Genomic DNA, 230,686 nt, shown 5'->3' on the forward strand with positions numbered 1-230,686 from the left:
ACCACGCGCAGGTTATCCTCGGCCTTACCGGTCATGCGGAACGGATGCAGAATATCCCCGCAGCTGCCGCTGGCGTTACGCGCTTCGCGGCGCTTCACAAAGCCGAGCGGTTTGCCGTGCTCATCAACCACGGTAATGGCGCGAATATCGTTGTCATCCATGGTGGCGAAGGCCTCCGGCAGCGGCGTCGATTCGCGTACCGTAATGGTAGGCTGCTGGTCGGTGACGTCGCCCGCCGATACCAGCAGCAGGCGTTTCAACGTCCGGTCCTGACCAACAAACGAGCCAACAAACTCATTCGCGGGTTTCGCCAGCAGCTCGTCCGGGCTGGCGCACTGCACGATACGTCCCTGACGGAAGACGGCAATACGGTCGCCCAGCTTCAGCGCTTCGTCAATATCGTGGCTCACCAGCATCACGGTCTTTTTCAGCTTGCGCTGCATCTCCAGGAACTGGTTCTGGATCACCTCACGGTTAATCGGGTCGACCGCGCCGAACGGTTCATCCATCAGCAGGACCGGAGGATCCGCTGCCAGCGCGCGGATGACGCCGATACGCTGCTGCTGACCGCCGGACATTTCGCGCGGATAGCGGTGAAGGAATTTATGCGGATCCATTGCCACCATATCCATCAGCTCTTCGGCACGGGATTTACAGCGCGCTTTATCCCAGCCCAGCATGCGCGGCACGACGGTAATGTTCTCTTCGATGGTCATGTTGGGGAACAGGCCAATTTGCTGGATCACGTAGCCAATGTTGCGACGCAGGGTCACGGTGTCCATTCCGCTGGTGTCTTCGCCGTTAATCAGGATCGTCCCGCTGCTTGGCGTAATGAGACGGTTGATCATCTTCAGGGTAGTGGTTTTCCCGCAGCCGGACGGGCCGAGCAGCACGCACATTTCCCCTTCAGGCACGTTCAGGTTGACGTTGTCGACGGCCTTAAACGTCTGGCCGTGTTTCTGTGAAAATTGTTTGGTGAGGTTTTCCAGTTTTATCATTATCGAATCCCCTTCGGAGTCAGTACCACCTGCAAACGGTGCAGCAACCAGTCGAGCACAATCGCTAAAAGACAAATCATCAGCGCGCCCGCAATCAACATACGAATATCACTCCCGCCAATACCGTTAAGCAGCAGCAGGCCCAGCCCGCCCGCGCCGATCACGGCGGCAATCGCCATGACGCCGATGTTCATCACCACGGCGGTGCGGATGCCGCCAAAAATCACCGGCAACGCCATCGGGATTTCCACCCAGCGCAGACGCTGCCAGAAGGTCATGCCGATGCCGCGTCCCGCTTCACGCAGGCCCGGCGGCAGGCTGTCGAGCGCCGTGTGGGTGTTACGCACAATCGGCAGCAGCGAATAGAGGAACACTGCCGTAATCGCGGGCAGGGCGCCAATGCCCTGACCGATCAGCGAAAAGAGCGGGATCATCAGGCCGAAAAGCGCAATTGACGGGATGGTGAGCACAATGGTGGCAATCCCCAGCACCGGCGTTGCCAGCCATTTATGGCGGACAATTAAAATGCCCAGCGGCACGCCAATAATAATCGCCAGGCCCACGGCGAGCGCCACCAGCCACAGGTGTTGCAGCGTCAGGGTTAAGAGATAGTCCCAGTTGTCGAGAATATAGTGAATCGTCTCCATAGCGCCTCCTACAGCAACTGTTTGCTACGCAGGAAATCACGGGCGACCTGCTGCGGTGACTGATGATCGATATCCACCTTCTTATTCAGTTCGGTGATAACGTCGTTATTGAGCTGGGCTGATAGGGTGTTCAGCGCCTCCTCCAGCCCCGGATTAGCCTCCAGCGTGTCTTTTCGAACAACTGGCGTCACGGCGTAACTCGGGAAGAAGCCTTTATCATCTTCCAGCACTTTAAGATCGAAGCCCTTTACGCGCCCGTCGGTGGTGTAGATCAACCCCGCATCGACAAACCCGTCGCGCACCGCGTTATAGACCAGACCCGGATCCATCTGGCGGATCTGCGGGCGGTCCAGCTCCATGTTGTAGGCCGCCTGCAACGGTTTCATCCCGTCGCTGCGCCCGGCAAATTCCAGGTCAAGGCCCAGCAGCCAGTTGTTATCCGGATCGGTTTTACGGATCTGCTCAATCTTTGCCACCATCTCAGACATGGTATTGATATGTTCAGCCTCGGCGCGCTTGCGCTGCATGGCAAAGGCATAGGTATTGTTCATATCGGCAGGTTTAAGCCACACCAGACCGTGCTTCGCATCGAGGCGTTTCACCGTCTCGTACGATTCCTGCGGCAACATGCGTTTGTTGATGTGGTTGAAGATGATCAGCGAGGTGCCGGTATACTCCCAGGTCATATCAATCTGCTTGTTGATCATCGCGTTACGGGAAATCACCGTTGCAATATTGGTCTGAGGCTGTACCTGAAACCCTTTCTTTTGCAGATACTGCACGGTCATGGCCGAGAGAATGTGCTGCTCGGTAAAGCTCTTGGTGGCCAGGATCAGCGGCGCGGCGAGCGCCTGGCTGGTGAAGAGCGCGGCGGCGCATAGCGCCGTCAGCCCGGAAAACAGTCTCATAGATGCTCCTTGTTATAATTATCGCGCGAGATGCGGGCTCAGTAATCGACCCAGTGCCGCCAGCAGCGTATCCAGAATCAGGGCGAACAGAGCGGTGGCCGCCGCGCCCAGGATCAGCGTCGGGAAATCATTCAGATAGATCCCCGGGAAAATCAGCTCGCCGTAGCTGCTGGCGCCAATCAGGAATGCCAGCGGTGCGGTACCGACGTTAATCGCAGTGGCAATGCGAATACCGGAAAGCATCACCGGCCACGCGTTAGGGATCTCAACCTGACGCAGGCGCTGCCATTTGGTCATGCCGATACCGTTTGCCGCTTCCAGCAACGACGCGGGAACAGAGCACAGCCCGGCATAGGTGTTACGCACAATCGGCAGCAGAGAGGCCAGAAAGAGGGCGATAATGGCCGGTTTATCACCGATGCCAATCACCACCATCGCCAGTGCCAGAACGGCCAGCGGCGGCAGGGTGTTGCCCACGTTAAAGATTTGCATCACATATTCGGCGATACCACGCGCGGCCGGACGGCTCAGCAGAATACCGCTTGGAATGCCCACCAGCAGGGCAAAGAACATGGATGAAAAGACCAGAATCAGGTGCTGTTGCCCGAGGTAAATCAGGTCAACCTGGCGCGCCTTAATCGTTTCCAGTCCTATTCCCCAGGTGAGGAGAGCGAGAACCACGATAATCGCGCCGACAAAAAGCAGCGAACGTTTAAGTAATGGGTGCATTGCGGTGTGTCTCCCTGTGCGCATGCGTTATAGCAACCACCGGTTGCCTGTTGTTATGCCATGTTTCGGCAGGGGTACTTCACCTATAGCAAGCGAAACGGAAGGGTTCCAGCGAAGGGGGTAAATCAGTAACCCTATGAAATTAGTGACAACCTGAGTGAAGCCTTATGGCATAAGGGCTGTCAGTGGGCAGGCAGAATAGTCTTAAAGAAGTACGCCTTACGTGACAACGTCACATAAAGCGTGCTGATTATACTTGTCGACTGAGCGCGGCGCGCACCTTGCGTACGCGCCACGAGATGCGGACGATAGAGAAGGCGGCGACGATTACCAGCAACAGGCCCAGCGCCAGCATCGCGTGGAATCCAAACTCTCTGAACAGGATCAGCCCCGCGATCCCGCCGCTGATAAAGGAGAAAAGGGTAGTTAAATGGGTTTTGAGCTGACTCTTTTGCGCGGCCGTATCTTTGGAGTAATCCCGGCGCAGCATGGCGACCATAACGGAGGCCAGCGAAATGCCCGCATCGGTCAGCGTGCCGGTGATGTGCGTGGATCTCACCCGACCGCCGGATAGTTGAGTGGAGGTGGAATTATGAATTCCCATCAACCCGCACAGGAAAATAATAATCTCCTGATTCGTGGCGAAGGAGTGAAAATACATTTCGTACAGGGATACCCCGGCCAGTAATAACCCTTCAACAAACAGAACCTGGCTGAATACCAGCCTGACGTTATGGATAATCCCCCAGATAACAATAATCCGCGCAGCGATGGCGCCTGAGACAAACGAAAGAATAATGGCACCAAAGAAAAGAATATCGCTGAGATCGGTGGAGGAAACTTCGCTGGATAGCTGCGAGGTATTGCCCGTCATATGCGAGGGAAAAAAACCGAACGCGCCCAGCGCAATGGCATTCAGCAGTCCCGCGGAGGTCGCCAGCCAGAGGGCAAGACGACGATCCTCCTGATGCGTTCGTTCTTTCTTTAATTTAATCAGCAAAGAATACCTCCGGTTTGAGCTTTGCCTGAACGCTCAAGCTAACAAAGCGATGTCGCTGGCTGACCAGGATATTGCTTAATTATTATTTCAACGGGAGGTGAGCGAGGTTTTGTAATTAAATAAAACAACCCTGTTAATATAATGCCTTATTTCCGATGGCGCGACGTCGTAAAAGTCAGCACCCCTGCACTCAGGAGTAATATGCTGCTTAAAGCGAAGGTGCTCTGCCAGCCAAAGGTATCAAACACCACGCCACCCGCCGTTGAGCCAAGCGCAATAGAGAGTTGGATCACCGCGACCATTAGCCCGCCGCCAGCCTCGGCATCTTCCGGTAACGTACGGGCTATCCACGTCCACCAGCCCGTGGGGGCCGCAGTTGCCAGCATTCCCCAGAAACCTAACAGCAGGGCCACGATCCACAGGCTGTCCCCGGTGAGCATTAATACCCCTGCAATCAGCGCCATAAGCAGCGGTATGGCCATTAAGGTGAGGTAAAACGCGGCATTCAGGACCAGCGCGACGATCAGCGTGCCGATGAAACCTGCGATACCGATAGTGAGCAGGATCAGCGATAAGCCGGAAGGACTGACGTGGGTGACGGTTTCGAGGAAGGGGCGCACATAGGTAAATAACGCAAACTGTCCCATGAAGAACAGGCCGCACGCCATCAGACCCACCGAAACCGCAGGCTGGTGGAGCAGGCGAAATACGCTTTTATGTGGCGACGGCCGCTGGTTCCCGCCCATGTTGGGCAGGCTAAAATATTGCCAGATGAACGCCACAATCGCCACGGGAACCAGGCAAAGAAACGCGCCGCGCCAGCCAATGGTCGAGCCGAGATAACTGCCCAGCGGGGCGGCGACCACCGTCGCCAGCGCGTTGCCGCCGTTAAAAATCGCCAGCGCACGAGAGACCTGATGCTGAGGCACCAGCCGAATGGCGGTGGCAGCAGACATCGACCAGAAACCGCCGATGGCGATGCCGATCAGCGCCCGGCCTGCCATATACATCAAAGCGTTTGGGGCGAAGGTGATAATGATCCCTGACAGCGCCATCAGGACGGTCATGCCTGAAAGAAGATGTTTGCGATTCATATTCCCGGCAAGCCGGGAAAGAAAAAGGCTGGTCAGGACAGCCAGCGCACCAGAGAGGGCGATCCCCTGGCCAGCCGTCCCCTCTGTCACCCCTAAATCTCTGGCGAGGGGCGTGAGCAGACTGACGGGCATAAATTCCGAGGCAATGAGGACAAAAACGCACAGGGTCATGGCAAAAATACCGCCCCAGTGTGCACGCTCAGCATCACGGGATGAGGTTTGATTCAGTGTGGACATAGGTGTAATTCACGGCGAAGAGAAGATAAGCCCCCTGATTGCCGGGGGCTAAGAGAATTAATCCAGACTGGTTTTGAAAAACTGCCCGAACTGCGCGAACGGGATTTTCCCTGCGACGTTATCGTAGAGATCAACGTGATTCGCACCGGGAACAATCACCAGTTCTTTCTGTTTGCTGCCGACAGCTTTAAACGCATCTTCCGCAAAATAACGTGAGTGCGCGTTTTCACCGGTCACAATCAGCGTTGGGATGGTGATCTCCCCGGCATAGCTCAGCAGCGGCATATTCATAAAGGACAACGGCATGGTCGCGGTCCATGCGCCGGTGGAGTTTACGGAACGGGCATGGAAGCCGCGCGGCATACGGTAGTAATCATAGAACTCTTTCAGTACCGGATGCGGATCGGCGGGCAATGCTTCCGGCAGAATACGCCCGGCCGCCGTTACCTTACCGTTTTCATCGACATAAATATCGTGGCCGCCATGGGCGAAGGTGCCGCTTTCAGCATCTTTCCAGCGTTGCGCGTTCAGATACTGCAACACGGCCCGGCGATCGGCCGCTGAATAACGATCTTTCCCGTCGCCCACGCCGTGACCCATCGCGCGGCTCATATCGTACATTACGCTGGTGGCGACCGCCTTCACGCGGGTATCCATGGATGCCGCGTTCAGCGCCATACCACCCCAGCCGCAGATCCCGAGAATGCCGATACGGTTACGGTCGACTTCTTTCTGTAATCCGAGGAAATCCACTGCGGCGCTAAAGTCTTCGGTGTTGATGTCAGGGGAGGCAACGTTACGCGGCTGGCCGCCGCTTTCACCCGTGTAGGATGGGTCGAAGGCCAGGGTCACGAACCCCTGTTCAGCCAGAGTCTGGGCGTAAAGACCACTGGATTGTTCTTTTACCGCACCGAACGGTCCACTGACGGCAATCGCCGCCAGCTTCTGGTCGCCGCTGTTCCTGGGAATGTACAGATCGCCGACCAGGGTGATCCCGTATCGGTTCTCGAACGTCACCTTGCGGTGGTCGACTTTATTGCTCTCGGCGAAGGTCTTATCCCAGGTTGTCACCATCGAAACGGGGGCGGCAGGATTTCGTGTTTCTGCATAACTCATTGTTGTCACTCCACTTAATGATGCGCATAGCAGCAGCGCAACGGACAGTTTTTGGGTGAATGTTTGCATAAGAGGTACCGTGTGTTGTTGTAATGCGGTCATTATAGTTAGCAGAAATAGTGCTGATTAGAGGCCAAAGGCTGCTAGGATTAATATCATATTGTTATGAATTGATGAGGCATGATGGCGAAGCGGGAAAACTACAATGAGCTGTATCTGTTTATCCAGGTGGTGCGGGAGGGAAGCTTCACGGCAGCCGCGCAACGGCTCGGGCTGGCACAATCCGGGATCAGTCGATCGGTTCGCGAGCTGGAAGAGCGGCTGGGCGTTCGGCTTCTGGTGCGTACAACGCGCAAACTGTCGCTGACCCACGCCGGGGAGCAACTTTACCAGACCGCTGGTTCAGCCTTTGATGCGCTCGATACCGGGCTGACCAGACTGGCGCATTACCGCCAGACGCCATCCGGCACGGTGCGTATTAATGCCAGCCAGCACGCCATCGAAAAATGCCTGCTGCCAAAGCTCGCTATCTTCAAACAGCGTTACCCGGATATCCGTCTGGAATTGATGAATGAGAGCCGGTTCGTGGATATCATTGCCGAGCGATTCGACGCGGGCGTCCGGCTTGGGCCGGAGGTGGGACAAGGAATGATTGCCGTGCGCATCACGCCCGATATGGAGATGGCTGTGGTTGCCGCTCCGGCGCATTTTCGGCGCTATGGTTTCCCGCAGACGCCCGCCGATCTGGATGCTCATCCCTGCATTGCCTACCAGTTTGCCGACGGTAACCACTATCAATGGGAGCTTGTTCAGGACGGGAAGCATGTTACTCACCGCCCGGAGGGGCAATGGGCCTTTTCCGACAGCTACATGGAGGCCGAAGCGGCCCGGCTGGGACTCGGGCTGGCCTATGTCCCGGTTGAGCTGGTGGCTGACGATCTGGAGCGTGGCACGCTTATACGCGTCTTACAGCGCTACAGCCTGCGGATGGACGGACTGTACCTCTATTATCCACACCGCAACGTATCCCCGGCGCTGAGAGCGGTGATTGATACGCTGAAAATTTAGGGTGCCTCTTCGCTACGGTCTATACAGCCCCTACGTTTGTGATACGCTACTATTTTATATAGCGCAGCTCAACTAAGGCTCTGAAATGACAAAAATAATGCCAGAATATACGGTAGTTGACTTATCACGTTGGGCAAGAAAGGAACACTTTGAAGTATTTCAGGGCTTTGCTCAATCTACATTTAACCAAACGGTTCAGCTGGACATTACCGTGCTGCTAAAGCATATCAAAGAGGTTGGCTGGAAATTTTATCCTGCGATTATTTCCCTTATTTCTGACGTCGTAAACCGGCATCCGGAATTCCGTATGGCCATGAAGGATGATGAGCTTGTAATATGGAATGAGGTTCATCCAAGCTATACCCTTTTCCATAAAGAAACGGAGACATTTTCATCGTTATGGAGTCATTACGATGGAAATATTCACCATTTTCAGCGCGTTTATGCAGAAGATGTTGCCCGCTATGGCAATATCCTTGCTTACTGGCCTAAAGAAGAGTCCCGGGAGAATATATTCTTCATATCGGATATTCCGTGGGTCAGCTTTAGCAGTTTCAACGTCAACGTCGCTAACATGCGGAATTTTTTTGCGCCCATGTTCACGTTTGGAAAATACTATAACCAGGATGGAAAGGTCTTGTTGCCTTTCGCCGTTCAGGTCCATCATTCTGTCTGTGACGGTTTCCATGTGGCCAGGCTGATCAACGAGTTACAAGAGTTGTGTGATAATTTACCGCACCATTCAGAGGCGCTCAACGTGTGATTCACGTGTTTTTAACATACGCCTGACGAGGGGAAATAATGGAACCGAATTTTACGCCAGAACAGATTGAAATGATTAACCGCATTGTTTTCGAGCAGATCGAGATCATGCATGAGAAAGTAGCTGAAATAATCGCAGATACAGAGACGGTGGCGCATCAGCGCCTGAAGGATAACGGGATCACTACGACAGATTTCTATCCTGCAAATAAAAACTTCCTGATGATGACCCTTGTACAGGATCTGATAGATAAAGTGCACGGGGGCGATAAGGACCTGGCCAAAACAATGATAACCATGGAAGCAAAAAGGCTGAATATCAGCGTAAACGTTGAGGCGGACAAATCAAGATAACAGGACGTATTTTCAGGGTTACGGTTGATGAATATAAGGTTCAGCCGACCTTAATAAAGCCGCGAGCCGTTTCCGGCCCGCGGCGGCAGGACAGGTGATGAGACGCTCTGACGATCAGGCGGCTTTGACGGCCCGGATTTTTTTGCTGCTGTCCGCATCTGATGCTGTTTTATCCGTTTCAGCATTGAGCTCGGGAAGCTTGCTGGTACGCAGGATATGCTGCACGGACTCTTTCTGCTCGGCGAGATAAAGACCAAGGTTCTCCGCCTGCGTTTCATCCATCTGCATTCCGCTTTGCAACAGCCAGTCGGTAAACGCTTCTGCCATATCGAGCAGCTTGTCGTGAGCGTCAGCCTCTTTCTTACTGGCAAATGTCATTTTTTCTTCACCTTTTCTTACGACAACAAATTTTGTTTCAACAGCCATTGTGCACCCCCGTATACTGTAATTATATACAGTATAGCAGTTGTGACGTTGTGTTGCAGCAAAAATGTGCGAGCCTGGCCTGCACAACGGGTGGACAAGCCAGGTGCTGTTATCGGTACAGCGTTTTTTCGACAATCGGGATCAGCAAAGTGGACTGCCATTCCGCCAGCGTCAGCTGGGCAAGTTTACCCAGCGCGGTGTAGAACGGATGGGCCGCGTTTTCAACGAATACGCTAAGGAAACGCGTGCTCCATGGCAGCAGATGCCAGGCAAGAAGCTGGTCGCGTTCTGTTTCGCGACCGTTCTCGGCAAGCCATGCCGCCAGCATCAGCAACGTTCCGAAATGATCTTCGGGCTCATTCTGCTGCATCTCAAAGGCGATATGGTTTTCACGCATCCACTGACGCAACGCGAGGGTCGAATCGCCAAACAGCACGGACTCGCGATCAAGCCAGACCGAGCCCCACGGGGGGGCGGGCAGGGCATACGGGCCAATAAACAGACGCTGCCAGGCGTCTTTCAACGCTTCATCCGATGGGGTCTTAAACATACTGGCGACAGGCAGCAGATTTCCCTCCGCCAGCGGCCAGTCCTGAACCCAGTCACCTGCGGTCAGGGCACTCACCAGCGGCGCGGTCTGCTCGCTGTCTGGAGCGAAATAAAACAGCGCGCCCAGTACCCGGGCGCTGAACGCGAACGATTCGCGGTGTGAGACGTCATTCATTACAACTTTCCTTACTTGCGCGCGGGTAGCCCCGCGCACCTGTGTTAACCTGCAATTGCTAACCCTGCGGTCATATGCAGACCATAAAATAGCCCACGGCCAATCAGTTCACCCAGCGCCACCAGCACGACACCTGCAAACAGGCCGAGCGTTTTTGGCTCCTGACGACGAATCAGCGGGCAGATCCAGCAGCCTAAACCCGCCGCCAGCAACGCGATGCGCCATACCTGAAGCGAACCATAATCCGGAAGCAGGGCGTTAGCCTGCTGGATGGAACTCTGTATTGTCCCCAGCGTATTGCTTTGCAACACGACGACCGCCACGCAGACGATAAGTGCCAGTACGCTGACTGACGCAGCAAGAGTACCTTTGAATGTCACGTTTGCGACGCGCAGCAGCAGCGCGGCCAGCAGAGGACCAGCCAGAACCATCGTCAGGAAGAAGCTCAGCGTGGTGTAACCCGTATACCAGGTCGGGACAGTCTCAATCTGATAGACCCGGGTCATCGCCCAGACAAAAACGATGCCCAGGATCTGGCTGACAACCAGCCAGATTTTGCCCAAAGCTGGGGGCATTTTACCGATAACCGACACCAGCCACCAGAAACCGCCCACGGCAAAGAAGATCGAACCCGCCGCGATCTCATTACTCAGCGCTGACGCGCCCACGCGGTTAAGCGAGTTGAAGGCACGCAGCGGGGAGCCAAGATGCAGTACCGAGGCCATAAACCCAATACCCATTACCAGCCAGAGAAAAAACAGGCTGCGCACGATGCGCATGCTGGCCTTGTCATCATTTTCCTTAAGCCAGACGAAGCCCATCACGATTAACGCGCCGGCCACGCACTGCCCGAAAACGGTGAAGATCACCAGCGGCCATTCATGCCATCCACTTCCCATCTCACACCTCCTTCGGGTTTGCCAGGTAGCCGGTGGTGTCACCCGTCGGACGGCTGTTGGCGTTAGGTTTAATCACAATACTCGGCTTCGTGAAGTGCGCAGACGGCAGCGGCGCGACGGCAGCAAGCTGACCGTGTTTTTTGCGCAGCTCTTCAATCGGGCCAAAGTCCAGCGCGCGCAGCGGGCAGGATTCGACGCAGATGGGCTTTTTGCCGTCCGCCACGCGGCTGTGGCAGCCGTCGCACTTGGTCATGTGGCCTTTGGCGGCATTGTACTGCGGCGCGCCGTACGGGCAGGCCATGTGGCAGTAGCGACAGCCGATGCAGACATCCTCGTCCACCACCACAAAACCGTCGTCGCGCTTGTGCATTGCCCCGCTCGGGCAGACCTTGGTGCAGGCCGGATCTTCGCAGTGGTTGCAGGCAATCGACAGGTAATAGGCGAAGACATTCTGATGCCAGACGCCGTTGTCCTCCTGCCAGTCGCCGCCCGCATATTCATAAATACGCCGGAAGCTGACGTCCGGGGTCAGGTCTTTGTAATCCTTGCAGGCCAGCTCGCAGGTTTTACACCCGGTGCAGCGGCTGGAATCAATAAAAAATCCATACTGGGTAGTCATCGGTTAATCCTTATGCCTTCTCGATCTGCACCAGGTTCGTGTGCTGCGGGTTGCCTTTCGCCAGCGGTGACGGGCGGTGTGTGGTCAGGGTATTGATGCAGGAGCCGTGATCGACACGATCGCCGTTCATGTTGGCGTCATGCCAGGCGCCCTGGCCCATCGCGCTTACGCCGGGCATGATGCGCGGGGTGACTTTCGCGGCAATACGCACTTCGCCGCGGTCGTTGAAGACGCGCACCATATCCCCGTTTTTGATTCCACGTTGCTCCGCATCCACAGGGTTAAGCCACACCTCCTGGCGACAGGCGGCCTGGAGCACATCCACGTTGCCGTAGCTGGAGTGGGTACGGGCTTTAAAGTGGAAACCGAACAGTTGCAGCGGGAATTTGCTGCGCTCGGGCGCGTCCCAGCCTTCAAAGGTTGAGGTATAGACCGGCAGCGGGGTGATGGTTTCGTCTTTTTGCAGTTCCCAGGTTGCCGCAATATCCGCCAGCTTGCTGGAGTAGATCTCGATTTTGCCCGACGGGGTTTTCAGCGGATTGGCATCCGGATCGTCACGGAATTTTTTATAGGCCACAAAATGTCCGTTAGGATCTTTGCGCTTATAAATACCCATTTTTTTCAGCGCATCGTAGGATGGCAGCAGCGGATCTTTGGCGACCATTTTGGCGTACAGGTAGCGCAGCCACTGCTCCTGCGTACGGCCTTCGGTGAATTTCTGATGGATATCCGGTCCGAGGCGTTTCGCCACTTCACTCATGATCCAGTAGATGGGCTTGCGCTCGAACTTCGGGGCGGTAACCGGCTGGAGAAAAATCAGGTATCCCATGTTGCCGGCGTAATCGTTGGGGATGATATCTTCCTGCTCGACGGTCATCAGGTCCGGCAGAACAATATCGGCATACTTCGCGGACGAGGTCATAAAGTTGTCGATGACGACGATCGTTTCGCACTTGTTCTCATCCTGCAAAATGTCGTGAGTTTTGTTGATATCGGAATGCTGGTTGATGATGGTATTACCCGCGTAGTTCCAGATGAACTTGATCGGCACATCGAGCTTATCTTTGCCGCGTACGCCGTCGCGCAGGGCGGTCATCTCCGGTCCACGGGCAATGGCATCCGTCCAGCTGAAGCAGGAAATTTGCGTTTTCACCGGATTTTCCGGCAGCGGCATGCGTTCGATGGTGATGGTGTAGGTCGATTCGCGCGCGCCGCTGTTGCCGCCGTTAATGCCGACGTTGCCGGTCAGGATCGGCAGCATGGCGATGGCGCGGGACGTTTGCTCCCCGTTAGCCTGACGCTGCGGGCCCCAGCCTTGGCAAATGTAGGCCGGTTTCGCCGAACCGATTTCACGGGCCAGCTTAATGATGCGATCGGCAGGGATGCCCGTTATTCGAGACGCCCACTCAGGGGTTTTCGCGGTTTTGTCATCACCATGGCCGAGAATATAGGCTTTGTAATGACCATTAGCCGGTGCGCCTTCCGGCAGGGTTTTTTCGTCATAACCCACGCAGTATTTATCGAGGAAAGGTTGATCGACCAGATTTTCATTAATCAGCACCCACGCAATACCAGCCACCAGCGCGGCATCGGTGCCAGGACGAATTGGGATCCACTCGTCTTCACGCCCTGCGGCAGTGTCGGTATAGCGTGGATCGATAACGATCATCCGCGCGTTTGACCGTTCGCGCGCCTGCTCGAGGTAGTAAGTGATCCCGCCGCCGCTCATGCGCGTTTCCGCCGGATTATTGCCGAACATCACGACCAGTTTGGTGTTTTCGATATCCGATGTGCTGTTGCCGTCGTTGCTGCCGTAGGTGTAGGGCATTGCGCAGGCGATCTGCGCGGTGCTGTAGGTGCCGTAGTGGCTGAGGAAGCCGCCGTAGCAGTTCATCAGGCGCGCGACCAGCGAGGCATAAGGGGAGGAGCGGGTGATGTTGCCGCCTACAATTCCGGAGGAGTAGTTAATGTAGACCGCTTCGTTGCCGTATTTTTCGACCACGCTTTTCAGGCTCGCGGCGATGGTGTCCAGCGCTTCTTCCCAGGTGATACGCTCAAACTTGCCTTCTCCGCGTTTGCCCACGCGTTTCATCGGATAATTCAGACGGTCTGGGTGATTAATGCGACGGCGAATTGAACGGCCTCGCAGGCAGGCGCGAACCTGATGGTTGCCGTAGATATCCTCGCCGGTATTATCCGTTTCAACCCAGTAGACTTCGTCATCGCGAACGTGCAGACGCAGCGCGCAGCGGCTACCGCAGTTTACCGAGCAGGCGCCCCAGACGACTTTATCTTCTGCGGGCTGAATAGCGGACTGCACAGCGGCGGCGGCGCTTTTCAGACCAAAAGGTAATGCGATCCCACCGGCGGCAAGCGCCAGGGATCCTATGGCAGTAGATTTAACCAGAGTTCGACGGCTTAAACCGCCGTGATGTTCAACTTCGGACATAACTCACCCCATCATTGTTAATAATTATTTTCACCCGTGACTACAACCGGGCTAATGATGGGGGGAGTGTTACTTATTTAGAGGTATTAAATATTAATCCTCGTCAAATCAGGGGAATTGAGTGGGAAAATCATTGCGGCTCAGCGGGCGCATTCTCTTGCGTACCTGCGCCGCTCACCGGGTAGTTGCCGCTACTGGTGCGGGTGTACAAAATTTTGAAAGTATCGTTGGCACAATGCCCAACGACCTGCGCATCCGGCTGATCGGCCTGATCGTTCGGGACGATGTTCAGGGTAAAGCCAGACTCCGGTACGCCGTTGTTGATAATCTTCTGCTGAATGTCGCTTTTCACGCGCTCGCAGGAGTCCGGGGCCGCAAGAAGAGCGGGTGAAGCACTCATTAACAGCAGGGCGGTAATCCAGGGTAACCGTTTCATCTGTAGCTCCTTTTCACTGTGTAGACTGTAAGCATAGCAGGGTTAGGGTAAGCTTTTGTTTTTGGACCTGTCTTTCTGAATTGTCCTGGAGCCCTGCCTGCGTCATAAAATAAATTGCGAGTAATGGTGCTGATTGTCTACCAGATAAGAAGGCAGGGTGCGTTTTGATACCTCTTGCCTGACCAGTTTTCGGTCTCGTCCCCAGATATCTTCGGCGTTGGTAATAACCTTCATAATATGTTCCGGGTTATTAAATTCCGGCAGATCGTATTCGGTATGAGAAATGGTAGACATTTTTTCGGAAATTCTTTCTGGAGTCATTACCCATGAGAAATGCCAGCCGCCATCTTTCACAATTTTATTATTGATTTTTAGCCAGTTCCATTTAAACCATGACCAGTTTTTATCTTTGCGCGCACGCTTCCAGTTTCTGAAAGATTCAGGCTCACCGTGGAAGAAATGCTTAAGGTTGTAATAGGACGTCGCGCGGGGCAAGGTACATTTTCTCGGCGTACCATCCGTGTTGTGAACCTGAAGATTAAACTGATAGTTGAACACGTTTTGATGAATAGTCGTGCAGAGCGCGCGCGGATTAATGGCCCTGACCGTGTCGGGAGAGAAGATTTCGTCAACGTCTGACACCAGAATCAGATCGTCGTCAGCCGCGTCTTTTAACCCGTTCATAATGGAGTTGCGAAGCGCTGCTTCATTTGCCCAGGCATCAACCTGGTTATTATCCGCACGGTTTAAAATAGGCTGCGCGTCAAAAGGCACGTAAATGATTTTGTCTTTGAATTTGGCAAACTTTGTAATATCGAAATGCAATTCTCTCGGTATGCCCGTAAAAGAGTGTGTTGCTTCTACAATGACAAAACGGTCAACGACATCAGCGAGAGTATGTAATCTGATGTCGAGCAACATATCTTCGTCATAGTATAAAAAACAGTCGTAAATCATGATGTTAACCCGAAAATTTAAGAATCTAATTTTATAATAGTGTGGAATCTTCCGCGCCCAAAGTAGCCACTTTGGCAGGTCTCGTCAATGCAAACGACGGATTTATACAGCGCAAAGAGTCAAATGAAGTGCTGTTATGTAAGTTGCTGTATTTGCTAATATGATTGTATCTCTCTTTGAACGGTAAATGATGTGAACAAATACGCAGCGATAACGCTACTGGCAACGGTACTGGTGGGATGCGACAACAACACCGCGCCGCTGTCATTTACGCCGGAGATGGCGAGTTTTTCGAACGAGTTTGACTTTGATCCTCTGCGCGGGCCGGTGAAGGATTTTACCCAGACGCTGTTCAACGATAAGGGTGAAGTCTCTAAACGTGTGACCGGCACGATGTCAACGGAAGGGTGTTTCGATACGCTTGAACTGCACGATCTCGACGCTAATACGGGCGTTGCGCTGGTGCTGGATGCTAACTACTACGTCGATGCGGAAACCCAGCAGCAGAAGGTAAAGTTGCAGGGAAAATGTCAGCTGGCGGAACTGCCGTCTGCCGGCCTGACGTGGGACACGGACGATAACGGGTTTGTGGTTGCCGCGCACAGCAAAGAGATGGAAGTGAAGTACCAGTATGACGCCGACGGCTACCCGCTGGGTAAAACTACGGTTTCCGGCGACAAGCGTTTATCGGTCAAGTCGGTGCCGTCGAAAGATCTGCGCAAGCGCATGGATTATACGGCGGTAAGCCTGTTGAACGATAAACCGATGGGCAATGTAAAGCAGAGCTGTGATTACGATCGCCACAATAACCCGGTGAGCTGTGAGCTGGTGATCACCGATGACAGCGTCAAACCTGCCGTTGAGCACAAGTACACCATCAAAAACAGCATTGAATATTATTGAGAATAAAACCGCGCAGGTTACTGCGCGGTGGGTTTAAGCAGGCTGGCGGAGGAGGACTTATGCCCGGCCAGATGCTGATGCTGGAAAATGCACATGCGGATGGTGTTACGGTATTCGCCGTTAATAAAGAACTCATGGATCAGTTCACCTTCCACCATAAAGCCCAGCTTACGGTAGATATGAATCGCTTTTTCGTTCTCTTTGTCGACGATAAGGTAAAGCTTGTAGAGATTCAGGACGTTAAACCCGTAATCCATCGCCAGCTTTGCCGCCCGCGACGCAAGACCTTTCCCCTGGTGCTCCGGTGAAATAATGATCTGAAATTCCGCTCGACGGTGAACGTGGTTGATCTCAACCAGTTCAACCAGCCCGGCTTTCTCACCTTCGCACTCCACCACAAACCGGCGTTCACTCTGATCGTGGATATGCTTGTCGTAGAGATCGGACAGCTCGACAAACGCCTCATAAGGCTCTTCAAACCAGTAGCGCATCACGCTGGCATTGTTGTCGAGCTGGTGAACAAAGCGTAAATCTTCGCGCTCCAGCGGACGGAGCTTAACGTCACACGGCGTCGACATTACGGTGCTACCGTGCGGCCAGTGCGACGATCCAGACAGCGCAGGGTGTTAGGCTCCCAATAGGCGTTGACGTTGGCACTTTGCTGGCATTTGTCGCGGGCATCAAACGCGACGTCTTCTTTATCCCACTCTTTTTCCACGCGCTTATTCACTTTCTGACGCAGGCTGCGGGTGTCATTCCATTGTTCTTTGTCCATGGCGGCGTTCTGACGGCTTTGCGCGCTGTCACCAGACTCAATGATGAGTTTGCTGGTTTCGGCTGATGCCGTTGCGGCGAAGGCGAACGATGACAGCGCCAGTACGGCTGTCAGACAAAGGCGTTTGCTTAATGTAGTCATAGCGTTTCCTTTAAACGGGTGCAGACAATCGGATTACCCCGTTGGATTCTACACCAATCCGAAAGGGTGTCATACCCGCGCGGCAGGTATGGGAACGATGTGAACATTATCGCGTATGATGTCTAAATCAATCCTCACGAAACGAGAAAAATGTTCAAAACGACGCTGCTTTTTTTCGCGACCGCGCTGTGCGAAATCATCGGATGCTTTTTGCCGTGGCTCTGGCTAAAGCGGGGCGCTTCCGCGCTGCTGCTGATCCCGGCGGGTGTGTCCCTGGCCCTTTTTGTCTGGCTGCTCACCCTGCATCCGGCCGCCAGCGGGAGGGTATATGCGGCCTACGGCGGAGTGTACGTCTGTACCGCGCTGCTGTGGCTGCGCGTTGTCGATGGCGTCAGGCTAAGCCTGTATGACTGGGCAGGCGCGCTGATTGCCCTGTGCGGCATGTTGATCATCGTGGCCGGTTGGGGACGCGCATAAGCGTCCTTATAGTGTGATCGCCCGCTGATTTTACGATCATTATACTTGTATGGTAGTAGTGTAGTTGCGTAAATTTCCTGCATCACAACGAGCGATGTAAGGAAATGGATTATGAAGATTGTCGGGGCTGAAGTATTTGTCACCTGCCCGGGGCGTAACTTTGTCACCCTTAAAATCACCACCGATGAGGGCATTGTCGGCCTGGGTGATGCCACGCTGAACGGACGTGAACTTTCCGTTGCCTCCTACCTGAAAGATCACCTGTGCCCTCAGTTGATTGGCCGCGATGCGCACCGCATCGAAGATATCTGGCAGTTCTTCTATAAAGGCGCTTACTGGCGTCGTGGTCCGGTCACCATGTCAGCGATTTCTGCCGTGGATATGGCGCTGTGGGACATTAAGGCGAAAGCCGCGAACATGCCGCTCTATCAGCTTCTGGGCGGAGCCTCCCGGGAAGGGGTGATGGTTTATTGTCACACCACCGGGCACACCATTGACGACGTGCTGGAAGATTATGCCCGTCATAAAGAGATGGGCTTCAAGGCAATTCGCGTGCAGTGCGGCGTGCCGGGAATGAAAACCACCTACGGCATGGCAAAAGGAAAAGGGCTGGCGTATGAGCCAGCGACCAAGGGCGCCTGGCCGGAAGAGCAGCTATGGTCCACTGAAAAATACCTCGACTTCACGCCGAAACTGTTCGACGCAGTGCGCAGTCAGTTCGGCTTCAATGAACATCTCCTTCACGACATGCACCACCGTCTGACGCCCATCGAAGCGGCGCGATTCGGCAAAAGCATTGAAGAGTACCGTCTGTTCTGGATGGAAGATCCGACTCCCGCTGAAAACCAGGAGTGTTTCCGCCTGATCCGCCAGCACACCGTCACGCCAATTGCGGTGGGGGAAGTGTTCAACAGCATCTGGGACTGCAAGCAGCTGATTGAAGAGCAGCTCATTGACTATATCCGCGCCACCATAACCCATGCGGGCGGCATCACCGGGATGCGTCGCATTGCGGACTTTGCCTCACTTTATCAGGTGCGTACCGGCTCACACGGCCCGTCGGATCTGTCGCCGATTTGCCACGCCGCGGCGCTGCATTTTGACCTGTGGGTACCGAACTTTGGCGTGCAAGAGTATATGGGGTATTCGGAGCAGATGCTGGAAGTGTTCCCGCACAGCTGGCGCTTCGATAACGGCTATATGCACCCGGGCGACAAGCCAGGGCTGGGCATTGAGTTTGATGAGAAGCTGGCGGCGAAATACCCGTACGATCCGGCTTATCTGCCGGTGGCTCGTCTGGAAGACGGCACCCTCTGGAACTGGTAAACGAGGAGCGAATGATGAAAAGCGTAGTGATCCAACAGCCGGATGTGCTGGTGATTGAAGAGCGTCCTCTCCCGTTGCCGGGCGCAGGCGACGTCCGCGTCAAAATTAAGCTCGCCGGTATTTGCGGTTCAGACAGCCATATCTATCGCGGGCATAACCCGTTTGCGAAATACCCGCGGGTAATCGGTCACGAGTTCTTTGGCGAAATAGACGCGGTTGGCGAAGGCGTGGAGGGCACCCGACTGGGCCAGCGCGTTTCGGTTGATCCGGTGATCAGCTGCGGGCACTGCTACCCGTGTTCCGTTGGAAAACCGAACGTTTGTACTTCGCTGGTGGTGCTGGGCGTCCACCGTGACGGCGGCTTCAGCGAATACGCCGTGGTGCCGGCGAAAAATGCCTGGCGCATTCCGGATGCGATCCCTGACCACCACGCGGTGATGGTTGAGCCATTCACCATTGCCGCCAACGTGACGGGGCAGGCGAAACCCACCGAACAGGATGTGGCGCTGATTTACGGCGCAGGCCCGATGGGGCTGGTCACCGTGCAGGCGCTGAAGGGCGTTTACAAGGTGAAGCAGGTCATCGTGGTGGATCGCATTGATGAGCGGCTGGAGATGGCGCAACGCAGCGGCGCAGACTGGGTCTTCAACAACGGCGAGCATTCTTTACAGGCCGCGCTGGATGAAAAAGGCATCAAGCCGACGTTAATCATCGATGCTGCCTGTCATCCGTCCATTTTACAGGAAGCGATTACGCTGGCGTCTCCGGCGGCGCGCATCGTGCTGATGGGCTTCTCCAGCGACCCGAGCCAGATTGTGCAGCAGGGGATCACCGGCAAAGAGCTGTCGATCTTCTCTTCGCGCCTGAATGCCAACAAATTCCCGGTGGTCATTGACTGGCTGGAAAAAGGGCTGATCGACCCTGAAAAACTGGTCACCCATACATTTGACTATCACCACGTTACAGACGCCATCGAACTGTTTGAAAAAGACCAGCGGCAGTGCTGCAAAGTCTTGCTCACGTTCGACCAATAATAATTCACGCGGTTAAGAGCCTGCGAAGACAGGCTCTCAGTGGTACGCATCTTACCTTGCAGAGATAGCCATTATGACTCAAGCACAACCTCAAAGAAGTACGTCAGATCTGGTGAAAGCCGCCGTATCTGGCTGGCTGGGCACCGCCCTGGAGTTTATGGATTTCCAGCTCTACTCCCTTGGCGCCGCGCTGGTGTTTCATGAAATTTTCTTCCCTGAGCAGTCCGCGGCCATGGCGCTGATCCTGGCGATGGGCACCTACGGCGCAGGCTACATCGCGCGTATTGTCGGGGCATTTATCTTCGGCAGAATGGGCGACAGAATTGGCCGTAAAAAAGTGCTGTTTATCACCATCACCATGATGGGGATCTGCACCACCTTAATCGGCGTCCTGCCAACCTACGCGCAGATCGGGATTTTCGCACCGGTGCTGCTGGTGACGCTGCGTATTATTCAGGGGCTGGGCGCGGGGGCTGAAATCTCCGGCGCAGGCACCATGCTGGCCGAATACGCCCCGAAGGGTAAACGCGGCATCATCTCCTCGCTGGTGGCCATGGGCACCAACTGCGGGACGCTGAGCGCCACGGCGATCTGGGCCGTGATGTTCTTTGCCCTCGATCGTGAAGAACTTATTGCCTGGGGCTGGCGCGTGCCGTTCCTCGCCAGCGTGGTGGTGATGATCTTCGCCATCTGGCTGCGTATGAACCTTAAAGAGAGCCCGGTGTTTGAGAAGGTAAACGATGCCGAAGCCGTTGCGCCGGTTGCTGCGCAGGATACCTCGGTCGGCGCGATGTTTAAGAGCAAATCGTTCTGGCTGGCGACGGGGCTGCGCTTTGGTCAGGCCGGTAACTCTGGGCTTATCCAGACCTTCCTTGCCGGGTACTTGGTACAGACGCTGTTATTTGATAAGGCGATCCCAACCGATGCGCTGATGATCAGCTCGATTCTTGGCTTCGTCTCCATCCCGCTGCTGGGCTGGCTGTCCGATAAAGTGGGGCGCCGTCTGCCATATATCATCCTTAACATTTCAGCCATTATTCTGGCTTACCCGATGCTGTCGATTATCGTCGATAAGAGTTACGCGCCGGGCGTGATTATGCTCTCTATCATCGTTATTCATAACTTTGCGGTGCTCGGGCTGTTTGCGCTGGAAAACATCACCATGGCGGAGATGTTTGGTTCGCGAAACCGCTTTACCCGCATGGCGATCTCCAAAGAGGCGGGCGGTCTGGTGGCGGTAGGCTTTGGTCCGGTGCTGGCGGGGATCTTCTGCAATATGACCGGGTCCTGGTGGCCGATTGTGGCGATGCTGGTGGCGTACTCGCTGATTGGGCTGGTCTCCGCTTTGCTGATGCCAGAAGTGCGCGACCGCGATTTGAGCCTGGTGGAAGATGCAGCTGAACCCCTGCGCCAGAGCGATACCGCAGCGAAGCAGCGGAAATATGGAGCCCTGTCATGAGTTTTATTAACGATAACTTTATGATTGGCAATGCGAGAGGTGTTGAACTTTATCGTAACGTCGCGAAAGCGCTGCCAATTATTGATTATCACTGTCACCTGGACGCGAAAGATATCTTCAAGAATAAAAATCTCGATAATATTACCGAACTCTGGCTGGCTGGCGATCATTATAAATGGCGCGCCATGCGCGCCAACGGTATTGACGAAAAATACATTACGGGCGATGCCCCGGCGGAGGATAAATTTGCGGCATGGGCTGAAACGGTCGAAGCGAGCTATGGAAATCCGCTCTATCACTGGACTCATTTAGAACTTCACCACTATTTTAACTGTGACGAACCGCTGGGCAGGCATAACTGGCGTGAAATAATGGAGCACTGTAATCTGCTATTGCATCAGCCTGATTTTACGCCGAGGGAACTCATTAAACGCTCCAGGGTAGAAGTTATTTGCACGACAGATGCTCCGCTTGATGATTTACGCTACCATCAATTATTGCGTGATGACGCGACGTTCAACGTTAAGGTATTACCGACCTTTCGTCCGGACGATGTTTTTGCGCAAAACGCGGAACAGTTTGCCGACTTTATCGATCGATTAGGTGAGACGACAGGATCTAAAATCCAGACATTCAGCGATTTTGTTAAGGGAATGAGCCAGCGTATTGCCTGGTTCCACGAAATGGGGTGCCGAATTTCCGATCACGGACCCGTGGAGATCCATTTTCAGTCAGCAGATGAAAGTCAGGTTGAATCCGTGTTTGCCCGAAAGCGCCGGGGTGAAAATCTGGACGCCCGTAATAATGCGATTCTTGACAGTGCCATTTTTATTATGCTGGCGCATAATTACAGGCAGCATAACTGGGCAATGCAGATACACTTCGGTGCGATTCGCAATAATAATTCCCGCATGTACCGTTCTTTGGGTAGTAATACTGGTTTTGACTCGCTGACCGATCAGTCGAATCTTGCGGCCAATCTCAACCAACTCCTGGATGCAATGGCGCAGGCTGAAGCTTTGCCCAAAACCATTCTATATAACCTCAACGCCAGCTATAACGATATTGTCGCGACGACTATCGCTAATTTTCAGACTGCGGAATTGGGCGTTAAATCGCCGATACAGTTTGGCTCCGGATGGTGGTTTAACGACACTCAACGCGGAATGGAAAACCAGCTACATAGCCTTGCGGATCAGGGGCTATTAATGAATTTTGTCGGTATGTTAACCGATTCCCGTAGTCTGGTTTCGTATACTCGCCACGATTATTTCCGTCGTATTTTGTGCAATATCATTGGTGGCTGGGTGGAGCGTGGTGAAGTTCCGGATAATAACACCATCCTAACGAAGATGGTTAAAAATATTTGCCATGATAATGCTGAAAACTATTTCAGATTCTAAATTCTACTCACTGAGTGGGGATGGAACATGTCTCGTACTGCAAAAAAAATTACTATTCCGGTTAGTATCGGCTACGGACTAACGGATATTATGGGCGGCGGTGCCTTTACCGTTATCGGCGCCTGGTTATTATTCTTCTATACGACATTTGTTGGGTTGTCACCGGTTGAAGCGGCGTCTATTGTTGCTATAGCGCGCATTGTCGATGCTATCGTTAGTTTGTTTATGGGAAGTTTCACTGACCATTTTTACAAAAACTATTTTGGTAAAAAATTTGGTCGCCGACGTTTCTTTTTGCTGATCGGTGCACCGTTGATGCTGGTCTATGCATTGCTGTGGCTTGATGGCATGACATACGGTTTTTATCTCGCCGTCTATCTAGCATTTGAAATTATTGCTGCAATGGTACTGATCCCGTGGGAAACGTTACCGTCAGAAATGACAAAAGACTTTAACCAGCGGACCAAACTCTCTACCTGTCGCATGTTTCTTTCAGCGTCCGGGACGTTTCTGGCGACATTTATTCCCGGATTACTGATCGGCTATTTCGGGGAAAACAGCGCCCATGCCTACCTCATAAACGGCGTTATTTTTGCTGTACTGTTTATGGTATGTGTATTCATCTCGTGGAAAGTGACCTGGGAACGCGAGTTGACGCCGGAAATGCTCTCCGGGCTGGAAAAAAACACACGCCCACAAACAGCAGGGGAGAAGCTGGCTGCCTTTGGACGACTTTTTAAGGAGTATGGTTCCACCCTGAAAATCCGGGCCTTCAGGAAACATCTCGCCATCTATCTGCTGTCGTTTACCGGCAAAGATGTCTACAACACGGTATTTGTATTTTTCTGCGTCTACTGTCTGAATGTCTCTTCCTCACTGGCAGGCACGCTGCTGTCGATGAGTATTGTGGGGCTGCCCGTCACGTTAATTGCGGGTATAGGGATCATCAGATATGGGCCATCAAAGCTATATGTATTTGCCTATTCACTGATGTTGCTCTGTTTGGGGGGCTTCTTTGCCGTGTACCAGATCCCTGCGCTGAATACCGTCGCGACGCTGGTCATTCTGGCCGGGGTGTATCAGGTGGGGCGCTGCGTCCTTGAGTTTACACCGTGGAACGTGTTCCCGTTCATTCCAGATATCGATGAAATGGTCAGCCGTCAGCGTCGTGAGGGACTGTTTGCCGCGGTAATGACATTTTCCCGAAAAACCACGGTCGCTATTGCCACCTTTATTGTGGGTCTCCTGTTACAAAGCGGCGGATTTGTAAAAGGGAGCCAGACACAGCCAACCGAAGCCATCCACACCATCGCAATGCTGATGTTCATCGGCACTGCTGCCTTGCTTATCCTGGCCCTGTGGCAGGCTCTGACATTCAACCTGAACAAGCGTACGCACAAAATCTTTGTGGATGAGCTGGATCGCCTGAAAGCCAACGGCTCTCCCCAACGCGTATCCGCCGAAGCTCGCCGGGTCGTGGAAGATTTAACAGGCTATTCCTACGACAGGTTGTGGCGTGAGCCGACGGTCCGGTCCGGCGAGCAGACGGTGCGCACCCCTGTATGATCTGGTTTATATCTTTTGCCAGATGTCACACAACTTGATTTTTATATCACACCACTTGGCCGAAAGTTAATGTAAATCAATGTTCATGGCAGCATAACCAGTATTGTGATCGGCAGGATAAAGTAATGACACTGCCATTCTAGTTGGTTTAGTCAACCGGCGCAGCCGCACTGTCACCAGAGCGGCTGCGGATCTCAGCGTTCATAATTAACGAGTCTCAATCATGGAAAACCGTTTATTACAGGCGAAGGCAACGCGTCCTCAGTACGATCGCGACAGCCTCAAGGCACGCATTGTTCATTTAGGGTTTGGCGCGTTTCACCGTGCGCACCAGGCGGTGTACACCGATATACTCGCCGCAGAACAGGGCAGCGACTGGGGTTACTGCGAAGTTAACCTGATTGGCGGCGAACAGCAGATCGCCGATCTGAAGGCACAGGATAATCTTTATACCGTAGCAGAGATGTCTGCCGATGCGTGGACGGCGCGCGTGGTCGGCGTCGTCAAAAATGCGCTGCATGCGCAGGTCGACGGCCTTGAAACCGTGCTGGCGGCGCTGTGCGATCCGCAGGTCGCCATTGTTTCCCTGACCATCACCGAGAAAGGGTATTGCCACTCCCCGGCAACCGGACAACTGATGTTCGATCATCCGTTAATCGTTGCCGACCTGCAAAACCCCCATCAGCCGAAATCTGCGCCAGGCGTAGTGGTTGAAGCGCTGGCGCGGCGTAAGGCGGCGGGGCTGCCAGCATTCAGCGTGATGTCATGCGATAACATGCCGGAAAACGGCCATGTGATGCGCAATGTCACCTGCGCCTACGCGCGCGCTGTTGACGGCGAACTGGCCGACTGGATTGAAGCGAACGTCACCTTCCCGTCAACCATGGTGGACCGTATTGTGCCCGCCGTCACGGCTGAAACGCTGGATAAAATTGAACAGCTGACCGGCGTACGCGATCCGGCAGGTGTCGCCTGCGAGCCGTTCCGCCAGTGGGTGGTAGAAGATAATTTCGTCGCCGGACGTCCACAGTGGGAAAAGGCCGGTGCGGAACTGGTTTCTGATGTCATTCCGTTTGAAGAGATGAAGCTGCGTATGCTTAACGGCAGCCACTCGTTCCTGGCCTATCTCGGCTACCTGGCCGGTTATCAGCACATTAACGACTGCATGGAAGATGAACATTATCGCGCAGCCGCGCATGCGCTGATGCTGAAAGAGCAGGCGCCGACGCTGAAAGTGAAGGGGGTGGATTTAGCTCACTATGCCGACCTGCTGATCGCACGTTACAGCAATCCGGCCCTGCGCCACCGCACCTGGCAAATCGCCATGGACGGTAGCCAGAAATTGCCGCAGCGGATGCTCGATTCCGTGCGCTGGCACCTTGTCCACCAGAAACCCTTCCCGCTGCTGGCCCTCGGTGTTGCGGGCTGGATGCGTTATGTCGGCGGTGTGGATGAGCAGGGTAACGCGATTGAGGTGAGCGATCCGCAGCTGGCGGTGATTCAGGCGGCGGTAAACGGTAGCGCTGAAGGCGAAAGCCGCGTTAGCGCGCTGTTGGGCATTGAGGCTATTTTCGGTAACGAGCTGCCGAAGGACGCGGTGTTTGTGGCTGCGGTCATGCAGGCCTATCAAACGTTGCTGCAAAAAGGCGCGAAGGCCACGGTTGCTGAGTACGCCTCCCGGCTTTAACGCGATGACATGCCGCCGTCCGCGGCGGCATGTCGGGGCGCAGCTTAGTGCATCCCCAGGCGAATCAGCTCAATCGGTTCGAACTTACCTTCGCATCCTTCGACTTCAACCGTTTTACCACGACGCACCTGCTCGGCATTAAGGCCGTCGCTGTGGATCGCTTTAATCACGCCGAACTGGCCTGTGCCGCTAATCATGACGCGGCTGCCAGTGGTGATTGCATTTCGGTTACGGTCGTATGTCATCATGGTATTTTCTCCTCTCGTACTTATCCGTTACGGCGCTAATTCAACGGCTGCCGTTCACGGGGCACTATTAATACGCCTCTCTTTAACGAAATTATTTGCTTTTGATCAAGCTCACACTTTTTTCTTATTTCATGCAGGCGTTGACGGTTCAGGACACCACTTTACAAAGCGGACAGTTATTTTCCTTAATTGATAGTTTCCGGGTGCAAGTGTTTAGGCTTTGTTTATATCCACAATGTCATTCTGGAGGCAGAAAATAACCCTTCATCGGAAAAGGAGTCAGGCTTATGTATAAGAAAATTTTGATGCCTGTTGACGTGTTTGAAATGGATTTGAGCGATAAAGCGGTACGCCACGCGGTCAACCTCGCGAAGGCGGAAGGCGCGACGATCACCCTGGTCAACATTCTCCCTAACAGCAGCCGTTCGTTACTGCGGGGGTTCAATGCCGATATTAAGAAGTTCGAAGAGTATATGACCGCCGAGTCTGATAAGAAGATGAAGGCGCTGAAACGGCTCTTTGATATGTCCCCGGACAATATTGACTGTGAAGTTCGCTTCGGCAACGTACGCGATGAAATCATCAAGCTCAGCAAAGAGGGGAAATATGATGTCATTGTTATCGGATCAAAAAATCCGAGCATTACAACCCATCTGCTGGGTTCGAATGCTGAAACTATCCTGCGCTACGCCACTATTCCGGTATTAGTGGTCCGCTAATTACTTCGCCGCAACCGAAAGGGGGCGGCGAAGTTTTATTCTTCGCTGAACCACTCGCGGTTTTCCTGGCGAATTAACTGAACTGACTCACTAATTTCCTGAAGGTGAAGCGTCATCGCTTTATCTACGGCTTCCACGTCGCGTTTTTCCAGCGCGCTGAAAATATCATGATGCTGGCGCAGCAACATCTCTGGCGGAGAAACATGGTCGAGGCTCATGTAGCGCACGCGGTCGATGGTAGCTTTGATGTTTTCGACGGTATCCCACGCGAGCTGGCACTCGGCGATCTGCGCCAGTTTCTGGTGGAACTCGTCGTCCAGCTGGAAAAAGTCGTTTAACTGTTTGCGGTCGATGGCGATTCGTTGCTGATGCAGGTTTTGCTCCAGCAGGTAGCACTGGTTATCGTTGATGAGCGACGCGGCGCGACGCACCACGGCGCACTCGATGGCCTGGCGAACAAAACAGCCATTCCGTACCTGCGAAAGCGAAATTTTATTTACATAGCTGCCGCGCTGAGGGCGGATCTGAATAAGGCCGTTTTCTGCGAGCTTAATAAACGCCTCACGTACGGGCTGACGGGAAACGTCAAAACGTACCGAAACCTCTTTTTCTGAGAGTGGCGTTCCCGGTGGGATCAGGCAGCGAACAATATCACGGCGTAAGATGCGATATATTTGCTGATTAACGGGCTGGGTAGGATTAAGTTGCGATTCAGCGGCCATGGGTTGTGATTTCTCAGAGAGTTAACCTGAACATACTACCATTCTTTTCCCTGCCATCACATACCCGGCCCGCAGGCCGGGTGGGGTAAATTAACCGCGATGCACGCTGAGTCCGGCATAGGTCTGGCTGACGGGCATCATCTCAACCGTATTGATGTTGACATGCTTCGGCAGATTCGCGACCCACCAGACGGTTTCGGTGATATCTTCCGGCGTCAGCGCATTCGCGTTTTCATAGGTTTTATCCGCTTTCGCGTCGTCGCCTTTGAAACGCACGTTGGAGAATTCAGTTCCGCCTACCAGACCCGGTTCAACATCGGTCACGCGGATCGCGGTTCCGTGCAGGTCGGTGCGCAGGTTCAGGCTGAACTGGCGGACAAAGGCTTTGGTCGCGCCATAGACGTTGCCGCCCGCGTAAGGCCAGCTTCCGGCGGTGGAACCGATGTTAATGATATGGCCACGGTTACGTTCAACCATGCCCGGCAGCACGGCGCGGGTCATGTACACCAGCCCTTTGTTGTTGGTGTCGATCATGTTTTCCCAGTCTTCCACGCTGGCTTTGTGGGCAGGCTCCATGCCCAGTGCCAGGCCAGCGTTATTGACCAGCACGTCAATTTCACGCCATTCGGCAGGCAGGTTGGCAATCATCTCTTCGATGGCGGCGCGGTTGCGGACGTCCAGCTGCGCGGTCAGAATGCTGTCACCCAGCTCGTCTTTTAGCTCCTGCAAACGCTCCTGACGACGCCCTGTTGCAATCACTTTGTGTCCGTTGGCGACGAAGCGACGCGTGATGCTTTCACCAAAACCCGCTGTCGCCCCGGTAACTAAAATAATCATCTCACTGTTCCTCAACGCTTTTTGTGTTGTACTAACATAGCACGCTCTCCGGCACGTCGTTAAGGCAACATTTGTATGACGCCATTGCAGGCCGGCGCAGGCTGGCCTACTCTGGGGAGAAATACCGTGCTCAGGAGTAAACGATGTCGGTCAACAATCCTTTTTTTGAAATTAGCCTGTTGCCTTATCAGGCGCCACGTTTTGATGCGATTAACGACAGCCATTATCGTCCGGCATTTGATGAAGCAATGCGCCTGAAGCGTGCAGACATTGACGCGATTATCGCGCAGCGCGCCGCGCCGGACTTTGACAATACCGTGCTGGCGCTGGAAAAGAGCGGGGCCATGCTGTCGCGCGTGAGCAGCGTGTTCTTCGCCATGACGTCCGCACACACCAACGATGATCTTCAGGCACTGGACGAGCAGTTCTCCACCGAACTGGCCGGGCTGGCGAACGATATCTGGCTAAACGATACGCTTTTCGCCCGCGTGGAAGCCGTCTGGCAGGATCGCGAGGCGCTGGATGCCGAATCCCGACGACTGACGGAGGAGATGTATCAGCACTTTGTTCTTGCTGGCGCGCGTCTGAATGCCGATGAAAAAGCCGAGCTGAAAGCCCTGAATACCGAAGCCGCCACCCTGACCAGCCAGTTCAACCAGCGCCTGCTGGCGGCGAACAAGGCGGGAGGGCTGGTGGTGGACGATGTTCACCAGCTTGACGGGCTCAGTGCGGAGGAGGTGGCTGCCGCGGCTCACGCTGCCGCAGAAAAAGGGCTGACGGATCGCTGGCTGATCCCGCTTTTGAATACCACGCAACAGCCCGCGCTGGCGGCGCTGTCGTTGCGCGAGACCCGTAAAAAGTTGTTCAGCGCGGGCTGGGAACGCACTCAGAAAGGCGACGAAAACGATACGCGCGAGCTGATCCGTCGGCTTACCGCGTTACGGGCAAGACAGGCGCAGCTGCTCGGCTTTGACAACTATGCGAGCTGGAGCATTGCCGATCAGATGGCGAAAACGCCGGAAGCCGCGCTCGAATTCATGCGCGGGATAGTTCCTGCGGCACGCGGCAGGGCCGCGCTGGAGCAGGCGGATATTCAGAAGGTCATCGACGACGAGCAGGGTGGTTTTACGGTACAGGCCTGGGACTGGGCGTTTTATGCCGAACGCGTGCGCTCAGCGAAATACGCGCTGGATGAGTCGCAGATCAAACCCTATTTCGCGCTCAATACCGTGCTGGAAGATGGCGTATTCTGGACCGCCACGCAGCTGTTCGGTATCCGCTTTGTCGAGCGTTTCGATATTCCGGTTTACCACCCGGATGTTCGCGTGTGGGAGATTTTCGACCACACGGGTGAAGGCATGGCGCTGTTCTACGGCGACTTTTTCGCGCGTGATTCCAAAGCGGGCGGCGCGTGGATGGGGAATTTTATTGAGCAGTCTTATGAGTTTGCCGCGCGTCCGGTGATTTATAACGTCTGCAACTATCAAAAACCGGCGAACGGGCAGACCGCGCTAATCTCCTGGGATGATGTGATTACCCTGTTCCACGAGTTTGGCCATACCCTGCATGGCCTGTTTGCCAGCCAGCGCTATGCCACGCTTTCAGGCACCAACACGCCACGTGATTTCGTTGAATTTCCTTCGCAAATCAATGAACACTGGGCCAGCCATCCCCAGGTGTTTGCGCACTTTGCTCGTCATTATCAAACCGGCGAACCGATGCCGGATGCGCTGCGGGAAAAAATGCTCAATGCGACCCAGTTTAATAAGGGTTATGACATGACGGAGCTATTGAGCGCCGCGCTGCTGGATATGAACTGGCACGGCATTCAGGAGCCCGTTGAAGACGTGGAAGCCTTTGAAGCCGCCGCGTTGAAAAAAGAGGGGTTGGATCTTCCAGCCGTACCGCCGCGCTATCGCAGCAGCTATTTCGCCCACATCTTCGGCGGCGGCTACGCGGCAGGGTATTACGCCTATCTCTGGACGCAGATGCTGGCGGACGATGGATATCAGTGGTTTGTCGAGCAGGGCGGTTTGACGCGCGTGAACGGACAGAAATTCCGCGAGGCGATTTTGTCCCGCGGCAACAGCACTGATTTAGCTGAACTTTACCGGAACTGGCGCGGGCACGATCCGAAGATCGAACCGATGCTGGAGAATCGCGGATTGAGTGCGTAAGGCTTTTTAGTGTGGGAACAGAACCGGGCGCGAGGCCCGGTTTTTTCTTTCCCAAAATGAATCCTTAATTCTGCGAAATTTGCAGGAGAATAGGGGTCAGCTTCACGTACCTACACCTTTACTTTTACCCAGTAAGGATCCCCGCGACTTTAGAACATCTGGCGCTTTAACCCGGCTTTATCCGTTGGCCGGACTAAATATACTGCTTCAGCGTCCACGTTTATAAGTCAGCCATCCCTCACAGGATGGCTGTATATTGTTTAATTTAATGAAATACGAACCACACTATCCGGGCCTTTCGTCGTGTTGTCGTCATTGAAGTCCTGCTTCACGGTTACGTATAACGTTTTACCGTCCGGTGTTACCAGAAGACTGTTGGGATGGCTGGTGAACGTCCAGCTGTTTTTCACAGCATAGCTCCCGGCGTCAAGCTGCAACACCTTCCTGGATTCGCGCTGAGTGATGAAAATTTCGTTGCGCTCAGCGTTAAACTTAATTCCCAGCGCATCGCCTTTAAGACGCTTGATAACTTTCCCGCTGCGCTCATCAAATACCAGTGTGGTTTTGGCTTTTGAATCATCAGTCACGAACAGGCGCCCGGTGGCCGGATCTTCTGCCATATTCAGGAACAAATACGCTTTTTTATCTCCCGGCGTCCAGCGCTGTTCGATTTTATACGTCTCCGGGTTAATCACCAGAATTTCACCGCCGCCATTGGCGGCATAAAGGCGGTCTGTCAGCGGCGAATAAATAATCCCCGTCACCCATTTCCCGGCATTTTCGATTCGGGCTTTTAGCGTCATGGTGTTGGCATCAACCACGGAGATAAACCCAGGGTCGGCAACGCCGCCGATAAACAGTTGTCCCTTGTGGAAGAGGATTTCACGCGCACCAACCGGGTCGCCATCCTTGTCTTTGCCTTCAAACATCAGGCGCTGTAGCACCTTGCCGCTTTGCACGTCCACTTTCGATACCCCGCCATCAAGGGTGTTGGTGGTGTAGTAGACCTTGCCATTATCGTCCGCTGCCATGCCGAAGTTTTTCAGGTCGGTGTGGGTTTCACCTTGCGTGGCAAGCGTTGTGGGATCCAGTTTATAGAGCACCCCGCCGTTGACGTTTTTGAAACTCTGTGCGCTCGCAACGTACAACGCGTTTGCCGTTGGGGAGTAAACCATCTCATACAGACCGTCAGCGAGTTCGCGCTGCTTGAGCTCAGCCGAATCCGGGAGGGCTGCTGACGCCGTTGCGCTCAGGGTTAACGCCGCGGTAAGAATGCTTAAGCCCCATGTCTTTCCTTTTAGCCAATGGAATGTGTTCATTTTTTGTTCCTGTCATGCGCGAGCCGCGCTGATTTTGATAAATATACATTTATTTACATTTAACTTACAAAATTACCTGTGCATAATAAAGCAAATAATTATCATTTCCATTCTTATTTGGATGAATGATTTGCACATAACGACAACAACAGACAGGTAACATGATGATTTTTAAAGGCAGGGCTAATCGCGCGAAAGCGCCCGCAGGATTAATTCCTGCTTCCTTCTCACTTTCACTGCTTGCGCTGGCAATGTCCGCCGTCATGCACCCGGCACAGGCGGATGAAAATACGCAAGAACAAGAGATGGTTGTCTACGGTGACGGGAACGGGAGCGCCGACTCGCAGCAGGATTATGCGGTAAAAACCACGCGTTCAGGCACCAAAATGCTGCTGACCCCGCGCGATATCCCCCAGTCAGTCAGCGTCGTGACGCGCCAGCGTATGCAGGATCAAGACCTGCAAACCATTGACCAGGTACTTACCAATGCCACCGGCGTTTCGTCGCAGCAGGTTGATAGCGAGCGTTCCAGCTACTTTTCCCGCGGCTTTGAAATCACCAATTTCGCCTACGATGAGATCCCCACATCAATGGGCGACGCGTGGAATTTTGGCGATGCGCAGGAAGATACTGCCATTTATGATCGTATAGAGATTGTGCGTGGCGCAAACGGCCTGATGACCGGCGCTGGCGATCCGGGAGCAACGGTGAACATGGTGCGTAAACGTGCCGACAGTAAAACCTTCAGGGGCAACGTCAGCGCAAGTTACGGAAGCTGGAACAAACAGCGTTATGTGGGCGACATCTCCGCGCCCCTCAATTCCGACGGCAGCCTGCGTGGGCGCGTCGTGGCAGGTTATCAGGATCAGGACAGCTGGCTCGACAGATATGGCAAGCGCAAGAAATTTCTCTATGGCGTCATTGCAGGCGATGTAACGGAACACACGACGGCCTCGCTGGGCTGGGACTATCAGCAAACAAACACAGCCAACCCGACCTGGGGCGGATTACCCAGCCTGTACAGTAACGGCAGCCGTACCCATTACGATCGCAACGTCAATACCTCGGCAGACTGGACGGGATACTCCGTTGAGTCGCGTAAAGTTTTTGCTAACCTCACCCACAACTGGGATAACGGCTGGTCGGTGCGTTTCAATGGAACCCACGGCGAGCAAACGTTCAATGATACCCTGCTTTATGTGATGGGCAATCCGGACGCCACCACCGGAGAAGGCGCATCAGGCTGGGGTAGTAAGGATCGCGGCAAGCGCACTCTGGACGCCTTTGATGCCTACGCCAGCGGGCCTTTTGAACTTCTCGGGCGTCAACATCAGCTGATGGCCGGAGCCAACTATAGCCGACAGCACAATGCTACCTTCAGCAAAGACGGGCCAATGGACAGTGCTCAGATTGGCATCTTCAACAACAGCTGGGACGGCAGCGTGGCCGAGCCGGAGTGGGGCGACTGGTATCAAAATGCGGATGATATCGTGCGGCAAAAATCGGCGTATACGGCGGCACGCCTGTCGCTGGCGGATCCGTTGTCGCTAATCGTTGGCGCACGTTATACCCAGTACAGCTCAGATGGCAGCAGCGGCGATATGCGTAAATACAACACCACCCCTTACGGCGGGCTGGTGTATGACATCAACGACAGCCTTTCCGCTTACGCCAGCTATACCTCAATTTTTGCCCCGCAAACCAAACGCACGAAAGAGGGGGCATGGCTCTCTCCCGTCACCGGTAAAAATTATGAAACCGGCCTGAAGGCAGACTGGATGGACGGTCGACTGACCACCAACGTTGCCGTATTCCGCATAGAACAGGAGAACGCGGGGGAGGAAATCAGCGGGGTATTCGTTAATGGATCCAGCGAACAAGCTTATCGCGCAACCAAAGGCGCAGTGAGCAAAGGGGCGGAATTTGAGGTGAACGGTGCCGTTACCGACAATCTACAGCTTACCTTCAGCGCGACCCGCTATGTTGCCCGTGATTCAGATGGCCGCTTCAACAGCTTTGCGCCGCAGACGCAGCTTAAGGTGTTCAGCCGTTACCGCGTCCCGGCGCTTCCGGATCTGACCGTAGGCGGCGGCGTGAACTGGCAGAATCAGGTGTACAAAGATGTCACCGGTCCGGACGGCGAGACGCAGCGCCTCTATCAGGGCAGCTATCCGCTCGTCGACTTGTTCGCGCAGTATCAGCTGACGAAACAGCTGGCGGTGCAGGCAAACGTTCGTAACCTGTTCGACCGCGAATACTACTCATACCTTGATGACTCTGCCGTCTATGGCGAACCGCGTAGCGTCTCGGTAAGCATGAGTTACACATTCTGATCTAATCAGCTTATCGCTATCCTGGCCATCACCTGTTCCGAAATGCGCTTCGGCCCCACCAGCGGCAACGACACGGCGATGGCCGCCATGCCATTGCCATCCTGGTAACGAATAAAGTGCCGGTTTGAACGGGTGACGAGCCTGGTGCCGGAAACATTGGATCAGTTAAAGAAGTCGTATGTTGGATATGCAATAAAACAGCCAGACGCAAAAGCGTAAATATTCAATGAACAGGACGCCCTCAGACTCGAGGGGCATCCTGAGCAATACTAAAAGGGGACCTGTTTCATCCTGAAGCGATGCGTCTCTTTATGCAGTTTCATGCGCCTATCGGTAAATATCCCTGCCACTCTGGAAGATCGCGGTGCCCTGTATCGCAGGGTGTCAGATGAATAAACAACCCTCCAACCTTTTCAAGCAACAGGCAATCATCAACCTCTTTTAAATTATCCTTATGTTGTTGATCGACACCGCAAAGTAGCGTTAGTAATGCTTTCTCCTTAGCCTGCCGGGCATTTTCGGCGACGAACAGATCATATTCGTGCAGTTCTGCAAGCGTATCCGGCCTGTAACCACCCGCATTGACGAAAAATAATCTCTTCGTAGACTGGGGCGGCTCCGGGGAAAGCGTGACAGAGTATCCGTCGGCCCACGTGATACGGCTATAGCCGTCTATATGAATTTTATCACTATCACCAAACCATGCTTCACGCAGTGCAGGCCAGGCATCATTGGGCTTACGTGCCGCCACAAACTGGATGTCGTGGACTTCAATATTGGATTTACCGGCATTTCCGCCGACATAAAACATATACAAATTCATACAACCCTCAGAAGTTATTTAATCGCTATATATTTAACTATATAGCGAGTTGGGCTACAACTGTGCAAAAGACATTGATGACAATGAGTTCAAGATTCTTCTACGCAAAGCCACGAGGAGTTTACGCAGCATGTTTCATGAACTATTGCCCACAATTGGATGACAACATCTGACTAAGTCGACCATGCACCACCCAGACCGATTTCCTTTAATTCAACCTTGCATCAACGGCGCGCTTGAGGAGGTTGTCATTGCGGTGATTTTTCTGGAAAATTCGATATATAAAAGAATATATAACGAGAGGGTGTTTATGGCCAGGAAACGAATGCAGGTTGCGCTGGTGGCGGTTGCGCTGCTGCAAATGCCATCCATGGCGCTGGCAAAGGATATCAGGGTGACTTATGCCGGTTCCATGGGCAAAGTAATGGACCAGGGGTTAGGTCCGGCTTTTTCCAGAGCAAATAACGACGGCTATCAGGGGCAGGGTCAGGGTGCATACGGGATGGCACGCCTGCTGGCAAGCCACAAAATTGAGGCCGATGTGTTTGTCTCCATCACCCCGGGGCCGATGCAAATTCTCAAAGACGCCGGGCTGATAGATGAGGCGGTCCCTGTCGCCAGTACCAGCATGGTGGTCGCTTACAGCCCTGAGGGTAAACATGCAGCGCAGTTTGAACAGGCCAGCAGAAAGAAAGACGGCTCGTGGCTGACTCTGCTGACGCAGAAAGATGTCTTATTTGGCCGCACCGATCCTTATGTCGACCCAAAAGGCCAGAATATTGTGTTTAGACTGATGCTGGCGGAAAAGTATTACAACATGCCGGGCATCACCGATAAAATTTTAGGCTCGCTGCAAAACCCACAGCAGACTCATCAGGAAGGAGGGCTGCTGGCGCGTCTGGAAAGCGGTCAGGTGGATGCAGCAGCGGGATACGAGAGTGAAGTTCGCTCAGCGCATTTGCCGTATGTCGCGCTGCCGGATGAAATAAACCTCAGCAACCCGGCGATGACGAAACAGTGGTATGACACCGTCAGTTTTACCATTAAAGACAGTAAAGGCCAGGATCAAATCCTGCACACTCAACCAATGGTGTTCTATGCGGCGGTGCTGAAAAACGCGCCGAATGGTGTAGAACAGGGACAAAAGTTCGTATCGTTCATGCAAAGCGCCGAGGGGCAGAAATTGTTCAAAGCGTTTGGCTACGCCGAACCTAAAGGAGACGGCTTATACGTCCGCTAAGAAAACCGGGCTGGGTGGCGGGGTGGTTATCTCTGCCCGCTATCCTGCTGTTAAGTATCCCCTTTATCACGCTGATTAGCGTCACGCCCTGGCATCATCTGAAGCTGGCCTGGCGCGACGACAGCGCCATTGCCGTCTCAATGGGACTGGGTGTGCTGGCGCTCGGAATTATCATTCTTATCGGCATGCCGGTGGCATGGTGGCTGTCACAAGCCACGGGTCGAAAACGATTGATCGGTGAACTGCTGGTGATGATCCCACTGCTGACGCCACCGCTGGCAATGGGGATTTTGCTGGTTTCGGCTTTCGGGCCTTATGGCGTGATTGGCCGCTGGCTTTCACTGTTGGGAGCTACGCTGGTAAATAATCCGGCGGCGTTTGTGCTGGCTCAGGTTTACGGCGCTTTGCCTTATTTTATCGTGGTGTCGCGTTCGGCGTTTGCCACTGTTCCCAAAAATATTCTTGAAGCGGGACAAACGTTGGGAGCTTCTCCCTGGAACCGCTTTCGTTTTCTTACATTACCCCTGGCATTGCCTGGGCTGGCTTCTGCCGTAACACTCGCCTGGGTTCGCGCGGTAGGCGAGTTCGGGATCGTGATGATCTTTGCTTATTTCCCGCAGGGTATACCGGTAAAGCTGTATACCAATCTGCAAAATGACGGGGTGGACACAGTATATACTTTGCTATGGATGCTGCTGGTAGTGACGCTTCCCCTGCCAATGGTCTGCTTTGCTCTTGGCAAACGAATGGCCAGGAAATGAACACCCCTTAGATCGTCCGTTCCTCGTTCATAGCGGATGAGCTTGCTCACGTTTCCTTTTCAGCGGGCTACCTCGAATAACCCCAAACCGGATTCTTCATAAAAGGCCACACACAGAAACCTCCAGTCAGTCAGACTGAAAGTACAGGGCAGGAAGAAAATGTGGCGCGCGCTGGATATGTCTTACAATCGGATCGGTGGGATTATGCTGTGGGAACCATGGAGGCGTAAATCGGTACGTCGCGATAGCGGAAGAAATTACGTAAAGTTAACGTTGTATGCTCTTTGTCTCCCGAAGCCAGAACCGGGCTTTGCGCCCGGTTACTCTTGTATTAACCACATGTCCGACTCTTCGAACATCTCCTCAAGCATGCGGTTGAGCTTTTCACGGTCGCTTTTGCTGGCGTCGCTGTTCAGGCCGTTCGCTTGCATTGGCTTAACCGTCACGCTGGCATCAGGAAAAATCCGGTGCACGCGTTTTGTCAGTTCGGCCAGAATGATTTCCCTGGCTCCCTCCAGCCCCTGTACGTTTCGCTTGTCATAAACCAGTTCCACAAACATGATTGTTTACCTTATGGATATTACGCATGTGATTCAGCCTGAACGTAAAATACTACTGTATATGGGTACAGTCAAACGACGTTCAGCCTAAAGCATTGTCCAGAGCAATGCAGACAGCGTTGCCAGCCCCCCCAATACGACCAAAAACACCGTCACGCCGCGAAGCTCTGCCAGCGAGGGGCGGGTGTATATGAGGTACGCCGGGATAAGGAACAGGATCACCGCGATCAGTGGTCCGCAGAACATTTCAATCAGGCTGAGCACATCCGGATTGGCATAAACAATGCCATAGGTCAGCAGGAACAGCGCCAGAGAGGCCAGCCGCTTGCTGGCGTTGGCCTTTTTGCCGGATACGCTGGCAGCCAGCTGACCAAACGTTTGTGCGACCGACAGACCTACGCCGAGGAAGGATTTCGTCATACCGATGATAGCGATGAGCGGGGCAATGTGGTAAATCAGGCTGAAATCACCGTTTCCCTTCATCACCGACAGCACATTCAGGTTTTCCGCCTTCGCTCGCACAAAGTTGTCATGGGGGATCCCCAGCACGCAGCTCAGCACGAAAAAGAGGATACTGGCGAAGATAGCTAAGTAGGCGATACGGATCACGAACAGTGCCTTTTTCTCACCCTCCGCTTTCCTCTCCCGGTAGTAAGAGCTCAGCGGGGAGACCATAGGCGCACAGCAAAACGAGAAGGTAATAAGCGGCAGCGTCAGCCAGATATTTTTCAGCGTTACCGGCAGCGGCGTGGCGTTCATTTCAGCGGCCGTATCGGTCAGGTTAGACAGATGCCATCCCGGGATAAGTGATACGGCGATCAGCAGTACAGATGCCGCGAACGGCAGCGCCAGTGCGCTCATAATGGCCACGACTCTGTCCCGGCCCTTGCTAAGCACCACATACAGCGCAGCAACCACGATAAACGACAATGGCCCACGGCTGAGGGCGGTAATATGCAGATGCTCCACCAGTAAATTACTCAGCGCATTAATCAGCGCCACCCCGTATACCAGGGTTACCGGGAAGAAGGTCACACAATAGAACAGGGTGATCAGCTTTTCACCCCTTCCGCTGAAGAAGGAGCCGAAGATCGGCAACGTGCCGTTTTCAGTCTTCTCTTCACGCATATACACACGACAAAGGAGTAAATGGGGGATCAGGGATAACGGCAGCCCCAGCAGGAGCATAACCAGAAAAATAACCGGACCACGGGTGCCGATTTCCACGGGAAGGAACAGTGTTCCCGCTCCGACGGCTGTACCATAAAGGCCCAGCGTCCAGATATTATCCTGCCAGTGCCAGTTAGAGCGTGTTGTAATATTAGCTGAGAGAGTTGTGGCTTTATTCATCATATTTTACCGCGTTGTTAGAGGGACGACGACTTATTTAGTTTTTATCTGTCTGTAGTCGTCGCTGCGCCATTACGTCACGGGTGGGAGGGGTTTGATGTTGCATACCGAAAACCTTATGTGTATGCCTGCAATAACTATCGTTATTCTTTGACGATGTTTTAACAGGCGGTTAATTAAGAAAGGGATTTGTTAAATTAACGAACAAATAACGACTGACTTTCCCTGCCTGCACGTCTGTTAATTAAAGAATAAACACCCTGTTTTATTAAGTACCATAAGGCGCCATCATATTGAAGGGGGGCTTATTTAATTATTTTATTGGGCGTGAAATAATCCCGTTATGCCTGAAATTAAAAAACAGAATGTAGACAATCGTGTAACCCGCTCGTAGCTTTCGAACCGTCTTGTAACATAACGCTCTCTTTATGGTGGCGAAGGGGTTAAGGACGTCGTATGCCTGCTATTAAACGCCCCATAAGAAAATCCTCTTCTATACTCAGTTACGTTTAGTGAAATATGCCGCCGCTCCACACGTCGCGTTCCCTTAATAGTGGCGGGCAGCAGGGGTATATATTCACGAAAACGCCTTAATAATGGTCAATTTTGCATTTTAGAGGGGGTTTCCTGGTATGTTGCATTCTCAATCCTCGCGGGTCGGTAGCATTTTGCTGCTGCTGACCGCGATAATAGCCTTCGCGGTGGCGCTATACGCCTGGTGGACGCCGCTTACCGGCGTCACTGGCACCATTGGCGCACTGGGCGTGGTCATTGCCAGCGTAGTGCTGGCGATCCTGACCTTTATGTTACGTGCGGCATCGCGTCGCGGGGCGCGCGTTTTTCTGATTATTGTCACCCTGGTGGTGTTGGCGGGTATTGCTTTCGCCGCCGCGCTGCTGCACCAGTTCATCATAACGGCAGCCATGGTGGTCGGCCTGATTGGTCTGATTATGCTGAGCAGCCATTCCGCTCGTTACAACCATCCCGTCAGAAGCTGAGGAGCCGCCCGTGCACAACGATAAGCATTATCCCTTCATAAAAGTCAGCATGACGGCGCTGGCGCTGCTGGTCGCTCCGCTCGCGCTACAGGCGCAGGATAAGGCCGCTGAAGCCTCGCAGGGGACACAGGAATCACTGAACATTGATGCGGCCGATCAGCAGGCGCCCGGAACCACAAAAACCACCGACGATGCCTCAACCGGCAGCGGTGATGGAAAGAGAGTCGCCTCGGCCAGCCAGCCAGCGACGCCGCTGGTGCCCGGCACCGCCACCTGGGACAGCTTCCACGGCCAGCTTAACGCGCAGAAATACAGTCCCCTGACCCAAATTACGGCGGATAACGTCGGGAAATTAACGAAAGTCTGGGAGTTCCATACCGGCGACGTCTCGGATGGTAAAGGCGATACGCCAGCTACCGTCTGGTCCGCAACGCCCATTTTCGCCAACGATACGCTCTACATTGGCACGCCATTCGATCGCCTGATTGCGCTGGATCCGGGGACGGGTAAAGAGAAGTGGCACTATGACACCAAATCGTCGCGCAAGGCGCTGACCCAGCCGGTGCTGAAAAATCGCGGCGTTTCCTACTGGCAGGCTAAAAATCCGGTGACAGGTGAGGCATGCCAGAAGATGGTCTATATGGGCACCGTTGATGGCAAGCTCTTTGCGCTGGACGCCGATTCAGGCAAACCGTGCAGCGGCTTTGCGAACAACGGCGTGCTGGATTTGAACCAGTGGAATACCGTTAACGCGAAGTATCCGCTCTCTGTCCTGCAACCGCCAACCGTTGTCGGCAACCATCTGCTGGTGGGCTGGGCCGGGAAGGACTGGGCCTATGCCGAAGCCCCTCCGGGCACCGTATTTTCAGTCAACGCCCAGACCGGTAAGCTTGAGTGGACCTTTGAGGCGATCCCGGCAGAGATCCGCAAGCGTACCGGTACCGCCAACGTCTGGACGCACATGTCCGCCGACGAGGCTAACGGGCTGGTCTATCTCCCGGTCTCATCGCCGTCTCCCAACTATTGGGGCGGCAACCGCGTAGACGCTATTCCGCTTGGCACCTCGACCACCGCCCTGGACATCAACACCGGTAAAGTGGTCTGGTCACGTCAGTGGGTACACCACGACGTCTGGGATTACGATATCAACTCCGCCCCGACGCTGATGGACATCACCGTAGACGGCAAGCAGATCCCGGCGCTGGTGCAGGCCACCAAGCAGGGTTTCCTGTTTGTGGTTAACCGCCTGACGGGGGAGGACGTATGGCCAATCGAAGAACGTCCGGTTCCGCAGGGTGATGGTTCGGTCCAGGGCGAAGTTCTCTCGCCCACGCAGCCATTCCCGACCAAACCCGCGCCGCTGCTCGACCAGTCGAAAAAACCGGAAATCTGGAAGCTGGCGGATATCGTCGGTGGCGGCCAGTGCTCCCGTCTGTGGGATAACCTGACCTATGAAGGAATGTATACCCCGCCAACCACCAAAGGCGAAGGCACGCTCACCTATCCCGATAGCGCCGGCGGCGTCCAGTGGGGTGGGGTGGCGTTCGATCCGCAAAAACAGATCGCCATCGTCAACACCTCGCATATCGTCCAGTACGTGAAGCTGTACAGCCGTGAGGATTACGATAACGCAGACAAAGACTCCGGCAACGAAAGCGGCTTTGCCCCACAGGAAGGCGCCCCGTACGGTATGCGTCTGCTGGTGGCGAGCAACTGGCTTGGCATGCCGTGCTGGCAACCGCCGTTTGGTGAAATCGTGGCGCTGGACATGCACACGGGCGATGTGAAATGGCGTCGTCCGGTTGGCGCCTCCCAGCAGTATGGCTTCTTCATGCCGGAAAGCTGGGGTTCGCCTACCATTGGTGGTCCGGCAGTGACGGCGGGCGGCGTGATCTTCATCGGTGCCTCAATGGATGCCAAAGTGCGTGCCTACTCGGTAGAGAGCGGTGAAGAGCTGTGGTCCGATCAGGCCGAAGCTCCGGCGGTAGCGAACCCGTCCGTCTATGAATATAAAGGTCGCCAGTATGTGGCCTTCGTGGCTGGCGGGAATACGATCCTGAAGGATCAGGTGGGCGATCAGGTGGTGGTCTACGCCTTGCCGGAATAATTCAGCAGGAAGGGGAAATAAGCGTGGGGCCTGCGGGCCCCACTTTATTTTGCAGTAGTTGTTTTACCGACGCGTTATTTATCGGCTGATGCGCCAGCACGCGCTGACATCTGCTCGGCGGACTTCAGATGCTGCTCAACGACCGGAGTGTGCTCGTTGGCCAGAGCCTTCACATCTGGATCGTCGATTTTACTGGCGTCGCTTTTAAGCTTCGACAGCACCTTCTCGTGGTCCTTCACGCCAGCATATTCCATATACATTTTGTCAAAAGCGTCACCGCGCTGGTTTTCCAGCCTTGAGTTCAGGGCTTTATGCGCGGCGTCTGGTTCGGTCGGCAGCTCCACGCCCTTTTTCTGGGCAACGGTCTTGACTTTGGTCAGCGCGGCGCCGTGATCGTCGACCATTTTCTGGGCGAATGTTTTCACTTCACTGGTTTGGGCCTTGTCGAGGGCGAGCCTGGCGGCGGCAACTTCGTTGATATTGGCCTGCGCCATGTCCTTCAATGCTTTCTCGTCGCCGGAGCTGAGTCTGGCGTCCGGTTGAGCCTGGCCCGCAGTTTGAGTTTGCGCGGCGCTGGTTGTCTGGGCTTGTACGCCAACGGTGCTGAACATTGCTGCAACTGCTGATACGGCTAGCAGCCTTTTCAGGGTTTTACTCGTGTGCATATTGTTCTCCTGATGGTCATGGTACAGGTAAGTTTCAATTGCTTCAGGCGCAACCGGCAGATAAATGGCGACTGCACAGGTCAGTATAGTAGATGAACCTGCTGTACCCGCTGTTCAGGTCAGTAATGGCTGGTCGTGATGCTCAATCCTTCTACAATATTGATACGGATCATTTACATATTTGCTGCTAATGTTAAATATATAGATTCATCAACAGGAGGAATGATATGAAAAAAGCACTATTAGGGAGTGTATTGGCTTTAACAGTAGCAAGCTTCGGCGCGTCTGCGGCAGATATGATTTCCAAGGATGAAGCGCACCACTTCAAGCTTGAATACCTTGGTAATGTATCTGTAGGGGCTTCAGGTGGACAAATTTCTTCACCTTCAGATCTTCATCAAAAACTCTCAAAACTGGCAGACGAGAAGGGCGGGAAATACTACGTCATCATTGCTGCCCGCGAGCATGGCCCTAACTTCCAGGCCGTTGCAGAAGTCTTTAAATAATTTTCTCGAATAACACAAAAACCCGCTAATGGCGGGTTTTTGCCTACAAACAGCCAAAAAAATGCCCCTGATGCGGGGCGAGTGTGAGTCAAAGCTTTTCTTATATTTATCTTTTTTGTGCTCTAAGGCTTTGGGACAATAACACCTTGTTTAAATAATGCAATCTAAATGCATATTTAAATGCGACAGCAGCATACGTTACACAGATAGTCTACTCTTTACATACAGTTATGGTTAAAGGCAGTTAATCGTTAGCTGTCGCCTGCTGGAGAATGGAAACAGTAAACGGTTGCAAGAGGTAAACATGAACGTTGACGCACTGACGCAAAAGGCAGAAGAAGAAATTTCAGCGCTTATAACCAAAAAAATTTCAGAGTTACGTAAAAAAACAGGGCAGGAAGTGTCTGAAATTGAGTTTATCGCTCGTGAAGCCATGACAGGCCTCGAGGGGTATGAGGTAAAAATCAAACTTATTTAATCAAAATTATTACCTGTTTTCGGGTCACTGGATAAAGCAGAACGGCAAACGTCAGCTAAGACTTTCCTGCGCGTGGCAGGATTGAAGCCAAAAAGCCCGGTGACGCTGCGCTTACCGGGCCTACAATTAACGCAATCCACAGGCCGGGCAGGGCGTAGCCGCCACCCGGCTTACCAGGCTTACACTATCGCGTTCGGGCACGCTTCGCCCTTTTCGAGTTGACGCAAATTCCCCAGCGTGGTTTCCGAAATGCTGATCAGCGCTTCGGCGGTCAGGAACGCCTGGTGTCCGGTGAACAACACGTTGTGACAGGCAGACAGGCGACGGAACACGTCGTCCTGGATCACGTCATTAGATTTATCCTCAAAGAACAGATCGCGTTCGTTCTCATACACATCCATACCCAACGCGCCGATTTTTTGCGTTTTCAACGCTTCGATAGCCGCCTGAGAGTCGATCAGCCCGCCGCGGCTGGTATTGATGATCATCACGCCGTCTTTCATCTGGTCGAACGCCGACTGGTTAAGCAGATGATAGTTCTCCGGGGTCAGCGGACAGTGCAGGGAGATAACGTCAGACTGCGAGAAGAGCGTTTTCAAATCGACATACTCCACGCCCAGCTCCAGCGCAGCGGCGCTTGGGTACGGATCAAACGCCAGCAGGCGCATGCCAAATCCTTTCAGGATGCGAAGGGCGGCCACGCCAATTTTGCCGGTACCGATGACGCCTGCGGTTTTACCGTACATGGTAAAGCCGGTCAGCCCTTCCAGAGAGAAGTTAGCATCACGGGTTCGCTGATAGGCACGGTGAATACGACGGTTGAGCGACATCATCATCCCGACCGCATGTTCTGCCACGGCTTCCGGAGAATAGGCCGGGACGCGAACGACCTTCAGACCCAGCTCTTTGGCGGCATCGAGATCGACGTTGTTAAAGCCCGCGCAGCGCAGGGCAATGTATTTCACGCCCTGTTTTTTCAACTCTTCCAGCACCGGTCGGCTACCGTCGTCGTTAACGAAGATACACACGCCTTCGCAGCCGTGGGCGGTTTTAGCCGTCTTTTCAGTTAGCAGAAAGTCGAAAAATTCAAGATCGAAACCGTACGTCTCGTTAACATGTTGCAGATACTTTTTGTCGTACTGCTTTGTGCTATATACCGCGAGTTTCATAAGACTTTCTCCAGTGATTTTGGAACCACGTTAGCATGTTTAAAATTATCTTACAATTTTTCAAAATTCATTGAAATCAATAAGTTCTATGAATTATTGTAGAGCATCTACTCTTAAAAATGGCATTACCTTCAACTGACTGGCTAAACATGCGACAATGAGCGGCAAGAACGGCTTATTTTTTTCGCAAAATCAGGATATTAACTGCCCATGAAGGGTAAATACAAAGCCGCAATCGCGCTATTACTGCTGCTATTTCTTGTGCCGCTGACGCTGCTGATGACGCTCGCCCAGTGGGTACCCACGCTCGCCGGGATCTGGCTCCCCGTTGGAACGCGCATCGCGTTTGAAAAAAGCCCACGGCTCACGCGTCACGCCCTGATCATCCCCGATCTCCGCTATCTGGTAGAAGAGTGTGAAATTGCCCGCGTGGAAAACGTGACCCTGTCACATCCCAGCCGCTGGGATCTGGATATTGGCGCACTTACACTTAACTCTGTCTGCCTGAGCAAATTACCGCAATCGGCGCCCTCAACGGTGGCGCCGAAAACGCTGGCGCAGTGGCAGGCCATCCTGCCCAACACCTGGCTGACCATCCACCGCTTTACCCTTTCTCCCTGGCAGCAGTGGGAGGGTGAGCTGCAAGCCTCACTCACGCCAGCCCGCCAGGACATCACCTATAACGGCGAGCAGGTGAGCATTAAGGGGCAGTTGCGCGGCCAGACCCTCTCCATCAGCCAGTTCGATGTGCAACTGCCGGATCAGCCGCAGCCCGTGAAGCTGGTTGGTGAATTTACCCTGCCGCTGGTGCCGGACGGCGTGCCGGTGAAAGGGCATACGGTCGCGACCTTTAACGTGCCACAGTTATCCTCGCTGGTCGATGCCGATCTGGACTGGGAGGACAATCAGGGCCAGCTGGTGGTCATGGCGCGGGACAACCCCGAGCCGCTGCTCGATTTACCGTGGCAGATCACCGCTCAGCAGCTGACCATCAGCGACGGACGCTGGAACTGGTTAGCCTCCGGCGTGCCAATGAGCGGACGCGTCGGGCTGAAAGTGGATAACTGGCAGCAGGGGCTGGAGAAAGCCACCTTCACGGGGCGGCTCAACGTGCTGACCCAGGGGGATGCGGGTAAGGGCAACGCGGTGCTGAATATCGGTCCCGGCTCGCTCAGTATGGATAACAGCGCTATGCCGCTGCACCTGAGCGGGGAAGCCAAGCAAAACGATCTGATCCTGTATGCCAGGCTCCCGGCGATGCTGACCGGCAGCCTTTACGATCCGCAGCTTACGTTTGAACCCGGCGCTTTATTGCGCTCGCGCGGGCGCATCATCGACTCGCTGGATATCGATGAGATCCGCTGGCCGCTGGCGGGCGTGAAGCTCACGCAGAAGGGCGTGGACGGCCGCCTGCAAGCCATTCTGCGGGCGCATGAAAACGAGATGGGCGATTTTGAGCTGCATCTGGACGGCCAGGCTAACGACTTTTTACCGGACAACGGTTTGTGGCAGTGGCGCTACTGGGGTAAAGGGAATTTCACGCCAATGAACGCGCGCTGGGATGTCCGGGGAACCGGGGAGTGGCGCGACAACGTTATCGAACTGACCGATCTTTCCACGGGGTTCGACAAATTGCAGTACGGTACGATGCTGGTCAGCAAGCCGCGCCTGGTGTTGGATCACCCGGTGCGCTGGTCGCGGGACCCGGATAACCCCACCTTTAGCGGCGCGCTCGCGCTTAACGCCGGGCAAACAAGCTTTTCAGGCGGAAGCGTGCTGCCGCCGTCCGTTTTGACCTTCAGCGTTGACGGGACAGACCCGACGGTGTTCCAGTTTAAAGGGAACCTGCATGCGGACGACATCGGCCCGGTCCAGGTGAATGGACGCTGGGACGGCGAACGCCTTCGCGGTCAGGCCTGGTGGCCAAAACAGTCTCTTACGGTGTTTCAGCCGCTGATCCCGCCAGACTGGAAAATGACCCTGCGCGGCGGCGAAATGTACGCGCAGGTGGCTTTCTCCGCGGCCCCCGATCAGGGGTTTGAGGCCGGGGGGCACGGGGTGCTGAAAGCGGGCAGCGCGTGGATGCCGGATAACGAGATCAACGGCGTGGATTTTGTTCTTCCGTTCCGCTTAAGCCAGGGTACCTGGTCGCTGGGCACGCGCGGGCCGGTAACGTTACGAATCGACGAGGTGAAAAACCTGGTCACAGCCCGAAATATCACCGCGGATCTCCAGGGCGATTATCCCTGGACCGAAGCGAACCCGCTCCTGCTCACCAACGTGAAGGTGGAAGCGCTCGGCGGGAAAATCACCATGCAGCAGTTGAGAATGCCGCAGCACGATCCGGCTTTACTGCGCGTGGATAATATTTCCTCCAGCGAACTGATAAGCGCGGTGAATCCGAAGCAGTTTGCCATGTCCGGCCCGGTGAGCGGCGCGCTGCCGTTCTGGCTGGACAATGAAAAATGGATCATTAAAGATGGCTGGCTGACCAACCCGGGGCCGATGACGCTGCGCATCGACCAGGACACGGCGGATGCCATTGTGAAAGACAACATGGTTGCCGGGGCGGCGATCAACTGGCTCCGCTATATGGAAATTTCGCAGTCGTGGACAAAACTCAATGTGGATAATCTGGGTGTGTTAACCATGCAGGCGGCCATTAAAGGCACCAGCCGCGTCGAAGGCAAAAGCAGTTTCGTAAACCTGAATTACACCCATGAAGAGAACATTTTTACCCTCTGGCGCAGCCTGCGCTTTGGGGACAATCTGCAAACATGGTTTGAGCAACATGCGGCGATACCCCTTCTCCGCGGTTCGACAGGCAAGGAAAGTGAGGAACAACAATGAAAAAGAGGGCTGGTGTACTCACCGTGGCCGTCGTCGCGCTGCTGTCAGGCTGCACGCCGCGCATTGAAGTGGCGGCGCCCAAAGAGCCGATCACCATCAACATGAACGTGAAAATCGAGCATGAAATCCATATCAAGGTGGATAAAGACGTTGAAGCCCTGCTGAAATCCCGCAGCGATCTGTTCTGAGGATGTCATGAAACGATTAGCTCTGATGTTACTGGCGCTGGGGATGAACGTTCACGCCGCCACGCTTACGCTCAACGATGCGCGTGCCCAGGGGCGCGTAGGGGAAACCCTGAGCGGCTATCTTGCGCCCGTTCAGCACGACGCTGAAACCCTGGCGCTGGTGAACCGTATCAACGCCGCACGCACGGAAAGTTACCAGCAGCTGGCTGACAGTAATAATTTGCCCGTCGACGAGGTGGCGAAAATGGCGGGGCAAAAGCTGGTGGCCCGCGCGCAGCCGGGTGAGTACGTGAAGGGAATTAACGGCAAGTGGCTGAAAAAATAGCTAGCGGTAACGCTTACGGTATTCGCCCGGCGAAACCCCGAAACGCTGCTTAAAGGCGGTGGAAAAATGGCTATGGTCGGTAAAGCCCCAGCTGTAGCCAATCCCCGCCAGCTTTTCGTCATCGCTGATGGAACGCAGCGCCTGAGCGCATAAATCGAGGCGACGGTTCTTAATATACTGCGCCACCACCAGCCCTTTCCCGGCAAACATGCGGTACAAGCTACGCACGGACATGCCACTCTCTGAGGCTATCCACTCCGGTCTTAACGCCTCCGACTGAATATGATCATCAATCAGGGACAAAACGTGGCGGAACTGACGCTCCTTGCGCGGCAGCACCTCGTCACGCTGCTGGAAGGCCGGACGCAGCAGACACACCATCGCCTCCAGCGCCGCTTCGCTTTCACTGGCGCTGAGATCGGCATTGCCCATGCTCTCCTGCAACAGACGGTAGCTCAGCTGTACGGTAGGCAGACTGCGGGAGAGGGGCAGCGCGCACCTCACTTCCTGAAAACGCGCGTGTTGCTCAATGATTTGCCGCGGGAGCAGGAGCGAAATCTGGCGGGAACGCTCCTGCCAGTAAATGGAGCACGGGCGGGAGGCGTCAATCAGCGTGATATCCCCGGCTTTCAGCATCGCGCGCTGGTCGTCCTGTTCGATTCCGGCGCTGCCTTCCAGCTGAAACACGGTGTAGAACCAGGCATCGTTGCCGTTTTTGATCTCCTGACGGGTGCGAAACAGGTTAACGCCTGCGGCGGTCACCGTGCTCAGTTTCAGACTTTGGGTATAGCTGGTTTCCAGCTCGCCGAGAAACGCCCCCTCTAACGGACGTGCCGCAAAGCGCCCACAAACCTGGTTAATTTGCGCCAGCCACTGCTGAAAATTGTCCTGTTCGCTTGCACACGCCATTGATGTTCTCGCTGCACCGTCACTGTTTTCGCATTGTTGCATTTATGTTGCATTTTGTCAGGGCTACGAGGCTGACTATAGGAAAGAACACTCAACGGTTACAGCGATATAAGCGGGAATTATCACGATTTGCGGAGCCTGTCACAGCTGGCAAAGCGAATGTCACACAGACAAAAGCAGGAATGCGAATCCCCTCTTAGACTGCATACACACCCTGCGAAGCATAACGAAGGAGTATCCTATGTCCGAATCACACGTCGCCATCCTGCCGGGCGTGCAGCAGTTTTTAGATCGCCAGCACGGCCTGTGGATCGAAGGGCGTCAGGCGGCATCCGATAGCGAAAAGCGTCTGAACGTCTACAACCCGGCGACCGGAGAGGTTATTGCCACCACCGCCGATGCCAGCGTCGATGATGTCGATCGTGCGGTGATGTCTGGCTGGCGCGCCTTTGTCGCCCGAAGCTGGGCCGGACGGCTGCCGGCAGAGCGTGAACGTATCCTGCTGCGGTTTGCGGATCTGGTGGAACAGCATGGCGAAGAGCTGGCACAGCTCGAAACCCTGGAGCAGGGGAAATCGATTAACATTTCCCGCGCCTTCGAGGTGGGCTGCACCCTGAACTGGATGCGCTACACGGCAGGGCTGTCCACCAAAATTGCCGGTAAAACCCTCGATCTCTCGATTCCACTGCCGCAGGGCGCGCGTTATCAGGCGTGGACGCGTAAAGAGCCGGTGGGAGTCGTGGCGGGGATTGTGCCGTGGAACTTCCCGCTGATGATTGGCATGTGGAAAGTGATGCCCGCGCTGGCGGCAGGTTGCTCCATCGTGATCAAACCGTCGGAAACCACGCCGCTCACCCTGTTACGGGTGGCGGAACTGGCGAGCGAGGCGGGGATCCCGGAGGGTGTTTTCAACGTGGTGACCGGCAGCGGCGCCGTCTGTGGCGCGGCGCTGACCTCGCACCCGCGCATTGCCAAAGTGAGCTTTACCGGTTCGACGGCGACGGGCAAGCAGATTGCCCGCGCGGCGGCGGACACGCTAACGGGCGTGACGCTGGAGCTGGGCGGCAAAAACCCGGCCATCGTGCTGAAAGATGCCGATCCGGCGTGGGTGATTGAAGGGCTGATGACCGGCAGCTTCCTGAACCAGGGGCAGGTCTGCGCGGCCAGCTCGCGCATTTATATTGAGGCTCCGCTGTTCGATACGCTGGTCAGCGGGTTTGAACAGGCCGTGAAATCCCTCAGCGTCGGGCCGGGCATGTCGCCGGAGGCGTTTATCAACCCGCTGGTGTCGCGCGCCCACTGCGATAAGGTTCAGGCGTTCCTGGATGAGGCGAAGGCGCACAATGCGGAGCTGATCGCCGGGAACCGGGGGCCAGACGGCAAAGGCTATTACGTTTCGCCAACGCTGGTGGTCAACCCGGATAATCATCTGCGACTGACGCGTGAAGAGGTCTTCGGGCCGGTGGTGAACCTGGTTCGTGTGGCCGATGGGAAAGAGGCGCTTCAGCTGGCGAATGACACTGAATATGGCTTAACGGCCAGCGTCTGGACGCAGAACATCAGTAAAGCGCTGGCGTATACCGACAGGTTACAGGCCGGAACCGTGTGGGTGAACAGCCACACGCTGATAGACGCCAACCTGCCGTTCGGCGGCATGAAGCAGTCCGGCACCGGGCGCGATTTCGGCCCCGACTGGCTGGACGGCTGGTGTGAAACCAAGTCGGTGTGTGTGCGGTATTAAAAAAACGCCGGGTGGCGCTGCGCTTACCCGGCCTACGAAACCGATCCCGTAGGCCGGGTAAGGCGTAGCCGCCACCCGGCATTATTTAACGCGACCACCGATCCCGCCCGGCCTCCTTCGCCCTGTACAGCGCCGCATCGGCGCGGGCAATGATTTCCGGGCCGGCCAGCCCTGCGGTATAGCCTGCAATGCCCATACTCGCCGTCACACATTCACTCACCTTCGACGCGCTGTGCGGAATGGCTGCGTTGCGCAGGCCAGCCTGGATCCGCGCGGCGACTTTCTCAGCAATGCTTTCTTCGCAGTCAAAGAGGATCACCACAAACTCCTCGCCACCGTAGCGCGAAACCACATCCTCTGGCGTGCGCACCGAGGTGTTCAGCACCTCTGCCACCCGCGCGAGACACGCATCTCCGGCCTGGTGACCGTAGGTGTCGTTATACAATTTGAAGTAATCGACATCCAGCATCAGCACCGCGAAGCGTTTGCCTTGCTCTACGGCATTTTCCAGCACCAGCTCCATCGCCCGGCGGTTGGCCGTTTTCGTCAGCGGATCCTGATGGGCCAGCGCATCCAGCCGCGAAATTAAACGCTGATTCTGCTGGTTGCGACGCCACGCCTCTTCAAACCAGCTCAACAGGATATAGCGCCCGCACACGAGAATGAACGTGAACACCACCCACAGCCCGGCAAAGCGATAATTAATTTCCTGATTCAGCAGCATGCTGGCAACGGGCAGGCTTACCCATAGCGGCACGGTGAAGCAGAGCAGTGCCACCGGGTGAAAATAGAGCGCGGTCATACCGGCCATCAGCAGGGTAACGAATATAGGCCAGGGATGAGGAAGCTGTAACACGTTGATAAACCAGTAACAACTTATCGACCACAGCAGGCTGCACATAAACAAAACGGCGCTGACGCCGCGGATGTGGCGCCAGGCCATGATCACCAGCGCCACGGAAAGGATCACCACGCCCAGCATGGAGGCGTCAATCATCTGCCGCAGAGGGGGGCTGATGTGCAGGAGGGCATCGATATGGCCGAACAGCGAATTGCGCAGCAGGACCATAAGGGCAAAGCTGGCATTCACAAAGGCGAGCCACGGCAGGTTCACGGCCAGCCCGTGAACAACCATTGATTTACGGGTAGGCCATATCGCGGGTTCGGGTGTGGCTGGATGTCTTTTTTCCATTGAAGAGAATTTTCCTTGAGCGGGCGGAACGTCCGCCCGCGAGTGCTGCCTTTACGGGGTCACAATGTTAAACCAGAATTCAAATTTATCCATGTAACCGAGCATGGCATCAAGTTTTGCGGCATCGCCGGTCACTTTGATATCGCCGTTATCCTGCGCCTGTTTAAGCGTCACTTCTTTCAGGATGATTTTATTCAGCGTATCGCGGTTGAGGGTCACGGTCGCGTCAGCGTCTTTCGCTTCGGCGTTCGCCGTGTGGTTCAGCACGCCATTTTCCAGCTCCAGCTTGTATTTACCGCCGTCGCTGCCGAGGTCGATGTTAAACACCGATTTTGCATCCGCCGCTTTTTCACCGTTAATGTGCACCGCCAGATAGTCAAAGAACATTTCTGGCGTCATCGCGCGCACGGTATCCGGGCTGGCGGTGTTCGGGGTCGGTCCTTTCACCACGCCGTTACGCAGCTCCTGGGCGCCGGTCAGGTAGAAGTTACGCCACGGGCCTGATTCAGCCTGATAACCCAGCTGCTCCAGCGCATCCGCCTCCAGGTTTCGCGCGGCCTGATTATTTGGATCGGCAAAGACCACTTTGCTGACCACCTGGGCCACCCAGCGGTAGTTCCCCTGGTCAAAGTCGGTTTTCGCTTTGCTCAGGATGGCATCCGCACCGCCCATATAGTCCACAAATTTCTTCGCGGCTTCTTCAGGCGGCAGTTCGTCCAGGGTCGCCGGGTTGCCGTCAAACCAGCCTAAATAGAGCACGTAGGTCGCTTTAACGTCATGGCTGACAGAACCGTAATAGCCACGGTTTGCCCAGGTATTGGCCAGGGAGTTTGGCAGTTTGAAGTTGGCGGCAATCTCGTCACGGGTCAGCCCTTCGTTCGCCATGCGCAGGGTCTGGTCGTTGATGTAGCGATACAGGTCGCGCTGGCTTTTCAGCAGGTTAACCACGTTGTCGTTGCCCCATGTCGGCCAGTGGTGCTGCGCCATAATGATTTCGGCTTTATCACCCCAGCGTACAATCGCCTGGTTGATGTATTTCGACCATGGCAATGGTTCACGAATTTTCGCCCCGCGCAGGGAGTAGGTGTTGTGCAGGGTATGGGTGACATCTTCCGCAGACTCGATCAGCTTTTTCTCTTCGATATACCAGAGCATCTCAGAAGGCGCTTCCGATCCCGGCGCGAGCATAAAATCATAGGTCAGGCCGTCGATCACCTCTTTCTGACCATCTTTCTCGATGATATTGGTCGGGGCGATCAGGGTCACCGTCCCGGCGGAGGTGGTGGTGCCGAGACCCGCGCCGACCTGGCCCTTCGCATCCGGCTTCAGCAGGTTGCCGTACATATAGCTGGCGCGGCGGCTCATGACGTTACCCGCCATGATATTCTCCGCGACGGCGGCCTCCATAAATCCGGCGGGCGCGTAGACTTTCACCTTGCCGGACTTCACATCTGCTTCGTCCACCACGCCGCGCACGCCGCCATAGTGGTCAACGTGGCTGTGGGTGTAAATAACGGCGACCACAGGCTTATTACCGCGATTTTTATAGTAAAGATCCATCCCGACTTTGGCCGTTTCCGCCGACACCAGCGGGTCGACCACGGTAATGCCTTCTTTACCTTCAATAATGGTCATGTTTGACAGGTCGAGGTTACGGATCTGGTAAACGCCTTCGGTCACTTCAAACAGACCGCTGATGTTAATCAGCTGGGACTGACGCCATAAGCTCGGGTTAACCGAGTCGGGCGCCTTATCGCCTTCTTTGATAAAAGCGTACTGCTGCGGATCCCAGACGGTGTTGCCTTGCTCACCTTTGATAATGTCCTGAGGCAGCGGGGCAATAAACCCTTTGTGGGCGTTGGTAAAATCGGTGTTATCGGAGAAAGGAAGCTGGTTGAAGAGTGCGTTGTTGGCCTGTTGCGTTGCTGCGGTGGCATCCTTAGGTGCTTCTGCGGCCCAGGCGGAACTGGCAGAAATAAAACATCCCGCCAGCGCGAGACTCCTGACGATCTCATTGATTCTCATCCTAAAACCTCTCAGTAAACTGTGACGTTGTTTGTGGAGACTCCGAATCCTGGTGAAAGTGTGTCAAGAAATGCAAAAGGATTAAGCGAGGTAACAATAACTATAATCGGGGAGAGTAATTCAGCAAGTAAGCGGATGAAAAACCGGGCATTACGCCCGGTCGGTGGGTTATTTCTGCTCTTTTTTCTTGCCGAGCGTTGGCGTCTCGTCAAAGAAATTCCACGGCTTGAGTAACGTGTGCACCCATTCCGTCGGCATTATCGGCCACTCCTCGGCACGGGCGACATGGGTGGTGCCGGTGGTCATCCAGATGACGTTATCCTGGTCGTTCAGCGATTCGTTATCTTTGCTGTACTGGCCGAGGCCGGTATCGTGCGTGGAACGGTTCGGGTATTTTCCCTCCGGGTACATCTCGTCGGGATGGTAACGCGTCACCCACAGCTGTTTATCCATAAAGCTCAGGCGGTGATAAATCCACTCGTCCGGGGCAAACTTCGCGCCGGACGCTACCGGGTGTGTGCCGCCCGCGTAAGGGATGATCTGATACGAGACCGGGTTGCCCATGCGGTTCTCTTTGCTGGTATTGCTCAGCAGGCGGATGGTGCCCGGGTCAAACTTCTGCGCCGCCTGCTGTTCGGTATCAATATCATACTGATTAACCTGCATGGTGCTGGTGCGCGGTCCGCCAGCGGTGTTCGGTTTGACGTCCGGATCCATGGCCACCAGCTTATTGTTGATGCCGTCCACGTCCATATCCAGACGGAAGTTGTAGATGTGCTGGTGGGTGGTACCGACAATATTATGGTCGATCAGCGTTCCGTATCGGGTGTCATCCTTCGCGGTGGCATCATGCATGGTTTTCGTCTGCACGCCTTTCACCGCTTCAATGCCCGTAGCCCCTGCATCAATGCCGATAGTGCCGTTTTCGTGGAATACCCAGTCGAAGATGTAATCGTAGTTACCCACGGTGCTGACCCAGCGCACCACCAGCTCGCGGCGTTCGGTGCTGACGTTGGGTTTACCTAATTCCTGATGCTTATATTCCGGCCCGGCGTAACGCTCGAAAATGGCGATCGCCCGGGGGATCTCCATTGGCGCGCCGGTGTAATCCGGGATGGTTTCGTTGAGCATCACGGCGTTAGACGGAACATCCTTGCCGCGCACCAGCGGGGAGGTCAGGGTACCCATGCCGTAATCGCCGGAGTCCAGGTAGGCTTTAAAGTACCAGCCGATATCCGGGTCGCCGTACGGCACAATCATGCCGCCGAGCGATCCCTGATACATCACCTGTCGCTTTTTGCCGTTGTCGTTATAGGTCACGGTGGAGATTATCGGGCCGACGCGTGAGTCCAGGCTCAGATGAAAATCCCAGTTCTGCCAGTGCACCCTGTCCCCGGTGATGGTGTAGTTCTTGCCTTCCGGCTCGATAATTTCCAGCGGTTTTTTCACCGTTTCAACGCGGTCGCGGCCATCATAAGGGCGCGGCGTGAGCGGAACCGGCACGACCGGGCCTTCCTCAATCTTCTGGATTTTCTTCTGCTCGAGATCCACCACCGCAACCAGGTTTTCGATCGGGTGCGCCCAGTAGTTACCGTCGCCCACGTCGAGATAGCTGATCACTTTCAGCAGGCGGTCTTCCTGTTTCAGCCCATCCTTGCCGTCAAAAAAGCCGACGGTAAGCGGAGTGGTGATCACTTTCTTCGGGTCGGTAATGCCGCGCTTTTTCAGCACGGCGGCAAACTCCGGGCTTTCATTGATGATCTGCTGCACGGTATTGAAGTCATCCAGCAGCACCATGCCGTGCGCGTCTTTGATCGGCTCCCAGCGGAGGATCTTTTTGTCCTTCAGATCCACCCGGCTTTCGATGATGTGTTTACCATCAAGCATGATGATATTGGCCTGGCGGGGCGCATCCACCGCCGTGCCGTTAAGCACAAAGTCCCAGACTTTGGCCTTTTCTGGCTCCGCCAGCGCAATCTGGGTAAAGCGGGTATTGGGTTTAAAATCCGCAGAGGCTTTCACAATGGCTACGGCCTGGTTGATTTCATCAGCCGTCAGCGCGTTTAACGGGTGGGGGCTTTTTTCAACCTGGAATGTCTGATCAAGACCGGACTGAAAAACATCGTTGATAAAGGTCTCCGGGATAAACGCCTTATTGTTCTTCATCACCACGGGCACCTGGAGCGTCAGCGGTTTGCCGTTAACGATGGCGGTATTTGCGCCGGGTTTGACCTTCACAAAGGCACCGTCTTTGACGATGGTGAACATCTGGGCGTAATCATCCCACTGCACGTCCGCGCCAAACGCCTGAAGCGTTTTGTCCATCGGGACCATATGCGCCTCGCTGCCGTGAGCGTAAACAGGGGATTGCCAGGCGCAACAGAGCGCAACGGCCATGGCCAGTGCCGTTCTACGGGCAGAAAAAGAAGAATTGCTTCCCATCGCAGACCTCATCTTGTTGTGTTTATTGTGTTGTGTCAGCCTTATCCTGACAGGCGCGCACGAAAAGCGTTTGCCTGCATCTGCCAGGTTGTTTGTCAGTCTTGCCAGGTTAAAAAAAGAGCGGGGGTGCATCACACCCCGGTCAGGTAGTTGTAGGCCGGGTAAGCGGAGCGACACCCGGCAAGAAAGAGGTGCGTCAGAAGTCACCCTGCTGGCGCGCCACCAGCGTCAGGATGGAGTAGAGCGCCACGGCCTGCTGGTGCTGGTTGAAGATCTCCACCGCCCATTCCACCACGCCGGTGGGTTTTTCCTCGGCAGTGCGCTGTTTCTTCAGCGTTTTACGTTTACAGGTCAGGCGCACCTGAATGGTATCACCCGGCTTGACCGGCTCGATAAAGCGCAGGTTTTCCATGCCGTAGTTGGCAATAACCGGCCCAACCCCGGCATCGACAAACAGCCCCGCCGCGGCGGAAATCAGGAAATAACCGTGTACCACGCGCTCACCAAAAATCGACTCCGCCGCGCCAATTTTGTCCATATGGGCGTAGAAATGATCCCCGCTCAGGCAGGCAAAATTCACGATATCCGCTTCCGTCAGGGTACGACGCGGGGTCAGCAGGCTGTCGCCCGGCTGTAACTCCTCGAAGTATTTACGGAAGGGATGAACGCGATCTTCCTGCACCTCCGCGCCACGGACCCACTGTTTACCGATCGCGGCGAGCATGGACGGGCTGCCCTGAATGGCCGTGCGCTGAAGATAGTGCTTCACCGCGCGCAGGCCGCCCAGCTCTTCGCCGCCGCCCGCACGTCCCGGACCACCGTGCACCAGCTGCGGCAGCGGTGAACCGTGGCCGGTGGATTCTTTCGAGGATTCCTGGTTGAGGATCTGAATGCGTCCGTGGGCGCGCGCTGCCCCGGCAATAAACTGCCGCGCCATGCGGGTATCTGCCGTAACCAGCGTTCCCACCAGGCTGCCGCCACCCGCCCGCGCCAGCTGCATGGCGTGTTCGGTGTTACGGCAGGGCATCAGGGTTGCGACGGGGCCAAAGGCTTCGGTGGCGTGGACGGCCGGGGTTTCGTCCGGCTGCGGGCAGAACAGCAGGGTGGGCGGGAAGAATGCGCCAGCCGCCTGCAAATCGGCTTTACCACCCAGACGGATCTGGCAGCCCGCGGCAAGCAGATGATCGACTTTTTCCTGCACGTCAGCACGTTGCTCACCGTTGACGAGGGCCCCCATCTTCACCCCTTCCTGGGCCGGATCGCCGACGACCACTTTCTCCAGCCGCGCAATCAGCGCCTGGCTGACGGCGTCAATCTGCGCTTCCGGCACGATGATGCGGCGGATGGCGGTACATTTTTGCCCGGCTTTGGCAGTCATCTCGCGCACCACTTCTCGGATAAACAGCGCAAACTCCGGGTGTTCCGGCGTCACGTCCTCACCCAGCACGCAGCAGTTGAGAGAATCTGCTTCCATGGTAAACGGAATGGAATGCGCGACGATATTCGGGTGGACGCGCAGACTCTGCCCGGTGCTGGCCGATCCGGTAAACGTCACCACGTCCTGGCTGTCGAGCTGGTTAAGCAGATCGCCCGCGCCACCGCAGATCAGGCTGATGGCGCCGTCCGGCACCAGCCCGCTCTCGACGATCGCTTTCACCATCGCCTGAGTCACTTGCGCGGTGGCGGTGGCGGGCTTGATGATGGCGGGCATCCCGGCAAGCCAGGTGGGCGCGAGCTTTTCCAGCATCCCCCAGCACGGGAAGTTGAACGCGTTGATATGCACCGCCACGCCGAATTTCGACGTTAACACGTGACGTGCCGCAAAGCCGCCTTCCTTCGACAGCGGGATCAGTTCATCCTCCGGCCACAGGGTATCGTCCGGCAGCTCACGGCTGCCGAGGCTTGCGTAGGTGAAAAGGGTGCCGATACCGCCTTCAATATCCACCCAGCTGTCGGCCTTCGTCGCGCCGGTCTGAGCTGACAGGGCATAAAACCGATCCTTCTGGCTCAGCAGATGTTTGGCCACCGCCTTCAGCATGGCGGCGCGCTCGATAAAGCTCATTGCACGGAGCGCTTCTCCGCCGTGTTCAATGGCGTAACGGCGCGCGGCCGCCATATCCAGCCCTTCGCTGGTCACTTCATATAGCGTTTCCCCGCTGATGGCGTGGGTGATGGTGCGCTCGCGGCCCCGGCCTGATTGCCAGGTGCCGGACAAGAAGCTGGCTAACTGCTGCATTTCTTCTCTCCAGATGTTTCGTAATTTCACTATAAATAGTTTGATCTCGAATCATAAAAATCAAGCTGAGTTTTAATGAATTGTTAACGCTGTGATCTGTATTGCTTAACCTGACCACCCAGAAGCCTTGCGTCATCGGCCTTTCATGAAAAGGCTTGCGAGCGTCGTCACAAAATAAACAAACGCTTCTTGGGGTTATATTTAACCTTTGTGTAACTTTTAAGAAAACAAATGATTCACCATTTTGCTATTTGTGGTGATTTAACGAATCACAAAGGTGGTTATGTGACGCAAGAACAACGCTTTGAGCAACGCATCGCACAGGAGACGGCCATCGAGCCGCAGGACTGGATGCCAGATGCCTACCGCAAGACGCTGATCCGCCAGATTGGACAGCACGCCCACTCTGAGATTGTCGGCATGCTGCCGGAAGGTAACTGGATCACCCGCGCGCCGACCCTGCGCCGGAAAGCCATTCTGCTGGCGAAGGTGCAGGATGAAGCCGGACACGGCCTGTACCTCTACAGCGCGGCGGAAACGCTGGGCTGCGCCCGGGAGGACATCTATCAAAAGATGCTCGACGGCAAGATGAAATACTCCTCCATCTTCAATTATCCGACCCTGAGCTGGGCCGATATCGGGGTCATTGGCTGGCTGGTGGACGGGGCGGCCATTGTGAACCAGGTGGCGCTGTGCCGTACCTCTTACGGCCCGTATGCCCGGGCGATGGTGAAAATCTGTAAAGAAGAGAGCTTCCACCAGCGTCAGGGTTTTGAGGCCTGCATGGCGCTGGCGCAGGGCAGCGAAGCCCAGCGGCAGATGTTGCAGGACGCCATCAACCGTTTCTGGTGGCCCGCGCTGATGATGTTTGGACCCAACGACGACAACTCCCCAAACAGCGCCCGCAGTCTGGCCTGGAAGATCAAACGCTTTGGCAACGATGAGCTTCGCCAGCGCTTCGTGGACAACACGGTGCCTCAGGTGGAGATGCTCGGTATGACCGTGCCGGACCCCGACCTGCGTTTCGATGAAGCGAGCGGCCACTACCGCTTCGGCGAAATCGACTGGCAGGAATTTGACGAGGTGATCACCGGGCGTGGGATCTGCAACCACGAACGTCTGGCCGCAAAACGTAAAGCCTGGGACGACGGCGCATGGGTGCGTGAAGCCGCTCTGGCCCACGCGGCAAAACAACGCGCCCGCCAGGCCGCATAAGAGGAATCAACCATGAGCAATGTTTACTGGCCGTTATACGAAGTTTTTGTCCGTTCGAAGCAGGGGCTGTCGCACCGGCATGTGGGCAGCCTTCACGCTGCCGACGACCGCATGGCGCTGGAAAACGCGCGCGATGCCTATACCCGCCGCAGCGAAGGCTGTTCCATCTGGGTGGTGAAGGCGAGTGAAATCGTCGCTTCCCAGCCGGAAGAGAGCGGGGAGTTTTTCGATCCGGCGGAAAGTAAGGTCTACCGTCATCCGACGTTTTACACCATCCCTGATGGCATCGAGCATATGTGAGGTTGGGGATGAACAACGTATCTGCTTATGCCCTGCGTCTGGGCGACAACGGTCTGGTGCTCTCACAGCGTCTGGGCGCCTGGTGCGGCCACGCGCCGGAGCTGGAAATTGACCTGGCGCTCGCCAATATCGGCCTTGATCTGCTCGGGCAGGCGCGCAATTTCCTGACCTACGCCGCTGAACGGGAGGGTAAGGGCGATGAAGACATCCTGGCCTATGGCCGCGATGAGCGTCAGTTCCGCAATCTGCTGCTGGTGGAACAACCAAACGGCAGCTTCGCTGACACCATTGCCCGTCAGTATCTGATGGATGCGTGGAACGTGGCGCTCTACGAGCGGCTGATCCATAGCAGCGACAGTCAGCTTGCCGCCATCGCGGCAAAAGCCATTAAGGAGGCACGCTATCACCTGCGCTTTAGCCGCGGCTGGCTGGTGCGGCTGGGGGACGGAACAGAAACCTCCGCACAAAAAATGCAGCAGGCGGTGGATAGCCTGTGGCGCTTTACGGCTGAACTGTTCGACGCCGACGACGTCGAGCTGGCGCTGATTGATGACGGCGTGGCGGTTGATCCGCGCGACCTGCGGGACCCGTGGGAGCGCGAAGTGTTTGCTGGCCTGGCGGAAGCCACCCTCCGCGTGCCCGAAGAGGTGGCGTATCGCACGGGCGGCAAGAAGGGGCTACATACCGAACACCTCGGGCCGATGCTGGCAGAGATGCAGTATCTCCAGCGCGTTTACCCCGGCCAGCAGTGGTAAAGGAGGACGCCATGCAACGCCTCGTCGACATCGCGCCTGCACAAATCCCGCAGATTTGGGCGCTGTTAAGCCAGATCCCCGACCCGGAAGTGCCGGTGCTGACCATTACCGACTTAGGCATGGTGCGCAGCGTGAAGGCGCAGGGGGAAGGCTGGGTCATCGGCTTCACGCCAACCTATTCGGGCTGTCCGGCAACGGAGCATCTGCTGGGGGCGATCCGCGAAACTCTGACCGGGAACGGCTTTAGCCCGGTACATATTGTGCTGCAACTGGAGCCCGCGTGGACCACCGACTGGATGACCGACGATGCCCGCAGGCGCTTGCGTGAATATGGCATCAGCCCACCTGTCGGCCATAGCTGCCATGCCCACGTTCCCGCGGAGGTGAGCTGCCCGCGCTGTGCGAGCACCGATACCTCGCTTATCAGTGAATTTGGTTCCACGGCCTGCAAAGCGCTCTACCGCTGCAATACCTGCCGTGAGCCCTTCGACTATTTCAAATGTATTTGAGGCTGCCATGACAACGTTTCATTCATTAACAGTGGCAAAAGTAGAATCCGAAACCCGCGACGCGGTGACCATTACCTTCGCGGTGCCGCAGGCGTTACAGGAGGCGTACCGCTTCCGTCCCGGTCAGCATCTGACCCTGAAAGCCAGTCCTGGCGGGGATGAACTGCGCCGCTGCTACTCCATCTGCCGGAGCACCGCGTGCGGTGAGATCAGCGTGGCGGTCAAAGCCATCGAGGGCGGACGTTTTTCCCGCTATGCCCGGGACGAGATCAAACCGGGCATGGCGCTGGAGGTGATGGTGCCCCAGGGGCAGTTTGGCTATCAGCCGCAGGCCGAACGCGAAGGCCACTATCTGGCGATTGCCGCCGGGTCCGGGATCACCCCGATGCTGGCGATTCTGTCCGCTACGCTGGCCACTGAAGCCCACAGCCACTTCACCCTGATTTACGGCAACCGCAGCAGCCAGAGCATGATGTTCCGCCGGGCGCTGGCGGACCTGAAAGATAAATACCCGCAGCGTTTGCAGCTGATCGCCATCTTCAGCCAGGAGACGCTCGACAGCGATCTGCTCCATGGCCGCATTGACGGGGAAAAGCTCCAGGCGCTGGCAAAAACGCTGGTGAATTTCCGTCAGTACGATGAAGCCTTCATCTGCGGCCCGTCGGCGATGATGGATGAGGCCGAAGCGGCGCTGCAAGCGCTGGGTATGCCGGAAAAAGCGATCCATCTTGAGCGCTTTAACACGCCGGGTACCGCCGTTAAACGGACAGCCAGCGTGCAGGCCGACGGGCAGAAGGTCACCGTCCGTCAGGACGGGCGCGACAGGGAGATCACCCTGACGGCGGACGACGAGAGCATTCTTGACGCGGCCCTGCGTCAGGGGGCGGATCTGCCTTACGCCTGCAAGGGCGGCGTATGCGCCACCTGCAAATGCAAAGTGCTGCGCGGAAAAGTCGATATGGCGACCAACTACAGCCTGGAGCCGGACGAGCTGGCCGCAGGCTATGTGCTGAGCTGTCAGGCGCTGCCGTTAACCGCCGATGTTATCGTCGATTTTGATGCGAAGGGGATGGCATGAGTGAACTGATTGTCACCCGTCACGGTCGCGTGTTGCAGCTGACGCTTAACCGTCCGGCGGCGCGCAACGCGCTCAACAATGCGCTGCTCCTGCAAATCGCGGAGCAGCTTGAGACCGCCGCCGCGGATGCTGAGATCGCCGTCTGCGTGGTGTACGGCAACGAACGCTGCTTTGCCGCCGGGGCCGATCTCAACGAAATGGCGGAGAAAGACCTGCCCGCCACCCTGAACGATATCCGTCCGCAGCTGTGGGCGCGGATCAACGCCTTCACCAAACCGCTGATTGCCGCCGTGAACGGCTTCGCGCTGGGGGCAGGCTGTGAGCTGGCGCTGCTCTGCGATGTCGTGATTGCCGGCGATAACGCCCGTTTTGGCCTGCCGGAAATCACCCTCGGGATCATGCCGGGCGCAGGGGGCACCCAGCGGCTGATCCGCAGCGTGGGCAAATCGCTGGCCAGCAAAATGGTGCTGACGGGCGAAAGCATCACGGCGGTTCAGGCGCACAGCGCCGGGCTGGCCAGCGACGTCTACCCGGCCTCGCTGACGCTGGAGTACGCCCTGAAGCAGGCGGCGCTGATGGCGCGCCACTCGCCGCTGGCGCTACAGGCGGCGAAGCAGGCGCTTCGCCAGTCGCAGGAAGTCCCGCTTCAGGCCGGGCTGGCGCAGGAGCGTCAGCTGTTTGCGTTGCTCGCGGCCACCGACGATCGCCGGGAAGGTATCAACGCCTTTTTACAAAAACGCACCCCAGACTTTAAAGGACGCTAATTGTGGAATCTATTCTGAGCCATGTTGAGCAGGGCGTAATGACCATTACGCTGAACCGCCCGGAGCGCCTGAACAGCTTTAACGACGTCATGCACCAGCAGCTTTCCGAATGCCTGAAGCAGGCCGAGCGTGATGACGCCATCCGCTGCCTGCTGATCACCGGGGCAGGACGCGGTTTCTGCGCCGGGCAGGATCTTAACGACCGTAACGTGGACCCGAACGGCCCCGCGCCCGATCTGGGCATGTCCGTTGAGACTTTTTACAACCCGCTGGTGCGCCGCCTGGCAAAACTGCCGAAGCCGGTGATTTGCGCGGTTAACGGCGTGGCGGCGGGGGCGGGTGCCACGCTGGCCCTCGGCTGCGACATGGTGATTGCGGCGCGCTCCGCCAGTTTTGTGATGGCCTTCAGCAAGCTCGGGCTGGTACCGGACTGCGGCGGCACCTGGCTGCTGCCGCGCGTGGCCGGACGCGCCCGCGCCATGGGGCTGGCATTGCTGGGTGATAAGCTCAGCGCCGAGCAGGCACAGGCCTGGGGAATGATCTGGCAGGTGGTGGACGACGAGCAGCTCTCCGCCACCGCACAGCAGATGGCGCTGCATTTTGCCTCGCAGCCGACCTTTGGCCTGGGCTTGATCAAGCAGGCGATTAACGCCGCCGAAACCAATACCCTCGACGCCCAGCTTGATCTGGAGCGCGACTATCAACGTCTGGCCGGACGCAGCGACGACTACCGGGAAGGCGTCAGCGCGTTCCTGGCAAAACGCGCGCCGAACTTTACGGGGAAATAAGATGGTGAATATCCATACGGTCGCCGTCATTGGCAGCGGCACCATGGGCGCCGGGATTGCCGAAGTGGCAGCCAGCCACGGTCATCCGGTTCTGGTGTACGACATTGATGCAGCGGCGATTTCCCGCGCCATCGACGGCATTCATCAGCGGCTCTCCTCTCGCGTTGCGCGCGGAAAACTCTCTGCCGACGCCGGGGAACAGATCCTCGCCCGCCTGACGCCGGTGACGACTATCAGTGCTCTGGCGAAAGCCGATCTGGTGATCGAGGCGGCCTCCGAGCGGCTTGAGGTAAAAAAAGCGCTGTTTACCCAGCTGGCAGAGATCTGCCCGCCGCAGACGCTGCTTGCCAGCAATACCTCGTCCATTTCCGTTACCGCGATTGCAGCGGAGATAAACCACCCTGAACGCGTCGCCGGGCTGCACTTCTTCAATCCTGCCCCGGTGATGAAGCTGGTGGAAGTGGTCAGCGGGCTGGCGACCTCTCCCGAAGTGGCCGATGCACTGTGCGAGCTGGCGCTGAGCTGGGGAAAGCAGCCGGTACGCTGCCAGTCCACGCCGGGGTTTATCGTCAACCGCGTGGCGCGCCCGTTCTACTCGGAAGCCTGGCGCGCGCTGGAAGAGCAGGTGGCAACGCCCGAGGTGATCGACGCCGCCCTGCGAGACGGCGGAGGCTTCCCGATGGGGCCGCTTGAGCTGACGGACATGATAGGTCAGGACGTCAACTTTGCCGTGACCTGCTCCGTGTTTAACGCCTTCTGGCAGGAGCGTCGTTTTCTGCCGTCGCTGGTGCAGCAGGAGCTGGTGCTGGCGGGGCGTCTGGGTAAGAAAAGCGGGCAGGGCGTTTACCGCTGGCTGGAGGAGAAACCCGCCGTCAGCTGGCTCGCCCCGGTCAGCGACAGCTTCAGCCCGATGCGCGCACAGCGAAGAAGTGACGGTGTCACGGAAATTGACGATCTGTTGCTGATCGAAACGCAGGGTGAAACCGCGCAATCGCTGGCGCTGCGCCACGGCTGCCCGGTGGTGGTGGTCGACCGCATCGAGCGGGATGTGGCCGTGATAGCCACCGCACCGGGCAACCCGCACGCCGCCACGCAGAAAGCCATTTACTGGTTGCAGCACCAGGAGAAACGGGTGGTACAGATTGCCGATTACCCCGGCCTGCTGGTCTGGCGCACGGTAGCGATGATTGCCAACGAAGCGCTGGACGCCCTGCAAAAAGGGGTCGCCAGCGAGCAAGACATCGATACCGCCATGCGCTTAGGGGTCAACTATCCCTGCGGGCCCATCGCCTGGGGCGAACGCCTTGGCTGGCAGCGTCTGTTAACGCTGCTGGAAAACCTGCAACGTCACTACGGCGAGGAACGCTATCGCCCCTGTTCACTGCTGCGCCAGCGTGCGCTTCTGGAGAGTAGCTATGAGTCATAACGCCTGGCATAACGCCCGCGCGATGTACGAACGGGACGCCTGCGCGCAGGCGATGGGGATGGACATTATCGACATGGGCGAGGGCTACGCGGTGGTGACCATGACCATCACCCCGCAGATGCTCAACGGGCATAAAACCTGCCACGGCGGACAGCTGTTCTCGCTGGCCGATACCGCCTTTGCCTACGCCTGCAACAGTCAGGGGCTGGCGGCGGTGGCCTCAGGCTGCGCCATCGATTTTCTGCGTCCGGGCTTTGCCGGAGATAAGCTCACCGCCACCGCGCGGGTGAAGCATCAGGGCAAACTGACCGGCGTCTACGACATTGAAATTCAGAACCAACACCAGAAAACCGTCGCTCTTTTTCGCGGGAAATCGCACCGCACCGGCGGCAGTGTGACAGGAGAAGCCTGATGCGTGACGCATTTATTTGTGAGGGGGTGCGTACCCCGGTCGGTCGCTACGGCGGAGGATTATCCAGCGTGCGCGCCGATGACTTAGGTGCCGTGCCGCTGCGTGCGCTGCTGGCGCGTTACCCGCAGCTCGATCTGGAGCGCATAGATGACGTGATCTTCGGCTGCGCGAACCAGGCCGGGGAGGATAACCGCAACGTGGCGCGCATGTCGGCGCTGCTGGCCGGGCTGCCGCAGACGGTATCCGGCACCACCATTAACCGCCTGTGCGGCTCCGGTCTGGATGCCCTTGGCTTTGCGGCGCGCGCCATCAGGGCCGGGGATGGCGATCTGCTGATCGCAGGTGGCGTCGAATCCATGTCCCGTGCGCCGTTCGTGATGGGCAAAGCCACGGCGGCGTTTCAGCGTCAGGCGGAGATCTTCGACACCACCATCGGCTGGCGATTTGTGAATCCGCTCATGCATCAGCAATACGGAACTGACAGCATGCCGGAAACGGCAGAGAATGTAGCGGAATTGTTAAATATAAGCCGTGCCGATCAGGACGCATTTGCCCTGCGCAGCCAGCAGCGCACCGCGCGGGCGCAGCAGAATGGCGTTCTGGCGCAGGAGATTATCCCGGTACAGGTGGCGGGCAAAAAAGGTGCGGTAACGGAAGTGAGCGTGGACGAGCATCCGCGCGCCGAAACCACCCTGGAACAGCTTGCCGCGCTGAAAGCCCCGTTCCGTAAGAACGGTGTGGTGACGGCGGGGAACGCCTCTGGCGTCAACGACGGGGCGGCGGCGCTGATTATCGCCAGCGAGCCGATGGCGCTTGCCCAGGGGTTAACCCCGCGCACCCGCATTGTGGCCATGGCGACAGCGGGCGTCGAGCCGCGCCTGATGGGATTAGGCCCGGTGCCCGCCACCCGCAAGGTGCTGGAGCGTGCCGGACTCAGTATCACCGATATGGACGTCATTGAGCTTAATGAAGCCTTCGCCGCACAGGCGCTGGGTGTGCTGCGTCAGCTGGGCTTGCCGGATGACGCGGAGCATGTCAACCCGAACGGCGGGGCGATCGCGCTAGGTCATCCGCTGGGAATGAGCGGTGCCAGACTGGCGCTGGCCGCAAGCAATGAATTGCACCGACGCGGCGGTCGCTACGCGCTGTGTACGATGTGCATCGGTGTGGGTCAGGGCATTGCCATGATCCTTGAGCGTGTTTGAGCGAACAATAATGTGAGTACCCTGCGATGATAAATACAACAAAGCTTGATCCGATCGAAACCGCGTCCATTGATGAATTGCAGGCGTTGCAGACCGCGCGCCTGAAGTGGACGCTGCACCACGCCTACAACAACGTTCCGATGTACAAACGCAAGTTTGATGCCGCGGGCGTTCACCCTGACGATTTCACCGAGCTGGCGGACCTGCAAAAATTCCCGTGCACCACCAAGCAGGATCTGCGCGACAACTACCCGTTTGATACCTTTGCGGTGCCGATGGAGCAAGTTGTGCGCATCCACGCTTCGTCGGGCACCACCGGAAAGCCGACCGTGGTGGGGTATACCCAGAATGATATCGACAACTGGGCCAATATCGTCGCCCGTTCCCTGCGCGCCGCCGGGGGCAGCGCGAAGGATAAAATTCACGTCGCTTACGGTTACGGGCTCTTCACCGGCGGGCTGGGGGCGCACTACGGTGCCGAGCGTCTGGGAGCGACGGTGATCCCGATGTCCGGCGGCCAGACGGAGAAGCAGGCGCAGCTGATCCGCGATTTCCAGCCGGATATGATCATGGTGACGCCGTCGTACTGCCTGAACCTGATTGAAGAGCTGGAGCGTCAGATGGGCGGCGATGCCAGCGCCTGTTCCCTGCGCGTCGGCGTGTTTGGCGCCGAGCCGTGGACGCAGGCGATGCGCCGCGAAATTGAAAAACGGCTGGGCATTACCGCGCTGGATATCTATGGTCTCTCCGAGGTGATGGGGCCGGGCGTGGCGATGGAGTGTCTTGAAACCGCCGACGGCCCGACCATCTGGGAAGATCACTTCTACCCGGAGATCGTCAACCCGAATGACGGCACGCCGCTGGCCGACGGCGAGCAGGGTGAGCTGCTGTTCACCACGCTGACCAAAGAGGCGCTGCCGGTGATCCGCTACCGCACCCGCGATCTGACGCGCCTGCTGCCGGGCACCGCACGCACCATGCGCCGGATGGATCGCATCAGCGGGCGCAGCGACGACATGCTCATCATTCGCGGGGTTAACGTCTTCCCGTCACAGCTGGAAGAGGAGATCGTTAAGTTCGAACACCTTTCGCCGCACTATCAGCTGGAGGTGAACCGCCGCGGGCATCTTGATTCACTTTCGGTGAAGGTCGAGCTGAAACAGAGCAGCTTAACGCTGACCCATGAACAGCGCTGTCAGGTGTGCCATCAGCTGCGTCATCGGATTAAATCGATGGTGGGGATCTCAACCGACGTGATGATCGTTAACTGCGGCAGCATTCCGCGCTCCGAGGGTAAAGCCTGCCGGGTGTTTGATTTGCGTAAAGTGGCAGCCAACGGTTGAATTTCCCTCACCCCAGCCCTCTCCCAAAGGGAGAGGGTGTATTAAGTTCCCTCTCCCTTTGGGGGAGGGTTAGGGTGAGGGTACACCCCAGATTCGTATGCTATGATTCATCCACGAAAAAAATAACAACAGAATGAATCACATGAATAAACTTGATGCCTTTATCCAGCACGCAGTCAGCTCTGTTCCCGTCAGCGGAACGTCGCTTATCTCCTCGCTGTATGGCGACGCGCTTTCCCATCGCGGCGGAGAGATCTGGCTCGGCAGCCTGGCGGCCCTGCTGGAAGGGATGGGTTTCGGGGAGCGCTTTGTGCGCACCGCGCTGTTTCGCCTCAACAAAGAGGGCTGGCTGGACGTGTCCCGCATTGGCCGCCGCAGCTTTTACCGTCTCAGCGACAAAGGGCTGCGCCTGACCCGCCGTGCGGAAAGCAAAATCTACCGCGCGGAGCTGCCCGCCTGGGACGGCAAGTGGCTGCTTCTGCTGTCAGAAGGGCTGGATAAAACCACGCTGGCCGATGTGAAAAAACAGCTGATATGGCAAGGGTTTGGCACATTGGCACCGAGCCTGATGGCCTCGCCGTCGCAGCATCTGGCGGACGTACAGTCGCTGCTCCACGACGCGGGCGTGGCGGAAAACGTCATCTTCTTTGAGGCCCATTCGCCGCTGGCGCTGTCCCGCGCGGCGCTGCGTTCGCGGGTGGAAGAGTGCTGGCAGCTGACCGAACAAAACGCGATGTACGAAACGTTTATCAACTCGTTCCGTCCGCTGCTGCCGCTGCTGAAAGAAGCACCGCCTGAGGATTTGACCCCGGAACGCTGCTTCCAGATCCAGCTGTTACTCATTCATTTTTATCGTCGCGTGGTGCTGAAAGATCCGCTGTTGCCGGAGGAGTTACTTCCTGCGCACTGGGCGGGACAGAGCGCGCGACAGCTGTGTATTAACATCTATCAGCGCGTGGCGGCGGGAGCCCTGGCGTTTGTCAGTGAGAAGGGGGAAACCTCCGTGGGCGAGCTGCCCGCTCCCGGCACGCTTTATCACCAGCGTTTTGGTGGTCTGAATATCACATAAGGAGAGGGTATGCCTGTTTATCAAATTGATGGTCTGACGCCGGTCGTGCCTGACGAGAGCTATGTACACCCGACCGCGGTGCTGATTGGCGACGTGATTCTGGGCAAGGGCGTTTACGTTGGCCCTAACGCCAGCCTGCGCGGTGATTTTGGCCGGATCGTGGTTAAAGACGGCGCGAACATCCAGGATAACTGCGTGATGCACGGTTTTCCGGAGCAGGACACGGTGGTGGAAGAGGACGGGCATATCGGCCACAGCGCGATCCTGCACGGCTGCATTATCCGCCGTAATGCGCTGGTGGGGATGAATGCGGTCGTGATGGACGGGGCGACGATCGGCGAAAACAGCATCGTCGGGGCGGCGGCGTTTGTGAAGGCCAAAGCGGAGATGCCTGCGAATCACTTGATTCTTGGCAGTCCGGCGAAAGCGATTCGTGAGTTAAGCGCGCAGGAGATAGCGTGGAAGAAGCAGGGCACAAAAGAGTATCAGGTGCTGGTGGAACGCTGTAAGCTCACGATGCATCAGGTTGAGCCGCTGCGGGAAGAAGAGCCCGGCCGCAAACGGCTGGTCTTCGATGAGAATTTACGGCCCAAGTCGGCTGGCCGGGATAAATAAGGCCGTTCGTTCCCGCGTGTTGCTCAAGGCGTGAAGATGAGCTTAATACGCTTCCGGCAGGGGCCGGTCAATCGACACCAGCTTCCCGCGCTTCATGGTGATATAGCCCCCGGCTTTGAGATCTGCCAGCACGCGAAAGACATGCGTGCGTGACAGGTTAGTGCGCTTAATGATAAACAGCGCCAGGCCCTCATTCTCTCCCGTGTGGGTCTCCTGCCGATAGAGATAGCGGTACAGCATCGGTTTGATGGTCTGGTAGCTGGTGACCTGCCTGCGTTCATTGTGCAGGTCGATGGTGAAAATGGACATGTAGGTCAGTATGGTGGCCAGCGCCTGCATGCGCTCACACCCGCCCCCGAAAAATAGCTGGTCGAAGTCGGCCCAGGCTATTCTCACCAGCTTCACCTTTGCACTGCTGCGATATTCATACTTCGCCAGTGGACAATACCTTTCCATTAACCCTATCGGCATATACTCGATAGTATTGCCAATATTTAGGCCATCATCAGGCATTAATATTGTCAGCGATCCTTCAGTGCAAAAATAGATATAGCCAGGCTCGACGGTGAATTTTTTATTTGCGGCAACGGATAAGGCCTCGCCTTTACAAAGCATGTGCGGAAAGAATTGCCCAATATTGAGTTGCTGATAATAGGTATGGATATCCTGAAAATTCACGCTAAGCCTCTCCCCGCAACGTCTGCCGTGGTAACGAGTATAGCAGCAATAGCCCCCGGATTACGAACCGATAAATAACCAGTCCCATATGGGACTATGATGAGAAAGTATTCTGATTAGAATGGTCGTCAATGAGTTCGCATTAAAATTATCCGCCAACAGTAAATATCCAGGCGGCGCAATTAATCTATGAGGCCATTCAATGAAATTAACCCTAATTGCTAAACATCTGGCGCTTGCCGGTGTGTTAACGTCGCTGTCGCTTTCCGCGTTTGCGGAAGTGCAGCCGCAGGATGCCACTGCCACAACCCGGCAGGCAAATAACGCCCTGTATAACAAATTACCGTTTGCCGATAAAACCGACTTTGAGAACGCCCATAAAGGTTTTATCGCCCCGCTGCCACAAAACATGATTAAAGGCGAGCAGGGGAACGTTATCTGGAACCCGGCGAAATATGATTTCGTGAAAGAGGGTGAAAAAGCCCCGGATACGGTAAACCCGAGCCTGTGGCGTCAGTCACAGCTGATCAACATTGGCGGGCTGTTTAAGGTCACCGACGGCGTGTATCAGATCCGCAATCTCGATCTCTCCAACATGACCATCATTGAAGGCGAGAAGGGCATCACCGTTATCGACCCGCTGTTAAGCGCTGAACCGGCGAAAGAAGCGCTGGATCTCTACTATGCAAACCGCGGCAAGAAACCGGTCGTCGCTGTGGTGATCACCCACAGTCACGTCGACCACTACGGCGGCCTGCGCGGTGTGGTTGACGAAGCCGACGTGAAGTCCGGCAAAGTGAAGATCTACGCCCCGGAAGGCTTTATGAAAGAAGCGGTTTCCGAAAACATTATGGCCGGGAATGCGATGAGCCGCCGTGCGAGCTATATGTACGGCAACCTGCTGAAGCCGGATGCAAAAGGCCAGGTGGGGGCGGGTCTTGGCACCACCACCTCTGCGGGTACGGTGACCCTGATCCCGCCGACCAACTACATTACCCATACCGGTCAGCAAGAGGTGATTGACGGGCTGACCTACGACTTTATGATGGCGCCGGGCTCAGAAGCCCCGTCTGAAATGCTGTGGTATGTCAAAGAGAAGAAAATGATCGAAGCCGCAGAGGACGTGACCCATACCCTGCACAACACCTACTCCCTGCGCGGCGCGAAAATCCGCGATCCGCTGGCCTGGTCTAAGTACATCAACGCCGCCATTGAGCGCTGGGGCGCGGACGCGGAAGTGATTATTGCGCAGCACCACTGGCCGACCTGGGGCAACGAGAATATCGTCAAGCTAATGAAAGGCCAGCGCGATATGTACCGCTACATCAACGACCAGACCCTGCGTATGGCAAACAAGGGGCTGACCCGCGACGAGATCGCCGCTGAATTTACACTGCCGGAATCGCTGGAAAAACAGTGGGCGAGCCGCGGCTATTACGGTTCCGTCAGCCACGACGTCAAAGCCACCTACGTGTTTTATCTCGGCTGGTTCGACGGCAACCCGGCTACCCTCGACGAACTGCCGCCTGAACAGGCTGCGAAGAAGTTTGTGGAATACATGGGAGGGGCCGATGCCATCATGCAGAAAGCCAAAGCTGACTATCAGCAGGGCAACTACCGCTGGGTGGCGCAGGTGACCAGCAAAATCGTCTTCGCCGATCCGCAGAACGCTGCGGCACGTAATCTGGAAGCCGACGCGCTGGAGCAGTTAGGTTACCAGGCGGAAGCGGGCACCTGGCGTAACTTCTATCTGACCGGCGCGCAGGAACTGCGTAATGGCGTGAAGAAGCTGCCGACGCCGAACACCGCCAGCCCGGATACCGTGCGGGCGATGACCCCGGAAATGTTCTTCGACTACCTGGGCGTGCACATCAACGGGGTGCGGGCCGGTAATGCGAAAGCGGTCTTTAACATCGATCTCGGTAAGGATGGCGGCAAATACAAGCTGGAGCTGGAAAACGGCGTGCTGAACCATACCGCCAACGCGCAGGCGAAGGATGCCGACGCAACCATCACCCTGGACCGCACCACGCTGAACGACATCATCCTTAAGAAAGAGACGCTGAAGCAGGCGATGGATAAGGGTGACGTGAAGGTGAGCGGAGACGGAGCGAAGCTGGAAGAGATGCTGAGCTACATGGACACATTTGACTTCTGGTTCAATATTGTCACGCCATAAGTTTAGCGTTCATCCTGGTTAATCCTGGCGCCTTATTACGATAAGGCGCCATTTTTTTCATTCACGCATCGCCAGCGCGCTGGCGCTTGCCGGATCGAACAGCGAAATACTCTCGATCTGATCCAGCATGATCACTTTGCGAAAATCCATGGCGCTTTTGGGCTCCGAATCGAGCGTAATGTCATGCTCGGCATACCATTTGCTGTAGTTATGTTCGATACAGAGCTGCATGTTCTTCCCGTCACGGTAGCCGCTCAGCATCGGAATAAGCACGATATTGGCCGTTTTTTCATACTCCAGCGTGGCGGTATGGATCATGCCAATATAGATCCGCCGCGATTTCAGCGTGACGTGCGCCAGTTCACCTTCCTCCATGCACTGATAGAGCAGTTGTTCAATCCCGCTCGACTGCGCCAGCCGCTTGTACAATTTTTTCCGGCCATCGCCGTCCAGCCGCGCGCTTCCGGCCCAGTTCGATCGGTAAAGACAAAACAGGATCGCGAAGGTCAGCATCACCACCACCGGGGCCTGAATCCCCAGGAAGCTCCAGTTCATAAAATCAATTTGCCAGTCGGCATATTTTGCTGACGTGAAATGGAACGTGTTATCGGCGGCGGAGAGGGCGAACAACAGCAGCCACAGCAGGCCGGTGGCGATCACCCCCTGAAGAACAAAAATACAGCCATACAGTGCAACAAGAAAATAGACGTCCCAGCCAAAGGATCGCTTGATTTTAAACCGTGTTGAGAGGTCGCGGCTGGTGTACCAGTACCCGCATACCATTAATACCATGAATATTGCCGTTCCCATTTCAGGCCCTCTTCAGCGCGTTGACATGGCGCAGAAAGTCCTGCCGCACCTCGTGGCTTTTGTAGTTAACCGAGGCGTTTCCATCCTGATCGATGATGATGCGGTCGCCATCCTCTACGGCTTCGATAATTTCCTGGTGACTCATGACCTGCAACAAGGATTCCGGGCTGGAAAAGAGCGTCATCAGTAAATGTTTCATCGCGTGACATCCTTATGAATTAAAAGGATAAGTTTGGAAGATAAATGGCACCTTTGCCTTAAGGTTATCCCTAAAAAATCGGCAGCCTGGCGGCGAAATTCATATTTTTCACAAAATGGTTGTGCGTGGTGATATTCCATGTAACTGAAAAATAATAAGAATAAAAAATATATCTGCGCAAACTTGGACAAATAAAGTTAATTGTGTAAGTTTAAATTATGCGATTCCGCTACGTTGTTTACACCCAGGATGTGACCCATGAGCACGTTGCCGTCCGTCATCAGTCGGTTCGTTGATTACTACGCCACGCTGGATACCCAGCCACCTTCGGCGCTGGCGGGGATTTATCGCGCCGATGCCACGCTTATCGATCCCTTTGGCGAACACAGCGGGGTGTTCGCGATTCAGCGCTATTTCACCCATCTGCTGGCTAACGTCCAGCACTGTCGCTTTACCGTCGATGCACCGTTGCAGCAGGGTGATCGCTTTGTTGTCACTTGGATGATGCACTGGTCGCACCCACGTATCGCCGGGGGGGCAATGCGCCAGCTGCCGGGCTGCTCCGTGGTAGACATGCGCGACGATCGCATTGTTCGCCAGCGGGATTACTACGATGCCGGAGAGATGATTTACGAACATCTCCCGATACTCGGCTGGGCCGTGCGCGGCGTGAAGCGAAGAGTGAAATCATGAAAACGGTTCTGATCACCGGCGCAAGCTCGGGCATCGGGGCGGGGCTGGCGAAATCTTTTGCCGACGATGGTTACCGGGTGATTGCCTGCGGGCGCGATGCGCAACGTCTGGCAGCCGTCCATCAGTACAGCCCCAACATTACGGTGCGCCTGTTCGATATGACAGACAGGGACGCCTGTCGCCAGGCGCTGGCGGACTGTACTGCCGACACGGTGATTCTCTGCGCCGGAACCTGCGAGTATCTCGACCGCGGCGAGGTGGATGCCGAGCTGGTGGCGCGGGTCATGACCACCAATTTCATCGGGCCGGTAAACTGCCTTGCGGCGTTGCAGCCGCAGCTGGTATCCGGCAACCGCGTGGTGCTGGTCAGTTCGATGGCGCACTGGCTTCACTTCCCGCGAGCCGAAGCGTATGGCGCCTCCAAGGCGGCGTTAACCTGGTTCGCCGATACGCTGCGCCTCGACTGGGAACCGAAAGGGATTGCCGTCACGGTCGTTTCACCCGGTTTTGTCGACACGCCGCTGACCCGCAAAAACGATTTCCCGATGCCGGGCCGGGTCAGCGTGGGGGACGCCGTCCACGCCATTCGTCGCGGTCTGGCAAAAGGGAAGGATCACATCGCGTTTCCCGCCGGGTTCAGCCTGGCGCTGCGCCTGCTTTCCGGCCTGCCCGATGTACTTCAGCGCGCACTGCTGCGCAGGATGGTGCGACCATGAAAATCGCGATTATCGGCAGCGGCATCGCCGGGTTAACCTGTGCCTGGCGGCTCGCCGGACATCATCAGGTCACGCTGTTTGAGGCGCAGGCCACGCCGGGCGGCCATACCGCAACGGTGGATGTCGACACGTCGCAGGGCAGCTTTGCCATCGATACCGGTTTTATCGTCTACAACGATCGCACCTATCCGCGCTTCATGGGGCTGCTCAGCGAACTGGGCATCTGCGGGCAAAAAACGCAGATGAGCTTTTCGGTGCACAACCCGCAGAGCGGGCTGGAGTACAACGGGCACACGCTGACGTCGCTGTTCGCCCAGCGACGTAATCTGCTCAACCCGGCTTTCTGGACGCTGCTGAAGGAGATCGTGCGCTTTAACCGGCTGGCGAAACAGACGCTCCGGGGCGAAGTCGATGGTTCCGCCACGCTGGAAACGTTCCTGCGCCAGCACCGTTTTACGCCCTTTTTTGCGCGCCACTACATCCTGCCCATGGGGGCGGCTATCTGGTCGTCGTCGCTACAGGAGATGAAACGCTTTCCGCTGCCGCTCTTTTTACGCTTTTTTGAAAACCACGGTCTGCTGGACATTACCCATCGTCCGCAGTGGTACGTGGTGCCAGGCGGCTCCAGAGAGTATATCCGCGCGATGCTGGATACGCTCGGCGATCGCCTGACGCTGCACCTTAACGCGCCGGTGCAGCAGGTTATTCGCCACGATCGTGGGGTTGATATTGCGCGTGAGGGCGTAACAGACACTTTTGATCAGGTGATCTTCGCCTGCCACTCCGTTCAGGCGCTGGCGATGCTCGCCAGCCCAACGCAGGCTGAACGCGAGGTGCTGGGGGATATCGGCTGGCAGCGTAACGAGGTGGTGCTTCACCGCGATCCGCGCTGGCTGCCGGTGCGCGAACGCGCGTGGGCGAGCTGGAACTACCGCCTCAGCGAGCAGGATCAGGCCAGCGCCTGCGTCACCTACAACATGAATATCTTGCAGGGACTGCCGCCGGGTTGCCCGCTGTTTTGCGTCACCCTCAACCCGGAAACGCCGGTGGAGGAACGGTTTGTGCTGCGCCGCTTTGTCTATGAGCATCCGCTTTTTAACCCGCAAAGCTGGCAAGCTCAGGCCCGGCGCGGCGAAATAAACGGTCGCCAGCGGAGCTGGTTCTGCGGCGCGTACTGGTACAACGGCTTCCACGAAGATGGCGTGCGCAGTGCGCTGGACGTGGTCAACGCTATCGCGACCGGGGAGGGCAACTGAGATGAACAGCTGCCTTTACCACGGTACATTGCGCCATCGTCGGCTTGCGCCGAAAGCGCACCACTTTACCTACAGCGTGTTTATGGCCTGGCTCGATCTGGATGAGCTGGACGCGCTGCCCTCTGTCGGCGTGCGTCGTAACCGCGTTGCGCCCGCGGCATTTTATGATGCGGATTACCCGCTGGGCACGCCGCTCAAAGCGCGTGTCCTTGAGCGTCTGGAAAATCTGACCGGCGAACGTCCGGCGGGGCGGGTCATGCTTCTGACTCAGCTGCGCTATTTCGGTTTTCATTTCAACCCGGTCAATTTCTACTACTGCTATGACGGGGAAGACACCCTGCGCTGGGTTCTCGCCGAAGTCCGTAACACGCCGTGGAATGAACGACATTACTACGCGGTAGCGGGGCGGGACGCCCCGCCGACGGAGAAAGCGTTTCACGTCTCGCCCTTTAATCCGATGGACATGATCTACCACTGGCGCTTCAACAGCCCGGACAGCACGCTGCGCATGCATATCGAAAACCATCAGGAGACGAAGGTGTTTGATGCCACCCTGACGCTGCGCCGGGTCCCGCTGACGCGCACGGCGCTGCGTTCGCTGCTGGCGCGGATCCCGTTGATGACCCTCAAAACCGTTTTCGCCATTTACTGGCAGGCGCTCAGGCTGTGGCTGAAGCGCGTACCGCTGCATAACCATCCCCTCAGCAGGAGTGAACGCTCATGACCAATCCCGTCTTTGCGCTTGAACCCGATATCCCGCGCAACGTCCGCGTCGCGCGATGGTTGCTCTTCCGCCTGCTGAATGGCCTGCACGGTGGCTCGCTGACGCTGCGTGAAGGCGCGCAGACGTTCCAGTTCGGCGACGCTTCCGCCGCGCTTCACGCTGAGGTGCAGGTACTTGCTCCGGGCGTCTACTGGCGCATTTTAACCGGGGGCAGCCTCGCCGCGGCACAAGCGTGGATGGATGGCGACTGGGAGACGCCCCACCTGACGCCGCTGCTGGAGCTGATTGCGCGCAATAGCCAAATCCTCGGAAAGCTGGAAAAAGGGTTTCGCCTGCTCGGGAAACCGGTGGAGCGGCTGCGGCACTGGATGCGGCGCAACTCCCGCGCGCAGGCGCGGGAAAATATTGCCGCCCATTACGATCTGGGCAACGCCTTTTACGCCCATTTCCTTGATGAACATCTCCTGTACTCCAGCGCGCTGTTTAGCGGGGACGAGCAGGATCTGACCGCGGCTCAGCAGGCGAAAATGGCGAGGCTGTGTGACCAGCTGGCGCTCACGGCAAACGATCATCTGCTGGAGATTGGCACCGGCTGGGGGGCGATGGCGGAATATGCCGCCCGTCATTACGGCTGCCGGGTGACCACCACCACGCTGTCGCAGGAGCAGTACCACTGGGCCACCGCGCGCATCGCCCGGGCAGGGTTGCAGGATCGTGTTGAGGTGCAGCTCTGCGACTACCGCGATCTGACCGGGGTCTACGACAAGCTGGTGTCGGTTGAGATGATTGAGGCCGTCGGTCAACGCTACCTGCCAACATTTTTCCGCACCTGCCAGGCGCGTCTGCGTCCAGGCGGGCGGATGGCGATTCAGGCCATCACCATTCAGGATCAACGCTATCGCGACTACAGCAAAAGCGTCGATTTTATTCAGCGCTACATCTTCCCCGGCGGCTTTTTGCCCAGCATCACCGCCATGAATGAACTCATGACCCGCCATACCGATTTTGTGGTGCGTAACCTCTTCGATATGGGACCGGACTACGCCCGCACGCTGGCGCACTGGCGTCAGCGGTTCGTTCACGCCTGGCAGGAGATTGAAAAGCTCGGGTTTGATGACCGTTTCCGCCGGATGTGGCTGTACTACCTCGGCTACTGTGAAGCCGGGTTTAATGCCCGCACCATCAGCGTGGTGCAGCTGACTGCGGAACGCGTGTGAAGCGCTACGGGCAGGTATTTCTGCTGGCCATCGGGTTTGATCTCTACTGGACGCTGACGGGGCTGATTGCGTTCACGGGCGCGTCCCTGATGCCGCTATGGATGGTGGCGCTGTGGCTAATGTTTGCCACCGTCTGGACGCAACTGACCCGCACGACCACCTTGCCGGGCTGGTTGCTGACGGTGCTGGCGACCCTGGGCGGGCCGGTGGCCTACCTGATCGGCGAGCGTCTGGGGGCCATTTACCGTTTATACCTCTCAGCTTCTGACGCCCGACGGCAGCTATACAGGGTTAGACGGCGATAATGCGCTGATTATCACCTATGCCCGGGACATCGATGGTGACGACCTGGTTGAGGCGACCCGCGACCAGTGGCAGGCGCAGGGCATTTTGCAGCAGGAGCCGCAGAGTGAAGCATGGCTGAGCGAGTATCCTGAACTGCGTCAGCAGTTAATCGGAGGACCACAATGAAACGTTTCCTGTTAATGGCGCTTGCCCTGACGATGCTGGTGGCCGGATGTAGCACCGAGGTGACAGAGTATCGTCAGCAGCAGCCACGGCTTGATATTTTTACTTACTTCCAGGGGAAAACCGAGGCGTGGGGGATGGTGCAGGATCGCAGCGGTAAGCAGATCCGTCGTTTTCACGTCGAGATCGCCGGGGATGTTATCGGCGATACGCTGACCCTGAATGAACATTTTGTCTACGATGACGGCGAGAAGCAGCAGCGCGTCTGGCATATCCGCCGCGTAGGGCAGAATCGCTATGAAGGCACGGCGGGTGACATAGAAGGTGTCGCGACAGGCCAGGCGGCGGGCAATGCCCTTAACTGGCGCTACAGCATGAACGTGAAGGCGGACGGTAAAACCTGGCTGCTGCACTTTGATGACTGGATGTATTTGCAGGACAGCACCCGTCTGTTTAATAAAACCGAGATGAAGAAATTTGGCGTCACCGTCGCCACGGTGACGCTGTTCTTTACCCGCAAAGAGGGCGGTTAATCCTCTTCGGGCTGAGGTTTACTGCTTGAGTAGATGAAGAAGAGCGCAATACTCAGGCAGACGACGGCCCCGAAACGGCTCACTGAAAACGGAATGGCTTCATTGTTCAGCCAGCCAAAGTTATCAATCAGCATGCTCATGGCCAGCTGGCCCAGGATAACCGCTACCGTGGCAACGGCGGTCCCGATGCGCTGCACTGCGAGCACCATAATCACGATATAGGGCACGCCGCACAGGGCCCCCAGAAGCTGCCATTTGGGCACATCCATCAGGCTGACCGCCTGTTTCGGCTCAAAAAAGAAGATCAGCATGGCGGTCACCAGCGCGCCGACGGAAAACGTCAGAAACGCGCTTTTAAATACCCCCACGCTGCTGCCTAATTGCCCGTTAATGGCAGCCTGAATGCTCAGCGTAGCGCCGCCAATCACCGCCAGAATAATCATAATTACTGTCATAACGTTACCCCTGCGCCACGAGAATGAGCGCGGCGATGATAAATCCCAGCGCAATAATGCGTTTTGTATCGATCCTGCGGTGCGGCGTACCCAGCAGGCCATAGTGGTCAATAATCAGGCTTTTAAAAACCTGGCCTGCCAGAATGCCGATCATCGTCATGGCAATGCCGATCGCAGGCGTGGCAATGGTGAGAATGATGACGTAAACCGGGCCGAGCACGCCGCCCAACAGGTGCCATGAAGGCTGCGCAAAAAATGAGGGACTGTTGCGCGGGCTGAAAAACAGCATCAGCAGAAACGTCAGCCCCGTTCCCACGCTGAATATGCTGAACGCCGCCCACAGGTCGCCCACCTCTGCGCCCAGCGGCCCCAGCAGCCCGGCTTCCACGGACAGCCCCATGCCGCCGGCAATCACCAGTAAAATTAAAATAATGTGCATAACGCTTTTTCTCCTTTTTCCAGGCGGAGAAGATTACGTCTGAACATCATTGAGAAAAATGCCATAATGCAGGAAACACCTTTGCAGGAAATGCATTAATGATGGATGCCGGACATATCAGCATTCGCGCGCTGCTGATCTTCATCGACGTTTATGAAACGCAGAATTTTTCCGTGGTGGCGAGGCGGGAAGGGATTTCTGCGTCGCAGGTCTCACGCGTGATCCACCAGCTTGAGGACGCCCTCGGGCAACAGCTTTTCTACCGCAACACGCGGGCGATTATGCCCACAGAGAGCGGGCATCTTTTTGTGCGCTATGCCCGGGCGATGGCCGGGAATATGGAGGACGCGCGACGCGAGCTGGATGAACGCGCCCGCGAGCCGTCGGGCACGCTGCGTATCAATGGCCCGGTCTTTTTCGGACAGAGGCACATCGCGCCGGGCCTGCCGGGGCTTCTGGCGCGTTACCCTCGTCTCTCCATTGAACTGACCCTCACCGACGATTTTATCGATCCGCACCGTGACGCCGCGGACGTTATCTTCCGCATCGGCGCGCTGACGGACTCCTCGTTTCACGCCCGGGTGTTCGGGCAGCAGTTCTACCATCTGGCGGCCTCGCCGGACTATCTGCAAAAACATGGCGCGCCCGAGGGGCCGGACGATCTCAGCCGTCACCACTGTCTGGTTTACCGCGGCTCGTCCGGGCCTAACCGCTGGCTGATCCGGCAGCCGGGCGAGGCGTGGGTTCACTATCCCATTGTACCGCTGATGACTTCCAATAACGCGGAAACGCTCCTGATCGCGGCGCTGGGCGGCATGGGCGTTGTGCTTTTCCCGGACTGGATGGTGAGCGAACGGCTCAAAAGCGGTGAGCTGGTGGCACTGCTGCCGGAAATGGAGTGTTCAATTAATACGGAGCCACTGACAATTGCGGCGATTTACCCGAACGCGCGTCATCCGCCCCTGAACGTCAGGGCGGTGATTGATTACTATATTGAGCGATTCGGTACGCCACTGTACTGGCAAACCTGAAGGTTAGCGGGCAAGCTCGCGACGGATAATGTCAGCCCCGGCGCTTAACGCCTTCAGCTTACCGTTGGCGACCTGGCGGGAAAGGGGGGCCATACCGCAGTTGGTGGACGGATAGAGCTTGTCTGCATCAACAAACTGCAACGCCTTGCGCAGCGTATCGGCCACCTCTTCCGGCGTTTCGATGGTCTGGGTGGCGACGTCAATTGCCCCGACCATCACTTTTTTACCGCGGATAAGCTCCAGCAGATCCATCGGCACGCGCGAGTTGTGGCACTCCAGCGAGATGATATCGATCTTCGAGGTCTGTAACTTTGGAAATGCCTCTTCATACTGGCGCCACTCGGAGCCGAGCGTCTTTTTCCAGTCCGTATTGGCTTTGATGCCGTACCCGTAACAGATATGTACCGCGGTTTCGCATTTCAGCCCTTCAATGGCGCGCTCCAGTGCGGCGATACCCCAGTCATTCACCTCGTCGAAAAAGACGTTAAAGGCAGGTTCGTCGAACTGAATAATGTCGACGCCGGCCGCTTCCAGCTCGCGGGCCTCCTGATTGAGAATTTTAGCGAACTCCCAGGCCAGCTTTTCGCGGCTTTTATAGTGGGCATCGTATAGCGTGTCGATCATGGTCATCGGGCCGGGCAGCGCCCACTTGATCGGCTTGTCAGTCAGCTGGCGCAGGTATTTAGCGTCGTCAACAAACACCGGCTTCTGGCGCGCCACCGCGTCTACCACGGTCGGTACGCTCGCATCGTAACGGTTACGGATGCGTACCGTCTGACGGTTCTCAAAATCCACGCCGCTGAGATGTTCAATAAAGGTGGTGACAAAATGCTGGCGGGTTTGTTCCCCGTCGCTGACGATATCAATCCCGGCGCGAATCTGTTCATCCAGAGACAAACGCAGCGCATCCTGTTTCCCTGCCAGTAATTCCTCGTCCTGGAGTTTCCACGGCGACCAGAGCGTTTCCGGCTGTGCAAGCCAGGTGGGTTTCGGCAGGCTGCCAGCCGTTGATGTCGGGAGCAATGTTTTCATAAAAGAACCTTTTATCCGTATTAAATTAAAGCGTGAAGTGTTGAGACCACTGCTCAAGAAGGGTTTTATAGGGTTTGATAAACCGCTCTTCGGTATATTTACCCTGTTCAATGGCCAGCCGGCTGCGCTCTTCACGGTCATAGACGATTTTGGTTAATGAGTGATCCTGCTGATTCAGGTCGGGCTGATAGCACTGTCCCGCAGCGGAATTGGCATTGTAAATTTCTGGTCGATAGATCTTCTGGAACGTCTCCATGGTGCTGATGGTGCCGATCAGTTCCAGATTGGTGTAATCACGCAGTAAATCGCCGGTGAAGAAGAAGGCGAATGGCGCGACGCTGTTTTCCGGCATGAAATAGCGAACCTTCAGGCCCATCTTCGCGAAGTACTGTTCCGTTAGCGACTCGCCGTCCGGCTGGTACTCATAGCCCAGCACCGGGTGGTGGTTACCGGTACGACGATAGGTGTCTTTGCTGGAGACGCTCAGGCAGATCACCGGCGCTTTTTTGAAGTTCGCCTGATATTCCGCAGAATGAACGAAGCTTTTAAAGATATTGCCGTGCAGCTCGCCAAAATTCTCGGGGAGAGAGAAACGGGCCCGGTCTTTATTATGCTCCAGCAGCAGGACGCTGAAATCATAGTCACGAACATACGATGAGAAGTTATTTCCGACGATGCCTTCGATGCGCTCGTGGGTTTTTTTATCCACGATCGTCGTTTGCAGAATTTCGATGGCCGGGAAAGTAAAATCGCCGCCGATATTCATATCGACTGAAATAATCTCCAGCTCGACGGCATAGCGGTCAGCTTTCGGGTTATCCCAGCTCGCCAGCGCGTTAAAGCGGTTGTTGATCATCACCAGCGTATTGCGCAGGTTCTCCTGACGCTTCTCGCCACGCGCCAGGTTGGCGAAGTTGGTGGTGGTACGCGTGTTTTCTGACGGGTTATAATTTTCATCAAAGCAACTGCGCTTAAGGGTAAATGTGAAAGCCTGACTCATTTGGTTATGCATCCTAAGTTCATGTTGCCGGAACGTTATCAATGCATAATTTATGCCTGAGCCACTGGCGCAGGGGAAGTGACTTAATTTCACTGCAACATGAGGGTTCTTCATGAACTGCGCGATTCAGGTATAATCCCCCGACATTTCCAACCGGTTTAAACGAACATGACAAAACTCACCCTACAAGAGCAGATGCTGAAAGCGGGCTTAGTCAGCAGTAAAAAGATGGCGAAGGTCCAGCGCACGGCGAAAAAATCCCGCGTCCAGGCTCGCGAGGCGAGAGAGGCTGTTGAAGAGAACAAGAAAGCCCAGCTGGAGCGTGATAAGCAGCTGAGCGAACAGCAAAAACAGGCGGTGCTGGCAAAAGAGTTCAGGGCGCAGGTGAAGCAGCTGATTGAGATGAACCGCATCACCGTGGCGAAGGGCAACATTACCTTTAACTTTACCGACGGCAACCTTATCAAAAAAATCGAGGTCGATAAGCAGACGCAAACCCAGCTGATCAACGGCCGTCTGGCGATTGCCCGACTGGTGATTAACGCGAATGGCGACTGTGATTACGCGATTATCCCGGCGGTAGTGGCGGATAAAATTGCCCAGCGCGATGCGGACAGCATTGTGCTAAACAGCGCCCTGAGTCAGGAAGAGCAGGACGAAGACGATCCGTACGCAGACTTCAAAATCCCTGACGATTTAATGTGGTAATCCCCGCTCAGAACGGCGCGGCGTGACGGGCGTTTATCGTTTCGCCGCTCAGCGGATGAATAAAATTCAGAGCGCTTGCATGCAGCATCAGCCGGGGCGTTTCTTCCGCCCCCGGCCATTCCAGACCACCATACAGATCGCACCCAAGAATAGGGTGGCCTAACTGCTGGCAGTGAATGCGCAGCTGGTGGGTGCGCCCGGTCTCCGGGGTAAGCTCAACCCGCGTCAGCGGCATTATCGTATCCTGGTAAATACGTTCCACCACCCGATAGCGCGAGCGAGCGGGCTTACCGGTGCGGGCACAGATCGTCATCAGCGGAAACAGCGCCGGATCTTTGGCAATCGGCGCATCCACGGTCCCTTCGTCCTGTTCCACATGTCCGCACAACAGGGCGGTGTAAACCTTGTTCACGGCGCGCTGACTGAACTGGTGGCAAAGCGCGGCGTTGATCGCTTTGTTACGCGCAATGACCATCAGACCCGAAGTGCCAAAATCAAGACGATGCACCAGCGTGCAGCCGGGAAAGGTTTGAACAAGACGGTGGTGGACGGAATCGAGGTTTTGCGGATTTTTCCCCGACAGGCTGAGCAGACCGGAAGGTTTATTGATCAGCAGCAGATGCTCGTCCTGCCAGAGGATCTCAATGTCGTCGTGACAGGGTGGTGCAATAAACGTATCGATAATGACAGACATCAGGCCGCCGGGCTGGAGAGTGGGTGCGGATGATAACGAAATACGGGGGAAAAGAAAAACCCTCCCACCGGGCGGTGAGAGGGGGAAAACTTAGGCAGCGACCAGGCTGTCGATAGCGGCTTTCGCGTCGGTCTGCGCTTTGGTGGCCACTTCCGGGCCGTAAGCGATACCTTCAGCGAACACGAAGTTCACGTCGGTAATGCCGATGAAGCCCAGGAACAGCGTCAGGTACGGTGCGACCAGGTCGGTAGGGGTATCTTTGTGAATACCGCCGCGGCTGGTCAGTACAACCGCACGCTTGCCTTTCACCAGACCTTCCGGGCCGTTCTCGGTGTAACGGAAGGTTACGCCAGCGCGCGCCACCAGGTCGAAGTAGTTCTTCAGCTGGGTAGGAATGTTGAAGTTGTACATTGGGGCGTTGATCACGATAACGTCGTGCGCCTGCAACTCAGCAATCAGCTCGTCGGAGAGCGCCAGGGCTTCCTGCTGACGCGGGGTAAGAGGCGCATCGCTCGGACGCAGCGCGCCAACCAGCTCGCCGTCCAGCACAGGAATTGGGTTTGCCGCCAGGTCACGCACGGTGATTTCATCCGCGCTGTGCTGCTCACGCCACTGTTCAACGAAATAGTCAGACAGCTGACCAGACTGTGAATACCCTGCCAGAATACTGGATTTCAACACTAATACTTTGCTCATGGGAAATTCCTGTTTTGTATTTGATTGAGGGGGTTGCCCCGTTGCTTGTTGACACTTTATTCACAATCCTGCCACAGGGATAGCGCAATATATCGAAGCCTATGTTCGAATTTTTTGAATAAGGCGCCAAAAGCCCTGATGTGGTACTCTATACCAATCATTAAAAAGAGATTTTATCCGGCAGTGCACTGCCCGTTAACGCTATGACAGAACACCAAAAATTGACCTTCCCGATGCTGATGCAAAAGCTTGATTCGCTGATGCTGCGCGATAAACAGCGGTTTGCGCGCCGTCTGCACGGCGTTAAGAAGGTTAAAAATCCTGATGCACAACAGGCCATTTACCAGGAGATGGCCAACGAGATTGAACAGGCGGCAGGGAAAGTTGTGCTGCGTGAAGCCGCACGTCCGGAGATTACCTATCCGGAAAATCTGCCCGTCAGCCAGAAGAAACAGGACATTCTTGAGGCCGTACGCGACCACCAGGTGGTGATCGTCGCGGGGGAAACCGGTTCAGGTAAAACCACTCAGCTGCCGAAAATCTGCATGGAACTGGGCCGCGGGGTGAAAGGGTTGATCGGTCACACCCAGCCGCGTCGTCTGGCGGCGCGCACCGTGGCGAACCGTATTGCGGAAGAGCTGCAAACGGAGCCGGGTGGCTGCATCGGCTACAAGGTGCGATTCAGCGACCACGTCAGCGATAACACCATGGTTAAGCTGATGACCGACGGTATCCTGCTGGCGGAAATCCAGCAGGATCGTCTGCTGATGCAGTACGACACCATCATCATCGATGAAGCGCACGAGCGCAGCCTGAACATCGACTTCCTGCTCGGCTACCTGAAAGAGCTGCTGCCCCGGCGTCCGGATCTGAAAATCATCATCACCTCCGCGACCATCGACCCGGAGCGCTTCTCAAAACATTTCAACAATGCGCCGATTATCGAGGTGTCAGGACGCACGTATCCGGTGGAAGTGCGCTATCGCCCGATTGTGGAAGAGGCGGACGATACCGAGCGCGACCAGCTTCAGGCCATCTTTGATGCCGTCGACGAGCTGGGCAACGAGAGTTCTGGCGACATTCTGATCTTCATGAGCGGCGAGCGCGAGATCCGCGATACCGCCGATGCGCTCAGCAAGCGCGATCTGCGCCATACTGAGATCCTGCCGCTGTACGCGCGCCTGTCGAACAGCGAGCAGAACCGCGTGTTCCAGCCGCACAGCGGGCGCCGCATCGTGCTGGCGACCAACGTGGCCGAAACTTCGCTGACCGTACCGGGCATTAAATACGTGATCGACCCGGGTACGGCGCGCATCAGTCGCTACAGCTACCGCACCAAAGTTCAGCGCCTGCCGATTGAGCCGGTTTCGCAGGCGTCGGCTAATCAGCGTAAGGGCCGCTGCGGCCGCGTGTCGGAAGGGATCTGTATTCGTCTCTATTCGGAAGACGATTTCCTGTCGCGCCCGGAGTTTACCGATCCGGAGATCCTGCGGACCAACCTGGCATCCGTTATCCTGCAAATGACCGCGCTGGGGCTGGGCGATATCGCCGCCTTCCCGTTTGTGGAAGCGCCGGATAAGCGCAATATTCAGGACGGGGTGCGGTTGCTGGAAGAGCTGGGGGCCATCACCACCGACGAACAGGCGACGGCCTACAAGCTAACGCCATTGGGCCGCCAGCTTAGCCAGTTGCCGGTCGACCCGCGTCTGGCGCGCATGGTGCTGGAGGCGCAAAAACACGGCTGCGTGCGCGAGGCGATGATCATCACCTCGGCGCTCTCCATTCAGGATCCGCGCGAGCGTCCGATGGATAAGCAGCAGGCGTCGGATGAAAAACACCGTCGCTTCCACGATAAAGAGTCCGATTTCCTCGCCTTTGTGAACCTGTGGAACTACCTTGGCGAGCAGCAAAAAGCGCTCTCCTCGAACCAGTTCCGCCGTCAGTGCCGGGTGGATTTCCTCAATTATCTGCGCGTACGCGAGTGGCAGGATATCTACACCCAGCTGCGCCAGGTGGTGAAAGAGCTGGGTATACCGGTGAACAGTGAACCGGCGGAGTACCGCGAAATTCATATCGCCCTGTTGACTGGCCTGCTGTCTCATATCGGGATGAAGGATGCGGATAAGCAGGAATATACCGGCGCACGCAACGCGCGTTTCTCCATCTTCCCGGGCTCCGGTTTGTTTAAGAAGCCGCCGAAGTGGACCATGGTCGCCGAGCTGGTGGAAACCAGCCGTCTGTGGGGGCGTATCGCCGCGCGTATCGATCCGGAGTGGGTTGAACCAGTGGCGCAGCACCTGCTGAAACGCTCATACAGCGAGCCGCACTGGGAGCGCGGGCAGGGCGCGGTGATGGCGACGGAAAAAGTCACCGTCTACGGCCTGCCGGTGGTGGCCGCGCGTAAGGTTAACTACAGCCAGATCGATCCGGCGTTGAGTCGCGAGCTGTTTATCCGCCACGCGCTGGTGGAAGGCGACTGGCAGACGCGTCATGCCTTCTTCCGCGAAAACCTGAAGCTGCGCGCCGAGGTGGAAGAGCTTGAGCACAAGTCCCGCCGTCGCGACATTCTGGTGGACGACGAGACGCTGTTTGAGTTTTACGATCAGCGCATCAGTCACGATGTGATCTCGGCGCGCCATTTCGACAGCTGGTGGAAGAAAGCCAGCAAAGAGGCCCCGAACCTGCTCAACTTCGAAAAGAGCATGCTGATCAAAGAGGGCGCGGAGTCGGTCAGCAAGCTCGATTACCCGAACTTCTGGCATCAGGGCAACCTCAAGCTGCGTCTGACCTATCAGTTTGAGCCGGGCGCGGATGCCGATGGTGTGACGGTGCACATTCCGCTGCCGCTGTTAAACCAGGTGGAAGAGAGCGGGTTTGAGTGGCAAATCCCCGGCCTGCGCCGCGAGCTGGTCATTGCATTAATCAAATCCCTGCCTAAACCGGTGCGGCGTAATTTTGTGCCAGCGCCGAACTACGCCGAAGCGTTTTTAGGCCGCGTCACGCCGCTCGAGCTGCCGCTGCTGGACGCGCTGGAGCGTGAGTTCCGCCGTATGACCGGGACCACCATCGACCGCGACGACTGGAACTGGGATCAGGTGCCCGATCACCTGAAAATCACATTCCGCGTGGTGGACGATAAAAACAAAAAGCTGCTCGAAGGCCGTTCTCTGACGGAGCTGAAAGAGGCGCTGAAAGGTAAAGTCCAGGAGACGCTCTCTGCGGTGGCCGATGACGGCATTGAGCAGAGCGGGCTGCACATCTGGAGCTTTGGTCAGCTTCCGGAAAGCTACGAGCAGAAGCGCGGGAACTATAAGGTCAAAGCCTGGCCCGCGCTGGTGGATGAGCGCGACAGCGTGGCGATTAAGCTCTTTGACAATCCGCAGGAGCAACAGCAGATGATGTGGCGCGGGCTGCGTCGACTGCTTCTGCTTAACATCCCGTCGCCGATTAAGTATCTGCACGAGAAGCTGCCGAACAAAGCCAAGCTGGGGCTCTACTTTAACCCGTACGGTAAGGTGCTGGACCTGATCGACGACTGCATCTCCTGCGGTGTGGATAAGCTGATCCACGAGGCCGGCGGTCCGGTCTGGACGGAAGAGGGCTTTGCTCAGCTTCATGAAAAGGTGCGCGCGGAGCTGAACGACACCGTGGTCGAGATTGCCAAACAGGTCGAGCAGATCCTTACCGCCGTGTTCAATATCAACAAGCGCCTGAAGGGGCGGGTGGATATGACCATGGCCCTGGGGCTGTCGGACGTCAAGGCGCAGATGGCGGGGCTGGTGTATCGCGGCTTTGTCACCGGCAATGGCTTTAAGCGTCTGGGCGATACGCTGCGTTATTTGCAGGCGATAGAGAAGCGTCTGGAGAAAATGGCGGTCGATCCGCATCGCGATCGTGCGCAGATGCTGAAAGTCGAAAACGTGCAGCAGGCCTGGCAGCAGTGGCTCAATAAACTGCCGCCGGCGCGTCGCGATGACGACGACGTGCGGGAGATCCGCTGGATGATCGAGGAGCTGCGCGTCAGCTTCTTCGCTCAGCAGCTGGGAACGCCGTATCCCATTTCGGATAAGCGTATCTTGCAGGCGATGGAGCAGATTTCCGGCTAAAACCGTTGCCCGGTGGCGCTGCGCTTACCGGGCCTACGGTAAAACATGTAGGCCGGGTAAGGCGTAGCCGCCACCCGGCTTTTGTTCACCCGTTCACCATCGCCAGCGTAAACCCATCCCATCCCTTAATGCCCACCGTTTGCAGCGCAGTGGCGGTTAAGCGCGGGTTATCTCCAGTCATCTCGATAAACTTCCGTACTCCCTGCACGCGTGCATCGTCGCTTTGCCCGTTAATCACCTCGCCGTCACGTACCACGTTGTCACCGATAATGACCGTGCCGGGGCGGGAGTAGTGCAGCGACCACTCCAGGTAACCGGGGTTGTTAGGCTTATCGGCATCAATAAAGATCAGGTCGAAGGGAGGGACGTCACCGAAATTCTCGAGCGACTTTAGCGCCGGGCCTTCAATCAATTCGATACGATCGCTGAGTCCCGCAAGGTGAATGTTCTGGCGTGCAACAGCGGCATGTTTCGGGTCCGCTTCAAGCGTAATCAGCTTTCCATCCGGCGGCAGGGCGCGCGCCATCCAGATTGAGCTATACGCACCCAGCGTACCGATTTCCAGTATTCGACGCGCCTGTGTCATGCGGACAAACAGCGCCAGCAGTTGCCCCTGATTAGCGGCAACATCGTGCTCGGGCAAACCGGCGCGTTTGTTGTTTTCAAGCACGCTCTGGAGAACCTCATCCTCAGGAATAAGCGAAGAAATCATGTAAGTATCTACTGAACACCACTGTTGTTGCATAGATTGACTCCCTGGAGGGTATCGTCGGGTGCGAAATGTAGGCCCGGTAAGCGCAGCGCCTCCGGGCATGTCTTCAGGCACTGCTCCAGCCGCCGCCCAGCGCTTTATACAAATCAATTTGCGCCAGCAGCAGGTTGTTTTTCACCTGTACCACGCTGGTCTGCACCGAGAACAGCGTGCGCTGCGCATCGAGCTCATCCAGATAAGAAGAGTATCCGTTGCGGTAGCGGTTTTGCGCAATCCGCAGCGTCTCCTGCGCGACCGTCTGCTGTGCCAGCAGCTCGGTAAGCTGTTCCTGATAGCGGGTGATGGCATCAAGGCTGTCATTCACCTCAGCAAACGCGTTACGCACGGTTTTTTCGTAGCTATACAGCGCCTGATTCCGCTGGGACTGAGAGATATCTACCTGCGCATTCAGCGCCTGACGGTTCAGCAGCGGCGCAAGAATACTGCCGCCCACGCTCCAGAGCTGTAGCGGGTTATCCAGCAATCCCGACAGCGTGCGATCCTGCACCGATCCCGTGGCCGTGAGGTTGATCGACGGCAGCAGGCTGGCGCGCGATGCCGCCAGCGTCGCGTCCGCCGCAATCAGCTGACGTTCAGCCTGGACGATATCCGGGCGTCGGTTCAGTAGCGTCGACGGCAGCTGGGAGGGCAGTTTCAGCGGCGTCAGGGCATCAAAGCTTTCACCGCGCGCAACGTCACCCGGGTTGCTGCCCAGCAGCAGGCTAAGCGCATTTTCCTGCTGCGCAATCTGGTGCTGAAGCAGTGGAACCTGGGCGCGGGTGGCGCGCAGCTCAGAATCCGATTGCATCAGCTCAAGGCGAGAGCTGTATCCCGTCTCAAACTGTCGTTTGGCGAGGTTGAACGCCTCTTCACGCGACTTCAGCGTGGACCGGGTAACGCGCAGCTGTTCGTCCAGCGACAGCAGGGTGACGTACCCGGAGGCCACCGAGGATGCGACGGTAAGATCAGCCGCCGCAGCCGCCGCCTTTTGTGCCTCCAGCGACGCTTCAGCGGCACGGGAGGTGCTGCGGTTTACGCCCCAGATATCCACGTCGTAGCTGGCGGTCAGGCTGCCTTTGTACAACGTACCGTATACCGGAAGCCCCGTGGCGGCGGACTGCGAGCGCGCGCGCGTCCCGGTCACGCCCGCGTCAAGCGACGGGAACAGGCTGCCGTCAGCGGCGTACACCCGGGCCTGGTACTCGTTAATCCGCTCGCGGGCAATCAGCACGTCGCTGTTATTCTTCAGCGCCTGATCCACATAGCGATTCAGATTGCTGTCGTGAAAATTTCGCCACCAGAGCTGCTCTGTCGGGCTGGCTGGCCCCGACGTCGCGCGCCACTGGGCCGGTATGTGCAGGGACGATTTGGCGGGCTCAACGTCTACCGACTGGCATCCCGCCAGGATAGTCATTATCAGCAGGCCGGCTATCGGGCGAAGCGTCATTGTTTCGCCTCCCGCGTGTCGATGGTCACCTGCACCGACATGCCAGGACGCAGCAACCGGTACGCCTCCGGCTCACCGAGTACCTCAATGCGTACCGGGATGCGCTGGGCGATTTTAACAAAGTTGCCCGTGGCGTTGTCCGGGGTGATAGCGCTGAACTCGACCCCTGTGGCCGGGGATATGCTCTCTACGCGGCCCTGATAGGCTTTATCGTTTAAGGCATCGACGGTAAATTTCACCGGCTGTCCGACGCGTAAATTCGCCAGCTGCGTCTCTTTGATATTGGCGATCACCCAGTGCTGCGGCGGGACCAGCGTGGTAAGGTGCGTCCCGGCGGTGACGTACGCCCCCAGACGCACTGCAATCTGCCCAAGCTGACCGTCACGCGGCGCGACAATGCGGGTGTTTTGCAGATCGATCTGCGCCAGCTCCAGCGCGGCTTTCGCATTCTCAACGTCCGCTTCCAGCGAACCGCGATTGACGATGACCGTTTGTAGATCCTGACGCGACATCTCAAGCGTTGCTTTCGCCTGGTCGATATCGGCGCTCCCCTGGGCGGCACTGGCCAGTGCCGAATCGCGCTCGCGAATGGAGAGGGAGCCGTCCGCGGTCAGCTCTTTCACGCGTTTCAAATCCGCCTGGGTTTTCAGACTTTGGGCACGGGCGTTTTTCAGCGCCGCCTCGTTTTTGGCAATCACCGCTTCCGCGCTTTTGCGCTGTTGCAGGTTGTTATTCAGGGCTGCAATTTTCATTGCCAGCTGCGCTTCGGCCTGATGGACGCGCTGGCGATAGATGCGGTCATCTATCTGCAACAGCAGCTCGCCTTTTTTAACCTGCGCGAAATCCTGAACATGGACCTCGGTAATGTAGCCGTTTACCTGCGGACTGATGAACGTGGTCTGGCCGCGCACGTAGGCGTTATCGGTAAACTGGGCATGACGCGTAAACGGGGGCAGCTGCCAGGCATAAAGGATCACCAGTACCCCGACAATGCCGATGGCCGCGGCGGTGAAGATGGAAACGACGCGCACATTTTTGCGGGTGTTGGCCTGATCTTTGGCGGCATCCTGCTGACTCATAACTTCTCCTGATAAATAGTCATTACTTGTTGCCAGTGGCGTTCTTAAGGGCCATACGGGCGGTGATGCGCAGGCGTAGCAAGCGCCATAAAATCCAGACCAGCGTGGCAGTGGCAATGCTCGCCGTCAGGAGATAAGTATCGTTGTAAGCCAGAATGTTTGCCTCAAGCGCCGTCACCGTCTGGAGCTGGGTTATGGCCTGAGTTCCCAGCAGGGAACTGTCGCCAATCAGGCTTTTGTACATCTGGGTGTAAAGCTGAATCCGTTCGTTCACCAGCGGGTTAAGGGTGGTGAGCTGGTCAGCCAGCAGGCTGGAATGGTACTTCTCGCGCCAGGTCTGGAAGGTGCCGAGGATCGCGGACCCCAGCAGCCCCCCAAGGTTCTGACTCATACCAAACATCACGGAAAAGCTGACCAGATTGCGCGGATCGGCGATCACCCCGCCAATGGCGGCCAGCATCGCAGGCGCGAGGAAGAACGCGCTGCCGAAGCCCAGCAGGAACTGGCTGAAAATAAGCTGATCCGGCCGGGTCAGGTTGTTGGACTGGCTGTCCAGCAGCGAGGCAACGATCATCAGCGCCAGCGAGGTGATAATCGGCCAGGCCAGTTTAGTGGGCTTGATCGTCAGACAGCTGGTGACGATACCGCAGACGATCCCGGCAAAAATTGCCCACGCCAGATGGGTCATCTGTTCATTCTGTAAGCCTACATATTGCAGCCAGCCGATGACGCCCGTGTTCTGCTCCGCCAGTACGATGCGGATCAGCAGCATAATCAGCCCCAGGCGTACGATGCTGCCGCTGGAGAGCCAACGGGTATTAAGCAGCGGGTTGTTGCGGTTATGTTCAAACACGATCGCGGAGACAATCAGCACCAGCGAGAGAGCCAGCGCCCAGCCGATCCACGGCGCTTCAAACCACCAGTCCAGACGCCCTAACGACAGAACCGCGCACAGCAGCGCCATGCCGGGCGCAAGCAAAAAGAAGGTGATGAAATCTTTCTTCTCGAAGACCTTGCGTCGATCGCCCGGCGGCAGCTTGAGCGCCATCACGCAGGCCAGGGAGATCAGGGCCAGACCCAGCTCGAAGAAGTACAGCCCGCGCCACTCATCAAGCTGTAACAGCTCGGTGGAGAACAGCCGCGCCAGCGGGATCGCCAGCGACGACCCGGTTATGCCGATGGTCAGCGCCTTCAGTCGGTGCTTCGCGGGCCAGGCCTGTATCTGGTAATAAATGCCGAGCGAGCTGAGCGCGGCGGCGACCATCCCGTGAGCCGCCCGTACCATCAGCGCCGAGCTGAGATCGTTCACAAACAGGTGGAAAAAGGTGACCAGCACATACAGCACCAGGAAGCCTTCCGTAAAGGCGCGCAAACCGTACTGCTGGCGAAACTTTACCAGCAGCAGGTTGATGGAGACGTTGGTCATGACATAGACGGCAGGCAACCAGGCGATTTCAGTCGACCAGGCGCCAAAGGTGCCTTGCAGATTTTGCAGATTGGCGGTGACGACCGCGTTACCCAGTGCCCCGGTCAGACACACCAGCAGGCCGACCACGCCATAGGCGATCCGTTTCGACGTCGGATGTTCCGGGGTGGAAGGGGAACCCAGCAGGGCGGGTTTCTCGTGTGGCTGCCACTCGCGAGGAGCATAAGGGTCGCGTTGGGGCAGGCGCATAACGGGGTTTACCTTTCAAAAAGTTGAATTGTGAGCGGGCTAATGATTCTAAGGCTGACGCAAATCATAATTCAAGTGAATACGATTTTCTCATGTTAATCAAATGTGAGTGCTTTTTGAGCACATCCCGGCCCGTTTTTTCAGCATTCATGCCATAGCATGACGCGAGGAAAGGGGGATAATCGAAGGCTCTGTATGCTGTAAGGAGGTAACGATGACAATGGCACTTTTCCCCTGTCTGCCTGGCACAACCCTCGACGCCGTGAATACCGTTGGGGCGTGGCTTGCTCAGGACGACTATCAGGACAACCAGCCCGTTGATCTGGTGATTCTGGCGGGTAATGCGGTGATCCCCGCGATTGATGCTGCCTGTAAAATCGCGGCTGAACAGGGTGTTCCTCTGATCATCAGCGGCGGGATCGGTCACTCGACGACCTTCCTCTACGCCGCGATTGCGAAACACCCCCGCTATAACAGGATACCCACCACCGGACGTGCTGAGGCGGCTATTCTGGCCGACATCGCCCGTGAATTCTGGAACATTCCGGCCGAGCATCTTCACGTTGAGGATCAGTCGACCAACTGTGGCGAAAACGCCCGCTTCAGCCGGGCGTTGATGAAACAATCCGGACTGAACGCCGCCCGGGTGCTGGTGGTGCAGGACCCGACAATGCAGCGTCGCACAATGGCTACGTTCGCCCGCGTATGCCGCGACGAGGCCGCATCGCCCGCATGGGTGAGTCATCCCGGCCTGACGCCCGTGCTGCAAAACAGCGACGACGGTCTGGTGTTTAGCGGCCCGGTCGAGGGGTTATGGCCGGTAGAGCGCTACTTGTCGCTGGTGCTGGGTGAATTTCCGCGACTCAGGGACGACATCAACGGCTACGGTCCGGCGGGACGTGATTTCATTGCCCATGTCGATATCCCTGCCGACGTGGACGCCGCGTGGCAGATCTTGCGAAACGACGTCATTCTCACCGACGCGCTGGTGAGCCGTTCCCTGCTGTGATGCTCTGCCCGTTTGCGCCATCTTTTACGCAAACGGGCATCCTGTGTTGCCGATTTGTGATTTTGGAAACGGGCTGACCCGTTTCTTTTATGAGATATCTCACAAAAACAGACTCATAGAGTAGGCAATTGCCCCGGTAATTATAGTTTTTAACATTAAGTTTACTTGTTAAAAACAGTGTGATTACAGGAGCAGGTTATGACAGTACCCGTACAACATCCTATGTATATTGATGGACAGTTTGTTGCCTGGCAGGGTGATGCATGGATTGACGTGATCAATCCGGCCACGGAAGAGGTCATTTCCCGTATTCCCGATGGCAGCGCCGAGGACGCCCGCAAGGCCATTGACGCGGCAGATCGCGCGCAGGCTGGCTGGGAGGCGCTGCCTGCTATTGAACGCGCCAGCTGGCTACGCAAAATTTCCGCCGGGATCCGCGAGCGCGTCAGTGAAATCAGCGCGCTGATTGTGGCCGAAGGCGGCAAGATCCAGCAGCTGGCGGAAGTGGAAGTGAACTTTACCGCTGACTATATCGACTATATGGCCGAGTGGGCGCGCCGTTATGAAGGGGAAATCATTCAGAGCGACCGTCCGGGCGAAAATATTCTGGTGTTTAAGCGTGCCCTGGGCGTCACCACCGGCATTCTGCCGTGGAACTTCCCCTTCTTCCTGATTGCCCGTAAGCTCGCTCCCGCGCTGCTCACCGGTAACACCATCGTTATCAAGCCGAGCGAATTTACCCCAAACAACGCCATTGCGTTTGCCAAAATCGTCGATGAGATTGGCCTGCCGAAAGGCGTCTTTAACCTTGTGCTGGGCCGGGGTGAAACCGTCGGACAGGAGCTGGCCGGGAACCCGAAAGTGGCGATGGTCAGCATGACCGGCAGCGTCGGGGCAGGTGAAAAGATCATGGCTGCGGCGGCGAAAAACATCACCAAAGTGGGGCTGGAGCTGGGCGGTAAAGCCCCGGCGATCGTGATGGACGATGCTGACCTCGAGCTGGCCGTGAAGGCCATTGTGGATTCACGCGTCATCAATACCGGGCAGGTGTGTAACTGCGCGGAACGTGTCTATGTCCAGAAGGGGATCTACGACCGCTTTGTTAATCGTCTGGGCGAGGCAATGAAAGCCGTCCAGTTTGGCAATCCGGCTGAGCGAACGGATATTGCCATGGGGCCGCTGATCAACGCCGCCGCGCTGGAGCGCGTGGAGCAGAAGGTGGCGCGCGCGGTGCAGGAGGGGGCTAAAGTGGTCCTTGGCGGTAAAGCGGCAGAAGGCAAAGGGTATTTTTATCCCCCAACGCTGCTGCTGGACGTACGTCAGGATATGGCCATCATGCACGAAGAGACCTTTGGCCCGGTGCTGCCAGTGGTGGCATTCGACACCCTGGAAGAGGCGCTGAACATGGCCAACGACAGCGACTACGGTTTAACCTCGTCTGTTTATACGCAGGACCTGAACGTCGCCATGAAAGCCATTAAGGGTCTGAAGTTCGGCGAGACCTACATTAACCGTGAAAACTTTGAAGCGATGCAGGGCTTCCATGCAGGCTGGCGTAAATCCGGTATCGGCGGGGCGGATGGCAAACACGGTCTGAATGAGTATTTGCAGACGCAGGTGGTCTATTTGCAGTCGTAATCAGGAGCCCCCTCCATGCGAGGGGGTTCACATTTTCAGGAAAGGTGGTTATGTTGGCGCGATAATGATTCTTTATCGGGAAACAACATGCGCACAAAATATACGGGTCTGCAAATCAGCATTCACTGGCTGGTTTTTCTGTTAGTCATTATGGCCTATTGCGCCATGGAGTTCAGAGGGTGGTTCCCAAGAACCGATCGTCCGCTTATTAATATGATCCACGTTTCCTGCGGGATCAGCATCCTGGTGCTGATGGTGGCGCGCCTGCTTATCCGCCTCAAATTCCCGGCTCCGCCTATTCAACCGAAACCAAAAGCGATGATCACCGGGCTGTCCCATCTCGGGCATCTGGTAATCTACCTGCTGTTCATTGCGCTGCCGCTGATCGGTATGGTGATGATGTATAACCGGGGAAATGACTGGTTTGCGTTTGGCCTGACGATGCCGCATGCGGCGGAGGGGAATTTTGACCTGGTGGATACCCTAAAGGAGTGGCACGTAACGCTGGCGAATCTGGGGTACTTCGTGATTGGTTTGCACGCCTTTGCCGCGCTGATGCATCACTACTTCTGGAAGGACAACACGCTGCTGCGCATGATGCCGAAAAAGCGTCAGTAACCGATAATGCCCTGCGAACCCGCAGGGCATTTTTTTGCGGCTTATTGCAGTTGCGCGCGCTCCTGCGCCGTTAAGTCCAGTTCCTGAGTTGAACCCGTTTCCGAAGATTTTACCGCCGCTTCCAGCACCGCCATCACCGCCAGGGCTTCCACCGGATGGACCGGGTTGTCAATCTTGCCGTTCAGGGCATCGCGCACGTTTATATAGTACTGCCGCTGGTCGCCTTTTGGCGCAGGGATAGCGCTGGCTTCACCCTGGGCATTAAACAGCACCATAGCGTCGCTGTCTTCACCCCAGCTTTCGCTACCCGGAACGACGCCTGCCAGCAGCTGGGCTTCCTGCTGATCGATGTGCGCTTTCACCACGCTGGCCTTATCGCCGTGGACGGTAAAGCGGGCAACGCCACCCGCCACCAGCATGCTGCAATGGAGGACCACTTTGTGTTCCGGATAATTCAGCACCACGTGCGCCCAGTCGTTAATCTCCGCGCCGTCACGCAGGGTGGCGATGTTGCCCTGTACCGACTGCGGCAGACCAAAAAGCTGTAGCGTCTGGTCAATCATATGCGGGCCTAAGTCGAACCACAGGCCGCTGCCGGGCACGTTTTGCTCTCTCCAGCGCACGCGAACCTCCGGACGGAAACGATCGATATGCGACTCAAAATGTTTCACCTTACCGATACGGCCTTGCTCAATCACCTGCTTAATGCCGAGAAAATCGCTATCCCAGCGGCGGTTATGGAAGACCGAGAGCAGGCGCTGTTTTTCTTGCGCAAGCGCAATCAGATCTCGCGCTTCCTGCATATCCAGCGTAAACGGCTTATCCACTACCACATGCTTGCCGGCATTGAGCGCCAGGGTGGCCAGCGGCGCATGGGTCGCGTTAGGGGAGGCGATAACCACCAGGTCGATATCCGGATGCTGAATGGCCTCTTCCGGCGTGGCGACAACGAGGACGTCCGGCAGGTCGCGTTTCACTTTCTCTTCATCCCGGGATGAGACCACCGCCAGCTTCAGGCCTTCGACGGACTGGATCAGCGGGGCATGGAACGTCTTACCTACAAAACCATACCCGATCAGCGCAATATTCATTGTCTTCACTTTATTCATGACCTTCTCCACGTTAATGCGCGCCAACGGTAACCTGCAAGGCGCTATGGTCCCCGAGCTCTGCCCAGGGACGATCTAAAAACAGTTGATGAATCTCGGATAACCCTGACACCAGATACGGTTCGCACTGGTTGAGTTTTAGATGGTCGGCGACTACCCAGTGCGCCTGGCTTGCGGCCAGCATGGCACGCTTCACTTCGGCATCCGCCTCCTGACTGGCGCTCAATCCGAGTTCGGCATGGATGGCGCATGCGCCAAGGATGGCAATATCCGCCCGGTAGCGAGAGAGCAGGGAAAGGGTGGCGCTTCCGGCAAACAGGCGTTGTTTCTGATCCCACTTTCCACCGAGCAGGATCAGGTCAATATCTTCCCGATCGCTAACCTGCTGGGCGATATCAAGAGAAGGGGTGATGATGGTCAGCGGCCCCTGAAGGAAAGAGGCAACGGCCAGCAGTGTGCTTCCGGCGTCCAGAAAAAGCGTCGAGCCCGCAGGCACGCATTGCGCAACCTGTTTACCCAGCCGCTGCTTAATTTCAGGGAGCAAGCTATTCCTGCTTACTCGGGTCATCGTCGAGAGATTCAGCGCGATGGCGCCGCCATGGTTTTTTTGTGCCAGTCCCTGTTTTTCCAGGTCGGTCAGATCGCGACGGATGGTGTCCGCCGAAACCTGCAATCGCTCTGCCAGCTCGGTAATGCTGGCCTGGCCTTGCTCAGTAATGATATCAAGCACATATTTCTGTCTGGCGGTTTTATGCATGGGGCAGTATCCTGCAAAATGTCGCAATAAATCGCAGTTTACAGCATTTTGCAGGAAAGGGAATCGCGACAGGTGCGGGATGTTATCCAAAAACAGTTTAATGATGTGATTATTGATATCGCATTAATCAGTCATCAAAAACATGTATGTATCTTTTAGGTATGTTGTTATCGCTATGTTTTACTTGAAAATTTGGCTTAAGCTGCCGGATTATTGGCTCTAACCAGAATGTTTAACTAATTTGTAATTATAAATTAGTGCATATATCTATGAGTTTTTATTTTTAAAGTAAAATAATTCAATTTTATTCGGTGTATTACTTAAGTTGACATTTCTTTGAAAATCTTTGTGTCTGATTCGGGGTGAAATTAACGCAAAAATGTACACCGGGGCATTTTAGAATTTTCTTTATATTACAGGGGGTTTATTTGTTTCATCTGAAAGGCCTTTTATAACGTTTTGTCCAAAAACCCCATCTTTTTTCTTATTTGTAACACCGCATTAACATTGCGGGTGTGGTTGCTCATATCACATTTTGTTATGCTGCGAATCAATAAATATTTAAGTAAATTCTTAAAAGAAAAAAAGAGATTGAACGGCTCTCATCTCAATTGAAATGGGCTTGGGGAACTATTACCCAAATTAATCGAGAAGAGGTGAGGGATTTCTGAAGAATTATTTGTACCTCTTCCTGGGTATTTATTTGGCTATCACCTGGAGTCGGGGGATATTATGAAGATGAAATGCAATAACAGGTTGCTCAGATTATCTGTCTCCCTGACCTTAATTTCGCTGGTGGTGACTGCGGCTAATGCAAATAACGGCCAGGCGGGGATATCTCCCGTTGCGGCAATGACGATGAAAGAAAGTATTCTTTTCGCTCTCGATCGCGACCCCTCGGTGAGCCAGCAGGCAGCGCAACTGGGGATCGGCCAGGCACAAATAGACGAAGCGCGCAGTGGCTGGATGCCACAAATAGCCCTGAACGGGAGTACGGGTCACAGCCAGACCACCGATTCAAGCGGCTCGTTGCGAAATTCCGCAGCCTGGGGCCTGAGCCTGACGCAGCTGGTGTACGATTTTGGCAAGACCAATAACAGCATCAGCCAGTCTTCAGCTCAGCGTGACAGCTATCGCTACCAGCTGATGAGCACGATGTCTGCCGTCGCGGAAAAAACGGCCCTCAGCTATGTGGAAGTAAAACGCTACAGCGATCTGTTGCAGGCGGCAAAAGAGAACGTGCAGGCGCTTAAAAACGTTGAGCAGCTGGCAAAACTCCGCGCCGATGCTGGCGTAAGCTCCACCTCTGATGAGCTTCAGACCCGCACCCGTATCGCCGGGATGCAGGCGACGGTAGAGCAGTATAATGCGTCTCTGAACAGCGCCCGCGCGCGGCTGGCGGTATTAACTGGCATACAGGCTGAACGCTATTCACCGGTTCCGGGAGGTCTGGCCGTGGAGCCGGATTCTCTCAATCGGATTGATTATTCACTGATCCCAACGGTGATGGCCGCGCAGAACATGGAGCGTTCAGCCCAGTACGGCGTAGAAACCGCCAGGTCTCAGCACTGGCCGACCTTAAGCCTGAAAGGGGGCCGCACCCGCTATGAGTCTGATAATCGCGCGTACTGGGATGATCAGATCCAGCTCAATATTGACGCACCGCTTTATCAGGGCGGCGCGGTCTCGGCGCGCGTCCGTCAGGCCGAGGGCGCAAGGGCAATGGCATCGTCCCAGGTTGATCAGGCCCGTTTTGATGTCCTGCAAAAAGCCTCCGTCGCACAGGCCGACTGGACCGGGGCGCGTGGACGAATGGAAGCCGGGAAGCGTCAGCTGGAAAATGCGTTGCGCGCCCGCGATGTCTACAAAAATGAATATACCCTGAGCAAGCGCAGCATTAACGATCTGCTCAGCGTGGAGCAGGATGTCTGGTCTGCCACCTCAGCGAAAATAATGGCTGAATACGATGGCTGGAGTGCGGCGATTAATTACGCCTCTGCGGTGGATAATCTCTTGCCGCTTATCGGAATAGAGAAAAACGCTGCCGCGAAATTACCTGATTTAAGTTAAAAAAAGGCGCGCCTTTCTGCGCGAAATAAGTCAGACAATAATGGGTGATTTTTCCCAAGGATAGCTACATCCCTCTGGTGGACATATCCACAGGAATACGCGCACCTGCAAGGAGAAGAATATGAGTACCGCAAAAGTTGTTGATGTCATCATTCGCAAAACGGCAGAGAAGACGAAATTAACCGGAGAGGGGAATCTCTCGGTCTCTATTTCCTCACCGAGCGTGATTGAAATTCAGGGTTCTGCTCAGGACGTGGTGCGTTATGTCCGCCAGGGGAATGACCTCCTCATTTATATGAAAGATGGCAGCGTGATCCGCTGCAATAATTATTTTGTCGAAGACACGGAAACCCATAATCATTCCGAGCTGGTATTTAACGATAATCAGGCGTTGACGCATATTTCATTTGCCGATGCCGGGGAAGCATCAGGCGTTGCCGCCACCGAATTAACCGCCCAGGCTGCACCCATTAGCAGCATTGAACCTTTCCTGGAGCAGGGAAGCGTCTTAAGCGATGCGCCGTGGGGCTGGATTGCCGGTGCGGCGTTAGGGGGCGGTGCGATCGGCGCACTGCTGGCTCACGGCGGCGATGGCGAAACCAAAACCAGGGTTATTGATAATACAAAAGAAGTCGAAAGTGCCACGCCGACATTTTTGCTGACGGACAACGCGGGTGACAAGCAGGGCGTGCTGAGTGCAAAAGCGGTCACGGATGACAACACCCCCACCTTCAGCGGTACCGGGCAGCCGGGCGCGACCATTCAGGTTAAAGACGGCAACGGCAGCACCATCGCCAGCACCATGGTTGCGAAGGACGGCACCTGGACGGTAACACTCCCGACCCAGGCGGACGGGGAACATACCTGGTCCGTCGTACAGATCGACGGCAGTAAAACGACCTCTGCGGGCAGTATTACCGTAACCGTTTCTACAGCGGATACCAGCGTGACGCTCGCCACCACGGCGGGCGATAACGTGATCAACGCCAGCGAGCAGGCCGCTGGCTTTACGCTGTCCGGCACCAGCAAAAACCTGGCGCAGGGAACGGCGCTTACCGTCACGCTCAACGGTAAAACCTATACCGCAGAAGTGGGGGCAAACGGCGCATGGAGCGTGAAGGTCCCTGCTGCCGACGCACAGGCGCTGGGCGATGGTACCTGGACGGTCAACGTCAGCGGAAAAGACGCGGCGGGCAACACCGTGTCCGGCAGCCAGACGATTGGCGTGGATACCGCCTCGCCAGTGATCTCTGTCGACACGATCGCCCAGGACAACATCATCAACGCGGCTGAACATAATCAGCCGCTGACGCTGACCGGGAAAACCGATGCGGAAGCGGGCCAGATTGTGACGGTCACGCTGAACGGCAAAAATCACACGGCGACCGTGGGCAGCGACGGCAGCTGGTCCGTTACGCTTCCGGCCAGTGAAGTACAGGCGCTGGCTAACGGCGAGCACACCCTGACGGTAAACGTCAGCGACAAAGCGGGTAACGGGTCATCCACCACCGCCGATTTCACGGTCGATACCGCAGCGCCAGTGGTCACTATCAACACCGTCGCGGGCGACGACATTCTGAACACCAGCGAGCAGGGGCAGGCGCAGATTATTTCCGGTCAGGCGAACGGCGCGGCGGAGGGCGACGTTGTCACCGTGACCGTTGGCGGCAAGACCTTTACCGGTGCCGTCCAGGCGGACGGCAGCTGGAGCGTCGGCGTGCCTGCCTCCGTCATTGGCGCGCTGGGGGAAGGTAGCCACAGCATTTCGGTCTCCGTGACCGATGCGGCAGGCAACACCGGCAGCGCGGCGCACGGCATTACGCTGAGCGGCAACCCGCCGGAATTTACCCTTGACCCCATCAGCCAGGATAACGTCCTGAATGCGCAGGAGGCCATGCAGCCCCTGAGCCTGAGCGGGACCAGTAATCTGCCGAACGGCAGCGCTGTCACCGTGACGCTGAACAACGTTAACTATCAGGCCACCGTTGAGAACGGTCGCTGGTCCGTTCAGGTGCCGGTTTCCGACGTGCTGGATCTGGCGAATACCCTTTACACCGTCAGCGTCAGCGGCACCGACAGCGTAGGTAACAGCGGCTCCGCCGAGGCGAATCTGCTGGTAGACACCGTGCTGCCGCAGGTGATCGTCAACACCTTTGCCGGGGATAACCTGGTCAATAACGCCGAAGCGGCGGTTGACCAAACCCTCAGTGGACGCGTCACCGGCGCGGCGGCGGGCGATACCGTCTCTGTCACCGTGGGCGGCAAGAGCTACACCGCAACGGTTGGCAGCGACCTCAAATGGAGCGTGACGATCCCATCGGCCGACCTCCAGGCGTTTGGCGACGGCGATTTAACCTTCAGCGCCTCTGTCACCAATGCGCACGGCAATACCGGCACCGGCGAACGTGATATCAACATCAACGCCGAACTGCCGGGCCTGCGCGTGAACACGATCTCTGGCGATGACGTGATTAACGCCATCGAGCAGCAGCAGGATCTGGCCGTAACCGGCTCCAGCACTCATCTGGCCGAAGGCACACAGATCACCGTTACCATCAATAATGTCGAATACGTCACCACGGTTAACGCCAGCGGCAACTGGCAGATTGGCGTGCCGGCGGCGGACCTTCAGGCATGGACGGCGGGAGGCATGACCGTCAGCGTCAGCGCGGAAGATGCCTGGGGCAACACTGTGGCGGCTGAACACCCGATCGAGCTTGACCTGAATGCGGTGGCCGTCACCATCGATACCGTAACCACTGACGATATGCTCAACGCGGCGGAAAAAGGCGCGGATGTCACGCTTTCTGGTCAGACGCAGGGCGTGGAGGCCGGGCAGACCGTGGTGGTGAAATTCGCGGATCAAACCTTTACTGCACAGGTGCAGCAGGACGGCTCCTGGCACCTGACCGTTCCGGCGAGCGCGATGGAAACGCTGATCGACGGGCGTGCGCAGGTGAGCGTCAGCGTGACTAACGTCAACGGCAACAGCGCGGACGCCTCACGCGTGGTGATCGTCGATACGCAGCCGCCAGCCATTACGCTTGATAACCTGACCGACGACAACATCATTAATGCGGCAGAAGCGCAGCAGGATCTGGTGCTCAGCGGCAGCACAACCGCTGAAGCGGGCCAGACGGTCACCGTGACGCTGAACGGTAAATCTTACCAGACCACGGTACAGGCGGACGGTCGCTGGCAGCTGAACGTGCCTGCCGCCGACGTAGGCGCGCTGACCGATGGCAATGTCACCGTGACGGCCACCGTCAGTGACGTGGCGGGCAACAGCAGCAGCGCGGACCGCGTTGGGCTGGTGGATGCCACCGTGCCGCAGGTGACCATCAACGATTTCGTCACCGACACCAACACCGTTAACCAGCTGGCCCATGCTCAGGCGCAGATCCTGAGCGGCTCCGTCACCGGCGCGGCGGCGGGCGATTTGGTCACCATCACCATCAATAACGTGGACTACACCACCGTGGTGGATGCGGCAGGCAACTGGAGCCTCGGCCTGCCTGCGTCCGTCGTTCAGGGGCTGACGGACGGCACCTGGACCATTAACGTCTCCGTGACCGACCAATCCGGCAACACCGGCAGCAGTTCAGTGGATGTGGTGGTCAATACTGTGACGCCCGTTATCGGTATTAACACGCTGGCCGCGGATGACGTGATCAATGCGGCAGAGAAGGGCGAAGATCTGCTGCTTTCCGGTACCAGCAACCAGCCGGAAGGAACCACCATCACCGTTAATCTGAACGGTATCAACTACACCGCCACCACCGACGCCAGCGGCAACTGGAGCGTTACCGTCCCCGCCTCTGCGGTGAGCGCGCTGGGTGAAGCCAATTACACCGTGACGGCGAGCGTCACCGATAATGTGGGCAACAGCGCCGCTGCCACGCACGATGTGCTGGTGGACAGCTCGCTGCCGGTGGTCACCATCAACACCCTCGCGGGCGACAATATCGTCAACGCGGCGGAAGTGGCCGCAGGGCAAACCCTGACCGGAAAGGTTTCTAACGCGGCATCGGGCGATACCGTCACGATTATCCTCGGCGGGCAGACATACACGGCCACCGTACAGGACGATCTCACCTGGAGCCTGCCGTTAACCCAGAGTCAGTTAACCGCGCTCGGTAACGGCGACCTGACCGTATCGGCCAGCGTGACGAACGCGCACGGCAATACCGGATCGTCTTCCCTGGATGTCACCATTGACGCCCAGCTGCCCGGCCTGCGCATTGATACCGTCGCCGGTGACGACGTCATTAACGTTATTGAACACGCGCAGAACCTGGTTATCTCCGGCACCAGCACCGACCTGGCGGCGGGTAGCACCGTCACCGTGACCATCAACGGCAAGAGTTATTCCGCCTCGGTACTGGCGGATGGCACCTGGCAGGCTGCGGTTCCGGCTGCCGACGTCTCCCGGTGGGCGGACGGGTCGCTCACCATCAGCGCCAGCGCGCAGGATACCTCCGGCAACCCGGTGAATATCGGTACCGTTGTGGATGTCGATCTCGCCCCGGTGGCGATAAGCATCAACAGCGTGACGGACGACAACGTGCTTAACGCGGCAGAAAAAGGCCAGGATCTGGTGCTGTCCGGCTCCTCCTCGAACGTTGAAGCGGGCCAGACCGTTACCATTATCTTTGCGGGTAAAACCTGGACCACGACGGTCGATGCCAACGGCGACTGGACCTGCACCGTACCGGCTGCCGATCTGAGCGGCCTGAAGGACGGCGACGCCAGCGTACAGGTCAGCGTCACCAACGTGAACGGCAACGCGGCCTCTTCCTCGCAGGCATTCAGCGTCGATACCGCCGCGCCAGCGGTCACCATCAACACCATCAGCGGCGACAACATGCTGAATGCGGCAGAGGCGGCGCAGGATCTGACCCTGAGCGGGACGTCTACTGCCGAAGCAGGCCAGACGGTCACCGTGACCTTCAACGGCAATCAGTACACCGCCCAGGTGCAGGCGAACGGCAGCTGGACGCTGGACGTTCCGGCGGCGGATCTGGCGGGGATCGCCGACGGCAGCGCGGCGGTCACGGTGACCGTGTCCGATAAAGCGGGCAACCCGGCCAGCGCGGGGGCGTCCGTGCTGGTCGACACTACCGTGCCGCAGATTACCTTCAACATTGTGGCGGGCGACGACATTGTTAATATTGCCGAGCACGGCCAGGCGCTGATTGTCACCGGCAAGGTGACGGGCGCGCAGGCGGGCGATGTGATTACCCTGAGCCTGAACGGGAAAGACTACACCGCGATGCTGGATGCGTCCGGCAACTGGAGCGTGGGCGTTCCGGCGACGGACGTGGGCGCGCTGGTTAACGGCGACCAGACGATTTCCGCGACACTCACCGATAAAGCGGGCAACAGCACCAGCGCGACGCACGCGTTTGACGTCTCCCTGACCGCGCCGGTGATTGCCATCAATACCCTGGCGGTTGACGACGTGATCAACGCGACCGAAAAAGGCCAGGACCTGTTGATCTCCGGCACCAGCAACCAGCCGGACGGGACCCGCATCACCGTAACCCTGAACGGTATCAGTTACGCCGCCACCACCGATGCCAGCGGTAACTGGAGCGTCACCGTTCCGGCGGCAAACGTCTCGGTACTGGGCGAAGCGAGCTACAGCGTGACGGCCAGCGTGACCGATACCGCGGGTAATAGCGCGAATACCAGCCATAGCGTGCTGGTCGACAGCGCGCTGCCGCAGGTCACCATTAATGCGGTTGCCACCGACGACGTGATTAACGCGGCGGAAGTGGCTTCCGGACAAACCCTGAGCGGGAAAGTGAGCGGCGCGGCGAGCGGTGACACTGTCACGGTCGGTATCGGGGGCAACACCTATACCGCGACGGTTCAGGACGACCTGAGCTGGTCGGTTAACGTGGCGTCTGACGTCTTAACCGCTATCGGTAACGGCGATCTCACCGTAACAGCGAGCGTGACCAATGGCCACGGCAACACCGGCACCGGCGAACGCGACATCACGATTGATGCCAGCCTGCCGGGCCTGCGCGTGGATACCGTAGCAGGCGACGATGTGATCAACAGCATCGAACATGGTCAAAACCTGATTATCACCGGCTCCAGCGACGGGCTGGCGAGCGGATCGGCGCTGACGGTCACCGTCAACGGCAAAACCTACGCGGCAACCGTGCTGGCGGACGGCACCTGGACGGCGGCTATTCCGGCGGCGGACGTCGGCGCGCTGAGCGCAGGCACGATCACCGTGACCGTTGACGGCCAGAGCGCGGCGGGTAACCCGGTTTCCATCAGCCACGACGTGAAAGTGGATCTGGCGGCAGTCGCCATCAGCATTAATCCGATTGCATCGGACGACGTAATCAACGCGGCTGAGAAAGGCGCGGACCTGGTGCTGTCTGGCTCGACCACCAACGTGGAAGAAAACCAGACCGTTACCATCACCTTCGGCGGCAAGTTGTACACTGCGACGGTGGATGCCAGCGGCAACTGGACGGCGACCGTACCGTCTGCCGATTTGGGCGGACTGAAAGACGGCGACGCCAGCGTGCAGGTCAGCGTCACCAACGTGAACGGCAACAGCGCCTCGGCGGGCCGCGAGTACAGCGTGGACGCCACCGCGCCGACGGTGTCCATCGAGATCGTCAGCGACAACAACATCATCAACGCGGCCGAAGCGCAGCAGGATCTGGTCGTTAACGGTGTCTCCAACGCCGAAGCGGGCCAGACCGTGACCGTGACGCTGAACGGCGTGGACTACACCACCACCGTACAGGCGAACGGCAGCTGGAGCGTCACCGTACCGTCTGCGGATATCGGCGCGATTACCGACGGCGATTACACCATCACGGCAGCCGTCGCGGATAAGGCGGGTAACCCGGCCTCGGCGGACCGCGATGTGCTGGTGGATACCACGGTGCCACAGCTGACCATTAACACCGTTTCCGACGACGACGTGATCAACAGCGCCGAGCATGCGCAGGCGCTGATTGTCACCGGTTCCGTGACCGGTGCGGCGGCGGGCGACGTGGTGACCGTCACCATCAATAACAAAGATTACACCGCGACCCTGGACACTTCCGGCAGGTGGAGCGTGGGCGTGCCTGCGACGGACGTGAGTGCCCTGGCCGCCGGGGATTACACCATCACCGCGGCGCTGACCGATAAAGCCGGAAACAGCAACAGCACAACGCACGAGGTTGAAGTCAACCTCACCGCGCCGGTGCTGACCATTGACACCGTGTCCGGTGACGATGTGATCAACAGCAGCGAGAAAACGCAGGATCTGACCATCACAGGTACGGCTTCCGGGCTGGCAGCGGGCGCGGTGGTCACCGTGATGCTCAACGGCAAAGCGTACAGCGCCACGGTGGACACCAATGGCCAGTGGACCACAACCGTTCCGGCGAGCGAGGTGGGGCAACTGGGTGAAGCGCTTTACACCGTGTCGGCCTCCGCGACGGACAGCGTCGGCAACAGCTCCAGCACCTCGCACACCGTGAACGTGGAATCCGTGCTGCCTGGCGTCATCATCAACACCGTGGCGGGCGACGACGTGATCAACGCAGCGGAGCTGGCAACCGGCCAGACCATTAGCGGCACAGTGGTGAATGCCGAAGCGGGCAACACCGTGACTGTGTCTGTTGGCGGCCACAGCTACACCGCAACGATACAGGACAATCTCACCTGGTCCGTCAGCGTACCGGAGTCTGTGCTCACCGCGCTGGGCAATGGCGATCTGACCGTGACCGCCAGCGTCACGAACGGCGTGGGCAACAGCGGCAGCGGCGAGCGCGATATCACTATCGACGCGAATCTGCCGGGCCTGCGCGTGGACACCGTAGCGGGCGATGACGTGATTAACAGCATCGAACACGGGCAGAATCTGATTATCACGGGTTCAAGCGACGGCCTGACGGCGGGCACAGCGCTGACCGTCACCGTAAACGGTAAAACCTATCCGGCTACCGTGCTGGCAGACGGCACCTGGAGCGCGGCGATCCCTTCTGCGGACGTGAGTGCCCTTGCCGCAGGCACGGTCACCGTGAACGTTGAAGGCCAGAGCAGCGCGGGCAATCCGGTGACTATCAACCATGATGTGACGGTGGATCTGGCAAACGTCGCCATCAGCATTGGCGCCATCGCTTCCGACGACGTGATCAACGCCGCCGAGAGGGGTGCGGATCTGGTGCTCTCCGGCACCACCTCGAACGTCGAAGAAAACCAGAACGTCACCATCACCTTCGGCGGCAAGAACTACACCGCCACGGTGGACGCTGAGGGTAAATGGACCGCCACGGTGCCGTCTGCGGATCTGACCGGTCTGAAAGACGGCGACGCCAGCGTGCAGGTCAGCGTCACCAACGTGAACGGCAACAGCGCGTCTGCGGGACGCGAGTACAGCGTGGATGCTACCGCGCCGTCCGTGACCATCAACACGATTGCCACCGACGATATCCTGAACGCCTCAGAAGCGCAGTCCGACCTGGCAATCTCTGGCACCAGCACCGCCGAAGCAGGCCAGACGGTGACCGTATCGCTGAACGGCAAAGATTACACCACAACCGTCAGCGCGAACGGCAGCTGGACGCTGAACGTGCCGGCAGCTGACCTTGCAGGATTAACCGACGGCAGCGTCACCGTGACCGCGGCCGTCAGCGACAAGGCGGGTAACCCGGCGTCGGTGGACCACAACCTGACGGTGGACGTCACCGTTCCGGCAGTGACCATCCACACCGTGGCAGGCGACGACGTGATTAACGTGGCTGAACACAATCAGGCGCAGATTATCAGCGGCTCCGCCACCGGCGCGGCGGCGGGCGATAAGGTCACCGTCACGATCGGCGGCCAGACTTATACCACCGTGCTGGATGCGGCGGGTAACTGGAGCGTGGGCGTCCCGGCCAGCGTCATTTCCGGCCTCAGCGACGGCAGCGTGACCGTCACTGCGTCAGTCACCGACGCGGCGGGCAATACCGGCAGCGGCACGCATAATGTGACCGTCGATACCGGCCTGCCATCGGTCAGCTTCAACGCCATCAGCGATGACAACGTCCTGAACGCCGTTGAAAAAGGCCAGGATCTGAGCGTCAGCGGCACCAGCGCCAACCTGGCGGAAGGCACCGTGGTCACCGTGACCCTGAACGGTAAAAACTACACGGCGACAACTGCGGCAGACGGCACCTGGAGCCTGACGGTTCCGGCTGCGGATCTGGCCGGTCTCGGTCAGGCCAGTTATACCCTGAACGCAACGGCCACCAACGGCGTGGGCAACAGCGTGAGCAGTTCTGCGAACCTGCTTGTCGACACCGCGCTGCCAACCGTCACCATCAACACCGTGGCGGGCGACAACGTCATCAACGCGGCGGAAGTGGCGGCAGGCCAGACACTGAGCGGCACCGTGGCGAATGCCGAAGCGGGCAACACCGTGACCGTGACTATCGGCGGCCACAGCTACACCGCAACGGTGCAGAATAATCTGTCCTGGTCCGTCAACGTGCCGTCTGACGTGCTGACCGCACTCGGCAACGGCAGCCTGAGCGTGACGGCGACCGTCACCAACGGCCACGGCAACACCGGCACCGGCGAACGCGAGATCGCTATCGACGCTAACCTGCCGGGCCTGCGCGTGAATACCGTGGCGGGTGACGACGTGGTCAACACCATCGAGCACGCGCAGAACCTGATTGTTTCAGGCTCCAGCGACGGGCTGGCGCCGGGCACGGCGCTGACGGTTACCGTCAACGGTAAAGATTACGCGGCAACGGTACTGGCAGACGGCACCTGGAGCGCGGCGATCCCGTCCACCGACGTGAGCGCGTGGCCGGAAGGCACCGTGAAAATCAGCGTTACCGGTGACAGCGCGGCGGGTAATCCGATCACCATCAGCCACGACGTGACCGTGGATCTGGCTACCGTTGCCATCAGCATCAATGCGCTTGCCACCGACGACGTGATTAACGCGGCGGAGAAGGGCGCGGATCTGGTGCTGTCCGGTGTGACCACCAACGTGGAAGCCGGGCAGACCGTGACCATCAGTCTGAACGGCAGGATCTACACCACCACCGTGGACGACAGCGGCAACTGGACTTACACCGTGCCGTCAGCGGATCTGGCTGGCCTGAAGGATGGCGACGCCAGCGTGCAGGTGAGCGTCACCAACGTGAACGGCAACAGCGCCTCGGCGGGCCGTGAGTACAGCGTGGATGCTACCGCGCCGTCCGTGACCATCAACACGATTGCCACCGACGATATACTGAACGCCACGGAAGCTCAGTCAGACCTGGCAATCTCCGGCACCAGTACCGCCGAAGCAGGCCAGACGCTGACCGTATCGCTGAACGGCAAAGATTACACCACAACCGTCAGCGCGAACGGCAGCTGGACGCTGAACGTTCCGGCGGCGGATCTGGCAGGATTAACCGACGGCAGCGTGACGGTCACCGCCTCAGTCAGCGACAAGGCGGGTAACCCGGCGTCGGTTGACCACACCCTGACGGTGGACGTCACCGTACCTGCGGTGACCATCCACACCGTTGCAGGTGACGATGTGATTAACGTGGCTGAACACAATCAGGCGCAAATTATCAGCGGCTCCGCCACCGGCGCGGCGGCGGGCGACACCGTCATCGTCACCATCGGCGGCCAGTCGTACACCACCGTGCTGGATGCGGCGGGTAACTGGAGCGTGGGCGTTCCGGCGAATGTGATTTCAGGCCTCAGCGACGGCAGCGTGACCGTCACTGCGTCAGTCACCGACGCGGCGGGCAATACCGGCAGCGGCACGCATAATGTGACCGTCGATACCGGTCTGCCGTCGGTCAGCTTCAACGCCATCAGCGATGACAACGTCCTGAACGCCGTTGAAAAAGGCCAGGATCTGAGCGTCAGCGGCACCAGCGCTAACCTGGCGGAAGGCACCGTGGTCACCGTGACCCTGAACGGTAAAAACTACACGGCGACGACTGCGGCAGACGGCACCTGGAGCCTGACGGTTCCGGCTGCGGATCTGGCCGGTCTCGGTCAGGCCAGCTACACCCTGAGCGCGACGGCCACCAACGGTGTGGGCAACAGCATCAGCACTACGACGAACCTGCTTGTCGATACCGCGCTGCCAACCGTCACCATCAACACCGTGGCGGGGGATAACGTCATCAACGCGGCGGAAGTGGCCGCAGGCCAGACCATTACCGGTAAGGTGGCGAACGCGGACATCGGTAACACCGTGACGGTGAACATCGGCGGCAACACCTATACCGCGACGGTGCAGAGCGATCTGACCTGGTCCGTCAACGTGCCGGAATCCGTCCTGACGGCGCTGGGCAATGGCGATTTAACGGTGTCAGCAACCGTCACTAATGACCATGGCAATACGGGAACGGGCGAGCGCGATATCACTATCGACGCCAGCCTGCCGGGCCTGCGCGTGGATACCGTCGCGGGCGACGATGTGATTAACAGCATCGAGCATGGACAGAACCTGATTGTCACCGGCTCCAGCGACGGACTGGCGGCAGGCACTACGCTCACCGTGACCGTCAATGGCAAAACCTATGCGGCCTCCGTGCTGGCAGACGGTACCTGGAGCGCGGCGATCCCGGCAGCAGACGTCGGGGCCCTGGCTGCGGGCACGGTTACCGTGACCGTTGCAGGCCAGAGCGCGGCGGGCAATCCGGTCTCTATCAGCCACGACGTCACCGTCGATCTGGCAGCCGTGGCGATCAGCATTGATGCCATCGCCACCGACGACGTGATTAACGCGGCGGAGAAAGGTGCGGATCTGGTGCTTTCCGGCAGCACCTCCAATGTGGAAGAGAACCAGACCGTTACCGTCACCTTTGGCGGCAAGTCTTACACCGCCAAAGTCGATGCCGACGGCAAATGGACGGCCACCGTGCCTTCCTCGGATCTTGCGGGTCTGAAAGACGGCGACGCCAGCGTGCAGGTGAGCGTGACCAATGTGAACGGCAACAGCGCGTCTGCGGGCCGGGAGTACAGCGTGGATGCCACGGCGCCAACCGTGACCATTGACACGGTAGCCGGCGACAACGTGATCAACGGCAGCGAAGCGGCTGCGGGCGTGGCCATTTCCGGCACCACCACGGCTGAAGTCGGTCAGACGGTAACCGTTAACCTCGGTGGAAACAGCTATACCGCACAGGTTCAGCAGGGCGGCGTCTGGAGCATTAACGTGCCGGCCGCCGATCTGTCCACTCTGGCGGATAACGGCTACACCGTGCAGGTGAGCGTGAGTGACGCCGCGGGTAACCCGGGCAGCGCGGGCAAAGCGATTACGCTCGATACTACGCCGCCGACCGTCAGCTTTAACGTCGTGGCGGGCGATGACGTCATCAACAGCGTTGAGCACGGGCAGGCGCAGGTCATCAGCGGCACCGCAACCGGCGCCAGCGTCGGCGATAAGCTGGTCATCACGATAGGTTCGAACCAGTACACCACCACCGTTGACGCCAGTGGCAAATGGAGCGTGGGCGTTCCTGCCAGCGACATTTCTGCCCTGACCGACGGCACCGTGACCCTCAGCGCGACAATCACCGACAGCGCGGGCAACAGCAGCACCCAGACCCATGACGTGGTGGTAAATACCGCATCGGTCGCGCTGACCGTCAACACCCTCAGCGGCGATGACGTGATCAATGCGGCAGAAGCGGGGGCGTCGCTGGTCATCAACGGCTCCAGCGCGCAGTTCGCCAGCGGTACGCAGGTCACTATCACCCTGAATGGTAAGAGCTATACGGCCACTATCCAGAGCGATGGCTCCTGGACAACCACCGTACCGGCCGCCGACGTGGGCACCCTGGCCGACGGCGCGAGCTACCAGGTTTCTGTTTCGGCGCAGGACAGCGCCGGGAACAGCGCCTCGGCGACGCACACCATCAGCGTGGACACCACCGCGCCGGTGATTAGCGTGAACACGTTGTCGGGCGACGATGTGCTGAATGCGGCGGAAGCCCAACAGCCGCTCACCGTACACGGCTCTTCCAGCGCGGAAGCAGGCCAGACGGTGACCGTCACGCTGGGCGGGAAAACCTACACTGCGCTTGTGGCAAACGACGGCACCTGGACGCTCGACGTCCCGGCCGCCGATCTTGCCAACCTGAGCGAAGGCGCGCTGACGGTCACCGCGTCGGTGAACGACAAGGCGGGTAATAACGGCCAGACGACGCATACCTTAACGGTCGATACCGTCGCGCCAGCCGTGACCATCAGCACCGTGGCCGATGACGATATCGTCAACGACGCCGAGCAGCTGGCGGGACAGACCATCAGCGGGACCACCACCGCGGAGCAGGGCCAGACGGTGACCGTCTCCTTCAACGGCCACAGCTATCAGGCGACCGTGGCGGCGAATGGCTCCTGGTCCGTCTTCGTGCCGGGACGCGACTTCCTCGGACTGAGCGACGGGGATTACACCCTTACCGCGACGGTGAGCGATAAAGCGGGTAACCCGGGCAGCGCAACGCACGACGTGACGCTGAACGGCGACGTGCCGAGCATCGCCATTAACACCTTTGCGCAGGACGATATCGTCAACGCCGCCGAGCACGGCACGCCGCTGGTTATCAGCGGCACCACCGACGCGCCAACGGGCCAGACGGTGACCATTACGCTTAACGGTAAAACCTACACGGCTACCGTTCAAAATGGCGGCACCTGGAGCTATACGGTTGGCAGCGCAGACGTGACCGCACTGGCGGACGGCGGTTCGTACGTGATTAACGCGCAGGTGAGCAACGCCATCGGCAACAGCGCCAGCGATAACCATACCGTTACCGTGGATCTCACCGCACCGTCGATGGGGATCAGCATTGATTCCCTGCAAAACGATACCGGCCTCAGCGCGAATGACTTCATCACCAACGACAGCCAGGTGGTGGTGAATGGTTCCCTGACCGCGCAGCTCGGCAACAACGAGAAGGCGCAGATCAGCCTTGACGGCGGTACCACCTGGATTGACCTGACCGTCACCGGCACCACCTGGCGCTACACCGATGGCCGTACCCTGACCGACGGTACGTACCAGTACCAGGTGCGCGTGATCGACAATGCAGGCAACGTTGGGGCAACGGACAGCCAGGACGTGGTAATCGATCTGACGAAGCCTGCGGCGGCGACCATTACCGTGGATTCCGTCTCGCAGGATACCGGCCTGTCCGACAGCGACTTTATTACCAGCGACAACCAGATCAGCCTGAAAGGGACGCTCGGCGCGGCCCTGGGCAGCGGCGACCACGCTCAGATCAGCCTCGACGGTGGCGCAACCTGGACTGACGTGAGCGTCAGCGGCCTGAGCTGGACCTACGTTGACGGCCGCACGCTGGCCGACGGAGACTACAACTATCAGCTGCGGGTGATTGACGACGCGGGGAATATCAGCGCCACTACCAGCCAGGTGGTGACCATTGATACCGTCGCGCCGGACGCCAGCAAAACGATCGCTATCGACAGCATCAGCGACGATACCGGCCTGAGCAGCAGCGACTTTATCACCAATGACACCTCCCTGACGCTGCACGGCTCGCTCGGCGCAACGCTGGCCGACGGCGAATATGCCCAGATCAGCATCGACGGCGGGGTCACCTGGCAGAACGTGATCGTCACTGGCAACAGCTGGTACTACGTGGACGGCCGCACGCTGGGTAACCAGACCTATGACTACTACGTTCGCGTAGTGGATGCGGCGGGCAACGTGGGTGCCAGCGCTCATCAGCAGGTGACGGTCGATACGGTCGCGCCGGATGCGGCGATTACGGTGACCGTGGATAACATCACCGTCGATACCGGCTTCGACAATAACGACTTCCTGACCAGTTCGACCTCGTACACGCTCAACGGGACGCTCGGGGCCGAACTCGGGGCGGGTGAGTATGTGCAGGTGAGCATGGATGGCGGCACCACCTGGGTTTACGCCACGGTAAGCGGCACCCGGTGGAGTTATAACGACACCCGCACCCTGGCCGACGGCGACTACCGCTATCAGGTGCGGGTTGTCGATCAGGCGGGCAACGTTGGGGCCACCACCACGCAGGACGTGACGGTGGATACCCAGGCGCCGCAGTACGGCATCACCATTGACAGCATCAGCGAAGATACCGGGCAGTCCGGGAGTGATTTCATCACCATGGACACCTCGCTGACGATCAACGGCTCGTTGGGCAGCGCGCTGGCCAGCGACGAGCGCGTACAGATCAGCCTCGACGGCGGTAATACCTGGATTGACACTACCGTCACTAACCAGCGCTGGAGCTATACGGATACCCGCGATCTGGCAGACGGGGATTACACCTACCAGGTGCGGATCATCGACCAGGCGGGCAACGTCGGCTCAACCTCTTCGCAGGTGGTAACGGTTGATACCACGCCGCCTGACACGGTGGGAACGGTGGTCAGCTATACCGACGGGGAAGGTGAACGTACAGGCACGTACGGCGCATCAGTCGCGACGGACGATACCTCGCCGCTGATCAACGGTACGCTTAACCGCGCTCCGGAAGATGGCGAAATCGTGCAGCTTTACCGGGACGGGATCTTGCTGGGTCAGGTCACGATGAACGGCAGCGCAAGCTGGTCCTATCAGGACAACGGCCTGCTCGACGGGAATCACACCTACATTCTGCGCGTCACCGACAAAGCCGGTAACTACACGGCATCGGATGGCTTTGTGCTGAACGTCGATACCAGCATCCCGACCACCACCGCGGCGATTACTGCCCAGACCACCTCGGATACCACGCCGATTGTCAGCGGTACGGTCTCCGCAGACCTGGTGAACGGTGAATATCTGGTGGTGACGGTGAACGGGAAAACCTACACCTCCCAGACCGGCGGTGCGGTGGTCGTCGACCCGGATCACAATACCTGGTATCTACAGATCCCGGACAGCGATGCCCTGAGTGTGGCGAGTTACGACGTAACCGCGCAGGTGAAGAGTAGCGCGGGCAACGGTAACACCACCGGTACGGCAACCGGTAGCCTGGTGATCGATACCACCTCGGTGAATACCGACTGGGCGACCACTGCGGGGAACAGCAACAACTCAACCATGACTCTCGGCATGAACAGCAGCGGGCTGTGGAATATCATTGCTAACGGCCAGTCTTACTCCAGCAGCGATAGCTCGACCTATGCCGGCAATACGCTGAGCAACACCCGTGGCTATTACGTGGTGAGCCAGACCGCCGCCGACTTTGACCGTAACGGCACCCAGGATATTTTCGCAACTGAGAACACCTACGCGGGTTCTACGCAGGTGATGTGGACCTACGATGGCAGCAGCTACACCGCCAGCCAGCTGGCGATGGGGACCACCATCTGGTACGGCGGCGTAATTGCCTACGACAAAACCGGCGATGGCTATCTTGATCTGGCGTACGGCGATGCCGGTATGGACTCCCTGACCTACCTGGTGAACACCAACGGCGTTCTGTCGCCGGACGGCACCGGCGGGGAAGGTGGATTCTACGGCCAGTTCGATTCCGGGCGTGAAATCTCCGGCGTCGACCTGAACAACGACGGTACCGTGGACATCGTGCAGCACACCAACCGCAGCGGGGCGTACTCGCTCACCGTGATTACCAACAACGGGAACGGTACGCTTTCCATTGGCCAGAACCTGACCAACGTGTTTGTGGCCAACGCGGCGAATACCACCACGGCGGCCTCCATGACGTGGGCGGACTTCAACGGCGATGGCTACATGGATCTGTACCTGGGCAGCAGCTACAACAACAACGGCGGGGTGATTTACTACAACGACGGTACCGGGCAGCTTTCCACGACCAAAAGCGCGGTGGAAGCCTCTAACGCCACGGCGGGCTATCTGTCGGTGGCGGTAGACTGGAACGGTGACGGGCAGATGGACATCATCAAGCTCAGCACCTACGGCAGCTCACAGACGGCGACCCTGTTCACCAACAACGGCTACGGCTCAACCTGGACTTCAAGCCAGCTGGCTTCTGGGCTGGCCAACGTCACCGGCGTCGCCGCGGTGGACTACAACTGGGACGGTGCGCAGGATCTGCTGGTGTCTCAGCAGAACGGTAAGGTGGTGCTGGTGCAGAACAATGCGGAGATCGCTGACGGTACCGCGATGCATCTGCACATTGTCGATAGCGAAGGCATCAACGCGTACTACGGCAATACGGTCAATCTGTATAACGCTGCGGGCGTGCTGGTGGCCTCGCAGATCATCAACGCTCAGTCCGGCATTGGCTCGAACGATACCTCTGCGCTGGTGAGTTTCTACGGGCTGGATCCGAACGAAACCTACTCGGCGGAGATCGTGAAGATCACCAACGGCGTCTCGGATAACGTCACCTGGACCGGCCTGGACGCGGGCAACGGCAAAGAGGGTTATGTTCTCACCGCCGAAGCGGCCACCGGCGGCCACAGCGGAACCATTACCGGCACCGGGTATAACGACACCTTTATCGCAGAGGATGGGACCTATACCTATAACGGCTCCGGCGGCTGGAATACCCATTCCGACTACGACACCTGGAGCAATACCGGCGGCATGGACGTGGTGGATTATCGTAATGCCACCTCTGGGATAACCGTTGATTTGCGCCTCTCAACGGCGCAGGACACCGGATTCGGTACCACGCGGTTGTTGAATATTGAAGGGATTAACGGCTCCGACTATGACGACGTGATCACCGGCAACAGCGGTGATAACCAGTTCGAAGGCCGGGGCGGGAACGACACCTTCAACATCGGCAGCGGCGGTCACGATACGTTGCTCTATAAGCTGATCAACGCGTCTGACGCGACGGGCGGCAACGGTAGCGATGTGGTGAACGGCTTTACCGTCGGCACCTGGGAAGGGACGGCGGATACGGACCGTATCGATCTGCGCGACCTGCTTTCCGACAGCGGCTATACCGGCACCGGCTCGGCGAGCTACGTGAACGGCGTGGCGACGCTGGACAGCAGCGCGGGCAACATCGCCGACTACATCCGCGTTGTGCAAAACGGCAGCAACACCGAGATCCAGGTTGACCTGGACGGGACGGGCGGTCAGTTCACGCCCACCACGCTGGTAACGCTGAACGGCGTGCAGACGGATCTGGCGACGCTGTTGGCCAATCATCAACTGTTAATTGCGTAAAACAACGCCGCGGGGAGCGATCCTCGCGGCCTTTTGCGTTTCTTTACACGAATAGCCATAACCCTATATTTCACAAGATTATTTTGCGGGCTCGTTTAGACAGTGTTCGATTTCTAATCATCCCGGAAAGGTATCATTTCAGTGCGAAATCATCGCCCTGAACAGGACGTAGCATTATGAAGACACATCCACAGTACGAACCCTGGTTGCAGGGCATGCTCATCATCGCGAAATATTATCGGCTGGATTTTTCGGCGGAGCATGTTCGGGTCACGATTAACCATGAAAGCCAGTCTCCACGCCAGCTGGTGCTGGAGGAGATGGCGCGCCAGCTTGGGCTGGGGATGCGTTGGGTGGCGGCGGGAGCCGTAGCGCTCGATCCGTGGCGTTTACCGCTGCTGGCGGAGTTCACCGGCGGGCAAATTGCGGTCATCAACCGTATGGACAACGAAGAGAACGTCAGCGTGCAGTTTAGCGGCGACGGGGGCCTGGAGACGACGCTGACGCGCGACGAACTCGGTTCGCGGTTAAAGGGGCTGATGGTGCTGCGTCCCCTGGAGTCCACGCCGGATGCGCGCGTGGATGATTACATCAAACCCTATGAGAAAAACTGGTTCTGGCAGCTGGCGCTGAAAGACTGGCGTCGTTACAGCGACATAATGCTGGTGGCGCTGGTCGCCAACGTGCTGGCGCTCTCCGGCATGGTCTTTTCCATGCAGGTGTATGACAGGGTGGTGCCGTCCCAGTCGGAGGCCACGCTGTGGGTGCTGTTTGGCGGTGTGATGATCGCCATCGTGTTTGAATTCATCATGCGCATGCTGCGGGTGCATATTTCGGACGTGGTAGGGAAACGCGCCGACCTGCGTATTTCCGAGCGCGTGTTTGCCCACGCCCTGAGGATTAAAAACGGCGCACGGTCGAAATCGACCGGGTCGTTTATCGCCCAGATCCGCGAGCTGGAGTCGGTGCGGGAGCTGATCACTTCCACCACCATTGCCGCTATCTCCGATCTGCCGTTCTTCCTGCTGTTCGTCTTCATTCTGTGGATGATTGGCGGCCCGCTGGTGCTGGTGGTGCTGCTGGCCGTACCGCTGCTGCTCATTCCCGGCCTGCTGGTGCAGCGCCCGCTGGGAAAACTCTCCAGCGAAGGGATGCGTGAATCGGCGATTCGTAACGCCACGCTGGTGGAAGCGGTGCAGGGGCTTGAGGACATCAAGCTAATGCGCGCCGAGCAGAGGTTCCAGAACCAGTGGAATAACACCAATGACGTTGCCGCGAGCGTCGGCATGAAGCAGCGCTGGCTGACGGGGCTGCTGCTGACCTGGACCCAGGAGGTGCAGTCTATCGTCTACGCCGTGGTGCTGCTGGTGGGGTGTTATCTGGTTATCAGCGGCGACATGACCACCGGTGCGCTGGTGGGGACCTCGATTCTGGCGTCCCGCACCATCGCGCCCCTGTCGCAGATTTCCGGCGTGCTCTCCCGCTGGCAGTCGGCAAAGGTGGCCCGCAAGGGACTGGATGACCTGATGCAGCGCCCGATTGACGATCCCCAGCACGGCAAAAAAGTGCATAAAGCCCATCTGCGCGGTGATTATCGGCTGGACGACGTCGGGTTTTATTACGATGAAGAAGAGAAGCTTACCGTGCTGAATATCAGCAAACTGCGCATTCGCGCCGGGGAGCGCGTGGCGGTGCTCGGGCGGAATGGTTCGGGGAAAAGCACCTTGCTGCATCTGCTGGCGGGAATGCAGGAGCCACAGCAGGGCAGCATTTTGCTGGACGATATTGCTCTCAATCATCTTGACCCGGCCGACGTGCGCCGCGACATGCAGTTGCTCAGCCAGCAGGCGCGGCTGTTCTTCGGCTCCGTACGCGACAACATCCTGATGGGTAATCCGCTGGCGACAGACGAGGAAATCCATCAGGCGCTGGTCAACAGCGGCGCGCTGGAGTTTGTGCGCAAGCAGAAAATGGGGCTGAACACCATCATCAATGAGGGCGGAACGGGGCTTTCCGGCGGGCAACGTCAGGCGCTGCTGCTGGCGCGCGCGCTGATCACCTCGCCGAATATTCTGCTGCTGGATGAACCCACCGCCTGGCTGGATGAGGTCAGCGAGAAGCAGTTTATCCAGCATCTGCACCAGTGGCTCGGTAAGCGCCGGACGCTGGTGGTGGCGACGCATCGTCTGCCGATTCTGGACCTGGTTGACCGCATCATCGTCCTGGAAAACGGCAAAGTGGTGATGGATGGCCCTCGTGATGCCATTTTACGCCAGCACGGAATGGCCCCGCAGCAGGCGCCGCAGCGCACGGTTAAACTGAAAACGGAGGGCGTGGCATGAATGATTTCTCCCGCTTTAACAGCCGGCTCAAGGAGCCGCGCCTGCCGCGTTCGTCGCTGGTGGCATGGTCGCTGTTTGCCCTGCTGGTGGTCTTTATAACCTGGGCCAGCCTGTTCCAGCTGGATGAGGTCACGACGGGTAGCGGCAAGGTGATCCCGTCCTCCCACGAGCAGGTGATCCAGTCCCTGGAAGGGGGGATTATCCACAGTCTGATGGTGCGCGAGGGCGATATCGTCGAGCGTGGTCAACAGCTTGCCCAACTGGACCGGACGAAAACCGAGTCCAGCGTGCTGGAGAGCGAGTCTCGATTAAACGCCGCGATGGCGACGGCCGCGCGTCTGAATGCTGAGGTAAACGACACCGGGCTGACATTCCCGGCAGAGCTGGATGACGACGTTGAGTTGGTCAAACAGGAAACGGCGCTTTATCAGTCACGTCGCGAAAGCCTTGAAAAAGGGCTGGCGGGTTTACGCCAGGGAGCGGATCTCGTGCAGCGTGAACTGGCATTAACGCGCCCGCTGGTGACGCAGGGGGCGGCCAGTAAGGTCGAAGTCTTACGCCTTGAACGTCAAAAAAATGAGCTGGAGAGCAAAATCACCGAAATGAAAAACCAGTACTACGTTCGCGCCCGCGAAGAACTGGCAAAAGCGAACGCGGAAATGGAAGCGCAGCGTTCGGTCATGAAAGGACGCGAAGATTCACTCACCCGCTTAACGTTTAATGCGCCGGTGCGTGGCATCGTGAAGGACATTGACGTGACGACGGTGGGCGGGGTGATCCCGCCGAACGGCAAACTGATGAGCCTGGTACCGCTTGATGACCAGATGGTGATAGAAGCGAAAATCTCGCCGCGCGATGTCGCGTTTATCCATCCCGGGCAAAAAGCGCTGGTGAAAGTCACCGCCTATGATTACTCCATCTACGGCGGGCTGGAAGGGGAGGTGACGATGATTTCCCCGGATACCCTTCAGGACGAGGTGAAACGGGATGTTTATTATTATCGCGTTTATATCCGTACAGACAGTAACCATCTGACCAACAGGCAGGGCAAGGAATTTCCGGTGTTCCCGGGCATGATAGCCACGGTTGATATCAAAACCGGCAGTAAATCCGTCATTGATTATCTGCTGAAACCGTTGAATAAGGCAAAAGAGGCGCTGCGCGAGCGGTAAAAAAGGCGTTCAGCAAACCGAACGCCCGTCAGATCAGATTGTAGGCGTCATGTTGACAACATGGCGTCGTTCTTTTGGTACCACGTTGATGTAATGTGTGACATACGCAAAATATAATCCGGCATAATTTTCGACCAGCTCGATAAATGCCGGGTAAATTGACATCCGGCCATCGCCGCGATCTTTAAGGTAACCTGCCTCCTGCGCCGATTTGATAATGCGGTTGACGTGGATACGCGAGACGAAAAATTCTTTTGCCAGTGTGCTGGCTGAATACGCTATTATGGCACCGTGTGCTGTTTTGTTTTTAATGGCCTGCAAATAGAGATAGAGCATAATCATTCGGCCACCATCCTTATCAATAAATAAACCTACCTCCGGAAGCACTTTCCTGAATGTTAATCCGCGGAAAAGGTACTCTGCGGCGCGCCGGAAAAAGTTGTGCCTCAGAATGTCATTGTCCAGAAGGTTAGCATTTATATTGAATGTCGGAAAAAGAATGCTAACAGGCGTAAACGCCCCGGACATATAGCGTTTCAGCTCATCCAGTCCTTTTTCCGTTGGTGCGATTTTTGTTTTTCGGCGATCTTCGGTACAGCGCCAGGTCTTAATTCGCCCGGTGGTCTTAAGTATTGTGATGATCGCGATAACACTGTTAGGGCTGGCGATATTATAGCGAGTACACAGTGCCTTTATCTCTGAAACTGACTCAGCCTGATTACCAAAAACAAAACAACACATTGACAGTATTATGTTGAAGCGTGATTCCTGAAGCATCGTTTTATAGAACAAGGGTTGTTTTTTATAAATGGCATCATTAATTCTGTAGTGCTCTGTTATAGCTTCACCAAATCGCGGGTTGTTTTTAATAACATCCCTTCGATGTAGCAAAGCCCTGGATGAAATGTGATTATCCATAGCATTTTCTCTTTTTGTCTGGGCCGATAAGATGAAGTGTCTGGTCTTCTTTTTCGGAATTTTCATTATACCTTGTGAAGTGCATATTTACTGTCGTTATATGAAAAGAAAGTAATATTTATTCTGCATATGGATGAGTGGGTTGATTAACGCAAAGATGTTCCCGTGCATAACATTGATAACGGTTTATTAACCAAATGGGGTGCGGTAAAATTATTCAATGCGACAAAGAATATTGGCTTTAATCACATTTGGGAATGATATTTACATTCTCAGGAGCAGGTTATGTCTCAAAACTTACCTTTTATGCAAGGTACTTGCTACAAGCAACGATTCGTTATTTCAGCCTGCGGTTTCACCTTCGAGGGGTATAGCCTGCTTCTGAAGTCTCGTGGCGTAAACGCCACGCGCCTCCATTTTGAAGAGGATGAAGTTTGCTCAGGTGATGTGCAAAAAATGATGCAAAATCAACAGCCTGAAGTTTCTGTTTTTCTTGGTCGCGACGTGACTGCCTTTCTTGAAAGCCTGAAACGGTTGGTCTCGGTTCTGAATGCACTGCCGGTTATTTGTAGCGTGACCCTGTATGGTGCAATACCAGAAAGGTGGCTTTATGCCACGCTGAAAAGTCTCGTTAATAATACCAGATCGTTGTCTAGGATCAGGGTGGCGAATATTTCAGAGGTAATGAATTGTGTAGAGAATATTTCTGATGTACATGCCGATTCGTCACGTTTATTGCGTGAAGGACCTGAGAAAGAAGGTAAGGAAAGCCTGCATGGTTTATCAAAACGTGAATTAACCGTATTGCTGAATTTTTATCGAGGTATTTCGATAAAAGAGCAGTCAGCGAGGTTAGGGTTGTCAGATAAAACCATTTATACCCATCGGAAAGTGGGGTTGAGTAAATTATATCTTATCAGAGTGTGGTTTAGCGATGCACGTGTCTTAAGGGATGAGGTCTGTGCAGTAAAGAACAAAGCGCAGGGGTTTTCGGAAGCAGAAATAAATATATTGCAGGCGTTACATAAGCGGGAAATCTTTGCGGCTTATCAAATTATTACCGATAGCGATAAAAAAGGAGTAGGCTTTGAAATTCTGCTGCGCTGGCATAAAAACGGTCAGGTCCTGAAACCAGGCCAATTTCTGGATGGGATAAAAAATGGCGAAATTTGGCTCAAGCTGACGGCGTTAGTCATTCACGCGGCCGTATCAGGTATCAACAGATACAATGGAAAATATTATTTTTCGGTTAATATTCCTCCTCAACTGGCTGCCGGGAACGCGCTGCCGGGAATGGCGAAAAAAGCCGTTGAAATGTTACTGAAACCGCAGTGGGCCGGGAAACTTGTCTTCGAATTAGCTGAAACCATTGATGTAACAAAGGATCCAAATATTCCTGTCATTCTCCAGCGTTTACGCGCCGAGGGATGCCGGCTGTTTCTGGATGATTGCTTTTCCAGAAATTACGCTATGTTACCCATCCGACAGATTAATGTTGATGGACTGAAGCTTGACCGCGATATAGTTGAGCACTTTGTTGCTAACGACAATGACAATAGCATTATTAAAGCGATACAGATATACAGCGACATGACGGGAAGGGAATGCGTTGCGGAAGGCGTCGATAGCGAAGAAAAATTTGAAAAACTTGTCGCATTAGGGGTTAAGCGCTTCCAGGGATATTATCTTTCCCGGGCGGTTAAAGAAGATGAGCTGGATCGAATGGTACGGCTATTTAGTTAATGGCTTCACTATACTGGTGGTACGACAGACTTAACTCTTCGACCACCAGCAAAAACAGTCACTCACCAGGGCAATAATCTGTTATCAGATATCATCGCGCGTAAAACCGACAACAATTTCAAGCGTGTTTCGAATGACATCGCAGGCTTCGGGCTCCTCGGTAATTTCGAGGGCGTGAATCAGTTGCAGGATAATCTCTTTATTTGAGAGATTGTCACCGGTCAGCATAATACAGCGTATTGCCGAGCCCAACACTTCAACCTCACCACTGAGATGCTTTCCAGCATTAAGAAAATGTTCCGCCAGTTCTTTATCGTGCAGGGCTTCAAAATTATACGTCTGCTGCATAATCGCTTTACTCATGGTGGTCACCGTTTCGGTTAAAATTAGTGTTTCTTGTCTGGGGTCAGAAGCGTGTTGTGAGTAAAGAGAGAGCGCATGCGCCCAATTTCATAATCGCCCATCACTCTTCCCCGGTCGTGCGAGACGCCGGTTACACGCTGGCGCACTTCATCTTCAGCGGCAATCAATGCATTTTTACGTTCATCATTTGATTCAACGTTAGCCATCGCCCGCAGGCGATTAGCAAGAGACACAAAGGTAATAGGTCCGTTCTCTTTCAGTATGGATAATACGGCCTCACCGATAAGGTCATCCTTAAGTCGTTCAAATTTAGTTCTATGCATAGCTTCAATCTCACTCTGCTACACGCAGCAGGCTGTAGCATGGGGTTAGTCATCGCATTCAGGAGCTCTATTCTCACTCAGCATGACTAACTTAGTAAGTTAAAAAAACAGTGTTCAGGTTAACGCTCGAAGAAGAGGGCTATCAGACCGTTATAGTGCGCTTTCTCAACGTCAGACGTTGACTCTTCAATTCTGCGCAACAGCTTTGTACAGATTGTCATTCTGCTCAGTTGTACATTTTCTTTGATGATCTCATTGACGATGGCACCAAGGGTTTCCTGCTGTGTTGGGACGTTATCCTTGTTAAAATACAAGGTGATAGCGCTTTATGCTGTAGAGGGAGCATGGTTGCGACGCATAATTTTCCACCGTTAACAAACAATTTTGTAACATCAGTGGCATTGAATTTATACTATTCGATCAAATCTGTACATTAAAATTGTACAACTTTTCACGTGGATCGTGTTTTTGTCAGGAAAACTATCAACTATAGGGGGGGAAAGAGCAGGAAAGAAGGGAAAAGGAAAGGCCCCGAAGGGCCTGAAATTATTTACGTCCCAGCAGAAGTCCCAGAACGATACCTACCGCACCCGCAGCGATTAAGCCCGTTAAGGGATTGTTTCTGACGGCTTCAGTGACATCCGAGACGGCATCACTGGCCTGGGCAGCATATTTTTTCGCTGCACCTTTCACCTGGTGTTTAGGGGAATCAACGAATTCACCAAACTGCTGCTGCGCAGAGCCGGATAATTCATCAAGTTTGTTTTTGGCTTTATCGCCAGCGTACTGTGCATTTTTATCAGTGTCGAAATCAGACATTCCAGCCTCCTTTTGTTGGTAGTCTAAGGATAGACGCTGATTGCAGGAGTGAGCGAGAATTCGCTGAAATCGACGGCAGATTGCCCCTTTTTAGGACATGTCTTTCTTACATGACTACCCTAACGTCCTAGGGATGTCGTTGATCTATATTTCCTTCGCCGTCTCTCTCTACGCAGCACGAAGAGATTATTTTTGTCGTGCGTGAGCGGGAAAGGTAACGTAATAGCCAAGGGATGCGGCCAGGCACAGCATATAGCCGAATGATTCCGAACCTTCCTCCACGGCGTTTTTCACGACACGCATATAGCCATGCTCCAGGATGTCGTGCCACAGCACCTGCATTCCAAAGAGGCGGGAGAAGACCAGTACAGCCAGCAGGCCGCTCAACAGAATGCCGTACCAGGGGGATTGGGTATATTTTGCCAGCTGTTCCAGGGTAGCGCGAAAATGCATAACGGGGCGAATTAACGCCAGCAGAGCGGTAATCAGCGCGAACCACACCCAACTCCCATGAGAAATGAGATCAAAAAGCGCGTCCAGTTCACGAATTAGCATTGTCAGGAAAAATCCGCCCACCAGAATATTACAGTAACGCATGGATTCGTCCATTTTCGCCAGACGAAAATGGAGAAAGACAATAGTCGCTAATACCGTTTCCTGCATAATTTCGGTCAGTGATAATTCCGGAATATCATGGCCGACAAACCGCATATCAACCCAAAGACACAGTACAATAAGTGCGCAAGCGGCTGCTGCGCCAACGAAGAATAAAAAGCTCTTTAGTACAATCATTAACACCACCATTTTGTTTGTAGCGAGTATGTTAGGTGACGAGAATGTTATTTCTGTTCACATTGTGCCATATAAGTGCGGATTTTTAACATTTTGAGCTAAATAGGGTTGGTCGAGGTGGGGGTAAACCCTAAATATGGTTGCACCATCTCTGAGAGAGACGTTAAGGGTAAACCCCAACCGCTCGTTAAACAGCTGTAGCTGCTCAACATAGAACTCGTTGAAGCAGGTCGAATACACCTGATACAGCATTTCCGCCTCTCCACACCCGAGCTGGCAGGCGAAGAAAGAGTGGCTAAGCCAGCAGCTTGTGACCAGCATGTGTATTAGTGCTAAATGCCTCAAGGCCAATAACACCGTGGCCGCAGTTGTACAGACAGGCTATAGTGATCTCATTTGCCTGCTCAATACGGATCTTAACTTGAGTTTAAAACTGGCCGCAATTTTTAGGTATGGCCATCTGGTTTTGAATTCATTGATAGCTACTTCATACAATGTAGAAATACACTGCGGGTATTATAATTACTATTATTAGCAATAAAATATTTGTTGTTTTTTTACTGACGTTTGATGGCAGGCCATTTTTACTAACATACAATATCGCTTCAAAAAGAAACCAGTACATAGAAATACAAACAATGAAAAATAAAGGTATTATTGCTTTTGATATGCCTTCAGAGAAGGATAATATTAAGGCTAACCCTGTCATCATGCCGACCATCGTAGAAGCATACGCTTTCCCTACTTTGATAACAGGGAAAATAATGAGTGTATATATGAGTTTATTATATTTTTTCTTGACGTTTATGCTTCCGACAAATCGAAGTGTCAGAGACGTAATAGACGTTGCTATTACAAGCATTGCTGCAAGAGAATGAGGGGCCATATGTTCTTCAATGATAGTTTCTATCTCCTGAGTGTATTTATCGCTAAGGAAATTGAAAGGTATCAATACAACCAAACTAAGAAGAAAGAAAAATAAACTATCTTTGTATAATGCATATATACTTCGTCTTAAGAAAATGCTCATTAAAAGCCCTTAATAAAAGTTTTCATTCATAAAAAGCATTTGACATTTAAAAATGTTAACTATCGCGTATTAGTATATTCCTCATTGTATTCTTAAGAAACCTACAGTCTTTGGTGGGGACGGGAATTTGCGTGAATGCAGAAACCTTCAAAAATGCGGATACGACGGTATTTATTACAACTATGTTTTTACAGAATGTGTCATAGCTTAGTTCAGATGTTCGAGTCAAGAAAAGAAACACACTATAAATTACATAATACCCTCATAAAACTTAATGTTTACATTAACTTCCCATGAGCGATACAATACCCCCCTATAGTATCAGGAGGGCGTATGCCGCATTCACCCGAAGATAAAAAACGTATTCTGACCCGCGTCCGCCGCATTCGGGGCCAGGTTGATGCCCTTGAACGCGCCCTGGAATCGGGCGATCCCTGTCTCGCCATTTTGCAGCAAATTGCCGCCGTGCGCGGCGCTGCCAATGGTCTGATGGGGGAAATGGTCGAAATTCACCTCAAAGATGAGCTGGTGACGGGGGAGACCACCCCGGATCAGCGGGCAGTGCGGATGGCGGAAGTCGGCCATTTACTGCGCTCTTATCTAAAATAAACCCACACACCTCACAACAAGGGAAAGACATCATGAAATCTCGCGCAGCTGTCGCGTTCGGCCCAGGCCAGCCGCTGAAAATCGTTGAAATTGATGTTGCTCCGCCGAAGAAAGGCGAAGTGCTGATCAAAATTACCCACACCGGCGTTTGCCATACCGATGCGTTTACCCTGTCCGGTGACGATCCGGAAGGCGTATTCCCGGCGGTGCTCGGCCACGAAGGGGGCGGTGTGGTGGTGGAAGTGGGTGAAGGCGTCACCAGCCTGAAGCCCGGCGACCATGTGATCCCGCTCTACACCGCAGAGTGCGGCGAGTGTAAGTTCTGCAAATCCGGCAAAACTAACCTCTGCCAGGCCGTGCGCGCCACGCAGGGCAAAGGACTTATGCCGGACGGCACCACCCGTTTCTCCTATAACGGCGAGCCCATTTATCACTACATGGGTACCAGCACCTTCAGCGAATACACGGTGTGCGCCGAGATCTCACTGGCGAAAGTGAATCCGCAGGCCCCGCTGGATAAAGTCTGTCTGCTCGGCTGCGGTGTCACCACCGGTATCGGCGCGGTGCATAACACGGCGAAAGTGAAAGAGGGGGACACCGTGGCGGTGTTCGGCCTGGGCGGGATCGGTCTGGCGGTTATCCAGGGCGCGGTACAGGCGAAAGCTGGGCGTATCATTGCTGTGGATACCAACCCGGAGAAATTTAAGCTCGCAGGTGAGATGGGGGCGACCGACTTCATCAACCCGAAAGACTACGACAAACCGGTTCAGGACGTGATCGTGGAGCTGACCGATGGCGGCGTGGACTTTAGCTTCGAATGTATCGGCAACGTCAACGTAATGCGCTCAGCGCTGGAGTGCTGCCACAAAGGCTGGGGCGAGAGCATCATTATCGGTGTGGCCGGCGCGGGTCAGGAGATCAAAACCCGTCCCTTCCAGCTGGTGACAGGGCGCGTATGGCGCGGGTCAGCATTTGGCGGCGTGAAAGGCCGTACTCAGCTGCCGGGCATGGTTGAAGATGCGATGGTCGGTAAAATTCAGCTTGATCCGTTCATTACGCACCGCCTGCCGCTGGAGCAGATCAACGAAGCCTTCGATCTGATGCACGAAGGAAAATCCATTCGCACCGTTATCCATTTCGGCGACAACTGATTATTCTGCCAGCGGTTTTTTCCGCTGGCATTTCTTCCCTGATCTTCTCTAAAGTGTGACCTGTCCGGCGCTTTTAGACGTAATTTAATTCCCTGGCGTGCCGATGACTCTTTTACAGGCGTGTTATTACGCATCTTACCTATAAGAGAGTCGACGGTCATGGACAACACAACATCGATGCAGGCGCAGCCTAAGCTGAGTTTCTTGCATCACATCCGGCTGGTTCCGCTGTTTTCCTCCATTCTCGGTGGCATTATTCTCCTGTTTGCATTGAGCTCAGGTCTGGCAGGCTATTTCCTGCTCCAGGCCGATAACGATCAGCAGGATGTCACGGCAGAAATCCAGGTGCGCACCGGTCTGTCAAACAGTTCCAACCATTTACGCACCGCCCGTATCAACATGATCCACGCGGGTGCGGCGAGCCGTATCGCGGAGATGGAGGCGATGAAACAAAACATCGCTGAGGCTGAGATCCGCATCAGGCAGTCGCAGGAAGGATTTGCCGCCTATATGAAGCGCACCGTTCGTACCCCGGCTGATGAAGCGCTGGATGGCGATCTGAAAGCCCGCTATGACGCCTACATCGCCGGTATGCAGCCGATGCTGAAATATGCCAAAAACGGCATGTTTGAAGCCATTATTAACCACGAAAATGAGACCGCGCGTCCGCTGGACGATGCCTATAACGCGGTGCTGCTGAAGGCGATAAAAATCCGCACCGAACGCGCCAACGCGCTGACGGCACAGGCTCACACCCGCACCCGGCTGGGGCTGATGTTTATGTTCGGCGCGTTTGGCCTGGCGCTGGCGCTGGCGGTGATCACCTTTGTGGTGCTGCGCCGTACGGTGATAAACCCGCTCCAGCGAGCCGCTACGCGTATCGAAAATATCGCAAAAGGCGATTTGACCATGCCGGACGAACCGACCGGGCGCAGCGAAATTGGCCGCCTGACGCGCGATCTGCAAACGATGCAGCACGCGCTGGTGACCACCGTAGGCACCGTGCGGCAAGGGGCGGAGGAGATCTACCGGGGAACCAGCGAGATTTCTGCGGGTAACACCGATCTCTCTTCCCGTACCGAGCAGCAGGCGGCGGCGATTGAACAAACGGCGGCCAGCATGGAGCAGCTTACCGCGACGGTGAAACAGAACGCCGATAACGCGCATCATGCGAGTAAACTGGCAGAAGATGCCTCCGGGAAGGCCAGCCGCGGAGGGCAGATGGTCTCCGGCGTGGTGAAAACCATGGGTAATATTTCCACCAGCTCGAAGAAGATCTCTGAAATTACCGCCGTGATTAACAGCATTGCGTTCCAGACCAATATTCTGGCGCTCAACGCGGCGGTCGAGGCGGCGCGTGCGGGTGAACAGGGACGCGGCTTTGCGGTCGTGGCGAGTGAAGTCCGCACCCTGGCAAGCCGCAGCGCGAATGCGGCGAAAGAGATTGAAAGCCTGATTAATGAATCTGTTTCACTTATCGATCAGGGTTCCGGGGAAGTGGTTGCGGCGGGCAATACCATGGATGAGATCGTCGAGGCGGTTAAGCGCGTCACCGATATTATGCTGGAGATTGCAGCGGCGTCCGATGAGCAGAGCCGCGGCATTGTTCAGGTGAGCCAGGCGATTTCCGAGATGGACAAGGTGACGCAGCAGAATGCCTCGCTGGTGGAAGAAGCTTCTGCGGCGGCGGCCTCGCTGGAAGAGCAGGGCGCACGTCTGACGGAGGCCGTTGGCGCGTTTCGTCTCATCGGGGCAGGGGCTGGACGGACTACAGCCCCTGCAACCGCAGCGAAATCCGCGCCTTTAACCCCGGCGGCGGCCGTCTCCGGTGATAACTGGGAAACGTTCTGAGTAAGACAGACCCGCCTTCGCGGCGGGTTCTGCATTTAGGGTCAGAGAGGCATTGATTTACGAATGGCGCTTAACAGCGTTTGGGCACCTTCAGAGAGCGGGGCATCTACCCGCGTCAGGATCCCAATCGGTTCTCCCGCGCCGGGCGATGTTACCGGCAGCGCCGTAAGCACGCCGCGTCGCAGATCGTCCTTCACCGCGCCGGACGGCACAAACCACACGTAGTCGTAATCCACCGTAAGCTGGCGCGACAGCGACGCCGAGAGCGTTTCAATACACCCGGAAGGCAGCGTGCAGCCCTGCATTTGCAGCAACGCTTCCGCATTCTGACGCGGAACGGTTCCTTTTGGTGAGACCACCACCGGCCACTCCATCACGCGGCTCAGGGTCACGGTGTCCTGCAACAGGGGATGATTCGGACGCACGACCAGCTTCAGCGATTCCAGGAACAGCAGCTCGTAATTCAGGCCGCTCATCAGTTCCGGATCGGACATCCGCCCAATGCCCAGATCCAGCTCGCCTGACTTCAGGCCCGCCAGCAGCATGGTATTATTCATGGTCGCGACCTGAAGCGTGGCGTGCTTTTGCTGACGGTGGAACTGGCCGATCGCCGCAGGCAGTATACCCAGCGCCGCCGTTGGCAGCGCGCCCACGCGCACGATGTCGCTGGCCGACTCCTCTTTACGGTTGAGCGCCTGACCGGCGGTATTGAGGGCATCGAGAACTTTAACGGCATGCGTCAGGAACTGTTCACCCACGAGAGTAAGCTGAGCGCCCAGACGGCCGCGATCGAACAGGCGGGTTCCGGTAAGCTGTTCCAGTTCGTTCAGCGTTTTGGATAGTGCAGGCTGACTGAGGTTAAGGGTTTCAGCCGCTCGCCCCAGCGTTCCCTGTTGAGCGACGGCCACAAAAGTATGCAAATGGCGCAAGCGTATGCGCTGACTGAACAGACCATTTTTTTCCATAGGCGATGTTAAAAACAGAGCGACGCGGGTGACAAGTTAAGATGTTTGAATTTGATAACCTGATAGCAAAATATTTTTAACATTTGATCTATTTGAGTTACAACCGTTTTTCGAAAATGCCCACGCTTTGACCACTGGTCTGCCTGGATCACAATTCGTAAATTCTTCCCAACGAAAGGAACGGGCTTCTCTACACTCCAGGTAGTATTCACTGGAGGCATGACATCATGGCGAACACCATCACGGCTGATGATATTCGGGAACATTTTTCGCAGGCTATGTCGGCGATGTACCAGCAGGAAGTTCCGCAGTACGGCACCTTGCTGGAACTGGTGGCGGACGTTAACCTGGCGGTTCTGGAAAATAACCCACTTTTACATGAACAACTGGCAAACGCAGACGAACTGGCGCGCCTGAATGTTGAACGTCACGGTGCGATCCGCGTTGGCACCGCGCAGGAGCTTTCCACCCTGCGCCGGATCTTCGCCATTATGGGCATGTACCCGGTCAGCTATTACGATCTCTCCCAGGCGGGCGTGCCCGTCCACTCGACGGCGTTTCGTCCGACAGACGATGCGGCGCTCTGCCGTAATCCGTTTCGCATTTTTACCTCGCTGCTGCGCCTTGAGCTGATTGAAAACGTTGCGCTGCGCGAAAGGGCGGCGGAGATCCTCTCCCGGCGCAACATCTTTACGCCGCGCTGCCTGGAACTGATCGACCTGCATGATGCGCAGGGACACTTTACTGAGGCACAGGCGCGCGAATTTGTGCAGGAAGCCCTGGAAACCTTCCGCTGGCATCGCCATGCGACGGTCGATCAGGAAACCTATCTGGCGCTGAGCAACGAACATCGCCTGATTGCCGACGTGGTCTGTTTCCCGGGGTGCCATATCAACCATCTCACGCCGCGCACGCTGGATATCGACCGGGTGCAGGAGCTAATGCCGAAGTACGGCATTGAGCCGAAAATTCTGATTGAAGGCCCGCCGCGCCGCGAGGTGCCGATCCTCCTGCGCCAGACCAGCTTTAAGGCGCTGGAGGAGCCGGTGCTTTTCGCGGGAGAACACAAGGGCACCCATACCGCGCGTTTCGGTGAGATTGAGCAGCGCGGCGTGGCCCTTACGCCGAAAGGGCGCGAGCTGTACGACAGTCTGTTAAACCAGGCCGGGACCGGCAAAGACAACCTGACCCACCAGCTTCACCTGCGCGAGATCTTCAGCGCCTTCCCGGACAGCGAAATGTTCCTGCGCCGTCAGCGGCTGGCTTATTTCCGCTACCGTCTGACCCCGACAGGTGAGGCGCATCGCCACGCATTTCGTCCCGGCGACGATCCGCAGCCGCTGATCGAACGCGGCTGGGTTGTGGCACAGCCCATCACCTACGAGGATTTTCTGCCCGTCAGTGCGGCGGGGATCTTCCAGTCGAATCTTGGCAATGAAACGCAGGCGCGCAGCCATGGCAATGCCAGCCGCAATGCTTTCGAAGCCGCGCTCGGCTGTGCGGTTTACGACGAGTTTTCGCTTTACGAGGAGGCGGAAGCGCGCAGCAAACAGCGTTGCGGTTTGCTCTGAAACCGTTACTCTGCAAGGGTGTGATGGAAAAAGAAGGTTGGTATGGAAAATCCCTCCGCCCCTGTGGTTGAAACGCGCCAGGGCGCACTGATTGGTTTTACTGAAGGCGATACCCACGTGTGGTGCGGCATTCCCTATGCAGCACCGCCCGTAGGCCAGTGGCGGTGGCGCTCCCCGCGTCCTCCCGCGCGCTGGGATGGCGTACGTCCGGCGACGGCGTTCTCCGCCTCCAGCTGGCAGAGCAGCGAAAGCTGTCAGGAGCTGGGTGGCGGCGATCCCGGCCAGTTCTCTGAAGACTGCCTGTACCTTAACGTCTGGTCGCCAGTCGCACGCGCCGATCCGCTTCCGGTGATGGTCTGGCTGCACGGCGGAGGATTTACCCTCGGCGCTGGCGGGCTGCCTCCGTATAAGGGCAGGGCGCTGGCGAAGCGCGGCACGGTGGTGGTGACGATCAATTACCGTCTCGGACACCTCGGCTTTTTTGCCCATCCGGCGCTGGAGGGGGAAGAAGAGCGCGTGGTGCATAACTTTGCGCTGCTCGATCAGATCCAGGCCCTGGAATGGGTGCGCGATAACATCGCCGCGTTCGGCGGCGATCCTGAGAACATCACCGTATTTGGCGAGTCGGCCGGCGCGCGCAGCGTGCTGTCGCTGATGGCCTCTCCGCTTGCGCGAGGACTGTTCCATAAAGCCATTGTGCAAAGCGGGTACACGCTGCCGGACACGCCACGCGAGCAGGCCATGCATAAAGGCGAAGCGATTGCCGCCCATTTCGGCCTGCAAAATGCCACCGCTGAACAGCTTCGCGCGATCCCGCCTGAGGCGTTCTGGCCGCTGACCTCGCCGCTGAATATCGCCCCTGCGCCCATCGTGGGGGATTGCGTTTTGCCTGAGGCCATGCTCGACGTTTTCTTCGCGGCCCGCCAGCATCCTTTACCGGTGATGATTGGGTCAAACAGCGACGAAGCCAGCGTGATGTCGGTGTTCGGGGTCGATCTGGCCGGGCAGATCCAGAAGCTTCGCCGCGAGCGGCGCTTTGGCCTGGGGCTGATTAAGCTGCTTTATCCTGGCGTGAAGGGCGATGAGGAACTTGGCAGGCAGGTATGCCGCGACATGGCCTTCACCACTATGGGATACGTGGTGATGCAGGCGCAGCAGCGGGCGGGCGGCCTGTGCTGGCGATACTGGTTTGATTATGTGGCCGAAGCGGAGCACGCGACGTACATCAACGGCGCCTGGCACGGCAACGAAGTGCCCTACGTGTTCGATACCCTTGGACAGGTGGAACCCTCGCGGCAGTATGTAAATGAACGCGATCTGGCCTTCGCCGCTCAGGTGGCGGACTACTGGGTGAGCTTCGCCCGGGATGCGGGGGCACGCGATAGTCTGGCAGGGCCCACGCGCTGGCCCGCCTGCCGGAAAGGGCGGGACGTGCTGTTACGTATCGGTGTGAATAAACATGCAGGTTTTCGGCTTGAAAACCGCTTCATGCGTGCCCGAATGAGCCTCTTCAAACGGGTGATGAAACACCACGTCAGCCTCGACTGAGCAAACAGGCGCGAAACGCATCCAGCCCGTTTTCCGGGCCGGGTGCGTCGCGTAATACCAGCCGGTAGCTCGCCCCCGTCTTTATGCTTGTGTCAAAAGGCCGCATCAGCCGTCCGGCGCGCACGTCCTCCTCCACCAGCGTTTCATCCGCGATGGCGATGCCCAGCCCCTGAATGGCGGCGGTAATGGCCAGATCCATGGTTTCGAAGTGTTGATTTTTGAGCATAGCTGGCGGCGGACCCGGCTGTTTCGCCAGCCACAGCGTCCAGTCCGTTTTGTCCCGCGTGGGGTGAAGGAAGGTGAGAGTTTCCAGCGCAGAACCGGCCCGTACCGGGCTCATCACCGGGGTTAAGGCCTCTTCGAACAGCAGATCGCCGGCGCTCATGTGTGTCCCAAACACAATCGCCGCGTCACAGGATTCGGTTTTGAAATTGACGTTATGATCGGTGGTGGTGGTCAGCGCAATCTGGAGTTCCGGCTGTTCGCGCTCCACCTGTAGCAGCCGCGGCACCAGCCAGCGCATCGCGCAGGTAGGCGCTTTCAGACGAATAACGGTCTGGTGCGTTCGTGCCTGTTCAGCAACGTTCAGCAGGTGCTCAAACGCAGATTGCAGCTCCGGCAGCAGGGCGCTTCCCTGAGAGGAGAGACGCAGGCCGCGCGCATGGCGCTCGAACAGCGGGAAGCCGAACCAGCTTTCCAGCGAAGCGATTTTGCGGCTTACCGCCCCCTGCGTCAGACAAAGCTCCCTGGCGGCATGGGTTAGATTCAGGTGACGCGCGGTCACGATAAATGTCTCTACGGCATTGAGCGGAAATGATCGACGCGACATATCTCACCTTAGCTATGCGTTTTTGTCATGGCTATTATGACAACAATTCGATTGTCCCGGCAATGAAGTTGTTGTTTGAATAGTTATGCATTCACCACGAGAAGGGACAGAGGATGACTTTGAAAACGCCGGTGCAGACACGATCCAAATTGCCCGATGTGGGAACCACCATTTTTACCGTTATCGGCCAGCTTTCAGCCCGGCATAACGCCATCAACCTTTCTCAGGGTGCGCCGAATTTTTCCTGCGACCCAAAACTTATCACCGGCGTGACCCGCGCCATGGAGGCAGGGCATAACCAGTACGCCTCCATGACCGGGCTGCAACCGCTCAGGGAGCGCATTGCGGACAAAATTGCCTCGCTCTATGGCACACGCTATGACCCGGCGAGTGAGGTGCTGGTGACCGCCAGCGCCAGCGAAGGGCTTTACTCAGCCATCAGCGGCCTGGTTCATCCTGGGGATGAGGTGATCTATTTCGAGCCCTCCTTTGACAGCTATGCGCCGATTGTGCGTCTGCAAGGGGCGACGCCGATTGCCATTAAGCTGACGGTACCGGATTTTGCCGTGAACTGGGATGAAGTACGGGCGGCTATTACCCCGCGCACGCGGATGATCATCGTCAATACGCCGCACAACCCGAGCGGACAGGTGTTTTCAGCCGCCGATCTGCACCAGCTGGCAGCGCTGACGCGCCACACCGACATCATCATTTTGTCTGACGAAGTGTACGAGCACGTCGTTTTTGATGGCGAACCGCACCACGGAATGGCGACGCACCCCCAGCTGGCGGAGCGCAGCGTGATTATTTCTTCTTTCGGAAAAACCTATCACGTCACCGGCTGGCGCGTGGGTTATTGTGTGGCGCCCGCGGAGCTGATGGATGAGATATGTAAAGTCCATCAATTTTTAATGTTCTCGGCCGATACGCCGATGCAGTACGCGTTTGCCGAACACATGACCGATCCGCAAACCTGGCTGTCGCTGGCGGCGTTTTATCAGCGCAAGCGCGATCTGCTGCAAAGTTTGCTCGCCGACTCACCGTTCAGGCTGCTACCGAGTGCCGGTTCGTTCTTCCTGCTGGCGGATTACAGCGGCTTTAGCGACGAGCGCGACAGCGAGATGGTGAAAAGGCTGATTGTCGAGTACGGGGTTGCCACCATTCCGCTGTCGGCGTTTTATGCCGATGGCACGGACAATAAGTTAATCCGTCTCTCTTTTGCGAAAGATGAGGCGACGTTACGGGCAGGTGCCCAGGCCCTTTGTCGGGTTACACCACGTTAAGGAATTTGAGATGAAATTACGCGCGTTAGTTGTCGGCATGGGACTGTTGTGTTCATTCTCGTCGTTTGCCGCTACCGAGTTGCGATACGGGCTGGAAGCGGAATATCCGCCGTTTGAAAGCCGCAATGCGTCAGGGGAGCTGGAAGGGTTTGACATAGAGCTGGGAAATGCCATCTGTAAAGCCGCCGCGCTGAAGTGCAGCTGGGTTGAAACCTCGTTTGATGCGTTGATCCCCGGTCTGGTGGCGAAAAAGTTCGACGCCATAAACTCGGCGATGAACATCACCGAACAGCGTCGCAAAAGCATTGATTTCACCCAGCCCATCTATCGCATTCCCTCCCAGCTGGTGGGCAAAGCCGGTTCTGCGGTAGAGGCTACCCCCGAAGGGCTGAAGGGCAAAACCATCGGCGTTCTTCAGGGTTCAATTCAGGAAACTTACGCCAAAGAGCACTGGGAAAAGCACGGTGTCACCGTGGTGTCTTATAAAGATCAGAATATGGCCTGGGGGGATCTGCTGAATGGCCGCATCGATGCCTCGCTGGTCATGTCAGCGGCCGGGCAGGCAGGTTTCCTCAGTAAGCCGCAGGGTAAAGGGTTTGGCTTTATCGGCAAACCGGTGTCGGACGACACCATCCTCGGCAGTGGGATCGGCTTTGGGCTGCGTAAGGGGGATGAGGCCACCAAAAAGCAGCTTGATGCCGCAATTGATAAAGTACGTGCCGACGGCACGATCGCTAAACTGGCTGATAAGTACTTCCCGGGTATCGATGTCAGCGTAAAATAACCGCCTCGTTGGTCCCGGCTGTTGATGTCCAGCCGGGACTCTTTTATACATAACTTTACCCCTTTTTCAGGCCGTTCTGGTCGACAGAAAATATTTCTCGGTTTGTTCAGATAATCACCCGCCAACAATTGGATTCTTAACCGTTTTTGTTTAGGCTGTGCGTTCTTTCTTGCCGTCATTTCGCTGCGCGCGAAACTCATTCACACGACCATAAGGACGTTTTCTCAGGCATGAATCGCAGACGTTTTCTCAAAGGTTCCCTGGCAATGGCTGCCCTGAGCGGCACTTCTGGCCTTGCTTCTCTGTTTTCCCAGGCGGCGTATGCTGCTGACTCCGACATTGCCGACGGTCAGAGCCGTCGCTTTGACTTCTCTGTTCTGCAATCCATGGCGCACGATCTGGCGAAAACCCCGTGGGGCGGTGCGCCGCGTCCGCTGCCGGAAACGCTGGCCACCATGACGCCGCAGGCGTACAACGCCATCCGTTACGATGAGAAGCAGTCGCTGTGGAATAACATTGAAGGCCGTCAGCTGGACGCCCAGTTCTTCCATATGGGGATGGGGTTCCGCCGCCGCGTGCGCATGTTCTCGCTGGATCAAACCACCTCTCAGGCGCGTGAGATCCACTTCCGGCCTGAGCTGTTCAGCTACGGCGATACGGGCGTGGATACCCGCCAGCTTGAAGGGCAGAGCGACCTCGGCTTCGCCGGATTCCGCGTCTTTAAAGCGCCGGAGCTGGCGCGACGCGATATCGTTTCGTTCCTGGGCGCGAGCTACTTCCGCGCGGTGGATGATACCTACCAGTACGGCCTCTCTGCGCGTGGTCTGGCGGTGGATACCTTTACCGACACCCCGGAAGAGTTCCCGGATTTCACCTCCTTCTGGTTTGAAACCGTGAAGCCGGGTGATACCACCTTTACCGTCTATGCGCTGCTGGACAGCCCGAGCATTACTGGTGCCTATAAGTTTGTGATCCACTGTGAGAAGAGCCAGGTGATCATGGACGTCGAAAACCATCTCTATGCGCGCAAAGACATCAAGCAGCTCGGCATCTCGCCAATGACCAGCATGTTTAGCTGCGGCAACAACGAACGCCGCATGTGCGACACCATTCATCCGCAGATCCACGATTCAGACCGCCTGGCGATGTGGCGCGGTAACGGGGAGTGGATCTGCCGGCCGCTGAACAACCCGCAAAAGCTGCAATTTAACGCCTACCTGGATAAAAACCCGAAGGGCTTTGGTTTGTTGCAGCTTGACCGTGACTTCTCTCATTACCAGGACGTCATGGGCTGGTATAACAAGCGACCAAGCCTGTGGGTCGAGCCGCGCAACAACTGGGGGAAAGGTTCCATTGCCCTGATGGAGATCCCGACAACCGGCGAGACGCTCGATAACGTGGTCTGCTTCTGGCAGCCAGAGAAACCGGTGCAGGCGGGTGATGAGCTGGACTTCAAATACCGTCTCTACTGGAGCGCGCAGCCGCCGGTGCGTTCCCCGCTGGCAAACGTCTACGCCACCCGTACCGGTATGGGAGGCTTCCCGGAGGGCTGGGCGCCGGGTGAAAATTACCCGAAAGTGTGGGCCCGTCGCTTTGCCATTGATTTCGTCGGGGGCGATCTGAAGGCCGCCGCACCGAAGGGCATTGAGCCGGTGATCACCCTGTCCAGCGGTGAAGCGAAGCAGGTGGAGATCCTCTACGTCGAGCCGTTCGACGGATATCGCATTCTGTTTGACTGGTATCCAACCTCTGACTCCACCGAGCCGGTGGATATGCGCCTGTTCCTGCGCTGTCAGGGCGATGCCATCAGCGAGACCTGGCTGTATCAGTACTTCCCGCCCGCGCCGGACAAACGTAACTACGTTGACGACCGGATCATGCGCTAGTCCTTATGGGTTTGTGCCGGGTGGCGACCCGGCCTGCTCTGGACGCATTTGTAGGCCGGGTAAGCGTTAGCGCCACCCGGCAATTAAGAGGCACCATGTCTTCAGAAATCATCCCCGTTAACCAGGAAATCGAGCTTCGCGCCGTCGAAGAGCGCTATACCACCGATCTGCATAACCTCGTAATCAAAAACAAAACCTGGCTGCAAACCGCCTTCGACTGGGCGCAGCATGTCGGCAGCGAAGAGGACACGCGCCGCAACGTGCAGAGCAACCAGATGTTGCACCAGCGCGGTTACGCCAAAATGTTCCTGATTTTTATGAATGACGAATTGGTGGGCGTGCTCTCCTTCAACGCGATCGAGCCTGCGAATAAGGCCGGGTATATCGGCTACTGGCTTGACGAGGCGCATCAGGGGCAGGGTATTCTTTCTCAGGCGCTCCAGGCGTTTATGCGCTATTACGTTGAGCGCGGTGAGATCCGCCGTTTTGTGATCAAGTGTCGCGTGGATAACCAGAGCAGTAACCGGGTGGCGCAGCGCAACGGTTTCACGCTGGAAGGTTGTTTGCGGGAAGCGGAAATGCTCAACGGTCGCTACGATGACGTGAACCTGTACGCCAGAATCTTCCCGCTATAGCGCCCCCAGCAGCGGCGTCCGGGTGATCCGCGTGTCGCCGTTGATCACTTTGGCTCCCCGGACGTGAATGCTTTCACCCTCCAGCGCCTCGATAACCGCATCGTCCGTTATTTCCACCTGATGCTCAATCAGGACATCGCCGCTGATACGCGCCCGCCCCTGAATGACCACTTTGTCATCAATCAGGATCGGCCCGCCGCGTAACCACGCCTCGCCGCCTATTAATACGTGGTGTTTAATGACGCAGTTGCCTTCGACGAGGGCGTTTTCCGCGACCTGTGAACTGTACCGCACGGTCGGGATGGCATCATCCTCCAGACCGGCCAGCAGACGGGCGTTGCCGTACACTTTGGCGCAGTCGCACACCCAGACGTTATTCAGCGCGTTGCCCTCAATAATGGCGCGATCAAACACCTCGGCGCGGTGCTCAACAAAGGCCCAGGTCACCATGGCATCGCCGTAGATTTGCGCCTGATGCACAATACGCGACTGGCTGACCGTGGCTCTGTCATAGATTTGCAGGATCTGCTCACGGTCGGGTGTCAGCCCTTTGGCTGCAATCACCAGGCTGTTATGCAACACCCGCGCGTCACCCGCGATACGGCATTCCCCGCGTACGGTGGAGTGCTGAATGGTGACGTTGTCACTTACTACCGCCCCGTGACTCACCTCTGCCGCGTCAAGCCAGCCGTTGCCGCCAACGTGTGCGCGGTGGCTTACGATGCAGGGTTGGGTGAGGCGGGCGTTACCGGATATCCTGGCCCCGGCAAACACCACGCTGTTTTCATCGTAAACCCAGCAATCCCCATCCTGGGCGAGCGCGTGTTCATCCTCAACCCAACCGCCTTTAGTCCCGCTGGTCACATCGTTAAAATCCTTCACGGCAATAATTTGTCTGAGAGGCGTTGTGCACGGCGTTGATCCGTCCTGCCAGCGCCAGAGACGCGTTTCATTGTTAAGCCGATATTTTGTCATCGTGTTATCCCTGAAAAGCCTTTCAATAAACGTAGCAAAGTTTTGGTTTTTCGAAGTGCTGGCGTCCGCTCAGGAAACCCCTTAAAATGGCATTTAAAATACATTTTAAAGTTTAATAAAATGCATAACCAAAACCAACGCGTTCTTAACTTGCCCGCCGGGTATTTCGGTATGGTCCTCGGGACCATAGGCATGGGGTTCGCCTGGCGTTACGCCGGCACCATCTGGCCGGTGACGCGCTGGCCGGGCGAGATCCTGGTGGCGCTGGCGGTGGGGATCTGGTTCCTTCTGAGCGTGGCGTTTCTTACCCGTGCGGTACGGTTTCCACATAGCGTGCTGGCCGAGATGCGGCATCCGGTAATGAGCAGTTTTGTCAGCCTGTTTCCTGCCACAACGCTGCTGGTGGCCATCGGCTTTGTGCCGTGGTATCGCCCGCTGGCGCTGGGGTTGTTTAGCGTGGGCGTGGTGATCCAGCTTGCGTATGCCGCCTGGCAAAGCGCCGGGCTGTGGCGCGGCAAGCATCCGGAAGAAGCCACGACGCCGGGACTGTATCTGCCGACGGTAGCGAACAATTTTATCAGCGCGATGGCCTGCGGTGCGCTAGGCTTCCACGACGCGGGGCTGGTGTTCCTTGGTGCCGGGGTCTTTTCCTGGCTGAGCCTGGAGCCGGTCATTTTGCAACGCCTGCGCAGCGCGGGCGAACTGCCCGCTGCCCTTCGTACCTCGCTCGGGATCCAGCTTGCGCCTGCCCTGGTGGCCTGTAGCGCCTGGTTTAGCGTCAACGGCGGCGAAGCGGACACCTTCGCCAAAATGCTTTTCGGCTATGGCCTGTTGCAACTCCTGTTTATGCTGCGTCTGATGCCGTGGTATCTGTCGCAGCCGTTCAACGCGTCGTTCTGGAGCTTCTCGTTCGGGGTGTCGGCGCTGGCGACCACCGGTTTACATCTGGGGCAGAGCAGTCCGTCAGGGTTCTTTCATGCCCTCGCGGTTCCCCTGTTTATTTTCACCAACGTCATCATCGCGATGCTGCTGGTCCGTACTTTTATCTTGCTGATGCAGGGCAAACTTCTGGTGCGCGCTGATAAGGCACTGCTTATGCAATCTGAGGAAAAATAATGACTGTCGATGAAAACTACTTTACTGAGAAATATGGGCTGACCCGCACGCACTCAGAGGTGCTGCTCAGCGCGGACATTGTTAAGCCCGGTAAAACGCTCGATCTGGGTTGCGGAAATGGCCGCAACAGCCTCTACCTCGCGGCTAACGGCTATGACGTGACGGCGTGGGATAAAAACCCGATGAGCATCGATAACATTGAGCGCATTAAGGCGGCGGAAGGGATCGCGAATCTGGAAACGGCGATTAAGGATCTGAACAACCTGACCTTTGACGGCGAATATGACTTTATTCTTTCCACCGTCGTGTTGATGTTCCTCGAAGCGAATACCATCCCTGGTCTTATCGCCAATATGCAGCGTTGCACCAGACCAGGCGGCTATAACCTGATCGTTGCTGCCATGGATACGGAGGATTATCCGTGCACAGTCGGCTTCCCGTTTGCCTTCAAAACCGGTGAACTGAGCAACTACTACGAAGGCTGGGAGCTGATCAAGTACAACGAAGAGGTAGGGGAACTCCACCGTACCGATGCCAACGGGAACCGTATCAAGCTGCGCTTCGCTACCATGCTCGCACGCAAGCCCGCTTAACGCGCCGCCAGCAGACAGAGTTGCAGGGCAGTGCGACAGGAGGCCTCGAACGACGACAGCGGTAAAAACTCAAACTTCGAGTGGAAGTTATGGGCGCCGGTGAAGAAGTTCGGGGTGAGCAGGCCTTTGGCTGACAGGGCCGCCCCGTCCGTGCCACCGCGCATGGGGATCGGTTTTGGGGTGATGCCGAGCGATTCCATCGCCTCGAACATCAGGTCGATCGCGCGGCGGTCTTCGCCAATCGCATTGCTGATATTGCTGTAGGTATCCTCAATGCGGTATTCCACGTTTGCCGTTGGATGCTGCGCGGCTATTTGCGCCGCCACATCGGCAATGTGCTGCTTGCGGGCGGCGAAACCATCTTTGTCAAAATCACGAATATTGGCTTTCAGTATCGCTTCGTTCTGCCCGGCCTGGATGCCGTTAAACCAGATATAACCTTCGCGCCCCTCGGTGCATTCCGGGGTTTGCCGGCGATCGAAATGGCTGATGAAATCCGTTGCCATCAGCAGCGGATTGACCAGCACCCCTTTGGCGGACATCGGGTGAGCCGTGACGCCGGTAAAGCGAATTTCAGCCGCCGCCGCGTTAAAGTTCTCGTAAACAATCTCCCCCAGCTCGCAGCAGTCGATGGTCCAGGCAAAATCGACGTCGAAGCGCTTTAAATCCAGCGCTTTCGCGCCGCACAGGCCAATCTCTTCATCGGGTACAAACGCCACCACAATATCGCCATGCTTATGTTCAGCGGTGAGGTTTTCCAGCACCGTCATGACCACGGTGACGGCCGCTTTATTATCTGCGCCTAATACGCTGGTTCCGTCGCTGAAAATAATCTCCTCATCAGGATAAGCCAGAATTTCCGGGTGCTCATTTACGCGCAGCCAAATATCTTTCTCTTTATTCAGGCAGAGATCATCCCCCGTAAACGTTAATATTTGTGGATGAATATCCGGGGATAAACCGACGTCGACGGTGTCGATATGGGTAATAAAACCAATCCGCGCCGCGCCGGGAACATTGCCTTTTTTCACGGCGGTAACGGTGGCGAACTCATCAATCACAATATCGTCTAACCCCAGCATTTCCAGCTCCTTCGCCAGCTCCCGTGCCATGTCGTGCTGACCCGGGGTGGAGGGCAGGGTTTTGACTTTCGGGTCGCTCTGGCTGGTGATGGCGAGATAGCGGAAAAAGCGTTGGGTTAATTGTCTGGAGAGTTCTGAGCCCATAGTGTTTCCTTCTGTATTTATTTTTCATGTGTTTGCGCCATCACTTTAATGTTATTTATGAAATGGCAAAAGAAGTAATTAGCCGTCGAATTAAAAAGACAGGAATAAATGATGAAAAGCACATTCACAATGATAACGCTGGCGCTTGCTGCGCTGACGGTCAGTTCCACCGTCGCGGCAAAAACGCTGGTGTATTGCTCCGAAGGATCGCCGGAAAATTTCAATCCTCAGCTCTATACGTCGGGGACCAGCGTGGACGCCAGCGCCGTACCGGTTTATAACCGTCTGGTCGATTTCAAACCGGGCACTACCGAACTGGTGCCGAGCCTGGCGGAAAGCTGGGAGGTCAGCGAGGATGGCAAGATCTACACCTTCCACCTGCGAAAAGGGGTGAAATTCCACAGTAATAAGCTGTTCACGCCGACGCGCGACTTCAACGCGGACGACGTGATTTTCTCGTTTATGCGCCAGAAGGATGTGAATCATCCCTACCATAACGTCTCCAACGGCAGTTATTCCAACTTCGAAAGTCTGGAGTTCGGCAGCCTGATTACCGCCATTGATAAAGTTGACGATCGCACCGTGCGCTTCACCCTGGCGCATCCGGAAGCGCCGTTTGTCGCTGATCTGGCGTGGTACTTTGCCTCCATTCTGTCGGCGGAGTATGCCGATGCCATGCTGAAAGCGGGCACGCCAGAAAAGGTCGATATGCAGCCGATTGGCACCGGGCCGTTTAAGCTGGCGCAATATCAGAAGGATTCCCGCATCCTCTTCACCGCTTTCCCCGACTACTGGCAGGGAAAATCGAAGCTGGATCGTCTGGTGTTCACCATCACGCCGGACGCCTCGGTGCGTTTTGCCAAAGTCGAGAAGAATGAGTGCCAGGTGATGCCGTTCCCGAATCCGGCGGACCTGCCGCGTATGAAGGCTAACAAAGACATCAACCTGATGAGCAAGGCCGGTCTGAATACCGGTTTCCTGGCGTTTAACACGCAAAAGCCGCCGCTGGATAACGTAAAAGTGCGCCAGGCGCTGGCGATGGCAATTAACAAACCCGCCATCATTGAGGCGGTGTTCCACGGCACCGGCACGGCGGCGAAAAACCTGCTGCCGCCTGGCGTCTGGAGTGCCGACAGCGAGCTGAAAGACTATGATTACGATCCAGAAAAAGCGAAAGCGCTGCTAAAGGAGGCGGGATTTGCCAACGGCGTAAGCATCGATCTGTGGGCCATGCCCGTGCAGCGGCCGTATAACCCGAACGCGAAGCGTATGGCGGAGATGATCCAGGCGGACTGGGCGAAAGTGGGCGTGCAGACCAAAATCGTGACCTACGAATGGGGCGAATACCTGAAGCGCGTGAAGGGCGGGGAGCATCAGGCCGCACTGATGGGCTGGACAACGGCGACGGGCGATCCGGATAACTTCTTCGGCCCGCTGTTTACCTGTACGTCCGCCAACGGCGGGTCGAACTCGGCCAAATGGTGCTATAAGCCGTTTGATAACCTGATTGCCGAAGCTAAATCGATAACCGATCGCGAAAAACGCGTGGCGCTGTACAAGCAGGCGCAGCAGATGATGCACGATCAAATGCCGGCGGTAATGATTGCCCACTCGACGATTTTTGAGCCAGTCCGTAAAGAGGTCACGGGCTATGAAATCGATCCTTTCGGCAAGCACCTGTTCTGGCAAGTGGACCTGAAGGAGTAATTTTTCACTGCCCGGTTTCGGTCGGGCAGTTTTTTCGCTATTTGTGCTGTCTTCGTCATTTTTTGCCACAACACATCGCCCGGTTTTTTGTTATAACTTCAAGTGCATACTTGCAGATAACATGGAATACCATCATGCGTACTCACACTTTTTTTAAAGTTGCAGTGCTTTCTGGTCTGTTGGCCCTTTCCGGCTGTGCGTCAAAAGTCGCAGCCCCCGATCAATATTCAGGCTTTTTAAAAGATTACTCCGGCTTGCAGGAGATGAAATCTGCAACCGGGAAGCCAACCCTGCGTTGGGTTGACCCGTCCTATAATGAGGCGAATTACGACAGCATTATCTGGACGCCGATAACCTATTATCCGACGCCAAAACCGACCACTCAGCTTGGGCAAAAAACGCTTGATGAGCTGTTGAATTATACCAATACCAAACTGAAAACCGCGATTGGCCAGCGTAAGCCGATTGTGACGACGCCGGGCAAACATAGCCTGATCTTCCGCGGCGCCATCACGGGTGTGAGCTCAGACAAAGAAGGTTTGCAGTTCTATGAAGTGGTGCCTGTGGCGCTGCTGGTTGCGGGTACGCAGATGGCAACGGGCCATCGTACCATGGATACGCATCTGTTCTTCGAAGGTGAGTTAATCGATGCGGCCACGAACAAACCAGTGATTAAGGTTGTTCGTAAGGGTGAAGGGAAAGAGCTGGCGAACGAGAATACGCCAATGGGCTTCGGCACCCTGAAGCAGGTTGTGGATGACATGGCGACGGATGCCACCATGTTTGATGTTCATCAGACAGCAAATTAATAAAAAATGGCCTGCATTTTCGCAGGCCGTTTTTTTATGCCGTCCGCAGGCGGCGGAACCAGGTTTCCGGCTTCGTAAACATCACCATATTCCCGCCCAGTATCAACAGCAGGCCGACGATCCCGTTGAGATGCCACACGTAACCCTCGTACACCGTTGAAATCGACAGCGCCACCAGCGGGAACAGCAGCGTGCTGTACGCGGCTTTACCGGGACCAATGCGGCCTACCAGCGTAAAGTAGGCACCGAAGGCAATCACCGAGCCAAACAGCGCAAGATAGAGCAGCGCCCCCATATAGCTCACCGTCCATTCCGGCATAAAGCTATCGCCCCTGAAGAGCGCGATAAGGCCCATCACGACGGTGCCGTACAGCATCGCCCAGGCGTTGGTGGTCATAGTTTCCAGCCCGTTTCGCTGATGACGCATGCTGATCATATTCCCCAGCGAGAAGCCGTAGGTGCCGAGGGCGGAAAGCCCGATGCCCGTAAGCAACGACGCGCTCCAGCCGCTGGCGAGCAGATCGTTCCAGAAAAGGGTAATGATCCCGATAAGCCCCAGCGCTGCCGCCGTCCAGAAGCGTGCGGGTGGGCGCTGGCCGAAGAAGATAAAGCTGTTGATGGCGTTATACAGCACGGCCATCGAGAAAATCACCGACTCAAGGCCGGTATTGATATGGGCGGCGGCGGTGTAAAAGCACCAGAAGTTGAAACAGAAAACGCAGCAGCCCTGAAGCATGCAATAGAGATGATCCCGCAGCGCCAGCCTGCGCAGGCGGCGAAGGGCGACCAGGACGATCATCATCGTGGCGCTGGCCACGGCGAAGCGCCAGAAAATGGAGACCGGCGCTGCAACCGGCCCCTGTTGTAAAAAAATGGCGATCCAGGTTGTGCCCCAGATAACAACGACCAGCCCATAGAGTAATGCGTTCATGGTGTCTCTCTTCTCATACCGCGAAAAACAACAGTGTGGCGAAAGAAGGGGGGGCCGGCTTTCATCGCCTTGCGCCGGACTTGCAAATTCTTGCGCTTTTTTCTCGCACAATGGCTGGTAACAGGCTGCAACACTTCTTAGACTGACAGTCTGATAAATCACCTGTTTACGGCCATGTCTCTCGTTTACGACACCTTTGAAACGTTACGCCAACAAAATGCAGTGCTGCGGGAAACCGTCGCGCTCAATACTGGCATTCAACTGGCGGCGTGGTACAACAAGCACGACACGATCACGGTGAAAAGCAACCATCACACCCTTAGCCTGTACGTGGCGGATGGCTATGAAAGCTATCAAAAAACGCCGGGTGGCTGGAAAAATGGCGGCGGGCCGGACCGTTTTTGTCTGATGCCGGAAGAGAGCGAATCCACGTGGGATATTCGTGACGACCTGTCGTTTGTGCACCTCTACTGCACCGATGAACACCTGCGGGACGTGGGGGAGAAAATCTGGGATAAACGACCGCTATCGCTGACGCTGGAGGAAAAAATCTTCGGCAGCGATCCGAAAATCACCGCCCTTTATCGCCAGTTTTTGCTCGGCTGCGACTGGCAGCAAAACGCCAATCAGCTCACCCTGAGCACCGCGTCGACCTTATTGCTGACGCATTTGGTCCAGCACTATTCCAGCGTACAGTGGAAGCTGCCGGTAGTGACCGGCGGGTTATCACCGTTTGTACTGCGCAACGTGCTGGCCTTTATCGAGGAAAACCTTGCACAACCCTTAACCCTAGCGGAACTGGCGGGCCAGGCCGCACTCAGTGAGTATCACTTTGCGCGGATGTTCCGCCAGTCGATGGGGCTGGCGCCGCATCAGTACGTTATGCAGCGCCGCATGGAGAAGGCCAAAGCGCTGGTACAGCATACGACCACGCCGCTCACCAACATCGCGCTGGCCTGCGGATTTAACTCCGCCAGCCATTTCAGTAACCGTTTTCGCAGCATGACCGGCATCACGCCGTCACAGCTACGCGCGGCGAAGGCGTGAGAAGACGGCGTAACAGATCCCTCCCAGCACCAGCCCCCAGAAGGCGGAGCCAATTCCCAGGAGCGTGACGCCGCTGGCGGTCATCAGGAAGGTAACGATCGCCGCGTCGCGCTCTGCTTCATGGTTCAGTGCCTGATACAAGCTGCCGCTGATAGTGCCGAGCAGGGCCAGCCCGGCCAGCGTCTGGATGCCGCTCAGCGGCAGGGCGGCCATCAGCCCGGAAATCGACCCGCCGAACACCCCCGCCAGCAGATAAAACCCGCCTGCCGCCGCCGCGGCCAGCCAGCGTTTACTGGCATCCGGATGGGCGTCCGGGCTCTGGCAGATGGCGGCAGTGATGGCGGCGATGCATATAGAATAAACGCCGAAGGGGGATAACAGCAGCGCCAGCCCGCCGGTGGCAACGATCAGCGGTGAGACCGCCAGCGGATAGCCCGATGCCTGCATGGTGGCGAAGCCGGGCGCATTCTGCGACGCCATGGTCACCAGGAAGAAGGGTAAGCCGATACTGATCAGGCTGGTGATGGTGAACGCAGGGGCAATGAATTCCGGCATGATGACCGATAACGTCATCCTGTCCGTGACAACGTCACCTCCGGCCCATGCCACGAACACGCCCACCAGCAGCGTGGCGACAATGGCGTACCGGGGCGCTACGGCTTTGGTCACCAGCCAGGCGGCCAGCATACTGCCGCAAAGAAAAATGTGTCCCTCAAGATTGCTGAATGCCTTCAGGCCAAACTGTAACAGCACGCCCGCCAGCATAGCGGCGGCAAGCGAGTGCGGGATTAGTTTCATCAACCGGGCAAACAGGCCGGTGACGCCGCACAGCAGAATCAGCGCATTCGCGAATATAAATACCCCGATGGTTTCCGCCAGCGTCACGCCTTGCAGGCTGGTGGCGAGCAGCGCCGCGCCGGGAGTCGACCAGGCGGTCAGCACGGGGGCTTTATACCACCACGACAATGCCAGCGTGCTGATCCCCATCCCGAGCCCCAGCGCGGTCATCCATCCGGCAATTTGCTGTGTACTGGCGCCAGCCGCAGCAGCCGCCTGCCAGATAATGGCGGCAGAGCTGGCATAGCCCACCAGAACGGCAACAAAACCGGCCAGCACGGCAGGAAAGAGAGAGGCAGTCGATCGCATGGATACTCCGTTGTGCGTTATAACGTCCGGGATAAGGTATCACTGTGCGCTATAGCGTACAAGTGGTATGCTTTGCCGCAACGGGAGGAACTATGGATATCACTCAACACCTGGCAACCACACTGAAAGCGCTGCGTCAGGCACGGGGCTGGAGCCTGTCGAAACTGGCGGAAGAGACGGGCGTGTCGAAAGCGATGCTTGGGCAAATCGAACGCAATGAGTCCAGCCCGACGGTCTCTACTTTGTGGAAAATCGCCACCGGGCTGAACGTACCTTTTTCGGCGTTTATCACTCCAGAAAGCGAACCGCAGGCGGTGTTCGATCCTCAGCAGCAGGCGATGGTGGTGAAACCGCTTTTCCCCTGGGATGAACAGCTTAAGTTCGACCATTTCTCCATCACCCTGTCGCCCGGCGCACTGAGTGAGTCCACGCCGCACGAAGCCGGGGTGATCGAGCACGTGGTGGTGATAAGCGGTGAGCTGGACATGCAGATTGACGGTGTCTGGCGCACGCTATACGCTGATTCCGGCGTGCGTTTTGCCGGCGATAAACCGCACGCGTACCGCAACAGCAGCGCCCGGACGGTGCATTTTCACTCTCTGATCCATTATCCCCGCTAAAGCGTCGCAAAACGGTTTCACTGGCACAGACTTCTGACTACAATAGCCGCCATTTTGACCATAACGGATAACGACGAAGTATGCGCCTGCACTCCCATCATCTTGAACTGCTAAGCCCGGCCCGCGACGCCGCCATTGCCCGTGAAGCCATTCTTCACGGAGCAGATGCCGTCTACATTGGCGGCCCTGGCTTCGGTGCCCGTCATAACGCCAGCAACAGCCTGCGCGACATTGCCGAGCTGGTCCCGTTCGCCCACCGTTTCGGGGCGAAGGTGTTCGTGACCCTGAACACCATTCTTCATGATGATGAGCTTGAGCCCGCGCAGCGTCTTATTACCGATCTCTACCAGACCGGCGTTGACGCCCTGATCGTTCAGGATATGGGCGTTCTGGAACTGGATATCCCGCCGATTGAGCTGCATGCCAGCACCCAGTGCGATATCCGCACCGTTGAGAAGGCGAAGTTTCTTTCGGACGTCGGGTTTACGCAGATTGTTCTGGCGCGCGAGCTGAACCTGAACCAGATCCGCGATATCCACCAGGCGACCGACGCGACCATTGAATTCTTTATCCACGGTGCGCTGTGTGTGGCGTATTCCGGGCAGTGTAATATCTCTCACGCCCAGACGGGGCGCAGCGCTAACCGGGGCGACTGCTCTCAGGCCTGCCGTCTGCCTTATACCCTGAAAGACGATCAGGGCCGCGTGGTGGCATTCGAAAAACACCTGCTGTCGATGAAAGATAACGATCAGACGGCCAACCTCGGCGCGCTGATCGATGCCGGTGTACGCTCCTTCAAAATTGAAGGGCGCTACAAGGACATGAGCTACGTGAAAAATATCACCGCCCATTATCGTCAGATGCTGGATGCCATCATCGACGATCGCGGTGACCTGGCGCGCGCGTCCGCCGGTCGTACAGAGCATTTCTTTATTCCGTCGACGGACAAGACCTTCCACCGCGGCAGCACGGACTATTTCGTGAATGCCCGTAAAGGGGATATTGGCGCGTTCGATTCACCGAAGTTTATCGGTTTACCGGTGGGTGAAGTGCTGAAAGTGGCGAAAGATCATCTTGACGTTCAGGTTACAGAGCCGCTGGCGAACGGCGATGGTCTCAACGTGATGATCAAACGTGAAGTAGTGGGTTTCCGCGCCAATACGGTGGAGAAAACCGGCGAAAATCGCTATCGCGTCTGGCCGAACGAAATGCCTGCCGATCTCTACAAAGCCCGTCCTAATGCGGCGCTTAACCGTAACCTGGATCACAACTGGCAGCAGGCCTTGCTCAAGACCTCCAGCGAGCGCCGCATTGCGGTGGATATCGCGCTGGGGGGCTGGGAAGAGCAGCTGATCCTGACCATGACCTGCGAAGACGGTATCAGCGTGACGCATACGCTCGACGGCCTGTTCGAGGTGGCGAACAATGCGGAGAAAGCGCTTAGCAACCTCAAGGATGGCGTGGCGAAGCTGGGGCAGACCATTTATTACGCGCGCAATACTGAGGTGAATCTGCCGGACGCGCTGTTCGTGCCGAACAGCCTGCTGAACCAGTTCCGCCGTGAAACGGCAGAGATGCTGGATGAAGCACGTCTGGCAAACTATCCGCGCGGCAGCCGTAAGGCCGAAACGGTGCCTGCGCCGGTCTACCCGGACACGCATCTCTCGTTCCTCGCGAACGTTTACAACCACAAAGCGCGTGCGTTTTACCATCGTCACGGCGTGCAGCTGATTGACGCCGCGTATGAAGCGCATGAAGAGAAGGGCGATGTGCCGGTGATGATCACCAAACACTGCCTGCGGTTTGCCTTTAACCTTTGTCCGAAACAGGCGAAAGGCAATATTAAAAGCTGGAAAGCGACGCCGATGCAGCTGGTGAATGGCGATGAAGTGCTGACGCTGAAGTTTGACTGCCGTCCGTGTGAAATGCACGTTATCGGCAAGATGAAGAATCACATCTTCAAAATGCCGCCGCCGGGAAGCATTGTGGCCTCCGTCAGCCCTGACGATTTGATGAAGACCCTGCCGAAGCGTAAAGGCAGCTAACCCGCAGAGTGGGTATCCGGTTTGCGCGATTTCTGCCAGGCATGGTGCTCGCGCAACCCCTCCGCAGACTCCTCAGCCGCGCTGCGTAACTCGTCGCTGTCAGCTTCATGACGAAGCTGATGGTCGGCGTTTTTCACATACACAAATTCATGCCCTTTGTGCTCCGCCAAAATCTGCCCTGAGAACAGGGCGCTAATCACCAGCAGTAGCGAAAATTCTTTTCTGAACATCCTTTATCCCCTGAAAATACGCTACGGTCATCGTAGGGATAATTTCATAGAGTAATTATTCGACTGTTTAAATTTGAGAAAATAGACTGTCAAAAATTGTGGTCGCAATAAAACTCACTTAAGACTATTCTTAAAAGCAATATCGCCGTTGTAAACTCCCATTTCTGGTATGCAAAGAGAAGCTAGATTTATTGGGAAATCATTTACAATAAGATTTTTCTGGCTAAGGATTGGATCGAATAAATGAAAAAAATAATCGTGCTATCACTTCTGGGCGTAGTGGTTGCGGTGGGTGCTGCGGCCAGCATCTATTCAAATGAAGAACCAGAATATATTCAGTCAGCAAAAAGCCGTGTCGGATCGTATTTAACCAGCGATTACGGACGTGTCGAATGTAATAGCACCCAGGTAAGTGAAGATCGTTGGGAGCTGGGCTGTACCAATAAGGCGAGGGGCAAAACCTTCCAGTTCGCCGTTTACCCATCCGAGCAGGCGCCGTATGGGGTCTCTCGTGCGTTTTATCTCGAAGCGATTAATGATGATGCCCGCCAGAGTGCAGAGCAGGGGCTGATGCGTTATCTGCAAATTAATACCAAAGCGGGTTAATCGATTCGTTTATGCTTCGTTGAGGCTCACAGTGGTAGATTGCAGATGATCCACATCCCGGTATGGAATACCGGAGCGTAGATACCAAAATACAAATCTATCCATGCAAGCATTTACCGCCAGATTATGGCGGTTTTTTTTTGCCCGTTTATCGTACCGGCTGTGAAAATTGTTTGCGATATTGCGCGGGCGAAAGCGCAAATTGCTGCCGGAAATGGTGGCGCAGCGTGCCGCTTTGTCCAAAACCGGTTTGTTCCGCAATATTGTCGATGCTGAGCCGACTGTTTTCGAGGTAATCTTTTGCCCGCTGCAATCGTGCAGTTAATAACCAGCGCGCGGGCGTTGTTCCGGTCGCGTCCTGGAAACGGCGCAGAAAGGTGCGCTGACTCATACCCACCCGCAGGGCCAGCGATTCGACGGTATGGGAAACGGCCAGATGCTGGTGAAGATAATCAAACAGCTGGCCCAGGCGCTGGCTCTCCCGCAACTGAGCCACCGGTCGGCTAAGCTGCTGGGTTTGCGAGCCGTCCCGATGGGGCGGGATCACCAGCCGACGCGCCACGCGGTTTGCCGCTTCAATACCGTAATTCCGGCGCACCACGTGCAGGCACAGATCAATCCCCGCGGCGCTGCCTGCGGAAGTGAGAATATCGCCTTCATCCTGGTACAGCACATCTTCGACCACGGTGATAGCGGGATAGCGTGCTTTCAGAGCTTGAGTGTAGCGCCAGTGGGTGGTTGCCTTCCGCCCGTCAAGCAGGCCTGAGGCTGCCAGAACGAATACGCCAGAACAGATCGAGAGTAGCCGGCAACCGCGGGCATGCGCCGCGCGGAGCGCCTGGCAGAGCGCGTCGGGTACGGGTTCGTCCAGCCCTCGCCAGCCGGGTACGACAACCAGATCCGCCGTTTCCAGCAGACCCAGATCGCCATCGGCCAGAATACGGATCCCGCCCGTTGCCCGAAGTTCGCCGTCATCCACGCTCGCCACGGCGAACTGATACCAGTCATCGCCCATCTCCGGGCGCGGCAAGCCAAAGATTTCTACCGCCACGCCAAACTCAAAGGTACATAAACCGTCATATGCCAGCACGACCGCGCGCGGCGAGGGATGTCTTAAGTTTGTCATCTTTTTGCTGTTTTCTGGCATAGGCGGACGCATTCATGGGCTGAATTAAGGGATAGAGTAGTGTTAACACAAACACCACAAATGAGGAAGATTCATGAGCTATGTTACTGAATTTCCGGCTGCTGAGCCGCAGGAAGCCGTGGGGCATTTTCTGCGTCGTCTGAGCGTCGAGACGGACTGCGCCGATGTCCATCACGCGGTATCCAGCGGTGAGCAGGACTTTGTTCTGCTGCACGTTGTCGGAAAACCTGAACATTTTGCCCGGCGGCATCTGCCCGGCGCGCTGCATTTACCCTGGAGCCAGATCACCGCCGAGCGGATGAAAGCGTGGCCAGAGGGCACGCTGTTTGTCGTCTATTGTGCAGGCCCGCACTGCAACGGGGCGGACAGGGCGGCGCTGAAGCTGGCGCGACTGGGTTTGCCGGTCAAGATTATGCTCGGGGGCATGACCGGCTGGGAAGATGAGCGGTTCGCGTTTGCGGGATCTTCATCACCCGCTCTGTGAACATGAATTTATTTCAACACAGATGAAATTTTCTCGTTTGTCGGCGGCGAGCCGGTATGACATCTTTTAGGACGTTTAGACATCCAGAAGTCTAAAGATTCAAGAGATGAATTATCACTGTGGGCAATTAACGCCGACAGACAGAGGAGATTTCCATGCAGCGACACCACGCCCCGTACCGCGCCGATGTAGTCGGCAGTTTTTTACGCCCGGATTCTGTTAAACAGGCCCGTCTGCAATTTGCCAGCGGTGAGATCGATGCCGGTCAGCTTCGCGCGGTTGAGGACGAGGCCATTCGCCATGTTGTCGAGCAGCAGTGCGCCTGCGGTCTGCATGTGGTAACGGACGGTGAATTCCGCCGCGCCTGGTGGCACTTTGACTTCTTTGACGGGCTACAGGGCGTAGAGCGTTATGATTCGCAGCAGGGCATTCAGTTCAACGGGGTGCAGACCAAAGCCCATGGCGTGCGCGTAACGGGCAAACTGGGCTTCGGCGATCATCCTATGCTGGAAGATTTCCGCTACCTCAAAAGCATCAGCGGTAACGCACAGCCGAAGATGACTATTCCGAGCCCGAGCGTGCTGCACTTCCGCGGTGGCCGCAAGGATATTGATGCCACGGTCTACCCGGATCTGAAAGATTACTTTGACGATCTGGCGACCACCTGGCGCGATGCCATTCGGGCCTTTTACGATGCAGGCTGCCGCTATCTGCAACTGGATGACACCGTCTGGGCCTACCTTTGTTCAGAAGACCAGCGCCGGCAGATCCGCGAGCGCGGTGATGATGCAGACGAACTTGCCCGAACCTATGCCCGGGTGCTGAATAAGGCGCTGGAGGACAAACCGGACGATCTGACCATTGGGCTACACGTTTGCCGCGGCAACTTCCGCTCAACCTGGATTTCCGAAGGCGGCTATGAGCCGGTGGCGGAGGTGCTGTTCGGTACGGTGAACGTCGACGCGTTCTTCCTGGAGTACGACAACGACCGTAGCGGCGACTTTGCGCCACTGCGTTTTGTGCGCCCGGGTAAACAGCAGGTGGTTCTGGGGCTAATCACCACCAAGCACGGTGAACTGGAGAACCCGGAAGGGGTGAAAGCGCGTCTGGAAGAGGCCGCGCGCTACGTGGCGAAAGAGCAGATTTGCCTCAGCCCACAGTGCGGATTTGCCTCCACGGAAGAGGGTAACAGCCTGAGCGAAGCCCAGCAGTGGGATAAAGTTCGCCTGGTGACGCAAATCGCCAGCGACGTCTGGTAACATCGTTCACAGCGCTGCATTATTACAGTGCAGCGCTGTACCATTCTGAGTCGTTTCCCGTAGATCCTCTCTTCGAACCCGTTTAAATCCTGCCTCTGCAACCTGGCACCCTTTTTGCTCTCCTGAAACTGACGTTACTTTTTCTGCGTCCGGGCGGTAACGGACGTCTTCGCACAGATTTCTTTTTCAGGAGTGAAAATATGCACCGTCGTACCTTTATAAAAGCGTTCGCCTTGTCCGCCTCCGTGGTCGCCATGGGGGTCAGTTTTGGCGTCCAGGCCGCAGAGACCATTAAAGTCGGGATCATGCACTCACTCTCCGGCACGATGGCCATTTCAGAAACGCCCCTGAAAGATGTCGCCCTGATGACCATCGACGAAATCAACGCCAAAGGCGGCGTGCTCGGGAAAAAGCTGGAGCCGGTGGTGGTTGACCCGGCATCCAACTGGCCGCTGTTTGCCGAAAAGGCCCGCCAGCTTCTGAGCCAGGATAAGGTCGCCGTGGTGTTTGGCTGCTGGACCTCCGTATCGCGTAAATCAGTTCTGCCGGTTTTTGAGGAGCTGAACGGTTTGCTGTTCTATCCGGTGCAGTATGAAGGTGAAGAGATGTCACCTAACGTCTTCTATACCGGCGCGGCGCCTAACCAGCAGGCGATCCCGGCGGTGGAGTACCTGATGAGCGAGGACGGCGGCAGCGCGAAACGCTTCTTCCTGCTGGGAACGGACTACGTTTACCCGCGCACCACGAACAAGATCCTGCGCGCCTTCCTGCACTCGAAAGGCGTGGAAGATAAAGATATTGAAGAGGTCTACACCCCGTTTGGTCATAGCGATTACCAGACCATCGTCGCCAGTATCAAGAAATTCTCCGCGGGCGGTAAAACGGCAGTGGTCTCCACCATCAACGGTGATTCCAACGTGCCTTTCTATAAAGAGCTGGCGAACCAGGGGCTGAAAGCCACGGACGTGCCGGTGGTGGCGTTCTCGGTGGGCGAGGAGGAACTGCGCGGCATTGATACCAAACCGCTGGTGGGTAACCTGGCGGCGTGGAACTACTTTGAATCCGTCGATAACCCGACCAACCAGACCTTTGTCGCGGCCTACAAAGCCTACGCGAAAGCCCATAAGCTGCCGAATGCCGATACCGTCGTCACCAACGATCCGATGGAAGCGACCTATGTCGGCCTGCATATGTGGGCGCAGGCGGTTGAAAAAGCGGGGACAACCGACGTGGACAAAGTGCGCGCGGCAATGGCGGGCCAGTCGTTCAACGCGCCGTCCGGCTTTACGCTGACCATGGATGCCACCAACCACCACCTGCATAAGCCCGTCATGATTGGTGAAATCGAAGGCAACGGCCAGTTCAATGTCGTCTGGCAAACCGAACAGCCGGTACGCGCTCAGCCGTGGAGCCCGTTTATCGCCGGGAATGACAAAAAACCTGACCAGCCGATGAAAACCGCCAGCAACTAAGCAACCACCAGGGAGAGACGTCATGAACGCCATGCGCATAATTATTGCGATTGTGTGGCTTACCGGACTGCTGCCAGGGATGGTGCAGGCATCGGATGCCGATGATTTCGTTGCCGCTAGCCGCAGCCAGCAGACCGCCATGCTGACCCGCTGGGCAGCCACGCCGGAACCTGCACGTTTGCCGCTGCTTAAGGCGCTGCAACAGGAGAACCTCTACACCGACAGCCAGAAGAAGGCTTTTACCCGCATCGACGGCGAAATGGTTGCCCTGGGCGCGGCAAAGAGCGCCGAAGGAACGACCAAAGCCGTGCGGCTGACCAACCGGCTGCGCGTGTTAACCGTCACGGCGCTGGCGACGCATCAGCTTGTCAGTGACAGTGTCACCGAAAGGCGTCATGCCGCGCGGCAACTTCAGCGTGACGCTCAGCCGGATATGCTCGGGTTTCTGCAACAGCGGGCTAACCGCGAAACGGATGACGTCACCCGACAGTCGCTGAGGCTGGCGCTGGCAAATCTTCAGCTGGCGAGTCCGCAGGCGGAAACGCGCCTCAACGCGGTTGAACTGTTGGGACAGTCTGACGATCCGGACGTTCAGGCCACGCTGACGCCGTTCACCCGGGCGCAAACCGAGCCGGACGCACGGGTACGTGCCGCCGCCGCTGAGAGCCTGGACCGTATTCAGCACCGGCTGATGTGGGGCGAACTGCTGGGGCAGGCCTTCATGGGCTTGTCGTTGGGATCGGTACTCTTGCTGGCCGCGCTCGGGCTGGCTATCACCTATGGTCTGCTGGGGGTGATTAACATGGCCCACGGCGAAATGCTGATGCTCGGGGCGTATGCCACCTGGATGGTGCAGCAGGTTATGGCGCAGTGGATGCCTCAGTGGCTGGCGCTTTATCCGGTGGTGGCGCTGCCGGTGGCGTTTTGCCTGACGGCAGGTATCGGGATGGTGCTGGAGCGCACGGTGATCCGCCATCTGTATGGCCGCCCGCTGGAAACCCTGCTCGCCACCTGGGGGATCAGCCTGATGCTTATCCAGCTGGTGCGCATGACCTTTGGCGCCCAGAACCTTGAGGTCGCAAACCCGGCCTGGCTGTCCGGCGGGGTGCAGGTTTTCGCCAACCTGACGCTACCGTGGAACCGCATTGTGGTGCTCGGGTTTGTGCTGATGGTGCTGTTCTTCACCTGGCTCATTCTGAATAAAACGCGTCTGGGGCTGAACGTGCGGGCGGTGACGCAAAACCGCAGCATGGCGGCCTGCTGCGGCGTCCCCACCGGACGGGTAGATATGCTGGCGTTTGGCCTCGGGTCCGGCATTGCCGGGCTGGGCGGCGTGGCATTGTCCCAACTGGGGAACGTGGGACCGGAGCTGGGCCAGGGATACATCATTGATTCGTTCCTGGTGGTGGTGCTCGGCGGCGTCGGCCAGCTGGCCGGTAGCGTCGCGGCGGCCTTTGGTCTGGGGATCTTCAATAAAATTCTTGAACCGCAGATGGGCGCCGTGCTGGGCAAAATCCTGATTCTGGTGGCGATCATTCTGTTTATTCAGAAACGTCCGCAGGGGTTATTCGCACTTAAAGGGAGGGTGACAGACTGATGAGCCAGCCATTGACCTTAACACTGGCGCGCAGGGCACCGCGCTCCACGCAAATCTTCGGCAGTCTGCTGGTTGCGGCGCTGCTGGTGCTGCCTTTTCTCGCGCTGTTGCCCGCAACGCATCCGCTGGCCGTTTCTACGTGGATGTTGACGCTCATCGGCAAGATCCTCTGCTACGCAGTTGTCGCCGTGGCCCTCGATCTGGTCTGGGGCTATGCCGGTATGCTCTCACTGGGGCACGGAATATTCTTCGCCCTGGGCGGCTATGCGATGGGCATGTACCTGATGCGCCAGGCGGCCGGGGACGGGCTGCCCGCGTTTATGTCGTTTCTCTCGTGGAGCGAGCTGCCCTGGTTCTGGTGGGGAACGCAGCATTTTGCATGGGCTCTGGTGTTAATTGTGACGATCCCCGGCCTGCTGGCGCTGGTCTTCGGCTGGTTTGCTTTTCGCTCGAAGATCAAAGGGGTCTATTTCTCCATCATGACCCAGGCGCTGACCTACGCGGGCATGCTGCTGTTCTTTCGCAACGAAACCGGCTTTGGCGGCAATAACGGCTTTACCGGCTTTACCACGCTGCTCGGGTTTTCCGTCACGGCGACCACCACGCGGATCGCGCTGTTTCTCGCAACGGTCGTGCTGCTGCTTCTGGCCCTGGGCACAGGCTACGCGCTGGCGAAGAGTAAATTTGGCCGCATTTTAACGGCGGTGCGCGATGCGGAAAACCGTCTCACGTTCTGCGGCTACGATCCGCGCGGTTTCAAGCTGCTGGTCTGGACGCTTTCCGCCGTGCTGTGTGGCCTGGCGGGAGCGCTGTACGTTCCGCAGGTGGGCATTATCAACCCGGGTGAAATGTCGCCGACCAACTCGATTGAAGCGGCCATCTGGGTAGCGCTGGGTGGACGCGGCACTCTGGTGGGCCCGGTGATTGGCGCGGCGCTGGTCAACGGTGCGAAGAGCTTTTTCACCGTGGCGATGCCGGAGTACTGGCAGCTGTTTCTGGGGCTGATTTTCATCGCCGTGACGCTGTTTTTACCGCGCGGCGTGTTCGGTCTGTTTCGTAAGGGAGAGAATTAATGCAGCCCTCTGAAGGACTCTTTACCCGCCAGCTACCTGGCGACCGTTACCGCGAGCAGACCGATCCGGTGTTGCAGCTCGAGGCCATTAACGTCAGTTTCGACGGTTTTCAGGCGTTGACCGATCTCTCGCTGAACATCGGCGTCGGAGAATTGCGCTGCATCATTGGCCCTAATGGCGCCGGTAAAACCACGCTGATGGACGTGATTACCGGCAAAACCCGGCCAAAAAGCGGGAAAGCTATTTACGATCAGTCCATCGATCTGACTGCCCTGGAACCGGCGGCCATCGCCCGTCAGGGCATTGGCCGTAAGTTCCAGAAGCCGACCGTGTTTGAAGCGCTGACCGTAGGGGAAAACCTCGAAATCGCCATGAAAGCCGACAGGTCCGTCTGGGCGAGCCTGCGGGCCACGCTCAGCGGCGAGCAGCGCGACCGCATTGATGAGATGCTGGTTTTGCTGCGGCTTGGCAGCGAGCGCGATCGCCGTGCCGGACTGCTTTCCCACGGACAGAAGCAGTTTCTGGAGATCGGCATGCTGCTGGTGCAGGACCCGCACCTGTTACTGCTGGACGAACCCGCCGCCGGTATGACCGACGCAGAGACGGAATACACTGCCGAGCTGTTCCGCACCCTGGCAGGCAAGCATTCGCTGATGGTGGTTGAGCACGATATGGGTTTCGTCGAGACCATCGCCGACCACGTCACGGTGCTGCATCAGGGGCGGGTACTGGCGGAAGGTTCGCTTCGCGAGGTACAGGCCAATGAACAGGTAATTGACGTCTATCTGGGACGTTAAGGAGAGGTGATGTTACAGGTTAGCGAACTGAATCAGTACTACGGCGGAAGTCATATTCTGCGCGGGGTGAGCTTTGAGGCGGTCGTCGGGGAAGTTACCTGCCTGCTGGGGCGCAACGGGGTGGGCAAAACCACGCTGCTGAGGTGCCTGATGGGGCTGATCCCGGTGAAAGGCGGGGAGGTGGTCTGGCAGGGAAAGAGCATCACTCACAGTAAACCGCACCAGCGGGTGCAGTCCGGCGTGGCCTATGTTCCGCAGGGGCGGGAGATTTTTCCGCGTCTGACCGTAGAAGAAAACCTGCTGATGGGGCTGTCACGCTTCTCCGCGGGAAACGCAAGGAGCGTACCAGAGGAGATTTGGCAGCTTTTCCCGGTGCTGAAGGAGATGAAGCACCGACGCGGAGGCGATCTTTCCGGTGGTCAGCAGCAGCAGCTGGCGATAGGTCGCGCGCTGGCGAGCCGTCCACGGTTACTGATTCTGGATGAACCCACGGAAGGTATTCAGCCGTCGGTGATTAAAGAGATTGGGCAGGTGATCCGCAGCCTGGCGAACCGGGGGGATATGGCCATCCTGCTGGTGGAGCAGTTTTATGATTTTGCGGCAGAGCTGGCCGACAGCTATCTGGTGATGTCGCGCGGCAGCATCGTCCAGCAGGGGCGCGGGGAGAACATGGAGCAGGAGGGCGTTCGCGGGCTGGTTGCGATCTGAAATGTTATAATATAACATCCTCATTCTTATAAAACGGAATGAGGATTTTGCTGTGGCTGCACAACTTGCAAAAATTGCGCTGACTCTGGGAACGCTGCTGGTAAGCGGCTCGCTTTTTGCCCATTCGCACGGTCATCAGATGACAGAGGCGGAACAGAAGGCGGCAAACGGCGTCTTTGAGGATAAAGACGTCAGGGACAGGAAGCTGTCTGACTGGGACGGGACCTGGCAGTCCGTTTATCCGTTCCTGCTTGATGGTTCACTGGATCCGGTTTTCGAAAAGAAAGCGCAGAAGGGAGAAAAATCCGCTGCCGAGGTGAAGACCTACTACCGCAAGGGGTACGCGACGGACGTGGACGCCATCGGCATTGAAAACAACGTGATGGAATTCCACCGAGGCAAAACGGTGAGCAGCTGCCGCTACGACTACAGCGGCTACAAAATTCTGACCTATGCGTCGGGGAAAAAAGGCGTGCGCTACCTGTTTGAATGCAAGGATAACGCGAGCCAGGCGCCTAAGTTTGTGCAGTTCAGCGACCATATCATCGGGCCGAAAGCCTCTTCTCACTTCCATATCTTTATGGGCAACACCTCCCACGAGGCGCTGCTGAAAGAGATGGATAACTGGCCGACCTACTACCCGAATGAGATGTACAAAGAGCAGGTGGTGGAGGAGATGTTGCACCACTAGGGTGTTGGTTTTGCCGGGTGACGGCTTCGCCTTACCCGGCTTACGATTAGGGTTTTGTCGGTCGGGTAAGCGCAGCGCCACCCGACACGCTATCTTCACTTTTCACGCGCATCCCGCGCAGTATCATCAGCCAGGCCGCAATGATGGCGGCCATCATAATGATAAATAATGACCAGTGCGGCAGATGGGTCAGGATGAGCCCGGTGATCATCGGGTTCGCCGCCGCGCCGAGCCAGCCCAGCGCCTGGGCGGAGAAATAGCTCGCCTTCATGCCCGGCGGGGCGATATTGTCGATCAGCATGTATTCACCCGGTGCATAAATAATTTCACCCAGGGTGAAAATCGCCGCCGCGATCCCCCAGTAAATCAGGTTCTCGCCGGAAAGCATAAACCCGCCCAGCCCGAGGATGAAAAAAAGCGTCGCGGCGGTCATTAACGGACGAATATTGCTGGCGGTGATCTTACGTCCAAGCGCGTATTGCAGGGTGACGACCACCGCCGCGTTGACGGGCAGCACAACGGCCACCACCTTTTCTGCGAAATCACTGTCCGCATGTGCGGCGAGGACATACTGGGAAATGCAGGTGGCGAACGATCCACCCACATACGACGCCAGCAGGCCGGAGAGCGTGTACCAGAACAGCGCCCGGTCTTTCAGCAGCACCGAGGGCTGCCACGGCATTTTCTCCTCAGGGCTGTCTGAGGCTATGCTTTTCTGCACAAAGAAATGGATAAACCCGAGCGGCAGTGCGGCACAGAAGGCGGCCAGCCAGAACGGCAGTTGCAGGCTGTACATCACCAGCAGGGTGCCGATCGGCGGCCCGATCGTCCAGCCAATGTTCAGGAAACTGTAGTTGAGTGAGAAAACGCGCGCCTTTTCGCTGGAGGTCAGCACGTCGGCAAACCATGCTTTCAGCACCGTTGAGAAGACGGAATAGGCGCAGTTAATCAGGGCAAAGAACAGCACCACCAGCGTCACGTTATTCATCAGCGGAATCGCCACAAACCCGGCGATAAAGGCTACGATGGCGATCAGCATATAGCGTTTTTTGTCGAACTTATCCGCCAGGATGCCAAACCCCAGGCTAAACACCACGCCAATGGTCAACGCCACGGTAAGGGCATAGCCAATATTCTCCACGCTCATATCGTACACGCGTGTGAGATATATGGTCATAAAGGGCAGCGTTGCCCCGCGGCCAATTGTTAATAACAATGACGATGCCAGCAGCGCTGCGGTTGAGCGCCTGATTGATGGTTTCATTTTCCTGCCCGACAAATGCTTATGCTTTTTTTGTTGTGTTATTACAGGATTATCATGGGATCGGCAGCTTGTATAGCACCCAATTTATCCGCAGGTGCTTCTCTCCAGTACCAGAATTAATGATCTTCTCGCGGGGCTATTTTTTCTGTTACCTTGAAGTGTTTACAAAATTTTAATAATTCAGGGGCGGAAAATGACGCGGAAAGACGGGCTGTTAGCGTTGCTGGTTGTCGTGGTGTGGGGACTCAATTTTGTGGTCATCAAAATGGGGTTGCACAACATGCCTCCACTGATGCTGGCGGGGCTGCGCTTCCTGCTGGTGGCCTTCCCGGCGCTGCTGTTCGTTGCCCGCCCGAAAATTCCCCTTAAGCTGCTGCTGGGCTACGGCCTTACCATCAGCTTTGGTCAGTTTGCGTTTCTTTTTTGCGCCATCAAATTCGGTATGCCTGCGGGCCTGGCTTCGCTGGTGCTTCAGGTGCAGGCGTTCTTTACCATCATTCTCGGCGCATTTGTCTTCGGCGAACGCTTGCAGGGCAAGCAGCTGGCGGGCATTAGCCTTGCGGTCTTTGGCGTGCTGGTGCTGATTGAAGGCAGCCTCAACGGTCAGCATGTCGCGCTGCTAGGCTTTATGCTCACCCTGGCGGCGGGGCTGAGCTGGGCGTGCGGCAATATCTTTAACAAACTGATAATGCAGCACGAGACGCGTCCGCCGGTCTTATCGCTGGTGGTCTGGAGCGCATTGATCCCAATCGTGCCGTTTATGGCCGCGTCGTTTATTCTGGATGGTCCGCAGGCGATGTTGAAAAGCCTGGTGGAGATCGACCTGACGACGATTTTGTCGCTGATCTACCTGGCGTTAGTCGCCTCAATCATTGGCTATGGTATCTGGGGATCGCTGCTCGGACGCTATGAAACCTGGCGTGTGGCGCCATTATCGCTGCTGGTACCGGTGGTCGGGCTTGCCAGCGCCGCACTGTTGCTGGATGAAACGCTCAGCGTGCTGCAACTGTGTGGCGCAGGGCTGATTATGGCCGGGCTGTATATCAACGTCTTTGGCTTGCGGGTGCGTCGGGCAACGCAGGTGCGGGGTTAAGGCAGAAAAAAGCCCCGCATTAGCGGGGCAAAAACGAATTACAGGTCGTGGTTGTAATACGGCACGCCTAATTCGTCGGATTTGTCGCTGCCAGCGCCCATGTGATTGAAGTCCCAGGGCGACTGGTTTTGCGTGGACGGCATAATCATGGTGTCACGATTATTTTGCTGCCCCGCATTGGGGGTTTGCTCCGCGAAGCTCTGGCCGGAAACCAGCACCAGCAAGGTGAGGGCGGCGGAGGCGATAAATTTCATGATTTCCTCGGTTACGTCTTAACAGGCGATGATTAACTGCAATGTTTTAGCGGATACAGATAACGGGATTCACCCGGCATACTGGTAATACGGTACTTATGAGGCGGCACGTCAAAGTAGTTCTTGAACGTACGCGTCAGGGTTTGTTGCGATTCAAATCCGTAGCGTTCCGCCAGATAGAGGATCGGCTCATTGCTTTCTTTCAGTTTTTGGGCAATCTCCGTCAGCTTGCGGCTGCGAATATATTGTCCTAATGAATGGCCGGTCTCTTTTTTAAACATCCGTTGCAGGTGCCATTTTGAGTAACCTGAACGCTCAGACACTTTCTCAAGAGAGAGTGGAGATTCCAGGTTATCTTCGATCCAGTCCAAAATGCTATGAATGGTGATAGCGTCAGTATTGCGTCTGGACATCGTCATACCTCTTTTTCTGTTTACGGCAGGATTTTCTTGAGTAAGAGCTCAAGCGTTGCCACTTCATCTGCCGATAAGTTTTTTGTCAGTTCCTGGTGCAGTGTTTGTCCTACTAATTGATGACATTGCTCACACATGGCCGCGCCATCGCTGGTCAGTTTCACCAGTACGCCACGTTTGTCATTCGGGTTAGGGCTTCGTTCTATCCATCCTTTACAGACGAGACGATCCAGCATGCGGGTTAACGCACCCAGATCGACAGAGAGCACCTTTTTCAGCTCAACCGGCGTGATACACACTTCGCAGCGAATGGAACACAGCACTTTGAACTGTGTTGCGGTGATATCCAGCGGTGACAGATAGTCATTGAGCAGGCGATCTTTTTTCTGGTTAACCATATGAATAAGACGACCCAGTGGGATTATGTCGTTAAAGAGGTCACTGGTGCTTTTCACAATGGTTGCCCTGGCAAGTAGTTTAGTCACGGCAGATATTATTGCTCAGGCAAGTATAAGTCAACTGAATGAATCGGCCGATGCCACGAAATGCTAAAACGCTTCAGGAACTTATTCTGTACGCTTTTAAATCATACAGATAATCTGGGGTTATGAATTACGCGAGACAATTATGGTTACGCTGTCGGATGGCTCCGGACGAGGATTTGCCCCTATAATTGCGATGTTGAATAAGGATAAGGACTGCGGTGCATTATGTTGGATTTGATTAAAGCAGTGGGGCTTGGACTGGTGGTGTTGCTGCCGCTGGCGAACCCGTTAACGACGGTGGCGCTTTTTCTGGGGCTGGCGGGGAACATGAACAGCGCAGAGCGCAATCAGCAGTCGATGATGGCCTCTGTCTATGTCTTTGCCATAATGATGGTGGCTTATTACGCCGGGCAACTGGTGATGAATACCTTTGGTATTTCGATTCCCGGTCTGCGTATTGCTGGCGGGCTGATTGTGGCCTTTATTGGTTTCCGGATGCTGTTCCCGGCGCATAAAGCGCACGAATCCCCGGAAGCCAAAAGCAAATCGGAGGAGCTTGAAAGCGAACCGAGCGCCAACATCGCGTTTGTGCCGTTAGCCATGCCGAGCACGGCGGGGCCGGGGACGATTGCGATGATCATCAGTTCCGCCTCAACGGTGCGTGATGGGACGACATTCCCGCACTGGGTTATCACCGTTGCGCCGCCGATCATTTTTGCGCTTATCGCTATTATCGTCTGGGGGTCATTGCGCAGCTCCGGGGCGATTATGCGCTGGGTGGGTAAGGGGGGGATTGAAGCTATCTCCCGACTGATGGGTTTTCTGCTGGTCTGTATGGGCGTGCAGTTTATTATTAACGGCGTGCTGGAGATTGTTAAGACGTATCATTGAGAACGTTGCCGGGTGGCGGCTTCGCCTTACCCGGCCTACTCGCAATGGATATAATTCTTATGAATATAAAGCGATGCGTCTTCTGCAACCACTCCTCTGGCAACGAGAATCGGTATCTATGATTGTCAGACCAAAATGACAGATGAAAGATTCCGTTATCTTGGCGGTGATGAAGAACACGGATATTAATGCTTCGTAGGCCGGGTAAGGCGAAGCCGCCACCCGGCATAACAAACGTCAACCGTGGCTGGACTGTTCTTCCATCGCGACCGGCCATTTACGGAAGATAAGCACCGACCAGATCAGCGCGATCAGCGCCGGAATCGCCCCGAGATAACCAATGGCCGACATCGATACATGCAGGCTGATCTGATTTCCCACCAGCGCACCGGCTCCAATCCCCAGATTAAAAATCCCGGAGAAGAGCGACATCGCTACGTCCGTGGCGTCCGGGGCCAGCGCCAGCACTTTGACCTGCATTCCCAGACCAATAATCATGATTGCCACGCCCCAGAACAGACTGAGGATCGCCAGATGACTCTCGCTGCCTGCCGCAGGCATCAGTAACAGCAGGCATGCCAGCAGCAGACCAATCGCACTGCTTACCAGCGCAGACGCGTGCTTATTGCCCAGCTTCCCGAACAGGATGCTGCCGATAATCCCCGCGCCGCCCAGGATCAGCAGCAGAACGGTGGCAAAGTTAGCGCTAAAGCCCGCCACAACCTGAACAAACGGCTCAATATAGCTGTAGGCCGTGTAATGGGCGGTCACCACAATCACGGTCAGCAGATAGATGCTCATCAGCGCCGGTCGACGCATCAGCAGCGGCAGACTTTTCAGCGAGCCGGAGTGTTCGCTGGGCAGTTTTGGCAGCAGTTTGATCAGACACACCAGGGTGATCAGCGCCCCCATACCGATGGCAAAGAAGGTGGTGCGCCAGCCGAAGTATTGTCCCACAATGCGCCCGATCGGCAGGCCTAACACCATCGCCAGCGCCGTACCGGTGGCAATCAGGCTCAGCGCCTGGGCGCGTTTTCCCGCCGGAGCCAGACGAATGGCGAGGGACGCGGTGATCGACCAGAAAACGGCATGGGCAAACGCGATGCCAACGCGGCTGATGACCAGCACGGTAAAGTTCCATGCCATAAATGACAACACATGGCTGGCAATGAACACCACAAACAGCCCAATCAGCAGCTTACGACGTTCCATCTGGCTGGTCAGCAGCATAAACGGCAGCGACATCAGCGCCACCACCCATGCATAGATGGTCAGCATAATGCCAACCTGTGCCGTTTCCATATGGAAGCTGGCGGCGATGTCGGACAACAGCCCAACCGGAACAAATTCCGTGGTGTTGAAAATAAACGCGGCGATGGCGAGCGTGACCACGCGTAGCCACGCGACCCTGCGGGAAACCGTGTGTGTTGTCATAGGGATATCTGGGATTCGTTGCCTGAAAGATGAGGAGACGATCTTAAAGCCTTAAACGGCGAAAACTCAACCGTTATGTGATGTGAATCACAAAATTTACCTTCATGCAGCGGTAGCGAACGGGGGTATTTTCATCGAAGATAAAGAACAACACAACAAAAACAGGCGGTAACACGATGCAGGAGATTGATTTTTATCTGGTAGATGCGTTCAGCGCGTCCTCCTTTGGCGGCAACCCGGCGGTGGTGTGCCCGCTCGACGCGTGGCTACCGGATGAGACGTTACTGCGGATGGCACAACAGCATAACCAGTCAGAAACCGCGTTTTTTGTGTGTACCAAAGGGGGGATCGAGTTGCGCTGGTTCACCACGCTCACCGAGGTTAATCTCTGTGGTCACGCGACGCTTGCCGCAGCGTATGTACTGTTTCACGAACTGGATTATCCGGACTCACGCCTTCATTTTGACACTGCCTCTGGTCGCCTGACCGTCAGTCGTGAAGGTGACTGGATGACGCTGGACTTCCCGGCCTGCCCGACGCAGGCACAGACGCCGCCACCGGAGATGCTCACCGCACTCGGTATCAGCCACTACGTCGAGGCGCGAAAAGGCCGCGCCTGGGTGCTGGTACTGGAGAGCCGCGAGCAGGTTGAAGCCCTTAATCCGGATTTCTCCGCCATGACGCCGGGCGAGCATAAAGTGGCTGTCACTGCCCGGGACGAGGGGGAATACGACTTTGTCAGCCGTTTCTTCTCGCCAGGCGTGGCCGTGCCGGAAGATCCTGTCACCGGCTCCGCGCACACCATGCTGATCCCGTACTGGAGTGAACGGCTTGGCAAAACACAGATGTTTGCCCGCCAGGTTTCTGCCCGTGGTGGCGACGTACGCTGCGAACTCAAGGGCGACCGCGTGCGGATGGGCGGGCAGGCGGCGCTGTATCTGAAGGGCACAGTATTTCTGCGCTGAATAAATCTAAGAGGAACAAACGATGCAGGAAATTGATTTTTATCTGGTAGATGCCTTCAGCGACAGGGCGTTCGGCGGCAATGCGGCGGCGGTGTGTCCGCTGGAAGCGTGGCTGCCGGATGAGACGCTGCTGAAGATGGCGAAGCAGCATAATCAGTCAGAGACGGCGTTCTTTGTCCGAACGGATAACGGGTTTGAACTGCGCTGGTTTACCACGCAGGATGAAATAAACCTCTGCGGCCACGCAACCCTCGCGGCTTCTCACGTTATTTTCGAATACCTGGATTATCCGCATACGGAAATCACCTTCACCACGCGCTTTGTCGGCGATCTGACGGTACAACGCAGCGGCGACTGGCTGACGCTTAATTTCCCAGCGTGGTCAACTGAGGTTGTCGATACTCCACCCGCAGTGCTGTTCAGCGCGCTGGGCATTAACGCGGCAAACGAGGTGCGTGTGGGGCGTGACTACATGGTGGTGCTCGACAGCCAGCGGCAGGTGGAGGCGCTGACGCCGGATATCGCGGCTATGCTCCCGCTGGGGAAAATGGTCTGCGTTACGGCGCCGGGGGATGAGTATGATTTCGTCAGCCGCTTCTTCTGCCCGGGGGAAGGGGTGCCGGAAGATCCGGTGACGGGATCAGCTCACAGCATGCTGATCCCGTACTGGAGCGAAAAGCTCGGTAAAACGCAGATGTCGGCCCGCCAGGTCTCCTTGCGCGGCGGGGATCTGCGCTGCGAGCTGAAAGGCGACCGCGTGCTGATTGGCGGGCAGGCCACGTTGTATATGAAGGGGAAAATTTTCCTTCGACTCCAGGACTACGTTCAACATTAACAACTGGGCGCTGGTGGCTGACGCTCGTTCAGCAGCGCGATAAACGCCTCAAGCTGGCGAGTCATCGCCCCGCGTCGCCACACCAGCCAGGTGGTGAGCCAGCGCCAGTTTTCCGCCAGCGGCCACGCCGCCACCTGATGATGCCCCGGCATGCTCTCCAGCATGGAGCGGGGCATTAGCGCAATGCCTGCCCCGGCAATCACGCAGGCGAGCATCCCGTGATAGGACTCCATCTCATGGATCCTTCCCGGCGTGACCCGGTCGGCATGAAACCAGCTCTCCAGATGACGCCGGTAAGAACAGTTGGCGCGAAAGGCATACACGTCGCTGCCGCTCACCTGCGTGGCTTTTGATACTTCTGCGTGACCCGCAGGGGTGACCAGCATCATCTCTTCCCGGTAAACCGGCATCCCTTCCAGTTCCGGGTGCGAGAGCGGCCCGTCGACAAAGGCGGCGCTGAGCGTCCCCTCAAGCACGCCGTCAATCATCGTACCGGAAGGCCCGGTGGACAACGCAAACTGAATGCGCGGATAGCGCTGGTTAAACCGCGCCAGACTTTCCGGAATGCGCACGGCGGCGGTACTTTCCAGCGCGCCGAGCGAGAATAATCCCTGCGGTTCATCCCCGGCGACGACCATTCGCGCTTCGTCAACCAGCGCCAGGATCTGCTTGCTGTAGCGCAAAAAATTGTGCCCGGCGGGGGAAAGCCGCAGGCGCTGATTCTCGCGAATAAACAGTTCCACGCCGAGATCCGCTTCTAGCTGTCGGATGCGGGTGGTGAGGTTTGACGGCACCCGGTGTACCTTCTGCGCCGCCTGGGTAATGCTGCCGGTCAGTGCGACGGCGTTAAACATCTCAAGCTGTGTTAAGTCCATACCGTTCTCGATTCGTGAATAAGGTGGTGAGTATTATTCATTTTTAAGAAATAGCAGAGTAGGCCACAATCAATCAACTGTTATTACGTGGAGAACATCATGACCTATTCATCTGCTACCCATGCCCACTCTGTCAACCCGGCTACCGGCGAAACGCTGGCTGCTTACCCGTGGGCAACGTCCGGTGACGTTGAGCGTGCCATTGCGCAGGCGGATACCGGTTTTCGTCAGTGGCGACGCGAAAGCGTGGCGCACCGGGCGCAAAAACTTCGCGATCTGGGTGCGGCGCTGCGTAGTCGTGCGGAAGAGATGGCGCAGACTATCTCCCGGGAGATGGGCAAGCCCATTGTGCAGGCGCGTGCGGAGGTGGCTAAATCCGCCAGCCTTTGCGACTGGTACGCTGAACACGGCCCGGCGATGCTGCACCCGGAATCTACCCAGGTCGATAATGCAGTGATTGAGTACCGCCCGCTGGGGCCGATTCTGGCTGTTATGCCGTGGAACTTTCCGCTCTGGCAGGTGCTGCGCGGTGCGGTGCCGATCCTGTTGGCAGGGAACAGCTATCTGCTTAAACATGCGCCAAATGTGCTCGGCTCGGCGGAGCTGATCGGGAAGGTGTTCGCGGATGCCGGTTTCCCGGAGGGGGTCTTTGGCTGGGTGAATGCGACGAATGACGGCGTCAGTCAGGCGATTAACGATCGTCGTATCGCGGCGGTGACCGTAACCGGCAGCGTTCGGGCTGGTGCGGCAATTGGCGCGCAGGCGGGCGCGGCGCTGAAGAAATGCGTGCTGGAGCTGGGCGGCTCCGATCCGTTTATCGTTCTGAACGATGCCGATCTGGATCTGGCCGTCAACGCGGCGGTGGCCGGACGTTATCAGAATACCGGGCAGGTTTGTGCGGCGGCGAAACGCTTTATTGTGGAAGCGGGCGTGGCGGACGCCTTTACCCAACGCTTTGTTGACGCGGTCAAGGCGCTGAAGATAGGCGCACCGGATGAGGAAGATAACTATATTGGCCCGATGGCGCGATTTGATCTTCGCGATGAACTGCATCAGCAGGTGCAGGCTACGCTGGCGGAAGGGGCGACCCTGCTGCTCGGCGGAGAGAAGCTTGCCGGGAGCGGAAACTATTATGCCCCAACCGTACTCGGCGGCGTCACCCCACAGATGACGGCCTTTCGTCAGGAGCTGTTTGGTCCGGTGGCGGCAATTACCATCGCGAACGATGCGGCGCACGCGTTGCAGCTGGCTAACGACAGCGATTTTGGCTTATCGGCGACGGTCTTTACCGCGAACGATGCGCTGGCTGAAACCTTCGCGCGTGAGCTGGAGTGCGGCGGGGTGTTTATCAACGGCTACAGCGCCAGCGATGCGCGCGTCGCGTTTGGCGGGGTGAAGAAGAGCGGCTTCGGGCGAGAGCTTTCTCATTTCGGTCTGCATGAGTTCTGTAATGTGCAGACGGTGTGGAAGGATCGCGTCTAGTCTTGTTGCCGGGTAAGGCCAGGCCGCTACCCGGCAGTTCACGTTTCCTGTCATTTTTGCGTAATGGTTCTGTCATTTTCGTTTCGTAGACTCGCTCGCGTCTAACGTATTGTTACAGAAGAAAATTATGAACCTAACGCAAATTTTTAGTCGTCTTGCGCCGCGCTTTATCCCTCGTCAGTTTGGCCTGCTGACCGGCATCTTTTGTATCATTGGCCTTTTCTCCGCCCTGCAACTCTCTTCCTCCTTCCTGCTGACCGCCTCCCTGAATGAAGCCCAGCGTAACGAACAGCGCAATCAGCTGGCCTGGCAGCAGCAGAGCAGGCTGGATCAGGCCCGTATTTCTCTGCTGGCGGCCAGCGATCTGCTCAACCGCTCCGGCGTGTACTTTATGCAGGATAAAGAGACCGGCTCGGAAGGAAGCTGGCATAGCCTGATGGACGAGGCGCAAAAATCCCTGGCGGCGTCACAGCAGGCATGGCAGGCCTGGCTCGCGCTTAATCCGCCGAAAGACAACGGGCTGGTTAACAGCTATCAGCTGTTTTTCGACGCCATCCGAGAGCAGGCGGAGGGGCTGGTGAAAACCAACAGCATCGACCTCTTTTTCGCCGTACCCGCCCAGGCGTTTCAGACCGATTTTAATGACAATTTCGCACGCTATCAGCAACGGAGTGAGAAGCAGACGATACAGGGGCGTCAGTCGCTCATGGAACAACTCTCAGGTCTGCAACGGCTGTTCCTGTTTGCGCCGCTGGTGCTACTGGCCATTGCCATAGCCGTCTGGTTCGGAATGGCGAAGTGGGTGATATCCCCGCTACGCCGTCTGATTATCCAGATTAACCAGCTTGCGGCAGGGGATTTGTCAGGCACGCCGCCTGACGTTGTGCGCTTTAACCGTGAAATCAGCCAGCTCAGCGGCAGTATTACCGCCATGCAGCGCGGGCTCCAGCAACTGGTGACCCAGGTCAGCGAGGCCACTACCTCCATGGTTGAAAATATCGGATCGCTTGCGCAGGGGAATCAGAAGCTTTATCAGCAGTCTACGCGACAGGCCAAAGAGCTGGAGGAGGTGACCGCACACATCGCCGATCTCGAAACCCACGTTGAGGGGAACACGGGTTATGCTAAACTCGCCCGCTCGCGCGCGGATGAAGCCCGACAGGCTGCCGCTGGTGGGGAGCAAATGATGTCAGCGGTGAATGGCTCGATGCAGACGATCGTCGACCGATCCTCAGAGATGCGCGGGATCGTCGCGATGATCGACAGCGTGGCGTTTCAGACCAACATTCTCGCCCTCAATGCTGCCATTGAAGCCGCCCATGCAGGAGAGCAGGGGCGCGGATTTGCGGTGGTTGCCCGGGAAGTGGGGCTGTTGGCCAGAAAAAGCAGTCACTCTACGCAAACCATCCAGGCGCTAATTAACCACTCGCTACAGGGCATTGAAGAAAGTTCTCAGGTGGTAAACCGTCTGGAAGAGAATTTGCAACAGGTCACCGGGCTGGTGGCGAATCTGAGCAGCCTGCTGAATGATATTTCGCTGGCTACCCTGAATCAGGGGGACAGCATTCATCAGATGACCCGTCAGCTTCAGGCGCTGAATCAGGTATCGCGTCGGACAGATGTGCTGGTTAGCGAAGCGTCAAATGCCTCTGAGCACCTGCATAAGCAGTCCGATCTTTTGTTGCAGGCCGTCTCGCGTTTTCGTCTCCCTGCCTGACGTGACGTATCAGCCTCTGTTATACTCGCAGCCCGTTTTAGCCTGAGGGCAAGGAGCAAAGTGTGGCTGCGGTCATCCATAATGAGATGCTGGACGAGATTCTGGCGCAGGTTCGTCCGTTACTGGGGCAGGGTAAGGTTGCCGATTACATTCCCGCGCTGGCTTCGATCAGCGGTAATAAGCTCGGTATCGCCATTTGTACTGTCGACGGTCAGCGTTTTCAGGCGGGAGACGCGCTTGAGCGCTTTTCGATTCAGTCGATCTCAAAAGTGCTTAGCCTCGTTGCCGCCATGCGCCAGTATGACGAGCAGGAGATCTGGCAGCGGGTGGGCAAAGATCCGTCCGGTCAGCCGTTCAACTCCCTTCTCCAGCTGGAAATCGAACAGGGTAAGCCGCGTAACCCGTTTATTAACGCCGGGGCGCTGGTGGTGTGCGATATGCTGCAAAGCCGGCTGAGCGCGCCGCGCCAGCGGATGCTCCAGATTGTGCGGCAGCTTTCCGGCGTGCAGGACATCGCCTACGATCCGGTGGTAGCGCGCTCTGAATTTGAACACTCTGCACGTAACGCCGCCATTGCCTGGCTGATGAAGTCCTTCGGCAACTTTCATAATGACGTCGCCACGGTGCTGCAAAACTATTTTCATTACTGCGCGCTGAAGATGAACTGCGTCGAACTGGCGCAGACTTTTCTGTTTCTGGCGCATCAGGGCCATGCCCCGCATCTGGGCGAGGACGTTGTCTCCCCGATGCAGGCCCGGCAGATCAACGCCTTAATGGCAACCAGCGGGATGTATCAGAATGCCGGGGAGTTTGCCTGGCGCGTGGGGCTGCCGGCTAAATCCGGCGTTGGCGGTGGGGTCGTGGCGATTGTCCCTCACGAGATGGCGATTGCCGTCTGGAGCCCGGAACTGGACGAGACCGGAAATTCACTGGCGGGCGTGGCGGCGCTGGAACAGCTGACCAAACGCCTTGGACGGTCCGTATACTGATGTCCACGTTAGATCCTCTGTTCGCGCGCCTGGCTCGCTCCACGTTCCGTTCACGATTTCATTTAGGGACGAAAGAGCGGCAATACTGCTGGGATAAGGGCGCGGAGACTATCGATAAGCATGCTGCTGATTTTGTCGCCGCGCGGCTGGCGCCTGCACACCCGGTGAATGACGGTAAGCAGACGCCAATGCGCGGCCATCCGGTTTTTATCGCCCAGCATGCCACGGCAACCTGCTGTCGGGGCTGTCTGGCTAAGTGGCACGCTATCCCGCAGGGCGTGCCGCTGAGTGCGCAGCAACAACAGTATATCGTCAACGTAATCCATCATTGGCTGGTCATAGAGGTAAATCGTGCCTCCTGAACTGACAATGTCTCTGTTTAAGCTACGCTTTTACTAATGCTCAGCGTCAGGAGACGTTATGAAGGCACCTCAAATTCCCGTGAATGAAGCGGAGCGCATGAATGCTCTGCGCGAGTCCGGTCTGCTTGAGATCGACAATTACCCTGCGTTTGATCGTCTTACGCGGCTGGCAACACGCTTTTTCAGGGTGCCGCTGGCGATGATTACGCTGGTGGATGACCACGCCGCGATCGTGAAGTCTGCCGACGGCCAGGTACCTGCCACCCAGCCTCGCGATCTCTCGTTTTGTGGTCATACGATCCTGGGTGACGCGCCGCTGGTGGTGAGTGACACGCTGCTGGACGAACGCTTTGCGGATAATCCGCAGGTGGTGGGAGATCCGGGCGTGCGCTTTTACGCCGGTTTCCCGCTGCGTTTACGTGACGGGGCGTGCGTGGGATCGTTGTGTCTTATTGATTACGCGCCTCGTGAGTTTACCGCGGCGGATGCCGCCGTACTGGCCGATCTCAGCGCGCTGGCAGAGGATGAATTTGCGGCCGTTAGCGCGGCCACAACCGATGAACTCACGGGGCTGTTTAACCGTCGCGGGTTTAACCAGTTTGCGCAGTTTGCACTGTCGGTTTCGCAGCGTCGGGCAGAACCCTTAACCCTTGGCTGGCTGGATCTGGACCATTTCAAATCGATTAACGATCGCTTCGGGCACCAGGAGGGCGACAAAGCCCTGAAAGCGATGGCCGCCCTGATGCGTTCCTCATTCCGCGAGGCCGATCTGCTGGTACGTTTCGGGGGAGATGAGTTCGCGGTACTGTTTGCGGATACCGATGAGCCTGGCGCCTGGATCGCGATGCAGTATCTTGTCGAACAAACGGAAAATTACAACGCGCGCCAGCTGCATCCCTGGTCGTTACAGTTCTCCTGGGGGTTAAGCGAGTTCGATCATCACCGTAACGATATGCAGGCGTGGTTAAAGCATGCGGATGCGCAGATGTACGCCATGAAGCGGCAACACCACGGCGAAAAATGACATAACGAAATCCTATGTCATCACTTATTGCGTTACAAAAATGTTAATAGCAAAGTGGAGAGATTCAACCTAAGGACGCACAATGAACTCTCCCATGCTGATTAAACCTCTCTCCCGGCAGGACATCCTCACCCACATCGATGCCCTGAACGATATTCTCATGAACTGTGTCAACGGCGGCGCCTCCGTCAGCTTTATGCTGCCTTTTTCTGCCGGGAAAGCCCAAACCTTCTGGGTCGGCGTCGCAGACAGCGTCGGGCGCGACGAGCGTACCGTCCTGGGCTGTTTTGATGCGGAGCAGGGGCTGGTTGGCACGGTCCAGCTGATCACCGATCAGCCTGAAAACCAGCCGCACCGTGCAGATGTTGCGAAATTGCTGGTTCATGAGAAAGCGCGCCGTAAAGGGGCGGCAATGGCGCTGATGGAAGCCCTGGAGGCGGTTGCACGTGAAAAAGCGCTTACGGTACTGGTGCTTGATACCTCAACCGGCAGCGGCGCGGAGACGTTTTACCAGAGAGCAGGCTGGCAAAAGGCGGGGGAGATCCCACGCTACGCCCTGATGCCGAACGGGGACATGACGGCGACCTCGGTGTTCTATAAATTTCTGTGATTATTTTTCACCATCGCATCCTGAGTTGATCCAGACAGGGGTTATGGTCCTGAAGTTTTGATAAGTTATCACACCAATCTTATCAGGCTGTATGACTAATCATAAAGGACCTCCATTGTGAACACACTCAACCGTCGTGATTTCCCCGGTGCGCGCTATCCTGAACGTATCATCCAGTTTGGCGAAGGTAACTTCCTGCGCGCGTTCGTTGACTGGCAAATCGACCTCTTAAACGAGCATACCAATCTCAATGCCGGTGTGGTGATTGTGCGGCCGATCCAGAGCGATTTTCCGCCGTCCCTGAGCACCCAGGATGGTCTGTATACAACGATTATTCGCGGTCTGAATGAGCAGGGGGAAGCGGTAAGCGATGCGCGTCTTATTCGTTCCGTGAATCGTGAAATCAGCGTCTACAGCCAGTACGATGAATTTCTGAAGCTCGCCCATAACCCGGACATGCGGTTTGTCTTCTCCAATACCACGGAGGCGGGGATCAGCTATCACGCGGGGGATAAGTTTGACGATGCGCCAGCTGTCAGCTATCCGGCCAAACTGACGCGTCTGCTGTTCGAGCGTTTTACCCACTTTAACGGGGCAGCGGATAAAGGCTGGATTATCATTCCTTGCGAACTCATCGACTACAACGGCGATGCCCTGCGTGAACTGGTGCTGCGCTATGCACAGGAGTGGGCGCTGCCGGCGGCATTCATTGCGTGGCTGAATGATGCTAACACTTTCTGTTCGACGCTGGTTGACCGCATTGTTACCGGCTATCCGCGTGATGAGGTGGCAGAGCTGGAAGCCGGGCTGGGCTATCACGACAGCTTCCTCGACACGGCGGAACATTTCTATCTGTTTGTTATTCAGGGGCCGAAATCACTTGCAGCTGAATTGCGCCTGGATAAATACCCACTCAACGTCCTGATTGTTGACGATATCAAACCGTATAAAGAGCGTAAGGTGGCGATCCTCAACGGCGCGCACACGGCGCTGGTTCCGGTCGCTTTTCAGGCCGGCCTGGATACGGTAGGGGAAGCCATGAACGACGCGGAAATTTGCGCGTTCGTAGAGAAGGCTATTTATGAGGAGATTATTCCGGTCCTTGATCTGCCGCGCGACGAGCTGCACTCCTTCGCCAGTGCCGTAACGGGGCGTTTCCGTAATCCGTACATTAAGCATCAGCTGCTGTCGATTGCCCTGAACGGGATGACCAAGTACCGCACCCGCATTCTGCCGCAACTGCTGGCAGGGCAGAAGGCGACCGGCAAACTGCCAGCACGCCTGACCTTTGCCCTGGCGGCGCTGATTGCGTTCTACCGCGCCGAACGCAACGGTGAGCCTTATCCGGTGCAGGACGATGCGCACTGGCTTGAACGTTACCAGCAATTGTGGACGCAACATCACGACAAACAGGTCACTACCCGTGAGCTGGTATCGTCGGTGTTAAGCGTGAGCGAGCACTGGGAGCAGGATCTGACTCAGGTGAACGGACTGGTAGAACAGGTTGCGCAGGATCTGGATGCGATTTTAAGCAAAGGCATGCGCGATGCGGTGAAACCGCTCTGCTAATCATGATGCCCGGCGTTTGCCGGGTTTTTTACAGACCCTATTTAGTTACAACATACTATGTGCTCTTTTTTTAAAAAGCACATGCAGCACCGTGCGCGTAAAGCTTTGCAGGTCAGAAAATGCAATGAATTAGTAACAAGCTTGCAACCGTGAGGGGGATCACGTTTAATAGCCGCGCTCTTTACTTATCTGAAGCTGATTATGATTGTTCGACCTCAACAGCACTGGCTGCAACTGATTTTTGTCTGGCATGGTTCGGTACTCCCCAAAATTTATACCCGACTGCTGCTTAACTTCCTGCTTTCCATCGCCGTGATTGTCATGCTGCCGTGGTATACCTCGCTGGGCATTCGGTTTACCGTCGCGCCGTTCAGCATTCTGGGTGTGGCTATTGCCATCTTCCTGGGATTCCGTAATAACGCCTGTTATTCCCGCTACGTTGAGGCACGTCTGCTTTGGGGGCAGTTGATGATAGCGGCGCGCTCGCTGTTTCGCGAGGTAAAAAACACCTTACCGGATGATAAACATCTCGGCGAGTTTGTTCGCCTGCAAATCGCCTTTGCTAACTGTCTACGTATGACCCTGCGCCGAGAAACCAATGCCGATCAGCTGTCTCGCTATCTGGCGCCTCACGATTTACGCAACGTGATGGGCGCCAACTCACCGGCGAACCGTATCCTGCTGATCATGGGGGAATGGCTGGCCGTGCGGCGGCGTAGCGGGCAGCTTTCAGACATCCTGTTTCACAGCCTCAACAACCGCCTGAATGACATGTCCATCGTGCTGGCTGGCTGTGAGCGTATCGCCAATACGCCAGTCCCGTTTGCCTATACGCTGATCCTGCACCGGACGGTGTATCTGTTCTGCATCATGCTGCCGTTTGCGCTGGTTGTGGATCTGCATTACATGACGCCCTTTGTCTCTGCGCTGATTTCGTACACTTTTATCTCGCTGGATACGCTGGCAGAAGAGCTGGAAGATCCGTTTGGGACGGAAGATAACGATTTGCCGCTGGACGCCATCTGCAACATGATGGAGCGCGATCTGTTGCAGATGAACGATGAAGAGAACATCCCTGAAAGACTGATGCCGGATAAGTATTATCAGCTGACCTGACGGGCATTCCATTCGTCGCGGGTGATTTCCCACAGTTCCGAGTCCAGCATGCCGCTGACGTAGGCTTTCTTCTCCGTCCTGATAAGCCGCATGCCGCTGCTGTCTGAAATACGTCGGGAGCGGCTGTTGGCCGCCGCTTTCGGCGCACGTAACACCGGTTTATTGAGCGTATTAAACCAATAATCCGTTGCCGCAATGCTCGCTTCCCGCATATATCCCTGGTCCTGAAATTCCGGCGCAAGCCAGAAGCCCCGGTTGTTGTCCTCCACGTCATACAGGCAAATCACCCCCATCAGTTCGTCAGGCGCTTCGCGACGGCGAATCGTCCAGAACCACGCAATCCCTTTGTCCATGTCGGGCAGTGCAACGTTGTTGACGTAGTTTTCAGCACCGTTTTCCGGGTAGGGCCAGGGGACTGAAGCCACCATATAGCGGACAATCTCCCAGCGGGGATAGCGTTGCTGGATCTGGACGGCATCGGCGGCAACAAGGGGTTTAAGTAATAAGCGTTCTGTCGTAAGCGTGGGTATCGTCATCCGGTGATCTCCATATTTGAGCGTTATCATTTGTTTGGGTTCTGATATTTCATCAATATCACATTCCAGTTGGTCGTGCTTTTGTTATTCAGATTTATCCATAAAGGAGTATGTAATGCCAAGAAAAGCCAGGCCCGAAGAAGCCGAAACACTCTGGCACGTCCGTAACGAAGCGATGCGCCATGGCTGTAAAATCTGTTACGACGCAGAAGTGATTGCGCGCTGGACGTCAGAAAAGATGCCTGAACATTACCGTACCTCCAGGTCGATTTCGTGTTATAGGCCTGCCCATGCAGGAGCTGAACTGCTCCCAAATGGAGCTACGGTTTACGAAGTTCAATAGCTTATTTACATTTGCTTACATAAATACACTTTCTTTACATTAAGTAATGTAAGATATTTTTTTAGCACAAAATGCAAAACTAAATTAAATGGAGATGATTTATGTCGAATATAAGAGCATTAAGCCTTAATGAGATAGCATTAGTAAGTGGCGGCAATGGAAGCGGTAATTATGAAGGTGCCGGTAGTCGTAACACCAGCTCTAAACCTGGTAATTCAAAAGGAAACAATGGCTCTATTTACAAGGGCGTTGACTCATGCGGCGCAGGAATCATCGGTGGTCTAATCGCCGGCTCTCCTGGGGGGCCAGTGGGTATGACCGCTGGGGTAATTGGTGGAGCTATAGCTGGCCAGTGCACAAAAGATAGTTTTTCAGATCGTGGTAGTAAAGATAAAAGTAATAATTACAACGGCCCCGGACAATGCCGTTGGTAAGTAATTTGAGTTGTGTGTGATAATAATTTAAAAGCTCATTATAACTGAATGTTATTCTAGGTGTTTCGATATTTAATGATTATTCGAAGTAGTCATGATGAGCTATTATTTTTGATAAAGTTAATGTAATCACAAGTATCGGGTTAAGCATGAAACAATTTTTAAATTTCCTAATTTACTTATTTTTTTTCATTATCGCATTTACCCTTTTGAAATACGCTGAAGTTCTTGAGTTTGACGAAGTATCACGGCCAGGGATTATATCAAGGTTTCTTATTGCGTTGATTGTATTAATAGCAGTAACACGATGGGGCGTTAACTTGATGAATAGGTTTAAAAGTAAATAAAGTACACTCCGATAAAAATTGTTGTGTTGCAGAATGGAATCATTACAAATGTTCACTGAAGTTAAAGTGCATGATATCAAAAAATGATTACGATATCATAGCCATATTTGTTGATTCTTATATAAAATATGAATTAATAATAGGTTGAACATGATAATCTTTAGGCATGTCTATCCATTCATTTATAGTAAGAAAAACGTAATTGTTCTTTTTATTGCGTCTGTTATCTCAATAATAATTACGTTATCGCCATCCATAACCCTCCGCTATCTTACTCTCGATGTGTCATTTTTCTTATTGTTTATTGCGGAATTTTCAATTGCATTTTTCTTGTATATTTTTTACTTAAGGAAGTTGGATGGTTTTAAATTACGCCCAAGTAGAGATTTAACTTCAATAAAATTTTCTATTGTTGTGTTGTTTGTCATTTTGCTGGTTCAGTATAATGTTTATCTTTACAGGGATAATTTATATCATTATGGACCTTCCCATATTAGTTTTATAGCATTTATAATAGCCACCTTCGTAGTCCCATATTATGAGGAGATTATATACAGGGGCTGTATCTTCGGTGTTTTCCACTCAATTTTTAATAAAAAGTATATTATCCCATGTATATTGACTTCATTGTCTTTTTGTCTGATGCATGGACAGTATTATAACATTTTAGATCAATCCATTCTTTTTTTGGTGTCAATATTGCTATTAATAGTTAGAATAAGAAGCAGAGGGCTTTTTTATCCTATTATAATTCATTCGTGCATGAATGCTTTTGTTTTGTCGTTAAATTTTTGAAGGGTATTTGGGATATGAATATCTTCAGGGAAGAGGCTTTAAATCATCAAACAGATTCTGATTATGGTGAGATTGTCTTACCTGCGTCATTCGGTTTATCAGTAAGCGCACTCACAACGTTATTCATATTTCTGTGCCTGATACTCTTTATTCTTTATGGTAGCTATACACGTAAGGCTCACCTTTCCGGAATCGTTATGCCCTCATCCGGGCTGGTAAAAATCACTCCTCAATATGCTGGCTACGTAACCAAATTGACCGCCTCAGAAGGTCAACACATTATTGCCGGTGAGACTCTTTATCATATCAGCGGTGAACATTTCAACGAACAGGGGGCAGGTACACTCGCTGCTATAAGACTTTCCCTACAAACTCAGTTTACGATGCTGACTTCTCAACAGACCCTGGAATTGCGTGACAACAGTCAGCAGCAGCATGCCATACAACAGCGAATAGTTTCCCTGAAACCTCAGGTTAAAAGTGCAGAAAAGCGTCTGTCACTTGCCGTGCATCAGGCTGCGCTGGCCGTGTCTGTTATGGAGCGCTATAAGAAACTTGCTGATACGCATTACGTATCAGATATCGAATACCAGCAGAAGCAGATTGACGTTTCAACGTCACAGCAAAACGTTGAGGATCAGCGTCAGGGGCTTCTGCAACTGCACACCGCGATGGAGGCTGCTAAAGACGACCTTGACCATCTCATCGTTCAGGGTGATAGCCGGAAGGCTGAAATGGACAGGCAGTTGCAGGTGATCAGGCAACAGCAGGACGAACTGGCAGGTAAGGAAAATTTCACGCTGACTTCACCGGTATCCGGAACCGTTGCTGCCGTGCTGGTCAGACAGGGACAGTCTGTCAGGGCATCTGAACCTGTCATGACCCTCATTCCCGACAATGCCCGTTTGCAGATAGAACTCTATGCTACCAGTCAGAATGCTGGCTTTATTCAGGCGGGGCAGCGTATTGCCCTGCGGTTCTCTGCCTTCCCCTATCAGAAGTTTGGTGTGCAGTACGGGACTATCCGTGAAATAAGCCATACAACGCTGACATCTTCTGATTTACTCTCCGTATCTCCTGTGACCTGGAAGGAGAATGAAGGTCATTACCGCGTCATCGTTGAACCTGAAAATACTTTTATTCTGGCTTATGGGAAACAGGAAGCCCTGCGCCCCGGCATGGTTCTTGAGGGGGATGTCAGCCTGGATACCCGCAATTTGTGGGAGTGGCTGACTGAGCCGCTCTGGAGCCTGAAAGGAAAGCTGTGATGGATACACTTAAATGGACCGGGAGAAAACAGCTTCCTCTCACCCGACAGACAGAGTCAGCGGAATGTGGTCTGGCATGCCTGGTCATGATGGCCTGCTGGCATGGTCTGCAAACAGACTTACCCACACTGCGCGAACGTTTCAGTATCAGCTCACAAGGGATGACCCTGCAGAGACTGACTGAATGTGCGGCCGGTATCGGATTATCCAGCCGGGCAGTTCGGCTGGAGCTTGAGGACCTAAGATCCCTTTCTCTCCCGTGTATTCTCCACTGGAACATGAATCATTTTGTTGTGCTACATAAAGTTCGCGGAAGCAGGCTGGTTATTCATGATCCGGAAAAGGGAAAAGTAACGCTCTCCCTACAGGATGCTGGAAAACATTTCACCGGCGTCGCGCTGGAGCTGATGCCAGCCAGTGATTTTACCGCTCGGGATGAAAGGAAAAAAATCCATCTGCGCCAACTGACAGGTAAAACACCGGGTCTGTTGTCGGCAATGTCGCGAATTATCGTTTTTGCCGTGGCACTCGAAATCCTGACACTGGGAAGCCCGCTTCTCAACCAGCTGGTGATTGATGAAGTCCTGGTGGCTGCCGACCAGAGTTTGTTGACCGTCATTATTATTGCGCTTCTGCTGATGTCACTGACCCAGATGCTGCTGTCACTGGCCCGCCAGTGGGCGAGTATTACACTGTCCGTCAATTTTAACATGCAGTGGACAGCACGGGTTTTCCATCATCTGGTCCATCTTCCTCTGGCCTGGTTTGATGCACGCAGTAAGGGGAGTATTAATGCTCGTTTTGAGGCGGTAGATACCATCCAGCAGGCGCTGACTACGCAAGTGCTGGAAGGTATTCTGGATGTGTTGCTCGTGGTGACTGCGCTTTGCATGATGCTGCTGTACAGTCCTGAAATGACATTGATCGCCGTACTTGCAGCCATTTTCTATGGTGTGTTGAGGGCACTGTGGTATCCGTCCCTTCGACAGTCGGCAGAAGATGCCTGGGATGCAGGTGCCAAGGAGTCCGGGCATTTTCTTGAAACACTCAACGGGATCCTCAGCCTGAGAATTAACGGTGTGACGGCACATCGTGAGGCCGCCTGGCTGAATCTCAACGTTGCCCGCAGAAATACGCAGTTGCGTCAGAGCCGTCTGCTGATGTGCTATGACATTGCTCACACTCTTACCGGCAGCGTGGTATCAGCAATCATTTTGTGGAAAGGCGCCGGGGAGGTATTGAATGGAACCTTCACCGTCGGCATGCTGGTTGCTTATTTATCCTATCAGACGCGTTTTTCTTCCAGTATCAGTAGCCTGACTGATAAGTTTTTTTCCTGGCGTATGCTCGATGTTTACAACGAACGACTGGCTGATATTGTACTGACCCCGACAGAAGGCCTTCAGCAACAGCCTTTTCGTGAGCATAACAACGCTTCGCACATTCCTTCTGTATCCCGCAGGGAGATGGATGAATATGCTCATGCTCCTCTAGTACTTGAGCACATCATCTTCAGCCACAAGGGAGGGGAAAATCCGATAATCGGCGGGGTGTCGCTGACACTCAATCCCGGAGAAGTCGTTGCCATTACAGGTAAATCCGGATGCGGGAAAACGACACTGGTGAAGCTTATCCTTGGGATCCACATCCCTGATGAGGGCAGGATCAGGGCATTTGGCATATTGCATACGCATCCGGATTATTTTCAGGTTCGTCAGCGTATCGGTACCGTACTGCAGGATGACCATCTTTTCAAAGGTTCTGTAGCAGATAACATTATTTTTTTCAGTGATGACCGAAATTATGAACGAATGATCCAGTGCGCAAGACTGGCACTTATCGACAGCGATGTTATGGCAATGCCGATGGGGTATCAGACGCTGATTGGTGAAACCGGCGGAGGGCTTTCCGGAGGACAAAAACAACGCATTCTGCTGGCAAGGGCGTTGTACAAGAAACCGGGATTCCTGTTACTGGATGAAGCGACCAGCCACCTTGATGTTGAGAGTGAAATCCGGATAAGCCAGACCTTACGTCAACTGGGGCTTCCTGTTCTGCTGATAGCCCATCGCCCGGAAACCATAGCCTCTGCAGACCGGGTTTTGTATCTGGCAGACGGCTACTTAACGGAGCTGAATCTCCAGCATACAGTCAATAATGGCGAGTCTGTTTGTGAATATACTAATGACGTGATGGCAAAAAATTAACCTTAACGTACATAATTTTCGATATCCAAACTTACCCCTATCTGGAAGATCTATTTGTTGACGCTGCCGAACGTGGCGCAGGGGCGGGTAAAGCGCTTATCGACGCCCTGATCGATGAGGGTAAGCGGGAAGGGTGGTCAAAACTCTACTGGGTAACCCGCATGCACAATCCGGCGCGTAAGCTGTATGACCACTATGGTGAAGCTGACGATTACGTCCGGTACCGAATCTCGCTTTAGTCGTTTAATACCTGGGTTTGTATCACACTGTATCTGCCTCTGCGGTACATACACAGGTATGCAATAAAACCGTATCCCCACACATCTCCTATACAAACGCATGGTGATATATCTCCGTCAACTGAACTCACCCGGAGATAACATCATGTTTAACAAACTCGCATACTCAGCAGTCGCCCTGACCGTTTCGCTTGGCACCGTGATGTCCTGTCAGGCGGAAGCGATGGGCAAGGATTACGCGTCGGCCTTCAACCAGGTAAAACAGATTAACGCTGGCGATCTTAACGTCGGTTATGTCGATATCGGGCCAAAAGAGGGGCAACCGGTGATCCTGCTGCATGGCTGGCCGTACGACATTCACAGTTATTCAGAAGTGGCCCCCGCGCTGGCCGCAAAGGGGTATCGTGTTATTGTGCCGTCCCTGCGCGGGTACGGCACCACGCGCTTTATTTCTGAAAAAACGCCGCGAAACGGCCAGCCTTCGGCAATGGCAAAAGACATCGTCAACCTGATGGACGCCCTGAATATCAGACAGGCGGTGTTTGCCGGTTATGACTGGGGGGCGCGTACGGCGGATATCGTTGCGGCGCTCTGGCCGGAACGCGTGAAATCGCTGGTCTCGGTGAGTGGCTACCTGATCAGCAGCCAGGCGATTGGCAAACAGCCTTTACCGCCGAAGGCAGAGGTACAGTGGTGGTATCAGTTCTATTTCGCCACGCCGCGCGGTGCGGAAGGCTATGCTAAAAATACGCACGATTTTGCCCGGTTGATCTGGTCTCAGGCTTCGCCTGACTGGAAATTCAGCGATGCCACCTTCAATGCCAGCGCCAAATCCCTCGATAATCCGGACCACGTTGCCGTCACGCTCAGTAATTACCGCTGGCGTCTGGGGCTGGAGAAGGGGGAGCAGAAATATGACGCCTACGAACAAAAGCTGGCTAAGCTGCCGAACATTACGGTGCCGACCATCACCATCGAGGGCGGTAACAACGGGGCACCACATCCTGCACCCGCAGCCTATGCGGGGAAATTCACCGGAAAATATGAGCACCGTGCTTTCGGCGCAACGGTTGGCCACAACCCGCCGCAGGAAGATCCGCAGGACTTTGTTAACGCGGTTGTCGACGCGGATAAGCTCTGATATGTGCTATTTTCAATCCGTTACCTCTTAATCAGGGAGCCTGCGGTGGAGCATATTGATCACATCCTTGTCGTCGATGACGACAGGGATATTCGTGAGCTGATTGTCGATTACCTCGTGAAATCCGGCTACCACGCCTCTAGCGCGGCGAACGGGAAAGAGATGCGCGTAGTGCTCGACAAACAGCATATCGACCTGGTGGTGCTGGACGTGATGATGCCCGGCGATGATGGCCTGACGCTGTGTCGACAGCTGCGCAGCAGCAGGCATAAGGATCTGCCGATCCTGATGCTCACCGCGCGCAACGAGGACACGGACCGCATCCTGGGGCTGGAGATGGGCGCCGACGATTACGTGGTGAAACCGTTTGTGGCCCGCGAACTGCTGGCGCGTATCAAAGCTATCCTGCGTCGTTTTCGTACTATGCCGCCTAATCTTCAGGTGACCGAGGCAGGGCGCCTGGTGGTGTTCGGGGAATGGCAGCTGGATACCGTGGCGCGTCATCTGATTGATAACGAGGGGATGGTTGTGGCGCTCAGCGGGGCGGAATATCGCCTTTTGCGCGTATTCCTCGATCATCCTCAACGGGTGCTGACCCGCGACCAGCTGCTGAACCTGACGCAGGGACGTGATGCTGAGCTGTTTGAGCGTTCGATTGATCTCCTGGTGAGCCGCGTGCGACAGCGTCTGAATGAAGATGCCCGCACGCCCGCCTACATTAAAACCGTTCGCAGCGAAGGCTACGTTTTTACCATGCCGGTGACCATCGTCGAGGCCAATGAATGACGCTGTGGCCCCGCACCTTACTGGCCCGGCTGCTGATCATTGTGCTGCTCGGGCTCTTGCTGGCTAACGCGCTCAGCCTGACGCTGGTCATGGTTGAGCGAATGCGCAGCGCGCGTACGGTTATGCTGGGCAATCTTGAGAACGACGTGGCGACCAGCGTGGCTATTCTCAACCGGCTTCCGGCCAAAGAGCGGCCAGAGTGGCTGGAACGGCTCAGTCGCGGTAATTATCGTTATATCCTTGGCCCCGGCGAGGCAGGCGCCGCGCCAACTGACAAGCGCTCGCGGGATGCGATTCGCACCCTGAAAGAGACGCTTTCAGCCCAATATCCGCTTCAGTTTACGGCGGTGCCAGGGCCGATTTCCCATATTCAGGCCCATCTGACGCTCCGCGACGGCGCACCGCTCACCATCGATTTGATCCCGCGCATGCCGCCTGTCGCCAGCTGGTTGCCCGTGGTGCTGGTTCTTCAGCTGTTACTTGTCGCGCTCTGCTCCTGGATTGCCGTGAGCCAGGTTGTCCGACCCTTCCTGCAATTCACGCGCGCGGTTGATTCCCTCGATCCTGCGGCCCATTCTCCGATGACTGAACAAGGTCCGGTTGAGGTGCGCCAGGCAGCGCACGCTTTTAATGAGATGCAGTCGCGGATACAGACCTATCTGCGTGAACGCGCGCAGATTCTGGCGTCCATTTCTCACGATCTCCAGACGCCCATCACGCGCATGAAGCTGCGGATCGAAATGGCGGATCAGCCCGAACTCCGCGATAAGCTGCTGAGCGACCTGGATAATATGTCGCGCCTTGTACGGGAAGGGATTGCCTATGCCCGGTCATCAGAATCTCTGGAAGAGACCACGCTGAAGCTGGAACTGAACGCGTGGGTTAACAGCATCGCCAGTGATTATCAGGACATTGGTAAAAACGTGCAGTTTCATGCACGCAATGCGCGTCTGCCGATCGTCACTCGTCCCCAGGCATTGCGCAGGGTAATGACCAATCTGCTCGATAATGCGCTGAAGTTTGGCGATAGCGCGGTAATAGAGATTGATGAAAATGAAAGGCAGGTAGCGATCCGCATTATGGATAACGGCCCTGGCATCCCGGAGGCAGAACTGGAGGCGGTGTTACAGCCGTTCTACCGGGTTGAAACCTCGCGCAACCGGGAAACGGGCGGCACCGGGTTAGGCCTCGCCATTGCCGCGCAGCTCACCGCCCAGCTTGACGGGAAATTGCATCTTGCAAACCGGGCAGAGGGAGGGCTGGCCGTAAGCGTGACCCTTCCGCGCGGTTAATTGTACGCCTGTGTATCTGCACGCCGCGCCGATACGCAGGCAGACAAAATTCAGCTTTTCGCACACGGCCTGAACACATTCGTACGGTGAAATGACCTCACTGCACCTTCGCAGCAACCGTATCGTGAGGTCGTTATGTTTCTGATAATCGCTTTTTTAGGCGGCATGATTAGCCTGCTCAGTCCGTGCACGCTTCCCGTCATTCCTCTGCTGTTCGCTGGCTTTCAGGGGCAGCGCAAACACATTCTGGCGCTTCTGGCGGGAATGATTGTGATGTTCACGTTGGTGGCGATGGTAGTAACGGTTGCCAGCGAGTGGATCGCTGACGCCACCATTATCGGTCGCTGGATTGCGCTGTTGGTACTGAGCATTGCCGCCCTGGCCCTGATCTTTCCGCAGTTCGCTCAGCGCATTGCCCGCCCGGCGGTCAGCGCGGGAAACGTTCTCAACACCCACAGCATGCAGCGACGCGGCCTGGTTTCGGCTTTTCTGGCAGGGCTGGCCGTCGGGCTGCTGTGGTCCCCCTGTGCCGGACCGATTCTCGGGGCGATCTTCAGCATTAATATTGCGGGCCACTCGGCTATCGCAACCGGAGCGCTGTTAGCCGCTTACGGCAGCGGGTGCGCGTTGATGCTGGGGCTGCTTGTCGCGGGGGGCCGTAAGTTGATAACCCCTCTGAGAGCCAAATCCGCATTGATGGCGCGTTTGCGTCAGGGAGCGGGAGTGATGATGTTAGCCGCCGTTGCGTTCAACGCCAGCGGGATGACCTCAGCCCTGAAAGGCGCCAACGGTATTGCCGACCAGCTGGAAAATGCCCTGTTGAGCCTTGCGCAACCCACCTCCACGCAGGTGAAACTGCAACCGGTCGCTGACGCGACGCCGGGCAGCCAGCTACCGTCATTAAGCGGCGGTACGGGTTGGGTAAACGGTGACCCTGTCACGTCTGAGGCCTTGCGGGGGAAAGTTGTGCTTATCGATTTCTGGACCTGGGACTGTATCAACTGCCAGCATACGCTTCCGCACGTGCGTGACTGGGCGAAGAAATATCAGTCTGAAGGTCTGGTAGTGATTGGCGTCCACACCCCGGAATACCCCTGGGAAAAGCCGTTATCATCGGTGAAAAACGCGGTCAACAAATGGCAGCTGCCGTACCGCGTAGTGACGGATAATAACTACAAAATCTGGAGCGCGTTCGGAAATCAGTACTGGCCAGCACATTACTATTTCGATGCGAAAGGGCAGCTGCGTTACACCGCGTTTGGCGAGGGGAACTACGACAAGCAGGAGGCCGTAATTCAGCAGTTGCTCAAGGAAGCGCGTTCCTGATCCGGCTTACGGAACCCGCTGAGCGACCATAAACAGGCGCGGAAAAGCCAGCAGTATCTGCCCGTTCTCCTGGAGCGGATACTGCTCTTCCAGCAGCTCAAGGTAGCGTTTCAGATAGTTTTTCTGCTCGCTTTCGTTGAGTTCCTGTAACCACGGGCGTAACCCTGTCGCGCTGACCCAGTCAATAATCGCCTGATGAGAGCTCATCTGATGGAAGTAAGTGGTGCGCCAGATATCCACGTCGCATCCCGCTTCCGTCAGAATATCGTAGTAGGCATGGATACCCGGCAATGGCTCGCGGCCACGATCGGGGTAGCCCTGTTCCCAGGCAACTTCACGCATCAGGGCGTGCGTCGGCTCAAGCCAGTTGTCAGGCATTTGCACCGCCAGCACGCCGTTTAACTGGAGCAGTGAAACCAGATGTGGCAGAAGGTGGTAATGGTCCGGGATCCATTGCAATGAGGCGTTGGCGTAGATCAGGCTGAGAGGCTGGTCAGGTTTGTAGTGACGGATATCCGCCTCAACAAAGTGGCAGTCTGGCAGGGCCTGTCGGGCTTCCTCCAGCATGGCCGGGGAGTTATCCACGCCGGCGATCTGCGCAGAAGGCCAGCGCTGTTTCAGCAGCGCGGTGCTGTTGCCTGGCCCGCAGCCCAAATCCACGCCAGAGGTTATGTCAGCAAGCGGCACCCGGGCGAGTAACTCAGCGGCGGGACGTGTGCGTTCTGCGCTGTACTGTAGATAAAGAGAGGGATCCCAGTCGGCCATTTTCGCATCTCCATGTTGAGGTGTTCAGCAAGAATAGCACAGGCAAATACCTGCGCCGGGGCAGGTATCTGGCTAATGGTGAGATTATAAAATGCCTTTGAGGGCCAGGTGATAGAGCAGCATGATGGTTTTTCCGTCGACAATCTGCCCATTTTCAATGCCCCGAAGCGCGTCGTCCAGCGTCATTTCCAGTACGTCGATATCTTCTCCCTCTGCTTTAACGCCGCCGCCCGCGCTGGTCCGATCCTGCGGATGATATTCCGCCAGATAGAAGTAGAGTTTCTCGGTAACCGAGCCCGGGCTCATATAGGCCTCAAAAATTTTCTCTACGCGCGTCACCTTATACCCGGTTTCTTCTTCCGCTTCGGCCTTAATCCGGCTTTCCGGGTCAAGGTTATCGAGCAACCCGGCGGCCGCCTCAATGAGATCCTCTTCGTGACCATTTATAAACACCGGGAAACGGAACTGACGCGTCAGAATGACGGTTTTGCTGTCGCGATTATAGAGCAGGATCGTCGCGCCATTCCCCCGGTCATACACTTCACGCTCTTGTCGCTGCCAGTCGCCATCGCTGCGCTTGAGGTCAAAAGTGTATTTTTTCAGGTTATACCAGTTGTCGGACAACGTTTCGCTGTTGATGATGCGTATATCTGCACGTTTTGATTGCACGTTTGGCTCTCCTCTCGTAGAGTAAGCATCATAAACAGCACTATCGTGCAAATACAAGGCATATCGTGCAACAACAGGAATAATTCATGCTCACAAGCCAGCGTAAACAGTTGATTCTGGAAAAACTGGAGGCGGAAGGTCAGGTCCAGTCTACTGCGCTCAGCCTCTTTTTCTCGGTGTCTGAGGACACTATCCGCCGGGATTTACGTGAACTGGCGGCAGAAGGGCGTTTGCAGCGTGTTCACGGCGGCGCACTGCCAGCATCGTCAGCGATTGCGCCTTTTGCCGAGCGTCAGTCCGTTAAAATGGATGCAAAAAAACGCGTGGCACGGCGAGGCGCGCAGCTCATTTCACCGGGGCAGGTGGTGATCATTGATGGCGGGACGACCACCTCCGAACTTATTACGTTCTTACCACCCGATTTACGGATAACCGTGGTGACGCACAGCCCGGGTATCGCTTTGGGGCTGGTCGACCATCCATGCATAGAGGTGATCCTGATTGGTGGTCGTTTGTATAAACACTCCATCGTCACGGTCGGCGCGGCCGCTATTGAAGGCATCAATAATATTCATGCGGATCTGTTCTTCATGGGGGTCACCGGCGTTCATCCTGAGGCCGGGCTGACCACCGGAGATTACGAAGAAGCGTGCATCAAACGTGCATTTTCCGGCAGAGCGGCGGAAACGGTGGTATTGGCCTCACCGGAAAAGATCAACACGGCCTCGGCGTTTGTGATTGGCGACCTGTCGCTGGTGAATACGCTGGTTGTTGAAAACACAACGGATGAACGCTGGGTGAGCGCTCTGAAAGAAAAGGGCGTTGCGGTGATCGCAAGCCAGTAAATATCTGCTTTTTTGCCAGCCTGACCGCGTGGCTGTCAAACAGACAAAGGTTATCCTTCACGCGGATTTCTAGACTAAGGCTTTCATCTGTTTAAGGACAAGCCATGAAAGCGGTCTCCATTCTGACGTGCGGCGCGGACCCAACCGCGCAACGCCTGTCAACGTCTGCCATTCAGCAGGCCATAAATAGCGCTCAACAGAACGATGTCATTGTTATTCCGCAAGGCCGTTTTCTGACCGGAGCACTGTTCCTGAAAAGCGGTGTTTCGCTTCGCCTGGACGCTGGCGCACAGCTCGTTGGAAGCCAGGATCTGGCTGATTATCCATTGATAAACACCCGGGTGGCGGGCATTGATATGCGCTGGCCGGCAGGCATTATTAATATCATCGATTGTGAAAACGTCAGTATTACCGGTACAGGCACGATAGACGGGCAGGGTGTTATCTGGTGGCGACGCTTCTGGGGCGATGACGAGCGCAGCGGCATGGTCGGCGATTACAGCGCCAGAGGATTGCGCTGGGTGGTTGATTACGACTGTCAGCGCCCGCGCAATATTCTGGTCTTTGAAAGCCAGAGCATTCTGCTGCGTGATTTTACCAGTCGGGAGTCCGGATTCTGGAACATGCACCTTTGTTATTCGCGCCATATCACGGTTGAGGGCGTGAAAATCAGCAATTCTGCGGGGCCGAGCACCGACGGGATTGATATCGATTCCTGTGAACAGGTGCGGGTTGAACGCTGCATTGTTTCCTGTAATGACGACAATATCTGCATAAAATCAGGACGAGGACGCGAAGCGGCGCAAAAAGCACGTACAGCACGGGATATAGTGATTCGCGGTTGTACGCTGAATAAGGGGTCCGGGATCACGCTGGGGAGCGAAACCTCAGGCGGCATTGAACGCGTCCTGATAGAAGATAACGCGTTTAACGGTACGGGCGTCGGGTTTCGCATTAAGTCGGCCCGCAACCGGGGCGGGTTTATCCGTGATATCACCGTCCAAAATTTACATCTTACGGACGTACATTTTCCGGTGCTGATCCAGCTGAACTGGTTTCCGCAGTACAGCTATGGCGACCGGGGAAATTTATCTGATAAACCAGAACACTGGCGCAAGCTGGCTGAAGGTGTTGAGGGCGAAGCCGGTCTTACTGCGGTCAGCGGACTGACGATTAAAAATATGACGGCGCGTCGCTCAGACAACAAATATTTCTCGCGGGCATTTTTCATTGAGGGGTATCCGGAGCGTCCTGTGACCGGGTTAACGCTGGACGGAATTTTGATTGACGCGTCAGAGTTCGGGAAAATTTCCGGTGTGGATGGGTTGCGCTTTAAGGATGTGCAGGTGACTGCCGTGGAGAACACGCAAGACCGTAACGACAGTTATGAGCGTTGATGTATTGCACGGTGAAGGCGTTAACGTTACTGTTAGAGAGCTACAAGCAAAGAAATCAGGGGCTTACCGTGAAGAAAGAGATAAAAACACTGGAATCGAGACAGATTTATCGTAACCGCTGGATGTCGCTAAAGGAAGACCGGATTCTGAGAGCCGATGGGAGCGAGGGGCTTTATTCCGTCATTGAAAAAGATGATTTCGTGGTCATCATTCCGGTTGAGAATGATGAAATCTATCTGGTTGAACAATACCGATACCCTCTGGGCCAGAGAACCACAGAACTCCCTCAGGGAAGTTGGGAATGTTCTCGCGACGCTGTACCTGAAGACGTTGCCAGAGGCGAGCTTAAAGAAGAAACCGGGTTAAGCGCCGGGAAAATGGAGTACGTCGGTTATCAAAAGCTCGCACAGGGTTATTCAGCCCAGGGTTATCATATTTACCTTGCCACGGAGCTGACATTTACCGGCCAGCAACTGGAGGAGGAAGAATACGGCCTGACGGTGAAAAAAATTAAAATTAGTGCCTTTGCTCAATTAATACGTGACGGCAAAATCACTGACGCCACCTCAGTTACGGCATTCCTGCTGGCGAGAACAAAAAATATGTTCTCTTAATCATAACGTTTTAGATTAATATTGAGTCTCCACATCATTGTCAAAGCCAAGTTCAGATGCCCGGGGCAGCGCAAAGCTCAAATATTTGATCTGTGCCAGGAGCGGACGTTAATGTCAATATTCTCAGGCGGAGGCACACCAGAAATGGCTGCCTCCTGATAAAATGGTGTTATTGTTTGGATGTTATTTTTCATATCCGTATAAATTAATCCTACCTGACAAGTACTCACCTAAATATACTTCACTAATTTTACTGAAGCCTTTCTTTGTAACTTCAGTTTCTAACCATTCACTGTCTTTATTAAGGATTTCTAGAAGGTCATGGTTGGCCAAACCGTCCACTATAATTGGATAGCGTATATTTTCATCGCCACTTTGTATGATGGTTAATTGCCCATTTTGTTCGAGAACAACGCGTTTTAGTTGTTCTATCTCATAAATTCCATTTGCTCTTAATTTGAACATTAGATCATTTGCAGAAACACCATTCCGTAAACACTCCTTAACATTAACACTGCCATTGTGTACTAAGGTAATCGGTTTCCCATCAATTATCCTTTTAATTAATCGATTGTTTTCCTTCAGGAACTTAAGAGCGAAGACCAAAAGAGTCCATATGATTAGTACCAGAATAAATTGAAGAACCGATATAGATTCGTTGTAAATTACGCCTCCTATAATTCCCCCCAGCACATAGTTTTGAACCTGGTCCATTGCAGATGAGGGGGCCAGATTTCCTTTTCCCATAAGATTTATTTGAACAATTAAACACAGTATCCCCAGGCCCAACTTTATAATGATAGGTAAATAAATTATCATTTCCACACCTCAGTTTGTTATGATTTCTATTTCTGGGTTTACTAACGAAACCTCTACTAAATTGTATGTTTTTTGATCCGGGCTCAAATTGACGCGATAAAAAACATCACTAATTTTAACGATAATGCCATCAGAGAGTTGTACGGAACTGGAAAATATAGCATTTACATTCACATCTTTTTTTTGTGATAGGAGCCTAACAAAATTAACCATTTGCGAGGATTGGGAATGTATATTTTGACTATCAGTATAATCAGCATACTGAACACCAGAAATGAAGAGCAAAAACAAGAAAACTATGATTGTTAAGTCACGATATTTGGTTTGCAGGCGATGACGCATATACAGGCTAAAAACAACGATCAAGATAAATAAAGTACTAAATATAACTATGTATTTTAAATAGTCATTGATATTAGACTGCATTTGTAGATAATCTATGCTATAAAATTTCATATAAGTTCAATCCCTAACCCCTCAAAACCACATTTTATTATAGTAAAACATTTCCATTTATTAGTTATCAGCTGAAATTGATCATTATCCTTAAGCCAACTATGTTGACTTGCTTGTTATGACTCAAGGCATCTCAATGTTAGTAGCATTCAGAACTTCCGTTCTTCGCTCATGTCGGGCATTTATCATTCTTCCATACAGGTCACTCACTACCGGAAAAAGAATTCAGAGTATAAATAATCTTCTAACGTTTGTCCTGAACCAGCTTAATAAACTAAGGAATCTGCCCGAGGCGCTTGTTGTCCACGATAGCAGCCTAATCAATTTCCTGAATACGATTATAAGTGGAGTAGGGAAGGATGACTCCGTTTAGCCTGAGTTCTTTCCGGCCATCCGGGTAATGCCAGACCTCAATGTACTTCCCAATATTTTGACAGGTGAACATCGTGCAGTTCTTCGTGTTCCTCGCTGGCAGCGTAGGCCCAAAGTCAGTATAGCGTTCGCGGATAATATTGAATGCGTACCGGGCAAGACCATCCGGTAGTTGATTATTGCCGGGTTTCCCGCGACGACGGCCAGCCATACCCAGTGGGCCAGATTCATTGTAACGCAACAGAAGGCGTTGGCTGTGACTGTCTGAAATATCAAGGCGCTGCGCGGCCATCAGTGTGGTCAGAGGCTGGACGACAACGCCCTGAATGATTTTGAGTCGGTTAACTTTGTCCATAGTGAAAAACTCCGCTGCGTGTGCCGTCATCAGAATCCCTCGATGGTGAATCTATGTGATGTACACTTAACTTATCCTTATCCCAGAACGGACATTACAATTTTGCTGTTACAACCTTAGTGCGCATAATGTATATTATGTTAAATAACCTCCATAGGTCTGTTGTGATAATGAGTTTGTGATTTGATCGCTGAGTTAACGCTGCTATTATCTAAGTCTTAAGGTTGGAATCATAAGTTTTTCAATAAATTATCCTGCTAATTCACAGTCCTCACGGGATGAAGGAGCTCTCTGATGAATCTACCCGGTCAGCAGTCGCCTGACAGCACCCTTCCCTCTTATGATGTCTCTCGAAGCCTTGGCCTACAGGCCGGTACTGATATCGACTTTAAAAAGCTAGCCGCGCAGCTCGACTGTACACGTAACTTTTACAATGTCGGCATCATTTTCGATGATGGCAAGCAACGCTGGCTGGTTCGTCCGTCACGACGCATTGCTGATGTAAATCAGAGCACCGTCAGCCATGTGGTCATCAGTAAAATTCCGGATGCTAAGGAAACCAGTGCGGAAAAAGCCGTGGTGGCGACGTTAACCACGCCGTCACTTGCGACTGAAATCACTTCAACCGGTTTCGCCTGTGGCGCGATGATTGTTACGCTTGTCATGGCGTTTGGTGCTGGTGCGGCTGTGCCTTTTACCGCTGGCGGATCCGGCGTGATTGCGGCGATTAGCCTGTCCGGCTCGTTGGCTACGGGAGCACAATGCATGATTGGCGCGGGCCGTCTGCTGGCTATCCATAACGACCATGGTTCCGATGTTGCCTGGCTCGACAGCCAGGACTGGTACGTTGCCACCACAACGGTTCTGGATGTCATTTCGCTGACTGCGGCAGGAACCGCGCTACGAGGTACTTTAGAAACGTACAAGCTGATGAAAGCGGCATCTTCAGGTAAAGTTACCGCCTGGTTCCAGAGCATGAGCCGTGCCGAGCGTAAGCGCATCACGGAAGAGATTATTAAAGCGCAGAATCCAGGCATCTCCAGTGCTGGCGTAAAGGCCGCGATCCGTGCAGGTGTTTATCCGAAACGTTTCCCCAGCGAATCGTTACAAAAATCACTGCAGCGCGAGTTAATGAGTGCGGTCAACAACGCATCGGCCTTTGTGGGGAGTTCACTCACAGGGACTATCCGCAACCCACAAAATACCGTCCAGTCAGGGCGTTATGTAGTTGGTGTGCTGCAGTCATTTTTACCTAACTAAACGCTGAGTATATAAATGTTTAAAGTTTTAACCCGTCGCCTGCAATATTGTAACGAGGTGTCCGCCAGCATAAAAAATGCCGCCCCGACACAGTTGCAGCAGCTTAAGACGCAGTTGGCTGAAGATATGGTTAAGCCTGTGGGACTACATACCATGGGTATTCCGGCGGCGGTCAGTACGCTCGGGGTGATTGTCAGTTTCGCCATTCCGCAACTGTGGCTGGGGTATGGCGTACTCGCCGCACTCGGCCAGCCAGCAGAGCGCGTATTCGTGTGGGTCGTGCTGATCGCCCTGCTCTTCGCTGGCATCAACGGAGTGACGATGTTTATGATTGGCAAAGGTAGCATGCGTGCCGTGCGGTTACATCTTACGCTGGCGGTGCTAAGCCTGGTATTAACGGCAGCCTATCTGCTGGCCGCGCTGAGCGGTAATTCTTCTCCGGGCGTCAGTCTGACCGCGGCGCTGGTAAGTATTGTCATGCTTGGGCTTAGCGGTATCTGTATCCTCTCTACCGCTTTCTATAAGATGCTGCTATTTACTTTGCATAACAGAGTCTGGCGCAAGCTTATCAGCCAGACGCGCTAAACATTCATTCCATTAAAATCCCGCCGCTACGTGCGGCGATCCGACTATCGCTACTGGGGAAGCCGGAGAAACAGTGTCCGTTCCTGAGTCTGCGATGCTTTGAAACCATGGTGGATATAAAACGCTTTGGCTTCCTCAGTGAGTGCATGAACCATAATCGCCCGCACCCCGATATTCTCTGCTACACGATAACAGCGTAAAACCGCATCGTGGAGTAAATCGGCTCCCAACCCGTTTCCGCGTAACGAGACATCCACAGCCAGACGGGCAAGTATAATCACGGGAATGGGATCCGGCATGTTACGCCGCAGATTACCTGTCGCTTGCGTATGGTTAACGCTGCCGGTAGCCAGAGAGTAAAATCCCGCGACCTGCTTCGTGCCCGTTTTACAAACGACAAACGTTCGGGCTGCGCCGAGCGCCTGGTTTTTCAGACCTCTTTGTTTTAGCCATTCGTCAAGCACGGCCTCTCCGCTGACGAACTCCGCCAGTTGATGGACGCTGGATAAGGGCTCTGGTGCTGTTACACGTCCCACTGTGGTTTCCTTGCCAGCAGTTTTTCTATGGCAGGATCGTCCGCGACCGGGGCATCGAGCATGTCAATGAACTCTGCGTACTGTTCATCGTTAAAATTGAATACACGTCGATCGAGGATCACATTCTCGGCTGCCTGACAGGCCATCTCCAGAATGAAGTCCGTTCGTGATTTATGGAGGATCTCTGCGGCGGCATCGATAAGCGCCCGCTGGGATTCTTTGGCTCTGAGATTGAGTTGAACATCTGATTTCATGGGTATACCTCTTGTATAGCAATTGCTTTACAAGCATAGCATAAGCGCCGTGTATAGCAATCGCTATACAGAGCCCTTAATCATGTCTGACCTCTCCACACCGCATATCGCAAGAATTTGCTCTCTCAGCCAGCGGTGACCAGGGTCGCGTTCCATTCTTGGGTGCCACATCTGCGATACCGTAATACGACGGCTTTTGAACGGCAGCTCGAACAGATGTACCTGGTCCGTTACCTGCTGATTGAGTAAATAGAGCGCGGGTATCATGGCGATAAGATCCGATTCCAGCGCCACGGAGAGCGCCGTCGGAAATCCCGGTACGACGCTGGCGATTTTACGTTTTGTCCCCAGTTCGGCCAGCGCATCGTCAACGGAACCGTGCAACGCGCCCTCGGGTGACGCTACCACATGGCCCCAGGCGACATAATCCTTCACGCCTATTTCTGCCTGCTTAGCCAGCGGGTGTCCCTTACGCACGACGCCCACAAACCGATCCTCAAACAACCGTTGCAGCCGTATTTCAGGCCCCATATTGCTCTGGACGCCAATCTCCAGATCAACCAGCCCTTCCCGAAGATAGCGCGACGTTTTTTCCGGCTTAGGCGCAAAGCGTATACAGACGTCCGGCGCGGCGTCGGCCACAGCCGCTATAAGCGCAGGCCCAAACGCCACCACAAAACCATCGTTTGCCCTGATGGTAAAAAGGCGCGCCAGACTTTGCGCACTGAACGTTTCAGTTGAGGGCTGCAATACCGCCCTCGCCTCGTGCACTGCACGTCTGGCGCGATCCCGGGTCGCTTCGGCCCACGGGGTTAGTACCATGTTACGTCCGGCGCGCACCAGGATCGGGTCGCCTGTAACGTCGCGTAACCTGCTTAATGTCCGGCTCATGGCCGAGGTGCTGAGGTTCAGACGACATGCTGCACCTGCGACACTCGCTTCGCTCAGCAATATGTCGAGTGCAATCAGTAAATTAAAATCAGGATCGGTCATAGCGCTCATTCCTGTTCATTCAGATAAGGCGTTTCGTGCAACGATAAAGTGCAAATGGTGCGCCTTCCGCCCTGTAAAAGCCATCTTTATAGTTTTGTCATCCATACACTCTTCTCAGAGGACAACATGATGATGCTCTTTTCCAGTCAACCCGGCGACGAAGGACTGCCTGGTCCGGCGCGCGCACGGGTGATGGCCGCAATTATGACCACCACCTTAATGGGCGTGTTTGATGGCACCATGATCAACATTGCCCTGCCCTCCATGGCTCAGGAGATGCAGGTACCTGCCAGTATTGCCGTCTGGTTCGCCAACGGGTATCTGCTGGCGGCTGCGATGACGCTGGCGATATTCGCGGCGCTTGCGGCCCGCCTGGGTTATCGCCCCGTATTTCTGGCAGGTCTGACGACCTTTACCCTGACATCACTGGGTTGCGCGCTGGCGAATACACCCGAAATGCTTATCGGTATGCGCGTGCTTCAGGGGATCGGCGGCGCGGCGACGCTGAGTATTGCCCCCGCAATCCTGCGGTCCGTATTTCCCGGGCGATTGCTTGGCCGCATTCTGGGGTTACACGCCCTGCTCATCGCCTCCAGCTCCGCTATCGGCCCGGTATTGGGCGGGACGATCCTTCACACCCTGAGCTGGCAATGGCTGTTTGCGATAAATGTTGTTCCCGGCACCCTCGCCTTACTGCTGGCGGTCAAAGCGCTGCCGCGGGATGCGGTTCGAAAGCAAGCGCCTTTCGACACCCCGGGCGCGATATTGTCGGCGCTGCTGTTGGGGTCGACGATCATGGCGGCGAACAGCCTCCAGGACTATCATCCCGGTAGCCTTTGCTGGACAATGCTCGCTGCGCTGAGCGGCATGGCGTTTATCTGGCAGATCCGCCGCGCGGATAACCCCTTACTGCCGCCGATGATGTTTAAAAATGAACGTTTTACCCTCGCGGCCTTCACGTCGATGATTGCTTTTGTCAGCCAGGGGATCACCTTTATTGCGCTACCCTTCCTGTTTCAGAGCGAATACGGCTACAGCCCGGTGTTGTCTGCCCTGCTGTTTACGCCGTGGCCGCTAGGGATCGTACTGATTGCGCCGCATGCAGGCCGGTGGGCAGACACGATTTCAGCCCCGGCGATATCCACCCTGGGGCTGATGATTTTTGTCGTCGGTTTGATCCTGCTGGCAACATTACCCGACCGCCCTTCAGTGTGGGATATCTGCCTGCGGAGTCTGGTGTGCGGAGTGGGGTTTGGCTGCTTTCAGAGTCCCAATAACCGGGAAATGCTTTCCAACGTTATTCGTGAGCATGCGAGCTATGCATCCGGTGTTTTATCCATTATGCGCACGTTCGGGCAGTGTCTGGGCGCCGCCGCCGTGGCCGTTCTGCTGGCCGCAGATGAAAGGTCAATTCATGTTGCGCTGTGGGTCGCCGCCGCAGCTTCTGCGGTAGCGGTCGTCGTCAGCGCGAGCCGGTTGCGTAAAATCACTCATCCTGCGGAAACAGGATGAGCACGAAAATATAACTAAGCGCTACTCCAGCGCCAGCAGCGCAAAACTCGCCAGCCAGTGGCCGCCGCTGTAGTGACTGCCGACAACATGCTCCACGCTTGCCGAGAGATGGCGCGCAACGGCATCCTGTAACGCCTGTTGCGCCGGGTGGTTTTCCGGCAAAGCGCGGGCAATGTGCTTCATACACCACGCGCGGCTGAGGTTAAGCCCGTCCAGATGTGCGATTTTCGGGTCGGTGCGGTCGCTTACCTCAGCCGGGTTCATCAGCGCTGAAACGGCACCCACTTCAGGCAGAAACGCATCGAACCAGGCCGGGAAATTCTCTACCACCTTACTCATCAGTAACGCCTCGGTCAGCGCCCCGGAGATATACTCGTCGCCGCCCGGCTCATAATGCGCCGGATATTGCGTGTCCGTATGATAAAAGCGCGTCGCCGCGTCCAGGATCGCCTGTTCAAGCCCGTCATCCGTCACCGCCCGGGCATAATCCAGCCCCAGCGCGAGCGCAAACGCCGTGTTGTAATGTGTTCCGACGCGGATGGGATAGGTGAGCTTGCTGAGGTAATCCACCAGCCGCTGGCGAATATCCCGCGTTAACGGTTGCAGCGTCTGGTACCAGCGCTCCGCCTGTGGCAGTGACGACTGTTTCAGCTCCTGCGCCAGCGCCAGCAGCCAGCCGTAGCCATAAGGCCGCTCAAACGACGCGCGGAACGGCGCGGTAAAATAGGCCAGCTCCTTCGCCACCTTCTCGTCGATCAGGTGTTCTTCGAACAGAGTGATGATCTCTTCCCGGCACGGCAGTTCGGGCCAGAGACGCAGACAGCGCAGCAGCAGCCAGTAGCCGTGCACCGCAGAGTGCCAGTCAAAACAGCCGTAAAAGATCGGGTGCAGCTCGCGAGGCGGCAAAACGTCGCCGTCATCGTTGAGCAGATGCATAATGTGGTTCGGGTATTCCTGACGTAAATAGGTCAACGGCATTCTGGCGAAGGCGTCAGCCTGATGTTGCGTTAATTCCATTGCAGCTCCTTAGCGAAACACGAGGAAATACATTAAGAACACGTTCACCACCAGCAGGGTTAACGCGGTCGGGATCTGGATCTTGATAACCTGATATTTGTCTTTTAGCTCCAGCAGCGCGGCGGGCACAATGTTGAAGTTGGCGGCCATCGGCGTCATCAGCGTGCCGCAATAGCCTGCGTACATACCGATAGCCAGCAGCGGCGCCGGGTTACCGTGATGGACGTTAATCAGGAATGGCAGAGCGATACCGGCGCTTAACACCGGGAAGGCTGCGAAGGCATTACCCATGATCATGGTAAACAGCGCCATCCCCACGCAGTAAATCACCACCAGCATGAAGCGGCTGTCCGGGTTCACAAACAGGCTGACCACCTTTTGTACCGATTCGCCGGTATTCGCCACCACAAACACCCCGCCGAGCATAGCGAGCATCTGCGGCAGGATCACCGCCCAGCCAATGGTATCGACCAGCCGACGCGACTGACGCACCGCATGCAGCGGCGTACCTTTTGTCAGCCACCAGCCGGTAAGGATAGCCGCCACGCAGGCCACGCACAGCGCCGCCAGCGTAAGCTGTTTCTGGTCGAGCAGATAAACGCCGCCAATCGACACGCCTTTCAGAAACAGCGTCCCGATGACCGTTACCACGGGGATCATCAGTGCCGGTAAAAACAGCCAGTTTTTCAGCCGGTTCGACGAGGCAACACGCTCCTCCTCGGTGGACATTTTATAGTGCCCCTTCCCGACCAGCCCGAAACCGGCCAGCAGCGCAATCACGATAACGGCGCCGCCAATAATGCGATACGCCAGCGACTTACCCAGCTCCTGCACCATCAGATCGCCAAACAGGAAGATCCCGCCGAACAGAAACCAGAACAGCGCCGTGGTATAGCGTTTCGGGTTAGCGCGGTCGCGAAGGGTCATCACAACCAGCAGCATCACGACGAAGCCGATCAGGTAATACACGCGGTTAATGGTGATGAGGGTCATCATGGTGCGATCTCCTGCGTACCCTGCTCTGCTTTCCAGGCCATCACGTCGCGACGAATGCTGGCGTCGAGGCGCAGCAGACGCGTCATATGGATGATCAGTGCCGCAATAGCGGTCGGAATGGCCCACAGGCCGATATGCAGCGGTTCGATCCCCTCGATCCCGTTCTCTTTCAGGAACGCATCAATCAGCAGTACCGCGCCAAAGGCGATAAAGATATCTTCCCCAAAGAAAACCGCGATATTGTCACACGCGGCGGCATGGGCTTTGATTTTGTCGCGGATAGTCTGCGGCAGTTCGCCGTATTCATTCAGGGCCGCCCCTTCCGCCATCGGCGCCAGCAGCGGACGCACCGTTTGCGCGTGGCCGCCAAGGGACATCAGGCCCAGCGCAGCCGTCCCTTCGCGGGCGACAAAGTAGAGCATCAGGATACGCGCCGAGGTGGCGCTGGCGATCTTCGCGACCCAGGCCTGGGCGCGCTCTTTCAGCCCGTAATACTCCAGCAGGCCAATCACCGGCAGGATCAGAATGAAGGTGGCAAGCGATCGGCTATTCACGAACTTTTCGCCAAAGGTTTCCAGCAGCATACCGAAATCCATGCCAACCAGCAGGCCCGTCGCCAGCCCCGCCACCACGACAACCAGCAGCGGGTTGAAACGCAGTGCAAAACCAATAACCACCACCGGAATCCCGATAAGTGGCAACAGTGTAGAACTGTCCATAAACGTTACCCTATCCAAAGTGAGCGTTGCGCGCCGACGGCTATTTTTTATACTTCGCAGCAGAGCGAAGCCGGTGCATTACGGCGCGCGATGTTGTGTTTTGCGTCAGGCTCCACAGAACCTGCACTAAAAAGCTATATCTGAACGTCAAAAACATGTAAACAATTTATCAATAAAATGTTCTTATTTTATCGACGGGTTTACATTTCGGGGGAAGGATTGTTATGACAGTAAAGAAAAAGACGACAGCGTTAAACCACGACGATATTGCGGACGGGCGAATCGTCTCCTCCCGTCATCTCGTCTCAGAGCGGTGTGCTGAATTATCAGAGCTGGAATATGCGCTGATCATGACCAGCAATGCGTTTAACAAATGGATGGTGCGCTGCATGACCGCAGCGGGTGAACCGGATATGGGGGCCTTTGACGTTTCGCTTCTGCACCACGTGAATCACCGCAACCGCAAGAAAAAGCTGGCCGACATCTGCTTTGTGCTGAACGTGGAAGATACCCACGTGGTGACGTATGCGCTGAAAAAGCTGGTCAAGGCGGGATATGTCACCAGCGAGAAAGCCGGAAAAGAGCTTTTTTTCTCCACCACGGAGGAGGGAAAAGCGCTGTGCATGAAGTACCGGGAGGTGCGGGAGGCCTGCCTGATCAACATTCATGCGGAAAGCGGCATTCCGGGAGCATCAATTGGCGAGACCGCGCAGTTACTCCGCGCGATCTCCTCCCTGTATGATACCGCCGCACGCGCGGCGGCCTCGCTTTAAGGACGGCGGAAAAGCGTCATACTCCGCCCGGCCAGTTCATAATCGACGGATTCCGTGATGATTTCCCCTGTGGGGGCCTCATCCGCCGTCGAAAGCTCCAGCACCCAACCCCCTTCACCAAACTGCGGGATCTGGAATGGCACCGTACCTTCAAACGGGTTAAACAGCATCAGCACGTCGTGCCAGACGCCCTCTTCCTGCTTAAGATCCGGGCGGCTGATGGCAAGACCAAGGGTGGAGCCCTCGTCCCATTGTTCCGACTGCTGCGGTCCGCCGCCGGCGTTAAACCAGCGGATCTCCAGCCCGTCGCGCCAGTTCTCACGTCGCAGCAGCGGCTGCGTCGCGCGCAGGGCAATCAACCGACGGGTAAAGTCGCGCAGCTTCTCGTCGTTTTCAGAGAGCCCTTTCCAGTTTACCCAGGAGATCTCGCTGTCCTGACAGTAGCCGTTATTATTGCCCTTTTGCGTCCGGCCAAACTCATCCCCTGCCAGCAGCATCGGCGTACCGTGCGAGAAGAAGAGCGTGGTGAGGAAGTTGCGCTTTTGCCGCTCGCGGGTGGCGATGATATCCGGGTTCTCCGTCGGCCCTTCTTCGCCGTAGTTATACGACCGGTTATCGTTATGTCCGTCGTTATTATCTTCCCCGTTATCGGCGTTATGTTTCTCGTTGTACGACACCAGGTCGTTCAGCGTGAAGCCGTCATGCGCGGTAATAAAATTGACGCTGGCCCACGGACGACGCCCGCGCAGATCGTACAAATCACCGGACCCTAACAGACGGGCGGCAAAATCGTTAGAGACGTTATCCCCCTTCCAGTATTCACGTACCGTATCGCGGTATTTGTCGTTCCACTCACCCCAGCCAGGCGGGAAGCCTCCCACCTGATACCCGCCGGGGCCGATATCCCACGGCTCACCGATGAGCTTCAGCTTCGACAGCACCGGATCCTGGGTCACGGCATCGAAGAAGCCGCCGCGCGGATCGAACCCCTCCGGCTCACGTCCGAGAATGGTCCCGAGGTCAAAGCGGAAACCGTCAATCTGCATCGATTCTGCCCAGTATCGCAGGGAGTCCATGACCATCTGCAATACGCGCGGGTGTGAAGTATTAACGGTGTTCCCGGTGCCGGTGTCGTTGATGTAATACCGGTGCTGATCCGGCATGGTGCGGTAATAACAGAAGTTATCAATTCCCTTAAACGACAGGGTTGGCCCCAGCTCGTTGCCCTCCGCCGTGTGGTTATAGACCACGTCGAGGATCACCTCGATGCCCGCGTCATGATAGGCACGCACCATGTCGCGGAAACCCTGGATCCCCGCCGGGCCGTAATAGCGGGACGCTGGCGCAAAGAAACCGAGCGAGTTATAGCCCCAGAAGTTTTTCAGGCCGCGATCGAGCAGGTGCTGATCGTCAGGGAACCAGTGAACCGGCAGCAGCTCGACCGAGGTAATCCCGAGGCTTTTGATGTACTCCACCGACGCTTTATGCCCCATCCCCTCAAACGTACCGCGCAGTTCAGGCGGAATAGCCGGGTTAAGCTGGGTAAAGCCTTTTACGTGGCTCTCATAAACCACGGTATGCGGCCACGGGATATCGGGTCGGCGGGAGTCTTGCCAGTCGACGGCATTGGGGTCGATGACCTTACATTTGGGCGTAAACGGCGCGCTGTCTCGCGTATCAAAGCTGAGATCCAGCTCATCGTGTCCCAGCTCATAGCCGAAGTGGGCATCGTTCCACTCAATGTCACCCACCAGTTCACGGGCATAGGGGTCAATAAGCAGCTTATTGGGGTTGAAGCGGTGACCGTTCTCCGGATCGTAAGGGCCATATACACGGTAACCATACAGCGCCCCCGGTTTCAGATCCGGCACATAGCCGTGCCAGACCTCATGGGTATATTCCGGCAGTTCCAGGCGGGCTATTTCTGTTTTTCCCGAAGGATCAAACAGACACAGCTCTACCCGCTCCGCGTGGGCGGAAAACAGAGCGAAGTTCACCCCTTTCCCGTCATAATTTGCGCCCAACTGCTGGCCATGACCGGCCCGAATTTCAAACGTTGTATCCTTTGGCATTTTTGTTCTCCTCGATTAGTCGCAGGTAAGCAGAACCAACAAACATCCCTTTTCAGACGTTAAATCCAGCGTCTCTGGCAGAAGGCGACGCTCACCGGTAAACAGATCCCGGTAGTGCTTCCCGGCCAGCTCCTGGGGTATGGCCACCATAGTATTGGCCCACAGCATCGCATTGTCGGTGATGTCAAACACCAGACGCGGCACGGCGACGATCAGCGCCTCGTCATCTTTTATGCGGGCATAAACGATCAGATTCTCTTCCCGCTCGCCGGTCACCTTCAGCGGCAGCCAGTCGCCGTAGCGGAAAAGCGCGGGGTAATGCGGCCGCAGCCGTAACAGCGTGGCGGTGACGTACTGCTTCACGCTGCCGTCTCGCCAGCGTTGCGCATCGTTAAAAATGGTTCCATCCGCTACGCTGAGGTTTTCCGCCAGCGCGGTGAAATCCGGTTCGCGGCGGTTATCCGGGTCGACCAGGCTGAAGTTAAGCCCTTCGCTGCCCTGGTAGATGTCCGGTACGCCTGGCGCAGTCAGCTTGATCACCGTCTGGCTCAGGCTGTTCATTAACCCAGCCCGAATAAACGGCTGGAGTGCGGCACTGAAATCACGCAGGAACAGGGTGTTATCCGGGGAGAGCAGATGGCGCACGTAGTCCAGCACCACGCTCTCGTACCCTTCGTTGCTGTCGATCCAGTCGGTACGCTGCTTGGCCTCGCGCAGGGCTTTCTCAATAAAGCCGAGGAAACGCTCTTCCAGTGACTTAAGACCATCACGATCGTCTGGCGACAGCGTGGCTGGCCAGACGCCCGCCAGCGCCTGGAAGATCATCCAGGTGTCGGCGGCGTTCGGCGCGGTGCCGTCGTTGAGGAATCGAACCTGCGTCTGGTTCATCTGGCGCCAGCGCGCCAGGTTTTCCCCCCACAGATCTGGCGCTTCCGTCAGCGTGTATAGTCGCGCTCGCGCATCCTCGCCGCGTTTGGTGTCGTGGGTGGAGGTTCCCAGCAGCGCATCGGGCTGGCGGGCAAGACGAATACGCATCTCCTGATGAAAACGGGAAAGTGAAAACGCGCGCGGCGTCGGGTCGGCGCCGACTTCGTTCAGGGCCAGCTCCAGGTTATGGCGAAAGAACAGCGTATCCTCTACCGATTTCGCCATCAGCGGCCCGGTCAGTTGCTGAAAACGGGTGCGGAAAAGCGAGGCCAGCGTGTGGTCATCCTCCGGCAGATCGCCGGTGAGAATACGCACGATCAGGCTGAGCGCGGGTTCAGAGGTGTCGACGCTGGCGACCACGCGACTGAGCAGCGCCACATCCGGTGGCGTCAGCCCCTCTCCGGTGCCGTAGGTGCGATACACCGGAAACGCGATAAGCAGCTCGCGCAGGGCATGGCGGATATCCTCATGCTCCACTTCGGCGCCGTTATGCCCGGCCAGCTCGCTGGCGATTTTGAGCAGCGTGGTAAATTCACCTTCAAAATTACGATCGGTCATCAGCCCTTTGGCTTTGCGAAGTTCCGCCTGCCTGTCCACGGTCGTGCCCAGCGTCTCGTCGTAGAGCGTCTCCAGTCGCGAGAGGTTGGTATCATCCACCAGCACTTCCGCCAGCGAGGCAATAAACTCATAGCCCGTAGTACCCGAGACCGGCCACTGCTGAGGAAGCTGTTCCCCTTTGGCGAGGATCTTCTCTACCGTGATGTAGCAATCCGGCCCGGTCGCCGCACGCAGGCGCTGCAAATAGCCCAGCGGATCGGCAAGCCCGTCCACATGGTCAATGCGCAGGCCGTCGACAACCCCGGCGTGAACAAGCTCAAGGATCAGGCGGTGCGTGTCTGCGAAGACCGCCTCATCCTCTACCCGCACGCCGACCAGCCCGGTGATTTCAAAAAAGCGCCGCCATGAAAGCTGTTTCGGCGCTTCCCGCCAGGACATCAGCCGCCAGCTTTGCGCCTCGTGGATCTCAGCGATGCTCTTGCCTTCGGCATACGTGCCGGGATTAAGCGGATAGGCGGTATCATAGTAAACCAGCGCTGCGCTGTTGGTGACACTGTCACGTTTTAAGGTGATAGCCCCCCGCTCCAGCTCGGCTTCAAAGGTGTCGCCAAGAAACGGCAACGTCAGCGGTCGGGACCAGTCGATATCAAAATACGCCGCATAGCGGCTCTGCCTGCCTTGTTCTATAACATCGCGCCACCAGCGGTTTTCCAGCGAGGTCGACATATGGTTAGGAACGATATCCAGAATCAGCCCCATCCCCGCCTGTTTCAGCGCTGCCGCCATGCGGTCAAACCCTTCCCGCCCGCCAATCGCCGGGTCGATTTCGTTGGGGTCGGTCACGTCATAGCCGTGGGTGGAATCCGTGGTTGCGGTGAAAACAGGCGACGCGTAAAGATGGCTAATTCCAAGGTCTTTCATATACGGAATCAGGTCCACCACGCGATCGAAGGTCATGCCGTTGCGAAACTGAATTCGGTAAGTAGAGGAAGGGATCATAGCGCTGCTTCTCCATCAGCTAAGCGAACAACAATGCTGTTTGGCGGCAGGTTATCGACTGCCTCCGGCCAGCTAAAGATCGTTTTTCCGGGCAGGTTCGGTAAGGCGAGCGGCTTTTTGCCGATATTCAGCGCCAGCGACAGCGTACCGGACGGGAAACGCCAGCTCACGGCAACCATGCCGAGCGCCGTATGCAGGACGTTACCCTCCACGGCGCCCCGCTGTTTCAGTAGCGGGACGATAAAGCGCTGACGCAGCGCAATCAGTTCGCGCGTAGCGTGCAGCCACGCCCTGCCTTCCTCCGTGTCTGCCTTGTTCCAGTCAAGCTTCGACCGCATAAAGGTATTTACGTCATTGGGGTCCGGTACGGTTTCATCGTGCCCGGCATGGCCGGTGAACTCTTTCGCGCGCCCTTCCCGCACGGCTTTCGCCAGGTCGCCGTGGAAGTCGGTGAAAAAGAGGAACGGATGCGTTTCGCCATACTCCTCGCCCATAAACAGCAGCGGAATATGGGGCGACATAAGCAGCGCCGCGAACAGCACACGCGTTTTATCCGCGCCTGCCAGAGAGATAAGTCTCTCCCCCTGGGCACGGTTGCCGACCTGGTCGTGATTCTGAATAAAATCGACAAAAAACTGCGGAGGTTGCTCGCGACACTCTACCCCGCGCGACTTTCCGGTCTGAAGCGAGATTTCCCCCTGGTAGACAAAGCCCTCTGCCAGCGCCCGCGCCAGTTTTTTCTCCGGCTCAAAGGCAAAATCCTGATAATAGGCGTGTGATTCCCCGGTCGCGAAGACATGCGCGGCGTTGTGAAAATCATCATTCCATTCGGCGGTGAAAAGCGGCGTCTGACCATGCTCATCGCGCGGATGCAGGAAAATCACGTTGCGACTGTCTTCGGTGGTCAGATGGATATGCCGATCCGGAAATGCGTCGCGGATCCGTTGCGCTATCTCGGGAAGAATATGGGTCTCAGCGTCGTCATGGATCTGGTCGATGGCGTCGAAGCGCAGACCGTCAAGATGATACTCCGAGAGCCAGAATAACGGCGCCTCGGCGATGTATTGCCGGACGGCCTCAACCTCATAGGCAATACCGTTGCCCCACGGGGTCATACGATCCCGATGGAAAAACGCTGGCGAGAGCAACGGCAGGTAATTACCTTCCGGGCCAAAGTGGTTGAGTACGATATCCAGCACCACGGAAAGCCCGAGCGCGTGGGCGGCATCAATGAAGGCATGAAAATCATCCGGTGTGCCATAAGCCGAGTGCGGGGCATACAGCAGTACGCCGTCATACCCCCATCCGCGCGCGCCCCCGAACTGGGACACGGGCATCACTTCCAGTTGCGTAATACCCAGCCCGGCCAGATAAGGCAGTTTGTCGATGGCCGCCCTGAAGGTTCCTTCCCCGGTGAAGGTGCCGATATGCAGCTCGTAGATCACCGTCTCTTCCCACGGTCGTCCTTGCCATTCCCGCTGAGTGGGCTGGCTGCGACGCGGGTCGATCACCACCGACGGGCCGTTGACGTCAGCCTGCTGCGCGCGTGAGGCCGGATCCGGCACCGCCATTCCATCCTGTAAAACAAACTGATAAGTCGTACCGTGTCTGACGCCGGGCACGTCAATCTGAAACCAACCGTCGCCCACCGCCGCCATGGGAATGTCGGTATCGGTTAAACGTAATGTGAGATCTTTCTGCCCTTCTGCCCAGACGCGAAAACGTACAACGTCATCGGAAATAAACTCAGCACCCCAGTGCCTGCGACATGTTCTGAATTCCATTCATTGTCCTCGAATGACCACCTTTTACGCGGAACGAAATACAAGCTTAGACCAGGATCTACAGAGTGTTATGCCAGCAGGGGATGCCGCTTCGTCTATTATCTATTTATAACTCCCACTTAAGGAACACTATGCATATTCGAAAAGGATTAAGTACAGACCTCGCCCGCCTTGAATGTTGTGATTTTTCTTTCAAGGTTGATGAGATTGCAAGAGAGCCATTTCTCAATGGTGATTTGCATATCGAGGCGCTGACCGAACCTTATCTTAAAACCTATGAACTTGATCTCCAGACGCTGGAAAATCATTGCGTTAATCCGGATTCAATATTTCTTATCGCCGAAACGGATGACGGTGAAATCGCCGGTTTTATTACCGCGTCCTGCAACTGGAATAAATTTATTTCGGTGGATTACATTGCCGTGGAGCGTTCAAAACGCCGTACGGGCGCGGCGCACAAGCTGATGTCCGCCACCCACGTCTGGGCGCGAAGCCTCAATGCGCCCGGGTTACGGCTGGAGACGCAGAACGTTAATGTTTCTGCCTGTCAGTTCTATCGTCACTATGGGTTTATTCTCGGCGGTTACGATCGCTACCTTTACAACGCCCTGCCGGAAAAAGATGAGGTCGCCCTTTTCTGGTATTACATGCTGGCTTGAGAAAATATTTTATATCCGCTACCAGAAGATAGATTTGTCTGAATTTGTCAATTTTGCCCGCTTACGTTTAATTAACGACTAATCTTGGAATTCACTATTAAGGAGGCCGGTATGTCTACAGGAAATAATCACACGCTGCATTACCCTCGTCCACCGTTTGCTGAACAACCGCAAAGGGCCCCCGGGCTGGCATCGGAAATGAAGCCAATACCGGATCACGGTGAAACAAGTTATATCGGATCAGGCAAACTGGCAGGAAAAAAAGCGCTGATTACCGGCGGTGATTCCGGAATTGGTCGCGCGGTAGCGATCGCCTATGCCCGTGAAGGTGCAGATGTGGCTATTGGCTATCTCCCGGAAGAGGAGTCCGATGCGGCATCGGTCATTGCGTTGATTCGGGCCGAAGGCCGTAAAGCGGTCGCCATTCCCGGCGATATTCGCGTGGAATCGTTCTGCGATACGCTGGTGGAAAAAGCCGTCGCAGAACTGGGTGGCCTGGATATCCTGGTGAACAACGCCGGACGCCAGCAGTACTGCGAATCGATCGACGATCTCACCACGGCAGATTTCGACGCGACGTTTAAAACCAACGTCTATGCCCCCTTCTGGATCACTAAAGCTGCGCTGCGCCATTTGCAGGAAGGCGCCGTGATCATCAACACCACTTCCGTTCAGGCGTTTAAACCGAGCGCGATCCTGGTGGACTATGCGCAGACCAAAGCCTGTAACGTGGCCTTTACCAAGTCTCTGGCTCAGCAGCTGGGGCCGCGTGGCATTCGGGTGAATGCCGTCGCGCCAGGTCCATACTGGACGCCTCTTCAGTCCAGCGGCGGTCAGCCGCAGTCCAAAGTTCAGAAGTTCGGGGAAGATACGCCCCTGGGCAGACCGGGCCAGCCGGTTGAAATCGCACCGCTGTATGTGCTTTTTGCCTCAGATACCTGCTCATACGCCTCCGGACAAGTATGGTGCTCTGACGGCGGTACCGGCGTGCTGTAAAGCATTCTCTCAGACCTATCCATTTCATGGATAGGTCACATTCATTTCCCTGCTGTTCTCAAAAATCTCAGTTGAACTATGATGAACTTACTATTGAGGAGCCCATCATGTTTACTGTGAAAAAACTTGCGTTATCAACCCTGTTGACCGGTTCGGTTTTATTCTTTCCCGCGATCCACGCGGTGGCCAGCGTTCCGCAGCATGTGGTGAAACAGCAGGCCAGCGGCTACAGCGTTCAGGTTGGCGATACGATTGTCACCGCCTTTACGGACGGCAGCGTGCCGCAGGACCTGCACGCCTTACTGCGCCGGACGACGGCGGAAAATACCGATGCGTTACTGGCCAAAAACTTCCAGGCCAATCCGGTGGAAGCATCGATTAACGCGTTCTATATCGCTATGCCCGGCCACAAAATTCTGGTGGATACCGGTTCCGGTCAGCTCTTTGGCCCTGGCAAAGGCGGGCGGCTGATTGAAAGCCTGGCGACGCAGGGTATCAGGCCGCAGGACATCACCGATATCCTGATTACCCACGCGCACTCCGATCATGCAGGCGGCCTGGTCAAAGACGGTCAGCGCGTATTTACCCGCGCACAGGTGTATGTCGGCAAACCGGATATCGATTTCTTCTTTAACGACGAGAACCAGAAAAAATCTGGCTATGACCAGAACTACTTCGACGTCGCGCACAAGACCTTAAAGCCCTATCTGGATGCCGGAAAAGTGAAGACTTTCTCCGGGACGGAACAGCTTCTGCCGGGCATCAGCGGTACGGTTCACCCGGGCCACACCCCAGGGTCCGCGTTCTACACGCTGGAGAGCAAAGGTGAAAAAATTACCTTTGTCGGCGACATCATTCACGTTGCCGCAGTTCAGTTCCCACAGCCCAACGTGACGATTGCTTACGATGAGGATCAGGACGGAGCCGCCCGGGTACGCAACGCAGCGTTCGCTGAGTTTGTGAAAAACAAAGATCTGATTGCGGCGCCACATCTGCCTTTCCCCGGGATCGGGTATGTGAAGAAAGGTGAGCGGGAAGGCTACGCGTGGGTTCCGGTGACTTATACCAACCGGGACGCCCAATAAGAGAGTCTCTGCGTCCCAGGCTAAATATTTCAGCCTGGGACCGCTATCTCACGCCCTGGGCCCCGCGGCCGGGTATTAACCAGCCGGCGAAATCTGTCCGGCCCTGCGCTCAACCTGTCAGACAGCCAGCCATTTTTTTGCGTTCGCTTTCATATTCGCTTCTAGTTCACTGTCACGCGTGGCAAATACGCGGCCGAGGGGGAAACCGCTTTGTTCCAGCAGATAAGCTAGCGCGGCATATTCCCGCGGATAGTTGGCAGCAATTTTTGAATCAATCTCAACCGGGCCCAGCGGAAAGGTGAAAATACCCATGTCGTAGATGCTCTGACGATGGAACAGCTTCCATACGCCCTCTCTCTTTTCTGCCAGATCGTAGAAACGATTGTGGCATTCGCATCCAATATTAAGTTTTATATTTTCAGCGATGATCATCGCATTGGTTTCAAGAATCGCTTTGTCGCCGCGGTCGTTAAAAGTGACGACGGGCGAGCCAATCATATGTTTTGTGCGCAAATCTGAAGCGCCCATACGCATGGAACCCTCGACAAAATCGCTCGCGAGCCCTTCGAACCACGTAATTTCGATTGTGCCGTCCGGATGAAAAAGATTACGCAGCTGCTCCCATTCGCCCAGGTCGCGGTGCATCCAGCCATTCATGAGGTCGTTAAGATCCTGACGGTCTTGCAGTTGGTGAGTTTGCATTGTTTGGTTCCTGTTTGAGTTGATGCGTTCAGTTTGGACGTGAGGCGATTTATACTCAAATATATATATTTTACTAAACAATCATTTTTAATGATGAGTCAGGGTGGCAATGGAACTCCGGCACTTACGCTATTTTTTGGCTGTTGCAGAAGAAGAGCATTTTGGACGCGCGGCTGAGCGACTCAATATTGTTCAGCCTGCGCTCAGCATGCAGATTAAAGCCCTTGAAACCGAGTTAGGCGGTCCGCTGTTTATCCGCACCAGCCGTCGTGTGGAACTTACTGAGGCCGGATCGCTTCTTCTCAGCGAAGCCAGACTGATGCTGGAACAGATGGAACACACGCGTCTGGCAGTCCAGCGTGCGATACGGGGAGAGACAGGGCGTGTACGGGTCGGTTTTGCCGGTAACGCCATTTTTAGTGGCAAAATGATTACCGATGTACGTCGCTTCCGTAAAACCCATCCGGATGCAGAAGTCACCATTCAGGAAATCGCTCCCCAGAAACAGGTAGCTGCGATCCTCGCAGGGCATATTGATGTCGGTTATACACCGGATAACAGTACGACAGCCGATCCGCAGATCAGGGTGCAGAAAACCGGAAACTGGGAGATGATAATCGCAATGTGTGACGATCATCCCTTAGCCATCCATCCGCACCTCTCCGTTGAAATGCTCGCCGGTCATCCCCTGGTCCTGTACGACGCGCATGACGCCAATGAAAATCTGACTGTGCTGCTGGCGCAGCAGCTCGGGGATGGTTTTTGCGTGGCACATCGTTCAAACAGTACGCTAAGCGTTCTGGCATTTGCCGCAGCCGGGCTCGGTCTGGCGCTGGTTCCCGCCCCCCTGCAACAGGTGCAAATACCCGGACTGATTTACCGCAACCTGTATGCTCAGGCGTTGACCGCAAATCTGGTCATGATCAGCCGCATGCAGGAGCCAGGTAATGCAGTGACTGCTTTTCTGGCAATGGCTAACCTTCCCTGTTGAACAACGGCAGCAAGCTATGACGCACAATAAGATGCCCTCCTCCGATATGGATATGGACCTGATCCTGACGCTGGATGCGTTACTCAGGGATCAGAATATCACCCATGCGGCCGCGCGGCTGGGCATCAGCCAGCCGGCGATGTCTGCCCGCCTTGCGCGCCTGCGCGTCCTGTTCAATGAGCCGCTGTTTATCCCTTCCCCACACGGACGTGGGGTGTTACCTACGCCGCGCGCCGAGGCGTTAAGGCCGCAGGTCGCGACGGTTTTGCAGGGTATATCGGCGATGCTTGAACCCACCACGTTCAACGCGCAGGACAGCAACCGCACCTTTGTAATTGCCCTGCACGAGAACCCGGCGCTGATGCTGGGGGCAGAGTTGCAGAATCAGATTAGCAGCGCAGCACCAGGCATCCGCCTGCGTTTTGCGCTCCCGGAAACCCAGCTGTTGCCAGCGCAGATGGAAAATGGCGATATGGATATTTATGTCGGCGTTAATGCGGGGGCGCACGATGCATGGGTCAGACGCAAGCTGTTTGACGATGAATATGCCACCGCCCAGCGTAAAGGCCATCCGCGCGGTACGGGGCCGATGGATCTGGAAAGCTATTGCAGCCTTTCCCACCTGGTGGTTTCATCCGAGGGCGACCCGTTCGCGGGCTTTGTCGATCAGCATCTGGCGGGGCTTGGCCACCAGCGTAACGTGGTGATGTCGACGCAAAGCTATGCGATGGCGCCTGCGATTGTTGCCGGTACCGATTTGCTCTGCACCCTACCCAGACGCATGTTGCTACGGTTCACGCAAACGCTTGATATTTTTCCGCCGCCGCTGGATCTCCCGCCGATCGTCATCGGTATGTACTGGCACCCGAAAAACAGCCAGGATCCGGCTAACCGCTGGCTGCGAGAACAGCTTCTTCAGGCCGCCGGACGTCAGGTATGATCGAGGATGCTCATCAATTTTTTCAGGACCTCAGAGCGAATAATCCGGTGGCAAACCAGCGTCAGCTCGCTCTCCCGGAGTCGGTCAAGAATATCCACAAAGACGACGTTTTGTACGCATATCGCCTTCGCTGAAGCCGGCAGCATGGCGATGCCAAACCCTGCCGAGACGAGACTTATCACCGTGGGGACATCGGTGGCATTTTGCACAACGTCAGGCTGTATGCCCGCGCTGTGGCAGGCATCATAGAAATATTGCTCCAGCCCCATCCCCTCCGGGTCGCGCAGGGCGATCCACTTCTCCTCTTTCACCGACGCAAGCGTCAGCGCGGCGGAGCCCGCCAGGCTATGTTGACGAGGTAAGGCCAGCACGGCCTTTTCCGTTGTAAATGGACGGCTTTGCAGATCGTCAGGCAATAGCGGTAACGGGGCACGAATAATGGCCACATCCAGCTGGTTGCTTTGCACGCCGGTATAAAGGGTTTGCACGTTACCCGTCATCATGGAAAGGCTGATGGCGGGCCATTTCTCATGTAAAAGCCGCAGCGCGGCGGGCAGCTTACTGTCGAATATCGCACTTGAAACACATCCGAGATTCAGCACGCCCTGTTCCCCTCTGGCCGTCTGTCTGGCATCCAGAATCGCCTGATCGGTCATTAAAATCGCGACTCTGGCTTTACTGAGAAATGCCTCACCGGCTGGCGTCAGCGTCAGGCGACGATTCGCCCGGCTAAAGAGCAAGACCCCAAGACGATCTTCAAGCGTTTTTATCTGCTGGCTCAGCGCTGGCTGCGCCATGTTAAGGCGCTCCGCCGCCCGATGCATGTGAAGCTCTTCCGCCACCACGATGAAATTGCGCATCAGTCGAAACTGCATACCATGCCTTTATTATTGATAATAAAATTCATATTAAAATAGCATAAATGATGCAATTGATAGCCCTCTTCGTCCGGTTAAGAATGGAAGCCTTCATCCGAGGAGGGAAATATGAAAAACCACATCAACGATCTCAGAAGTGCTATCGAACTGCTCAAACGCCATGAAGGTCAATACCTTGAAACCAGCCATCCGGTCGATCCTGACGCGGAGCTGGCGGGTGTGTACCGGCATATTGGTGCTGGCGGCACGGTAAAACGTCCGACGCGCATTGGCCCGGCGATGATGTTTAACGCTATTAAGGGATATCCCGACTCCCGTATTCTGGTCGGAATGCACGCCAGCCGCGAGCGGGCGGCGCTCCTGTTGGGCTGCGAGCCCTCTGAACTGGCAAAACATGTCGGCCAGGCCGTGAAAAACCCGATTGCTCCCGTTGTGGTTCCGGCGGCACAGGCGCCGTGTCAGGAACAGGTGTTTTATGCCGACGATCCGGACTTCGATCTGCGTAAATTGCTTCCGGCACCGACCAACACGCCGATAGATGCCGGTCCGTTCTTCTGTCTGGGGCTGGTGCTGGCAAGCGATCCGGAAGATGCCTCACTGACCGATGTCACTATTCACCGTCTCTGCGTGCAGGAGCGCGATGAGCTCTCCATGTTTCTTGCCGCGGGCCGCCATATTGAAGTGTTCCGTAAGAAAGCCGAGGAGGCGGGCAAACCGTTGCCGGTCACGATCAATATGGGTCTCGATCCCGCTATCTATATTGGCGCCTGTTTCGAAGCCCCTACCACGCCCTTCGGCTACAACGAGCTGGGTGTCGCCGGCGCGTTACGTCAGACCCCCGTCGAGCTGGTGCAGGGTGTGGCCGTAAATGAAAAAGCGATAGCGCGTGCGGAAATTATCATCGAAGGCGAACTGCTGCCGGGCGTGCGTGTAGAAGAAGATCAGCATACCCACACCGGGCACGCGATGCCGGAATTTCCCGGCTACTGCGGGGAGGCTAACCCCTCCTTACCGGTAATCAAAGTGAAGGCCGTCACGATGCGTCATCAGGCGATCCTGCAAACCCTGGTAGGACCGGGCGAGGAGCACACCACGCTGGCCGGTTTGCCAACGGAGGCCAGTATCCGTAATGCGGTCGAAGAAGCCATCCCCGGTTTTCTGCAAAACGTCTATGCGCATACCGCTGGCGGCGGCAAGTTTCTTGGCGTATTGCAGGTGAAAAAACGCCAGCCCTCTGACGAAGGGCGTCAGGGTCAGGCGGCACTCATTGCGTTAGCCACCTATTCCGAGCTTAAAAACATTATTCTCGTCGACGAAGATGTGGATATTTTCGACAGCGACGACATCCTGTGGGCGATGACCACCCGTATGCAGGGCGATGTCAGCATCACCCATCTGCCGGGGATCCGCGGACACCAGCTCGATCCGTCTCAGGCCCCGGACTACAGCCCCTCCATTCGTGGCAACGGGATCACCTGCAAAACGATTTTCGACTGTACGGTGCCCTGGGCGCTTAAGCCCCGCTTTGAGCGTGCGCCCTTTATGGAGGTAGACCCGACGCCATGGGCGCCTGAACTGTTTAAAAAATAGCGTTAACCGGAAAATCTTCTTCACCCTTCACGGGCTGAGGGTTTCCCACAAAATAATGCCTGCACAGACGGCCCCCTCTCCCTTGAGGGAGAGGGCTGGGGTGAGGGGGAACATACGGCTCTGGTGGTCATTCCGTTCACTTAGGGCATCGCTGAAAGCCCTCAGTTTTTCTGAGGCAACGTTATAGCTTTTTCTTTCAAATTACTGGGTAACCCTCTCCTTCACGGGTGAAGAACCTCACGCTGAAATTGCCGCGTCCCCTGCTTTCTTGTAACCTTTGAGCGTTTATCACATCCCCATAAAAAATGAGACTACCGGACGCCTATGACAGCACATGTTTCCAACGATCCTTTGCATGGCGTAACGCTCGAAATGCAGGTTAACGCGCTGGTTGCGCGATATGGCTGGAATGAACTGGGCAACCGAATCAAAATCAACTGTTTTCGCAAGGACCCGAGTGTTAAATCGAGTCTGAAGTTCCTGCGCCGCACCCCATGGGCGCGGGCGGAAGTTGAAGCCCTCTACCTCGACTCTCTTCACGATGACGGTAACGGGGAACAGGACGAACCGGCGTTTAATCCCTGGACGGATAGCCGGACACCCAGGAGCTAACACGCAAATGATGCGACACGTAAAACGGACTGGCGCGCTGCTTGGCTGCGCGCTTTTACTGGTAAGTTGCACTTCCAAACCACCCAAATCACTCGTTACCCCGCTGCCGCAGGCGAAACCTCTACAGCAGACTAACGAACCCATGCGCGGGATCTGGCTGGCGACCGTCTCCCGTCTCGACTGGCCTCCCGTGTCATCGGTGAATGGCCGTAGCGCGGACCAGCGTATCGCCCAGCAACAGCGGGCGCTGACGGACAAGCTCGATAAGCTGAAAAAACTTGGGATCAACACCGTCTTCTTTCAGGTAAAACCGGACAGTACGGCGCTGTGGGCCTCTAAAATACTACCCTGGTCAGATACCCTGACGGGGACTATCGGGGAAGATCCCGGTTACGATCCGCTTCAGTTTATGCTGGATGAAGCGCACAAGCGCGGGATGAAGGTTCATGCCTGGTTTAACCCGTACCGCGTTTCCACCAACACGAAGCCGTCGACCATCGCCGCGCTTAACCGCACCTCGTCGCTTCATCCTTCCAGCGTGTACGTCCAGCATCCGGAGTGGATCCGCACCTCGGGGGATCGTTTTGTTCTCGACCCGGGCATTCCCGACGTGCGGGAATGGATAACCCAGGTGGTGATGGAAGTGGTAAATCACTACCCTGTCGACGGCGTTCAGTTCGATGACTATTTTTACACCGAGACGCCGGGGTCCACCCTGAATGATGCCTGGACCTTCAGGCGCTATGGCGAAGGATTTGCGTCAAAAGCGGACTGGCGTCGACACAATACGCAGCAGTTGATTGTGCAGGTCTCAAGGGCGATCAAGCAGGCTAAACCTGAGGTCGAATTTGGCGTTAGCCCGGCGGGGGTCTGGCGCAATCGCTCCTTCGACCCGGCAGGCTCGGACACGCGCGGTGCCGCAGCCTATGATGAATCCTACGCTGACACGCGCAAATGGGTACAGCAGGGTTTACTGGATTACATTGCGCCGCAGATCTACTGGCCCTTCGCCCGCGACGCGGCACGTTACGATGTGCTGACAAAATGGTGGGCTGACGTGGTGAAACCGACCCATACCCGCCTGTATATCGGGATCGCGTTCTACAAAGTGGGCGCGCCTTCCAGAAACGAACCGGACTGGACGGTGAACGGCGGCGTACCGGAGCTGAAAAAACAGCTCGACCTCAACGATTCACTGCCAGACGTTAAGGGCACCATCCTGTTCCGTGAAGACTATCTTAACCAGCCGCAGACGCAGGAGGCGGTAAATTACCTCCGGGGACGCTGGGGTAGTTGACTGAAAAAAGGCAGAAACGTCCTGTTTCTGCCTTTCTTTTACGGCTTCGGCCCGAACATCGCCTCAAGCTGTTTTGCGTCTGGCATACCCACGACCTGTTGCAGTTCGTTTTGCTCATTCAGGTAATAAATAGCCGGTGTGGCATTCGCGCCGAGACTGTCCATTAGCCTCTGGTGATTTTGCAGGATCTCAACGGTTTCCCGGGAAGCCGCAGCTTCAGGTTTCGGCAGCTTTTTCCCGCCGGACAGCTCGTACGTTTTCCAGGCCGACACCGGATCTTTCGCATTCAGGATCGCGGAGGCGTTACGCCCGCTGTTCGGGTTAAGAAATGCAACCAGCAGCGTATTGAGCTGAACCTTGCCAGCCTTCACCCACGGCTGCGCTTCAGCCCAGAACTGCTTGCAGTACGGGCAGAACGGGTCGGCAAAGACGAAGACTTTGCGCGGGGCACTCTCCGCGCCCTCTTTCAGGGGATGCGCCGCATTGAGCTTTTTCCACATCTCGCGGCCCATCGGGGCGTAGATCTCTTTCTGGAAAAAGGCCTCGCTGAGGTTGGTTCCCTTCTCATCATAAAGATAACCAGACACGACGTGCTTTCCGTCAGGGGTCAGAAAGAGCGTCACGCCCATGTCCTGATATTTCCCCAGCCACGCTGGCGCGCCGCCGGGGGCGTCAATTTTCTTGATGATTTTGATGTCCTGCTGTTCACTGAAGTGCTTCACCACATCCGGAAGCGACTCCTCTGCCCTGACCAGCCCTGTAACCATCAGAGCAGAGAGTAACAGCACCTTTTTCTTTGCTAACCGTTGAAGCATAACGACCCCTTTAAAATATTGGTTTTCAGAGTGGTCGAAGTTTATTGCCCTGTCAACGCTTCATAAATATCCTTGAGGCGACTACGCAAAAATCGCACGGCTTTGTGTTTGCGGGATAATAACGCCTGCACACTGTCGCCTGTTTCCTCTGCCAGCATCTTCATGCTGTAGCCCTCAAATTCCGTTTTTTCAAACACCTCGCGCTGAGGTGGCGGCAGTTCCGACAGGGCTTGCCCCAACTCTTCCCATAGCAGCATGTTGAGATACTCTTCCTCCGGCGTTTGCGGTACGCCGAATAACGTTTCTGCAATCTCCTGCTCAGGAAAGTCTTCGTCATCTGCTGTCAGGTACCCCGGCAGTGAAACCTCGTGCTTTTTTCGCGCCCGGTCGATCATCTCATTTCGTGCGGCGCGAAACAGCCAGGCGGCGACGTTCTCGACCGGTTGTTCCACTTTCATCAACTGCCAGGTCACTTCCTGAAGAATATCATCGACATCATCACGAACCGCAGTCCGTCCGCGAATGAAGGCTTTTAGCCGCGCGCGGCAGGCATTGAGTGCCGAGATCAGTAATGATTCCCCCACCTCACCGGCTTTCATATTGCTCACTCGGCTTCCGGCGCTTTCGCACCGTTATCATCTCGCTTTTCATCCCGGCCATCGTGCCACCGGCAATGACCGTGGCGCCCAAATCCCGCCCGACGCTGCTGAATGAAGGCCTCACGTTGTTCGGGGCTCATATTCATCCATTGTTCGTGCATACGGCGGTGCGCACCGAACATACCAGGACGGAAACCCAGCCCACCGAAAAGAATGCGGCTCAGCAGCAGGATCCCCAGCGCCTGCCAGAAGCCAATGGCTTTAACCCCCAGGATGGCCGGGAGCAACGCGTTCCACAGGGACATGACCAGCAGGCCAAGCACCACGAACAGGACTGCGCCAATCACGATGCCCTTACCCATACGATGGCGGCCCAAACCACGCCCGTGACCTTTTCCGTGCATATCAAAATTTCTCATGTGTACCTCGTTTATGTTGAATGATTATGGTCTCTGATGAGGTAGACGGATGAGGAACAGAAATATTGCCGGGGAAAGATAAAATTTATGTCATAGCGGCTTTGTACGGATAACAGTAATGGCTGAAGGAGATTGTGCAGCGGCTACATGCAGACATTAAAAAGGCTCCCTCAGGAGCCTCTCTGAACATCACGCCGTAGCAGGCAAACTAAAGCTCGAGATACTCTGGGACAGCTGCTGCGCCTGCTCCTCCAGCGAGGCCGCGGCGGCGGCGGATTGCTGCACCAGCGCCGCGTTCTGCTGGGTCACACCGTCCATCTCCGTTACGGCCTGCCCAACCTGACCAATCCCGCGGCTCTGCTCTTCTGAGGCAACCGAAATCTGTTCCATCAGCGTATGCACTTTATTCACAGAGCTGATAATAGAATCAATCACCTCTCCCGAACGATTCACCAGTTGTGCACCGTTTTTCACGCTGGAAACAGACTGGGCGATAAGGCTTTCGATATCTTTCGCCGCCACCGCGCTTTTTTGTGCCAGGGTGCGCACTTCACTTGCTACCACGGCAAATCCTCGCCCCTGCGCGCCAGCACGCGCCGCTTCAACGGCCGCGTTTAGCGCCAGAATATTAGTCTGGAAAGCAATGCTGTTGATGACGCTGGTGATGTCCTCAATACGCTTCGAATTGGACGCGATAGTATTCATCGTTTCGATGACTTCACGGGTTACCGCTTCACCGGTATGGGCATTTTTCACGGCATCCTGCACCAGCTTACCGGCCTGGAAAACGTTGTCGGTGTTATTCGCCACCGTCGCGCTCAGCTCTTCCATGCTGGCGGCCGTCTGGGTCAGGGCCGAAGCCTGTTGCTCGGTACGGGAGGCCAGGTCGATATTGCCTGAGGCAATTTCCTGCGCCGCATGCGTCACGGTGTGGCTGGCATCGCGCACCTGAGAAATGGTGGAGAGCAGCGCCTGGCGCATCTGCTCCATCGAGGACATCAGGTGATCGATTTCATTCCCGGAATCACGCTTAATCGGTACCGGTACGTCCAGCTTCCCGGCCGCAATCTGGCGACAGTGCTCGCGCGCCAGGTTCACCGGCGCAAAGACCACGCGTTTCATCAGCAGGCTGACGGCGAAGATCACCACCACGAACAGCACCGCAATGCAGGCGATAATAACCAGACCCGACACGAAATTATGGCTCGCATCCTCGTTCAGCGTTTTGGCGTACTTCTGGTGAACGGAGAGAACCTGATCGAGCACAATTTCATATTGGCGATCGAGTTGAGACACCACGGGAATAAGAGCGTTGAACCGCGACACATCGTGAGCGGCGGCAGCGGCGATGAGAGGCGCCAGTCCCTGGTTACGGTAGTTTTGCCACGCCTCCTGGTAGGCAGTGACCAGTGTGGCTTCGTCCGGCAAACGCGGCGAGGCCATAAACGCCGAAAATGCACTATCGGCTTTGGTCAGCGCCTCTTTAACCGAGGCCAGTTTCGCAGACGGGTCGGTAGCGTCCCCCGCTTCCACCATTTTCACATACTCCATAACCCTGACGCGCAGGGTTCGGCTGTGGTTAATGGGATCAATAATGGACAGAACCACCTGAATTTCTTTGTTCACATTATCCAGCGAAGTATTACTTTTAATGATGAGCCCAACGCTGGTGATAGTGCTGGCCACAAAGAAGAAAAGCAGGGAAAACAGGATAATCAGGGATGATTTTTTCAACGACATAACACACCTCAGGGATATAATTTCCCTTTGGTTATCGGCTGAATCCAATCTTTAATTAATTAAAGTTATTGATGTCACCCTCAGACGTTACCCTGTCACTCTACGGCCTTGTATCGCCGTTGCAGGGTGGCATCCAGCTTACGCTGGATCGGCTCCGGCGTTTCCCCTTCAATCAGTTTGCCAATCAGATCAAAGCAGTGCCAGGCGAGCTGGCGGTTATCCTGACGAACGGTATCGACAGGAATGGTTAGAGAATCATAGAGATAGTGATCGTCAAAGCTGGCCAGACGCATATCGCTTTGCAGCAGATTATGTTGCCCCATATAGCGCAACACCCCTTCCAGCAGACCGCAGGCGGCGGTAAAAAGGGCTTTTGGCGGGCGGCCCAGGCGTGCGCAAAGCTCGGCAAACATTTCGTAGCCGGAGCTCGGATGGTAATTACCATGAATGATCCACTCCGGACGTAACTCGACGCCAGCGTCACGCAGCCCCTGCTTAAACCCTTCAAGACGGTCACGCGTCGGGGAAAGCCGCGGCTGACCGCCGAGGAAGTAGAACTCATCCGGATGCTGGCGCGCGATGTCGGCCACCAGTGTGGCGGTTGGGGTAATTGAATCGGTGAGAACCAGCGGCAGAGAACTGTCGTTCATATGACGGTCAAAGAGCACAACGGGCAACTGTTCGCTCAGCTTTTGATAGTCCGCGTCGTTGAGCATGCTGGAGGCGACAATCAGCCCGTCCACCTGGCGGGCCACCATGTTATTGACCACCACCGTCTCCTGGCCCGGATTTTCATCGCTACAGGAGATCAGCAGCTGAACACCCGCCTCGCGGCAGAGGGTCTCCAGCTCATGAGAAAAAACGGCAAACCCGTAGTTGGTGATTTCCGGTACCACCAGACCAATGGTGTGGCTGCGGTTGTCCCGCAGCGAACGGGCGTGAATGCTGGGCTGATAATGATGTTCTTTGGCAATCGCCAGCACACGCTCGCGTGTCTCCTCCGCCACCCGAAGCTCTTTGCTGCGGCCGTTCAGAACCAGGCTGGCGGTGGCTTTTGATACCCCCGCGAGCTCCGCGATATCTTTAATGGTGACGCGTTTTGTTTTTCTCACAACGACTTAGATCCGGCTGCCAAAACCTCTATTCTATCATGCAGCTGCGCAGCGACCAGTAGCGTAATGTGATATCGGACGCACCTTCGAAGCGTACCTGGGCCGGATGGTCAGGAAAATAGCGGCTGCTCATGACGCCTTCACCGTGATTGATGAAAATTTCGACGCTGGAACAGTCGCACAGCACGCGTAAATGATGAACATTGCCCTGCCAGTAGCGGGTCAGCGTGTCTGTGGTTTTCAGACTGGCGCGTTCCAGGCGGATCCCCTCATCATCCACAATCAGCCGCAACGCGCCGGCAAAATCCACGTTCACGCTCGATGCGCTCAGTTCGAACTCAAGACGCGTTCCCGCCAGCACCGGGGCATCGCTGGCGCGTCCCTGCCAGAGATGTTCATCCTCGCGCAGCGTTTCCAGCTCACGGACGGGGGTTTGCCAGAGCTTACCGTCGCGGTAGCGCAGTTCGCGAGGACAGGTCATCTGGTGGATCCAGCCGTGCGCCCGCGTAGGCTGGAGCATCTCTTCGCCGTCCGGCACACCCATCCAGCCGATGAGGATGCGGCGGCCATCTTCTGCCACCGTGGTTTGCGGCGCGTAAAATTCGAAACCGGCGTCAAGCTCATGCAGCTCGCCGTGCGCAAATGCAGGCGTTTGATAATCAAATACCCCACGCATCCAGACGGCCGGATAGGTGTTGAGATAGCGATGCGGTTCGCGCGCCAGCCCCTGCGGGCAGCAGATCAAGACGTGTGTGCCATCAAGCTCAAACAGATCCGGGCACTCCCACATATAGCCCGCGTCCGTGAGTCCGTTGACGCCGTGACCGGCGATTTCGCCGCAGGACGCCCAGATGTGTAAATCGGCTGACGTAAACAGCAGCACCTTGCCGCGCTGCTGTCGATCCTGCGCGCCGAGCACCATGTACCACAGCCCGTCATGCCACCATACTTTCGGATCGCGGACGTGCCCGGTGTACCCGTCCGGCAGGGGCAACACCGGTCCCAGTTTGGCAAACGTGCCATCGTCATTTTGCACCGCCAGACACTGCCAGGCGGTGCGGCCGCCATCGTCAAACTTAACGTTGCCGGTATAGCACAGGGTCAGCACGCCGTTGTTATCCACGGCGCTGCCGGAGTAACAGCCATTGCGGTCATACTCTTCGTCAGGCATCAGCGCCATTGGCTCGTGCTGCCAGTGCACCAGATCTGCTGAGCTCCAGTGCCCCCAACACTTGTAGCGATGATCGCAGCCCAGCGGGTTCCACTGATAAAACAGATGGTAGCGCCCGGCAAACCAGATAAACCCGTTCGGATCGTTCATCAGCCCTGTCACCGGCGCGGGATGCCACTGCGGATAGTGGCTGTCCGCCAGCGCACGCGGCTGGCCTTGCATAACGGCCTGCAACACGGCAGGCCAGCGGGAAGATAAGGTCATTATTCAGAGTCCGTTTTATATTTCAGCAGCAGAGAGACGGTGAACGC

At 56.0% G+C, this 230,686-nt stretch carries 205 protein-coding genes and 4 pseudogenes (2 of these 209 running past the window's edge); 118 read left to right on the top strand and 91 right to left on the bottom strand.

Annotated elements, in window-relative coordinates; all coding sequences use genetic code 11:
- From osmV to LOC22_RS20455, 7 genes are all read right to left on the bottom strand, one after another.
- Positions 1 to 998, bottom strand: the 5' portion of a protein-coding gene (osmV, locus tag LOC22_RS20425) for an osmoprotectant ABC transporter ATP-binding protein OsmV (protein ID WP_003857446.1). Its footprint begins 151 nt before the window's first position; only the first 998 of its 1,149 coding nucleotides appear in the window; its start codon is at positions 996 to 998; its stop codon lies off the left edge, out of view.
- Positions 998 to 1,645 (bottom strand): osmoprotectant ABC transporter permease OsmW, encoded by a 648-nt coding sequence (osmW, locus tag LOC22_RS20430; protein WP_006808875.1) that lies wholly within the window; start codon positions 1,643 to 1,645, stop codon positions 998 to 1,000. The genes osmV and osmW overlap by 1 nt, the downstream gene beginning before the upstream one ends.
- Positions 1,646 to 1,653: 8 nt before the next feature.
- Positions 1,654 to 2,553, bottom strand: coding sequence for an osmoprotectant ABC transporter substrate-binding protein OsmX (osmX, locus tag LOC22_RS20435; RefSeq protein WP_047365579.1), 900 nt, complete (start codon positions 2,551 to 2,553; stop codon positions 1,654 to 1,656).
- Between the two features lie 18 nt (positions 2,554 to 2,571).
- Positions 2,572 to 3,282: an osmoprotectant ABC transporter permease OsmY gene (osmY, locus tag LOC22_RS20440; RefSeq protein WP_003857442.1), complete on the bottom strand. Its 711-nt coding sequence runs from the start codon at positions 3,280 to 3,282 to the stop codon at positions 2,572 to 2,574.
- A gap of 250 nt (positions 3,283 to 3,532) precedes the next feature.
- Positions 3,533 to 4,282, bottom strand: a complete 750-nt coding sequence (locus LOC22_RS20445) for a YoaK family protein (protein ID WP_017384553.1) — start codon at positions 4,280 to 4,282, stop codon at positions 3,533 to 3,535.
- Between the two features lie 146 nt (positions 4,283 to 4,428).
- Positions 4,429 to 5,613, bottom strand: coding sequence for an MFS transporter (locus LOC22_RS20450; RefSeq protein WP_017694084.1), 1,185 nt, complete (start codon positions 5,611 to 5,613; stop codon positions 4,429 to 4,431).
- A 57-nt stretch (positions 5,614 to 5,670) separates the two neighbouring features.
- Positions 5,671 to 6,798, bottom strand: a complete 1,128-nt coding sequence (locus LOC22_RS20455; RefSeq protein WP_032648188.1) for an alpha/beta hydrolase — start codon at positions 6,796 to 6,798, stop codon at positions 5,671 to 5,673.
- A 114-nt stretch (positions 6,799 to 6,912) separates the two neighbouring features.
- Here LOC22_RS20455 and LOC22_RS20460 point away from each other — a divergent pair, with 114 nt between their 5' ends.
- The 3 genes from LOC22_RS20460 (at position 6,913) to LOC22_RS20470 (ending at position 8,913) form a co-directional block, all read left to right on the top strand.
- The gene (locus LOC22_RS20460; RefSeq protein ID WP_017384550.1) at positions 6,913 to 7,797 is read left to right on the top strand and encodes a LysR family transcriptional regulator; all 885 of its coding nucleotides are present in this window, start codon (positions 6,913 to 6,915) and stop codon (positions 7,795 to 7,797) included.
- Positions 7,798 to 7,882: 85 nt separating this feature from the next.
- The gene (catA, locus tag LOC22_RS20465) at positions 7,883 to 8,560 is read left to right on the top strand and encodes a type A chloramphenicol O-acetyltransferase (protein WP_015570622.1); all 678 of its coding nucleotides are present in this window, start codon (positions 7,883 to 7,885) and stop codon (positions 8,558 to 8,560) included.
- 38 nt (positions 8,561 to 8,598) lie between these two features.
- Positions 8,599 to 8,913, top strand: a complete 315-nt coding sequence (locus tag LOC22_RS20470) for a hypothetical protein (protein ID WP_017694081.1) — start codon at positions 8,599 to 8,601, stop codon at positions 8,911 to 8,913.
- A gap of 114 nt (positions 8,914 to 9,027) precedes the next feature.
- On the opposite strand, the gene LOC22_RS20475 is transcribed toward LOC22_RS20470, so the two are convergent.
- The 7 genes from LOC22_RS20475 to LOC22_RS20505 form a co-directional block, all read right to left on the bottom strand.
- Positions 9,028 to 9,339 carry a YebG family protein gene (locus LOC22_RS20475; protein WP_017384548.1) on the bottom strand — a complete coding sequence of 104 codons (312 nt, stop codon included), beginning with the start codon at positions 9,337 to 9,339 and terminating at the stop codon, positions 9,028 to 9,030.
- A gap of 109 nt (positions 9,340 to 9,448) precedes the next feature.
- Positions 9,449 to 10,063 carry a Tat proofreading chaperone DmsD gene (gene dmsD / locus LOC22_RS20480; RefSeq protein ID WP_017694080.1) on the bottom strand — a complete coding sequence of 205 codons (615 nt, stop codon included), beginning with the start codon at positions 10,061 to 10,063 and terminating at the stop codon, positions 9,449 to 9,451.
- Positions 10,064 to 10,107: 44 nt separating this feature from the next.
- The gene (locus LOC22_RS20485) at positions 10,108 to 10,962 is read right to left on the bottom strand and encodes a dimethyl sulfoxide reductase anchor subunit family protein (protein WP_017694079.1); all 855 of its coding nucleotides are present in this window, start codon (positions 10,960 to 10,962) and stop codon (positions 10,108 to 10,110) included.
- A 1-nt stretch (position 10,963) separates the two neighbouring features.
- A complete protein-coding gene (locus LOC22_RS20490; RefSeq protein ID WP_017384545.1) occupies positions 10,964 to 11,581 on the bottom strand; it encodes a DMSO/selenate family reductase complex B subunit in 618 nt (205 codons plus the stop codon).
- A gap of 10 nt (positions 11,582 to 11,591) precedes the next feature.
- Positions 11,592 to 14,030: a selenate/tellurate reductase subunit YnfE gene (gene ynfE, locus LOC22_RS20495; RefSeq protein WP_230239163.1), complete on the bottom strand. Its 2,439-nt coding sequence runs from the start codon at positions 14,028 to 14,030 to the stop codon at positions 11,592 to 11,594.
- A gap of 130 nt (positions 14,031 to 14,160) precedes the next feature.
- Positions 14,161 to 14,466, bottom strand: a complete 306-nt coding sequence (locus LOC22_RS20500; protein ID WP_003857424.1) for a DUF1161 domain-containing protein — start codon at positions 14,464 to 14,466, stop codon at positions 14,161 to 14,163.
- Positions 14,467 to 14,568: 102 nt separating this feature from the next.
- On the bottom strand, positions 14,569 to 15,423 hold the full coding sequence (locus tag LOC22_RS20505) for a benzoate transporter (RefSeq protein WP_003857421.1): 855 nt from the start codon (positions 15,421 to 15,423) through the stop codon (positions 14,569 to 14,571).
- Positions 15,424 to 15,615: 192 nt separating this feature from the next.
- On the opposite strand from LOC22_RS20505, the gene LOC22_RS20510 reads away from it, so the two are divergent.
- Positions 15,616 to 16,326, top strand: a complete 711-nt coding sequence (locus LOC22_RS20510) for a YnfC family lipoprotein (protein ID WP_017384542.1) — start codon at positions 15,616 to 15,618, stop codon at positions 16,324 to 16,326.
- Positions 16,327 to 16,343: 17 nt separating this feature from the next.
- Here the strand turns inward: LOC22_RS20510 and speG are convergent, their stop codons facing one another.
- Together speG and LOC22_RS20520 are read right to left on the bottom strand one after the other, a co-directional pair.
- A complete protein-coding gene (gene speG, locus LOC22_RS20515) occupies positions 16,344 to 16,904 on the bottom strand; it encodes a spermidine N1-acetyltransferase (protein ID WP_003857416.1) in 561 nt (186 codons plus the stop codon).
- Positions 16,904 to 17,242 carry a DUF1283 family protein gene (locus LOC22_RS20520; protein ID WP_006808856.1) on the bottom strand — a complete coding sequence of 113 codons (339 nt, stop codon included), beginning with the start codon at positions 17,240 to 17,242 and terminating at the stop codon, positions 16,904 to 16,906. Before LOC22_RS20520 ends, speG begins: the two co-directional genes overlap by 1 nt.
- 150 nt (positions 17,243 to 17,392) lie before the next feature.
- On the opposite strand from LOC22_RS20520, the gene LOC22_RS20525 reads away from it, so the two are divergent.
- The 7 genes from LOC22_RS20525 to LOC22_RS20555 all read left to right on the top strand — a co-directional run bounded on the left by LOC22_RS20525 (position 17,393) and on the right by LOC22_RS20555 (position 26,194).
- The gene (locus tag LOC22_RS20525; RefSeq protein WP_003857412.1) at positions 17,393 to 17,719 is read left to right on the top strand and encodes a YnfA family protein; all 327 of its coding nucleotides are present in this window, start codon (positions 17,393 to 17,395) and stop codon (positions 17,717 to 17,719) included.
- Positions 17,720 to 17,830: 111 nt separating this feature from the next.
- Positions 17,831 to 19,045, top strand: coding sequence for a D-mannonate dehydratase ManD (gene manD / locus LOC22_RS20530; RefSeq protein WP_017384541.1), 1,215 nt, complete (start codon positions 17,831 to 17,833; stop codon positions 19,043 to 19,045).
- Between the two features lie 14 nt (positions 19,046 to 19,059).
- Positions 19,060 to 20,079 (top strand): Zn-dependent oxidoreductase, encoded by a 1,020-nt coding sequence (locus tag LOC22_RS20535; protein WP_023296536.1) that lies wholly within the window; start codon positions 19,060 to 19,062, stop codon positions 20,077 to 20,079.
- A gap of 73 nt (positions 20,080 to 20,152) precedes the next feature.
- Complete coding sequence (locus LOC22_RS20540; RefSeq protein WP_017694076.1) at positions 20,153 to 21,538, top strand: MFS transporter; 1,386 nt, start codon at positions 20,153 to 20,155, stop codon at positions 21,536 to 21,538.
- On the top strand, positions 21,535 to 22,941 hold the full coding sequence (gene uxaC, locus LOC22_RS20545; protein WP_230239164.1) for a glucuronate isomerase: 1,407 nt from the start codon (positions 21,535 to 21,537) through the stop codon (positions 22,939 to 22,941). The genes LOC22_RS20540 and uxaC overlap by 4 nt, the downstream gene beginning before the upstream one ends.
- Positions 22,942 to 22,968: 27 nt before the next feature.
- Positions 22,969 to 24,507: an MFS transporter gene (locus LOC22_RS20550; protein ID WP_015570613.1), complete on the top strand. Its 1,539-nt coding sequence runs from the start codon at positions 22,969 to 22,971 to the stop codon at positions 24,505 to 24,507.
- 223 nt (positions 24,508 to 24,730) lie between these two features.
- Positions 24,731 to 26,194 (top strand): mannitol dehydrogenase family protein, encoded by a 1,464-nt coding sequence (locus LOC22_RS20555; RefSeq protein WP_032619752.1) that lies wholly within the window; start codon positions 24,731 to 24,733, stop codon positions 26,192 to 26,194.
- Between the two features lie 44 nt (positions 26,195 to 26,238).
- On the opposite strand, the gene ydfZ is transcribed toward LOC22_RS20555, so the two are convergent.
- Positions 26,239 to 26,442, bottom strand: a complete 204-nt coding sequence (gene ydfZ, locus LOC22_RS20560; protein WP_003857405.1) for a putative selenium delivery protein YdfZ — start codon at positions 26,440 to 26,442, stop codon at positions 26,239 to 26,241.
- Positions 26,443 to 26,729: 287 nt separating this feature from the next.
- On the opposite strand from ydfZ, the gene LOC22_RS20565 reads away from it, so the two are divergent.
- Positions 26,730 to 27,161 (top strand): universal stress protein, encoded by a 432-nt coding sequence (locus LOC22_RS20565; RefSeq protein ID WP_015570611.1) that lies wholly within the window; start codon positions 26,730 to 26,732, stop codon positions 27,159 to 27,161.
- Between the two features lie 35 nt (positions 27,162 to 27,196).
- Here LOC22_RS20565 and LOC22_RS20570 read toward each other — a convergent pair whose 3' ends face one another.
- On the bottom strand, positions 27,197 to 27,883 hold the full coding sequence (locus LOC22_RS20570) for a GntR family transcriptional regulator (RefSeq protein WP_003857403.1): 687 nt from the start codon (positions 27,881 to 27,883) through the stop codon (positions 27,197 to 27,199).
- Between the two features lie 90 nt (positions 27,884 to 27,973).
- Positions 27,974 to 28,720, bottom strand: a complete 747-nt coding sequence (gene ydfG / locus LOC22_RS20575) for a bifunctional NADP-dependent 3-hydroxy acid dehydrogenase/3-hydroxypropionate dehydrogenase YdfG (protein ID WP_015570609.1) — start codon at positions 28,718 to 28,720, stop codon at positions 27,974 to 27,976.
- Positions 28,721 to 28,863: 143 nt separating this feature from the next.
- Between ydfG and dcp the strand changes: the two genes are divergently transcribed.
- Positions 28,864 to 30,897: a peptidyl-dipeptidase Dcp gene (gene dcp / locus LOC22_RS20580; RefSeq protein ID WP_230239165.1), complete on the top strand. Its 2,034-nt coding sequence runs from the start codon at positions 28,864 to 28,866 to the stop codon at positions 30,895 to 30,897.
- A gap of 260 nt (positions 30,898 to 31,157) precedes the next feature.
- Here dcp and LOC22_RS20585 read toward each other — a convergent pair whose 3' ends face one another.
- Positions 31,158 to 32,216 carry a YncE family protein gene (locus LOC22_RS20585; RefSeq protein ID WP_017384534.1) on the bottom strand — a complete coding sequence of 353 codons (1,059 nt, stop codon included), beginning with the start codon at positions 32,214 to 32,216 and terminating at the stop codon, positions 31,158 to 31,160.
- A 164-nt stretch (positions 32,217 to 32,380) separates the two neighbouring features.
- Between LOC22_RS20585 and fhuE the strand changes: the two genes are divergently transcribed.
- Complete coding sequence (fhuE, locus tag LOC22_RS20590) at positions 32,381 to 34,549, top strand: ferric-rhodotorulic acid/ferric-coprogen receptor FhuE (protein WP_040117597.1); 2,169 nt, start codon at positions 32,381 to 32,383, stop codon at positions 34,547 to 34,549.
- A 319-nt stretch (positions 34,550 to 34,868) separates the two neighbouring features.
- Here the strand turns inward: fhuE and LOC22_RS20595 are convergent, their stop codons facing one another.
- Positions 34,869 to 35,372 (bottom strand): DUF1543 domain-containing protein, encoded by a 504-nt coding sequence (locus LOC22_RS20595; protein WP_023296544.1) that lies wholly within the window; start codon positions 35,370 to 35,372, stop codon positions 34,869 to 34,871.
- Between the two features lie 325 nt (positions 35,373 to 35,697).
- Here LOC22_RS20595 and LOC22_RS20600 point away from each other — a divergent pair, with 325 nt between their 5' ends.
- Both LOC22_RS20600 and LOC22_RS20605 read left to right on the top strand, forming a co-directional pair.
- Positions 35,698 to 36,612, top strand: coding sequence for an extracellular solute-binding protein (locus LOC22_RS20600; RefSeq protein ID WP_230239563.1), 915 nt, complete (start codon positions 35,698 to 35,700; stop codon positions 36,610 to 36,612).
- A gap of 14 nt (positions 36,613 to 36,626) precedes the next feature.
- Positions 36,627 to 37,373 carry a molybdate ABC transporter permease subunit gene (locus tag LOC22_RS20605; RefSeq protein ID WP_017384530.1) on the top strand — a complete coding sequence of 249 codons (747 nt, stop codon included), beginning with the start codon at positions 36,627 to 36,629 and terminating at the stop codon, positions 37,371 to 37,373.
- A 320-nt stretch (positions 37,374 to 37,693) separates the two neighbouring features.
- On the opposite strand, the gene LOC22_RS20610 is transcribed toward LOC22_RS20605, so the two are convergent.
- Both LOC22_RS20610 and LOC22_RS20615 read right to left on the bottom strand, forming a co-directional pair.
- Positions 37,694 to 37,933, bottom strand: a complete 240-nt coding sequence (locus tag LOC22_RS20610; RefSeq protein ID WP_003857390.1) for a DinI family protein — start codon at positions 37,931 to 37,933, stop codon at positions 37,694 to 37,696.
- Between the two features lie 87 nt (positions 37,934 to 38,020).
- Entirely contained in the window at positions 38,021 to 39,283 is a 1,263-nt protein-coding gene (locus tag LOC22_RS20615; protein ID WP_017384529.1) for an amino acid permease, read from the bottom strand.
- Positions 39,284 to 39,915: 632 nt separating this feature from the next.
- Between LOC22_RS20615 and LOC22_RS20620 the strand changes: the two genes are divergently transcribed.
- A complete protein-coding gene (locus LOC22_RS20620) occupies positions 39,916 to 40,281 on the top strand; it encodes a hypothetical protein (RefSeq protein WP_047062776.1) in 366 nt (121 codons plus the stop codon).
- A 10-nt stretch (positions 40,282 to 40,291) separates the two neighbouring features.
- Entirely contained in the window at positions 40,292 to 42,388 is a 2,097-nt protein-coding gene (locus tag LOC22_RS20625) for a pyrroloquinoline quinone-dependent dehydrogenase (protein ID WP_047062778.1), read from the top strand.
- A gap of 74 nt (positions 42,389 to 42,462) precedes the next feature.
- On the opposite strand, the gene LOC22_RS20630 is transcribed toward LOC22_RS20625, so the two are convergent.
- Positions 42,463 to 43,053 carry a DUF4142 domain-containing protein gene (locus LOC22_RS20630; protein ID WP_017384526.1) on the bottom strand — a complete coding sequence of 197 codons (591 nt, stop codon included), beginning with the start codon at positions 43,051 to 43,053 and terminating at the stop codon, positions 42,463 to 42,465.
- A 227-nt stretch (positions 43,054 to 43,280) separates the two neighbouring features.
- Here LOC22_RS20630 and LOC22_RS20635 point away from each other — a divergent pair, with 227 nt between their 5' ends.
- On the top strand, positions 43,281 to 43,559 hold the full coding sequence (locus tag LOC22_RS20635) for a DUF1471 domain-containing protein (RefSeq protein ID WP_003857380.1): 279 nt from the start codon (positions 43,281 to 43,283) through the stop codon (positions 43,557 to 43,559).
- A 304-nt stretch (positions 43,560 to 43,863) separates the two neighbouring features.
- A complete protein-coding gene (locus tag LOC22_RS20640) occupies positions 43,864 to 44,037 on the top strand; it encodes a GnsA/GnsB family addiction module toxin (protein ID WP_006808842.1) in 174 nt (57 codons plus the stop codon).
- A gap of 179 nt (positions 44,038 to 44,216) precedes the next feature.
- Here LOC22_RS20640 and LOC22_RS20645 read toward each other — a convergent pair whose 3' ends face one another.
- The gene (locus LOC22_RS20645) at positions 44,217 to 45,206 is read right to left on the bottom strand and encodes a 2-hydroxyacid dehydrogenase (protein WP_017384525.1); all 990 of its coding nucleotides are present in this window, start codon (positions 45,204 to 45,206) and stop codon (positions 44,217 to 44,219) included.
- 210 nt (positions 45,207 to 45,416) lie between these two features.
- On the opposite strand from LOC22_RS20645, the gene LOC22_RS20650 reads away from it, so the two are divergent.
- The 3 genes from LOC22_RS20650 to LOC22_RS20660 are packed head-to-tail and all read left to right on the top strand — an operon-like array spanning position 45,417 to position 48,569.
- Positions 45,417 to 48,056 carry a YdbH family protein gene (locus LOC22_RS20650; protein ID WP_230239166.1) on the top strand — a complete coding sequence of 880 codons (2,640 nt, stop codon included), beginning with the start codon at positions 45,417 to 45,419 and terminating at the stop codon, positions 48,054 to 48,056.
- Entirely contained in the window at positions 48,053 to 48,244 is a 192-nt protein-coding gene (locus tag LOC22_RS20655; protein WP_003857369.1) for a YnbE family lipoprotein, read from the top strand. Before LOC22_RS20650 ends, LOC22_RS20655 begins: the two co-directional genes overlap by 4 nt.
- A gap of 7 nt (positions 48,245 to 48,251) precedes the next feature.
- Complete coding sequence (locus tag LOC22_RS20660; RefSeq protein ID WP_006808832.1) at positions 48,252 to 48,569, top strand: YdbL family protein; 318 nt, start codon at positions 48,252 to 48,254, stop codon at positions 48,567 to 48,569.
- Here the strand turns inward: LOC22_RS20660 and feaR are convergent, their stop codons facing one another.
- A complete protein-coding gene (feaR, locus tag LOC22_RS20665; protein WP_063132781.1) occupies positions 48,570 to 49,478 on the bottom strand; it encodes a transcriptional regulator FeaR in 909 nt (302 codons plus the stop codon).
- Positions 49,479 to 49,719: 241 nt separating this feature from the next.
- On the opposite strand from feaR, the gene LOC22_RS20670 reads away from it, so the two are divergent.
- Entirely contained in the window at positions 49,720 to 51,219 is a 1,500-nt protein-coding gene (locus LOC22_RS20670; protein WP_230239167.1) for an aldehyde dehydrogenase family protein, read from the top strand.
- 85 nt (positions 51,220 to 51,304) lie between these two features.
- Here the strand turns inward: LOC22_RS20670 and LOC22_RS20675 are convergent, their stop codons facing one another.
- The 4 genes from LOC22_RS20675 to paaZ all read right to left on the bottom strand — a co-directional run bounded on the left by LOC22_RS20675 (position 51,305) and on the right by paaZ (position 59,114).
- Positions 51,305 to 52,411, bottom strand: coding sequence for a GGDEF domain-containing protein (locus LOC22_RS20675; RefSeq protein WP_230239168.1), 1,107 nt, complete (start codon positions 52,409 to 52,411; stop codon positions 51,305 to 51,307).
- 51 nt (positions 52,412 to 52,462) lie between these two features.
- Positions 52,463 to 54,436, bottom strand: coding sequence for an alkyl/aryl-sulfatase (locus LOC22_RS20680; protein ID WP_017693485.1), 1,974 nt, complete (start codon positions 54,434 to 54,436; stop codon positions 52,463 to 52,465).
- A gap of 168 nt (positions 54,437 to 54,604) precedes the next feature.
- Complete coding sequence (gene tynA / locus LOC22_RS20685) at positions 54,605 to 56,878, bottom strand: primary-amine oxidase (RefSeq protein WP_023296556.1); 2,274 nt, start codon at positions 56,876 to 56,878, stop codon at positions 54,605 to 54,607.
- Between the two features lie 196 nt (positions 56,879 to 57,074).
- Complete coding sequence (gene paaZ, locus LOC22_RS20690) at positions 57,075 to 59,114, bottom strand: phenylacetic acid degradation bifunctional protein PaaZ (protein WP_230239169.1); 2,040 nt, start codon at positions 59,112 to 59,114, stop codon at positions 57,075 to 57,077.
- A gap of 285 nt (positions 59,115 to 59,399) precedes the next feature.
- On the opposite strand from paaZ, the gene paaA reads away from it, so the two are divergent.
- The 13 genes from paaA (at position 59,400) to paaY (ending at position 70,593) form a co-directional block, all read left to right on the top strand.
- The gene (gene paaA, locus LOC22_RS20695) at positions 59,400 to 60,329 is read left to right on the top strand and encodes a 1,2-phenylacetyl-CoA epoxidase subunit PaaA (RefSeq protein ID WP_230239170.1); all 930 of its coding nucleotides are present in this window, start codon (positions 59,400 to 59,402) and stop codon (positions 60,327 to 60,329) included.
- 12 nt (positions 60,330 to 60,341) lie between these two features.
- On the top strand, positions 60,342 to 60,629 hold the full coding sequence (gene paaB, locus LOC22_RS20700) for a 1,2-phenylacetyl-CoA epoxidase subunit PaaB (RefSeq protein ID WP_003857353.1): 288 nt from the start codon (positions 60,342 to 60,344) through the stop codon (positions 60,627 to 60,629).
- Between the two features lie 8 nt (positions 60,630 to 60,637).
- Positions 60,638 to 61,384, top strand: coding sequence for a 1,2-phenylacetyl-CoA epoxidase subunit PaaC (gene paaC / locus LOC22_RS20705; RefSeq protein WP_230239171.1), 747 nt, complete (start codon positions 60,638 to 60,640; stop codon positions 61,382 to 61,384).
- 11 nt (positions 61,385 to 61,395) lie between these two features.
- On the top strand, positions 61,396 to 61,893 hold the full coding sequence (gene paaD / locus LOC22_RS20710; RefSeq protein WP_003857347.1) for a 1,2-phenylacetyl-CoA epoxidase subunit PaaD: 498 nt from the start codon (positions 61,396 to 61,398) through the stop codon (positions 61,891 to 61,893).
- Positions 61,894 to 61,900: 7 nt separating this feature from the next.
- Positions 61,901 to 62,971, top strand: a complete 1,071-nt coding sequence (paaE, locus tag LOC22_RS20715; RefSeq protein ID WP_230239172.1) for a 1,2-phenylacetyl-CoA epoxidase subunit PaaE — start codon at positions 61,901 to 61,903, stop codon at positions 62,969 to 62,971.
- On the top strand, positions 62,968 to 63,735 hold the full coding sequence (gene paaF / locus LOC22_RS20720; protein WP_180242507.1) for a 2,3-dehydroadipyl-CoA hydratase PaaF: 768 nt from the start codon (positions 62,968 to 62,970) through the stop codon (positions 63,733 to 63,735). Before paaE ends, paaF begins: the two co-directional genes overlap by 4 nt.
- A complete protein-coding gene (gene paaG, locus LOC22_RS20725) occupies positions 63,735 to 64,523 on the top strand; it encodes a 2-(1,2-epoxy-1,2-dihydrophenyl)acetyl-CoA isomerase PaaG (RefSeq protein ID WP_026080707.1) in 789 nt (262 codons plus the stop codon). Before paaF ends, paaG begins: the two co-directional genes overlap by 1 nt.
- A 1-nt stretch (position 64,524) precedes the next feature.
- Entirely contained in the window at positions 64,525 to 65,949 is a 1,425-nt protein-coding gene (paaH, locus tag LOC22_RS20730; RefSeq protein WP_230239173.1) for a 3-hydroxyacyl-CoA dehydrogenase PaaH, read from the top strand.
- Positions 65,939 to 66,361, top strand: coding sequence for a hydroxyphenylacetyl-CoA thioesterase PaaI (paaI, locus tag LOC22_RS20735; protein ID WP_017693477.1), 423 nt, complete (start codon positions 65,939 to 65,941; stop codon positions 66,359 to 66,361). Before paaH ends, paaI begins: the two co-directional genes overlap by 11 nt.
- Positions 66,361 to 67,566 carry a 3-oxoadipyl-CoA thiolase gene (pcaF, locus tag LOC22_RS20740; protein WP_032103752.1) on the top strand — a complete coding sequence of 402 codons (1,206 nt, stop codon included), beginning with the start codon at positions 66,361 to 66,363 and terminating at the stop codon, positions 67,564 to 67,566. The genes paaI and pcaF overlap by 1 nt, the downstream gene beginning before the upstream one ends.
- 26 nt (positions 67,567 to 67,592) lie before the next feature.
- Positions 67,593 to 68,909, top strand: coding sequence for a phenylacetate--CoA ligase PaaK (gene paaK, locus LOC22_RS20745; RefSeq protein ID WP_017384511.1), 1,317 nt, complete (start codon positions 67,593 to 67,595; stop codon positions 68,907 to 68,909).
- A 133-nt stretch (positions 68,910 to 69,042) separates the two neighbouring features.
- Positions 69,043 to 69,978, top strand: coding sequence for a phenylacetic acid degradation operon negative regulatory protein PaaX (gene paaX / locus LOC22_RS20750; protein WP_039270818.1), 936 nt, complete (start codon positions 69,043 to 69,045; stop codon positions 69,976 to 69,978).
- Between the two features lie 9 nt (positions 69,979 to 69,987).
- A complete protein-coding gene (gene paaY / locus LOC22_RS20755; protein WP_039270815.1) occupies positions 69,988 to 70,593 on the top strand; it encodes a phenylacetic acid degradation protein PaaY in 606 nt (201 codons plus the stop codon).
- Between the two features lie 42 nt (positions 70,594 to 70,635).
- On the opposite strand, the gene LOC22_RS20760 is transcribed toward paaY, so the two are convergent.
- Positions 70,636 to 71,271 (bottom strand): helix-turn-helix domain-containing protein, encoded by a 636-nt coding sequence (locus LOC22_RS20760; RefSeq protein WP_017693472.1) that lies wholly within the window; start codon positions 71,269 to 71,271, stop codon positions 70,636 to 70,638.
- Between the two features lie 202 nt (positions 71,272 to 71,473).
- Here LOC22_RS20760 and LOC22_RS20765 point away from each other — a divergent pair, with 202 nt between their 5' ends.
- Positions 71,474 to 73,450, top strand: coding sequence for an alkyl/aryl-sulfatase (locus LOC22_RS20765; protein WP_017693471.1), 1,977 nt, complete (start codon positions 71,474 to 71,476; stop codon positions 73,448 to 73,450).
- Between the two features lie 57 nt (positions 73,451 to 73,507).
- Here the strand turns inward: LOC22_RS20765 and LOC22_RS20770 are convergent, their stop codons facing one another.
- Together LOC22_RS20770 and LOC22_RS20775 are read right to left on the bottom strand one after the other, a co-directional pair.
- Positions 73,508 to 74,260, bottom strand: coding sequence for a hypothetical protein (locus LOC22_RS20770; protein WP_017384508.1), 753 nt, complete (start codon positions 74,258 to 74,260; stop codon positions 73,508 to 73,510).
- 1 nt (position 74,261) lies between these two features.
- Positions 74,262 to 74,459: a hypothetical protein gene (locus LOC22_RS20775; protein ID WP_003857318.1), complete on the bottom strand. Its 198-nt coding sequence runs from the start codon at positions 74,457 to 74,459 to the stop codon at positions 74,262 to 74,264.
- A 258-nt stretch (positions 74,460 to 74,717) separates the two neighbouring features.
- On the opposite strand from LOC22_RS20775, the gene LOC22_RS20780 reads away from it, so the two are divergent.
- The 8 genes and pseudogenes from LOC22_RS20780 (at position 74,718) to LOC22_RS20810 (ending at position 80,066) form a co-directional block, all read left to right on the top strand.
- Positions 74,718 to 75,152 carry a nuclear transport factor 2 family protein gene (locus LOC22_RS20780; RefSeq protein ID WP_017384507.1) on the top strand — a complete coding sequence of 145 codons (435 nt, stop codon included), beginning with the start codon at positions 74,718 to 74,720 and terminating at the stop codon, positions 75,150 to 75,152.
- Positions 75,149 to 75,868 (top strand): SDR family NAD(P)-dependent oxidoreductase, encoded by a 720-nt coding sequence (locus tag LOC22_RS20785; RefSeq protein ID WP_017384506.1) that lies wholly within the window; start codon positions 75,149 to 75,151, stop codon positions 75,866 to 75,868. The genes LOC22_RS20780 and LOC22_RS20785 overlap by 4 nt, the downstream gene beginning before the upstream one ends.
- Entirely contained in the window at positions 75,865 to 77,124 is a 1,260-nt protein-coding gene (locus tag LOC22_RS20790; protein ID WP_230239174.1) for an NAD(P)/FAD-dependent oxidoreductase, read from the top strand. Before LOC22_RS20785 ends, LOC22_RS20790 begins: the two co-directional genes overlap by 4 nt.
- Before the next feature lies 1 nt (position 77,125).
- A complete protein-coding gene (locus LOC22_RS20795; RefSeq protein WP_023296566.1) occupies positions 77,126 to 77,848 on the top strand; it encodes a DUF1365 domain-containing protein in 723 nt (240 codons plus the stop codon).
- Positions 77,845 to 79,065: an SAM-dependent methyltransferase gene (locus tag LOC22_RS20800; RefSeq protein ID WP_023296567.1), complete on the top strand. Its 1,221-nt coding sequence runs from the start codon at positions 77,845 to 77,847 to the stop codon at positions 79,063 to 79,065. The genes LOC22_RS20795 and LOC22_RS20800 overlap by 4 nt, the downstream gene beginning before the upstream one ends.
- A complete protein-coding gene (locus LOC22_RS20805; RefSeq protein WP_017693466.1) occupies positions 79,062 to 79,370 on the top strand; it encodes a DUF2878 family protein in 309 nt (102 codons plus the stop codon). The genes LOC22_RS20800 and LOC22_RS20805 overlap by 4 nt, the downstream gene beginning before the upstream one ends.
- A pseudogene (locus tag LOC22_RS22285) lies at positions 79,297 to 79,509 on the top strand (hypothetical protein); the annotation flags it as partial. The gene LOC22_RS20805 and the pseudogene LOC22_RS22285, both read left to right, overlap by 74 nt.
- A 23-nt stretch (positions 79,510 to 79,532) precedes the next feature.
- Positions 79,533 to 80,066 (top strand): DUF3833 domain-containing protein, encoded by a 534-nt coding sequence (locus LOC22_RS20810; RefSeq protein ID WP_032653483.1) that lies wholly within the window; start codon positions 79,533 to 79,535, stop codon positions 80,064 to 80,066.
- Here LOC22_RS20810 and LOC22_RS20815 read toward each other — a convergent pair.
- Together LOC22_RS20815 and LOC22_RS20820 are read right to left on the bottom strand one after the other, a co-directional pair.
- Entirely contained in the window at positions 80,063 to 80,521 is a 459-nt protein-coding gene (locus LOC22_RS20815) for a DMT family transporter (protein ID WP_023296569.1), read from the bottom strand. The genes LOC22_RS20810 and LOC22_RS20815 overlap by 4 nt on opposite strands.
- Positions 80,522 to 80,525: 4 nt before the next feature.
- Positions 80,526 to 80,960: a DMT family transporter gene (locus LOC22_RS20820; protein WP_003857304.1), complete on the bottom strand. Its 435-nt coding sequence runs from the start codon at positions 80,958 to 80,960 to the stop codon at positions 80,526 to 80,528.
- 98 nt (positions 80,961 to 81,058) lie between these two features.
- On the opposite strand from LOC22_RS20820, the gene LOC22_RS20825 reads away from it, so the two are divergent.
- Complete coding sequence (locus LOC22_RS20825; protein ID WP_023303693.1) at positions 81,059 to 81,991, top strand: LysR family transcriptional regulator; 933 nt, start codon at positions 81,059 to 81,061, stop codon at positions 81,989 to 81,991.
- Positions 81,992 to 81,994: 3 nt separating this feature from the next.
- Here the strand turns inward: LOC22_RS20825 and LOC22_RS20830 are convergent, their stop codons facing one another.
- Together LOC22_RS20830 and LOC22_RS20835 are read right to left on the bottom strand one after the other, a co-directional pair.
- Positions 81,995 to 83,023 (bottom strand): methionine synthase, encoded by a 1,029-nt coding sequence (locus LOC22_RS20830; protein WP_003857302.1) that lies wholly within the window; start codon positions 83,021 to 83,023, stop codon positions 81,995 to 81,997.
- A gap of 25 nt (positions 83,024 to 83,048) precedes the next feature.
- Positions 83,049 to 84,023 carry a DUF1852 domain-containing protein gene (locus tag LOC22_RS20835; RefSeq protein ID WP_023296571.1) on the bottom strand — a complete coding sequence of 325 codons (975 nt, stop codon included), beginning with the start codon at positions 84,021 to 84,023 and terminating at the stop codon, positions 83,049 to 83,051.
- 168 nt (positions 84,024 to 84,191) lie between these two features.
- Here LOC22_RS20835 and LOC22_RS20840 point away from each other — a divergent pair, with 168 nt between their 5' ends.
- Positions 84,192 to 84,731 carry a DUF2058 domain-containing protein gene (locus LOC22_RS20840; protein ID WP_017384500.1) on the top strand — a complete coding sequence of 180 codons (540 nt, stop codon included), beginning with the start codon at positions 84,192 to 84,194 and terminating at the stop codon, positions 84,729 to 84,731.
- 7 nt (positions 84,732 to 84,738) lie between these two features.
- Here LOC22_RS20840 and LOC22_RS20845 read toward each other — a convergent pair whose 3' ends face one another.
- Positions 84,739 to 85,425, bottom strand: coding sequence for an RluA family pseudouridine synthase (locus tag LOC22_RS20845; RefSeq protein ID WP_017384499.1), 687 nt, complete (start codon positions 85,423 to 85,425; stop codon positions 84,739 to 84,741).
- Between the two features lie 90 nt (positions 85,426 to 85,515).
- A complete protein-coding gene (gene azoR / locus LOC22_RS20850) occupies positions 85,516 to 86,121 on the bottom strand; it encodes an FMN-dependent NADH-azoreductase (protein WP_015570577.1) in 606 nt (201 codons plus the stop codon).
- Between the two features lie 203 nt (positions 86,122 to 86,324).
- Here azoR and hrpA point away from each other — a divergent pair, with 203 nt between their 5' ends.
- Positions 86,325 to 90,227 (top strand): ATP-dependent RNA helicase HrpA, encoded by a 3,903-nt coding sequence (hrpA, locus tag LOC22_RS20855; protein ID WP_230239175.1) that lies wholly within the window; start codon positions 86,325 to 86,327, stop codon positions 90,225 to 90,227.
- An 85-nt stretch (positions 90,228 to 90,312) separates the two neighbouring features.
- Here the strand turns inward: hrpA and LOC22_RS20860 are convergent, their stop codons facing one another.
- From LOC22_RS20860 to LOC22_RS20875, 4 genes are all read right to left on the bottom strand, one after another.
- Positions 90,313 to 90,972 (bottom strand): O-methyltransferase, encoded by a 660-nt coding sequence (locus LOC22_RS20860; RefSeq protein ID WP_017693460.1) that lies wholly within the window; start codon positions 90,970 to 90,972, stop codon positions 90,313 to 90,315.
- A 73-nt stretch (positions 90,973 to 91,045) separates the two neighbouring features.
- Positions 91,046 to 92,425, bottom strand: coding sequence for an efflux transporter outer membrane subunit (locus tag LOC22_RS20865; protein ID WP_017693459.1), 1,380 nt, complete (start codon positions 92,423 to 92,425; stop codon positions 91,046 to 91,048).
- Positions 92,422 to 93,504, bottom strand: coding sequence for an HlyD family secretion protein (locus tag LOC22_RS20870; RefSeq protein ID WP_230239176.1), 1,083 nt, complete (start codon positions 93,502 to 93,504; stop codon positions 92,422 to 92,424). Before LOC22_RS20870 ends, LOC22_RS20865 begins: the two co-directional genes overlap by 4 nt.
- Before the next feature lie 22 nt (positions 93,505 to 93,526).
- Complete coding sequence (locus LOC22_RS20875) at positions 93,527 to 95,179, bottom strand: MFS transporter (protein ID WP_023303698.1); 1,653 nt, start codon at positions 95,177 to 95,179, stop codon at positions 93,527 to 93,529.
- 214 nt (positions 95,180 to 95,393) lie between these two features.
- On the opposite strand from LOC22_RS20875, the gene LOC22_RS20880 reads away from it, so the two are divergent.
- The 3 genes from LOC22_RS20880 to cybB all read left to right on the top strand — a co-directional run bounded on the left by LOC22_RS20880 (position 95,394) and on the right by cybB (position 98,444).
- Entirely contained in the window at positions 95,394 to 96,188 is a 795-nt protein-coding gene (locus tag LOC22_RS20880) for a YdcF family protein (protein WP_017384495.1), read from the top strand.
- Between the two features lie 198 nt (positions 96,189 to 96,386).
- Positions 96,387 to 97,826, top strand: coding sequence for an aldehyde dehydrogenase (aldA, locus tag LOC22_RS20885; RefSeq protein WP_023296575.1), 1,440 nt, complete (start codon positions 96,387 to 96,389; stop codon positions 97,824 to 97,826).
- Between the two features lie 87 nt (positions 97,827 to 97,913).
- A complete protein-coding gene (gene cybB, locus LOC22_RS20890) occupies positions 97,914 to 98,444 on the top strand; it encodes a cytochrome b561 (protein WP_015570570.1) in 531 nt (176 codons plus the stop codon).
- A 41-nt stretch (positions 98,445 to 98,485) separates the two neighbouring features.
- On the opposite strand, the gene LOC22_RS20895 is transcribed toward cybB, so the two are convergent.
- A complete protein-coding gene (locus LOC22_RS20895; RefSeq protein WP_032669925.1) occupies positions 98,486 to 99,553 on the bottom strand; it encodes an oxidoreductase in 1,068 nt (355 codons plus the stop codon).
- A 13-nt stretch (positions 99,554 to 99,566) separates the two neighbouring features.
- Complete coding sequence (locus tag LOC22_RS20900) at positions 99,567 to 100,310, bottom strand: DeoR/GlpR family DNA-binding transcription regulator (RefSeq protein WP_015570569.1); 744 nt, start codon at positions 100,308 to 100,310, stop codon at positions 99,567 to 99,569.
- Between the two features lie 732 nt (positions 100,311 to 101,042).
- Between LOC22_RS20900 and LOC22_RS20905 the strand changes: the two genes are divergently transcribed.
- The 4 genes from LOC22_RS20905 to LOC22_RS20920 all read left to right on the top strand — a co-directional run bounded on the left by LOC22_RS20905 (position 101,043) and on the right by LOC22_RS20920 (position 124,021).
- On the top strand, positions 101,043 to 102,380 hold the full coding sequence (locus LOC22_RS20905) for a TolC family outer membrane protein (RefSeq protein WP_023303703.1): 1,338 nt from the start codon (positions 101,043 to 101,045) through the stop codon (positions 102,378 to 102,380).
- Positions 102,381 to 102,501: 121 nt separating this feature from the next.
- Positions 102,502 to 120,507, top strand: coding sequence for an Ig-like domain-containing protein (locus tag LOC22_RS20910; protein WP_230239177.1), 18,006 nt, complete (start codon positions 102,502 to 102,504; stop codon positions 120,505 to 120,507).
- A 176-nt stretch (positions 120,508 to 120,683) separates the two neighbouring features.
- Positions 120,684 to 122,849 (top strand): type I secretion system permease/ATPase, encoded by a 2,166-nt coding sequence (locus tag LOC22_RS20915; RefSeq protein ID WP_214586215.1) that lies wholly within the window; start codon positions 120,684 to 120,686, stop codon positions 122,847 to 122,849.
- Positions 122,846 to 124,021, top strand: coding sequence for an HlyD family type I secretion periplasmic adaptor subunit (locus LOC22_RS20920; RefSeq protein WP_023296584.1), 1,176 nt, complete (start codon positions 122,846 to 122,848; stop codon positions 124,019 to 124,021). Before LOC22_RS20915 ends, LOC22_RS20920 begins: the two co-directional genes overlap by 4 nt.
- Positions 124,022 to 124,054: 33 nt before the next feature.
- Here LOC22_RS20920 and LOC22_RS20925 read toward each other — a convergent pair whose 3' ends face one another.
- On the bottom strand, positions 124,055 to 124,939 hold the full coding sequence (locus LOC22_RS20925; protein WP_230239565.1) for a MarR family transcriptional regulator: 885 nt from the start codon (positions 124,937 to 124,939) through the stop codon (positions 124,055 to 124,057).
- A 285-nt stretch (positions 124,940 to 125,224) separates the two neighbouring features.
- Here LOC22_RS20925 and LOC22_RS20930 point away from each other — a divergent pair, with 285 nt between their 5' ends.
- A complete protein-coding gene (locus LOC22_RS20930) occupies positions 125,225 to 126,682 on the top strand; it encodes an EAL domain-containing protein (protein WP_214586216.1) in 1,458 nt (485 codons plus the stop codon).
- Between the two features lie 84 nt (positions 126,683 to 126,766).
- On the opposite strand, the gene LOC22_RS20935 is transcribed toward LOC22_RS20930, so the two are convergent.
- From LOC22_RS20935 to LOC22_RS20960, 6 genes are all read right to left on the bottom strand, one after another.
- Entirely contained in the window at positions 126,767 to 127,045 is a 279-nt protein-coding gene (locus LOC22_RS20935) for a biofilm development regulator YmgB/AriR family protein (protein ID WP_017384011.1), read from the bottom strand.
- Between the two features lie 23 nt (positions 127,046 to 127,068).
- Positions 127,069 to 127,368 (bottom strand): hypothetical protein, encoded by a 300-nt coding sequence (locus LOC22_RS20940; protein ID WP_017693452.1) that lies wholly within the window; start codon positions 127,366 to 127,368, stop codon positions 127,069 to 127,071.
- 119 nt (positions 127,369 to 127,487) lie between these two features.
- The gene (locus LOC22_RS20945) at positions 127,488 to 127,682 is read right to left on the bottom strand and encodes a two-component-system connector protein YcgZ (RefSeq protein WP_413464784.1); all 195 of its coding nucleotides are present in this window, start codon (positions 127,680 to 127,682) and stop codon (positions 127,488 to 127,490) included.
- Between the two features lie 232 nt (positions 127,683 to 127,914).
- Complete coding sequence (locus tag LOC22_RS20950; protein WP_003857263.1) at positions 127,915 to 128,187, bottom strand: DUF883 family protein; 273 nt, start codon at positions 128,185 to 128,187, stop codon at positions 127,915 to 127,917.
- Between the two features lie 186 nt (positions 128,188 to 128,373).
- Complete coding sequence (locus LOC22_RS20955; RefSeq protein ID WP_045338265.1) at positions 128,374 to 128,979, bottom strand: hypothetical protein; 606 nt, start codon at positions 128,977 to 128,979, stop codon at positions 128,374 to 128,376.
- A gap of 487 nt (positions 128,980 to 129,466) precedes the next feature.
- On the bottom strand, positions 129,467 to 130,009 hold the full coding sequence (locus tag LOC22_RS20960) for a hypothetical protein (protein WP_230239178.1): 543 nt from the start codon (positions 130,007 to 130,009) through the stop codon (positions 129,467 to 129,469).
- Between the two features lie 333 nt (positions 130,010 to 130,342).
- Here LOC22_RS20960 and LOC22_RS20965 point away from each other — a divergent pair, with 333 nt between their 5' ends.
- The 3 genes from LOC22_RS20965 to LOC22_RS20975 all read left to right on the top strand — a co-directional run bounded on the left by LOC22_RS20965 (position 130,343) and on the right by LOC22_RS20975 (position 133,620).
- On the top strand, positions 130,343 to 130,618 hold the full coding sequence (locus LOC22_RS20965; protein WP_003857256.1) for a metal/formaldehyde-sensitive transcriptional repressor: 276 nt from the start codon (positions 130,343 to 130,345) through the stop codon (positions 130,616 to 130,618).
- Positions 130,619 to 130,650: 32 nt separating this feature from the next.
- Entirely contained in the window at positions 130,651 to 131,769 is a 1,119-nt protein-coding gene (locus tag LOC22_RS20970) for an S-(hydroxymethyl)glutathione dehydrogenase/class III alcohol dehydrogenase (protein WP_017693450.1), read from the top strand.
- A gap of 159 nt (positions 131,770 to 131,928) precedes the next feature.
- The gene (locus LOC22_RS20975; RefSeq protein WP_230239179.1) at positions 131,929 to 133,620 is read left to right on the top strand and encodes a methyl-accepting chemotaxis protein; all 1,692 of its coding nucleotides are present in this window, start codon (positions 131,929 to 131,931) and stop codon (positions 133,618 to 133,620) included.
- A 41-nt stretch (positions 133,621 to 133,661) separates the two neighbouring features.
- Here LOC22_RS20975 and LOC22_RS20980 read toward each other — a convergent pair whose 3' ends face one another.
- On the bottom strand, positions 133,662 to 134,585 hold the full coding sequence (locus LOC22_RS20980; protein WP_015570563.1) for a LysR substrate-binding domain-containing protein: 924 nt from the start codon (positions 134,583 to 134,585) through the stop codon (positions 133,662 to 133,664).
- A gap of 227 nt (positions 134,586 to 134,812) precedes the next feature.
- Between LOC22_RS20980 and LOC22_RS20985 the strand changes: the two genes are divergently transcribed.
- The gene (locus LOC22_RS20985; RefSeq protein ID WP_017384005.1) at positions 134,813 to 136,156 is read left to right on the top strand and encodes a VOC family protein; all 1,344 of its coding nucleotides are present in this window, start codon (positions 134,813 to 134,815) and stop codon (positions 136,154 to 136,156) included.
- Between the two features lie 42 nt (positions 136,157 to 136,198).
- A complete protein-coding gene (locus LOC22_RS20990) occupies positions 136,199 to 137,704 on the top strand; it encodes a carboxylesterase/lipase family protein (protein WP_230239180.1) in 1,506 nt (501 codons plus the stop codon).
- Here LOC22_RS20990 and LOC22_RS20995 read toward each other — a convergent pair.
- Positions 137,691 to 138,533 (bottom strand): LysR family transcriptional regulator, encoded by an 843-nt coding sequence (locus LOC22_RS20995; RefSeq protein WP_015570561.1) that lies wholly within the window; start codon positions 138,531 to 138,533, stop codon positions 137,691 to 137,693. The genes LOC22_RS20990 and LOC22_RS20995 overlap by 14 nt on opposite strands.
- 113 nt (positions 138,534 to 138,646) lie before the next feature.
- Here LOC22_RS20995 and LOC22_RS21000 point away from each other — a divergent pair, with 113 nt between their 5' ends.
- From LOC22_RS21000 to rimL, 4 genes are all read left to right on the top strand, one after another.
- Entirely contained in the window at positions 138,647 to 139,816 is a 1,170-nt protein-coding gene (locus LOC22_RS21000) for a pyridoxal phosphate-dependent aminotransferase (RefSeq protein WP_033487935.1), read from the top strand.
- Between the two features lie 10 nt (positions 139,817 to 139,826).
- Complete coding sequence (locus tag LOC22_RS21005) at positions 139,827 to 140,600, top strand: ABC transporter substrate-binding protein (RefSeq protein ID WP_015570559.1); 774 nt, start codon at positions 139,827 to 139,829, stop codon at positions 140,598 to 140,600.
- Between the two features lie 230 nt (positions 140,601 to 140,830).
- Positions 140,831 to 142,486, top strand: a complete 1,656-nt coding sequence (locus LOC22_RS21010; protein ID WP_015570558.1) for a glucan biosynthesis protein D — start codon at positions 140,831 to 140,833, stop codon at positions 142,484 to 142,486.
- Between the two features lie 95 nt (positions 142,487 to 142,581).
- Entirely contained in the window at positions 142,582 to 143,121 is a 540-nt protein-coding gene (gene rimL, locus LOC22_RS21015; protein WP_032653529.1) for a 50S ribosomal protein L7/L12-serine acetyltransferase, read from the top strand.
- Here rimL and ydcK read toward each other — a convergent pair.
- Entirely contained in the window at positions 143,116 to 144,096 is a 981-nt protein-coding gene (gene ydcK / locus LOC22_RS21020) for a YdcK family protein (RefSeq protein ID WP_165468422.1), read from the bottom strand. The two genes, rimL and ydcK, sit on opposite strands and share 6 nt — an antisense overlap.
- Positions 144,097 to 144,216: 120 nt before the next feature.
- Here ydcK and tehA point away from each other — a divergent pair, with 120 nt between their 5' ends.
- Positions 144,217 to 145,212 (top strand): dicarboxylate transporter/tellurite-resistance protein TehA, encoded by a 996-nt coding sequence (gene tehA, locus LOC22_RS21025; protein WP_023296595.1) that lies wholly within the window; start codon positions 144,217 to 144,219, stop codon positions 145,210 to 145,212.
- On the top strand, positions 145,212 to 145,805 hold the full coding sequence (tehB, locus tag LOC22_RS21030) for a tellurite resistance methyltransferase TehB (RefSeq protein WP_015570555.1): 594 nt from the start codon (positions 145,212 to 145,214) through the stop codon (positions 145,803 to 145,805). Before tehA ends, tehB begins: the two co-directional genes overlap by 1 nt.
- On the opposite strand, the gene pepT is transcribed toward tehB, so the two are convergent.
- A complete protein-coding gene (gene pepT / locus LOC22_RS21035) occupies positions 145,802 to 147,031 on the bottom strand; it encodes a peptidase T (RefSeq protein WP_230239181.1) in 1,230 nt (409 codons plus the stop codon). The genes tehB and pepT overlap by 4 nt on opposite strands.
- 111 nt (positions 147,032 to 147,142) lie before the next feature.
- On the opposite strand from pepT, the gene LOC22_RS21040 reads away from it, so the two are divergent.
- Both LOC22_RS21040 and LOC22_RS21045 read left to right on the top strand, forming a co-directional pair.
- Positions 147,143 to 148,738, top strand: coding sequence for an ABC transporter substrate-binding protein (locus LOC22_RS21040; RefSeq protein WP_017693443.1), 1,596 nt, complete (start codon positions 147,143 to 147,145; stop codon positions 148,736 to 148,738).
- A gap of 134 nt (positions 148,739 to 148,872) precedes the next feature.
- On the top strand, positions 148,873 to 149,547 hold the full coding sequence (locus LOC22_RS21045) for a DUF3313 domain-containing protein (RefSeq protein ID WP_003857221.1): 675 nt from the start codon (positions 148,873 to 148,875) through the stop codon (positions 149,545 to 149,547).
- A 34-nt stretch (positions 149,548 to 149,581) separates the two neighbouring features.
- Here the strand turns inward: LOC22_RS21045 and LOC22_RS21050 are convergent, their stop codons facing one another.
- Positions 149,582 to 150,478, bottom strand: coding sequence for a DMT family transporter (locus LOC22_RS21050; RefSeq protein WP_023303719.1), 897 nt, complete (start codon positions 150,476 to 150,478; stop codon positions 149,582 to 149,584).
- 174 nt (positions 150,479 to 150,652) lie between these two features.
- On the opposite strand from LOC22_RS21050, the gene LOC22_RS21055 reads away from it, so the two are divergent.
- A complete protein-coding gene (locus tag LOC22_RS21055) occupies positions 150,653 to 151,525 on the top strand; it encodes a helix-turn-helix domain-containing protein (RefSeq protein ID WP_047747341.1) in 873 nt (290 codons plus the stop codon).
- On the opposite strand, the gene LOC22_RS21060 is transcribed toward LOC22_RS21055, so the two are convergent.
- Positions 151,505 to 152,671 (bottom strand): benzoate/H(+) symporter BenE family transporter, encoded by a 1,167-nt coding sequence (locus tag LOC22_RS21060; protein ID WP_230239182.1) that lies wholly within the window; start codon positions 152,669 to 152,671, stop codon positions 151,505 to 151,507. The genes LOC22_RS21055 and LOC22_RS21060 overlap by 21 nt on opposite strands.
- 92 nt (positions 152,672 to 152,763) lie before the next feature.
- Here LOC22_RS21060 and LOC22_RS21065 point away from each other — a divergent pair, with 92 nt between their 5' ends.
- Positions 152,764 to 153,291, top strand: a complete 528-nt coding sequence (locus LOC22_RS21065) for a helix-turn-helix domain-containing protein (RefSeq protein ID WP_015570550.1) — start codon at positions 152,764 to 152,766, stop codon at positions 153,289 to 153,291.
- Between the two features lie 80 nt (positions 153,292 to 153,371).
- Positions 153,372 to 155,336: a peptidase U32 family protein gene (locus tag LOC22_RS21070; RefSeq protein ID WP_032648288.1), complete on the top strand. Its 1,965-nt coding sequence runs from the start codon at positions 153,372 to 153,374 to the stop codon at positions 155,334 to 155,336.
- Here the strand turns inward: LOC22_RS21070 and LOC22_RS21075 are convergent.
- On the bottom strand, positions 155,333 to 155,566 hold the full coding sequence (locus LOC22_RS21075; protein WP_230239183.1) for a DUF2554 family protein: 234 nt from the start codon (positions 155,564 to 155,566) through the stop codon (positions 155,333 to 155,335). The genes LOC22_RS21070 and LOC22_RS21075 overlap by 4 nt on opposite strands.
- Positions 155,567 to 155,809: 243 nt before the next feature.
- On the opposite strand from LOC22_RS21075, the gene LOC22_RS21080 reads away from it, so the two are divergent.
- Positions 155,810 to 156,172, top strand: a complete 363-nt coding sequence (locus LOC22_RS21080) for a hypothetical protein (protein WP_015570547.1) — start codon at positions 155,810 to 155,812, stop codon at positions 156,170 to 156,172.
- Positions 156,173 to 156,320: 148 nt separating this feature from the next.
- On the opposite strand, the gene ftrA is transcribed toward LOC22_RS21080, so the two are convergent.
- Positions 156,321 to 157,319: a transcriptional regulator FtrA gene (gene ftrA / locus LOC22_RS21085; protein WP_230239184.1), complete on the bottom strand. Its 999-nt coding sequence runs from the start codon at positions 157,317 to 157,319 to the stop codon at positions 156,321 to 156,323.
- 73 nt (positions 157,320 to 157,392) lie between these two features.
- Here ftrA and LOC22_RS21090 point away from each other — a divergent pair, with 73 nt between their 5' ends.
- The 8 genes from LOC22_RS21090 (at position 157,393) to zinT (ending at position 165,400) form a co-directional block, all read left to right on the top strand.
- Positions 157,393 to 157,803: a rhodanese-like domain-containing protein gene (locus tag LOC22_RS21090; protein ID WP_023300088.1), complete on the top strand. Its 411-nt coding sequence runs from the start codon at positions 157,393 to 157,395 to the stop codon at positions 157,801 to 157,803.
- A 155-nt stretch (positions 157,804 to 157,958) separates the two neighbouring features.
- The gene (locus LOC22_RS21095; protein WP_230239185.1) at positions 157,959 to 159,062 is read left to right on the top strand and encodes a cobalamin-independent methionine synthase II family protein; all 1,104 of its coding nucleotides are present in this window, start codon (positions 157,959 to 157,961) and stop codon (positions 159,060 to 159,062) included.
- 200 nt (positions 159,063 to 159,262) lie between these two features.
- Positions 159,263 to 160,534: an urea ABC transporter substrate-binding protein gene (gene urtA, locus LOC22_RS21100; protein WP_015570544.1), complete on the top strand. Its 1,272-nt coding sequence runs from the start codon at positions 159,263 to 159,265 to the stop codon at positions 160,532 to 160,534.
- A 22-nt stretch (positions 160,535 to 160,556) separates the two neighbouring features.
- Positions 160,557 to 162,131, top strand: a complete 1,575-nt coding sequence (urtB, locus tag LOC22_RS21105; RefSeq protein WP_015570543.1) for an urea ABC transporter permease subunit UrtB — start codon at positions 160,557 to 160,559, stop codon at positions 162,129 to 162,131.
- Positions 162,131 to 163,204: an urea ABC transporter permease subunit UrtC gene (urtC, locus tag LOC22_RS21110; protein ID WP_015570542.1), complete on the top strand. Its 1,074-nt coding sequence runs from the start codon at positions 162,131 to 162,133 to the stop codon at positions 163,202 to 163,204. Before urtB ends, urtC begins: the two co-directional genes overlap by 1 nt.
- Positions 163,204 to 164,001 carry an urea ABC transporter ATP-binding protein UrtD gene (urtD, locus tag LOC22_RS21115; protein WP_015570541.1) on the top strand — a complete coding sequence of 266 codons (798 nt, stop codon included), beginning with the start codon at positions 163,204 to 163,206 and terminating at the stop codon, positions 163,999 to 164,001. Before urtC ends, urtD begins: the two co-directional genes overlap by 1 nt.
- Positions 164,002 to 164,010: 9 nt before the next feature.
- Complete coding sequence (gene urtE, locus LOC22_RS21120) at positions 164,011 to 164,709, top strand: urea ABC transporter ATP-binding subunit UrtE (protein WP_032103021.1); 699 nt, start codon at positions 164,011 to 164,013, stop codon at positions 164,707 to 164,709.
- Between the two features lie 52 nt (positions 164,710 to 164,761).
- Positions 164,762 to 165,400, top strand: coding sequence for a metal-binding protein ZinT (gene zinT, locus LOC22_RS21125; RefSeq protein WP_023296607.1), 639 nt, complete (start codon positions 164,762 to 164,764; stop codon positions 165,398 to 165,400).
- 46 nt (positions 165,401 to 165,446) lie between these two features.
- Here the strand turns inward: zinT and ydeE are convergent, their stop codons facing one another.
- Complete coding sequence (ydeE, locus tag LOC22_RS21130; RefSeq protein WP_048247391.1) at positions 165,447 to 166,664, bottom strand: efflux MFS transporter YdeE; 1,218 nt, start codon at positions 166,662 to 166,664, stop codon at positions 165,447 to 165,449.
- A gap of 193 nt (positions 166,665 to 166,857) precedes the next feature.
- Between ydeE and eamA the strand changes: the two genes are divergently transcribed.
- Entirely contained in the window at positions 166,858 to 167,757 is a 900-nt protein-coding gene (gene eamA, locus LOC22_RS21135) for an O-acetylserine/cysteine exporter (protein ID WP_017383984.1), read from the top strand.
- Positions 167,758 to 167,795: 38 nt separating this feature from the next.
- Here the strand turns inward: eamA and marB are convergent, their stop codons facing one another.
- From marB to marR, 3 genes are read right to left on the bottom strand one after another with little or no spacing between them, the layout of a single operon-like run.
- Complete coding sequence (marB, locus tag LOC22_RS21140; protein WP_015570538.1) at positions 167,796 to 168,011, bottom strand: multiple antibiotic resistance protein MarB; 216 nt, start codon at positions 168,009 to 168,011, stop codon at positions 167,796 to 167,798.
- A gap of 32 nt (positions 168,012 to 168,043) precedes the next feature.
- On the bottom strand, positions 168,044 to 168,424 hold the full coding sequence (gene marA, locus LOC22_RS21145; protein WP_001303241.1) for an MDR efflux pump AcrAB transcriptional activator MarA: 381 nt from the start codon (positions 168,422 to 168,424) through the stop codon (positions 168,044 to 168,046).
- 20 nt (positions 168,425 to 168,444) lie between these two features.
- Positions 168,445 to 168,879, bottom strand: coding sequence for a multiple antibiotic resistance transcriptional regulator MarR (gene marR, locus LOC22_RS21150; protein WP_017383983.1), 435 nt, complete (start codon positions 168,877 to 168,879; stop codon positions 168,445 to 168,447).
- A gap of 255 nt (positions 168,880 to 169,134) precedes the next feature.
- Here marR and LOC22_RS21155 point away from each other — a divergent pair, with 255 nt between their 5' ends.
- Entirely contained in the window at positions 169,135 to 169,800 is a 666-nt protein-coding gene (locus LOC22_RS21155) for a MarC family NAAT transporter (protein ID WP_017693435.1), read from the top strand.
- 237 nt (positions 169,801 to 170,037) lie between these two features.
- Here the strand turns inward: LOC22_RS21155 and LOC22_RS21160 are convergent, their stop codons facing one another.
- Positions 170,038 to 171,234 carry a sugar transporter gene (locus LOC22_RS21160; RefSeq protein ID WP_023296611.1) on the bottom strand — a complete coding sequence of 399 codons (1,197 nt, stop codon included), beginning with the start codon at positions 171,232 to 171,234 and terminating at the stop codon, positions 170,038 to 170,040.
- Positions 171,235 to 171,410: 176 nt separating this feature from the next.
- On the opposite strand from LOC22_RS21160, the gene LOC22_RS21165 reads away from it, so the two are divergent.
- Positions 171,411 to 172,199: a PhzF family phenazine biosynthesis protein gene (locus tag LOC22_RS21165; protein ID WP_017693433.1), complete on the top strand. Its 789-nt coding sequence runs from the start codon at positions 171,411 to 171,413 to the stop codon at positions 172,197 to 172,199.
- A gap of 22 nt (positions 172,200 to 172,221) precedes the next feature.
- A complete protein-coding gene (locus LOC22_RS21170; protein WP_017693432.1) occupies positions 172,222 to 173,034 on the top strand; it encodes a PhzF family phenazine biosynthesis protein in 813 nt (270 codons plus the stop codon).
- Here the strand turns inward: LOC22_RS21170 and ptrR are convergent.
- Entirely contained in the window at positions 173,031 to 173,909 is an 879-nt protein-coding gene (ptrR, locus tag LOC22_RS21175) for a putrescine utilization regulator PtrR (RefSeq protein ID WP_017382364.1), read from the bottom strand. The genes LOC22_RS21170 and ptrR overlap by 4 nt on opposite strands.
- 99 nt (positions 173,910 to 174,008) lie before the next feature.
- Between ptrR and sad the strand changes: the two genes are divergently transcribed.
- From sad to LOC22_RS21215, 8 genes are all read left to right on the top strand, one after another.
- Positions 174,009 to 175,391 (top strand): succinate-semialdehyde dehydrogenase, encoded by a 1,383-nt coding sequence (sad, locus tag LOC22_RS21180; RefSeq protein WP_047733356.1) that lies wholly within the window; start codon positions 174,009 to 174,011, stop codon positions 175,389 to 175,391.
- 127 nt (positions 175,392 to 175,518) lie between these two features.
- A complete protein-coding gene (locus tag LOC22_RS21185) occupies positions 175,519 to 177,108 on the top strand; it encodes a methyl-accepting chemotaxis protein (protein WP_230239186.1) in 1,590 nt (529 codons plus the stop codon).
- A gap of 86 nt (positions 177,109 to 177,194) precedes the next feature.
- The gene (glsB, locus tag LOC22_RS21190; protein ID WP_015570529.1) at positions 177,195 to 178,097 is read left to right on the top strand and encodes a glutaminase B; all 903 of its coding nucleotides are present in this window, start codon (positions 177,195 to 177,197) and stop codon (positions 178,095 to 178,097) included.
- Positions 178,097 to 178,459: a DUF4186 domain-containing protein gene (locus LOC22_RS21195; RefSeq protein ID WP_003857163.1), complete on the top strand. Its 363-nt coding sequence runs from the start codon at positions 178,097 to 178,099 to the stop codon at positions 178,457 to 178,459. The genes glsB and LOC22_RS21195 overlap by 1 nt, the downstream gene beginning before the upstream one ends.
- Positions 178,460 to 178,517: 58 nt before the next feature.
- Positions 178,518 to 179,483: a sensor domain-containing diguanylate cyclase gene (locus LOC22_RS21200; RefSeq protein WP_047735373.1), complete on the top strand. Its 966-nt coding sequence runs from the start codon at positions 178,518 to 178,520 to the stop codon at positions 179,481 to 179,483.
- Between the two features lie 82 nt (positions 179,484 to 179,565).
- Positions 179,566 to 180,093 carry a GNAT family N-acetyltransferase gene (locus LOC22_RS21205; protein ID WP_047735375.1) on the top strand — a complete coding sequence of 176 codons (528 nt, stop codon included), beginning with the start codon at positions 179,566 to 179,568 and terminating at the stop codon, positions 180,091 to 180,093.
- Positions 180,094 to 180,210: 117 nt separating this feature from the next.
- Entirely contained in the window at positions 180,211 to 181,662 is a 1,452-nt protein-coding gene (locus tag LOC22_RS21210; protein ID WP_047741284.1) for a tagaturonate reductase, read from the top strand.
- Positions 181,663 to 181,863: 201 nt separating this feature from the next.
- Positions 181,864 to 182,778, top strand: a complete 915-nt coding sequence (locus LOC22_RS21215) for a bestrophin family protein (RefSeq protein ID WP_110870607.1) — start codon at positions 181,864 to 181,866, stop codon at positions 182,776 to 182,778.
- Here the strand turns inward: LOC22_RS21215 and LOC22_RS21220 are convergent.
- Positions 182,766 to 183,314, bottom strand: coding sequence for a GNAT family N-acetyltransferase (locus tag LOC22_RS21220; RefSeq protein ID WP_017382357.1), 549 nt, complete (start codon positions 183,312 to 183,314; stop codon positions 182,766 to 182,768). The two genes, LOC22_RS21215 and LOC22_RS21220, sit on opposite strands and share 13 nt — an antisense overlap.
- 444 nt (positions 183,315 to 183,758) lie before the next feature.
- On the opposite strand from LOC22_RS21220, the gene LOC22_RS21225 reads away from it, so the two are divergent.
- From LOC22_RS21225 to LOC22_RS21265, 9 genes and pseudogenes are all read left to right on the top strand, one after another.
- Positions 183,759 to 184,091, top strand: a complete 333-nt coding sequence (locus tag LOC22_RS21225) for a hypothetical protein (protein WP_071524110.1) — start codon at positions 183,759 to 183,761, stop codon at positions 184,089 to 184,091.
- A 497-nt stretch (positions 184,092 to 184,588) separates the two neighbouring features.
- Entirely contained in the window at positions 184,589 to 185,233 is a 645-nt protein-coding gene (locus LOC22_RS21230) for a CPBP family intramembrane glutamic endopeptidase (protein WP_023300106.1), read from the top strand.
- Positions 185,234 to 185,247: 14 nt separating this feature from the next.
- Positions 185,248 to 186,501 (top strand): HlyD family secretion protein, encoded by a 1,254-nt coding sequence (locus tag LOC22_RS21235; RefSeq protein WP_017382356.1) that lies wholly within the window; start codon positions 185,248 to 185,250, stop codon positions 186,499 to 186,501.
- Positions 186,501 to 188,708, top strand: a complete 2,208-nt coding sequence (locus LOC22_RS21240) for a peptidase domain-containing ABC transporter (protein ID WP_017382355.1) — start codon at positions 186,501 to 186,503, stop codon at positions 188,706 to 188,708. Before LOC22_RS21235 ends, LOC22_RS21240 begins: the two co-directional genes overlap by 1 nt.
- A 38-nt stretch (positions 188,709 to 188,746) precedes the next feature.
- A pseudogene (locus LOC22_RS21245) lies at positions 188,747 to 188,947 on the top strand (GNAT family N-acetyltransferase); the annotation flags it as partial.
- A gap of 145 nt (positions 188,948 to 189,092) precedes the next feature.
- The gene (locus tag LOC22_RS21250) at positions 189,093 to 190,088 is read left to right on the top strand and encodes an alpha/beta hydrolase (RefSeq protein ID WP_045340986.1); all 996 of its coding nucleotides are present in this window, start codon (positions 189,093 to 189,095) and stop codon (positions 190,086 to 190,088) included.
- A 45-nt stretch (positions 190,089 to 190,133) separates the two neighbouring features.
- Positions 190,134 to 190,874 (top strand): response regulator, encoded by a 741-nt coding sequence (locus LOC22_RS21255; RefSeq protein WP_045349601.1) that lies wholly within the window; start codon positions 190,134 to 190,136, stop codon positions 190,872 to 190,874.
- Positions 190,871 to 192,166 (top strand): ATP-binding protein, encoded by a 1,296-nt coding sequence (locus tag LOC22_RS21260; RefSeq protein ID WP_230239187.1) that lies wholly within the window; start codon positions 190,871 to 190,873, stop codon positions 192,164 to 192,166. Before LOC22_RS21255 ends, LOC22_RS21260 begins: the two co-directional genes overlap by 4 nt.
- A gap of 135 nt (positions 192,167 to 192,301) precedes the next feature.
- The gene (locus LOC22_RS21265; RefSeq protein WP_017382351.1) at positions 192,302 to 193,492 is read left to right on the top strand and encodes a cytochrome c biogenesis protein/redoxin; all 1,191 of its coding nucleotides are present in this window, start codon (positions 192,302 to 192,304) and stop codon (positions 193,490 to 193,492) included.
- Positions 193,493 to 193,498: 6 nt separating this feature from the next.
- Here LOC22_RS21265 and tam read toward each other — a convergent pair whose 3' ends face one another.
- Both tam and LOC22_RS21275 read right to left on the bottom strand, forming a co-directional pair.
- A complete protein-coding gene (gene tam, locus LOC22_RS21270; RefSeq protein ID WP_023296628.1) occupies positions 193,499 to 194,257 on the bottom strand; it encodes a trans-aconitate 2-methyltransferase in 759 nt (252 codons plus the stop codon).
- 84 nt (positions 194,258 to 194,341) lie between these two features.
- On the bottom strand, positions 194,342 to 194,926 hold the full coding sequence (locus LOC22_RS21275) for an NUDIX domain-containing protein (RefSeq protein WP_149121326.1): 585 nt from the start codon (positions 194,924 to 194,926) through the stop codon (positions 194,342 to 194,344).
- A gap of 86 nt (positions 194,927 to 195,012) precedes the next feature.
- Here LOC22_RS21275 and LOC22_RS21280 point away from each other — a divergent pair, with 86 nt between their 5' ends.
- From LOC22_RS21280 to LOC22_RS21290, 3 genes are all read left to right on the top strand, one after another.
- Positions 195,013 to 195,771 (top strand): DeoR/GlpR family DNA-binding transcription regulator, encoded by a 759-nt coding sequence (locus LOC22_RS21280; RefSeq protein WP_015570520.1) that lies wholly within the window; start codon positions 195,013 to 195,015, stop codon positions 195,769 to 195,771.
- A gap of 104 nt (positions 195,772 to 195,875) precedes the next feature.
- Positions 195,876 to 197,168, top strand: a complete 1,293-nt coding sequence (locus LOC22_RS21285) for a glycoside hydrolase family 28 protein (protein WP_230239188.1) — start codon at positions 195,876 to 195,878, stop codon at positions 197,166 to 197,168.
- Positions 197,168 to 197,782, top strand: a complete 615-nt coding sequence (locus LOC22_RS21290; protein WP_080472113.1) for an NUDIX domain-containing protein — start codon at positions 197,168 to 197,170, stop codon at positions 197,780 to 197,782. The genes LOC22_RS21285 and LOC22_RS21290 overlap by 1 nt, the downstream gene beginning before the upstream one ends.
- Before the next feature lie 183 nt (positions 197,783 to 197,965).
- Here LOC22_RS21290 and LOC22_RS21295 read toward each other — a convergent pair whose 3' ends face one another.
- The 4 genes and pseudogenes from LOC22_RS21295 to LOC22_RS21305 all read right to left on the bottom strand — a co-directional run.
- Positions 197,966 to 198,601, bottom strand: a complete 636-nt coding sequence (locus LOC22_RS21295; RefSeq protein ID WP_015570517.1) for a DUF421 domain-containing protein — start codon at positions 198,599 to 198,601, stop codon at positions 197,966 to 197,968.
- Between the two features lie 9 nt (positions 198,602 to 198,610).
- Entirely contained in the window at positions 198,611 to 199,057 is a 447-nt protein-coding gene (locus LOC22_RS21300; RefSeq protein ID WP_014069654.1) for a DUF3290 domain-containing protein, read from the bottom strand.
- A 277-nt stretch (positions 199,058 to 199,334) separates the two neighbouring features.
- Positions 199,335 to 199,484 (bottom strand): annotated as a pseudogene (locus tag LOC22_RS22340) (ISNCY family transposase); the annotation flags it as partial.
- Between the two features lies 1 nt (position 199,485).
- Positions 199,486 to 199,814, bottom strand: a pseudogene (locus LOC22_RS21305) (ISNCY family transposase); the annotation flags it as partial.
- Positions 199,815 to 200,078: 264 nt separating this feature from the next.
- On the opposite strand from LOC22_RS21305, the gene LOC22_RS21310 reads away from it, so the two are divergent.
- Both LOC22_RS21310 and LOC22_RS21315 read left to right on the top strand, forming a co-directional pair.
- Complete coding sequence (locus LOC22_RS21310; RefSeq protein ID WP_032648329.1) at positions 200,079 to 201,044, top strand: hypothetical protein; 966 nt, start codon at positions 200,079 to 200,081, stop codon at positions 201,042 to 201,044.
- A 15-nt stretch (positions 201,045 to 201,059) separates the two neighbouring features.
- Entirely contained in the window at positions 201,060 to 201,629 is a 570-nt protein-coding gene (locus LOC22_RS21315) for a hypothetical protein (RefSeq protein WP_032648331.1), read from the top strand.
- A gap of 50 nt (positions 201,630 to 201,679) precedes the next feature.
- Here LOC22_RS21315 and LOC22_RS21320 read toward each other — a convergent pair whose 3' ends face one another.
- The 3 genes from LOC22_RS21320 to LOC22_RS21330 form a co-directional block, all read right to left on the bottom strand.
- A complete protein-coding gene (locus tag LOC22_RS21320) occupies positions 201,680 to 202,165 on the bottom strand; it encodes a GNAT family N-acetyltransferase (RefSeq protein WP_003857133.1) in 486 nt (161 codons plus the stop codon).
- Positions 202,153 to 202,419 (bottom strand): DUF1778 domain-containing protein, encoded by a 267-nt coding sequence (locus LOC22_RS21325; RefSeq protein WP_003857131.1) that lies wholly within the window; start codon positions 202,417 to 202,419, stop codon positions 202,153 to 202,155. Before LOC22_RS21325 ends, LOC22_RS21320 begins: the two co-directional genes overlap by 13 nt.
- Positions 202,420 to 202,482: 63 nt before the next feature.
- Entirely contained in the window at positions 202,483 to 203,412 is a 930-nt protein-coding gene (locus LOC22_RS21330) for a LysR family transcriptional regulator (RefSeq protein WP_230239189.1), read from the bottom strand.
- A gap of 129 nt (positions 203,413 to 203,541) precedes the next feature.
- Between LOC22_RS21330 and LOC22_RS21335 the strand changes: the two genes are divergently transcribed.
- Entirely contained in the window at positions 203,542 to 204,924 is a 1,383-nt protein-coding gene (locus tag LOC22_RS21335) for an MFS transporter (RefSeq protein ID WP_230239568.1), read from the top strand.
- Positions 204,925 to 204,945: 21 nt separating this feature from the next.
- On the opposite strand, the gene LOC22_RS21340 is transcribed toward LOC22_RS21335, so the two are convergent.
- The 3 genes from LOC22_RS21340 to LOC22_RS21350 are packed head-to-tail and all read right to left on the bottom strand — an operon-like array spanning position 204,946 to position 207,656.
- Complete coding sequence (locus tag LOC22_RS21340; protein ID WP_017382342.1) at positions 204,946 to 205,941, bottom strand: DUF2891 domain-containing protein; 996 nt, start codon at positions 205,939 to 205,941, stop codon at positions 204,946 to 204,948.
- Between the two features lie 9 nt (positions 205,942 to 205,950).
- Positions 205,951 to 206,937 (bottom strand): DUF979 domain-containing protein, encoded by a 987-nt coding sequence (locus LOC22_RS21345; RefSeq protein ID WP_017382341.1) that lies wholly within the window; start codon positions 206,935 to 206,937, stop codon positions 205,951 to 205,953.
- Positions 206,934 to 207,656, bottom strand: coding sequence for a DUF969 domain-containing protein (locus LOC22_RS21350; protein ID WP_003857121.1), 723 nt, complete (start codon positions 207,654 to 207,656; stop codon positions 206,934 to 206,936). Before LOC22_RS21350 ends, LOC22_RS21345 begins: the two co-directional genes overlap by 4 nt.
- 224 nt (positions 207,657 to 207,880) lie before the next feature.
- Here LOC22_RS21350 and LOC22_RS21355 point away from each other — a divergent pair, with 224 nt between their 5' ends.
- On the top strand, positions 207,881 to 208,429 hold the full coding sequence (locus LOC22_RS21355) for a winged helix DNA-binding protein (protein ID WP_003857118.1): 549 nt from the start codon (positions 207,881 to 207,883) through the stop codon (positions 208,427 to 208,429).
- On the opposite strand, the gene glgX is transcribed toward LOC22_RS21355, so the two are convergent.
- From glgX to treZ, 3 genes are read right to left on the bottom strand one after another with little or no spacing between them, the layout of a single operon-like run.
- Positions 208,426 to 210,501, bottom strand: a complete 2,076-nt coding sequence (gene glgX, locus LOC22_RS21360) for a glycogen debranching protein GlgX (RefSeq protein ID WP_045348253.1) — start codon at positions 210,499 to 210,501, stop codon at positions 208,426 to 208,428. The genes LOC22_RS21355 and glgX overlap by 4 nt on opposite strands.
- A 15-nt stretch (positions 210,502 to 210,516) precedes the next feature.
- Positions 210,517 to 212,985 (bottom strand): malto-oligosyltrehalose synthase, encoded by a 2,469-nt coding sequence (gene treY / locus LOC22_RS21365; RefSeq protein ID WP_230239190.1) that lies wholly within the window; start codon positions 212,983 to 212,985, stop codon positions 210,517 to 210,519.
- Positions 212,982 to 214,769: a malto-oligosyltrehalose trehalohydrolase gene (treZ, locus tag LOC22_RS21370; RefSeq protein ID WP_040117661.1), complete on the bottom strand. Its 1,788-nt coding sequence runs from the start codon at positions 214,767 to 214,769 to the stop codon at positions 212,982 to 212,984. The genes treY and treZ overlap by 4 nt, the downstream gene beginning before the upstream one ends.
- Positions 214,770 to 214,900: 131 nt before the next feature.
- Here treZ and LOC22_RS21375 point away from each other — a divergent pair, with 131 nt between their 5' ends.
- From LOC22_RS21375 to LOC22_RS21385, 3 genes are all read left to right on the top strand, one after another.
- Positions 214,901 to 215,428 (top strand): GNAT family N-acetyltransferase, encoded by a 528-nt coding sequence (locus LOC22_RS21375; RefSeq protein WP_032653615.1) that lies wholly within the window; start codon positions 214,901 to 214,903, stop codon positions 215,426 to 215,428.
- Between the two features lie 111 nt (positions 215,429 to 215,539).
- Positions 215,540 to 216,424 (top strand): SDR family oxidoreductase, encoded by an 885-nt coding sequence (locus LOC22_RS21380; protein ID WP_017382335.1) that lies wholly within the window; start codon positions 215,540 to 215,542, stop codon positions 216,422 to 216,424.
- A 107-nt stretch (positions 216,425 to 216,531) separates the two neighbouring features.
- The gene (locus LOC22_RS21385) at positions 216,532 to 217,509 is read left to right on the top strand and encodes an MBL fold metallo-hydrolase (protein WP_230239191.1); all 978 of its coding nucleotides are present in this window, start codon (positions 216,532 to 216,534) and stop codon (positions 217,507 to 217,509) included.
- Positions 217,510 to 217,626: 117 nt separating this feature from the next.
- Here the strand turns inward: LOC22_RS21385 and LOC22_RS21390 are convergent, their stop codons facing one another.
- Positions 217,627 to 218,211, bottom strand: a complete 585-nt coding sequence (locus tag LOC22_RS21390; protein WP_015570507.1) for a nuclear transport factor 2 family protein — start codon at positions 218,209 to 218,211, stop codon at positions 217,627 to 217,629.
- Between the two features lie 109 nt (positions 218,212 to 218,320).
- On the opposite strand from LOC22_RS21390, the gene LOC22_RS21395 reads away from it, so the two are divergent.
- Positions 218,321 to 219,202, top strand: a complete 882-nt coding sequence (locus LOC22_RS21395; RefSeq protein WP_045906682.1) for a LysR substrate-binding domain-containing protein — start codon at positions 218,321 to 218,323, stop codon at positions 219,200 to 219,202.
- Positions 219,203 to 219,218: 16 nt separating this feature from the next.
- Positions 219,219 to 220,142: a LysR family transcriptional regulator gene (locus LOC22_RS21400; RefSeq protein WP_045906681.1), complete on the top strand. Its 924-nt coding sequence runs from the start codon at positions 219,219 to 219,221 to the stop codon at positions 220,140 to 220,142.
- Here the strand turns inward: LOC22_RS21400 and LOC22_RS21405 are convergent.
- The gene (locus tag LOC22_RS21405; protein WP_017382331.1) at positions 220,133 to 221,017 is read right to left on the bottom strand and encodes a LysR substrate-binding domain-containing protein; all 885 of its coding nucleotides are present in this window, start codon (positions 221,015 to 221,017) and stop codon (positions 220,133 to 220,135) included. The two genes, LOC22_RS21400 and LOC22_RS21405, sit on opposite strands and share 10 nt — an antisense overlap.
- 111 nt (positions 221,018 to 221,128) lie before the next feature.
- Here LOC22_RS21405 and LOC22_RS21410 point away from each other — a divergent pair, with 111 nt between their 5' ends.
- The 3 genes from LOC22_RS21410 (at position 221,129) to LOC22_RS21420 (ending at position 224,519) form a co-directional block, all read left to right on the top strand.
- The gene (locus LOC22_RS21410) at positions 221,129 to 222,610 is read left to right on the top strand and encodes a UbiD family decarboxylase (RefSeq protein WP_045142146.1); all 1,482 of its coding nucleotides are present in this window, start codon (positions 221,129 to 221,131) and stop codon (positions 222,608 to 222,610) included.
- A gap of 324 nt (positions 222,611 to 222,934) precedes the next feature.
- Positions 222,935 to 223,222 carry a VF530 family DNA-binding protein gene (locus LOC22_RS21415; protein ID WP_003857097.1) on the top strand — a complete coding sequence of 96 codons (288 nt, stop codon included), beginning with the start codon at positions 222,935 to 222,937 and terminating at the stop codon, positions 223,220 to 223,222.
- A gap of 7 nt (positions 223,223 to 223,229) precedes the next feature.
- Positions 223,230 to 224,519 carry a glycoside hydrolase family 10 protein gene (locus LOC22_RS21420; protein ID WP_023296643.1) on the top strand — a complete coding sequence of 430 codons (1,290 nt, stop codon included), beginning with the start codon at positions 223,230 to 223,232 and terminating at the stop codon, positions 224,517 to 224,519.
- A gap of 38 nt (positions 224,520 to 224,557) precedes the next feature.
- Here the strand turns inward: LOC22_RS21420 and dsbG are convergent, their stop codons facing one another.
- The 7 genes from dsbG to LOC22_RS21455 all read right to left on the bottom strand — a co-directional run.
- Complete coding sequence (gene dsbG / locus LOC22_RS21425; protein ID WP_230239192.1) at positions 224,558 to 225,334, bottom strand: thiol:disulfide interchange protein DsbG; 777 nt, start codon at positions 225,332 to 225,334, stop codon at positions 224,558 to 224,560.
- 41 nt (positions 225,335 to 225,375) lie between these two features.
- Entirely contained in the window at positions 225,376 to 225,933 is a 558-nt protein-coding gene (locus tag LOC22_RS21430; protein WP_198922803.1) for an RNA polymerase sigma factor, read from the bottom strand.
- A gap of 5 nt (positions 225,934 to 225,938) precedes the next feature.
- Complete coding sequence (locus tag LOC22_RS21435) at positions 225,939 to 226,352, bottom strand: hypothetical protein (protein WP_015570500.1); 414 nt, start codon at positions 226,350 to 226,352, stop codon at positions 225,939 to 225,941.
- 189 nt (positions 226,353 to 226,541) lie between these two features.
- Complete coding sequence (locus LOC22_RS21440) at positions 226,542 to 228,092, bottom strand: methyl-accepting chemotaxis protein (protein ID WP_060460380.1); 1,551 nt, start codon at positions 228,090 to 228,092, stop codon at positions 226,542 to 226,544.
- Between the two features lie 95 nt (positions 228,093 to 228,187).
- Positions 228,188 to 229,204 carry a LacI family DNA-binding transcriptional regulator gene (locus LOC22_RS21445; RefSeq protein WP_017693400.1) on the bottom strand — a complete coding sequence of 339 codons (1,017 nt, stop codon included), beginning with the start codon at positions 229,202 to 229,204 and terminating at the stop codon, positions 228,188 to 228,190.
- A 28-nt stretch (positions 229,205 to 229,232) separates the two neighbouring features.
- Entirely contained in the window at positions 229,233 to 230,639 is a 1,407-nt protein-coding gene (locus tag LOC22_RS21450; protein ID WP_133982780.1) for a sucrose-6-phosphate hydrolase, read from the bottom strand.
- Positions 230,639 to 230,686, bottom strand: partial view of a sucrose-specific PTS transporter subunit IIBC gene (locus LOC22_RS21455; RefSeq protein ID WP_017382323.1) — the 3' end only. The gene runs 1,323 nt beyond the window's last position; only the last 48 of its 1,371 coding nucleotides appear in the window; the start codon falls outside the window, past its right edge — the gene reads right to left on this strand; it ends in the stop codon at positions 230,639 to 230,641. Before LOC22_RS21455 ends, LOC22_RS21450 begins: the two co-directional genes overlap by 1 nt.

Origin of the sequence: Enterobacter sp. AN-K1 (genome assembly GCF_020971765.1) — a bacterium.
GTDB classification, from domain to species: domain Bacteria; phylum Pseudomonadota; class Gammaproteobacteria; order Enterobacterales; family Enterobacteriaceae; genus Enterobacter; species Enterobacter hormaechei_C.

Bases quoted from the DNA above. Each gene is read 5' to 3' on its own strand.
- ydeE (WP_048247391.1), bottom strand. From the start codon at position 166,664: ATGAAACCATCAATCAGGCGCTCAACCGCAGCGCTGCTGGCATCGTCA.
- LOC22_RS20525 (WP_003857412.1), top strand. From the start codon at position 17,393: ATGTTCAAAACGACGCTGCTTTTTTTCGCGACCGCGCTGTGCGAAATC.
- LOC22_RS21095 (WP_230239185.1), top strand. From the start codon at position 157,959: ATGCAGCGACACCACGCCCCGTACCGCGCCGATGTAGTCGGCAGTTTT.
- LOC22_RS20520 (WP_006808856.1), bottom strand. From the start codon at position 17,242: ATGACTACATTAAGCAAACGCCTTTGTCTGACAGCCGTACTGGCGCTG.
- speG (WP_003857416.1), bottom strand. From the start codon at position 16,904: ATGTCGACGCCGTGTGACGTTAAGCTCCGTCCGCTGGAGCGCGAAGAT.
- urtD (WP_015570541.1), top strand. From the start codon at position 163,204: ATGCAGCCCTCTGAAGGACTCTTTACCCGCCAGCTACCTGGCGACCGT.
- LOC22_RS21390 (WP_015570507.1), bottom strand. From the start codon at position 218,211: ATGCAAACTCACCAACTGCAAGACCGTCAGGATCTTAACGACCTCATG.
- aldA (WP_023296575.1), top strand. From the start codon at position 96,387: ATGACAGTACCCGTACAACATCCTATGTATATTGATGGACAGTTTGTT.
- LOC22_RS21185 (WP_230239186.1), top strand. From the start codon at position 175,519: ATGAACCTAACGCAAATTTTTAGTCGTCTTGCGCCGCGCTTTATCCCT.
- LOC22_RS21420 (WP_023296643.1), top strand. From the start codon at position 223,230: ATGATGCGACACGTAAAACGGACTGGCGCGCTGCTTGGCTGCGCGCTT.
- LOC22_RS20565 (WP_015570611.1), top strand. From the start codon at position 26,730: ATGTATAAGAAAATTTTGATGCCTGTTGACGTGTTTGAAATGGATTTG.
- LOC22_RS21435 (WP_015570500.1), bottom strand. From the start codon at position 226,352: ATGAGAAATTTTGATATGCACGGAAAAGGTCACGGGCGTGGTTTGGGC.
- LOC22_RS21415 (WP_003857097.1), top strand. From the start codon at position 222,935: ATGACAGCACATGTTTCCAACGATCCTTTGCATGGCGTAACGCTCGAA.
- LOC22_RS21060 (WP_230239182.1), bottom strand. From the start codon at position 152,671: ATGCGATCGACTGCCTCTCTCTTTCCTGCCGTGCTGGCCGGTTTTGTT.
- osmY (WP_003857442.1), bottom strand. From the start codon at position 3,282: ATGCACCCATTACTTAAACGTTCGCTGCTTTTTGTCGGCGCGATTATC.
- LOC22_RS21330 (WP_230239189.1), bottom strand. From the start codon at position 203,412: ATGACCGATCCTGATTTTAATTTACTGATTGCACTCGACATATTGCTG.
- LOC22_RS20595 (WP_023296544.1), bottom strand. From the start codon at position 35,372: ATGAATTTGTATATGTTTTATGTCGGCGGAAATGCCGGTAAATCCAAT.
- pcaF (WP_032103752.1), top strand. From the start codon at position 66,361: ATGCGTGACGCATTTATTTGTGAGGGGGTGCGTACCCCGGTCGGTCGC.
- LOC22_RS21250 (WP_045340986.1), top strand. From the start codon at position 189,093: ATGTTTAACAAACTCGCATACTCAGCAGTCGCCCTGACCGTTTCGCTT.
- LOC22_RS20610 (WP_003857390.1), bottom strand. From the start codon at position 37,933: ATGTTTGTGGAACTGGTTTATGACAAGCGAAACGTACAGGGGCTGGAG.
- LOC22_RS20960 (WP_230239178.1), bottom strand. From the start codon at position 130,009: ATGAGCATTTTCTTAAGACGAAGTATATATGCATTATACAAAGATAGT.
- LOC22_RS20930 (WP_214586216.1), top strand. From the start codon at position 125,225: ATGTCTCAAAACTTACCTTTTATGCAAGGTACTTGCTACAAGCAACGA.
- LOC22_RS20670 (WP_230239167.1), top strand. From the start codon at position 49,720: ATGTCCGAATCACACGTCGCCATCCTGCCGGGCGTGCAGCAGTTTTTA.
- LOC22_RS20790 (WP_230239174.1), top strand. From the start codon at position 75,865: ATGAAAATCGCGATTATCGGCAGCGGCATCGCCGGGTTAACCTGTGCC.
- LOC22_RS21155 (WP_017693435.1), top strand. From the start codon at position 169,135: ATGTTGGATTTGATTAAAGCAGTGGGGCTTGGACTGGTGGTGTTGCTG.
- ynfE (WP_230239163.1), bottom strand. From the start codon at position 14,030: ATGTCCGAAGTTGAACATCACGGCGGTTTAAGCCGTCGAACTCTGGTT.
- LOC22_RS21220 (WP_017382357.1), bottom strand. From the start codon at position 183,314: ATGACGATACCCACGCTTACGACAGAACGCTTATTACTTAAACCCCTT.
- LOC22_RS21010 (WP_015570558.1), top strand. From the start codon at position 140,831: ATGAATCGCAGACGTTTTCTCAAAGGTTCCCTGGCAATGGCTGCCCTG.
- LOC22_RS20940 (WP_017693452.1), bottom strand. From the start codon at position 127,368: ATGCATAGAACTAAATTTGAACGACTTAAGGATGACCTTATCGGTGAG.
- LOC22_RS20865 (WP_017693459.1), bottom strand. From the start codon at position 92,425: ATGACGCTTCGCCCGATAGCCGGCCTGCTGATAATGACTATCCTGGCG.
- LOC22_RS20795 (WP_023296566.1), top strand. From the start codon at position 77,126: ATGAACAGCTGCCTTTACCACGGTACATTGCGCCATCGTCGGCTTGCG.
- LOC22_RS21170 (WP_017693432.1), top strand. From the start codon at position 172,222: ATGCAGGAAATTGATTTTTATCTGGTAGATGCCTTCAGCGACAGGGCG.
- rimL (WP_032653529.1), top strand. From the start codon at position 142,582: ATGTCTTCAGAAATCATCCCCGTTAACCAGGAAATCGAGCTTCGCGCC.
- LOC22_RS20915 (WP_214586215.1), top strand. From the start codon at position 120,684: ATGAAGACACATCCACAGTACGAACCCTGGTTGCAGGGCATGCTCATC.
- marB (WP_015570538.1), bottom strand. From the start codon at position 168,011: ATGAAATTTATCGCCTCCGCCGCCCTCACCTTGCTGGTGCTGGTTTCC.
- ptrR (WP_017382364.1), bottom strand. From the start codon at position 173,909: ATGGACTTAACACAGCTTGAGATGTTTAACGCCGTCGCACTGACCGGC.
- LOC22_RS20955 (WP_045338265.1), bottom strand. From the start codon at position 128,979: ATGATTGTACTAAAGAGCTTTTTATTCTTCGTTGGCGCAGCAGCCGCT.
- LOC22_RS21380 (WP_017382335.1), top strand. From the start codon at position 215,540: ATGTCTACAGGAAATAATCACACGCTGCATTACCCTCGTCCACCGTTT.
- LOC22_RS20570 (WP_003857403.1), bottom strand. From the start codon at position 27,883: ATGGCCGCTGAATCGCAACTTAATCCTACCCAGCCCGTTAATCAGCAA.
- dcp (WP_230239165.1), top strand. From the start codon at position 28,864: ATGTCGGTCAACAATCCTTTTTTTGAAATTAGCCTGTTGCCTTATCAG.
- LOC22_RS20845 (WP_017384499.1), bottom strand. From the start codon at position 85,425: ATGTCTGTCATTATCGATACGTTTATTGCACCACCCTGTCACGACGAC.
- LOC22_RS21315 (WP_032648331.1), top strand. From the start codon at position 201,060: ATGTTTAAAGTTTTAACCCGTCGCCTGCAATATTGTAACGAGGTGTCC.
- paaF (WP_180242507.1), top strand. From the start codon at position 62,968: ATGAGTGAACTGATTGTCACCCGTCACGGTCGCGTGTTGCAGCTGACG.
- LOC22_RS20635 (WP_003857380.1), top strand. From the start codon at position 43,281: ATGAAAAAAGCACTATTAGGGAGTGTATTGGCTTTAACAGTAGCAAGC.
- LOC22_RS21325 (WP_003857131.1), bottom strand. From the start codon at position 202,419: ATGAAATCAGATGTTCAACTCAATCTCAGAGCCAAAGAATCCCAGCGG.
- LOC22_RS20680 (WP_017693485.1), bottom strand. From the start codon at position 54,436: ATGAGAATCAATGAGATCGTCAGGAGTCTCGCGCTGGCGGGATGTTTT.
- manD (WP_017384541.1), top strand. From the start codon at position 17,831: ATGAAGATTGTCGGGGCTGAAGTATTTGTCACCTGCCCGGGGCGTAAC.
- LOC22_RS20820 (WP_003857304.1), bottom strand. From the start codon at position 80,960: ATGCACATTATTTTAATTTTACTGGTGATTGCCGGCGGCATGGGGCTG.
- LOC22_RS20830 (WP_003857302.1), bottom strand. From the start codon at position 83,023: ATGAAAACATTGCTCCCGACATCAACGGCTGGCAGCCTGCCGAAACCC.
- urtA (WP_015570544.1), top strand. From the start codon at position 159,263: ATGCACCGTCGTACCTTTATAAAAGCGTTCGCCTTGTCCGCCTCCGTG.
- LOC22_RS20460 (WP_017384550.1), top strand. From the start codon at position 6,913: ATGGCGAAGCGGGAAAACTACAATGAGCTGTATCTGTTTATCCAGGTG.
- LOC22_RS20620 (WP_047062776.1), top strand. From the start codon at position 39,916: ATGTTGCATTCTCAATCCTCGCGGGTCGGTAGCATTTTGCTGCTGCTG.
- LOC22_RS20645 (WP_017384525.1), bottom strand. From the start codon at position 45,206: ATGAAACTCGCGGTATATAGCACAAAGCAGTACGACAAAAAGTATCTG.
- tam (WP_023296628.1), bottom strand. From the start codon at position 194,257: ATGGCCGACTGGGATCCCTCTCTTTATCTACAGTACAGCGCAGAACGC.
- LOC22_RS21215 (WP_110870607.1), top strand. From the start codon at position 181,864: ATGATTGTTCGACCTCAACAGCACTGGCTGCAACTGATTTTTGTCTGG.
- LOC22_RS20880 (WP_017384495.1), top strand. From the start codon at position 95,394: ATGACAATGGCACTTTTCCCCTGTCTGCCTGGCACAACCCTCGACGCC.
- paaI (WP_017693477.1), top strand. From the start codon at position 65,939: ATGAGTCATAACGCCTGGCATAACGCCCGCGCGATGTACGAACGGGAC.
- paaK (WP_017384511.1), top strand. From the start codon at position 67,593: ATGATAAATACAACAAAGCTTGATCCGATCGAAACCGCGTCCATTGAT.
- ydfZ (WP_003857405.1), bottom strand. From the start codon at position 26,442: ATGATGACATACGACCGTAACCGAAATGCAATCACCACTGGCAGCCGC.
- LOC22_RS21335 (WP_230239568.1), top strand. From the start codon at position 203,542: ATGATGCTCTTTTCCAGTCAACCCGGCGACGAAGGACTGCCTGGTCCG.
- LOC22_RS20455 (WP_032648188.1), bottom strand. From the start codon at position 6,798: ATGCAAACATTCACCCAAAAACTGTCCGTTGCGCTGCTGCTATGCGCA.
- LOC22_RS20550 (WP_015570613.1), top strand. From the start codon at position 22,969: ATGTCTCGTACTGCAAAAAAAATTACTATTCCGGTTAGTATCGGCTAC.
- marA (WP_001303241.1), bottom strand. From the start codon at position 168,424: ATGTCCAGACGCAATACTGACGCTATCACCATTCATAGCATTTTGGAC.
- paaH (WP_230239173.1), top strand. From the start codon at position 64,525: ATGGTGAATATCCATACGGTCGCCGTCATTGGCAGCGGCACCATGGGC.
- LOC22_RS21065 (WP_015570550.1), top strand. From the start codon at position 152,764: ATGGATATCACTCAACACCTGGCAACCACACTGAAAGCGCTGCGTCAG.
- urtC (WP_015570542.1), top strand. From the start codon at position 162,131: ATGAGCCAGCCATTGACCTTAACACTGGCGCGCAGGGCACCGCGCTCC.
- LOC22_RS20985 (WP_017384005.1), top strand. From the start codon at position 134,813: ATGGCGAACACCATCACGGCTGATGATATTCGGGAACATTTTTCGCAG.
- LOC22_RS21430 (WP_198922803.1), bottom strand. From the start codon at position 225,933: ATGAAAGCCGGTGAGGTGGGGGAATCATTACTGATCTCGGCACTCAAT.
- LOC22_RS21225 (WP_071524110.1), top strand. From the start codon at position 183,759: ATGTCGAATATAAGAGCATTAAGCCTTAATGAGATAGCATTAGTAAGT.
- catA (WP_015570622.1), top strand. From the start codon at position 7,883: ATGACAAAAATAATGCCAGAATATACGGTAGTTGACTTATCACGTTGG.
- uxaC (WP_230239164.1), top strand. From the start codon at position 21,535: ATGAGTTTTATTAACGATAACTTTATGATTGGCAATGCGAGAGGTGTT.
- LOC22_RS20535 (WP_023296536.1), top strand. From the start codon at position 19,060: ATGAAAAGCGTAGTGATCCAACAGCCGGATGTGCTGGTGATTGAAGAG.
- LOC22_RS21000 (WP_033487935.1), top strand. From the start codon at position 138,647: ATGACTTTGAAAACGCCGGTGCAGACACGATCCAAATTGCCCGATGTG.
- LOC22_RS20900 (WP_015570569.1), bottom strand. From the start codon at position 100,310: ATGCATAAAACCGCCAGACAGAAATATGTGCTTGATATCATTACTGAG.
- LOC22_RS20965 (WP_003857256.1), top strand. From the start codon at position 130,343: ATGCCGCATTCACCCGAAGATAAAAAACGTATTCTGACCCGCGTCCGC.
- azoR (WP_015570577.1), bottom strand. From the start codon at position 86,121: ATGAGCAAAGTATTAGTGTTGAAATCCAGTATTCTGGCAGGGTATTCA.
- urtE (WP_032103021.1), top strand. From the start codon at position 164,011: ATGTTACAGGTTAGCGAACTGAATCAGTACTACGGCGGAAGTCATATT.
- feaR (WP_063132781.1), bottom strand. From the start codon at position 49,478: ATGGCGTGTGCAAGCGAACAGGACAATTTTCAGCAGTGGCTGGCGCAA.
- LOC22_RS20860 (WP_017693460.1), bottom strand. From the start codon at position 90,972: ATGCAACAACAGTGGTGTTCAGTAGATACTTACATGATTTCTTCGCTT.
- ydcK (WP_165468422.1), bottom strand. From the start codon at position 144,096: ATGACAAAATATCGGCTTAACAATGAAACGCGTCTCTGGCGCTGGCAG.
- LOC22_RS21195 (WP_003857163.1), top strand. From the start codon at position 178,097: ATGTCCACGTTAGATCCTCTGTTCGCGCGCCTGGCTCGCTCCACGTTC.
- LOC22_RS20640 (WP_006808842.1), top strand. From the start codon at position 43,864: ATGAACGTTGACGCACTGACGCAAAAGGCAGAAGAAGAAATTTCAGCG.
- LOC22_RS20835 (WP_023296571.1), bottom strand. From the start codon at position 84,023: ATGAGTCAGGCTTTCACATTTACCCTTAAGCGCAGTTGCTTTGATGAA.
- LOC22_RS21300 (WP_014069654.1), bottom strand. From the start codon at position 199,057: ATGAAATTTTATAGCATAGATTATCTACAAATGCAGTCTAATATCAAT.
- LOC22_RS21165 (WP_017693433.1), top strand. From the start codon at position 171,411: ATGCAGGAGATTGATTTTTATCTGGTAGATGCGTTCAGCGCGTCCTCC.
- LOC22_RS21295 (WP_015570517.1), bottom strand. From the start codon at position 198,601: ATGATAATTTATTTACCTATCATTATAAAGTTGGGCCTGGGGATACTG.
- LOC22_RS20925 (WP_230239565.1), bottom strand. From the start codon at position 124,939: ATGGATAATCACATTTCATCCAGGGCTTTGCTACATCGAAGGGATGTT.
- LOC22_RS20990 (WP_230239180.1), top strand. From the start codon at position 136,199: ATGGAAAATCCCTCCGCCCCTGTGGTTGAAACGCGCCAGGGCGCACTG.
- LOC22_RS21160 (WP_023296611.1), bottom strand. From the start codon at position 171,234: ATGACAACACACACGGTTTCCCGCAGGGTCGCGTGGCTACGCGTGGTC.
- LOC22_RS20975 (WP_230239179.1), top strand. From the start codon at position 131,929: ATGGACAACACAACATCGATGCAGGCGCAGCCTAAGCTGAGTTTCTTG.
- LOC22_RS20935 (WP_017384011.1), bottom strand. From the start codon at position 127,045: ATGAGTAAAGCGATTATGCAGCAGACGTATAATTTTGAAGCCCTGCAC.
- LOC22_RS20475 (WP_017384548.1), bottom strand. From the start codon at position 9,339: ATGGCTGTTGAAACAAAATTTGTTGTCGTAAGAAAAGGTGAAGAAAAA.
- LOC22_RS21290 (WP_080472113.1), top strand. From the start codon at position 197,168: ATGTATTGCACGGTGAAGGCGTTAACGTTACTGTTAGAGAGCTACAAG.
- LOC22_RS20450 (WP_017694084.1), bottom strand. From the start codon at position 5,613: ATGTCCACACTGAATCAAACCTCATCCCGTGATGCTGAGCGTGCACAC.
- LOC22_RS21405 (WP_017382331.1), bottom strand. From the start codon at position 221,017: ATGCAGTTTCGACTGATGCGCAATTTCATCGTGGTGGCGGAAGAGCTT.
- LOC22_RS20995 (WP_015570561.1), bottom strand. From the start codon at position 138,533: ATGTCGCGTCGATCATTTCCGCTCAATGCCGTAGAGACATTTATCGTG.
- pepT (WP_230239181.1), bottom strand. From the start codon at position 147,031: ATGGGCTCAGAACTCTCCAGACAATTAACCCAACGCTTTTTCCGCTAT.
- LOC22_RS21050 (WP_023303719.1), bottom strand. From the start codon at position 150,478: ATGAACGCATTACTCTATGGGCTGGTCGTTGTTATCTGGGGCACAACC.
- paaB (WP_003857353.1), top strand. From the start codon at position 60,342: ATGAGCAATGTTTACTGGCCGTTATACGAAGTTTTTGTCCGTTCGAAG.
- LOC22_RS21410 (WP_045142146.1), top strand. From the start codon at position 221,129: ATGAAAAACCACATCAACGATCTCAGAAGTGCTATCGAACTGCTCAAA.
- LOC22_RS21450 (WP_133982780.1), bottom strand. From the start codon at position 230,639: ATGACCTTATCTTCCCGCTGGCCTGCCGTGTTGCAGGCCGTTATGCAA.
- LOC22_RS21090 (WP_023300088.1), top strand. From the start codon at position 157,393: ATGAGCTATGTTACTGAATTTCCGGCTGCTGAGCCGCAGGAAGCCGTG.
- LOC22_RS21200 (WP_047735373.1), top strand. From the start codon at position 178,518: ATGAAGGCACCTCAAATTCCCGTGAATGAAGCGGAGCGCATGAATGCT.
- LOC22_RS20825 (WP_023303693.1), top strand. From the start codon at position 81,059: ATGATGGATGCCGGACATATCAGCATTCGCGCGCTGCTGATCTTCATC.
- ftrA (WP_230239184.1), bottom strand. From the start codon at position 157,319: ATGCCAGAAAACAGCAAAAAGATGACAAACTTAAGACATCCCTCGCCG.
- LOC22_RS20540 (WP_017694076.1), top strand. From the start codon at position 20,153: ATGACTCAAGCACAACCTCAAAGAAGTACGTCAGATCTGGTGAAAGCC.
- LOC22_RS21075 (WP_230239183.1), bottom strand. From the start codon at position 155,566: ATGTTCAGAAAAGAATTTTCGCTACTGCTGGTGATTAGCGCCCTGTTC.
- LOC22_RS20585 (WP_017384534.1), bottom strand. From the start codon at position 32,216: ATGAACACATTCCATTGGCTAAAAGGAAAGACATGGGGCTTAAGCATT.
- LOC22_RS21385 (WP_230239191.1), top strand. From the start codon at position 216,532: ATGTTTACTGTGAAAAAACTTGCGTTATCAACCCTGTTGACCGGTTCG.
- LOC22_RS20980 (WP_015570563.1), bottom strand. From the start codon at position 134,585: ATGGAAAAAAATGGTCTGTTCAGTCAGCGCATACGCTTGCGCCATTTG.
- LOC22_RS21280 (WP_015570520.1), top strand. From the start codon at position 195,013: ATGCTCACAAGCCAGCGTAAACAGTTGATTCTGGAAAAACTGGAGGCG.
- LOC22_RS21055 (WP_047747341.1), top strand. From the start codon at position 150,653: ATGTCTCTCGTTTACGACACCTTTGAAACGTTACGCCAACAAAATGCA.
- LOC22_RS20630 (WP_017384526.1), bottom strand. From the start codon at position 43,053: ATGCACACGAGTAAAACCCTGAAAAGGCTGCTAGCCGTATCAGCAGTT.
- eamA (WP_017383984.1), top strand. From the start codon at position 166,858: ATGACGCGGAAAGACGGGCTGTTAGCGTTGCTGGTTGTCGTGGTGTGG.
- LOC22_RS20770 (WP_017384508.1), bottom strand. From the start codon at position 74,260: ATGGGAACGGCAATATTCATGGTATTAATGGTATGCGGGTACTGGTAC.
- glsB (WP_015570529.1), top strand. From the start codon at position 177,195: ATGCTGGACGAGATTCTGGCGCAGGTTCGTCCGTTACTGGGGCAGGGT.
- osmW (WP_006808875.1), bottom strand. From the start codon at position 1,645: ATGGAGACGATTCACTATATTCTCGACAACTGGGACTATCTCTTAACC.
- LOC22_RS20840 (WP_017384500.1), top strand. From the start codon at position 84,192: ATGACAAAACTCACCCTACAAGAGCAGATGCTGAAAGCGGGCTTAGTC.
- LOC22_RS21375 (WP_032653615.1), top strand. From the start codon at position 214,901: ATGCATATTCGAAAAGGATTAAGTACAGACCTCGCCCGCCTTGAATGT.
- tehA (WP_023296595.1), top strand. From the start codon at position 144,217: ATGCATAACCAAAACCAACGCGTTCTTAACTTGCCCGCCGGGTATTTC.
- LOC22_RS21265 (WP_017382351.1), top strand. From the start codon at position 192,302: ATGTTTCTGATAATCGCTTTTTTAGGCGGCATGATTAGCCTGCTCAGT.
- LOC22_RS21350 (WP_003857121.1), bottom strand. From the start codon at position 207,656: ATGGACAGTTCTACACTGTTGCCACTTATCGGGATTCCGGTGGTGGTT.
- paaD (WP_003857347.1), top strand. From the start codon at position 61,396: ATGCAACGCCTCGTCGACATCGCGCCTGCACAAATCCCGCAGATTTGG.
- LOC22_RS21345 (WP_017382341.1), bottom strand. From the start codon at position 206,937: ATGATGACCCTCATCACCATTAACCGCGTGTATTACCTGATCGGCTTC.
- LOC22_RS20470 (WP_017694081.1), top strand. From the start codon at position 8,599: ATGGAACCGAATTTTACGCCAGAACAGATTGAAATGATTAACCGCATT.
- osmX (WP_047365579.1), bottom strand. From the start codon at position 2,553: ATGAGACTGTTTTCCGGGCTGACGGCGCTATGCGCCGCCGCGCTCTTC.
- LOC22_RS20950 (WP_003857263.1), bottom strand. From the start codon at position 128,187: ATGTCTGATTTCGACACTGATAAAAATGCACAGTACGCTGGCGATAAA.
- tynA (WP_023296556.1), bottom strand. From the start codon at position 56,878: ATGGGAAGCAATTCTTCTTTTTCTGCCCGTAGAACGGCACTGGCCATG.
- LOC22_RS20810 (WP_032653483.1), top strand. From the start codon at position 79,533: ATGAAACGTTTCCTGTTAATGGCGCTTGCCCTGACGATGCTGGTGGCC.
- LOC22_RS21355 (WP_003857118.1), top strand. From the start codon at position 207,881: ATGACAGTAAAGAAAAAGACGACAGCGTTAAACCACGACGATATTGCG.
- paaY (WP_039270815.1), top strand. From the start codon at position 69,988: ATGCCTGTTTATCAAATTGATGGTCTGACGCCGGTCGTGCCTGACGAG.
- urtB (WP_015570543.1), top strand. From the start codon at position 160,557: ATGAACGCCATGCGCATAATTATTGCGATTGTGTGGCTTACCGGACTG.
- LOC22_RS20910 (WP_230239177.1), top strand. From the start codon at position 102,502: ATGAGTACCGCAAAAGTTGTTGATGTCATCATTCGCAAAACGGCAGAG.
- LOC22_RS21395 (WP_045906682.1), top strand. From the start codon at position 218,321: ATGGAACTCCGGCACTTACGCTATTTTTTGGCTGTTGCAGAAGAAGAG.
- LOC22_RS21240 (WP_017382355.1), top strand. From the start codon at position 186,501: ATGGATACACTTAAATGGACCGGGAGAAAACAGCTTCCTCTCACCCGA.
- LOC22_RS21230 (WP_023300106.1), top strand. From the start codon at position 184,589: ATGATAATCTTTAGGCATGTCTATCCATTCATTTATAGTAAGAAAAAC.
- LOC22_RS20490 (WP_017384545.1), bottom strand. From the start codon at position 11,581: ATGACTACCCAGTATGGATTTTTTATTGATTCCAGCCGCTGCACCGGG.
- LOC22_RS20500 (WP_003857424.1), bottom strand. From the start codon at position 14,466: ATGAAACGGTTACCCTGGATTACCGCCCTGCTGTTAATGAGTGCTTCA.
- LOC22_RS20615 (WP_017384529.1), bottom strand. From the start codon at position 39,283: ATGAATAAAGCCACAACTCTCTCAGCTAATATTACAACACGCTCTAAC.
- cybB (WP_015570570.1), top strand. From the start codon at position 97,914: ATGCGCACAAAATATACGGGTCTGCAAATCAGCATTCACTGGCTGGTT.
- LOC22_RS20780 (WP_017384507.1), top strand. From the start codon at position 74,718: ATGAGCACGTTGCCGTCCGTCATCAGTCGGTTCGTTGATTACTACGCC.
- LOC22_RS20815 (WP_023296569.1), bottom strand. From the start codon at position 80,521: ATGACAGTAATTATGATTATTCTGGCGGTGATTGGCGGCGCTACGCTG.
- LOC22_RS20870 (WP_230239176.1), bottom strand. From the start codon at position 93,504: ATGAGTCAGCAGGATGCCGCCAAAGATCAGGCCAACACCCGCAAAAAT.
- LOC22_RS20600 (WP_230239563.1), top strand. From the start codon at position 35,698: ATGCAGGTTGCGCTGGTGGCGGTTGCGCTGCTGCAAATGCCATCCATG.
- LOC22_RS21235 (WP_017382356.1), top strand. From the start codon at position 185,248: ATGAATATCTTCAGGGAAGAGGCTTTAAATCATCAAACAGATTCTGAT.
- LOC22_RS20970 (WP_017693450.1), top strand. From the start codon at position 130,651: ATGAAATCTCGCGCAGCTGTCGCGTTCGGCCCAGGCCAGCCGCTGAAA.
- LOC22_RS21400 (WP_045906681.1), top strand. From the start codon at position 219,219: ATGACGCACAATAAGATGCCCTCCTCCGATATGGATATGGACCTGATC.
- ydfG (WP_015570609.1), bottom strand. From the start codon at position 28,720: ATGATTATTTTAGTTACCGGGGCGACAGCGGGTTTTGGTGAAAGCATC.
- paaC (WP_230239171.1), top strand. From the start codon at position 60,638: ATGAACAACGTATCTGCTTATGCCCTGCGTCTGGGCGACAACGGTCTG.
- LOC22_RS21045 (WP_003857221.1), top strand. From the start codon at position 148,873: ATGCGTACTCACACTTTTTTTAAAGTTGCAGTGCTTTCTGGTCTGTTG.
- LOC22_RS21005 (WP_015570559.1), top strand. From the start codon at position 139,827: ATGAAATTACGCGCGTTAGTTGTCGGCATGGGACTGTTGTGTTCATTC.
- hrpA (WP_230239175.1), top strand. From the start codon at position 86,325: ATGACAGAACACCAAAAATTGACCTTCCCGATGCTGATGCAAAAGCTT.
- LOC22_RS21080 (WP_015570547.1), top strand. From the start codon at position 155,810: ATGAAAAAAATAATCGTGCTATCACTTCTGGGCGTAGTGGTTGCGGTG.
- LOC22_RS20555 (WP_032619752.1), top strand. From the start codon at position 24,731: ATGGAAAACCGTTTATTACAGGCGAAGGCAACGCGTCCTCAGTACGAT.
- LOC22_RS21285 (WP_230239188.1), top strand. From the start codon at position 195,876: ATGAAAGCGGTCTCCATTCTGACGTGCGGCGCGGACCCAACCGCGCAA.
- fhuE (WP_040117597.1), top strand. From the start codon at position 32,381: ATGATTTTTAAAGGCAGGGCTAATCGCGCGAAAGCGCCCGCAGGATTA.
- paaE (WP_230239172.1), top strand. From the start codon at position 61,901: ATGACAACGTTTCATTCATTAACAGTGGCAAAAGTAGAATCCGAAACC.
- LOC22_RS20775 (WP_003857318.1), bottom strand. From the start codon at position 74,459: ATGAAACATTTACTGATGACGCTCTTTTCCAGCCCGGAATCCTTGTTG.
- paaZ (WP_230239169.1), bottom strand. From the start codon at position 59,114: ATGCAGCAGTTAGCCAGCTTCTTGTCCGGCACCTGGCAATCAGGCCGG.
- dsbG (WP_230239192.1), bottom strand. From the start codon at position 225,334: ATGCTTCAACGGTTAGCAAAGAAAAAGGTGCTGTTACTCTCTGCTCTG.
- treZ (WP_040117661.1), bottom strand. From the start codon at position 214,769: ATGGAATTCAGAACATGTCGCAGGCACTGGGGTGCTGAGTTTATTTCC.
- LOC22_RS20895 (WP_032669925.1), bottom strand. From the start codon at position 99,553: ATGAATAAAGTGAAGACAATGAATATTGCGCTGATCGGGTATGGTTTT.
- paaX (WP_039270818.1), top strand. From the start codon at position 69,043: ATGAATCACATGAATAAACTTGATGCCTTTATCCAGCACGCAGTCAGC.
- LOC22_RS21340 (WP_017382342.1), bottom strand. From the start codon at position 205,941: ATGGAATTAACGCAACATCAGGCTGACGCCTTCGCCAGAATGCCGTTG.
- dmsD (WP_017694080.1), bottom strand. From the start codon at position 10,063: ATGAATGACGTCTCACACCGCGAATCGTTCGCGTTCAGCGCCCGGGTA.
- LOC22_RS21205 (WP_047735375.1), top strand. From the start codon at position 179,566: ATGAACTCTCCCATGCTGATTAAACCTCTCTCCCGGCAGGACATCCTC.
- LOC22_RS21070 (WP_032648288.1), top strand. From the start codon at position 153,372: ATGCGCCTGCACTCCCATCATCTTGAACTGCTAAGCCCGGCCCGCGAC.
- LOC22_RS20875 (WP_023303698.1), bottom strand. From the start codon at position 95,179: ATGCGCCTGCCCCAACGCGACCCTTATGCTCCTCGCGAGTGGCAGCCA.
- LOC22_RS20655 (WP_003857369.1), top strand. From the start codon at position 48,053: ATGAAAAAGAGGGCTGGTGTACTCACCGTGGCCGTCGTCGCGCTGCTG.
- glgX (WP_045348253.1), bottom strand. From the start codon at position 210,501: ATGCCAAAGGATACAACGTTTGAAATTCGGGCCGGTCATGGCCAGCAG.
- LOC22_RS21260 (WP_230239187.1), top strand. From the start codon at position 190,871: ATGACGCTGTGGCCCCGCACCTTACTGGCCCGGCTGCTGATCATTGTG.
- LOC22_RS20765 (WP_017693471.1), top strand. From the start codon at position 71,474: ATGAAATTAACCCTAATTGCTAAACATCTGGCGCTTGCCGGTGTGTTA.
- treY (WP_230239190.1), bottom strand. From the start codon at position 212,985: ATGATCCCTTCCTCTACTTACCGAATTCAGTTTCGCAACGGCATGACC.
- LOC22_RS20675 (WP_230239168.1), bottom strand. From the start codon at position 52,411: ATGGAAAAAAGACATCCAGCCACACCCGAACCCGCGATATGGCCTACC.
- sad (WP_047733356.1), top strand. From the start codon at position 174,009: ATGACCTATTCATCTGCTACCCATGCCCACTCTGTCAACCCGGCTACC.
- LOC22_RS21310 (WP_032648329.1), top strand. From the start codon at position 200,079: ATGAATCTACCCGGTCAGCAGTCGCCTGACAGCACCCTTCCCTCTTAT.
- LOC22_RS20650 (WP_230239166.1), top strand. From the start codon at position 45,417: ATGAAGGGTAAATACAAAGCCGCAATCGCGCTATTACTGCTGCTATTT.
- LOC22_RS20485 (WP_017694079.1), bottom strand. From the start codon at position 10,962: ATGGGAAGTGGATGGCATGAATGGCCGCTGGTGATCTTCACCGTTTTC.
- LOC22_RS20785 (WP_017384506.1), top strand. From the start codon at position 75,149: ATGAAAACGGTTCTGATCACCGGCGCAAGCTCGGGCATCGGGGCGGGG.
- LOC22_RS20505 (WP_003857421.1), bottom strand. From the start codon at position 15,423: ATGATTTACGACTGTTTTTTATACTATGACGAAGATATGTTGCTCGAC.
- LOC22_RS20905 (WP_023303703.1), top strand. From the start codon at position 101,043: ATGAAGATGAAATGCAATAACAGGTTGCTCAGATTATCTGTCTCCCTG.
- LOC22_RS20800 (WP_023296567.1), top strand. From the start codon at position 77,845: ATGACCAATCCCGTCTTTGCGCTTGAACCCGATATCCCGCGCAACGTC.
- tehB (WP_015570555.1), top strand. From the start codon at position 145,212: ATGACTGTCGATGAAAACTACTTTACTGAGAAATATGGGCTGACCCGC.
- LOC22_RS21440 (WP_060460380.1), bottom strand. From the start codon at position 228,092: ATGTCGTTGAAAAAATCATCCCTGATTATCCTGTTTTCCCTGCTTTTC.
- LOC22_RS20660 (WP_006808832.1), top strand. From the start codon at position 48,252: ATGAAACGATTAGCTCTGATGTTACTGGCGCTGGGGATGAACGTTCAC.
- LOC22_RS20920 (WP_023296584.1), top strand. From the start codon at position 122,846: ATGAATGATTTCTCCCGCTTTAACAGCCGGCTCAAGGAGCCGCGCCTG.
- LOC22_RS21040 (WP_017693443.1), top strand. From the start codon at position 147,143: ATGAAAAGCACATTCACAATGATAACGCTGGCGCTTGCTGCGCTGACG.